Source organism: Janthinobacterium sp. C22, from assembly GCF_057919405.1.
Map to the genome: position 1 here is coordinate 1,606,790 of NZ_CP193659.1, position 228,087 is coordinate 1,834,876.

Genomic DNA, 228,087 nt, shown 5'->3' on the forward strand with positions numbered 1-228,087 from the left:
CCTGGCCGGCACAGCCATGATGGGCACGGGCGCCATCCTGTTCATGGTCAAGCGCCGCCAGAAGTCCGGCGGCGAGTTCGGCGCCTATACGCAGCGCGTCTACCGCGTCATCGCCTGCCTGAACGTGGCGGCGATCGCCGGCCTGTCCATCGCCTGCGTGGGTTTCCTGTGGGCCAATCGTTTGATCCCCGTCGGCATCGAGCACCGCGCCGGCTGGGAAGTGCGCGCCTTCTTCGGCGTGTGGTTCCTGATGCTGGTGCACGCCTGCGTGCGCGCGGAAAAGCGCGCGTGGATCGAGCAACTGTGTTTGCTGGCCGCCCTGTGCCTGCTGCTGCCGGTGCTCAATGTCCTGAGCACGGGCGACAACCTGGCGGCGCAAATCGCGCGCGGCGACTGGGAAAGCGCCGGCGTGGAACTGGGCAGCATGGCCTTCGGCCTGCTGGCCGGCTGGGGCGCGTGGAAAGTCCACAAGCGCAAGGAAAAACCGCTCAAGAAGGCGGTAGCCAAGGAAGCACCGTCGGCCAGCCTGCGAGTCAATACGGAGGGACAGTCATGATTAACGCCATCCTGTGCGCGCTGGGCCTGTCATATGCGGGCATGGCCAGCCTCTCGCTGGCGATGGACCGCCACCATGGCCAGGTCTGGGGCAGGGACGCGGCGCCCAACGTGCGGCGCGCGCTGCAGCTGGCGGGAGCCGTCCTGTTGGCGCTGGCCATCTGGCCTTGCGTGGCCGGCTGGAGCGCCACCGTCGGCGTCGTCGCCTGGCTGGGTTTCATATCGGCCGGCGCGCTGCTGGTGGCCCTGCTGCTGCCGTATGCCCCCCGCTTGCTGTTGCGTAGTTCCCTGCTGGCAGCCGTCGCCGCGCTGGCAGGTCTTGTGACGTTCCTGCGGTGATGTCCACCGCTATTTTCAAGGATAGACCGATGTATTTTTCACGTTTGGCGACACCGATTTACTGTATCTGCAACCGCAAGGCGGCTTCCTGATGGCGGCCCGCCTGCCTTCGCGCCGCGCCCGCATCCTCGGCGGCGTGGTCTTGCTGGCGCTGTTTGGCGCCGGTGCACTGTGGGCCACGCGCGGCCCGGCCACCGTGTTCGACACGGCGCCCGTCAAGCGCGGCAATATCGAGGCCAGCGTCACGGCCATCGGCACCCTGCAGCCGCAAACCTATGTCGATGTGGGCGCGCAGGTGTCGGGCCAGATCACGCGCCTGCACGTGCAGCCGGGCAGCGCCGTGGAAAAGGGCCAGTTGCTGGCCGAGATCGACCCCAGCGTGCAGCAGGCCACGGTCGACGCGGGCCGCGCCGCGCTGGCGGGCTTGCGCGCGCAACTGGCCGACCAGCAGGCGCAGCACCGCCTGGCGGGCCAGCAGCACGTGCGCCAGAAGCAGATGGCCAAGTTTGACTCCACGCCGCTGGCCGATCTGGAGACGGCCGAAGCCACCTTGGCCTCGGCCGGCGCCAAGATCGACCATCTGAAGGCGCAGATCGCCCAGACCCAGGCCAGCCTGAAGGCGGACGAGGCGCGCCTCGGCTATACGCGCATCTACGCGCCGATGGCCGGCAAGGTGGTGGGGCTGGACGCGAAAGAGGGGCAAACCCTGAACGCCACGTACCAGACGCCAAACATCCTGCGCATCGCCGACCTGTCGGCCATGACGGTATGGACGGAAGTGTCGGAAGCGGACGTGCGCCGCGTGCGCCCGGACATGCCCGTGTACTTCACCACCCTGGGCGGCGACCAGCGGCGCTGGAGCGGCAAGGTGCGGCAAGTGCTGCCGGCCCCGCCGGTGCCCGGTGGTGCCGCCGCCGGCACGGCCCTGGCGCCGTCGACCAGCAAGGTGATCCTGTATACAGTGCTGTTCGACGTGGATAACGCCGATGGCGAATTGATGCCGCAGATGACGGCGCAAGTGGTGTTCGTCACGGCAGCGGCGAACAATGTGCTGGCCGTGCCCTTGCCGGCCCTGAAACCGTCGACGGAGGAAGGCGCCAAACCGGGGCAGTTCACGGCCCGCGTGATGGATGCGGACGGCAAGGTCGATACGCGCACCGTCACCGTGGGCGTGCGCAACCGCCTCAGCGCGGAAGTGCTGCAAGGCTTGCGCGAAGGCGAATTGCTGGTCACGGGCGAGCAGCCGGCCGGCAGCGGCAGCAGCAGGTTCCAGCTGTGAGCGCGATGAGCGAGGCCGCTTCTCTGGGACAAAGCGGAGAAGGCGGCCAGCCGGCGCCCCTGATCGAGCTTGTCGGCATCCGCAAGCGCTACGGCGGCCACGACGGCGCACCGGCCGTGGAAGTGCTGCGCGGTTTGACCCTGTCGATCGGCGCCGGCGAATTCGTCGCCATCGTGGGCGCGTCCGGTTCCGGCAAATCGACCCTGATGCATTTGCTCGGTTGCCTGGACCGGCCCAGCGACGGCAGCTACCGCTTCGCCGGCCAGGACGTAGCCAGCCTGAATCCCGATGAACTGGCGTGGCTGCGGCGCGAAGCGTTCGGCTTCGTCTTCCAGGGCTATCACCTGATCGCCACCGAATCGGCGCGCGAAAACGTGGAAGTGCCGGCCCTGTACGCGGGCATGCCGGCCGCGGCCCGCCACGCCCGCTCGGAAGCGCTGCTCAAGCGCCTGGGCCTGGGCGAGCGGCTCGACCACCGGCCGAACCAGTTGTCCGGCGGGCAGCAGCAGCGCGTGTCGATCGCGCGCGCCCTGATGAATGGCGGGCGCATCATCCTCGCCGATGAACCGACGGGGGCGTTAGATAGCAGCAGCGGCGCCGAAGTCATGGCCCTGCTGGGCGAACTGGCCGACGCGGGCCACACCATCATCCTGATCACGCATGACCGCAAGGTGGCGGCCCAGGCGCGCCGCGTGATCGAGATCAGCGACGGCGAAATCGTCGCCGACTCGGGCGCCATCGCCATTCCCGCCACGTCGGCGGCCCTGCCGCCGCTGGACATGTCGCGCGCCGCGCACGACACGGGCGCGTCGCTGGGCACGGAATTGCTCGACGCGGCGCGCGCCGCCTGGCGCGTGCTGTGGATCAACCGCTTCCGTACGGGCTTGACCCTGCTCGGCATCGTCATCGGCGTCGCTTCCGTGATCGTCATGCTGGCCATCGGCCTGGGCACGCGCCAGCAGGTGATGGCGCAACTGGGCGCGTTCGGCTCTAACCTGCTGTACATGGCGTCGCGCGGCGAAAGCTCGCGCATTCCCGGGCGCAGCATCACCCTGGCCGACCTCGATGCGCTCAAGGACGTGCCGGGCATTTCCCACGTGCTGCCGAATGTCACGGGCAACAAGGTGATACGCCACGGCAACCTCGACGTGCAGACCTATGTGCGCGGCACGGGGCCGGCTCTGCCGCAGATCCAGACCTGGCCCGTGGCCAAGGGCGGCTTCTTTACCGAGGAAGACGAGCGCGAGATGGCCACCGTGGCCGTGCTGGGTGCGCACCTGGCCGAAAAGCTGATGCCCGACGTGGCCAATCCCGTGGGGCAGAGTATCCTGATCGGCAACGTGCCGTTCCAGGTGATCGGCGTGATGAGCGCGAAGGGCGCGCTGACGGGCGAGAAGGATGAAGACGACGTGCTGCTGCTGCCGTTTTCCACGGCCGGCATCCGCGTCTTCGGCCAGCGCGAGCCGACATACACGGTGATGGCCGTGGACGACGTCAAGCGCGTGACCGAGGTGGAGGCGGCGGTCGACGCCACCATGTTCGAGCGCCACCGCATCCGCGACTACGGCATCAGCAATGCGGCCGCGTCGATCGCCGCCGAAGCGAAGACGCAGGACAACATGACCATGATGCTCAGCCTGATCGCCGCCGTCTCGCTGGTGGTGGGCGGCATCGGCGTCATGAACGTGATGCTGATGACGGTGCGCGAACGCACGCGCGAAATCGGCATCCGCATGGCGACGGGCGCGCGCCGGCGCGACATCCTGCGCCAGTTCCTCACCGAAGCCGTGCTGGTGTCGGTGGTGGGCGGCGTGGCCGGCATCGTGGTCGGCGTGACGGTGGCCGGCCTGCTGCTGGTCTGGGACGTGCCGGTGATCTTTTCGCTCAGCGCCATCGCCGGCGCCTTTGCCTGCGCCGTGGTGACGGGGCTGGTGTTTGGCTTCATGCCGGCGCGCAAGGCATCGGGACTCGATCCGGTGGTGGCGCTGGCGGGACAGTAACGCTTCATGCAGCCGGGCTTGCTGCTCCCGGATTCGCCTGTCTTTGCGCTGCTGCAACAGCGCCAAGGCAGGCTTTCCATAAAAAAGATTGCTCCTGACTCAACACACGGTACTATCTCCTCATAATAAAAAGCAGTGTTTCGTGTTTTATGCCCTTGCAGGCACATACCCACCACCACAGGAGAACCCGATGCAGAAAAAATCAACCTTGAAGACCGGTATCGCCGCCGCCCTCATGCTGGCGTTCGGCATGGGCGCCGTGCAGGCGCAGGCGCAGGAAGTCGTGCGCCTGGGTAACTTGAAATTCGCCCACTACGGCGCCGTGTCGTACATCAAGGAAATCGCGCCCAAGTGCGGCATCAAGGTCGAAGAGCATATCTTCGCCAAGGGCCTCGACGTGATGCAGGCGATTATCGCGGGCGAGCTGGACGTGGGCGCGACGGCGTCCGAAGCGGCCATTTCCGGCCGCGCCGGCGGCGCGCCGATCTATGTGGTGGCCGGTTTTGCCAAGGGCGGCGCGCGCCTGGTGGCGGGCGCGGGGCAAAAGATCGCCAGCGTCAAGGAACTCAAGGGCAAGCGCGTGGGCGTGACGCGCGGCGGCATCCAGGAAGTGCTGCTGCTGGCCGAACTGTCGCAGGCGGGCCTGACGTATTCCGAAACCAAGGGCAAGGATGTGCAGCTGGTATTCCTGGCCTACGCCGACTTGAACCAGGCGCTGATGGGCAAGAATATCGACGCCATGATGCAGTCGGAGCCGCAATCGTCGCAGGCGATCAACAAGGGCTTTGGCACCGAAGTCATCAAACCGTACGACACGCCGATCGGCGAGCCCGTGCGGACCATGGTGATGACGGAAAAGTTCTACAAGGAACGTCGTCCCGTGGCGGAGAAATTCATGCGCTGCTTCGTCGAAGCGACGAAAACCTTTATCGACAACAAGGCGACGGCGGAAAAGTATGTGCGTGAGGTCGTGTTCCGCGGCCAGATCACGAAGGATGACTTCGATGACGCGATCAGCAATTCGCCGTATTCGTACGACATCTCGCCAGAACATATCCAGGTCACCACGGACGTGATGGTGAAAACGGGCGTGGGCCGCATGACGAAGCCGCCCGTGGCCAAGGACTGGGTCAAGACGGACTTGCTGGAGCAGGCGAAAAAGAGCCTGAACGTGAAGTAAGCCGGATAATGGCAATACCCGATGGCTCGCTTAAGCGGGCCATCATTTTTTTGCGGCATACTAATATGAGATGTAGCGGCGCGAAAGATTGCCGAAATCTTGAGGGTGCGCCACCCCGTCGCGGCCGAGGCGCGATATCATGGCAGGCTTGCGGTATCGGCTGGCGGCAATTGCTTACAGCCCATACTGTCGCTTGAATCGCGCTTGCCGGCTATGGTGTAAACTTAAACTATGCAGATCTATTTCTTTTTCATCGCCGCCCTGTTGTACGCGGCGTGCGCGGTGCTTCCCTCGTCCCGTGCCCGGCTCATTGCCGGCCTGACCGGCGTCGCCTGGCTGGCGCACGCCGCCACCCTGTGGTTCGACCTGATGGCGCCGGGCACCTTGCGCTTCGGTTTTTCCGCCATGCTGTCGGCCGCGCTATGGGTCTCGGTGGGCGCCTACTGGATAGAGAACCGCAATTTCAGCCTGGACGGACTGCGCCGCATGGTCATGCCCAGCGCCGTCATCGCCATCGGCCTGGCCTGGGCCTTTCCCGGCAGCCAGGTCAGCATGGAAGGCAAGTCGGCCGTCTTCGGCTGGCATATCGCCGTGGCCGTGCTCGCCTACAGCACCTTGACGATCGCCGCCTTTCATGCCGTGCTGATGGCGCTGCAGGAATCGCGGCTGCATACGCGCAGCGAAAGCCGCGGCTTTATCGGCAGCGCGCTGGACCAGCTGCCAGCCCTGTTGACGATGGAAAAGTTGCTGTTCCGCATGATCGGCCTGGGCTTCATCCTGCTCAGCCTGACCGTGCTGTCGGGCATTGTGTTTTCCGAGCAATTATTTGGCAAGGCGCTCAACTGGGATCATAAATCCGTATTTACCATGCTGTCGTGGCTGCTGTTTGCCGCCCTGCTGGCGGGGCGCCGCTTTCGCGGCTGGCGCGGCAAGACGGCCCTGAGCTTCACCTTGGCCGGTTTCGCCACCTTGCTGCTGGCCTATGTCGGCAGCCGTTTTGTACTGGAAGTGGTTTTACACCGGGGATTCGCATGACACGTGTTTTATTCTGGCTGGCGCTGGTGTTCCTGGTGCTGTTTGCTATCCGCAGCAAGATCCGGGGCATGCAGCAGCGTGCCCGCGCGCAGCAGCCGCCGAACCCGTTCACCCCGCCGGGCCGGCCGCAGGAATTGCCCGATGCCGAGCTGATGCTGTGCTGCGCCCATTGCGGCGTGTACTATCCGGCCTCGGAAAACGTGCAGGCCAAGGGCCACGATTACTGCAGCCACGCGCACGCCACCGTGTAAGGGCAGGCCAGCAGGCGCGCGTTGCTCATCCGTATCGTAACGGCCTCCGGCATTCGTCCGGCGTAGCATCTGCAGCAGGCGGTTCGCCACCGCCATTGCAGAAAGGCGCGCTCCCATGTCCAGTCCCCGCACCAGCCAGCAGACCGTGACCGCCGCCTGCATGCCGCCGGCGCCGCAACTGAGCGGCAACTCGCTGCCCATGCAGGCGCTGCGCGCGCAGATAAGCCGCATCGCCCGCTGCGGCGCGCCGGTGGCCATCCGCGGCGAATCGGGCACGGGCAAGGAATTGGCGGCGCGCGCCATCCATGCGCAGGGCGCGCGCGCCGGCTTCCCGTTTATCGCCGTCAACTGCGGCGCCATTCCCGAAGCGCTGATGGAAGCGGAATTCTTTGGCTGCCGCCCGGGCGCCTACACGGGCGCGCTGCACGAGCGCCAGGGCTTGTTCCAGGCGGCCCATGGCGGCAGCCTGCTGCTCGACGAAGTCGACGACTTGCCGCTGGCCATGCAGGTGAAACTGTTGCGCGTGCTGCAGGAGCGCCGCGTGCGCAGGCTGGGCGGCAGTGCCGACGAAGCCGTCGACGTGCGCATCCTGTGCGCCAGCCAGCATGGCCTGGCGCGCGGCGTGGCCGCCGGCACGTTCCGCCAGGACCTGTTTTACCGCCTGAATGTGATCGAGCTGGCGCTGCCGCCGCTGCGCGAGCGGCGCGGCGATCTGCAGGTATTATGTGAGGTGATCCTCGCGCGCCTGTCGCCACGCCGGACCGTGAGCCTGGCGCCGCCCGTGCTGGCGGCCCTGGCCGCGTATGCGTTTCCCGGCAATGTGCGCGAACTGGAAAACGTGCTGGAGCGGGCGCTGGCCTTTGCCGACGGCGGCGTGATCGCGCTCGACGGGCTGGCCTTGCCGTCCGCGGCGGGCAGTATGCCGTTGCGGGCGGCGCCGGCACCGCCGCACTTGCCGGAGCGGCAACTGTGCCTGCCCGGCATGGCGGCATATGGCATGGCCCCCATCCTGCCGCTGGACGTGTATCTGCGCCAGGCCGAGCGCGACATGATCCTGCAGGCGCTGGTGCAGGCGCGCTACCACCGCGCGCGGGCGGCGCGCCAGCTGGGCCTGAGCGTGCGCCAGTTGCGTTACCGCATGCAGAAATTGACGATACAGGAAGCCTTACTTGATGAGCGCATGGACGATAGATGAAGACGGCTGGTGCGACGGCGCGCTGCGCTATGACTCCCCTACCACGATGCGCGCCCGGACGGTGCGCAGGTCGACTTGCTGGTGATTCATAACATCAGCTTGCCGGGCGGCCACTTCGGCGGGCCGCATGTGTCGGACTTGTTTACGGGCCGGGTAGATTATAATGCCGATCCTTCTTTCGCCGACCTGCGTGGCTTGCAGGTGTCGGCGCACTTTTTGTGCGGCGCGATGGCGCGCTGTTGCAATATGTTTCTACTGATCAACGTGCCTGGCATGCGGGCGCGTCCATGTTCGAAGGACGCCCGCAGTGCAATGGCTATTCGATCGGTATCGAAATGGAAGGCTCGGACTTTGTCCCCTTTCAGCGGCAGCAATACCGCGTGCTGGCGCTGCTGACGGCGGCGCTGGTGGCGCGCTACGGGCTGTCCCAGGTACGTGGCCACGAGCATATCGCGCCGGGAAGGAAGACGGATCCGGGGCCGTTTTTTGACTGGCATTTTTACCAAGTATGCTGGCTGGAAACCCTGCGCGGGCAGCCTGCGTTAGCGCTTACTTCGCGGGGATTGGGCTTTCCATCCATACCCTGAAAAGTCAACCGAAATCGTATATGAAAATACAAAAAATTACGCCCGCGGATGCCGGAAAACTATTGCATCGCCCTTCGATGGGCACTACAATTAGTGAAGAAGTTGGATGTAAAGACTATATGTAGTGCCATCACAGACGTTTTCAGAATTATTGTCAAAGCTACCCGGATTGCTGATAAAGCACTGGAACTGGCGGTTTATCACCCTTGATCGTGTTTCGCGCCAGCCGGGCAGTGCGGTGTGGCGATATGGATTCTGACACGGTTGTATGCATTATGAATTTACTATTTAGCAACAAATATCTGAAGAAACCCTGATTATCGGGCGTTCTATTCAACAACACACGCGGCAGCAAAACTGCAGGCTGACTTTAGCTGACAACGGGAGCTTCAATGCAATCACCACAAGATATTTCCATCCATCCAACGCCAGTATCGCCAGCGCCAGGCGCGGCCAACAGCGTGGCGAGCACGGGCGCGGCATTGGGCGACTATCGCATCATCCGCCGCAACGGCGCGGTGGTGGCATTTGAGCCTTCGAAGATCGCCATCGCCATGACCAAGGCGTTTTTGGCCGTTAACGGCGGCCAGGGCGCAGCCTCGGCACGCATCCGCGAACTGGTGGAACAGCTGACCGACGGCGTCGTCGCCGCGCTGGTGCGCCGCCATCCGGGCGGCGGCACCTTCCATATCGAAGACGTGCAAGACCAGGTGGAACTGTCGCTGATGCGTTCGGGCGAGCACGACGTGGCGCGTGCCTACGTGCTGTACCGTGCCAAGCACATGGAAGAGCGCCGCCTGCAGAAGGAAGCGCAAGGCGCTTCCGCGCAAGTTTCCGCACCACAATTGAACGTGCTTGATAACGGCGTGCGCCGCCTGCTGGACATGCAGGAAGTGCGCGACCTGATCAACGCCGCCTGCGCCGGCCTGGAAAAGCACGTCGATGCCGACGCCATCCTGGCCGAGACCGTGAAGAACCTGTACGACGGCGTGCCCGTCGAAGAGCTGCACAAGTCGGCCATCCTGGCGGCGCGCGCGCTGATGGAAAAAGACCCGGCCTACAGCCAGGTCACGGCCCGCATCCTGCTGCACACGGTGCGCAAGGAAGTGTTCGGCAAGGAAGTGCCGCAAGCGGCGGCGGCCGCCGAATACCTGACGTATTTCCCGCAATATATCGCCAAGGGCATCGCCGCCGAGCTGCTGAACCCGGTACTCGCCAGTTTCGACCTGGAACGCCTGGCGAAAGCCATCGTCGCCGACCGCGACTTGCAGTTCGGCTACATCGGCCTGCAAACCCTGTACGACCGCTACTTCCTGCACATCCAGGACGTGCGCATCGAAATGCCGCAAGCGTTCTACATGCGCGTGGCCATGGGCCTGGCGCTGAACGAAGCGGACCGCGAAGCGCGCGCCATCGAGTTCTACAGCCTGCTGTCCTCGTTCGACTTCATGAGCTCGACCCCGACCCTGTTCAATTCGGGCACCCTGCGCTCGCAGCTGTCGTCGTGCTACCTGAGCACCGTCTCCGATGACCTGGAAGGCATCTACGACGCCATCAAGGACAACGCGCTGCTGGCCAAGTTCGCCGGCGGCCTGGGTAACGACTGGACGCCGGTGCGCGCCCTGGGCGCCCACATCAAGGGCACCAACGGCAAGTCGCAAGGCGTGGTGCCGTTCCTGAAAGTGGTCAACGACACGGCCGTGGCAGTCAACCAGGGCGGCAAGCGCAAGGGCGCCGTCTGCGCCTACCTGGAAACCTGGCACATGGACATCGAGGAATTCCTCGACCTGCGCAAGAACACGGGCGACGACCGCCGCCGCACGCACGACATGAACACGGCGAACTGGATTCCCGACATGTTCATGAAGCGCGTCATGGAAAAAGGCGAATGGACCCTGTTCTCGCCGTCGGACACGCCTGACCTGCACGACAAGGTCGGCAAGGCCTTTGAACAGGCTTACCTGGGCTACGAAGCCAAGGCCGCCGCCGGCGAAATCCGCGTCTTCAAGAAGATCGCGGCGCTGGACCTGTGGCGCAAGATGCTGTCGATGCTGTTCGAAACGGGCCACCCATGGATCACGTTCAAGGATCCGTGCAACATCCGCAGCCCGCAGTCGCACGTCGGCGTCGTCCACAGCTCGAACCTGTGCACGGAAATCACGCTGAACACGGGCCCTGACGAAATCGCCGTCTGCAACCTCGGTTCCGTCAACATGCCGGCGCACATGAAGGAAGGCAAGCTCGATCACGTCAAGCTGGCCAAGACCATCCGCACCGCCATGCGCATGCTCGACAACGTCATCGACATCAATTACTACGCCGTCGACAAGGCGCGCAACTCGAACATGCGCCACCGTCCGGTCGGCATGGGCATCATGGGCTTCCAGGACTGCCTGCACATGATGCGCGTGCCGTTCGCCTCGGACGCCGCCGTGTCGTTTGCCGACACCTCGATGGAAGCCGTCTGCTACTACGCCTACCTGGCGTCGACGGAACTGGCCGAAGAGCGCGGCCGCTATGAATCGTACGCCGGTTCGCTGTGGGACCGCGGCATCCTGCCGCAGGACTCGGTCAAACTGCTGGCCGAAGAGCGCGGCGGCTACCTGGAAGTCGATTCCTCGTCGGCCATGGACTGGACTCCGGTGCGCGAACGCATCGCCAAGTTCGGCATGCGCAATTCGAACTGCGTGGCGATCGCCCCGACGGCGACGATTTCGAACATCATCGGCGTCTCGGCCTGTATCGAGCCGACGTTCCAGAACCTGTACGTGAAATCGAACCTGTCGGGCGAATTCACCGAGATCAACGGCTACCTGGTGCGCGACCTGAAGGCGCGCGACCTGTGGGATGAAGTCATGATCTCCGACCTGAAGTACTTCGACGGCTCGCTGGTGAAGATCGACCGCATCCCGCAAGACCTGCGCGATATCTACGCCACCGCCTTTGAAGTGTCGCCAAGCTGGCTGGTGGAAGCGGCTTCGCGTCGCCAGAAGTGGATCGACCAGGCCCAGTCGCTGAACATCTACATGGCTGGCGCCTCGGGCAAGAAACTGGACGAGACCTACAAGCTGGCATGGCTGCGTGGCCTGAAAACCACCTACTACCTGCGTACCATCGCCGCTACCCACATGGAGAAATCGACCTCCAAGACGGGCGCCCTGAACGCCGTGGCAGTCGATGGCGGCATGTCGGCCAGCGCACAGAGCGCCCAGGCAGCCGTCGTGGCGGCAGCAGCAGTGGCCGTGGCGCCGGTAGTGGCAGCGGCGGCGGATGACGCCGATGGCGAAGCCTGCTATCTGCGTCCCGGTGATGACGGCTTTGAAGAGTGCGAAGCCTGCCAGTAAGATTTTAGTTGTCAGCCCAGAACTTCTGGGCTGATTCAATGTTGTCAATGTCCGCATTGTCCGATTCAACGGGCCTGTTGCGGATCGCCGGCTCGCCGGCATGGAAAGGAAGAAGAATATGTCGTTGTCTTGGGATGATGAAACCACGTCGGCAGCTGTGCCGCGTCCGGCGCAGCAAGCGCCGTTGGGAAATACCGATTTGAACCTGCCGGCCGGCGCCGAGCCGTCCGAAGCGAACGCCGAGCAAGTGGCGCGCCGCGTGAATGCCGACGACAAGCGCATCATCAACGGCAAGACGGACGTCAACCAGCTGGTGCCGTTCAAGTACAAGTGGGCGTGGGACAAATACCTGGCCGGCTGCGCCAACCACTGGATGCCGCAGGAAGTGAACATGCAGCGCGATATCGAGCTGTGGAAAAACCCGAACGGCCTGACGGACGACGAGCGCCGCCTGGTCAAGCGCAACCTGGGCTTCTTCGTGACGGCCGACTCGCTGGCCGCCAACAACATCGTGCTGGGCACCTACCGCCACATCACGGCGCCCGAGTGCCGCCAGTACCTGCTGCGCCAGGCGTTCGAGGAAGCGATCCACACGCACGCCTACCAGTACATCGTCGAATCGCTGGGCCTGGATGAAGGCGAGATCTTCAACGCCTACAACGAAGTCAAGTCGATCCGCGACAAGGATGAATTCCTGATCCCGTTCATCAACACCCTGACCGATCCGGCCTTCGTCACCGGCACGGTGGAAAACGACCAGAAGCTGCTGAAATCCCTGATCGTGTTTGCCTGCCTGATGGAAGGCCTGTTCTTCTATGTCGGCTTCACGCAGATCCTGGCGCTGGGCCGCCAGAACAAGATGATGGGCGCGGCCGAGCAGTACCAGTACATCCTGCGCGACGAATCGATGCACTGCAACTTCGGCATCGACTTGATCAACACGATCAAGATGGAAAACCCGCAGCTGTGGACGGCCGCCTTCCGCGAAGAGATCAAGGATCTGTTCATGAAGGCCGTGGAGCTGGAATACGCGTACGCGGAAGACACCATGCCGCGCGGCGTGCTGGGTCTGAACGCGCCGATGTTCAAGGGCTATTTGCGCTTCATCGCCAACCGCCGCGCGCAGCAGATCGGCATCGAGCCGCTGTTCGCCCAGGAAGAAAATCCGTTCCCGTGGATGAGCGAGATGATCGACATGAAGAAGGAACGCAACTTCTTCGAGACCCGCGTGACCGAATATCAAACGGGTGGTGCGCTGAACTGGGAGTAATCCTTTTTCAGGCTACGCCAGCAAGCGCCGTCATCGTGACGGCGCTTTTTTTGCGTGCATGGCGGCGGAAAAATGCGTGCCTCATCGAGCCATGCGAGGAGGCTTGCGCCAGGATTTCCGGATGTCGCGCATGGCCGCATCGCGGGCCCGAAAAAGCATTTCCGGAGACGCTGGCGGCGGCATTTGCCGCGCGATTGTGCGATAGCACGCGTATCGTGCAAAAAAGGGGGCGAAAACGTGTCGTGCCGGTTGCGCATTGACAAGGTTTTCGTGTACTTTATGAGATTGCAAATGCGAGCGTTAGAATGCGGGGTTTTTTAACCAGCGCGGTAGCGAAAAAACCTCGCAAAACAGGGATACAGATTTACACGGATATGCACAAAACCACACCGTTTTCGTCTGCCGCCGTGCCCGAATTTCTTCAGGCATGGCGGTTTTTTATTTGACGCATGGGTGTTGTGGCGAGCGCGATGCGAGGAGCGAAAAAACGCACGGCATCGAAAACGAATGACCGAATTCAGACTTTGCCACCAGCTGCGAGATAAAGCAGGGTGGCACCGACGATGGCTGAAGTGCTGCAAACGTGAGGAGTTGCAGCAGTTCAGCTGGTGCCGAATTCATTAGCGCAAACGACCGTTTGTGCCGATGAATAATTCGCCTGGCCTATCCCTGTGGTGGGTCGGACGGGTTTAAATCTTGTAGCTTAAATTTCTCATCTCAGATGAAGGAGAGACAAATGGCAACAGCCGCTAAGAAATCAGAAGTAAAGAAACCAGCCGCCAAGGCTGCTCCTGCCGCGAAGAAGCCGGCAGCCGCAGCGAAGACGGTTGCCGCTAAACCAGCTGCCAAAGCCGCAGCGAAACCAGCAGCAAAACCAGCCGCCAAGGCCGCAGCCAAGCCTGCAGCAAAAGTGGCTGCCAAGCCAGTAGCGAAAGCCGCAGCGAAACCAGCGGCCAAGGCAGCAGCAAAACCGGCAGCCAAGCCAGCAGCGAAAGTGGCAGCGAAACCTGTCGCCAAGGCAGCGGCAAAGCCAGCGGCGAAAAAGCCGTTGCCAAGCCCGCAGCAAAAGCCGCAGCGAAACCAGCCGCCAAGGCAGCAGCCAAGCCAGCAGTGAAAAAAGCCGCAGCGAAACCTGCCGCCAAGGCAGCAGCCAAGCCAGCAGCGAAAAAGTCGTCGCCAAGGCAGCAGTCAAGCCGGCCGCCAAAGCAGCAGCGAAGCCAGCAGCAAAAGCTGTCGCCAAGCCAGCAGTAAAAAAGCCGCAGCGAAACCTGCAGCCAAGGCAGCAGCGAAGCCGGCCGCCAAGGCGGCAGCCAAGCCAGCAGCGAAAAAGTCGTCGCCAAGGCAGCAGCGAAGCCGGCCGCCAAGGCAGCAACCAAGCCAGCAGCAAAAGCAGCAGCGAAGCCAGCGGCAAAGGCGGCAGCCAAGCCAGCAGCCAAGGTAGCAGCGAAGCCAGCAACTAAGGCAGCAGCCAAGCCAGCGGCCAAGGCAGCGGCGAAGCCAGCAGCCAAGGCAGCAACGAAGGCCGCAGCCAAGCCAGCGGCCAAGGTAGCAGCGAAGCCGGCCGCAAAAGCGGCAGCCAAGCCAGCGGCCAAGGTAGCGGCGAAGCCAGCCGCCAAAGCAGCAGCGAAACCTGCCGCCAAGGTCGCAGCCAAGCCAGCGGCAAAACCTGCAGCCAAGCCAGCGGCCAAGGTAGCAGCGAAGCCGGCAGTAAAAGCGGCAGCCAAGCCAGCCGCCAAGCCGGCAGCGAAAGCAGCAGCGAAACCTGCCGCCAAGCCAGCCGCAGCGCCAGTCGTGGCAGCCGCACCTGCGGCAGCGCCGGCAGCAGCTCCAGCGGCACCAGCCGCCGTGGCCGCCAAGCCAGCCGCCAAGAAGGCCGCGCCTAAAAAGGCCGCACCGAAGAAGGCAGCGCCTGTCGCCAAGCCATCGGCGCCTATCGCACCAGTAGCAAAAACCGTGTTGGCACCGGCTGCAGCCTGGCCATTCCCAACCAGCACCCGCCCATCGTAATTCCAACGATACGGGTGCCTGGATGAGGCAACACGCCGCTGTGTGACTCAATCACACAGCGGTTTTTTTGGAGAATTAGTCGTGCTGATCGTTATCCTTACATTGATCGTTGATACCATCGCCACCTTGCTGGGCGGCGTGTTGCTGCTGCGCTTCTGGATGCAGGCGGTGCGCGTGCGGCCGCCCTCGTCGGTGGCGCAATTCACGTTTCAATTGTCCGACTGGCTGGTACGCCCCCTGCGCCGCGTGGTGCCGGGCGTGGGCGGGTATGACTGGGCCAGCCTGATCGGCGCCTTCCTGATCGTGCTGCTGGCCAGCTCGGTGCTGTTTATTTCCGGCGCTCCCGTCGAAGTGGTGCTGCTCAAGTCGCTGCAACGCTTCCTGCAATGGATACTCTACGGTTTCATGGCCTTGCTGATCATCGAAGCCATCTTCAGCTGGGTCAACCCGCATGCGCCGCTGGCGCCGTTCGTACGGGCCCTGAACGAGCCGCTGCTGCGTCCGATCCGCAAGGTGGTGCCGCTGGTGGGCAGTCTGGACTTGTCGCTGCTGGTGGCGCTGATCCTGCTGCAGATCGCGCAAGTGCTGGTGGGAATGATTATTGTGCTGCGATGATGGTGATGTGAGGGCGTAGGTCGGCTTAGCGTAGCGTAAGCCGACATCCCCACTTGCCATGCCAGCGATGTTGCCGGATGACGCGCGGTTTTACCGCGCCAATCCGACCTGCGACCTACATATTAATAGCGGTAACCGAACGCCGCTTCGAACTGGTCGGCGATGCTCTCCGGCGTAAACACGTGGTTTTGCGCACCCTGCGTGGCGATCTTGATGGCGCCCAGCAGGCTGGCCAGGCGGCCGCTGGTTTCCCAGCCCAGGTCGTTGGTGATGCCGAACAGCAAGCCGGCACGGTAGGCGTCGCCGCAGCCGGTCGGGTCCAGTACTTCCTTGGCGGTCACGACAGGAATGTCGATGCGCTTGCCGTCCGTATAGATCTCCGAGCCCTTCTCGCCACGCGTGATGATCAGCGCTTCCAGGCGGCTGGCGATGTCCGGTAGGGTCAAGCCCGTGCGTTCCATCAACATTTCCATCTCATAATCGTTGGCCGATACATACGTGGCCTTGTTGATGAAGTCGATCAACTGTTCGCCATTGAAGCGTGGCAACTGCTGGCCCGGGTCGAACATGAAGGGGATGCCCAGCTCGGCCAGGTCGGCGGCGTGCTTGAGCATGCCCTGGTCGCCGTCCGGCGAGATGATGGCGACCTTGGCCGGGCCCGCATTGGCGATCGGGTTTTCATGCGCAAACGACATGGCGCCCGGGTGGAAGGCATTGATCTGGTTATTGTCCGCATCGGCCGTGACGAAGCATTGTGCGTTGTAGCTGTCGGCCTTGATCAGGATGTTGGCGGTGGAAATGCCCAGCTTTTGCAGGCGTTCTAGGTAGGCGGCGCTATCTTGCCCCATGACGCCGACGATGCGCGGGTCACCGCCCAGCATTTTCAGGCTGTAGGCGATGTTGCCCGAGCAGCCGCCGAACTCCGTGCGCATGGTGGGCACGAGGAAGGAGACGTTCACCTTGTGCAGCTGGTCGGCCAGCAGGGATTCGCCGAAGCGGCCGGGGAATTGCATGATGGTGTCGGTGGCAAGCGAGCCACAGATCAGCGATGTTTTGGTCATGATAGTGTCTGTTAGGGGTAAAAGATGGCGATATGGTAGCCAGACGCCGTGAGCTGGTCTAAGGCAAAATACAATTTGATGGTTTGTTCCGAGCGCGGCGCAAATCCCTTGCTCACGTCGATAGCGGCTGGCAGGTAGTCGCGCGGCGCGATCACGCGGCGCAAGACGGGCTTGTCGTTGGCGTCGTTGAGGATCAGTTCGATGCTGGGCCAGGCTTGCACGCTGCGGCTCTGGTTGCGCAGCAGCGAGACGTAGGAAAACGTCTGTTCCTTGAGGGTTTGCAATTCGCCCTGCTCGATGGCCAGCGCCTCGATCTGCGCCGGCAAGTCGACCTGGCAGCCGCTGAGCTTGCACAGCGCGACCAGGGTCGGCTTCCACTGCGGAAACTGCGCCGCCAGCGGATTGCGGAAGGTGGTCATTACTTGCAGGAATAACAAAAGCAGCAGCACCACCGAGCCGGCGGCCATGGCCACGCGCAGGGCTTTGCCGCTCTGTTCGCGGCGCCGGCCCTGGGTGACGAAAGCCGGTTCGTCGTCGGCCGGCGGCAGGAGCGGTGCTTCCTGCTCTTCGGCTGGCGCCGGTACAACGGGGGCGGCGGGCAGCGGCGTGAAGGAATGGTCGGCCAGCGTCGGTTCCTTGCGCGCGGGCACGGGTTTGTCCAGGCTGACTTTTTCGGCCGCAGGCAGCACCGGCGCGGCCTCGGCTTCCAGGCTCGGCTCGCGGCGGCTGTCGCGCAGATACGTGGCGAAGGCGGGCACGTCATCGACCTGGCGGCGCTTGAAGGGTGCCATCGGCTGGGGCAGCGGCGCTTCTGGCGGCTCTGCCGGTGTTTCTTCAGGCAGGTCGAGCGGCGCGTCGGCAGGCGCGTCGGCTGCTACCTCGGCAGGCAGGCTGACGTCGAGGTCCAGCTCGATGTGCTCGCCGTCGTCATCCTTGAGCTGCGCCGTTTCCGGCAAGATGCCGAACGGGTCGAACGAGGTGTCGAAGTCGAGGGAATAAATGGGTTCGTCGTCCGTGGCGGACGGCAGGCTGTTGTCGTGGGGGAACGTGGACGACAGTGGGACGACCGTGGCTGGGGCGGATGTTAAAAACGGCGATGCCGCGGCCGGATCGACCAGCGCGGCATTGCCGTCAAACACTTCCCTGCACGTGCCACAGCGCACGATGCCCCCACGTAACTTCAACTGGTCAGCAGCGACCCGAAATATCGTGTTGCAATGGGGGCATTTGGTGGCGAGTGCCATTGCTGTGCTTATGCACCTTCCGCGCGGGGCGCAGGCGCTTGCGTTGCACCCAGGCGGCCATGCAGGGCCACCCAGCCGTCTTGCTCGGCCCACACACCCAGCTGGATGAAGGGTGCGTAGGCAGCGGCCACTTCTTCCGCCTGGCGTGCCAGCACGCCGGACAGGATCAGGGCGCCGCCGTCGGCGACGCGGCCGGACAGCATCGGCGCCATCAGTTTCAATGGACTCGACAGGATATTCGCGACGACGATGTCAAACTTGGCCGTGGCGTGTGCCGACGTGGCAAACGTATCTGGCAGGAAATATTCGATGTCGCACTGGTTGCGTTCGGCATTGTCGCGCGCCGATTCGATCGCTTGCGGGTCGATATCGACGCCAGCCACCGTTTGCGCGCCGAGTTTCTTGGCTACCATGGCCAGGATGCCGGAACCGCAACCGTAGTCGAGCACGGTCTTGCCTGGGGCCGGATGGGCTTCCAGCCATTCCATGCACAAACGCGTGGTCGGGTGGCTGCCCGTGCCGAAGGCCAGGCCCGGGTCCAGTTCCAGGATCAGGCCGTCAGGATCCGGTGCCTCGTGCCAGCTGGGCACGACCCAGATATTCTTGCCGATGTGAATCGGCGCGAATTGCGACTGGGTCAAACGCACCCAGTCCTGCTCTTCCACGGGGCGCACGGTAAAGGCGGGCGCGTCCGCCATGCCGACCGCTTGCGCGGCAGCGGCCACGATGGCGGCCTGGTCGGCGTCGACGTCCGTCAGCGCCACCACGCGGCTGCGTTCCCACGCCGCTTTCTTCGGTTCCATGCCTGGCTCGCCAAACAGCGGCTGCTCGGCATCCGTGCCTTCATCGGCGTCTTCCACCGAGACCGACAGGGCGCCCGCTTCCATCAGCGCGTCGGACATGGCCTCGGCGTTGTCACGGGCGATTTCGATGACGATTTCCGTCCAGCTCATGCGCCCGCCTTGATTTCGGATTTCTTGGCGATGCTGGGGCTGCCGCTATTCAGGTTCTTGCCCAGGTCCGGCATGTCGGCCAGCTTCTGTTCCAGATAGTGAATGTTGGTGCCGCCTTCGATGAAGCGCGCGTCGATCATCAGTTCGCGGTGCAGGGCGATATTCGTGTTGATGCCTTCGACCACCATTTCGGACAGGGCGATCTGCATGCGGCGGATCGCTTGCTCGCGCGTGGCGCCGTAAGCGATCACTTTACCGATCATCGAGTCGTAGTGCGGCGGCACGTAGTAGCCGGCGTAGGCGTGCGAATCGACGCGGATGCCGGGGCCGCCCGGTGCATGCCACGACACGATCTTGCCCGGCGATGGCGTGAACTTGAACGGGTCTTCCGCATTGATGCGGCACTCGACGGCGTGGCCCGACAGCATGACGTCGCGCTGGCGATAACGCAGTTTTTCGCCGGCGGCGATGCGGATCTGTTCTTGCACGATGTCGATGCCGGTGATCATCTCGGTGACGGGATGCTCCACCTGCACGCGGGTATTCATTTCAATGAAATAGAACTCGCCGTTTTCGTACAGGAATTCAAACGTGCCGGCGCCGCGGTAGCCGATCTTGCGGCACGCTTCGGCGCAACGGTCGCCGATTTTCTCGATCAGTTTGCGCGGGATGCCCGGCGCTGGCGCTTCTTCGATCACTTTCTGGTGGCGGCGCTGCATGGAGCAGTCGCGCTCGCCCAGCCAGACGGCGTTCTTGTGTTCGTCGGCGAGGATCTGGATTTCCACGTGGCGCGGATTTTCCAGGTACTTCTCCATGTACACTTCAGGGTTGCCGAAAGCGGTGCCCGCTTCCGTCTTGGTCATCGCCACAGCGTTGATCAGGGCCGCTTCCGTGTGCACCACGCGCATGCCGCGTCCGCCACCGCCGCCGGCGGCCTTGATGATGACCGGGTAGCCGATCTTGCGGGCAATTTGCACGATCGCTTTCGGATCGTCCGGCAAGGCGCCTTCGGAGCCGGGCACGCACGGTACGCCAGCCTTGATCATGGTTTGCTTGGCCGATACCTTATCGCCCATCAAGCGGATCGATTCGGAGCGGGGGCCGATGAAGACGAAGCCCGATTTCTCGACGCGTTCGGCAAAGTCGGCATTTTCCGACAGGAAGCCATAGCCTGGGTGAATCGCTTGCGCATCCGTCACTTCAGCGGCGCTGATAATGGCGGGCATGTTCAGGTAGCTCAGGGCCGACTGTGCCGGGCCGATACAAACGGATTCGTCGGCCAGCTTGACGTATTTCGCGTCCTTGTCGGCTTCGGAGTGGACTACAACCGTTTTAATGCCCATTTCGCGGCAGGCGCGCTGAATACGGAGGGCAATTTCACCACGGTTGGCAATCAGGATTTTTTCAAACATGGTAGGTTCGCGTATGTCTGTGAGAGCCGGCGAGCCGGCGAAACAACAAGTGTGAGGGGCTAAAACTGCAAACGGCCGTTGCCGGCCGTGTGGACTGGGTTTTAGCCGATCACAAACAAGGGTTGACCGAATTCGACCGGTTGGCCGTTTTCGACCAGGATCTGGGTCACGACACCGGCTTTATCGGAGTCGATTTCATTCAGCAGCTTCATCGCTTCGATGATGCACAGGGTATCACCTTCCTTGACGGTCGAGCCCACTTCAACATAGGCGGCGCTGCCAGGCGCGGAGGAGCGGTAGAAGGTGCCGACCATCGGCGACTTGACCACATAGCCCGTTGGCTCGGCGGCCACCACGACGGCAGCTGCCGCGGGTGCTGGCGCGGCGGCTGGCGCGGCGGGCTGGTATTGGGCTTGCATGCCTTGCGGCTGCATCATGACCATCTGGTTTTGCGGCATGGCCGACGATTTGACGATGCGAACCTTGCTTTCGCCTTCGGTAACTTCCAGCTCTGCGATATCCGATTCGGCGACCAGGTCGATCAAGGTCTTGAGTTTTCGTAGATCCATGTAAAACCCCTAGGAATGTAGTTTGTTTTATGAGTGATGCGGTGATGTCCAAGAACCTATCGCCGCGCTAAATGCGTGCAGATCGCGTAGATTAACGTTTTTTAAGCGCAAAGTCGATGGCAAACCGATATCCATCGATACCTAGCCCGCAGATCGTCCCCTGCGCGATCGCGCTGAGAAATGAGTGATGTCGAAACGTTTCGCGTTGATAAATATTCGAGATATGGACTTCCACGAACGGGATGGCGACCCCGGCCAGCGCATCGCGCAAGGCAACGCTGGTATGGGTCAGGCCGCCCGGATTGATGACGATGGCATCGATCCCTTCCGCTCGCGCGGCATGGATGCGGTCGATCAGCGCGCCTTCGTGGTTGCTTTGAAAGCAGACCAGGCTGGCACCGGCCGCCATGGCTTGCGCCATTGCTGCCTGTTCGATATCGGCCAAGGTGCTGGCGCCGTAGACCTCAGGCTCGCGCGTTCCCAGCAAATTCAGGTTGGGACCGTTGAGCAGAAGGAGGTTTTTTGCCATGTATGGAAGACCGTTTTAGCGAAAGTTCCGCATTTTGCCGCCAAAGATACGCATTGGCAAGAGAAAAAAGCACGCTCCGAATTTACAATTTATCCAGATCGGCGCGCAACTGATCAAATTTCAAGCGGCCCAGATAGGTCTTTTTGACTTCGCCATCGGCGCCGATCAGCACCGTAAAGGGCAAACCGCCTGTGGCATTGCCAAAATGGCGCGACAGGTCGGTGCCGCTCATGCCGGAGACATACACGGGATAGGCGATCTTGACCTTGCTGGCAAAAGTGGCAATATTGCTGGCCGAATCGATGCCGATGCCGATCACCTGCAGGTTTTTCGCCGCATAGTGGCCTTGTACTTCGGATAACTCCGGCATTTCTTCCACGCAAGGCGGGCACCACGGGGCCCAGAAATTGACCAGCAAATTCTTGCCTTTCCATTGCGACAAGGCTTGCGTGGCGCCCGCCGCGTCCGGCAAGGACAGCGCATACAGCTCGTTGACGGGGCCCGTCGCGCCTGGCGCAATGGTGGTCGTCAGCGGTCCCGCTGCCTTCGTTTTTTCCTTGCTCAAACCGACGTAGGCGCCCATGCCGCCAAACATCAGCGCGACGATGGCGCAGGCGATCCAATTCTTTTTTGTCATAACTTTATCTATATCAATGTTAGTCGGCAGCCGGCACGCCATCGGCGAGGCTGGCGGCCAGCAGGCTGCGCAGCCCGGCGATATCGGTGCGCAGCACCTTGCCGTCGGCCTTGGCTTTCAGCGCGCCGCGCATATCGTCGAGCTCATACATGGCCGCGTGCACGCCTTCATTTTTCCACAAGAAACTGGCTGTCTCGACCGCATCATAACGCGCTCCCTTGAAATGCGGGCTTTCCGACATGTCGAGCACGACATTTTTATTCAGCAGGAAGATATGGATTTCCTTGGCGCTCTCGGCAAACAGCTGCAAATAGATCTCGTCATGGGGGCCGGCCGTGCCGTTGAGCACGGGGCCGCTGAGCAGGGGATGAAATTGTTGCAACGCTTCCATGACCTGCAGCGCGATCGTGCGCAGCTGGAACAGGCGCGCCGGCTGGCTGTCGGCCAGGAACAGGGCATTGTATTGCCGCACCTGCTCCTCGATCATGTCGTTGTCAGGCAGTATATTGGGCCGATTCGTGGGCCGGTTCGGCGCGTCGCCCAGGACTTGCCGCGCCGCCTTGCGCTTGGCGCTGCCATAGTCGGCGCCATCCTGCGCCACGAGGCGCGCGGCAGCGGCGGCGATTTCCAGGCGCAACTGCGCGCTATCGTCAAATGCATCGTTCGTCATGAGCGAGATGATACTCCGAAGCGGAAAAAGTCATGGCGTCAGGTAAAATCCTGCACTTGCTGTTTTTTATCTCACCGTCTTACTTACTTAAGCGTGCACCTTTCGCACTGATCACATGCATATTCATATTCTCGGCATTTGCGGTACCTTCATGGGCGGCCTGGCTGTCCTGGCCAAGGAAGCCGGCCATAAAGTCACCGGTTGCGATGCCAACGTCTATCCGCCGATGAGCACCCAGCTGGAATCGCAGGGAATCGAGCTGATCCAAGGGTTCGATCCGGAACAGACCAAGCTGAACCCGGATTTGTATGTGATTGGCAATGTCGTCTCGCGCGGCAACCCGCTGGTGGAAGAAATCCTCAACCGCAGCCTGCCGTACGTGTCCGGCCCGCAGTGGATCGGCGAACATATCCTGCGCAATCGGTGGGTGCTGGCCGTGGCCGGCACGCATGGCAAGACGACAACCTCGGCCATGCTGGCCTGGATACTCGAAGACGCGGGCTACGCGCCGGGCTTTTTGATCGGCGGCGTGCCGATGAACTTTGGCATTTCCGCCCGCCTCAGCGGCAAGATCGACGGCAAGAGCGCCGAGTCGGACTTCTTCGTCATCGAAGCCGACGAATACGATACGGCCTTCTTCGACAAGCGCAGCAAGTTCGTGCATTACCACGCGAAGACGGCCGTGATGAATAACCTGGAATACGATCACGCCGACATCTTCCCCGATCTGCACGCGATCGAGACGCAATTCCACCACCTGGTGCGTACCGTGCCCGGCATTGGCCGCCTCGTGTTCAACGGCGACGAGGCGTCGCTGCAGCGCGTGCTGGCGCGCGGTTGCTGGAGCGAACAGGAAAGTTTTGGTCAAGATGCCCACTGGCAACTGCAAGAGCAGGCCGACGGCAGCTTCGACGTGTATTTCAATGGCCAGCAGGAAGGCCATGTGGCCTGGGCGCTCACGGGCAAGCACAACCGCAGCAATGCGCTGGCCGCCATCGCCGCCGCGCGCCACGTGGGCGTGCCCATTGCCCAGGCGTGCGCTTCGCTGGCCAGCTTCGAGAGCGTCAAGCGGCGCATGGAAGTGCGTGGCGTGGTCAACAACATTACTGTGTACGACGATTTCGCGCACCATCCGACGGCCATTGCCACCACCGTGGGCGGCTTGCGTCAAAAGATTGGCCGCAGCGGCCGCATCCTGGCCGTGCTGGAGCCGCGCTCGAACACCATGAAGCTGGGCGCCATGAAAGATGCGCTGCCGGGCAGCCTCAAGGATGCCGACCTGGTGTTTGGTTACGGCAGCCATGCCGCGCTGGGCTGGAGTCTGGGCGACGCGCTGGCGCCGCTGGGCAAGATTGCCAGCGCCTATGAAGACATCGATACCCTCGTGGCGGCCGTGGCCGCCAGCGCCCGTCCCGGCGACCAGATCGTCGTCATGAGCAACGGCGGCTTTGGCGGCGTGCACCAGAAATTGCTGGAGGCGCTGGGCCGATGATTCTGTACCTGCATGGATTCCGCTCGTCGCCCCTGTCGATGAAGTCGCGCCTGCTGGCCGCGCAGATGCAGGCGCTGCGCCGCGCAGATGAGTGGCTATGCCCGCAATTGCCGGCCTCGCCCAAGCTGGCCATCGAACTGGCGCTGTCGCTGGTCAAGGATGTGGCGCCAGCCGAGCTGACCATCATCGGCTCCTCGCTGGGCGGCTATTACGCCACCTGGCTGGCCGAGCGGCTCGGTTGCCGCGCCGTCCTGCTCAATCCTGCCATCGTGCCCCTGATCGACCTGGAACAGCATGTGGGCGTGACGACAGAGTTTCATTCTGACAAGCCATTCGAGTTCAAGCGCGAATACATCGCCGAGCTGGGAACGTTTGCCGTAGAGAAAATTACTGAACCACAACGTTACTTCCTGATCGCCGCCACCGGTGATGAAGTGCTCGACTACCGCGACATGGTGGCGCATTATCAGGGGGCGCGGCAGTGCGTCATCGACGGCAGCGACCATGGCATCAGCGAATTTGCCGCATACCTGGCACCCGTGCTGGCATTTTGCGGCATCCCGACGGATGCGGCCAGGTGAGGCCGGGTTCGCTGCGGCAGGCGCAATGGCATGCGCATGTCAACGCCGTCAATGCGCCGCCGGCCTTGCGCCACTGGCTCACGGGCGGCGGTTCGCTGACGGCCAAGCTGAAAGCGCATAGCCAGGCGTTCCGCGTGCAATGTTTGCATCAGGAAACGGCACGCTGCTTGAGCGATGAGGCCGCCATCATTGGTTTGCACCGCGCGGGCCGGGTATGGGAACGCGAAGTGCTGTTGCGTTGTGATAACAGACCGGCCGTGTTTGGCCATACCGTCGTGCCCATGCAGGCGACGGCCACGGACTGGCCTTTGTTTTCCGCGCTGGGCGAGCGTTCGCTGGGCACGACCCTGTTTGGCGACCGCATGGTGCGCCGCGGTGCACTGGAATTTGCCCGCTTGCGCGCCGGCCATCCGCTGGTGCAGCGGGCGCAGGCGGCGCTGGCAGGGGAAGGGCGGCGCTTTGACGCCAAGTCGCTGTTTTTTGCCCGCCGCTGCCTGTACCAGCGTCACCAGGGATTGCTGCTGGTAACAGAAGTATTTTTGCCGGCGGTGCTCGAGTTGACGTCCATCGCTCGCACCGTTGCAACCGACACATTAATAAACAAAGCATAACAATGAATCTATTTTTTGAAGAATCCGGCGATTTCAAGGTCGGCACGGTCCTGTCGCAAGCGGGTGAGGCCTATCAGGTCGAAATGGCCAGCGGCAAGCGCACCAAGGTCAAGGTCAAGGATGTGCTGCTGCAGTATGAAAAGCCGGCCCCGGCCGAGCTGCTGGAACAGGCCAAGAGCATTGCCGCCGAGATCGACCTCGATTTCCTGTGGGAAGTGGCGGGCGAAGACGAGTTCGGCTTTGCCGAGCTGGGCGCCGAGTATTTCGGCCATGCCCCCTTGCCGCCGGAAGCGGCCGGCCTGATCCTGGCCCTGCATTCGGCGCCCGTGTATTTCTACAAGAAGGGCCGTGGCCGCTACAAGGCGGCGCCGGAAGCATCCTTGAAGGCGGCCCTGGCCGGCATCGAAAAGAAAGCAGCAGGCGCTGGTGCAGGCAGGCTATGTGGAAGAGCTGAAACAGAACCGCTTGCCAGCCTCGATGCAGCCCATGGTGTTGCAACTGCTGTTCAAGCCGGACAAGAACACGATTGAATACAAGGCGCTGGAAGCGGCGTGCACGGAATTGCACACGACGCCGCCGCGCCTGATGCTGGCCGTCGGTGGTATTGCTTCGCCGAAAGATTTGCACCTGTCGAAGTTCCTCTTCGAAAATTTCCCCAAGGGCGCCGGTTTCCCCAACGTGCCCGTGCCGTCCGTGACGGCCAAGCTGCCGCTGGCCGACGTGGCCGCCTTCTCGATCGACGACGTGACCACGACCGAGATCGACGATGCCTTCTCCGTGCAACCTTTGCCCGATGGCACCGTGAAAGTGGGGATTCACATCGCCGCGCCGGGCCTGGGCATCCGTCCGGAAGACGTGATCGACAAGATGGCGCGCCAGCGCATGTCGACCGTCTACATGCCGGGCGACAAGATCACCATGTTGCCGGACGAAATCGTCAATGCGTTTACCCTGGCGGAAGGCACGACGTGCCCGGCCCTGTCGCTGTACGCCACCCTGGACCCGAAAGCCGACTGGGCCGTGGTCAGCACGCAGACGCGCGCCGAGCTGGTGCCGATCGCCAGCAATTTGCGCCATAACCAGCTCGACGACCTGGTCAACGAAGAAACCCTGGCCAGCGGCGAGGGGGAATACCCGCACAAGGCCGATTTCGCCATCCTGTGGCAATGGGCGCAGCAGCTGGAACAGGGCCGCATGAAGAAACGCGAAGCGTTTGGCCTGAAGCCGGAACAGAATAACCGCGTCGATTTCAACTTCTATGTGGAAAACGACATCGTCACCGTGGCGCGCCGCAAGCGTGGCGCGCCGCTCGACAAGATCGTCGCCGAACTGATGATTTTTGCCAACAGTACCTGGGGCAAGATGCTGCACGACCATGGCGTGCCCGGCATCTACCGCAGCCAGGGCGGCGGCAGCGGCAATAGCTGGGCGGCAAAGATGCAGGTGCGCATGGTTACCCATGCGGCGCCGCACCAGGGCCTGGGCGTGGATCAGTACGCGTGGAGCACCTCGCCCTTGCGCCGCTACACGGACCTGGTGAACCAGTGGCAAATCATCGCTTGCGCCGAGCATGGCGTGACGGCGCCCCTGGTGGCCCCGTTCAAGCCGCGCGATGCGAATCTGTTCGCCATCGTCTCGGCCTTCGACGCCGCGTATGCCGCGTATGGCGATTTCCAGTCGAACATGGAACGCTACTGGTGCTTGCGCTGGCTGCACCAGGAAAACGCGCGCCAGGTCGATGCCGTCGTGCTGAAAGACGAAATCCTGCGCCTGGTCGACATTCCGCTGGTCATCAAGCTGCCGGGCATGCCGTCGGTGGCGCGCGGTGCGCAGGTCAAGCTGGATCTCTTGCGCTGGGATGAAGTCGATCTGAGCATCGAAGCGCGCCTGCTGGAAATCGCCGCCGTGCCCGATGCGGCGGCCGATGCCGAGCTCGATTACGAGGAAGACGCGGGCGACGACGGCGCGGAGGAAGCTTCGCCGGAAGCGGCGAACCAGGTCAGCGACGCCGATGCGGAAGTGGCGGAACTGGCCAGCGAAGACGTGGTCAGCGAGCCCGAGGTCAAGTAAGGCGGCGGGGCGGCGTGAAAAACGGGACTGAAACTGTTTCCCGCGCCGCCCTTTGACGTAGAATTCAGCCATCTTGTATGGTGTGCCTGTTGCGAACTGGGTTGCGCGTGAAGTCTTTCCGAGAGAATCGTTTCCTGATGATAGCCGTGGCGGTATCGCTGCTGGCGCACGGTGTCTTGCTGGCGATGCATTTTGTCGCCCCGGCGCCGCAGCGGGCCGTGGCCACCGATCCCGGCCTGGAAGTGATCCTGGTCAATGCCAAGCATGCGAACAAGCCGCTGAAGGCCGATGCCCTGGCGCAAGCCAGCCTCGACGGCGGCGGGCAAGCGGACAAGGGCCGCGCCAAGTCGCCCTTGCCCGACATGCGCAAGGTGGAAGAGGGCGACAGCGTCAAGGCCAGCGCCCGGCGCATTGCCGAACTGGAGCGGAAGCAGCAGGAATTGCTGACGCAGGCGGCCACGCCGACGCCCTACAGCGCCGCGCCCGTCACGGAAAAGGACAAGCCCAATCCCCTGGCCAGCGGTTCGGATTTGATGGAAAGCAGCAAGGCCATCGCGCGCATGGCGGCCGAGATCAGCCAGACCGTGGAAGACCAGAATAAGCGTCCGCGCAAGACCTTCATCACTCCCAGCACGCAGGAGGTCGGCTATGCCATGTATTACAAGACCCTGCAAAAGCGCATCGAGGAAATCGGCACCCTGAATTTCCCGCAAAAGAATGGCCGCAAGATGTATGGCGAACTGGTCGTCTACATCCCCATCTTCCAGGACGGCACGATCTACCAGAAAGAGGGCGGCGCCCGCGTGGAAAAAGCTCGGGCAATCCCGCGCTGGACGCGGCGGCCCTGGCCATCGTGCGCCGCGCGGCGCCGTTCGGCCGTTTCCCACCGAATATGTTGTCGAGTGATAAGGATGATCTGTGGGTCGTCATTACCCGTTTCAAATTTACCCGCGAAGAAAAAATGGAAGCTAACCTGACTGGCGGCAGCAATTGAACAAGCAAGAGATGAATTTCGATCAATATTGTGTCTTCGGCAATCCCATCGCCCATAGCAAGTCACCCCTGATCCACGCCGCGTTTGCCCTGCAGACAGGACAAGCGTTGGTCTACGAGCGCCGCCTGGCGCCGTTGGACGGCTTCGCGCTGGCGGCCCGCAGCTTTGCCGCCGAGGGTGGCAAGGGCGCGAACGTGACGGTGCCCTTTAAACTGGACGCGTGCGCGCTGGCCACCGAGCTGACGCCGCGCGCGCAAGCGGCCGGCGCCGTCAATACCCTGCGTTTCGATGGCGACACCATTCTTGGCGACAATACCGATGGCGCGGGCCTGGTGGCCGACATCGTGCGCAATGCCGGCGTGGCCATCGCCGGCAAGCGCGTCCTGCTGCTGGGTGCGGGCGGCGCGGCGCGCGGCGTCGTGCTGCCGCTGCTGGAACAGGGGCCGCAGGAAATGTTCATTGCCAACCGCACCGTGGCCACGGCCGAGGCGCTGGTGGCGCAGTTTGCCGATGCGCTGGCGCACCCCGGCCAGCTGCGCGCCGGCGGCTTCACGCAGCCCGACGGCGTCTTCGATATCGTCATCAATGCCACCTCGGCCAGTCTGGCGGGCGACTTGCCGCCCGTGCCGCCGGGTATCTTCGGCAGCCACACCCTGGCGCTGGACATGATGTATGGCGCCCAGCCCACCGTCTTCATGGACTTTGCCGCGCAACACGGCGCGCAGGTGCGCGACGGCCTGGGCATGCTGGTGGAGCAGGCGGCCGAAGCGTTCTACGTGTGGCGCGGCGTGCGGCCGCAGACGCAGGATTTGCTGGCGCAATTGCGCAGTGCCCTGTGAGCGCGGGCAAGAAGGGCGCGCGCAAGGGCGGCAGCGGCGGCCGCTACGGCTGGATCAAATGGCTGTTCATCGTGCCCGTGCTGGCCTTTATCGCCGTGCAGCTATATTTCTTCCTGCAAATCTGGTGGTGGGTCGACCACAATCCGTCCAGCACGGCTTTCATGCGCGAACAGTTGTCTGTCTTGCAGGACAAGAATCCGAATGCCACGATCAAGCAGACGTGGGTGCCGTACAACCGCATCTCGAACAACCTGAAACGGGCCATCATCGCCTCGGAAGACGCGAATTTTTCCGAGCACGAGGGCGTGGACTGGGAGGCGTTGCAAAAGGCGTATGAAAAGAACAGCAAGAAGCAGAAAGTCGTGGCGGGCGGTTCCACCATCACCCAGCAACTGGCGAAGAATCTCTTCCTGTCCGGTTCGCGCAGCTATGTGCGCAAGGGCCAGGAACTGATCATCACGTATATGCTGGAAAGCCTGATGGAGAAGCAGCGCATTTTCGAGATTTATTTGAACGTGGTGGAATTTGGCACGGGCATCTTCGGCGCCGAGGCGGCCGCGCGCCACTATTACCGTGTCAGCGCGGCGGGCCTGAGCGCTGGGCAGGCGGCGAAACTGGCCGTGATGCTGCCGAACCCCGTTTTTACGACCGCCACCGCGACACCGGTTACCTGAACCGGCGCACGGGCGTGATCCTGCGCCGCATGGGGGCGGCGGAACTGCCTTGATGGCAGCGGGCTTTCTTTGTATAAAATTAAAGCTGTTGAATTGGCACTATTGCGGCGCAGCATCTTAATCGCTTCGATTGGTGCAACGCCGCACTTTTTCCATGAAAAAGCCGTGCCGGGGGTGGTCGTGAAAAGGCCTTTGCGGGTACACTTGCGCTGTTTTCATTTTTGGCGCCAGCGCCAGCACATTACGATAACCCCACATCCGGCTGAGAGCGCGCATGATCAATGTCTTTGTATTACAGAATGGCCGGCTCAACCAGGTGCCGATCGACAGCCGCGCAGACCTCGAAAATGCCGAACCGGTGTGGGTCGACCTGACCGACCCCACCGATGATGAACGGGCCTGGGTCAAGGCCATCTACAACGTCACCCTGCCGGGCGAAGACGAAGTCAAGGATATTGAAGCGTCGGCCCGCTATTACGAAGCGGAAAACGGCGACTTGCATCTGCGCACGGATTTCTTGCGCGAAGAAGACGACGGCCCGTCGCGCGTCATCACCGTGGCCTTCATCCTGGCCCGCAAGATCCTGTTCTCCATGCATACGGACGACTTGCCCGTGTTCCGCCTGGTGCGCATGCGCGCCCGTTCGCGGCCAGGCTCGATTGCCGACTACATGGACGTGCTGCTCGACCTGTACGCCACCGATGCCGAATATTCGGCCGACGTGCTCGAGGGTATCTACCAGAACCTGGAAGAAGTCAGCACGCGCGTGCTGCAGAAGGAATTTACCGATGCGCACGCGGCCGAAGCGCTGAATGCCATTGCCCACGAAGAAGATTTGAATGGCCGTATCCGCCGCAACATGATGGATACGCGCCGCGCCGTGAGTTTCCTGATGCGCGGCCGCTTGCTCAATTCAGAGCAGTTCGAGGAAGCGCGCCAGATTCTGCGCGACATCGAATCGCTGGACGGTCACACCTCGTTCCTGTTCGACAAGATCAACTTCCTGATGGATGCCACCGTCGGCTTCATCAACATCAACCAGAACAAGATCATCAAGATCTTCTCGGTGGCCAGCGTGGCCTTCCTGCCGCCCACCCTGATCGCCAGCGTGTACGGCATGAACTTCAAGCTGATGCCGGAGCTGGAATGGTCGTTCGGCTATCCATGGGCCTGGGGCTTGATGATCACCAGCGCCATCGCGCCCTTCCTGTACTTCCGCCACCGCGGCTGGCTGAAGTAAGCGGTCTCGCCGGGGCGCTCCCGCGTCCCGGTTTCAAGGCGAGCGCAGCAATTTCAAAAATCGGCGATAATCACTGGTATTGCGTGGTATTGAATTGGTATCTACGTTGCTTGTGTTGAGCCAGTCTTTCCCCCGCTGGCTGCCTCTTGCAGAAAAGTATCGTCATTCAGGCGTTTTCTGCGTGGCAGCGTCCGCCTGTTCCACCTATGATCGTTGCGATGCCAGCCTTGCCGGCTGGCCGCCGCATTTCCCGCCACCATTGTTCTTCTGGAGAGTCCATGCCTGATACCGCCATCACCCCACCGCGCTTCACCCATTTGATCAGCGACTGCGATGGCGTACTGATCGACAGCGAAGCCGTGGCCCTGCAAGCGCTGCTGGAATTGCTGGGGCCGCGCCTGCCGAACCTGCCCGAGGGCATCACCTTGCAAGGCTTGATCGAGCCGCGCCTGGGCCAGCGACTGGTGCCGCTGATGCAGGATATCTACAAGGAACTGGGCTTGCCGCAATTGCCGGCCGACGAGATCATGGCCATCGGCAATGCCGTCGATGCGGCTTGCGACGCGCAATTGCGCGCCGTGCCCGGCGTGGCGCAGGCGCTGGCCGCCATTCCCCTGCCCAAGGCCGTGGCATCGAACAGCGTCAGCGCGCGCGTGCTGTCGGCGCTCGAACGGACCGGTATGGCGCCGTTGTTCGACAAGCGCGTGTTTACGCCGGACCTGGTGGGTCATGCCAAGCCGCATCCGGGCGTCTACCTGGCGGCGGCGGCCGCCTTCGGGGTGCCGCCAGGCCAGTGCCTGGTGCTGGAAGACAGCGTCACGGGCGTGACGGCCGCCGTGGCGGCGGGCATGACGGTATTGGGATTCATCGGCGGCGGGCATATCGCCGCCGGCCAGGAAGCGCGCCTGAAGGCTGCCGGCGCGCACGTCGTGTTCAATGACATGGCCAGTTTGCCGGCGCTGGTGGCGGCCCTGCTGCAGCCGGCCACCGAGCCGCAAGTCGCCTAGCTAGCGGCAGGTATAGCCGCCATCGACCGGCAGGCTGACGCCGCTGATCATGGCGGCGGCATCGCTGAGCAGGAACAATATAGGCTTGGCTACGTCTTCCGAGGTGGCGAAACGGCGTAGCGGAATGGCCGCCAGCATGGGGCCGCTTTTTGCCGGATCGCTCCAGTCCCGTTCCGCCATCGGCGTCAGGGTCACGGTGGGATTGACGCTGTTGACGCGGATGCCGTGCGGCCCCAGTTCCAGGCACAGACTGCGGGTGATCGCATCCATGGCCGCCTTCGAGGCGCAATACGCCAGATGATGCTCGAGTGCCACCAGCGCCGCCTGGCTCGAGACATTCACGATGCTGCCCGGCCGTCCCTCGCGCAGCATGCCCTGCGCCACATGGCGTGCCATCATGGCCGCGCCGCGCGCATTGACCACCATCACGCGGTCAAAGCTGGCCGCATCGACTTCCAGGCTAGGCCCCAGTTGCGAGATGCCGGAGCAGTTGACGAGGCCATCGATGTTGCGCAGCGGCGCCAGCGCGGCCGCCATGGCATCGCTGTCGCTGATGTCGAGCTGCAGCGGTTCGCAACCGGTTTCGTCGGACAGCGCCGTCAGCCGTTCGGTATTTTGCCCGACCGCAATGACGCGCGCGCCAGCCGCGCTGAGCATGCGCGCCGTGACCAGGCCGATGCCGCTGGAAGCGCCCGTGACGATGAATCTTTTGTGGCGGAAATCGAATAGCATGGTAATCCTCAAGTTGGGTTGGCGTTGTTGATGCGATGCATCAGGGGCTGCAAGGCGGGATAGGCATCGCGGTACAGGGCAAAGGTGCGGCGGTAGACCTCGCTGGCGTCCGCTTGCGGTTTGCTGCGCGGCACCAGGGTGACCCAGCCCCGCTGGGCCGCGTCCTTGCTGACCAGGCCGGCACCCAGCGCCGCCAGCAAGGCCGCGCCCAGTGCCGCCTCGACGTTTTCCGCGATGGTGTAGACGGGATAGCCGGTGATGTCGGCAATGATCTGCATCCACAGGAGCGAGTGCGCGGCGCCGCCAACGACGATCAGCTTGTCGTCGAGCGCCACCGTGCCGGTGCCCCTGGCGCCCGCCTCGATATTGTGTTTCAGGGCAAAACTCACGCCTTCGAGCACGGCACGGTACAGATGGGCACGGCTGTGGTACAGGCTCAGGCCCAGGAAGGCGCCGCTGGCCCTGGCATCCCAGATGGGGCTGCGCTCTCCCATCAGGTAGGGCAGGAATAGCACGCCTTCCGCGCCGGGCGGTACCGCTTGCGCCTGCTCATCCATCAACTGGTGCGCATCGGCATGGCCCAGACGTCTGGCCGCCTCCACATCGGCCTGGCAAAATTCGTCGCGGAACCAGCTGACGGAAGCGCCGGCCGTGATGGCGCCGCCAAACACATACAGGTCGGACTGGCTGTTGAACACGTGCGGCATGCTGATCAGGCCGTGGCGCGCATCGACCTGCTGGTGGATATAGCCCCAGCACATGCTCGTGCCGATCATCGCCACATGCTGGCCCGCGAGGCTGGCGCCGGCGGCGAACGTGGCCACGGCCGCGTCGACCCCGCCCGCGATGACGGGCGTGCCGGCCAGCAAGCCCAGCTGTTGGGCCGCCAGCGGCAGCAGGACGCCCACCACGTCGGACGAGTCGACCAGGCGTTCGGGCATCATGCGCGCGGGGATGCCGAGTTCCTCCAGCATGGGTGCCGACCAGCTGCGCGCGGCCAAATCGTACACGCCGCCGATATTGCCGGCCGAGCTATGGTCGACGGCCACTTCTCCCGTCAGCAGATAATTGATATAGCTGTTTGGCGGCAGGAAGTAGCGTGTGTTGGCCCACACGTCGGGGCGGTGACGCTGGAGCCACAGCATCTTGGTATAGCCGTAATAGCTGTCGACACCGTTGCCGGTGACCGCGTACAGGCGCTCCAGGTCGACGTGCTGCCTGACCCATTCCACCTCGTCGGTGGCGCGCCGGTCCATCCATATCAGGCACGGGTGCAGCGGCTGCATGGCGGCATCGACGGGAATGCCGGAGCCGCCATACAGGCTGCTCACGCAGATGGCCTTGACGCGCTCGGCCGGTACGCCGCTGGCATGCAGCACTTGCCGCACGCAGGTCACGACGGCGTCATACCACACGGCCGGCCATTGCTCGGCCCACAGGGGACGCGGCGTGTCGATCTGGTAGCCCTGCGCATGCTGGGCCACGATGGCGCCGCCGCTGGTGACGAGCAGGGCCTTGGTGCTTTGCGTGCCGATATCGACACCGATGACGTAATCCATGCCGGCTTCCCCGTTAATGTTGCGCTGGTTTCAGCAATACCTTGATGGAATCGAGCGAGTTGGCCAGCGCGAACGCCTGCTCCCAGTCTTCCAGGGGAAAGTCGTGCGTGACGATGCCTTTCGAGGTGACCAGGCCCCGCTCCAGCAGGTCGATGGCGACCGGATAGCAATACGGACCCAGATGGGCGCCGCGCACGTCGAGTTCCTTGCGGTCGCCGATGATGGACCAGTCGGCGCTGGTTTCCTTGCCGAAGACGCTGAATTCGACGAAGCGGCCCAGCTTGCGGATCAGGTTCAAGCCCTGCGTCACGCCAGCCGGCACGCCCGTCGTCTCGATATACACATCGCAGCCGTAGCCGTCCGTCAAGCCGTGGATGATGGCCAGCGCATCGTCTGTGGCGGGATTGATGGTGACGTGGGCGCCGTATTCGCGCGCCAGCGCCAGGCGTTCCGGCACCATGTCGATCACCACCAGCTTTTTCGGCGTCTTCAGGGTCGCGATCTGCGCCATCATCAGGCCCAGCGGCCCGGCGCCGGCGATCACCACCACGTCGTCGAGCTGCACTTCGGCGCGGTTGACCGTGTGGATGGCGCACGCCATCGGCTCGATGATGGCCGCGTCTTCCAGCGAAATGCTCTCGGGAATCTTATGCACGAGGGCCGTAGGCGGGATGCGCATGTATTCGGCCATGCCGCCATCGGCCACTTCGCGCTGGAAGCCGAAGATATTGTGTACTTCGCACATCCAATATTTGCCCGATTTGCAAAAGCGGCACTTGCCGCAAGGCACGATCTGCTCGGCAATGATGCGGTCGCCCACTTTCACGCCGAAGTGTTCCTCGCCGTTTTCTCCCGCTTCGACCACGTAGCCGAAGAATTCGTGGCCGGGCACCACCGGTGGCTTGACCCACGACGGCTGGCCGTCGCCGCCCCAGAACATGGCGGCGCCCGAGTGGCATTTGCAGTCGCTGGCGCAGATGCCGCAGGCGGCGATGCGGATCAGCAACTCGTTCAGGCGTGGCTTGGGGCGGGTGATCTTTTGCAGGCGGTAATCTTTCGGACCGTGGCAAACGACGGCTTGCATCTCGACTTCGGTGTACTTCATGGGAGGCTCCAGGTGGTAAGGGTGGTCAGGTGGTGGTCAGGCGCGCTTGCTGCTGTTGCGGCTGATGTAAATGGCGAGCAGGATGATCACGCCCTTGATGATGTTTTGCAGGTAGGGCGAGACGCCCATCATGTTCAGGCCGTTATTCAGTACGCCGAGCATGACGGCGCCGATCAGGGTGCCGACGATGGAGCCGCGCCCGCCCGTGATGGCCGTGCCGCCCATGACGACGGCGGCGATGGCGTCCAGTTCGAAGCCGATGCCGGCGTTCGGCTGGCCGCTCATCAGGCGAGACGTGAGCACCAGGCCCGCGATGGCGGCGGTGCCGCCGCTGATGGCATACACCAGCAGCTTGTAGCGCGCCACGCGCACGCCGCTCAGGCGCGTCGCCTCCTCGTTGCCGCCGATGGCGTAGATATAGCGGCCCAGCGGCGTATGGTCGAGCAGCACATAGGCGACGAGGAAGACCAGCAGCATGGCCAGGATCGGCGTCTGCACGCCCAGCACATTGCCGCGGCCAAAGAATTCGAACCAGTCCGGCAAGTCGTTGATCGGGTAGCCGCCCGTGTACAGCAGGGCCAGCCCGCGCGCGATGCCCATGGTGGCCAGGGTGACGATAATCGGCGGCATCTTGGCGTAGGCGACAAAGAAGCCATTGCCCACGCCAAAGGCGATGCCCACGGCCAGGCCGGCCGCGATGGCCAATCCGGGCGGCAGGCCGGCCACCATCAGGCCCGCCGTCAAGGTGCCCGTCAGCGCCATCACGGAGCCGACGGACAGGTCGATGCCGCCGCTGAGGATGGCACACGTCATGCCGACGGCGATGATGGCGTTGATCGATACTTGCCGGGCGATATTGACCAGGTTATCGCTGGAAAAGAAATGGTCCGTGGTGGCCGCCATCGCGGCCGACACCAGCACCAGGCCCAGCAGCGGCAGGAAGGCGGGCGACTGCTTTAGCATGGCCCACAGGCGCCTCGCTGACAGGGGCGAGGTGGCGCGGCGTGGCGCCGCGAGGGGTTCAGTGTTGAGCGGCTGTTGCATGGCGCATTACCTCGCTGGAGTGAATGGACGCGCCCTCGAGCATGGCCACGATGGCGCCCTGCTTGAACACGGCGACCCTGTCGCACATGCCGGTGATTTCCGGCAGTTCCGATGAAATCAAAATGATGGAATAGCCATCGCTGGTGAGGGCGCGCATCAGGCGGTAGATCTCCGCCTTGGCGCCCACGTCGATGCCGCGCGTGGGCTCGTCGAAGATGAGGATCTTGCAGTGATGGTTGAGCCAGCGGGCGATCACCACTTTCTGCTGGTTGCCGCCGCTCAGGGTGCCCACGCGCGTGCCCGGGCCGGGTGCCTTGACGCCCACCTTGGCCATCATGGCCCGCGTGGCGGCCAGCTCGGCCGGGCGCCGTATCAGGCCCGCTCGCGTGTATTTCCCCAGGTTATTGATGGACATGTTTTCCGTGATGTTGAAATCGAGGATCAGCCCTTCGGTCTTGCGGCTCTCCGGCAACAGGCCGATACCGTGCCGCAAGGCATCGGTCGGATCGCGCAGGCTGGCGCGTCTACCGTGGACGCGGATCTCCTTGTGCCAGGCCGGGTGGGCGCCCATCACGGCCAGCGCCAGTTCCGTGCGGCCGGAGCCGACCAGGCCGGCAAAGCCGAGGATTTCGCCTTGCTGCAACTGGAAGCTGTTGGCGGGGCCATCCTTGCTCAGGCGCACGTCACGGGCGTCGAGCACGATGGTGGGCGAGGCGGCGCGCGCCGGCTTGGCGGGGAAGTTCGCTTCCAGCTTGCGCCCCACCATCATTTCCACCAGCTGGCCGATATCGGTGGCGGCCACGTCCGTCATACCCACGTACTGGCCATCGCGCAGGACGGTGATGCGGTCGCACACGTCGAAGATCTCTTCCATGTGATGCGAAATGAAGATCATCGCCACGCCTTGCTGGCGCAGTTCGCGCATGATGGTAAACAAGTGTCCTGCTTCGCTGGGCGTCAGGGTGGCCGTCGGTTCGTCGAGGATCAGGATGCGGGCATTGAGCGAGAGGGCCTTGCCGATTTCCACGAACTGCTGCTGGGCGATGCTGAGCTGGCTGACCTCGGCCGACAGGTCGATCTCGATGTTCAGGCGCGCGAAGATGGCCGCCGCTTCCTGCCGCATGGCTTTTTTCGACAGCAGGCCCACGGCATTCGTCTGCTCGCGTCCCAGGAAGATGTTTTCCACCGCATTCAGGTAGGGAACCAGGGAAAACTCCTGGAAGATGATGGCGATGCCGGCGGCGATGGCGTCGTTGTAGCTGTGAAAATCGCAGGGCTGGCCATCGACCATGATACTGCCTGCGTCGGGCCGGTAGATGCCGCTGAGAATTTTCATCAGGGTCGATTTGCCGGCGCCATTTTCACCGAGCAGGGCGTGGATTTCGCCTTGGCGGATGCTCAGGTTAATGTCGTTCAAGGCTTTCACGCCGGGGAAACCCTTGGTGATGTTTTGTAGCTGCAAGATCGTCTGCATGATGGGATCCGGAGTAACGATGAAGCTCCCGCAGCCAGGCCGCGGGAGTGGGCAGGCACGGTGGCTGCTGCTCTTACCAGCTGAAGGACTTGGCGCCGACCTTGTCCACCAGCTTGACGTCGACCGGTACCTGCGCCGGCACGTTGGCGCCCCATTTCTTTGCCATGGCGATGGCCAGCGCCAGGCGCACCTGGTCGCGCGGGTACTGGGCGGCCGTGGCGATGAACTTGGAATTTGGCTTGAGCATCGCCTTGATGGCTTCCGGCGCGCCATCCACGCTGGTCAGTTTCACGTCCTTGCCGCTCGCCTCGATGGCCGACAGCGCGCCCATGGCGCCGCCATCGTTGACGCTGAAAATGCCTTTCAGCCTGGGCTGCGCCTGCAGGATGTTTTCCGTGACCGTCAAGGCCTGGTCGCGTTCCTGCTTGCCGTTCTGGGTGCTGACGATCTTGATGCCAGGAAAGGCTGCCAGCGCATCCTTGCAGCCGCGCACCCGTTCCAGGATCGGCACGACGGGGATGCCGTCGAGGATCGCCACGTCGCCCTTGCCGTCCAGGCTCTTGGCCAGGTAGGTGCAGGCCAGCTGGCCTGCATTGAAATTTTTCGAGCCGACGAAGGAATCGACGGGGCCGTTGGCATTCGCATCGACGGCAACAACGATCACGCCGGCCGCCTTGGCCGCCTTGACGGCCGACTGGATGCCGACCGAATCGGTGGGGTTGAGCAGCAGGATGTCGATCTTTTTCTGGATCATGTCTTCCACATCGCTGGTCTGCTTCGCCACGTCATGGCGCGCATCGGTGATCACTACCGTGGCGCCGATGCTGGCGGCCGCCTCTTCCAGCGCCTTTTTCATGGTAATGAAATATGGGTTGTTGAGTTCCTGGAAGGACATGCCGACCTTCAAGGGCGCGGCGCTGGCGCTCACGGACAGGCTGGCGGCGCACAGGGCGGTCGTGGACAGGGCCAGCAATTTTCTTTTCAACATCATCATCTCCTGGTTTTTAGTATGGATTTTGGGTGTCATGGCAGCCTTGCCTTGCCTGCTGCCGGGGCATGAAGCGTAAAAAAGAGAAATCAGGCGCCTGGGGACACCGTTTTCAAACCGTCGTAGCGGCGGAATTTCGACGGTGAAATGCCCTTGTGCGCGAGGAACTGGCGGTTGAAATTGGACAGATTGTTAAAACCCACCTGGTAACAGATATCCGTGATGCTCAAGGCGCTGTTGCTGAGCATTTCGCAGGACAGCTTGATGCGCAGCAAGTTCACGTATTGCACAAAGGAAATTCCCGTGTGCTTGCTGAACGAGCGTGAAAAGGAACTGACGTTTTGTCCGATCAGTTCGGCCAGTTCCGATTCGCGCAGATCGGTCGACAGGTTCTTGCCGATATACGCCAGCGCCAGGTTGATCTTCGACGTCATATAGCTGTGCGGATCGGGCAGGTAGCTGGGGCTGGACAGCTTGCGGCGCTCGCTGTCGTGCAGCAGCAGCTCCAGCAGCGACAGGAACAGCATGACCCGGCGGCAGCCGCGCGCTTCCAGCAATGCCTGCATCAGGGGCCGGGCGGCGGCGCCGGTCTCCGGCGTAAATAGCAGGCCGCTGCGCGATTCGCCCAGCAGGGTCACGACCGGCTGCAATTCCGGGAAGGCGGCGATGGCCTTGGCCATGAAGTCGGCCGTGAATTGCAGGATCAGGCAGCGCTGCGGCACCGGCTGGTTATCGGGCAGCTCGCTGACCCAGTTATGCGGCAGGTTGGGGCCGGACATGACCAGGTTGCCCGGTTCAAAATCGCCGATATAGTCGCCGACGAAGTACTTGCCGCGGGTGTCGGTGATCAGCTGGATTTCATATTCGGGATGAAAGTGCCAGCGCACGGTGCGGTAGGGGTAGCCGTGCGACCAGGCTGTAAACGATTCATCGGCGGGCACGCAGACGACTTCGAGATCGGGATGCATGGCGGGCTCCGCGCGGTTCAGGCGAGGCGTGGAACAGCGCGGCGGGAATGGGGCGTGGCGGCAAGGCGGATGCGTGTCATGGCGTGTCTCCTGCTGGGGTTACCGTGCGCTCCAGCCATGCTGCCGGCCGGGCGTGTTATTGGTTTATGTCCCCATTCTATGCAGGCGAGCCGGACGGTGCTACCGATTACATGTGATAAAACCGATACTTTTTTTGCATTTACATGGCCGGAGATGACTCAAGGTCAAATTTTGTGCATTGCGTCAAATGTTGTTGAGCAATAACGCGGCGGTGTGGCGGGGAGGGGGAAACGCAGCGGCCAGGCGGGCCGCTGCGTGTTCAGGCAGACAGGTGCTTAGGCCAGAGTGGCAAACACCTTGCGCGCGGCGGCGATGGTGGCGTCGATGACGGCGTCATCGTGCTGCGCCGAGACGAAGCCCGCCTCGAAAGCGGCTGGCGCGAAGTACACGCCTTCGTCCAGCATGGCATGGAAGAAGGCGTTGAACTTGCTGCGGTCGCCCGCCATCATTTCCGCGTAGCTGGTCGGCGGCGTTGCGCTGAAATAGATGCCGAACATGCCGCCGATGTAGTCGGCGCAGAAGACCACGCCCGCCTCCTTGGCGGCAGCGGTCAGGCCTTCGGCCAGGCGCTTGGCCGTGGCGCCCAGCCGCTCGTAGAAGCCCGGCTGCTGGATCAGTTTCAGGGTGGCCATGCCGGCCGCCACGGCGACCGGGTTGCCGGACAAGGTGCCGGCCTGGTAGACGGCACCCAGCGGCGCCATGTTGTGCATCAGCGCCGCGCTGCCGCCGAAGGCCGCCACCGGCATGCCGCCGCCGATCACCTTGCCCAGCGCGGTGAGGTCGGGCTGGATGCCGTACAGCGCCTGCGCGCCGCCCAGGGCCACGCGCAAGCCGCACATGACTTCATCGAAAATGAGCAGGGCGCCGTGCTGCGTGCACAGCTCGCGCATCGCCTGCAGGAATTCTGGCGTGGCTTTCACCAGGTTCATGTTGCCGGCCACCGGTTCGACGATGACGCAGGCGATTTCCGCGCCGAAGCTGTCGAAGGCGTCCTTCAGCTGTTCCACGTTGTTATAGTCGAGCACCAGGGTGTGCTTCACAAAATCTTCCGGCACGCCAGCCGAGGTCGGGTTGCCGAAGGTGAGCAGGCCGCTGCCCGCCTTGACCAGCAGCGAATCGGCGTGGCCGTGGTAGCAGCCTTCGAACTTGACGATCTTGTCGCGTCCCGTGGCGCCGCGCGCCAGGCGCAGGGCGCTCATGGTCGCTTCCGTGCCCGACGACACCAGGCGCACCTGCTCGATCGACGGCACCAGGCGCGTGATTTCCTCGGCCATCAGCACTTCGCCTTCGGTCGGCGCGCCGAACGACAGGCCCAGCGCGGCCGCATCCTGCACCGCTTTCACCACTTCCGGGTGGGCGTGGCCGACGATGGCCGGGCCCCAGGAGCCGATATAGTCGATATAGCGCTTGCCGTCCGCGTCCCAGAAATACGGGCCTTCGGCGCGCGTGATGAAGCGTGGCGTGCCGCCGACGGAGCGGAAGGCGCGCACGGGCGAGTTGACGCCGCCTGGCGTGGTTTTTTGTGCGCGGGCAAACAGGATGTCGTTCTGTGAAGTCGTCGTCATGATAATCGTGCCTTGAGAGTGGATCGTTGTCTGTGTCGTCTGTGTTTGTGTGGACGGGATTATTGGGCGCCGCGCTGGCGCTGCTGCCGGAACAGGCGGTTCGGCACCAGCTTGCCCATGCCATGGCGCTGCGCGTGGGCCAGCGCGCCGGCCGTGAATTCCTGCGCCGCCACGACTACCTGCGGCACGTCGTCTTCGTTTGCCGCCAGGGCCAGCAGGGCGGTGGCCGCCGCAGACAGGGTGCTGCCGGCGCCGTTGAAGATGCCCGGCAGGTGCTGCCATTCGTCGTGGCGTACCACGCCGTCCTCGCCGAACAGGGTATTGGCGCGCAGCTTGCCTTCGCCCGTGCCGGACTTGCTGGCGTCGGCCGGCATGCCGGTGACGAGCACGTATTCGCAGCCCAGGGCCACCAGGTAGTCGACGTCGTTTTGCAGGGTGTCGTCCGGATCGGCATCGCGCCAGGTCTCGGCCAGGCGCTCCAGCTCCACCGGCGAGAGCACCAGCAGTGTCGTTTGCGGGATCAGCAACTGGCGCACGGCCGTGAGGATGTCTTCGTCGTCCATGCCCTGTTCCGGCAGCGCCGAGATGAAGGGGTCGAGGATCAGCGGCACGTTCGGATAGTCGGAGACGATTTCGGCGATGGCCGTGACGTTTTCCACGCTGCCAAGCGCGCCGATCTTGATGGCGGCGACGGACATGTCTTCCAGCAGCACGCGCGCCTGGTCGGAAACCCAGTCCGGGTCGACCGCCTGCACGTCTTCCACGCGCGCCGTATCGCTGATCAGCAGGCCCGTGGTGACCGACAGGCCATGGCAGCCGAAGGCTGAAAACGTGGCCAGATCGGCCTGGATGCCGATCGCGCCGACCGGATCGGACACGCCGAAGCTTAATATGAGGGGAGAAGTTTGGTTTTGCACGGCGGGTAGATTAAGATACCTAATTCAGCATTTTACTTGATTGAAGGGTGGCAGAACGTGAGTAGCAACGAAACAACGCAGCAATTCCAAACGTGGATGTGTCTTATTTGCGGCTGGGTTTATGATGAAGCGGCCGGCTTGCCCGACGAAGACATCGCTCCGGGCACGCGTTGGGCCGATGTTCCGATGAACTGGACCTGCCCTGAATGCGGTGCGCGCAAGGATGATTTCGAGATGGTGGCGCTGTAGTCAATCAGGTCCACGGGATGCCGCTGTCGCACGCAGGTATCGCGGCCGCCTGTGCTATGGTATGAAAGATTGTCGAATAATCACATGACGCGTCCCTTCCCGCCCGAGGCGCCGTCCGGTGCCGTGTGCGCCAGCGCCACGATACTCGTCATCGACGACAGCGCGACGATACGCAGCGCGGCCGCGAAGATACTGGGCGAGGCCGGTTACCGCGTGGTGGTGGCGGAAAACGGCTTCGAGGCCCTGGCCAAGATCGCCGACTGCCAGCCGGCGCTGATCGTGTGCGACATCGTGATGCCGCGCCTGGACGGCTACCGCACCTGTGCGCTGATCAAGGCCAGCGCGGCGTATCACGCCACGCCGGTGCTGATGCTGTCGTCGAAGGAAGGCTTGTTCGACCGCGCGCGCGGCGCCATGGCAGGCGCCAGCGCCTGCCTGGCCAAGCCGCTGGCGCGCGAGGCGCTGCTGGAGGCCGTGCGGCTGCACCTGGCTGGGCATTTTGAGTAAGTGTTTTTATTGATTGACAACGCAGCAAGGAAACAGATGGCCATACACACAATTCTGATCGTCGATGACTCGCCGACAGAACGCTACTACCTGAGCGAGATGCTGGTGCGTGCCGGTTATGCCGTCCTCACGGCGCAGGACGGCGCCGACGCGCTGGCGCAACTCAAAGAGGCCAGGCCCGACCTGATCCTGATGGACGTGGTGATGCCCGGTGCGAATGGCTTCCAGATCACGCGCGCCATCGCGCGCGATCCCGAACTGCAGGACGTGCCGGTGATTATCTGCTCCAGCAAGAGCCAGGAAACGGACCGCATCTGGGGCTTGCGCCAGGGCGCGCGCGATTACCTGGTCAAGCCGGTGGTGGAAGCCGAGCTGCTGGCCAAGATCGCCGCGCTTTCCTGAGCATGCACACGATGCCAGGTCACGGCGTGTCCACAGCGGCCTTTCCGCCTGCCGCTGCCGCCATGCCATCTTTTGAGGCGGGCGCGCGGCAGGGGCGCTTGCGCCAGTACCAGCTGCAATTGATCGAGCGGATACAGGCAGCGCGCAGCGGCGCACTGGCGGCGCGCAAGGAACTGGGCGTGATGCTCGGTGGCCGCCCCTGCCTGCTCGACCTGACGCAGCTCGGTGAAATCGTCATTGCCGCCGGTGTGCAGATCCAGGGCGTGCCGTTGGCGCAGGACTGGTACCTGGGCCTGGCGGCCATGCGCGGACGCCTGACGGGGGTCGTCGACCTGGCCCGCTACATGGGCGAACCGGCTTGCGCGCCCGGCAATCACTGCCGCATCATCACGTTTTCACCCCGCCTGGGCCTCAATTGCGCATTGCTGGTCGAGCGCGTGCTGGGCTTGCGCCAGCTGCGCGCGATGCAGCCCGTCTCCTTGCCGGATGCCCCGCCGTCGTGGGCGGCGCAGGCGCTGCGCGACAGCGAAGGGCAGCAATGGCTGCGCCTGGACCTGGCGCAGCTGGCGCAAGCGGAACGCTTCCTCGATGCCGGTTTTGGCGGCCCGGCCCTCCACAAGGACATTTGCTGATGGGCGCCCATTCTCCCATCCTGGCGGCCGGCATGCCCGAAGCGGAGCACGCGCCCGGGGAGCCGGCATCTGCGGCCGACCTGCCGCTGCGCCTGCGCGACGCGCTGGGGCGGCGCAAGTCGCTGGCCAGCGCGCCGGCCGGGGACTGGAAGCTGCCGCTGATCGGCCATTTTCCGCTGCAAAAGCAGCTGAGCATCCTGTCGACGGTGATGGCCCTGAGCCTGGCCGCCAGTCTGCTGTTCGTCGGCCTCAATACGCGCAGCGGCAATATCGCCTCGGCGCAGACGCAGCTGGCCAGCGATGCGCTGATGCATTCGCAGCGCATCGGCAAGGCCGCGCCGAACGCCGTGCAAGGCAATCCGGAAGCCTTCCGCCAGCTCGAGGAAAGCCGCAATGAACTGAACCAGGATTTCCGCCTGATGCTGCGCGGCGGGACGTATCACGGGCGCGATATCGGCGAGTCGCGTTCCGCCCTGCTGGCGGCCGTGGCCGACGCGCGCAAGAAGTGGGCCAGCAGCGACCGTGCGGCCAGCACCATCCTGCGCCTGAAAACGGAGCTGGGCGAATTCGACAGGACCTTGCAGCAATTGAACGCGCTGTCGCCGGCGCTGCTGGCGCAGACCGAGGAAGTCGCGGCGCTGAAGGTGCAGCGCGGCGGCAATGCGCGCGATCTGGCCGTCATCGGCCGCCTGATGATGCTGAGCCAGCGCATGAGCCGCAGCGCCAGCGAGTTCCTGTCGTCAGGCAGCATCAGCTCGGAAACGGCGTTTTCGCTGGGGCGCGACACGACGTATTTCCGTACTGCCGTCGAAGGCCTGTTGAATGGCAGCGTGTCGCTGCAACTGACGCCCACGCGCGACGCCGAATTGCGCGACCGGCTGGTGGCGCTGAAGGCCAGTTTCGACACTTACCAGAAGCTGGTGTCGTCGATACTCGACCGGCTCGACAAATTCAGCTCCGCGAAAAGCGCCGAACAGCTGATCTTCAACGAGAACGAAGACCTGCGCCAGCGTTTGACCCTGCTGCAGCAGATGTACCACGTGAACCAGGAAACCCTGGGCGTCGCCTTCTGGATGATGGTCGGCGGCGTGTTGCTGACCCTGATCGCGGCCGCCGGCATCGGCCGCGTGCTGCTGCAGGACTCCGTCAACCGCACGCGCGACGCCGAGCGGCGGCGCCAGGAAGCGGAAATCCTGCGCCTCCAGTCGCAGGAAAAAGAGGAAGCGGCGAAGTCCAGGAATGAGCAGAACCAGGCGGCCATCCTGCGCCTGATGAACGAATTGCAGAAGGTCGCCGATGGCGACCTGACGGTACAGGCCACCGTGTCGGAAGACATCACGGGCGCCATCGCCGATTCCGTCAACTACACGGTCGAGGAATTGCGCGGCCTGGTGGGGAGGGTGACGGCGACGGCCGAACAGGTCAACCGTGCCTCGACGCAGGCGCAAAGCATCTCCAGCAAGCTGCTGATCGCATCGCAGCAGCAGTCGCGCGAAATCCAGGGCGTCAGCGCCACCGTGGTCAAGATGGCCAATGCGATTACCGACGTGTCGAAGTCGGCCAGCGTCTCGGCCGATGTGGCGCGCCAGTCGGTGGCGGCGGCGCAGCAGGGTTCGACGGCGGTGGAAAACGCCATCAAGGGCATGCATGAAATCCGCGAGCAGATCCAGGATACCTCGAAGCGCATCAAGCGCCTGGGCGAATCGTCGCAGGAAATCGGTGAAATCACCGAACTCATTTCCGACATCACCGAGCAGACCAACGTGCTGGCGCTGAACGCCGCCATCCAGGCCGCATCGGCCGGCGAGGCGGGGCGCGGCTTTTCCGTCGTCGCCGAGGAGGTGCAGCGCCTGGCCGAACGCTCGGCGGCGGCCGCCAAGCAGATCGGCGCGCTGGTGCGCACCATCCAGGCCGACACCCAGGATGCGACGCGGGCGATGGAAACGTCCACGCAGGGCGTGGTCGAGGGCGCGCGCCTGTCCGACGCGGCCGGCGCCGCCTTGAACGACATCAGCCAGGTGTCGAAGCACCTGGCCGAACTGATCCAGGGCATCTCGTTCGCCACCGGCACGCAGGCCGGTTCGGCCAGCGGCGTGGCCTTGAATATCCAGCATATCCTGAGCGTGACGGAGCAGACCCAGGATGGCACGCAGCAAACGGCGCAATCGATCCATAAACTCTCGATGCTGGCGCAGGAACTGAAAAATTCGGTGTCGCGCTTCCGCGTCGCCGCCTGAACGCCGCGCCAGTCCAGGGCGAATTCCTTACCGAGGCATGCATGAGCACACCTGATAGTCCACAGCAGTCCAAGCCATTCGACAGCGAACCTTTGTCGTGGGTGATGGTGGAAATCCGCGAAGCCCTGGGCCGCTCGAAAACAGCCCTGTTCGAGGCGGGCGGCCGCGAGCGCGAGGAACGCGCCACGGCCCTGCAGCACGCGCGCTCGCACCTGCACCAGGCGCATGGCGCGCTGATGATGGTGGACGTGGCCGGCGCCAGCCTGCTGACGGACGGCGCGGAACGGGCGCTGGCGCGCTTTCGCGACGGCAGCCTCGAATACACGCTCGACCATGCGCAAGTCGTCGCCGCACTGTATCAGGCATTGACCGAATACCTGGAAGACCTGGTGGCCGGCACGCCGCCGCAGCCGGCGCGCTTGTTCCCCTATTACCGCGACCTGCAAACCATGCTGGGCGCCGAGCGCATCCACCCGGCCGACCTGTTTTTCCCGCCCTCCGCGATGCTGGAAGGGCAGGCCATCGCGCTGGCCGACACGCCGCCCGTGGCGGACTATCCTGCCTGGCGCGGACGCTTTGAAAAATCCCTGCTGCCCTTCCTGAAGGCGCAGGATGACGCGGCGCGGCGCCAGCACGCGGGCGACCTGCACGCCACCTTGACCCTGGTGGCCGACGCGCAGCAGGAAGCGCCGGCACGCACCTTCTGGTTCGCCATGCAGGCGTTCGCGGGGCTGGCGGCCAGCGGCGAGGGCATGGGCACGCTCAACGTCAAACAGCTGTTCGGCCTGATCAACCTGCAATTGCGCCGCCTGGCGCAGGGCACGGCCAGCCTGCCCGAAGCGATGCTGCGCGACGCCCTGTTCTTCATCGCCGCCGCACGCGAACCGACGCCGGAGGCACGCCAGTTGCGCACCGCGTTCGCCCTGGACGGCATGCTGCCCGCCGACGTGGAAGCGCGGCGCTACGGCCAGGTCGACCAGGATGCCTGGCAAGGCGCGCGCACGGCCCTGGCGCAGGCGCGCGCCAGCTGGAGCCGCCTGGCGCAAGCCGACCTCGATCCAGTCCTGGGCACGGATTTCGACGCATCGCTGCAAGAAGTGGCGGCACACGTGGAGACCCTGAAGCAGCCGGCCCTGGCCAGCCTGCTGCGCGAGTGCGCGGCCGTGGCGCGGCAAGCCGTCACCAGCGGGCGCAGCGCGGCCCTGGAAAATGAAATCGGCATGGCCCTGCTGTTTGCCGACACGGGCCTGGCGCAGCTGCGCCGCCTGCCCGACGATTTCGCCGGCAATGCGGAAACCATCGCCGCGCGCCTGCAGGCGCTGCTGGCCGGCGAAGCGCCGCCGCCCGTCACGGCGGGCGAGCTGTCGCGCCAGATCGAGCAGGGCCAGACCGTGGCCGCGCTGGCCGAGGACATGAAGACAGGGCTGCGCCAGGTGGAAAAGGTGCTCAACGCCTACTACGCGGATGCAGTGGGTGCGGGGACGGCGGGGGCACTCGATGGCGTCGCGCCCGTGCTGGAGCAGTTGCAGCGGCAGCTGGCCGGACTGGGACAGGACGACGCACGCGCCGCCGTGCTGCAGGTCGATGCGGCCGTGCGGCAGCTGGCCGGCGGCGACACCGATGCGCACGCCAATGCGGAGTCGCACGCCGCGGCGCTCGACGAGATCGCGCAAAATGTCAGCGCGCTGGGCTTTTTTGTCGATATGCTGGGCCGCAATGCACAGGCGGCCAGCGGGCGTTTCCATTTCGATGCGGCCGCCGGCACCTTCCGCGCCCTGCCATTTGAAAAAGTCGCCGCCGCCGGCGCCGTGCCCGTGCCCTTGCTCGACCAGGCGCTGGCGCCCGCCGCGCCTGCCGGCATGGATGCCGCGCCGGCGGTGACCGACGTCGACGCGCAGATGCTCGACATCTTCATCGCCGAAGCGCGCGAAGTGCTGGCCTTTGTCGACACCACGCTGGCCCTGCCGCGCGAGCAGGCCGCCAGCGGCGACCACCTGGCCATGCTGCGCCGCTCGTTCCATACGCTGAAAGGCAGCAGCCGCATGATCGGCCTGGCGCAGTTTGCCGAAGCGGCCGGCGCCGTCGAGCGCGTCATGAATACCTGGCTGGCCGAGGCGCGCCCCGTCAGCGACGACTTGTTTACCTTGCTCAATTACGGCTGGTACCAGCTCAGCGAATGGGTGGCCGAACTGGAAGGCGGCGCGGGGCGCGAGCGGGAGGCCGGCATGCTGCTTGCGGCGGCCGAGCGCGTGCGCGAAGGCGGACCGTTCGAACTGCGCAAGCCTCGCCCGGCATCGGCCGCGCCCATGGCCAGCAATGGCAATGTGATCGGACTTCCCTTGGCCACGGCGCCCGCGCTGCACGAAGCGCCTGACGATCACCTCAAGCACGTGGGCGAACTGCGCATCAGCCTACCCTTGTACAACATCTACCTGGCCGAGACGGATGAATTGCTGCGCGTGCTGACGCGCGACTTCGGCGAGTGGCGCCATGAACAGCGCGCCGTCAGCGCGGAGGCGCTGCAAGCCGTGCATACGCTGGCCGGGACGTCCGGCACGGTCGGCTTCCAGTCCCTGCGCGACCTGGCGCACGCGCTCGAGACGGTGATCGAAACGGTGGTGCCGCCGCTGGCCGGCCTGCAGGAAGCCCAGCACGACGTGCTGGAGCAGGCCACGCAGCGCATCGGGCAAATGCTGCAGGCGTTCGCGCTGGGCGACCTGGCGCCATCGCAGCCGGACATGATCGAAGCGCTCAACACCCTGTGGCGCGCCTTGACGGCGCCGCCCGGCGAGAGCCGGGAAGACCGGCTCGACGCCCTGTTTGCGGCCGCGTATGCCAGCATCGTCGGTATGCCGGCGCAGCCCGCCGCGCCGCTTTCCGAAGTCCCTGTACCGCAGCTCGAGACCCTGTTCGAGGCGACGTATGAGAGCATCGTCGCCGACGCGCTGCAGCCGGAGGCCGCCGAAGTGCCGGCGCCGCAACCGGCGCAGGACAGCGGCGCCAGCGACGACCTGTTCGACGCCGGCTTCGAGCACGCGCCGCCGCTGGAGCATGCGGCGCCGGAAGCGCCGGCGCCCGCCATCATGCCGGCCGATGCGGCCGCGCTGCTGGCGGCGAGTGCCGGCATCAGCGATGAACTCGACCTCGATCTGTTGTCCGTCTTCCTGGAAGAGGGCGCCGACCTGCTGCCGCAGATCGGCGAGGCGCTGCGCAGCTGGCAGCAGCAGCCGCACGACAGCGGCCAGGCGCAGATGCTGCTGCGCACCCTGCACACCGTCAAGGGCAGCGCGCGCATGGCCGGCGCCATGCGCCTGGGCCAGCATGCGCATGAAATCGAGACGCATATCGAAAACATGCTGCACGCGGGCACCGCCACGCCGCAAGCCTTCGAGGAATTGCTGGCCCACTACGACCATGCGCAGCACCTGTTCGAGCAGTTGCAGCAGCCCTTGCTGCCCTTGCCGGGCATGGAAGACACGCCGGTGACCGAACCGAAGGCGGCGCTGGTGCGCGTGCGCGCCGATATCCTCGACCGCCTGGTGAACCAGGCCGGCGAAGTGTCGATCACGCGCTCGAAGATGGAAAATGAAGTGGGCGTGCTGGGCGCTTCGCTGTCCGAGTTTTCCGACAACCTGGCGCGCCTGCGGCGCCAGCTGCGCGAAGTGGAAATGCAGGCCGAATCGCAGATCGCCTCGCGTATGGCCGTCGGCAGCGAGCGCGAATTCGACCCGCTCGAATTCGATCGCTTTACGCGCCTGCAGGAACTCACGCGCATGATGGCCGAAAGCGTCAACGACGTGGCCTCGTTCCACGAAAACCTCAGCCACAGCGTCGATGCGGTGACGGACGACCTGGTGCTGCAGGCACGGCTGACGCGCGAGCTGCAGCGCGACCTGATGCAGATCCGCATGGTGCCGTTTGCCAGCATCGCCGAACGCCTGTTCCGCGTGGCGCGGCAAAGCGCCAAGGAAGTCGACAAGCGGGTCAACCTCGACATCCGCGGCGGCGGCGTGGAAATCGACCGCAGCGTGCTCGAACGCATGGCCGCGCCCTTCGAACACCTGCTGCGCAACGCCATCGTGCACGGCGTCGAGCCGCGCGATGCGCGCCTGGCCGCCGGCAAGAGCGAGACGGGCGAGCTGCTGGTGCAGGTCAGCCAGCAGGGCAATGAGGTGGCGATCGCCTTTTCCGACGATGGGGCGGGACTGGACCTGGAACGCATCCGCGCCAAGGCGCACGGCGCCGGCCTGGTGGCGACGGACGCGCCGCTGACCGACGCGCAGGCGGCCGAGTTGATTTTCACGCCGGGCTTTTCCACCGCCGACAGCCTGACGGAACTGGCTGGACGCGGTGTTGGCATGGACATCGTGCGCTCCGAAGCGCTGGCCCTGGGCGGGCGCGTGGAAACGCTGACGCATGCGGGCCTGGGCATGCGCTTCACCATCCACCTGCCGCTGACCCTGGCCGTCACGCAAGTGGTGCTGCTGGCGGCGAACGGCAAGACGTATGCCTTGCCGTCGGTGCTGGTGGAGCAGGTGCTGCACCTGAAAGGCGAACAGCTGGAGCAGGTGCGGGCGGCCGGGCGCATCGAGTCGCACGGGCAGTCGCTGGCGCTGCATCACCTGTCGGCCATGCTGGGCGAGACGCCGGCGGCGCAGGCCACGCAGCGTCATGCGCCCGTGCTGCTGCTGAGGAATGGCAACGACAGGCTGGCCTTGCAGGTCGATGACGTGGTGGGCAACCGCGAGGTCGTGGTCAAGCACGTGGGCCCGCAACTGGCGCGCATGCCGGGCATCGCCGGCGCCACGGTGCTGGGCACGGGCGACATCGTGCTGATCCTCAATCCGGTGGCGCTGGCGCAGCACCTCGAGCATCATCCGGAACTGCTGTCGCAGTATGCGCTGGCCAGCAGCGAGCAGCATGCCGCTTCCAGCGCGCTGGCCGCGCCTGCCGTGCGCGTGATGGTGGTCGACGATTCGCTGACGGTGCGCCGCGTGATGCAGCGCCTGTTCGAGCGCGAAGGCTACCAGGTGCTGCTGGCCAAGGATGGCCTCGACGCGCTGGAGCAGCTGCATGCGCTGGAACCGGCTGCCATGCCGGCGCTGTTGCTGGTCGACGTGGAAATGCCGCGCATGGACGGTTTTGATTTGACGCGCAATGTGCGCAGCGACGACAAGACGCGCGCCATCCCCGTCATCATGATCACCTCGCGCAGCGCCGACAAGCACCGCGCGCATGCATTCGAGCTGGGCGTGAATGCGTATTTCGGCAAGCCGTTCCAGGAAGAGGAATTGCTGGCGGAGGTGGGGCGCTTGCTGGCCGACGGCGTGGCGTAACCCGACGCCTTCACAAGCGCTAACGATGTTGTCGGATTACGCGGGGCCTTGCCCCGCTAATCCGACCTACGCTCTTGCACGATGGCGCATGTCGGGTAGGTCGGGTTAGCGCGCAGCGCGTAACCCGACATCACCGCAATGCCAATCAATTACCTGCTTACCCCGCCACCTTCACCACCGCATAGCGCTCCAGGGTCTCCTTGCGCGCCTCATCGTGCTGCACGATGGGTTCCGGATAATCGCGTCCCAGCACGATGTTCTTTTGCTCGAGCAGCATGCGCGGCACCAGCCAGGGCGCGTGGATTTCCTTGTCGCCCAGCGCCTTCAGCTGCGGCAGGTAGCGGCGGATGAAGCGCCCGCCCGCGTCGAATTTTTCCGACTGCGTGATGGGATTGAAGATGCGGAAGTAGGGCTGGGCGTCGCAGCCGGACGAGGACGCCCACTGCCAGCCGCCGTTGTTCGACGCCAGGTCGAAGTCGTTCAGGTGCAGCGCGAAATACGCTTCGCCGCGGCGCCAGTCGATGCCCAGATCCTTGATCAGAAAGCAGGCCGTGACCATGCGCAGACGGTTGTGCATATAGCCCGTCTGGTTCAGCTGCGCCATGGCCGCGTCGACCAGCGGATAGCCGGTGCGGCCCTCGCACCAGGCGGCAAAGGCGGCATCGGCGTCGGGGCCCGTCTCCCAGGCGATGGCGTCGTAGGCCGGTTTGAAGGCGCCGCCTTCCACGTGCGGGTTCTGGTACAAAATCATGGCGTAGAAATCGCGCCAGATCAGTTCGGCCAGCCACACGGGCGCGCCATCGCCGCCGCCGCCCCGGTCCATCAGGTCGACCACGGTGCGCACCAGATAGCGCAGTGACACGGTGCCGAAGCGCAGATGCATGGACAGGTAGGACGGCCCCTTCAGGGCGGGAAAATCGCGCGCCACGTCATAGCGGGCCACGCGCGGCAAAATCCTCGAACAGCGTGCTGGCGCCCGACATGCCGGTGGGAATGGCCAGTGCGGCCAGGTTGCTCGCTTCAAACCCCAGCTCGCCCAAGGTGGGCAGGGGCGCCGGCGTGCCATTGCGCGGCGGCGCCAGGCTGGCCGCATGCGGTTCGATAGCGAACGGCGTCAGGCAGCCGGGTTCGGCGCGCATTTTCTTCAGCCAGGCATTCTTGTACGGCGTGTAGACGGTGTACGGTTTGGCCGACAGCGTCAGTACCTCGTCCTTCTCAAAGATGACCTGGTCCTTGAAGCTGAACCACAGGCGCGCGTCGCGCGTGAGCGCGGCGGCCACGGTGGCGTCGCGGGCGATCGCTTGCGGTTCGTAGTCGTGGTTGGCAAAGACGGCGTCGGCGTTCAATTCGGCGGCCAGGCGCGGGATGGCCTCGGCCGCGTCCGCGTGCAGCACGATCAGGTCGCCGCCCAGCTGGCGCAGCTCATGGGCCAGCTCGGCCACGCTGGCATGGATGAAGTCGACCCGCCGGTCGCGGCGCGGCAGCGTTGCCAGGATGGCGGTGTCGTAGACGAAGACGCAATGCACGGCCTGGCTCTGGCGCAGGGCGTGATGCAGTGCAGCATGGTCAAACGCGCGCAGATCGCGCCGGAACCACACCAGGGAAGTCTTGATTCTCATTATTTCGCGTGTTCAGGGTCAAAGATAGGCGATTTTTTGCCGCCAACAGGGCTTTATGGCCGCTCGCGTCGTGCCTTTGGCGTCGCTGCGGCGGCAATTCAGTGTAAACTACCGGGTATGTTCATGGTGCTTTATGTGCGACAGCGATTTTGCAATCAATTTTACAATTGGCATTGACATGCGTCTGCAGGCATAGCGAATTGACCATTAATTTACAACATAACAAGAATAGCGCCTGGCAACACGGTGCGCGCCGCCCAGGATGTGCGGCCGCTGGCGCCAGGCGTACGATAGCGGGGTAAGCGAGACTTGCCAGCAAGCCCACAGAGAGAGCATCGCGTATGAAAAAGAGTAAAATCGACCAGACTCTACCAGGACATCGCCTGATGCAGGGTGTGGGAGAACCGGCCGCGACCGGTTCCTCCACCTTGAATCTGGCCAACCATTTCCTGATTGCGATGCCGGCCATGCAAGACCCGATCTTCGGCGGCACGGTCGTGTACGTGTGCGAACACAATGAAAACGGCGTGCTGGGCGTCGTCATCAACAAGCCCACCGACATGACCATGGAAGTGCTGTTCGACCGCATCGACCTGAAACTGGCGGCCGGCAGCGACACGCCCATCATCAACGAGCCGATCATGTTCGGCGGCCCGGTGCAGGACGACCGCGGCTTCGTGCTGCATACGCCGGGCGCGCGCTATTCCTCGTCGCTGACGGTGACCGATGAAGTGGCCTTTACCACCTCGATCGACGTGCTCGAAGCCGTCGCCAAGGGCGATGGTCCCGAGCGCATGCTCGTCTCGATCGGCTACTCGGGCTGGAGCCCGGGCCAGCTGGAAGACGAGATCGGCCGCAACGGCTGGCTGACGGTGGGCGCCTCGGCCGACATCCTGTTCGATTTCCCCATCGAAAAGCGCTACGTGGCGGCCATCAAGCTGCTGGGCATCGATCCCCTGATGCTGGCCAGCGAGGCTGGCCACGCATGAGCGGTGACGCCATCGACACCATCCTCGCCTTCGATTTCGGCTTGAAACGCATCGGCGTGGCCATCGGCAATACCATGATTTGCCAGGCCAAGCCGCTCAGCGTGATCACGGCCACGGCGAACGAGCCGAAGTTTGCCGCCATCGATAGCCTGATCAGGGAGTGGGGCGCCAGCCGCATCGTGGTGGGCTTGCCCAGCCACCCGGACGGCACGGAGCACGAGATGAGCGCGCGCTGCCGCCGTTTCGCCAACCAGGTGCATGGCCGCTTCAACCTGCCGGTGGAACTGGTCGACGAACGTTACTCCTCGGCCGTCATCGCCGCCAGGCGCGGCGAAGTCATCGACGACCGCGCCGCCGCCATCATCCTGCAACAGTATTTCGACGCGAATTATTAATCTGACCCTAGACTTCCTCCCTGAATGATCAAGAACTCTATGCCGCATCCTACGAATCCTTCCCAACTCGACGCCGAGGCCCTGTACGGGGTCTTGCTGCAACAGGTGCAGAGCGGCCTGGCGGGCATCCCCAACGTGGCCATCGTCGGCATCCATTCGGGCGGCGCCTGGCTGGCCGAGCGCCTGGCGCGCGACCTGAACCTGCTTGACCGCCTGGGCGTGCTCGACGTGTCCTTCTACCGCGACGACTTCGCCCAGAAGGGTCTGCATGCGGACGTCAAGCCGACGCAGATCAGCTTTGACGTGGCCGGCGCCACCATCCTGCTGGTCGACGACGTGCTGTACACGGGCCGCACCACGCGCGCGGCCATCAACGAATTGTTCGATTATGGCCGCCCGGCCAAGATCATGCTGGCGGCCCTGGTCGACCGCGGCGAACGCCAGTTGCCGGTGGCCGCCGATTTCGTGGCCGCTTTCACAGCCGTGCCGCCGGGCCAGGCCCTGGTCCTGAAGCAAGCCGACGATGGAAAATTCACGCTCACCATAGATACCCACCATGCTTAATCCGCAACTGAATAAACACGGCGAACTGCAACATCTGCTGACGATCGAAGGCTTGCCGAAGTCTATCGTCAACCACATTCTCGATACCGCTTCCTCGTTCGTCGGCATCTCCGACCGCGACGTGAAGAAGGTGCCGCTGATGCGCGGCAAGAGCGTTTTCAACCTGTTCTTTGAAAACTCCACGCGCACCCGCACCACCTTCGAAATCGCCTCGAAGCGTTTGTCGGCCGACGTCATCAACCTGAATATCCAGGCCTCGTCGGCCAGCAAGGGCGAATCGCTGCTCGACACCATCGACAACCTGTCGGCCATGCATGCCGACATGTTCGTCGTGCGCCACGCGCAGTCGGGCGCGCCCTATCTGATCGCCAAGCACCTGATCGACACCAAACAGCCGCACGTCCACGTGGTCAACGCGGGCGACGGTCGCCACGCGCACCCGACCCAGGGCTTGCTCGACATGTACACGATCCGCCACTACAAGAAGGATTTCACCAACCTGACGGTGGCCATCGTGGGCGACATTTTGCACAGCCGCGTGGCGCGTTCCGACATCCATGCGCTGACCACCCTGGGCGTGCCGGAAGTGCGCGCCATCGGCCCGCACACCCTGCTGCCGGGCGGCCTGGAACAGATGGGCGTGCGCACCTTCACCAACATGGATGAAGGCCTCAAGGGCGTGGACGTGATCATCATGCTGCGCCTGCAGAATGAACGCATGAGCGGCGCGCTGCTGCCGTCGGCGCAGGAATACTTCAAGAGCTATGGCCTCACGCCCGAGCGCCTGGCGCTGGCGAAACCGGACGCCATCGTCATGCATCCGGGCCCGATGAACCGCGGCGTGGAAATCGATTCGGCCGTGGCCGACGGTCCGCAGGCGGTGATCCTGCCGCAGGTGACGTTCGGTATCGCCGTGCGCATGGCGGTGATGAGTATTTTGGCTGGTAATCAGGGCTGATAGCCCAAGGACGAGTAAGCGAGCATGACGACACTACATATCAAGAACGGCCACCTGATCGACCCTGCCAACGGCATCGATGGCTTGCAAGACCTGTTTATCGCCGACGGCAAGGTGCTGGCCGTGGGCAGCGCCCCGGCCGGCTTCAAGGCCGACACCACCTTTGACGCGGCCGGCCTGGTGGTCACCCCCGGCCTGGTCGACCTGTCCGCGCGCCTGCGCGAGCCGGGCTACGAATACAAGGCGACCCTGGAATCGGAACTGCAGGCGGCGCTGCAAGGCGGCGTCACGAGCCTGGTGTGTCCGCCCGACACCGATCCCGTGCTCGATGAGCCGGGCCTGGTGGAAATGCTGAAATACCGCGCCAAGACGCAGAACAAGGCCCACGTGCACCCGCTGGGCGCGCTGACCATGGGCTTGAAGGGCCAGTCGCTGACGGAAATGGCGGAACTGACGGAAGCGGGCTGCATCGGCTTCGCGCAGGCGGAAGAGCCGATCGAGGACACCACCGTGCTGCTGCGCGCGATGCAGTATGCGAACACCTTCGGCTACACCGTCTGGCTGCGCCCGCAAGACCCGCACATCGGCCGTGGCGGCATCGCCCACAGCGGCCCGCTGGCGTCGCGCCTGGGCTTGTCCGGCGTGCCCGTGATGTCCGAGACCATCGCGCTGCACACGATCTTTGAATTGATGCGCGCCAGCCGCGCGCGCGTGCACCTGTGCCGCATCTCGTCGGCGGCGGGCCTGGAACTGATCCGCGCCGCCAAGGCCGAAGGCTTGCCCGTCACTTGCGACGTGGGCGTGCACCACGTGCACCTGACGGACGCCGACATCGGCTTCTTCGATCCGAACGCGCGCGTCACGCCGCCGTTCCGCAGCCAGCGCGACCGTGACGCGATCCGCGCTGGCCTGCTCGACGGCACGGTCGACGCCATGTGCTCGGACCACACGCCCGTCGACGACGATGAAAAACTGCTGCCGTTCGGCGAAGCGTCGCCCGGCGCCACGGGCCTGGAACTGCTGCTGTCCTTGGCCCTGAAATGGGCGGACGACTACGCGCTGGCGCAGCCGCAAGCGGGCGAGCGTCCGCTTGCGCGCGCCGTGGCCAAGGTCACGTCCGACGCGGCCCGTGTCGCCGGCATCCCGGCCGGCAGCCTGGCCGTGGGCGAAGCGGCCGACATCTGCGTCTTCGATCCCGCCGCGCGCTGGACCGTGTCGTCGGCCTCGCTGGCCAGCCAGGGCAAGCACACGCCTTTCCTCGGCTATGAGCTGAGCGGCATCGTCAAGGCGACCATCGTGGCCGGACGCGTGGCGTTTCAGCGTTAAATTTTTTGTGTCGGAGCCGTAGGTCGGATTAGCGGTACGCGTAATCCGACAAGCCCATGGCGGCTCCTGTCGGCTTACGCAGCGCCTCGCGGGCGCTGCCAAGCCGACCTACGCGGCTGCATGGCTTTGCTTCCAACCTTGGTGTCATTTGAAACTTCTGCTTACCTACCGCCTCGCGCGCATCGCCATTCACCTGAGCTGCGGCATGGCCAAGAGCGCCGTGCTCTTTCCCTGGCTGGACCTGGAAGGGCGCAACCGGCGCATCCGCCGCTGGTCGACGCAGCTGCTCGACATCTGCGGCGTGCACGTGGCGCAGCCGGCAGACAGCGTGCCGGCACTCGACCATGCGATGGTGGTGGCGAACCACGTCTCGTGGCTCGACATCTTCGTCATCAATGCCGTCCACCCCTGCCGTTTCGTCGCCAAGGCGGAAATCCGCGCCTGGCCGATCCTGGGCTGGCTGGCGGGGCGCGCCGGCACCATCTTCATTTCGCGCGGCAGCAAGCGCGACCTGCGTCTGATCTTCCAGGGTCTGGTGGATAAATTGACGGCGGGCGAACGCATTGCGTTTTTCCCCGAAGGCACGACCGCCGCGCAAGGGCAGATCCTGCCGTTTCACGCCAACCTGTTCGAGGCGGCCATCGATGCGCAGGTGCCGGTGCAGCCGTTCGCGCTCGTGTATGTGGATGACAAGGGGGCGCTGCACCACGCCGTCGACTTCATCGGCGACATGAGCTTTGCGCAAAGCATGGTGGCGATCCTGAGCGGCCCGCCGATCACGGCGCGCCTGACCTGCCTGGCGCCAGTGGCGACGGCCGACGCGCACCGCCGCGAACTGGCGGCGGCAACGCAGGCGGCGGTGGCCGCTGCGCTGCCGCTGGAAAAGGCGGCCTAGTTCTTGACGTGCAGCCAGCGCGCATGCGCGGCGCGGGCCAGGTAGTCGAGGATAAAACCTAACATCCCGATCAGCACGATGGCGGCCATCAGTTCCGAATACGCGAGGCGGTCGCGCGTGTCGAGGATGAAGTAGCCGAGGCCGGCCGACACGCCCAGCATTTCCGCCGGCACCAGCACGATCCAGATGATTCCGATGGCCAGGCGCACGCCCGTCAGGATATCGGCCGTGATGCCCGGCAAAATCACCTTGAAGACGATTTCGCTGCGCGTGGCCGACAGGCTGCGCGCCAGCAGCAGCCAGTTCGGATCGAGCCGCGCCACGCCGGCCGCCGTATTGAGCAGGATGGACCAGACGGCCGCAAACGCCAGCAGGAAGTATACGGGCGCGTCGCCCACCCCCAGCACCATCACGGCGATCGGCATCCAGGACAGCGGCGAAATCATGCGCAGCAGCTGGAACAGCGGCATGGCCGCGCCGGAAAAGCTTTTCGACATGGCCACCAGCACGCCCAGCGGCACGCCGATGACGATCGCCAGTCCCAGGCCAACGGCCACCCTTTGCAGGCTCAATACCACGTGCAGCCAGATATCCGAACCGCCCAGCATCTCCTTGAACGCCAGCGCCGTGGGCAAGGGCGCAAAGGCGGTGGCGATCGGCGTGGATTTCTCCAGCGCCGTCACGCCCACGGACCACAATAGTAAGGCACAGGCCAGCCCCACCAGGGGCAGGCCGAACTTCGTCAACAACTTGCTTGCCATCGTCAGACCGCCACGGTTTCGCTGCGCAGCAGGTTGGCCGGCAAGCCGAAGGCGGCCGGGCCGCCGACTGCCGTGATGGCCTTGCGCACGAAGCGGTCATCGACCAGATCGCGCGCGGCGAACTTCGGATCGAGATTGGCCAGGAAGCGCGTATCGCCTTCGACCTTGGTGCGGCCGATGGCGCGCACCAGTTCTTCCGTGTACGAGGCAAACGGATACGGCTGGAAGTCGATGCGGCGCTGCTGCCAGTTCTTGTGCACGATCAGGCCCTGCTTTTCATAGCCGGCGTAATCGGTGGTGGCCAGCACCTTGGTCAGCACCTGCAGCGGATGCGGCGTGTAGCGGTGCTCTCCCACGTTCGACAGCAGCTTGGCCGTGTCGACCTGGTTCGTGCGCGTCCACAGCTGCGCCTTGACGATGGCGTTGGTGACCTTTTGCGCCCATTCCGGACGCGTGTTGATGTCGCGCTCGGACAGGAAGGTGACGCAGCACGCATGATTTTTCCACACGTCGCCCGAGAAGCGCAGGATCTTGCCGATGCCGGCGTTTTCCGCCGCCGCATTGAATGGTTCTGCCACGATGTAGCCGGCAATCGACTTGCTGGCCAGGGCCGAGACCATTTCGGCCGGCGCCAGCACGATCAGGTTGACTTCATTCGGCTTGATGGCCGCGTTGCGCGCGCGCGTGACGGGCGTCAGGCCATTCGAGGACAGGATTTGCTGCAGCAGGATGTTGTGGATCGAGTACCAGAAGGGGATGGCGACCGTGCGTCCGCCCAGGTCGGAGACCTTGTTGATCTCGTTGGCCACCGTCAGCGCGGAGCCGTTGACGTGGTTCCAGGCGACGACTTTCGCGGGGAACTTGGCGCCGTAGCGCACCCACAGGGTGGCCGGCGACAGCAGGTGGATGACGTTGACCTGGCCTGCCACGAAGGCTTCGATGATCTGCGCCCAGCTGCGGAACAGGCGCGGCGTTTCCGCCTGCAAGCCTTCCGCCTCGAACAGCTTGCGCGCGTGCGCGACGAGCAGCGGGGTGGCGTCGGTGATGGGCAGGTAGCCGATCTTGACGGGCTGGTCGTCGCCTTTCGGGCCTTGCTGGGCCATGGCGTCGCCGGCGAACAGCAGCGGCGAGGCGACGCTGGCCGTGGCCAGGGCCGACATGCGCAGGAAGTCGCGCCGCGTCAGGCCGCAGTCGCAATCGGACGCGGCGCAGATATGCAGGGGGTTGTTATTTTCTGGGAGGGACATGAAAGTGTTCCGATTGGTTATAGTGGGGCGAGGGCCGGCTGCTGGTCCTGCTTTTGCAGCGCCTGCAGGGCGTCGAGAATGTCCATCTTGAGGGCGATCACCTCGGCGCTGTGGCCGATGCGCGGCTGGGCGATGGCGACGGGCCATTCGCGCACGATGTTGCCCGGCTTGCCGCCCATGAGCAGGATGCGGTCGGCGACGAGGATGGCTTCGTCGATATCGTGCGTGACCAGCAGCACGGCCGTGTGCCAGCGGTGCACCACGTCGACCAGCAGCGACTGCATCTCGGCGCGGGTGATGGCGTCGAGCGCGGAAAACGGTTCGTCGGCGAACAGCAGTTCCGGTTCGCGCGCCAGCGCGCGGGCCAGCGCCACGCGCTGCGCCATGCCGCCCGACAGCGCGGATGGATACAGTTTTTCGCGGCCCTTCAGGCCCACCGCTTCGATGGCTTGCGCCACGCGCGCCTGGTGCGCCGCGCGCGTCAGCTGCGGCTGGTGCTTGAAGTCCAGGCCGAAGCCCACGTTGCCCGTGACGTTCAGCCAGGGCAAAAGGCTCGCCTGCTGGAAGACGAGGGCGCTGCGCGGATCCGGTTCGCGCATGGGCGCGTCCAGGAATTGAATGGCGCCCGTCGATGGCGGCTGCAAGCCGGCCAGCACGCGCAGCAGGCTTGACTTGCCGCAGCCGCTGCCGCCCAGCAGGCAGACGATCTCGCGCTTGCGCACGCCCAGCGAGACGTGCTGGAAGACGGGCGCGGCGCCCGCATAGGAAAAGCCCAGATCCTGCGCCTGCAAGGCCCAATCCGCTACACTCATGCCGATACTCCCGCCTTGGCCGCCTGCTGGCTGTCGAACAGCTGCAAGGCCGATTGCAACTGCGTCAGGCTGGGGGTGACGATGGGGATGAACGACGATTCGCGCCAGCGGCGGGCAAAGCCCTGCTGCTCGGCGTTCAGGTAGGCGCGCCCGCCCATGGCTTGCAGTTCCAGCATCAGCGCCTGCTGCAGCACGTCGGCCAGCTGTATGCGCAGGCGGAACATGGCCGGCGCCTGCGTCTTGAAGCGGCCATCGTGCACGCCGGCCAGCAGGGTAGCGACGGCGCTTTCGAGGGTCGCTTGCAGCGCTTCGATGCGCGGCGTGAGCTGGTTGCGCGAGCCGGCCGAGATTTGCGCCGCCTGCGCCAGGCTGGCGCGCGCCAGGCCGATCGACAGGCCGCACTGCATGCCGAGGAACGATGGGCGCACCTGCGGCAGCCAGGCCGGCGCGTTGTCGCTGATGATGTCCGCGGCGGGGATGTGCACCTGCGCCAGCTTGACGGAAGCCGTATTGCTGCCGCGCAGGGCGATCAGGTCCAGGTCGTCGCTGCGCTTGACGCCCGCCGTGCCGCTGTCGAAAGCGACGATGACGGGCGGCGCGCCGTCGTCGGGGGCCACGGCGGCCGCCGCGACAAAGCCTGCCTTGCGCAGGTTGGTCACCCAGGCCAGGCCGCCGTCGACCAGCAAGCCGTCATCGTGGCGCGCGCCCGTGATTTGCAGCTGTTCGATGCCGGACAAGAATTTCATGGCGTTCGACAAACCGCTGGCTCCTGCCTGCGTGCCGGCCAGCAGGCCGGGCAAGCGGCGCTCGGCCAGCGCGCGGTTTGCGCTTTGCAGCAGGAATTCGATGAAGCAGCGCTGGCCCCAGAAGACAAAGGCCGCCGTCACCGATTGCTCGGCCACCTTGGCGATGGCCTCGATGGCGTCGCGCACGTCGCCGCCCGCGCCGCCGTGTTCCGGCGGCACGCCGATGGCCAGCAGCTTGTCGCCGGCGAGGGCAGGCAAAACGGTTTCAGCCAGTTCCGGCGATTGGTCGAGCTGGTCGGCATGCATGTGCAGCCAGTGAGTGAGGTTCGCCATGTCAGACGGCGCCGGGCAGGTAGGGCGTCAATTGCGGATTGACGGGCGTGCCGGCCAGGCTGTTGGAGAAATTGCACAGGGTGGCCAGGCTGATGCCCAGCACGACTTCGAGCGCCTGCTGTTCGTTGTAGCCGGCGGCCAGGAAGGCTTGATATTCGGCGTCGCTGACGGCGCCGCGCGCGGCGATGACGGCCGTGGTGAAGGCGGCGACGGCGTCGAGCTTCGCATCGCCCGTCGGCTGGCCGTGCTGCAGGGCGCGCACCGTGTCCGGTGTCTGGCCCGCTTTTTCAGCGAGATGGCGCTATGGCCGGCGATGCAGAAATCGCAGCCATGGATGCGCGCGGCCGTGATCTGCACCACTTCGCGTTCCATTAACGTCAGGCTGGCGCGCGCATTGATGCCGGAGACGGTCAGATAGGTTTCCAGGGCCAGCGGGGCATTGGCCAGCACGCCGATCAGGTTGGGCAGGAAGCCATTGTTGGCGATGGCCTTTTCCACGAAGGGACGGCTGTCGGCCGGGGCGGTATCGAGAGTGTGCAGCGTCAGACGGGACATGGGGTACCTTGCTAAGTTAGTAAGTCACCCGGGCATTATATCGGCCATGACCTTCACGCAACAGACGTCAGCGTCGTCCTTTTGTGCTCGTTCGTCTGCGAATGTGTGATCCTTGATTTCAGCTGGCCAGCTGGCGCAATCTCTGGTCGCGCCGGTAGGCGCCCGGCTGTTCGCCCGTGACCCGCTTGAAGGCACGCGTAAAGGCGGCGTGCGAGCGGTAGCCCACCAGTTCGGCGGCGCGTTCGACGGAGACGCCGTCGTGCAGCCGCCGCGCGGCGATCTTCATGCGCAGCAGGAGCAGGAACTGGGCCGGCGAGTGGCCGCTGGCGCTGGCGAAATGCTTGCAGAAGCTGGCGCGCGACATGCAGGCCGCCTTGGCCATGTTCTCGATCGACCAGTCGTCGGCGGGGGCGTCGAGCATGCGTTCGAGCAGCGGGGAAAATGCGGGCTGGTGCAGCAACGACAGCAGGCCGGCCGCCACCTGCTCGCCCTGCGCCACATGGCGGATCAGGTAGAAGAACAGCAGTTCAACCAGGCGCGCGATGAGCGGCGACGGCTGTTCCGGGTCGCCGCCGGCCTCCGCCAGGATCAGGTCGAACAGCGCGGCGGCGGCGCTGAAGGCGGGCGCGTCGCCGCGTATCAGCAGATACGGCGGAAACGAGTCGACGATCAGCGCGGAGAGGGCGCCGCGAAATTGAAAGAAGCCGCAGGCCAGCGCCGTCGCCGGCTGCTGCGTGGGCGTTTGCAGCGGCAGCATGGCTTGCGCGCTCACCGCCTGCAGCGGATCGCTGTGGGGACTGAGAAAGTGCGGCAAGTCGCGCAGCAGGAAGACGCCGTCGCGCGGGCCGAGCGCGATCGGCGCCGCGCCGTCGAGGTGCAAATAGCAGTGGCCATCGAGCACCAGGTGGAAGCTGCCCAGTTCCCGCCCCGCCGTGGAAGCGCGCCAGCGGCCGCAGTACTGGCCCACGTGCAGGACGGCGGTGTCGAGTTCCAGGCTGCCGAGCAGCCAGCGCGCCAGCTTGTCGGTATCAGGATGCATGGGATCGCAATGGCAAAAGCTGCATCATACGGGCGGCGCCCCGCACGGCAAACGACCGATTTCGACTAAGCATATGCGCGATGCGGCTTACCGCTTGCCGCCGTGCTGCTGGAACGTGGGGCAGTCGACTTGCAGCAGCGAGCGGTCTTCCAGGCACACGGCCGACAGTTTTCCGCCCCACACGCAGCCGCTATCGAGGCCGATCAGGCGTGGACGCAACTGCAATCCCAGCGCCGACCAGTGGCCGAAGACGATGGTGTCGCCCGCGCTGCGCCGGCCCGGCACGTCGAACCACGGCAGCAGGCCGGAGCCTGGCGGCGGGCTGCCGCTTTCCTTCATCTTGAAGTCCATCACGCCGTCCGGCGTGCAAAAGCGCAGCCGCGTCATGGCGTTGACGATGCAGCGCAGCCGGTCGGCGCCCTGCAGGTCGTCGCGCCAGGCGGCAGGCTCGTTGCCGTACATGGTACGCAGGAACGCCACCCAGCCGTCGCTGCGCAGCATGGCGGACACTTCCCCGCTCAGGGACAGGGCCTGGGCCGCGCTCCATTGCGGCAGCAAGCCCGCATGCACGAGCACATGGCCGTCGTGTTCCAGTGCCAGCGGCCGCCGGCGCAGCCAGTCGATCAACTCCTCGCGGTCGGGCGCATCGAGGATTTCCGCGAGGGTGTCGGACGCGTGCTCGGGCCGGATGCCGTTGGCCACGGCCAGCAAGTGCAAGTCATGGTTGCCCAGGACGCTGTCGGCCAGGCCTTGCCGGGCCAGCGCACGTACGTGGCGCAGGGTGGCCAGCGAGGCCGGGCCGCGATTGATCAAGTCGCCCGCGAACAGCAGGCGGTACGGGCCGTCCGCTGCCGCCTGGATACGCTCGATCAATTCGACGGTTTGTGCATGGCAGCCTTGCAGATCGCCGATAAAGTAAGTTTTCATATGTGCCGGGGTGAAGTGAACTACGCGCCTGCATTATAAGCATGCCTGCCCTTGGCGTTGGGGGCATTTCTGGCTGCGGCCTGAATGCGCGCATGGCCGGCGGGGAAAAATGCGGGTGCCGGTTATGCCGAATGGGAATTTAATTGGGCGGCACTTCTCGCTGGCAGATATCGGTCATTATCCGCCGGCACGCCGCTCAGGCATGCGGGAATGCCATTTCATTCATGTTTATTCAATTTTCACGCGTGCCTGCTGCATATTCTTCATTTAATCTTAATGTTGGGCCGCTAAATAAACCGATGGCCGTGATTCAATTGGCGATCGATTATGCAATGGCGCGCGGAGGTTTATGCAATGTAGTATATTCCACGTGATTTTATTATTTAAATTAATATAAAGGATGTACCAATGGATCTGTCGACAATGACGATGCTGGAATTACGCAAACTGGAAGATAACGTCAAGCAGGAATTGAGCAGCCGCGAGCGCGCGGACCTGAACAAGGCGCGCGAACAGATCATGGCCATCGCGCAGCAGGCTGGCATTCCGCTGAAACAGCTTATACTCGATGGTTTGCACCCGCGCACGGGCAAAGTCGCGGTGCGTTACCGCCATCCTGACAATACCAATGAACAATGGACAGGCCGTGGCCGCCAGCCGCTGTGGGTCAGGCAGTGGGTGGAATCGGGCAAGTCGATCGATCTGCTGCGCGTATAATTCGGTATCTCTTGGCGCAGCAGCAAGGCGGCAGCCGCGCGCCGCACCTTGCCTGGCACCTTATTTACCCCCTTATTTAGACCCTTATTTCTTCTTTTAGATACCGCCCACACCATGCTTCCATTGTCCAGAACGATCTTCAAGGCCTACGATATTCGCGGCATCATCGCCAAAACCCTCGATGCCAGCGTGGCCCACAAGATCGGTCAGGCATTTGGCCAGGCCGCCCTGGCCAAGGGCGAGCAGCGGGTGGTGATCGGCCGCGATGGCCGCCTGTCGGGACCGGAATTGACGGCGGCGCTGGCGCAGGGCTTGCAAGCGGCAGGCGTCGACGTGATCGACCTGGGCGTGGTGGCCACGCCGATGGTCTATTTCGGCACGAATGTGCTCGACACGCGCTCCGGCATCATGGTCACGGGCAGCCATAATCCGCCCGACTACAACGGCTTCAAGATGGTGCTGGCCGGCGAGGCCATCCACGGCGAAGCGATCCAGGCGCTGTACCACAGCATCGTCGCGCACGACGGCAGCGCCAGCGCCAAGCCGGGCAGCTACGCCACGCATGATATCCGCACGGCCTACCTGGAGCGCATCCTGGGCGACGTCAAGCTGGCGCGCCCGATCAAGATCGCCGTCGACTGCGGCAATGGCGTGGCCGGCGCGTTCGCGGGCGACCTGTTCCGCGGCATGGGCTGCGAAGTCATCGAACTGTTCTGCGAAGTCGATGGCAACTTCCCGAATCACCATCCGGATCCCGCGCATCCGGAAAACCTGCAGGACCTGATCCGCTGCCTGGCTGAGACGGATGCCGAAATCGGCATCGCCTTCGACGGCGACGGCGACCGCCTGGGTGTGGTCACCAAGGATGGCCAGATCATCTACCCTGACCGCCAGATGATGCTGTTCGCCGCCGACGTGCTGACGCGCCATCCGGGCGCGCAGATCCTGTACGACGTGAAATGCACGCGCCACCTGGCGCCGTGGATCAGCAAGCATGGCGGCGTGCCGCTGATGTACAAGACGGGCCACTCGCTGGTGAAAGCCAAGCTGCGCGAGACGGGTGCGCCGCTGGGCGGCGAAATGAGCGGCCATATCTTCTTCAAGGACCGCTGGTACGGTTTCGACGACGGCCTGTATTCGGCCGCGCGCCTGCTGGAAATCCTCACGCGCGAAGCCGATCCTTCGGCCCTGTTGAATTCCCTGCCGCAGTCCGACAGCACGCCGGAACTGCACCTGGAACTGAAGGAGGGCGAGAACGTCGCGCTGATGGACATGCTGCGCCGCGACGCCGTCTTCCCCGGCAATGAACAGATCATCACCATCGACGGCCTGCGCGTGGAATACGCGGACGGTTTCGGCCTGGCCCGTTCATCGAACACCACGCCGGTGATCGTCATGCGCTTCGAAGCGGAAACGCCGGCGGCCCTGGCGCGCATCCAGGGACAGTTCAAGAGCGTGATCCTGGCCGCCAAGCCAGACGCTGTCCTGCCGTTCTGACAGCATGGCCGGTCAATCTGACGCACAGGCGCCCTTGAAAATCCTGCTGGTGCGGGTATCTTCGCTGGGCGACGTGCTGCATAACCTGCCGATGGTGGCGGACATCGCCCGCCATTTCCCGAACGCGACCATCGACTGGGTGGTCGAGGAAGGCTACACCAGTCTGGTGCGCCTGAACCCGCGCGTGGATACCATCTTCCCGTTCGCGCTGCGGCGCTGGCGCAAGAGCCTGGGCAAGAAGGAGACGCGCGCGGAAATCGCCGCCTTCTTCCGCAGCCTGCGCCAGACGCGCTACGATTATGTGTTCGATACCCAGGGCTTGCTCAAGACGGGCATCATCATGGGCGCCGCGCGCCTGGCGCCGGGCGGACAGAAGGTCGGCCTGGCCAATGGCAGCGAAGGCTCCGGCTACGAAGGCATTTCACGCCTGTTCCACACCAAAAGCATTCCGCTCGACCCGCGCACGCATGCGGTAGCGCGCGGCCGCCTGGTGGCCGCCGCAGCGCTCGGCTACACGGCCGACACGCCGGCCGATTTCGGCTTGCCGGAAGTCTCCGGCAGCGAACCGCGCCCGGACTGGATGGGCGAGGCTCCTTACTGCGTGTATTTCCACGGTACCGCGCGCGACGCCAAGAAATGGGCGCCGGAAAACTGGATCGCCCTGGGCCACGCGCTCGCGCCCATGCCGATTTTGCTGCCCTGGGGCTCGCCCAAGGAAAAGGCGGAAGCCGAACAGCTGGCGGACGGCCTGCCGAACGCCCGCGTGCTGCCAAAATTGTCGATGGGCGACGCCACCCTGCTGGCGCGCCACGCGGCGCTGGTGATCGGCGTCGATACGGGCCTGACGCATATCGCGGCCGCCTTTGTGCGCCCGACGGTGGAAATCTATGCCGATTCGCCGCTGTGGAAAACGGAAGGCAACTGGTCGCCGAAAATCATCAACCTGGGCGACAAGGGCGCGCCGCCCGGCGTGCCCGAAGTGCTGGCCGCGGCGCGGCGCCTGCTGGCCGACTATCCTCCCGCCTGACTTTAACATCAAACAATCATGCGACTTCTTTATACCCTCGCCTGGTGGCTGGCCTTGCCCTGGTGCTGGCGCGGCTGTGGCTGCGCGGCCGCCAGGAACCCGGCTACCGCCAGCACTGGGCCGAACGCCTGGGCTTTTACGGCCGCCAGCCGGCACCTGCTGCGGACACCATCTGGCTGCACGCCGTCTCCGTCGGCGAGACGCGCGCGGCCGAGCCGCTGATCGATGCGCTGCTGGCGGCCTGGCCCGCGTGCCGCATCGTCCTCACGCACATGACGCCGACGGGGCGCGCCACGGGCAAGTCGCTGTTCGCCAAACACGGCGCGCGCCTGGTGCAAAGCTATCTGCCGTACGACACGGGTGCCATGCCGGCCCGTTTCATCCGCCACTTTGCGCCGCGCATCTGCATCCTGATGGAGACGGAAGTGTGGCCGAATCTGATCCACCAATGCAATCGCTACAAAGTGCCCGTGGTGCTGGCTAATGCGCGCTTGTCGCAGCGTTCGCTGGGCAAGGCGCAGCGCCTTGGCAAGCTCATTGCCGACGCGGCGCGCGGCATCAGTCTGGTGGCGGCGCAGACGCAGGACGACGCCGATCGCGTGCGTCAGCTGGGCGTGCGGGACGTGGTCGTCACGGGCAGCATCAAGTTCGACGTCGTCGTGCCCGGGGCGGCCCTGGCGACGGGGGCGGCGCTGCGCGCGGCCATCGGCGCGCGTCCCGTGCTGCTGTGCGCCAGCACGCGCGAAGGCGAGGAGCCGCTGATCCTCGATGCCTTTACCCGCGCCAGCTTGCCCGATGATGCGCTGCTGCTGATCGTGCCGCGCCATCCGCAGCGCTTCGACGAGGTGGAAAAACTGATCGCGGCGCAGGGCCTGGCCGTGCAGCGCAGGTCGGGCCTGGCGCAGGACGATACCATTGCGGCGGGCACGCAGGTGCTGCTGGGCGACTCGATGGGCGAGATGTTTGCATATTACGCGGCCTGCGATTGCGCGTTCGTCGGCGGCAGCCTGCTGCCGCTGGGCGGTCAAAACCTGATCGAACCGGCGGCGCTGGGCAAGCCCGTGCTGATCGGCCCGCACACCTTCAATTTCGCGCTGGTGACCGAGCAGGCGATTGCCGCTGGCGGTGCCGCGCTGGTGGCGGACGCCGACGCGCTGATGGCGCAGGCGTCGGCGCTGCTGCAGGATCCCGCGCGGTTATCGTCGATGGGGCAAAAGGCGCTGGCGTTCGCCAGCCAGCACCGGGGCGCCACGCCGCGCACCATCGCGGCGATTCAACCGCTGTTGCGGTGACGGCGGCGCGGCCAATAATGTTGTCGGATTACGCGCTAGCGCGCTAATCCGAACTACGCGACTGCTGCCATGATGAAGGTAGGTCGGATTAGCGCAGGGCGCGTAATCCGACAGTCGCGGCCAACAATATTGTTTACGCGAACAACACCGGCAGCTCCTGCGAGCGTTTCCTGAGTGCCTGCTTGGCCCCGTCGTAATCGGGATAGATCGATTCCACGGTGGCCCAGAAGCGGGGGCTGTGGTTCATTTCCAGCAGGTGCGACAGTTCGTGCGCCACGACGTAATCGATCAGCGGCAGGGCGAAGTGGATCAGGCGCCAGTTCAGGCGGATCTTGCGCTCGATGGTGCAGCTGCCCCAGCGCGTGCCGGCCGACGAGAGCGACAGCGAATCGTAGCGCACGCCCAGCTTGTCCGCATACAGGTCCAGGCGCGCCTCGAACAGCTGGCGCGCCTCGTGCTGGAACCAGCCCTTCACTTTTTCCTTCAATTGCTGCTCGCTGCCCGTGGGCGTGACCCACACGTGCAGTTCATTCGTCTCGCGCTGGAAGCTGGCGCGGTGGCGCGGCGCCTGGTGCAGCCGCAAGGTGATCTCGCCACCGAGGTAGGGCAGCACGGCGCCATCGACCCATGCCACGGGCGGGCGCTGCTGGCGCTGCACCTTGCGCTCGCCCCGTTCCAGCAGCTTCGAGACGATCCAGCCTTGCTTGGCGCGGATGGCGTTGTCGATTTCGGCCAGGGTGACGCGCTTGGGCGCCGTCACGCGCAAGCCGTTATCGTCGATCATGAAGCCGATGGAACGGCGCGTGGAGCGGCGCAGGGCGAATTCGACGAGGTGGCTGCCCAGCTGCAGCTGGCGCAGCGGCGGGCCATCGGCGGAGCGTGGCGGGGAAGGCAGGGGAGGCGGAGCGGGGCGAACGATGGGCGGCGCGGGCGCCACTACCGGTGGCGCCACGGGCGGCGCTGGCGGTGCCGTGGAGCGCACCGCCGGGGGCGTGCTGGTCGAGACGTCATGCGCGAACAAATCCAGTTGCTGGTCGCCGACCTTGATGGTCTTCATCTGCTGGCGCAGTGTCGGCTCCTGGATGACCGCGCTGATGCCGTCTAGCCAGCGTTGTAGGCGTGAGGCGAAATGACGCGCATTTCTGATTCTATCCAATTTTCCACCTGTTGCATCATGCTGTCCGGGGTTTGCCCTTCCGGCGAAATCGGTTTGCCTATCGAGACGGTGATCAGCCCCGGGCGTTTGAGGAATGACTGCTTGGGCCAGCACTCGCCTGAATTGTGCGCAATCGGCACCACCACGGCGCCCGTGGCGATGGCCAGACGCGTGCCGCCGCTCTTGTACTTGCCCGCCTGGCCCACGGGAATGCGGGTGCCTTCAGGGAACATGATAATCCATTGGCCGTCGGCCAGGCGGCGCTTGCCATGCGCGACCACGCTCTTGAACGCATGCTTGCCCTGTTTGCGGTCGATGGGGATCATGCGCAGCAGCGCCATGGCCCAGCCGAAGAAGGGAATGTACAGGATCTCCTTCTTGAACACATATACCAGCGGACGGGGCAGGCTGGGCAGCAAGAAGATGGTTTCCCATGCCGACTGGTGCTTCGACAGCACGATGGCCGGCGCGTCGGGGAAGTTCTCGGCGCCCTTGACTTCATAGCGGATGCCGCAAATAACCTTGGCACACCACAGGATAAACACGTTCCAGCGCGAGGTGACCCAATAGCGCTTGTTGTAGCTCAATGGCGCGGCAAAAAGCACACGCAGGCCCAGACGATGGTGGCCACGATCATGATGATCATGAACAGCAGGGATCGCAGGAACAGGGAAATATTACGCAATGCGGTTCTCCGAAGATTAGATACTGAATGCCACGGTGGGCGCTGGTGCCGCTGGCGCCTTGAGCAGGTGGCTGACGACGGCGGCCAGGTCCGGGAAGACCTGGGTGCCAGGCGGCAGGCCACCCGTGTCGTTGGTCTTTTCGCCCTTGCCCGTCAAGACCAGGTAGGGCACGCAGCCGCTGATGAAGCCGGCCTGCAGGTCGCGCAGCGAATCGCCGACGGTGGGCACGCCTTTCAGGCTGGTGTTGTAGCGCTGCGAGATTTCATGGAACATGCCCGGTTTCGGCTTGCGGCAGTCGCAATTGTCCGCGCCCGCGTGCGGGCAAAAGAAGATGGCGTCGATATCGGCGCCCACCTGCTGCGCCAGCGTGTGCATCTTCTGGTGGATCGCGTTCAATACCGTCATGTCGAAGTATTCGCGCGCGATGCCCGACTGGTTCGAGGCGACGACGACGCGATAGCCGGCCTGGTTCAGGCGGGCGATCGCTTCGAGCGAGCCGGGAATCGGCAGCCATTCGGCCGGCGACTTGATGAAGTCCGGCGAGTCATGATTAATGACGCCGTCGCGGTCGAGAATAATCAGTTTCAGCGCCGGAGTCCCCATTATGCCGCCAGCTTGGAAATGTCGGCCACGCGGTTCATCATGCCGTGCAAGGACGACAGCAAGGCCAGGCGGTTGTTGCGCAGGGCGACATCCTCGGCCATTACCATCACGTCGTTGAAGAAGCCGTCGACGTCGTCGCGCAGCTGCGCCAGGGTTTGCAGGGTGCTGGTGAAGTCGCCCTTGGCAAAGGCTGCGTCGACTTCCGGCTGCACGCGAGAGACGGCGGCGGCCAGTTTTTTCTCCGCCTCGTCCTGCAGCAGCGCCACGTTGACGCCGCCGGCGGCGACCTGGCTCACGGCTTCCTCGTTCTTTTTCAGGATGTTCGTGATGCGCTTGTTGGCGGCTGCCAGCGAGGCGCTTTCCGGCAGCGCGGCAAACGCCTGCACGGCTTCCAGGCGCTGCACGATGTCGTCCAGGCGGTCGGGATTCTGCGCCACGACGGCTTCGATTTCATTCGGCGAGAAACCGCGCTCGCGCAGGATGCCGCGCAGGCGGTCCAGCATGAAGGTGGTCACATCCGCGACCGGGTCCTTGAAGCCTGGCACGGCTGCGAACTGCGCGGCGGCATCGCCCAGCAAGCCCTGGATCGACAAGGGCAGGCGTTTTTCCAGCAGCATGCGCAGCACGCCCAGGGCGTGGCGGCGCAGCGCGAACGGGTCCTTGTCGCCCGTCGGCGCCAGGCCGATGGCCCAGATGCCGACCAGGGTTTCGAGCTTGTCGGCCAGGGCCACGGCGGTGCCGGTGGCGGTGGACGGCAGGCTGTCGCCGGCAAAGCGCGGCTGGTAGTGTTCGGAGGCGGCCAGCGCCACTTCTTCCGGTTCGCCGTCATGGCGCGCGTAGTACGTGCCCATGATGCCTTGCAGTTCGGGGAATTCGCCCACCATGTCGGTCAGCAGATCGGCCTTGGCCAGCAGGGCGCCCCGTTCGGCCAGGGCCACGTCGTAATTCAATTTGGCGGCGATGGCGCCGGCCAGCGCCTTGACGCGCTCTGTGCGCGCCGCTTGCGTGCCCAGCTTGTTGTGGTAGACCACGTTGGCCAGCAGCGGCAGGCGCGATGCGAGGGTCTTCTTCTTGTCCTGCTCGAAGAAGAACTTGGCGTCGGACAGGCGCGGGCGCACGACGCGCTCGTTGCCGCCGATGATGTGCTCGGGCGTGTCCGTTTCGATGTTCGAGACGATCAGGAAGCGCGAGCGCAGCTTGCCTTCGCTGTCCGTCAGCGCAAAATATTTCTGGTTCGTCTGCATGGTGAGGATCAGGCATTCCTGCGGCACGGCCAGGAATTCTTCCTCGAAGTGGCACTCATACACGACCGGCCATTCGACCAGGGCCGTGACTTCGTCGAGCAGCGCTTCGGGCATCAGCACCTGGTCGGCGCCGGCCTTGTCCAGCAGCTGGGCGCGGATGCGCTCCTTGCGCTCCTCGTTGCTGGCGATGACGCTGGCGTTGAGGATCAGCGACGGCGCATAGTTTTCCGCGTGCGCGATGGTGATCGGTTCGCCGTCGGTGAGGAAACGGTGGCCCAGGGTGGTGCGGCCGGCCGTCAAGCCCAGCAGGGTCAGGGGCAGGATATTGATGCCGTGCAGGGCGATCAGGCTGTGGGCCGGGCGCACGAATTGCACGGTGGTGCCGTCCGGGCGCTGATAGCTCATCAGCTTTGGAATCGGCAGCTTGGCGCAGGATTCGGTCAAGGCGGCCTGCGCGCCCGTGGCGAGCTGGCTGCCGGGCGCCGTGTAGGTGTAGAAGAAGCTGTCCGCCTTGCCGTCGGCGGCGCGTTCCAGCTCGGCCACCGTCAGCTCGGGGAAGCCCAGCGCGGCCAGTTTCTTGGCCAGCGGCGGCGTGCCGTTGCCGTTCGCGTCCAGCGCCACGGAGACGGGCAGGACTTTTTCGCGGATCGATTTGTCGGGCGAGACTTCGCGCACGTTGGTGATGGAGACGGCCAGCCGGCGCGGCGAGGCGTAGCTGGTGGCGACGCTGTCGGCTTCCAGGAAGTCGCGCGCTTTCAGGCCGTTGACGATGCCGGCCGTGAAGGCGGCGCCCAGTTTGGCCAGCGCTTTCGGCGGCAGTTCTTCGGTCAGCAGTTCGATGAGCAGTGTTTGGTTCATGGTGTTCTTGTCTGGTACGGCGGTGTATGAGCTAGGCGATCAAGCGGCGGCGGGTTGGTCTGCGGCGGGCAGCATCGGGAAACCGAGGCGTTCGCGCGAGTCGTAATAGGCTTGCGCCACCAGGCGCGACAGGGTGCGCACGCGGCCGATGTAGGCGGCGCGTTCCGTTACCGAGATGGCGCCGCGCGCGTCCAGCATATTGAAGCTGTGCGAGGCCTTCATGATTTTCTCGTAGGCGGGCAGGGTCAGTTGCAGCTCGATCAGGCGCTTCGCTTCCGCTTCGTAATTGCCGAACTGTTCGAACAGCAGGTCCGTATTCGCGTGCTCGAAGTTGTAGGTCGATTGCTCCACTTCGTTCTGGTGGAAGACGTCGCCGTAGGTCAGTTTTTTCGTAATACCGTTTTCTTCCCACTCCGTCCACACCAGGTCGTACACGTTTTCCACGCCCTGCAGATACATGGCCAGGCGTTCGATGCCGTAGGTGATCTCGCCCAGCACGGGCTTGCAATCGAGGCCGCCCACTTGCTGGAAGTAGGTAAATTGGGTCACTTCCATGCCGTTCAGCCAGACTTCCCAGCCCAGGCCCCAGGCGCCCAGGGTCGGGCTTTCCCAGTCGTCTTCGACGAAGCGCACGTCATTCTGCTTCAAGTCCAGGCCCAGCGCGGCCAGCGAACCCAGATACAGGTCGAGGATGTTTTCCGGCGCCGGTTTCAAGACCACCTGGTACTGGTAGTAGTGCTGCATGCGGTTCGGGTTTTCGCCATAGCGGCCATCTTTCGGGCGGCGCGAAGGCTGCACATACGCGGCGCGCCACGGTTCCGGGCCGATCGCGCGCAGGAAGGTGCCGGTGTGGAAGGTGCCGGCGCCGACTTCCATGTCGTAAGGCTGGAGCAGGGCGCAACCTTGCTTGTCCCAATAGGTTTGCAAGGTCAGGATAATTTGTTGAAATGTGAGCATCGTATGAGTTCGCCGCGCGGGAGGCTGCGCTTTGTTAAGGTTTGCTTGAAGCCCGCACGCTGCTAACAAGCGCGTCCGGGCCGGGGTTTTGCTAATTTTAGCGGTTTTTACGGGCCCACTGTGACTCTTCGGGCAATATCGGCCGCTTATTGCTGCGCGACGCGGGCACGGCGCGCGGCGCGCGACAGCAGGAAGGCCGTCAGCAGGGCCAGCGCGGCCAGGGCCAGCACCAGTTTGTTGCCGTACAGAATGTATGGCGTCATGCCGCCCATGCCCTGCACCTTGGCCGCCAGGGTGGCTTGCTGTTCCGGCGGCAGCAGGCTTTGCACGACGCCCTTGCCGTCGATGACGGCCGTGGCGCCCGTGTTCGTCGAGCGCAGCATGGGGCGGCCCGTTTCCAGGCTGCGCATCTGCGAAATCTGCAGATGCTGGGGGATGGCGATCGAGTCGCCGAACCAGGCCAGGTTCGAGATATTCAGCAGCACGGAGGCCGACTGCTTGCCATGCCGGTGGGCGCTGGCCAGCTGGCCGGCGATTTCCTCGCCAAACAGATCTTCGTAGCAGATATTCGGCAGTACCAGCTGGTCGCGTACCTGCAGCGGCGCCTGCACCTCGGCGCCGCGGCCCATGTCGCCCAGCGGGATGGCCATCATGGCGACGAACCAGTGCAGGCCGGGCGGCACGAATTCGCCGAACGGCACCAGATGGTGCTTGCGGTACTGGTAGTACGGTCCCGGCGTGCCGTTGGGCGTGATGCCCACAGCCGCATTGTAGAAGCGCTGCTGCTCGTCGAGCACGGGCATGCCGACCAAAATCGTGCTGCCCGTCTGCTGCGCATACGTCGCCAGGCTATCCAGATAGCCGGGCGGCAGCTGGTGCGGCAGCACGGTGACGGCCGTTTCCGGCGTGGCGATCAGGTCGGCCGGCGCGCTGGTGATGGCGCTCTGGTACATCTGCAGGGCGCCCAGCACGAAGCCGGGGTCGAATTTCTGCTGCTGCGGCACGTTCCCCTGCAACAGGCGCACGGTGATGGGGCGCCCGACCGGGTGGGTCCAGTTCACGTATTGCAAGCCGACGCCGGCCGCGTACAGGGCGATGACGCCGCCCAGGGCGCTCCAGCGCGTGCGATGCAAGGGGTGGATTAGCAGCAGCAGGGCGCCGGCGGACAGCGCCGCCAGCCAGCCCAGGCCGTACGATCCGACGATGGGGGCGAAGCCGCCCAGCGGGCTGGCATTGTGGGCGTAGCCCGTGGCCAGCCACGGGAAACCCGTAAACAGCCAGCCGCGCGTCCATTCGAACAGGGTCCACGTGGCAGGCAATACCAGCAAGGTCATGGCGGGCAGGGACAGCACCCAGCGCTGGCGCAGCCAGGCGGCCGCGCCCATGGCCAGGGCCACGTAGATGGCCATCAAGAGGGCCAGCAGGGCCACGGCGATGGCGGCCAGCGGCGCGGCCATGTCGCCATAGCGGTGCATGGAGATGTACAGCCAGTGCGTGCCGGCCGCGCACCAGCCGAAGCCGTAGGCCCAGCCGATCAGCGCGCCGGACTTGACGTTCGCCGCGCGCAGCACCTGGTAGAACAGCACGCCCAGGCTGAGGATCTGCAATGGCCAGTAACCGAAAGGGGCGAACGCCAGCACGGCGACGGCGCCGGCGACGGTGGCAGTCAGCATGCGCGCCCAGGTGCTGCGGGGCGGTTTGGCGGGGGCGTTGGGGTCGGCGCGTCTGAAACGCATTTACAGCACGCGCATGTCAGAGTTCCAGTTCCGGCACGTTGGGCAGGCGCTCGACGAGCAGCACGTGCACCTGGCGCGCGTCGGCGCGCAGCACCTCGAAACGCAGATTGCCCAGGTCGAAGATGTCGCCCTTGTGCGCCATGCGGCCCAGGTACTTCGAGACCAGGCCGCCGATGGTGTCGACGTCGTCGTCGACCAGGTGGCTGCCCACTTCCTCGTTGAACTGTTCGATCTCGGTCAACGCCTTGACGCGCCAGCGGGGCCGAACTGGCCTTCCTTGAGCGAGAGGATATTGTCCTCGGCTTCATCGAAGTCGTATTCGTCCTCGATATCGCCGACGATCTGTTCCAGCACGTCTTCGATGGTGATCAGGCCGGCGACGCCGCTGTATTCATCGACGACGATGGCCATGTGATTGTGGTTGGCGCGGAAATCGCGCAGCAGCACATTCAGGCGTTTCGATTCGGGGATGAAGATGGCGGGGCGCAGCATGTCGCGCACGTCGAAAGTTTCTTCTGCGTAATAACGCAGCAAGTCTTTCGCCAGCAGGATGCCGATGACCTTGTCGCGCTCGCCTTCGATCGCGGGGAAGCGCGAGTGGGCGGTGGACAGGACTTCCGGCATCCATTCCTCGATCGGCTTGCTGATGTCGATGACATCCATTTGCGAGCGGGGAATCATGATGTCGCGCGCACAGAGATCCGACACCTGGAACACGCCTTCGATCATCGACAGGGCGTCGGCGTCGATCAGCTTGCGTTCATGCGCATCGTGTAGAACTTCGAGCAATTCTGCACGGTTCTCTGGCTCGGGGGAAATGAGTGCGGTCAGGCGTTCAAACAGTGACCGGTGGGGCTTGACGTCAGTTCTGACGCCACTAGGGTGCTCGGGCATAGGAGGCGTGAGCCGTTGTTGCGAAGGGATATAGGATACACCAAAAGCGGGGAATACCGGATTTCCCCGCTTTTGATGTAAATTTAATACGTTGAAGTGCGCCGTTGCGCGATCTTTTACGCCGCTTCCGGGCCCAGCACGCGCGCGCGCAAGGCTGCCACGTCGGCTTGCCAGTCGGCGAAATGCTCGCTGTCCTGCCACAGCTGGCGCAGTTCCGACGTTTCCGCGCCGATCTTGTCGAAGGCCAGGCGGGCCTTTTCCAGCAGCGAAGGCGTGACCTTCTTCTTGCAGGCGGCCACCCATTCGTCCACGTCCAACGTGGCCGGGTCGTCCTCGCCGGGCTGGCCCAAGAGGCGCGCGATGACTTCCAGCGCGGCCAGCGCCTCGGCGGCGAACGGCGCTGCCAGCTCCGCTTCCTGGCTGTCGATCACGTTGTCGAGCGTCGTCTCGACCAGTTCCAGTGTTTTATATTCGTGCAAGTCCTGCGCCCAATCCATGGCGTAGTCGTTGCCGAAGGCGTCAGTGGCCCAGGTGCCCATTATGTGTCCTTGTGTGTGCGTTGGCGCTATTTGTACGTAGGTCAGATTAGCGCAGCGTAATCTGACACTGTGGTGCTCCGGTTACGTTGACGGATGTTGTCGGCTTACGCCCTGCGGGCTAACCCGACCTACCCGACCTACCGACCGCCCCAATCTGCGCGGTTTATTTTGGGTCCGCGTACGGGTCGGTAATGCCGAGCTTGGCGAGGATCTCCGTTTCCAGCCCCTCCATCTCGGCAGCTTCCTCGTCGTCCATGTGGTCGTAGCCCTGCGCATGCAGCACGCCGTGCACGATCAGATGGGCCGTGTGCTCTTCCACGCTTTTTTCTGCTCCGCCGCTTCCTTCTCCAGCACGTTCGTGCACAGGATGATGTCGGCGCGCGTCGGCTCGTCCTCGGCCAATTCTTCGCCTTCGTTGTAGGCGAACGTCAGCACGTTGGTGGCGTAGTCCTTTTCGCGGTAGTCGCGGTTCAGGCTGCGGCCTTCCTCGGCATCGACGAAGCGGATGGTGAATTCGGCGGGCGCGAACAGGGCCGCCTTGACCCAGCGGCGCACTTTCGGGCGCGTGATCAGGGTTTCCAGGCGGGTATCCGGGTATTGCACGGACAAGGACAGTTTATTTTTTCGGACATTTTTGGCGGCGGCTGGTTTCAATAGGGGAAGTAACTGGGCGGCGTCGGCATTGGCCGCCTGCGCCGTTTCATAGGCGTCGACGATGCGCGCGACGAGCGGATGGCGCACCACGTCGGTGCTGTTAAATTGCGTGAAACCGATGCCGCGCACATCCTTGAGCACGTGCACGGCGTCGATCAGGCCGCTTGTCTGGCTCTTGTGCAGGTCGACTTGCGTGACGTCGCCCGTCACCACGGCCTTGCTGCCAAAGCCGATGCGCGTCAAGAACATCTTCATCTGTTCGACGGTGGTGTTTTGCGCCTCGTCGAGGATGACGAAGGCGTGGTTCAGGGTGCGTCCGCGCATGTAGGCCAGCGGGGCGATCTCGATCACCTGTTTTTCAAACAGTTTTTGCGTGCGGTCAAAGCCCAGCAAGTCGTACAGCGCATCGTAGAGGGGACGCAGATACGGATCGACCTTTTGCGCCAGGTCGCCCGGCAGGAAGCCCAGGCGTTCGCCCGCTTCGACGGCGGGGCGCGTCAAGATGATGCGCTTGACGGCGTCGCGTTCGAGCGCGTCGACGGCGCAGGCGACGGCCAGATACGTCTTGCCCGTGCCGGCCGGACCCACGCCGAAGCTGATGTCGTGTTCGAGGATGTCGCGCAAATAGGCGATCTGGTGCGGCGTGCGTCCACGCAGGTCGGCGCGCCGCGTTTTCAGCACGGGGCTGGCGATGTCCGGTTCCACAAAAGTGCTGGCGGGCGCGTTGGCATGGTGTTCCGAGGCGGCGGACAGGCCCGCGCGCTGCTCCACCAGGGCCAGCTGCACCTCTTCCAGCGGCACGACCTTGTTGGCGATGGCGTAGAACTGCTCGAGGATTTCCACGGCCCGTTCGGCATTGCTGCCGCCGACGATGAATTTCTCGCCGCGGCGGAAGATCGTCACGTCGAGGGCGGCGGAAATCTGGCGCAGGTTTTCATCGAGCGGTCCGCACAGGTGCGCCAGGCGCGTGTTGTCGAGCGGCTCGGGGATGAAGTAATGCGGCTGTATCGGGGCTTTGGTTTTCAACTGGCTCTTTTCAATGCGGGTGCGCTGGCGACGAGTTCGCCGCGCAGGGTATAGGAATGGCTTTCGGTGATGCGCACGTCGACCAGCTGGCCGACCAGGTGCAGCGCGTCCGGGCCGGCGTCGAAATTGACCACACGGTTGTTTTCCGTGCGGCCTTGCAGTTCGCGAGCTATCGTGTCCTTCTTCGAGCGGCCTTCGACGAGGATGGTTTGCACCGTGCCCACCATGGCCTGGCTGTAGTTGCGCGTGTTGGCGTCGATGGCCGCCTGCAGTTGCTGCAGCCGGGCCAGCTTGACCTCGTGCGGCGTGTCGTCTTCCAGGCTGGCGGCCGGCGTGCCGGGGCGCTTGCTGAAGATGAAGCTGTAGCTGTTGTCGAAGCCGACGTCCGCGATCAGCTTCATCATGGCGTCGAAGTCGGCCTGGGTCTCGCCAGGAAAGCCCACGATGAAGTCAGACGAAATGGCCATGTTCGGGCGCACGGCGCGGATGCGGCGGATGATGGACTTGTATTCGAGGCCCGTGTAGCCGCGCTTCATGGCGCCGAGGATCTTGTCGGAACCGTGCTGCGCCGGCAGGTACAGGTGGTCGACCAGTTGCGGGATCTTCGCGTAGGCGTCGATCAGGCGCTGCGTGAATTCCTTCGGGTGGCTGGTGACGAAGCGCATGCGCTCGATGCCGGGTATGTCGGCCACGTATTCGAGCAGCAGGGCGAAGTCGGCGATCTCGCCGCCTTCCATCGCGCCCCGGTAGGCATTCACGTTCTGTCCCAGCAGGGTAATTTCCTTGACGCCCTGGGCGGCCAGGCCCGCCACCTCCGTCAGCACGTCCTCGAAGCGGCGCGACACTTCCTCGCCGCGCGTGTAGGGTACGACGCAGTAGCTGCAGTATTTGCTGCAGCCTTCCATGATGGAAACGAACGCCGAAGCACCTTCCACCTTGGCCGGCGGCAGGTGGTCGAACTTTTCGATTTCCGGGAAGCTGATGTCCACTTGCGCATCGCCGCTGGCGCGGCGCAGTTCGATCATTTGCGGCAGGCGGTGCAGCGTTTGCGGGCCGAACACCATGTCGACATATGGCGCACGCTTGACGATGGCGTCGCCTTCCTGCGAGGCCACGCAGCCGCCCACGCCGATCAAGAGGTGCGGCTTGGCCAGTTTCAGCTCGCGCAGACGGCCCAGGTCGGAAAACACCTTTTCCTGCGCCTTTTCGCGCACGGAGCAGGTGTTAAGCAGGATCACATCGGCATCTTCCGGCGTGTCGGTGCGCACCAGGCCATCGGAGGCGCCCAGCACGTCGGCCATCTTGTCCGAGTCGTACTCGTTCATCTGGCAGCCGAAGGTTTTAATGAATACTTTTTTCTGCATGGAGTCGGATGCTTATCGGTAAATGTAGCGGCAAATAAATGGAACAAATAAGTGGGACAAATAAGTGTGGCGCAAATCAGCTGGGCAGGGGGCTTGCGCTGTGCGCCGCCCGGGGCGGGAGGCGGTGGATGACCGGCCGGGCGCCTCTGGCTGCCCGGTGGCAGGCTCGCTGCAAGTTCAGGCCATAGTTTAGCGTAAATCGCCGGCACGGGCCATGTCGTGCTGACCTTGCCGACAAGCTTGCGGTGTGAACAAGGCGCGCGGAACGATGATGCTGAAAAGCATTTATTGCCGTACGACACCATTGATTTGTAACAAGTTGCTGCAAAGCCTTGTGTGCGCCCGCTGGCATCCTAATGTGTTGAAATAGCATCGTTGCCAAGCCAACCAGCAGCTTGATTGATATTTAACAATCAGGAAGTTTGCGCGAGGCGCAGATGCAGCGTGTTTGGACTAGTATATTGTTTTATATGCAATTCATTTCGTTGAGTTGCAGTGCTTTTTACTCACGCGGCAAGCTGCGCACGTTGGTTGGACGTGGCTGTGCAAGTCCTGTGCAGGCAGTGCGATAAGGAGGGGCGGCGGAGGGGAGGGCTGAATCCGATGGAAAGACGTTTATTTAAACACTCTAAGCCAGCCTTAAGTTCGTATCGGCATTATTTTCTACATTCACCAGACGAGGAAAAATCATGGCACATCATGCATTAGCATCGCAAGAGAGTTACAACCCGAACCACCTGCTGGATATTCTGCTGAGCAAAATGCAGCTGAAGAACGATGCAGCCCTGTCGCGTCTGCTTGAAGTGGCGCCACCCGTCATCAGCAAGATCCGCCACCACCGCTTGCCGGTCGGCGCCTCGCTGCTGATCCGCATGCACGAAGTGACGGGCATGAGCATCCGCGACCTGCGCGATTTGATGGGCGATCGCCGCACCAAGTACCGTTTGTCCGACGCCCAGGGCCGTCCAAAAGCGGAAGACCGCGGCGATGCGCAAGAATCGAATTACGCGCACTGATGTGGCGGTTGTACGCTGACTGTGCCGCTTGCGTAGCTGCTGGCGGCAACAGGCTGGCGTGGACCGGGCAGCATGGACCGGGTAACATGGATGTATCGCAGTACCCATAACGGCTTTCGCTTCGCAGCGAGGGCCGTTTGCGTTTGCGGATTTGCTTAGCTCAGCAGTGCCGAGGTGATTTCGTCGTAGCGCAGCTCCGTTTCGCGGAACAGCTGCAGATACGCGTCCTTGCCCAGGCCCAGCGCATCCCAGGCCACCGGCGAGACGCGCGGCACCATGTCGTCGCCCGCCTGCGCCAGGTCGAGCGCACAGACGACGGCATTGGCCACATGGATCAGTGCCGCAAGGAAACCGGCGCCCGGCGTTTCCGGCTGCAGGTAATTGCCCAGCGCCAGGCGCATGGTGTCGGAAAAATTCCAGTGCTCGGCCAGGGCCACGCCTGCCTGCACGTGGTCCACGCCCAGCACGGCCTGCTCCGCTTCGAGCAGGCTGCAATCGTGCGCGGCCTGGTGCGCGATGACTTGCGCATAGTGCGCGGGAAAGCTGCTGACCAGCACCAGGCGGCCGATGTTGTGCAGCAAGCCGGCCGTGAATGCGTAATCCTGGTTGAAGCGGAGCTGCCGCGCCAGCACCTTGGCGCAGGCGGCCGTCGCCACCGAATGGCGCCAGAAGGCCTTGTCGTCGAAACCTGGGCAGCGTCCTTCCGGGAAGCAGCCCGTGATGGCGGCCGACGTGATCAGGCTGCGCGTGGTCTGGAAGCCCAGGTAAGTGATCGCCTGCTGGATGGTGGTGGCCTTCACTTGCAGGCCATAGTGGGATGAGTTGGCCAGGCGCAAGGTTTTTGCCGTCAGCGCCTGGTCATACGACACTTTTTTGGCCAGCACGGAAATATCGACGTCTTCCTGGTCTATGCTGTTGAGCAGTTCCATCACGACGGCGGGCAGCGAAGGCAAGTCATCGAGGTGGGCGACGATATCGTCGAGCGTCAGCTGGGTGCTCATGCGGTCTCTCCCGTGCCCAGGCGGTAAGCCGTGACATAGTTGCGCAGCAAGGTGGTGGCCGCGTCCAGGGGATCTTCGGGATCGTGCTTGCGGAACAGGTACGCCAGCCGTTCGCTGTCGGCCGCTTGCTGCGCGGCGATTTCTTCCGGCGACGGGGGCGGCGCCTGGATCGGCAGCATGTCGATGTTGTGGCGGGGCATCAGGGCCAGCATGTTTTCCGTCAATACCGCGCCTTGCGGCAGCAGCACTTGTCCATGCGCATCGAGCAAGACATCCGACAAAATCATGCCGGGACGAACTTGTTCCAGGGGTAGATGTTGATGCGTGACCGCCATGACGACTCCTTAGATGATTGCGGGATATTACCATTGCCATGCCGCAATGTCTCAACCTGCATCAAAGTCCCTATCGGAAGTGGGGATGCTGTAAATCTTGCCAATAAGCATGTCATACCGTACATTTGAATCAGGCCCTTGCATTGCTGACGTATCTGCGCCCGCGCCGCGGCCGGCGGCTGGCCTGGCCCGGGGAGTGTTGATTGATGGTGAGTATCCAAGTCCGGCTGACCCTGCTTTTTGTCGTGATCGTCACCCTGGTGCTGGGCATTTCCGGCAGCTATACCCAATATACCTTGAGCAAGGAACTCGAATCGGGCAGCGCGCGCCTGCGCAGCGGCGTGCTCACGCGCTTGCAGACCAGCTTGCCGTCCGCCCTGTGGGATCTCGATAAATCCAAGGTCGACAGCATTGTCGCGGCCGAAATGCTGCCGCCGGAGCTGGTCGGCATCCGCGTCTATGACGCCTCGGTCGGCCTGTTCGCGGGCGAAGTGCGCGATGCCTCCGGCACCCTGGTGCCGCTTGAGGCGGACGTGGCCATGGGCGGCACGCCCGTCGAGGCGCCGCTCGTGTTCCGCGACGCCGTGGCGGCCGCCACGGGCGGCAAGCCCGTGATCGTGGGCAAGGTCATCGTCAATTTCAGCCGCGAGCAGATCGATGCGGCCCTGCGCAGTGAAGTGCGGCGCAAGGTGGTGGAAGTGTTGCTGCTTGACATCATTCTCGTGGGCGCCCTGGCGCTGAGCCTGCGCATCGTCTTCGGCCCCCTGAAACAGTTGCGCGACGGCTTGTTCGACCTGGCCACGCGCGGCAGCGATGACGTCGAAGAGCTGCCGGAAAACCGGCGCGACGAACTGGGCGACGTGATCCGCGGCTTCAATGCCGTGCAGCGCAAGCTCAAGTCCATCATCGAAGGCAGCCGCGAGGCGGAAGACATGGCGCGCCGCTCGCAGCAGGCAACGGCGCAGGCCATGGACGAGCTGCGCCGCGCGCAAGAGTCCCTGCTGCAATCGGAACGCCTGGCTTCGCTGGGCAGCCTGGTGGCCGGCGTGGCGCATGAAATCAATACGCCGGTCGGCATCGCCCTGACCAGCGCCTCGGTGCTGAAGGAAGCCACCGATGACATCAGCGCGGCGGTGGCTGGCGGCAGCGTGAAAAAGACCGATATCGTGCGCTATCTGGAAACGGCCGGCGAAAGCGCGCGGCTGATCATGAACAATGCCTACCGGGCCGCGCATCTGATCCACAGCTTCAAGCAGATCGCCGTCGACCAGGTCAGCGAGGCGCGCCGTTTGTTCGAATTGCGCGACTATATCGGCGAAGTGATCTCGAGCCTGCAGCCGACCCTGAAAAAGACGCGCATCAGCATCGATATCGATTGCCCGCCCGGCATCATGCTCGACAGTTATCCGGGCGCGCTGGCGCAGGTGCTGACCAACCTGGTATTGAACTGCGTCGAGCACGCCTTCGATGCGGACACGGCCGGCAATATCCATATCGGCGTGCGCCGCGACGGCGACGCGATCGCCATGCAGGTGCGCGACAACGGCCGCGGCATCGCGCCCGACATGCTCGACCGCGTGTTCGATCCGTTTGTCACCACGCGCCGCGGGCAGGGCGGCACCGGACTGGGCTTGAATATCGTGTTCAACTTGATTGCCAAGCAGTTTGGCGGCACCATCACGGTCAGCAGCACCCTGGGGCAGGGCGCGACGTTCCTGCTGCGCCTGCCTACGGTGACGCCGTTGCCGGAAAGCACCAGCAGCCAGGCATAGGCAAGGAGACAATATGGCATCGATAGAAAACAGTCAGCAAGTGGCGCTTTTGCGCGGGATCAATGTGGGCCGCGCCAAGCGCGTGGCCATGGCCGACCTGCGCAAGCTGCTGGGCGACCTCGGTTTTGCGCAGGTGCGCACGGTACTCAACAGCGGCAACGTCGTGTATGACGGCGGCGTGGTGGCGCCTGCCGAGGCCGCTGCCCGCATCGAGGAAGCGCTGGTGCTGAAACTGGGCGTGGCAGCCAGGGTGACGGTGCTGTCGGCCGGCCAGTTTGCCGAGCTGGTGGAGCAAAACACCCTGGCGCCGGCGGCCGATGCGGCCCGCTTGCTGACCTTGGTGCTGAACAATCCGGCCGATGTCCAGCGCCTGACGCCCCTCTTGCAACAACCGTGGCAGCCGGAAGCGCTGGCGCTGGGACGATGGGCCGCCTATGCCTGGTGTCCCGATGGCGTGCTGGCCAGCAAGGTGGTGGCGGCGCTGGGTGTGCTGCTGGGCGACGGCGTCACCTCGCGTAACTGGGCCACCATGCAAAAATTACATGCGCTGCTGAATGGAGCGGATGCGGCAGCCATATCGGCCAGGGAGTAATGATGCCTTCCATGGAGACGCCATGAACTGGGATATCGTCAAGGGTGTCTTGATCGTGCTCGTCGCCATCAGCGTGGTGGTGACGGCCTTCGTGCTCATGTCCGCCTCGGGCCCGGACAAGGCGGGCTGCATCGCGCGCGCCCTGAAGTCGGGTATTCCGGTGGGCAATATCGAACGGGTCTGCCGTCTGCTGGACAAATGAGGGCGCCATCAAAAAACATTCCGCACCAGGCGGAATGTTTTGCGGCAGCGCCTTGCCAGTGCTGGCGCCGTCAGTTATCGAATTTTTCCTGTTTTTCGCCGTGCAGGCTCAAGGCCACCAGGCCCAATCCCACCAGCAGCATCGAGTACATGCTCGCTTCCGGCACCGGGGCCGGCACGCTGGCTTGCTGTGCGGGGGCGGCCGTCATGGGCCTGGACGGCGCCAGGGCCACATGGCGCGCGCTGCTCCAGTGCGGTGCCGTCGCGCTGCTGCTGGCCAGCAGGCGTGCATACGGCAAGTCCGGCGTTTCCCAGCCGGGATTATTATTCAAGCTGATGCTTTCATCGATCGTCACGCGTTCGCCGGCTTCGTGCAGCCTGGCGGCCGTCGTGTCGCTGACTGCCGCCAGGCTCCCTGTGCTGGCCGACAGCGCCAGCAAGGCCACGCAGAGCGGCTGATAGATTTTCATCTTGCTCTCCCTTGTTGTTCACCGCCTGGCGCAGCCGAAACCGGCTTGCGCATGGACGGACGATTCGCCTGTACGGGGGCGTATCCTGGTTTTTCTGCTGTTCTCCCATTACAGCATAGATCGTGACAATTTTGATACGTTTATTTCCTGTTTATTACGAATATTTGTCATTTTGATAGCGTAAACATGATCGTTGCCGCACACTTTGCATGAGTATGCTATCGCCAAAAAACACTGTTGTTTTTTTGTGCGAATCGCCAGCAGGAAAACAATATATTGATTAGTATATTGTTTATCGCACGCTATTCAATATGACCGCCTGTGGGAGGGCACGATGGAGACAGTTGCAACACAACACGCCGAATACAACCTCGACGCCATGCGGGGTTCGGCCTACAAGGCCAGCTCGCTGCTCAAGGCCATGGGCAATGCAGACCGGTTGATGCTGCTGTGCCAGCTATCGCAGGGCGAGCATTGCGTCAGCGACCTCGAGCAAAAAGTGGGCATCGGCCAGCCGACCCTGTCGCAGCAGCTGGGCGTGCTGCGCGAAGAGATGCTGGTGGCCACGCGGCGCGACGGCAAGCAGATTTATTACCGCGTCGCCAGCGCGCCCGTGCTGGCCGTGCTGCAAGTGCTGTACGCGCAATTTTGCGCGCCGCGCCCCCGTTCAACGACGAAGCCGACTGAGATTGCCATGACGATAGCCTGGCAACACTTCACGCCATGGGCCTCGCTGGCAGGCGGCATGCTGATCGGCCTGGCGGCGGCGCTATTGATCCTGTTCAATGGCCGCATCGCCGGCATCAGCGGCATCCTCGGCGGCTTGCTGCGCCCGCGCAGTGGCGACCTGGGCTGGCGCATCGCCTTTCTTGCCGGCCTGACCGGCACGCCCCTGCTGTGGCGGTTGTGGCAAGCCTTGCCGCCCGTGCAGATCGACGCCGGTACGCCGGCCCTGATCGCGGCCGGCTTGCTGGTGGGCGTGGGCGTGCGCTATGGCGCCGGCTGCACCAGCGGCCACGGCGTGTGCGGCCTGTCGCGCCTGTCCCCGCGTTCGCTGGCGGCCACGTGTGCCTTCATGGCGGCCGGTTTCCTCACCGTGTATCTGTTGCGCCATCTGTGAGCAAGCTTATGAGCAAGCTGATCCTTTCCCTGTTGAGCGGCCTCGTCTTTGGATTGGGCCTGATCGTCTCCGGCATGAGCAACCCGGCCAAGGTGCTCGGTTTCCTCGACCTGGCCGGTGCCTGGGACCCGTCGCTGGCGCTGGTGATGGGCGGCGCCATCGGCGTGGCTCTGCCCGCCTTCTGGCTGGCGCGCCGGCGCAGCACGGCGCTGCTGGGCGACCCCATGCAATTGCCCGCGTCGCGCCGCATCGACCGGCGCTTGCTGCTGGGCAGCCTGGCCTTTGGCGCGGGCTGGGGCATCGCCGGTTTCTGTCCCGGTCCCGCCCTCGTGTCGCTGCTGGCGGGCCAGCCGAAGGCGTGGCTGTTTGTGATCGCGATGCTGGCCGGCATGCTGCTCTTTGAAGTGCTGGAGCGCCGCAAGGCACCCGCGCCAGCCTGAGACGGTACAATCTGGCGCATCGCCACTTTGGATACCGCTTACATGAAGACCATGATTTTCCGTGCCGGCGCGCGCGCCGCCCTGCTGTGCAGCGTGCTGGCGCTGGCCGCCTGCGGCAGCTTGCTGAAGAAGGAAGCGCCGCCCGCTCCCGCGCCTGTGGCCGATACCTTGCCCAATCCGCAAGTGCTGCTGCTCGGTGAAGTGCATGACAATGCGCAAGGTCAGCGCCTGCGCGTCGCGGAATTGCAGCGCCGCCTGGCGGCCGGCTGGCGTCCCGTGATCGTCATGGAGCAGTTCGACCGCGAAAACCAAGCCCTGCTGACGCGCGCCGCGCGTGAATGCGCCGACCCCGATTGCATCATCCGCGTGATGGAACAGCCGCGCTGGGACTGGAGCATGTACCGGCCCGTGCTGGACCTCGTCATCAGTTACCAGCTGACCCTGGTCGCCGGCAACCTGTCGCCGGCCGATGCCTCGCGTATCGTGCGCGACGGCATCCAGTGGGCCATGCCGCCCGCCATGGCGGCCACGTACCTGGCCGCGCCCGTGCCGGCCGATATCCTGGAAGGGCAAAAGAGGGAAGTGCAGGCGGCCCGCTGCAATATGCTGCCCGACATGATGATGACCGGTGTCGTCAACGCCCAGGTGGCGCGCGATATCTGGATGGCCAAGCTGATCCGCGACCAGGCGCCGCGCGACGTGGTGCTGATCGCCGGCAATGTGCATGTGCGCAAGGATATCGGCGTGCCCCGCTGGCTGAAGCTGGCCGACCCGCAACTGAATGTGCGCAGCATCGGCTACCTGGAGCAGGGCGCCGCCGGCTACCAGGGCACGTTCGACCTGACGCAAACGATGCCGGCCCAGCCGCGCGCGGACCTGTGCGCGAAGTTTAACAAGTAACTACTGCTGCACCCGCACCAGGGCGCTGACCCGGTTTGCCGTCTCGAGCAGTTTCGGCAGGCTGTGCTCCAGCAGATGCGCCACGGATGGCCCCGCCGTCTGGCCGCTGACGTTGATCGCCGCCACCACCTTGCCGGCCCGGTCGAACACGGGCGCGGCCAGGGCGATCAAGCCCTGTTCCAGCTCTTCCTGCACCAGGCACCAGCCCTGGCGCCGCACTTGCGCAATCTCTTCCATCAAGACATCGATATCGACCTTGGTCGCCGGCGTGATCTTCAGCAGCGCCATCTTCGACAGCCGTTCGCGCAGCACCTCGGGCGCCAGGCCCGACAGCAACACCCTGCCCATCGAGGTGCAGTAGGCGGGCAGGCGGCTGCCGATACCCAGGTTGATCGACATGGTGCGGTGCGCGGACAGGCGCACGACGTAGACGATGTCGTCCCCGTCGAGCACGGTGGCCGAGCACGACTGGCGCAAGGTCTGCATCAATTCTTCCAGCAGCGGCTGCGCCTGCGTCCATACGGGCAGGGATGACAGATAGGCGTAACCGAGGTCGAGCACCTTGGGCGTCAAACGGAACAGCCGCCCATCCGCTTCCACGTAACCGAGATGCAGCAGGGTGTGCAGGATGCGCCGCGCGCCCGCGCGCGTCAGCTGCGCCCGCTCCGCCACTTCGCTCAGGGTCTGCTGCGGCGCCTCCGCGCCAAAGCTGCGCAGCACGGCCAGGCCCCGCGCGAACGATTGCACATAGCTGTCGCCGGGACGCGGCGCGCCCTCGGCATCAACGTTTTCTTCGGTGGCAAGGGAGGTACGGCTGCGTGCGGTCATGGCATTTCCAATGGGGCAAGGTGGCAATTATAGCCAGGGCGGTGGCGAAAACGGCAAATTGACAAGCGCCCCGATCAGGCATATTCTCACGAATAAGTTCTAAATACGAATATTTGTTCGTTATACGAACAAATGGCTAATGAGTTTGATTGGGAGGAGACCGCAATGATCGACAAACTGCGTTCCAGCGTGCTTGATGCGCTGGCCGATATCCACGATGGCGCCACCGTCATGATTGGCGGCTTCGGCGGCGCGGGCCAGCCGGCCGAGCTGATCGACGGCCTGATCGCCCAGGGCGCGCGAGACCTCGTCATCGTCAACAACAATGCGGGCAACGGCGACACGGGCCTGGCCGCCCTGCTGAAAAACGGGCAGGTGCGCAAGATCATCTGCTCGTTCCCCCGTCAGGCTGATTCCCACGTCTTCGACGCCCTGTACCGCGCGGGCAAGCTGGAGCTCGAATTGGTGCCGCAAGGCAACCTGGCCGAGCGCATCCGCGCCGCCGGCGCCGGCATCGGCGGCTTTTACGCCCACGGGCTACGGCACGGACTTGGCCAAGGGCAAGGAAACGCGCGAGATCGACGGGCGCATGTATGTGTTCGAGTCGCCCATCCACGCCGACTTCGCGCTGATCAAGGCGGAGCAGGGCGACCGCTGGGGCAACCTCACCTACCGCAAGACGGCGCGCAACTTCGGCCCCATCATGGCCATGGCCGCCAAGGTCAGCATTGCTTCCGTGCATGAAGTTGCTGAGCTGGGCAGCATCGACCCCGAACACGTCATCACGCCGGGCCTGTTCGTGCAGCGCCTCGTGCAAGTGCCGCGCACGGCCACCGGCCCCGCCGGCTACAAAGCAGCCTGAGGAAAATCAATATGAACAAATGGAATCGAGACCAGATGGCGGCCCGCGTGGCGGCCGACATCCATGAAGGTGCCGTCGTGAACCTGGGCATCGGCTTGCCGACCCTGGTGGCGAATCACTTGCCGGCCGGCGCGGAGATCATCCTGCACAGCGAAAACGGCGTGATCGGCATGGGCCCCGCGCCCGCGCCGGGCGAGGAAGACTACGACCTGATCAACGCGGGCAAGCAGCCCGTCACCCTGCTGGCTGGCGGCAGCTATTTCCACCATGCCGACAGCTTTGCCATGATGCGCGGCGGCCACCTGGACATCTGCGTGCTGGGCGCGTTTCAAGTGTCCGCCACGGGCGACCTGGCCAACTGGCACACGGGCGCGCCCGACGCCATCCCCGCCGTGGGCGGGGCCATGGACCTGGCCATCGGCGCGAAAAAACCTGGGTCATGATGGAATTGCTGACCAAGGGCGGTGAAAGCAAACTGGTGCAGGCCTGCACTTATCCGCTGACGGGCATCGGGTGCGTGAGCCGCATCTACAGCGACCTGGCCGTGTTCGACCTGGGGCCAAACGGTGCCACGGTCATCGAACTGGCCGATGGCTTGCGTTTTGAACAGTTGCAAGCGTTGACGCCGGTTTCACTGCTGGACGGACGTTAGCAGCCAGCAATGTCGGCTTACGTGCTTGCGCACTAACCCGACCTACATTTCTTGGAGGAAAAAATATGACTGCAGCGTTTATCTGCGATGCCCAGCGCACCCCATTCGGCCGCTACGGCGGCGGCCTGTCCGGCGTGCGCGCCGACGACCTGGGCGCCGTGCCCATCCGCGCCTTGATGGCGCGCAACCCCAATGTGGACTGGACGGCCGTCACGGACGTGCTGTACGGCTGCGCCAACCAGGCGGGCGAGGACAACCGCAACGTGGCGCGCATGGCCGCCTTGCTGGCGGGATTGCCCGACAGCGTGCCGGGCGCCACCCTGAACCGATTGTGCGGCTCGGGCCTGGACGCCATCGGCAGCGCCGCGCGCTTCATCAAGAGCGGCGAAGCGGGCTTGCTGATCGCCGGCGGCGTGGAAAGCATGAGCCGCGCGCCCTTCGTCATGGGCAAGGCGGACAGCGCCTTTTCGCGCGGCATGAAAATGGAAGACACGACCATCGGCTGGCGCTTCATCAATCCGCTGATGAAGGCGCGGTACGGCGTCGATTCGATGCCGGAAACGGCGGAAAACGTGGCCAGCGACTTCGGCATCAGCCGCGCGGACCAGGATGCGTTTGCCCTGGCCAGCCAGGTAAAAGCCCTGGCGGCGCAGCAGGCGGGCGTGTTCGACAGCGAAATCTGTCCCGTCAGCATTGCACAGAAGAAGGGCGAACCCGTCGTTGTCAGCCGTGACGAGCATCCGCGCGCCACCACCCTCGATACCCTGGCCAAACTGAAACCCGTCGTGCGCGCGGACGGTACGATCACGGCGGGCAACGCGTCCGGCGTCAACGATGGCGCGGCGGCGCTGCTGCTGGCCGACGAGGCGAACGCGGCCCGCTTTGGCCTGACGCCGCGCGCCCGTATCGTGGCCATGGCCACGGCCGGCGTGGCGCCGCGCATCATGGGCATCGGCCCCGCGCCCGCCACCCTGAAAGTGCTGGCCATGACGGGCTTGACCCTGGCCGACTTCGACGTCATCGAATTGAACGAAGCATTTGCCGCGCAGGGCCTGGCCGTGCTGCGCCAGCTGGGTGTGCGCGACGACGACCCGCGCGTCAACCCGAACGGCGGCGCCATTGCCCTCGGCCATCCGCTGGGTGCGTCCGGTGCGCGCCTGGCCATGACGGCCGTCAACCAGCTGCACCGCACGGGCGGGCGCTATGCGCTGTGCACGATGTGCATCGGCGTAGGCCAGGGTATCGCGCTGGTACTGGAACGGGTCTGACCTGCAGCGCGTCCGGGCAAGCACCATGCACTGTGCACTCACACAAGATGCGGCATCGGCATCGGCCAGGGCATCGCGCTGGTGCTGGAACGGGTCTGATTCCATGCGCCCGAAGGCGAAAAATAGTTGCCGGCGATACGTATTAACCCGTATGCCGGGCGGCTTTTTGACCTTGATCAAGGGCGTATGATGCAAAACCAGCCCGGGCAACCTGGCAGGCGTTGGCTTTTTCACACGAACAAGAAGATTGATATGACATCCCACGATACTCCGCATGACGTTGCGCAGCTGACTTCCCAGCAGCGCATCAAGGCCATCATTGGCGCTTCTTCCGGTAACCTGGTCGAATGGTTCGACTTCTACATTTACTCGTTCTGCGCGCTGTATTTCTCGCACGCCTTCTTCCCTTCCGGTAACCCCACCACGCAGCTGCTGCAGACGGCCGGCATCTTTGCCGCCGGCTTCCTCATGCGCCCGGTGGGCGGCTGGCTGTTCGGCCGCATCGCCGACAAATACGGCCGGCGCCAGTCGATGATGATTTCCGTGCTGATGATGTGCGGCGGCTCCTTGATGATCGCCGTCATGCCCACGTATGACACCATCGGCGCCTTCGCGCCGTTCCTGCTGCTGGTGGCGCGGCTGTTCCAGGGCCTGTCCGTGGGCGGCGAATACGGTACCAGCGCCACCTACATGAGTGAAGTGTCGGAGTCGGGCAAGCGCGGCTTCTTCGCCTCGTTCCAGTACGTGACCCTGATCGGCGGCCAGCTGCTGGCCTTGCTGGTGCTGGTGGTCTTGCAGCAACTCCTGACCTTGGAAGAGCTGCGCGCCTGGGGCTGGCGCATCCCGTTCGTCTTTGGCGCCCTGGCGGCCCTCGTCTCGCTGAACTTGCGTAAATCCCTGACGGAAACGACCACCGCCAGCGAGCGCAAGGACAAGGATGCGGGCAGCCTGCGCGGCTTGCTCAAGCATAAGCGCGCCTTCATCACGGTACTCGGCTTTACGGCCGGCGGTTCGCTCGTGTTCTACACGTTCACTACCTACATGCAGAAATACCTGGTCAACACGGCCGGCATGGATACCAAGACGGCCAGCGCCGTCATGACCTGCGCCTTGCTCGTCTACATGATTCTGCAGCCCGTGTTCGGCGCCTTGTCCGACCGCATCGGCCGCCGCACGTCGATGCTGTTCTTCGGCGGCCTGGCCACCCTGTGCGTGCTGCCCATCATGCATGCCTTGAAGGATATTTCCAGCCCGTACGCGGCGTTCGGCCTGATCATCATCGCGCTGGCCATCATCAGCTTCTACACGTCGATCAGCGGCCTGATCAAGGCGGAAATGTTCCCCGTCGAAGTGCGCGCGCTGGGCGTGGGCCTGTCGTATGCGGTGGCCAACGCCATGTTCGGCGGTTCGGCCGAATACGTGGCGCTGCAGTTCAAGGCCTGGCACGTGGAAGAGTATTTTTATTGGTACGTCACCATCATGTGCCTGATTTCCTTCATCGTCGCCATCCGCATGCCGGACCCGAGCCGCTCGGGACTGCTGAAGTAACGTTGTCGTAAAATGGGTGGCACTGCGTGGGGGACACTGCGGTGTCCCTTTTTCATCGCCGCCTTTTTATCGTGCCGATCAGGAGTTTTCATGTCGTATGTCATTCCCGCAGCCATCCAGCCCAGCGTTCCCGTCACCGGCAGCGTCGATGGTTTCCCCGTTCACCGCATCTATTGCGTGGGCCGTAACTATGTGGACCACGCCAAGGAAATGGGCCACACGGGCCGCGAGGCGCCGTTTTTCTTCATGAAGCCAGCCGACGCCGTGCTGCCCGTGCCAGCCGGCACGACGGGCGAGCTGCCGTATCCGGCGCAGACGCAGGATTTCCAGCACGAGATGGAGCTGGTGGTGGCCATCGGCAAGGGCGGCAGCGATATCGGCGCGGCCGATGCGCTGGGCCACGTGTGGGGTTATGCGATCGGCCTGGACATGACGCGCCGCGACGTGCAGGGCGCAGCGAAAAAACTGGGCCGTCCGTGGGAGACGGGCAAGGCCTTCGAGCACTCGGCGCCCATCGGCCCCATCACGCCGGCCGCGCAGGCGGGCGACGTCAGCCACGCCGCCATCACCCTGCGCGTGAATGGCGAGCTGCGCCAAAGCAGCAGCATCGATATGCTGATCTGGAACGTGGCCGAAACCATCGCCGATTTGTCGACCTATTTCACCTTGCAGCCGGGTGACCTGATCTACACGGGCACGCCGGCCGGCGTGGCGGCCGTGCAGCGCGGCGACGAGCTGGTGGGCGCCATCGATGGCCTGGAGACCTTGCGCCTCAAAGTGGTCTAAATTGTCTGGGAGGCTGGCATGATGCACGACACATATTCCGTAGCACAACCGACACGCGCCGAGATCGACGCCCTGGCGGGCCCGGCCCTGCTGGAATTCGGCACGGGCTGGTGCGGCCACTGCCGCGCCACAGACGCGCCGCTGGCCGCCGCGTTGGCGCAGCACCCCGGGGTAGCGCATATTCGCGTGGAAGACGGCCCCGGCCGCGCGCTGGGGCGCTCGTTCAAGGTGAAACTGTGGCCGACCCTGATTTTCCTGAAAGATGGCCAGGAAGTGGCGCGCCTCGTGCGTCCGCTCGACAGCCGCGAGATCGAGCAGACTTTTGCATTGATCGATGCGTAGGTCAGCATAGGTGGGCGTAGGTCGGCGTAGGTCGGCTTAGCGCAGCGTAAGCCGACACCACCGTACATGCTCCATCACAACTTCTTGCCGCACCGCAGCACTGCGCGTATGATAAGCCGCTTACAGCAAGATCAACCGCATCCTGCGTGATGCAGCGCGATCATCGCCGGCCCGCTCCACCCGGAGGGGCCGAGGGCAAGGACTCACCACAAATGACCGATGCCGCGATGCCGACGCGCGGGTCTGGTACGGAATGCCTGGCGATACGCCGGGCCTGATACACGTCGCCCATCCCCTGACGCCTTTCCTGCCGTGCCCCGGGTAACCGGATGGCGCACGACCGTTGTTTCTCTAAATCAGCACTGATCACGGCGCGTTAGCGCGCGTTGCCGGCAGTTCGCTACGGCAACAAAAACCGTTGTTTTTGTTTGCAAATTTAATAGCAAATGCGCGGCAAATGCCCGCGCGCAAGGCTATGATATGCGAACGACACGGAGACAACGTGCTGTGCTGCTGCCTGAAAAAACATCCAGAGAATGGCCTTTAGACACCCTCCCCAAGGAGCGCAGTAAATGAGTAAGCCCCGGAGCACCCCCCAAGAAAAATTCCCCCGGCACGGTGCTGTTCGCCAGCCTGATCGGCACCACCATCGAGTTCTTTGACTTTTATATCTACGCCACCGCCGCCGTGCTGGTGTTCCCGAAACTGTTCTTCCCCGCCGGCGACCCGTCGGCCGCCGTGCTGCAGTCGCTGGCCACGTTCGCCATCGCCTTCTTCGCCCGCCCCATCGGCTCGGCCGTGTTCGGCCACTTCGGCGACCGCATCGGCCGCAAGGCGACCCTCGTGGCGGCCTTGCTGACCATGGGTATCTCCACCGTCATCATCGGCTTGCTGCCGACGTATGCGGCCATCGGCACCCTGGCGCCGCTGCTGCTGGCGCTGTGCCGTTTCGGCCAGGGCCTGGGCCTGGGTGGCGAGTGGGGCGGCGCGGTGCTGCTGGCAACCGAGAACGCGCCACCGGGCAAGCGCGCCTGGTACGGCATGTTCCCGCAGCTGGGCGCGCCGATCGGCTTCTTCCTGTCGGGCGGCATCTTCCTGCTGCTGAGCGAAACCATGACCGATGAGCAGTTCTTCAGCTACGGCTGGCGCATCCCCTTCCTCGCCAGCGCACTGCTGGTCATCGTCGGCCTGTACGTGCGCCTGAAGATCACGGAAACGCCGGACTTCCAGAAAGTCATCGACAAGAACGAAGTCGTCAAGCTGCCCGTGGCCACCGTGTTCCGCCAGCATGGCCGCATGTTGTTCCTGGGCACCATCATCGCCCTGGCCACCTTCGTGCTGTTCTACCTGATGACGGTGTTCGCGCTGAGCTGGGGCACGACCAAGCTGGGCTTCACGCGCAAGGAATTCCTCGTCGTGCAGCTGTTTGCCGTGCTGTTCTTCGCCCTGACGATTCCGTTTTCGGCCGTGCTGGCCGACCGCCGCGGCCGCCGCGCCACCCTGATCTGGGTCTCCGTCGCCATCGCCATCTTCGGCCTGGTGCTCGCACCGATGTTCGGCTCGGGCGTGACGTGGGAAGTGACCGTCTTCATGGCCGTCGGCCTGGGCTTGATGGGCATGACCTACGGACCGCTGGGCACGATGTTGTCCGAGCTGTTCCCGCCCGAAGTGCGCTACACGGGCGCCTCGCTGACGTTCAACCTGGCGGGCATTCTGGGCGCCTCGCTGGCGCCGTACATCGCCACCTGGCTGGCCACCAACTACGGTCTGCAATACGTGGGTTATTACCTGTCGCTGGCGGCCGTGCTGACACTGGGCGCCTTGCTGATGGTGGGCAAGCCGCGCGCGGGCAAGGAAGCCTGGCAGTAACACGCCTCTGATCCTGGAGATCCCGAAAGCCGCCAGCTGCACGCACAGCTGGCGGCTTTTTTGTCGGTAAAACACCACGCCGCATGCCTGCCGAGATTCTTGTTGACAGTCAAAATCGGCTGATGTTAAGGTGTGCACACGTGTGCAATGCGGTGCAAAGCCTTGAAAAGCACATCCCGGGACAGTGACGCCGCAAGATAGCGGTGCGGTCTGAAGTACCACAACGACAACGAACTTGGAGTGAGACGATGAAGATGCGCAATGTTGCGATTGCTATAAGCCTGGCCCTGCCGATGACGGCCATGGCCGCCGAGGAACGCCTGTCCGTGCTGTGCTCGGCCGACATGGAATGGTGCCAGCTGATGAAGAACCGCTTCGAGGCGGAAAGCAAGATCAAGGTATCGATGATCAGGAAGAGCGCCGGGGAAGCCTACGCGAAGATCCGCGCCGAAGCGTCGAACCCGAAATCGGACATCTGGTGGGGCGGCACGGGCGACCCCCACCTGCAGGCCGCCGCCGAAGGCTATACGGAAGAATACAGGTCGCCCACCCTGCCCAAGCTGCAGCCGTGGGCGCTCAAGCAGGCCGAGACGGCCAAGTACCGCACCGTCGGCATCTACATCGGCATCCTGGGCCTGGCCTACAACGAAAACGTGCTGAAGAAGAAAAACCTGCCGCCGCCCCAATGCTGGAAAGACCTCGTCAAGCCCGCCTACAAGGGCGAGATCGAGATGGCCAACCCGAACTCCTCGGGCGCCGCTTACAACGCGCTGGCCACCGTGGTGCAGCTGTTCGGCGAAGAGGACGCCTTCGATTTCCTGGCGAAAATGGGCCAGAACGTCAGCAAATACCCGAACGCGGGCGTGGCGCCGGGCGAGGACGTGGGCCGCGGCGAAGCGGGCGTGGCCATCGGCTTCATGCATGACCTGATGAAACTGACCGTGGCCGGCTTTCCCGTGAAGGTCTTGCCGCCCTGCGAAGGCACGGGCTACGAGATCGGCTCGATGAGCATCGTCAAGGGCGCGAAAAACATGGAACAGGCAAAGAAATTCTATGAATTCGCCCTGCGTCCCGACGTGCAGAGCGAAGCCGTCAAGGCGCTGGCTTTCCAGATCCCGTCCAACGCGGCGGCCACCATTCCCGCCGCCTCGCCGCGCCTGGAAAACATCAAGACCATCAACTACGACTTCGCCAAGTATGGCGCGTCGGACACGCGCAAGCGCTTATTGCAACGCTGGACCACGCAGATTTATTCTGCCGGCAATTAACGCGCGCCAAAACTTACTGCGCGTCGCGATTTGCAGCCTGCGATGCTCACTGTGCTAGCGCACAGCTGCGCGTCTCGGCCGCAACTCACTGCCGCTCGCTACAGTTTTGGCAGGCGTTAAACCTATATCAATTGTTCAAAACGTCTGGAAACAGAGCGCATCGCGCAACAGAATTTCAGACGTTCATAGTTGGATGAAACTCATGAAAAAGATATTTTACGGCTGGCTGCTGGCCGCTTTGGCAGCGTTGTGCCTGTTGCCCTGGCAGCAGCAGGAAGCGGGCCTGTTCGCCGGCGAGTGGCTGCGCGACGGCCAGTTCTTCAGTGAACGTGGCGCGCCGGCCGTGCTGCACGTACTGTCGTTCGGCGCCTGGCCGCTGGGCGTGTTCTTAGCCCTGATCGCCGCCAGCGCCGCGCTGGTGGCCGCCAATCCCCACCGCAAGACCCTGGGCCTGGGCCAGATCGCCCTCGGCGGCGCGGGCCTGCTGTGGCTGGCATGGCTGGGCTGGGGGCCGCTGGCCGCCGGCACCGGCCTCGGTTTCGGCGCGCTGTTGCTGGCGCTGTGCCTGCTGTTCCTGCTGACCTCGGGCGCCGCCGCCTGCGGCGTGTGCCGCGGCGACGCCTTCGTGGCCGGCGCCATCGGCCTCATCATCTGCCTCATCTCCCTGTTCGTGCTGTTCCCCGTCGCGCTGATCCTGGTGAGCGCCGGCCAGCCCATGGACGATGGCGGCACGGGCGCCGCCGCCCTGGCGCACCGCCTGGCCGACCCCGGCATCTGGAGCCTCAATTGCGTGGCCGGTCCCGGCCGCTGCGGCGTGGCCTGGAATACCCTGGCGCTGGCCCTGCTGACGGGCGTGTCGGCCACCTTCCTCGGTCTCGTCTTTGCCCTGCTGGTGACGCGCACCAACGGCCGCTGGGTACGCCCCATGCGCGCCATCACCATCTTGCCAATCGTCACGCCGCCGTTCGTGCTGGGCCTGGCCCTGATTTTGCTGTTCGGCCGCAACGGCGCCATCACGGGTCTCGTCGGCGAGTTGTTTGGCATCGAACAAAGCCGCTGGCTGTACGGCATGACGGGCGTATGGCTGTCGCAGATGCTGGCCTTTGCGCCGATCGCCTTCATGACATTGATCGGTGTGGTCGAAGGCGTCAGCCCCTCGCTGGAAGAAGCGTCGGGCACCCTGGGCGCGAGCAGCTGGCAAACCTTCGTCAAGGTCTCCTTGCCGCTGATGCGTCCCGGCATCGCCAATGCCTTCTTGCTGTGCTTTATCGAAAGCATGGCCGACTTCGGCAACCCGATGGTCTTGGGCGGCAACTTCCACGTGCTGTCGACGGAAATCTTCTTTTCCGTGGTGGGCGCCTCGAATGACCAGGGCCGCGCGGCGACGTTGGCCATCGTGCTGCTGACGTTTGCCGTGGGCGCCTTCTTCATCCAGAACCTGTGGCTGGGCAAGAAATCGTATGTGACGGTGACGGGCAAGGCCGACCACGGCGGCCACGCCTCGCTCAATCCGCGCCTGAAAACCACCTTGTGGACCATCGCCCTGCCATGGTTCGCCTTCACGGCCCTGATCTACGGTACCGTGGTGGCGGGCGGCTTCGTGAATAACTGGGGCCAGGACAATGCCTTCACCTTGCGCCATTACATCGACGCCTTCGGCATCACGGCGGGCGCTGCCGGCTGGCACTGGACGGGCCAGGCCTGGCCGTCGCTGTTCACCACGCTGACGATTTCGGCCATCGCCGCGCCCTTGACGGCCTTTGTCGGCATCCTGTCGGCCTGGCTGCTGGTGCGCCAGCAATTCGCCCTGAAGAGCGCGTTCGAGTTCGGCACCATGCTCAGCTTTGCCATTCCCGGCACCGTCATCGGCATCAGCTACATCCTGGCGTTCAACTCGGCGCCGATCGAACTGACGGGCACGGCGACGATTCTGATCCTGTGCTTTGTCTTCCGCAACATGCCGATGGGATTGCGCACGGGCATCGCCGCCATGCGCCAGCTCGACGGCAGCCTGGACGAGGCGTCGATCACCCTGGGCGCCAGCAGCTGGACCACCATGCGCAAGGTCATCCTGCCGCTGCTGCGCCCGGCCATCGCCTCGGCCCTCGTGTATGGCTTCGTGCGCTCGATCACGTCGATCTCGGCCGTTGTCTTCCTCGTCAGCGCCGATTACGACATGGCCACGTCCTACATCATCGGCCTGGTGTCGAACGGTAACTACGGCACGGCCATCGCCTATGCCACGGTGCTGATCGTCATCATCCTGCTGTGCATCCAATTGATCCATTTGCTGGTCGGCAAGCGCCGCCTTCGCCGCGTCAGCGCCGAAAAAACGCTGCCGGCCGCCGTTCCCAACCTGGAAAAGAGCTACGCATGAACCACTTTACTACCCAAGCAACAGAGCTTGCCGCGCTGGAATTCGATGGTGTTACCAAGCGCTACGGCAAGGCCCTGGCCGTGAACGATGTGTCGTTCATGATCGCCCCGCGCACCATGGTCACCCTGCTGGGCCCCAGCGGCTGCGGCAAGACGTCCACCCTGCGCCTGATCGCGGGCCTGGAGCGCGTCAGCGCCGGGCGCATCCTGCTGGCCGGCGAGGATGTCACCCTGACCTCCGCCGCCGAGCGCGACGTCAGCATGGTGTTCCAGTCGTATGCGCTGTTCCCGCACATGACGGTGCTCGACAACGTGTGCTACGGCTTGACCGTCTCGGGCGAGACCAAGCCGCGCGCCGTGGAACGGGCGCAGGAAAGCCTGCGGCTGGTGGGCCTGGCCGATTTTGCCGCGCGCTTCCCGAACGAGTTGTCGGGCGGCCAGCAGCAGCGCGTGGCCGTGGCCCGCTCGCTGGTGCTGCAGCCCAAGGTCTTGCTGCTGGACGAGCCGCTGTCGAACCTGGACACGAAACTGCGCCGCCGCGTGCGCGACGAGATCCGCGACATCCAGGTCAAGCTGGGCTTGACGGCCGTGTACGTCACGCATGACCAGGAAGAGGCGCTGGCCATTTCCGACCAGATCATCGTCATGAACCGCCAAGTGATCGCGCAAAAGGGCACGCCGCACGAGCTGTTCGAGTCGCCGGCCGACAAGTTCGTCGCCGACTTCATCTGCAACGCGAACATCGTCGATGGCGTGATCGAATCGGTGGCCGACGGCAAGGCCGTCTGCGTCATGGGCAAGCTGCGGCTGCGCCTGCCATGCCGCAGCCAGCGCAGCGGCGAAGCGAGTTTCGCCGTGCGTCCGGAAGCGATCCTGCTGTCGCCCGCGCAGCCGGACAGCGCCATGGTGGTGCGCGTGGCGCGCGCCACTTACCTGGGACGCGAAATGCAATACACGCTGGAGACGCCGGTCGGCGAACTGTTTGCCGTCTCGCACGACTTGAGCCAGGTTTTCACGCAAGGCACATCGGTCGCCATGACCGTACACGAACATGGCGCAGCCATCATTGGAGGACAAGCATGACAGATATGACACAGGCAGCGGTACTGGCCGACGCGGCGACCCTGGAACGCTATGCCTACGCCCGGCACATCATCGGCCAGGCGGGCGAGATCGCGCTGGGCATGTTCCAGCGCCGCACGGAACTGGTGATCGAGGAAAAGGGCTTGCAGGACATGGTCAGCATCGCCGACCGCATGGTCGAGGATTTCCTGCGCGCGCAGATCGCCGAGCGCTTCCCGGAAGACGCCGTAGTGGGCGAGGAGCGGGGCGGCGGCGCGTCCGACGCGCGCTGCGTGTGGGTCATCGATCCCATCGACGGCACGGCCTGTTTCGTCAACGGCATGCTGGCCTGGTGCGTGTCGATCGGCGTGCTGGTCGACGGCCAGCCCGCCATCGGCGCCGTGTACGACCCGAATGCGGACGAGCTGTTCCACGCCTGCCTGGGGCAGGGCGCGCATGTGACGGCGAAGGCGGGCGAAACGCGCCTGCGCATCAACGACGTGGCCAGCCTGCAGGGCGGCGTGCTGGGCGTGGGCTTTTCGCACCGCGTGGGCACCGATACCTTTTTGCCCTTCCTGCTCGACGTGCTGGAAGAGGGCGGCATGTTCATCCGCAACGGTTCCGGCGCGCTGATGATCGCCTACGTGGCGGCCGGGCGTCTGATCGGCTATTTCGAGCCGCACATCAATTCCTGGGATTGTCTGGCGGGCATCGTGCTCGTCAACGAGGCAGGCGGGCGCTGCAATGATTTCCTGGCCGATAACGGCCTGGAAAAGGGCAACCCCATCCTGGTGGGCGGCCCCCGCTTGTATCCGCAACTGGCGGCGCTGGCCTTGCCGCGCTGTCAGTAAATCAGCAGGTATTGGAAAGGGAGGGCAGGCGTCCGGCGAGGGACGCATGTAGTGGCAACACGCTGTCGAGCATCATGAGTAATCCACCACCATAAAAACAAGCAGGAGACAAAATGAAAAACGGGATGAACACCATGCAGTTGAACAAGATCGCCGCCGTATTGTTGCTGGTCGCACCAGGCTGCGTGCTGGCCGAATCGAGCGTCGTCGTGTACGGCCGCATCCACGCGGGCTTCGACCGCATCGAAACGTCGAGCTCGGCCACGGCGCCGAACGGCGAGTCGGTGTCGCGCGTATCGGACAATTCCTCGAAGATCGGTTTCCGTGGACGTGAAGACTTGGGCAATGGCAACACGGCCTTCTTCCAGATCGAAGGCAATGCCAAGCTCGACGATGGCACGGGCGCCATCAATAGCAAGGATACCTTTGTCGGGCTGGAAAACCCCGCCTATGGCCGCATCGCGCTGGGCCGCTTCGCCACGCCGATCCGCCAGATCAACGGCTACACCAACCGTTTCGTGGGCGAAGGCATCCAGGATGACGCCAACATTTCGCAGCTGGGCGGCGAAGGCTTCAACCGCCGCAGTGCGAACGCCGTCAGCTATCGCACGCCCGTGGTGCAGGGATTCAGCGCCACGATTTACCGCGCCAGCGAAAACGAGGCATCGAACGGCGACCGCATCTATTCGGGCATCGTGCAATACGTGAACGGCCCTGTCAAGGGCGCCGTCGGCTATGAAAAGCACAAGGACTTGCGTCCCGGCTTCAGCGAAAAGATGTACCGCGCCGTGGGCAATTACAACTTCGGCGGCGGCGACGTGGGCGTGGCCTGGAACCGCATGGTGTATGACGTGGCGGGCGGCGACTTGCAGCGCGACTACTTCACCATCACGGGCGCCTACAAGGCGGGCGGCGGTGCCTTCATCGGCCGTTTCGGCGTGGCAGGCGACGTGTCGGGCAGCGCGCCCAACGGCAGCAGCGTGACCATCAAGGCCACCACCCTGGTGCGCGGCGACGACAGCGGCGCCAAGCAGGCGACCTTGGGCTACGAGTATTACTTGTCCAAGCGCAGTACCGTGTATGCCTATTACACGCAAACGAATAACGACAAGAACGCCAACTACACGTTTGGCGGCAATGCCTTCGCCGCCACCAAGAAGGGTGCCAAGCTCAGCGGTGTAATGCTGGGCGTCATCCACCTGTTTTAACTTTTTTAGCCCGGATTTGCACACGTGTGCATTTTCGGGCCAAGCGATACCGACTATCAAGGAGATGGAAATGATTCAAGTGGCATTGTTCGGCGCCGGGCGCATCGGCCGCATTCACGCCGGCAATCTGGTACGCCAGCCCGGCGTGCGCCTGAAATACGTGGTCGACGTGCATGCGGGCGCGGCGGCGGAAGTGGCGGCCCTGCATGGCGCCAGCGTCGCCAGCGTGGAGGCCGTTCTGGCCGACCCGGAAGTCAAGGCCGTGCTGATCGCGTCGAGCACGGATACGCATGCGGACCTGATCGTGCGGGCGGCCGCCGCCGGCAAGGCCATCTTTTGCGAAAAGCCCGTCGACCTGACCCTGGAGCGCGCGCGCGCCGCCGCCGCCGTCAAGGAGGCAAAAGTGCTGTGCATGATCGGCTTCCAGCGCCGCTACGATCCCACGTTTGGCGCCGTCAAGCAGCGCATCGCAGCGGGCGAGATCGGCACGCCGGAGATGCTCATCGTCACCAGCCGCGATCCGGGCCCGCCGCCCGTCAGCTACATCCAGGTGTCGGGCGGCATCTTCAAGGATATGCTGATCCACGATTTCGACATCTTCCGCTGGATACTCGATGATGAAGCCGTCAGCGTGCACGCCACGGGCAGCTGCCTCGTCGATCCGGCCATCGGCGCGGCGGGCGATCTCGACTGCACGGCCGTCACCCTCCGCACGGCGAAGGGACGTTTGTGCCAGATCAACACGACGCGCCGCGCCGCCTACGGCTACGACCAGCGTTTCGAAGTGCTGGGCAGCGCCGGCATGCTGCAGGCGGGCAACCACAAGCCGACGGAAGTGACGGCCTATGGCGCCGTGAACGTCAGCGTGGACAAGCCGGAAGACTTTTTCCTGGAACGCTACCGCGCCGCCTACGCCAGCGAAATGGCGCACTTTTTCGACGCCTTTGCCCATGGCGCAGCGCTGCGCACCACCGTCCACGATGGTTTGAAAGCCCTGGAACTGGCCGAAGCGGCCACCGTGTCATGGCGCGAGCAGCGCATCGTGCAACTGTCATAAGGAAACAATGCCATGAAGAATACGACTGAATTTGCCCAGGGCCGCGCGCTCGACGTGATCTGCCTGGGCCGCCTGGCGGTGGACCTGTACGCGCAGCAGATCGGCAGCACCCTGGAAGACGCGACCAGTTTCGCCAAATACCTGGGCGGCTCGTCGGCGAATATCGCCTTCGGCACGGCCCGGCTGGGCTTGAAGTCGGCCATGCTGTCGAAGGTGGGTGACGACCACATGGGCCGTTTCTTGACGGAGACCTTGGCGCAGGAGGGCTGCGACGTCAGCCATGTGGGCATCGACCGCGACCGGCTCACGGCCCTGGTGATGCTCGGCATCAAGGACAAGCACACCTTCCCGCTGATTTTTTACCGTGAAAATTGCGCCGACATGGCCATCGAAGCGTCCAGCGTCGACGCCGCCTTTATCGCTCCCAGCAAGGCTCTGTTGATCACCGGCACGCATTTCTCGACCAGCGCCATGCACGCCGTCAGCACGCAGGCATTGCAGCTGGCCCGCGCGAACAACGTGCGCACCGTGCTCGATATCGATTACCGGCCCGTGCTGTGGGGCTTGTCCGGCAAGGCGGACGGCGAAACGCGTTTCGTCTCGAACGAAGGCGTGACCCGCCACTTGCAGGCCATCCTGCCGCAGTTCGACCTGATCGTCGGCACGGAAGAGGAATTCATGATCGCCGGCGGCGGCGCCGACATCATGGCGTCCCTGCGCGCCGTGCGGGCCGCCACCCTGGCCACCCTCGTCGTCAAGCGCGGGCCGCTGGGCAGCGCCATCATCGACAACGTGGTGCCCGCCAGTTTGGATGACGCGTATAACTACCGCGGCGTGCGCGTGGAAGTCTTGAACGTGCTCGGCGCGGGCGACGCTTTTCTTTCCGGTTTCCTGAAAGGCTGGCTGCGCGGCGAGGATTACGAGGCGTGCTGCCGCTATGCGAACGGCTGCGGCGCCCTGGTCGTGTCGCGCCACGGCTGCGCACCGGCCATGCCGTCGCCCGTCGAGCTCGACTATTTCCTCGCCAATGCGGCCAAACTGACGCAGCCGGACCAGGACGCCACCTTGTCGCGCCTGCATCGCACGACGGTGGCGCGCAAACAGTGGAATGAACTGTGCGTATTTGCGTTCGATCACCGCACGCAATTCTTTGAGCTGGCCCAGCAGGGCGTGAGCGATGAAGCGCGGATTTCACAGCTCAAGCAACTGTTCGTGCAAGCCGTGGGCCAGACGGAAGCGGCGCGCGGCTTGCAGGGCGGCACGGGCGTGCTGATCGATGACCGCTATGGCGTCGATGCGCTCAACGATGCGACGGGGCGCGGCTGGTGGATAGGCCGTCCCGTCGAGATGCCGGGCTCGAATCCCTTGCAATTCGACTGGGGCCGTTCGCTGGCATCGCGCTTGACGCAGTGGCCGAAGGAACACGTGATCAAGTGCCTGGTGCAGCTGCATCCCGACGATACGCCGGAAAACCGGCTGGAACAGGAAGCGCAAATCAAGGGCTTGTACGACGCCGCGCAAATCACGGGCCATGAATTGCTGCTGGAAATTATTCCTGCCAAGTCCTTGCCCCAGCACGACGATACCGTGTATCGCGCCGTCAAGCGCCTGTACAACCTGGGCATTTACCCGGAATGGTGGAAGCTGGAAAGCATGTCGGCCCAGCAATGGCAAGCCATCGATGCCCTCGTGCATGAACGCGATCCGTATTGCCGTGGCGTGGTATTACTGGGCTTGAACGCGCCCATCGCCGCCCTGGCCGCCAGTTTCGAGCAGGCCAGTGCCAGCAGCACGTGCAGGGGCTTCATGGTGGGCCGCACCATCTTCCAGGAACCGAGCCGCCGCTGGCTGGCCGGAGAACTCGACGATGCGGGCCTGATCGCCGCAGTGCGCGCCAATTTCGAGCAGCTGATTGGTCTGTGGCAGCGCACGCGCAACCGCCTGGAGCGTGCCGCATGAGCGCCACGATCCGATTGACCATGGCGCAGGCCTTGGTGCGCTACCTGGCTGCCTTGCGCACCGAGGACGGCGAACCCCTGTTCGGCGGCGCCTTCGCCATCTTTGGCCACGGCAACGTCGCCGGCCTGGGTGAGGCGCTGTACCAGTACCAGGATGTGTTCCCCACTTTCCGCGCCCACAATGAACAGGCGATGGCGCACGCGGCCATCGCCTATGCGAAAGCCCACATGCGCCGGCGCATGATGGCGGTGACCAGCTCCATCGGTCCCGGCGCCACCAACCTGCTGACGGCCGCCGCGCTGGCGCACGTGAACCGCTTGCCCGTGCTCTTGCTGCCCGGCGACGTGTTCGTCTCGCGCGCGCCGGACCCCGTATTGCAGCAGTTGGAAGACGGTACGGATGGCAGCGTTTCCGTCAATGATGCGTTCAAACCTTTATCGCGTTATTTCGACCGCATCGTCTATCCGGAGCAATTGCTGACGGCCTTGCCACGGGCGATCGCCGCCTTGACGGACCCGGCCGCCTGCGGTCCCGTGACCTTATCGTTGCCGCAAGACGTGCAGACGATGGCGTATGACTACCCGGAAGCATTCTTTGCGCCGAGGACCGTGCGTTTCCGCGCCGTGCCGCCCGTCGAGCAGGAACTGGAAGAGGCGGCGGAATTGCTGAAAAACGCGAAGCAGCCGCTGATCGTCGCCGGCGGCGGCGTGCTGTACGGCCAGGCCGGCGCCGCCCTGCGGACGTTTGCCGAACGGCACGGCATTCCCGTGGCGGAAACCCAGGCCGGCAAGAGCAGCTTGCCCTGGGACCACCCCTTGCAGCTGGGCGCCATCGGCGTCACCGGTTCGCCCGCCGCGAATGCGCTGGCGGCGGACGCGGACGTGGTGCTGGCCGTCGGCACGCGCCTGCAGGATTTCACGACAGGATCGAACTCCCTGTTTGCGCAGGCGCAACTGCTCAGCCTGAACGTCAACAGCTTTGATGCGCTGAAACGCCGGGGCCTGGGTGTACAGGCGGACGCGACGCTTGGCTTGCAGGGACTGTCGCGGCGGCTGGATGGCTGGCACAGCGCGGGCCAGTGGCAGGAGCGGGCGCAGCAGGAAGCGCATGCCTGGCGCGCCACCTTGCTGGCGATCACCGGCAAGCGGGAAGTGGCCGGCTTACCGTACGACGGCGAAGTCATCGGCGCCGTGCAGCGCTCTTCACTTGACTCCACCACCCGCGACATCGTCGTCTGCGCGGCAGGGACTCTGCCGGCCGAGCTGCACAAGCTGTGGCGGACAAGCACGCCGGGCGGCTACCACATGGAATACGGCTATTCGTGCATGGGCTATGAAATCGCCGGCGGCCTCGGCGTCAAGATGGCCAAGCCTGACTCGGAAGTCATCGTCATGGTGGGCGACGGCAGCTATCTGATGATGAATTCGGAAATCGCCACCTCCGTGATGCTCGACAAAAAGCTCATCATCGTCGTGCTCGACAACCGGGGCTATGGCTGCATCAACCGCCTGCAGCAGGCCTGCGGCAATGCCTCGTTCAACAATATGTTGCCCGACAGCGCCCCCCGCATCGACTTCGCCCTGCATGCGCAATCCCTGGGCGCGCTGTCCGAACATGTGGGCTCGATTGCCGAACTGGAACAGGCCATGCTGCGCGCCCGTGCCGCTGCGCGCACGTATTTGATCTGTATCGACACGGACGACACGCGCACGACGCAGGAGGGCGGCTGCTGGTGGGAAGTGGCCGTGCCCGAGGTCTCCACCCAGCCCGGCGTGCAGCTTGCCCGTGCCCGTTATGAAAACGATCGCCTGAAACAAAGGAATTGAAAATGACTACCTGGAATGTACGTATCGGCATCAACCCGATCTCGTGGATGAACGACGATTTACCGAGCCTGGGCGGCGAAACGCCCCTGGAAACGGCCCTGAAGGAAGGCGCCGAGATCGGCTATGTGGGTTTTGAACTGGGCAACAAGTTTCCGAAAGATGCCCCGTCCCTGAACGCCGTGCTGGGCAAATATGGCCTGGCGTGCGTTTCCGGCTGGTATTCGGGCCGCCTGGCCCATCGGTCTGTGGAAGAAGAGATCGCCTCCGTCGCATCGCATTTGCGCTTGCTTGCCGACAGCGGCGCCACCGTCATGGTGTATGGCGAAGTGGCCGACGCCATCCAGGGCGAAGCGCGTCCCTTGTATAAACGCCCTCGCTTCCAGTCGCAGCAGCAATGGCAGGACTACGCCGACAAACTGACGGCGTTTGCCGCCCACCTGCTGGCGCACGGCGTGCGCCTGGCCTATCACCACCACATGGGCGCCTACGTGGAAACGCCGGCCGACGTGGACCAACTGATGGCCTTGACGGGTCCCGAGGTCGGCTTGCTGTTCGACACGGGTCACATCACCTTCGCCGGCGGCGATGCCTTGGCGGTGTTAAATAAACATATCGACAGGATTTGCCACGTGCATTGCAAGGACGTGCGCCCGAATGTGGTGAAACTGGCCCGCAACGGCCACTGGAGTTTTTTGCAGGCGGTGATCAATGGCGCCTTCAGCGTGCCGGGCGACGGCAGCATCGACTTCCCGGCCATCCTGACGCGCTTGTATCTGCACGGCTACGAGGGCTGGCTGGTGGTGGAGGCGGAGCAGGACCCGGCCGTCGCGCCCAGCTACGCATACGCGAAGATGGGCCACGATTACCTGGCGCGCCTGGTTGACGCGATCCCCCGACTGGGCCGGGAGGCGGCATGAGCCCGCTGCTGGTCAAAGCAAAGTCCGGTTCCACCATCGTCGAGGTGACACCGGCGTCGGCCGGCTGGACGCACGTGGGCTTTGCTGCCCACCGCCTGGCGGCCGGCGAGGTCTTGACGCTGGAGACTGGCCGCCGCGAACTGTGCCTCGTCGTGCTGACGGGCACGGTCACGGTGCGGGCGGGCGAGCAGACCTGGGAAGCGATCGGCAAGCGCGCCAGCGTCTTCGAGGACGTCTCGCCCTACGCCGTGTATGTGCCGCTGGAAACCACGGTGCGTATCACGGCCGTGAGCGCCGCCGAGGTGGCCCTGTGCAGCGCCCCGGCCACGACTAAGCGCCCGGCGCGCCTGATCGAACCGGCCAGCATGACGCGCTCCGTGCGCGGCCAGGGCGCCAACACGCGTTATGTGTGCGACATCCTGCCGCAGACGGAAGCAGCGGACGGCTTGCTGGTGGTGGAAGTCGTCACGCCGTCCGGCCACTCGTCGAGCTATCCGCCGCACAAGCACGACAGCGACAATATTCCAACCGAAAGTTCGCTGGAAGAAACCTATTACCACCGGCTGAACCCGGAGCAGGGTTTTGCGTATCAACGGGTCTACACGGATGACCGCTCCATCGACGAAGCCATGGCCGTGGAAAACCACGACGTGGTGATGGTGCCGCGCGGCTACCACCCCGTCACCGTGCCGTATGGCTATGACGGCTATTACCTGAACGTGATGGCCGGCCCGAAACGCGTGTGGCATTTTAAAAACGACCCGGCCCATGACTGGCTGATGCCTACCAAATAACAAGGATTCAAGATGACAACGCAACAGATCGGCCACTTTATTGGTGGCAACCCGATGGCTTCGCGCTCGGAGCGCACGAGCGACGTGTTCAACCCCGCCACGGGCGCCGTGACGGCCAAGGTGGCGCTGGCCACCCCTGCCGAACTGAACGCGGCCGTGGCCGCCGCCCATGCAGCGTTTCCCGCCTGGTCGCAAACCTCGCCGCTGCGCCGCGCCCGCGTCATGTTCAAGTTCAAGGAGTTGCTGGAAGAACATTCCGACCAGCTGGCGGCCCTGATCACGGCCGAGCACGGCAAAGTCTTCACGGATGCGAAAGGGGAAGTGACGCGCGGCATCGAAGTGGTGGAGTTTGCCTGCGGCATCCCGCAGATGATGAAGGGAGAGTATTCGGAGCAGGTGGCCGGCGGCATCGATGCCTGGTCGATCCGCCAGGCACTGGGCGTCTGTGTCGGCATCACGCCGTTCAACTTTCCCGTGATGGTGCCGATGTGGATGTTCCCGATGGCCATTGCCTGCGGCAATACGTTTGTATTAAAACCGTCGGAACGCGACCCGTCGGCCAGCCTGCTGCTGGCCCAGCTGCTGACGGACGCGGGCTTGCCCGACGGCGTCTTCAATGTGGTGCAGGGCGACAAGGAAGCCGTCGACGGCTTGCTGCACCACCCGGACGTGCGCGCCGTCAGCTTCGTCGGTTCCACGCCGATTGCCGAATATATCTATGCGACGGGCTGCGCGCAGGGCAAGCGCGTGCAGGCGCTCGGTGGCGCGAAGAATCACATGGTCGTCATGCCCGACGCGGATATCCCGCAGACGGTCGATGCCCTGATGGGCGCGGCCTTCGGCTCGGCTGGCGAGCGCTGCATGGCCATTTCCGTCGTCGTGGCGGTCGGCAATGTGGCGGATCAATTGGTGGAAGCGCTGGTGCCGCGTATCGCGGCGTTAAAGATCACGCAGGGCATGGACCTGTCGGCCGAGATGGGTCCCGTAGTGACGCAGGTGCACAAGGACAAGATCGCCGGCTATATCGCGCAAGGTGTGGAAGAGGGCGCCAAGCTGGTGGCCGATGGGCGCGGCTTCGTCCTGCCCGGCCATGAGCGCGGCTTTTTCCTCGGCGGCAGCCTGTTCGACCACGTCACGCCCGAGATGACGATCTATAAGGAAGAAATCTTCGGCCCCGTGCTGTGCATCGTGCGCGTGCCCGATTTTGCCACCGCGCTGGACCTGGTCAATGCGCATGAATACGGCAACGGCACGGCCATCTACACGCGCGACGGCAACACGGCGCGCGAATACACGCACCGGGTGCAGGTGGGCATGGTCGGCGTCAATGTGCCGATCCCCGTGCCGATGGCCTTCCACAGCTTCGGCGGCTGGAAGCGCAGCCTGTTCGGCGACCACCATGCGCACGGCCCGGAATCGGTGCGTTTCTACACGAAGCAGAAGGCGGTGACGCAGCGCTGGCCGGCCTCGACGGCGGCCGGGGCCGAGTTTGCCATGCCGACCTTGAAGTAAAGCGCGCTGGCGGCGCGCAGTATCAGCGCGTCAGCGCGCCGCCACGTGTCCGTAGCAGGTTTTCAGTTTCACATAGTCGTAAAAGACGCTGCCCGGCGCGATGCGGGCGCCGTCGCAAGCGGCCTGGAAGTCCGTTTCCTTTTCGTTGTACAGCAGGCGCACGATGAGCTGCCCTGCGTCGTTGCGGTACACATCCCATTGCATATTGGCCGCCAGCGGCGAGACGCTCTGTCCGCGCCATGGATTGTTTTCATAACTGTAGCTGACCGATGCCGGCAAGGGGGCCAGCGCCTGCTGCAAGCCCATGGCCGACGCGAGCGGAATGATCATCTCGGCGTGCGTGAAGCGCAGCTTGGCCGCGTGGCGCACATCTCCCCTGGCCAGCGCATCGACCTCATTGAAAAAATCGTCGCGCAAGGCCAGCGCAAAGCGCCACGTCACGCCGCCGCTTTCCGTGGTGGCCGGTCCCTTCTGGTAAAAATCCTCGTGGTCGGCGATATAGGCGTAGTAGCGCGCGTCCTCGGCGGGCATGTAGCGGCTGAAATCGGCCGGCACTTCATGCCGCATGCCGGCGGCGATCGCATACAGCTCATACAGTTTTGTCGCGGCCGCATTCAGGCTGCGGATGACGGTCTTGCCGCTGCCCGTCATGGTGCGCGTGAGCTTGCCGTCGTCGCTGGTGAAGGTGTAGCTGCCCGTGTCCGCATAGCTGGCGCGGCCGCCTTCAAACTGGTCGAGGAAGGCGGGAGAAAACAGCCGTTCGAGCACGTGGCGCGCATGTGCGGCCGCCGCAGGCAGCCTGGCCGGAGTGCCCATCAGCGCATCCAGCTGCTTGGTTCTTTCATAATACTGGTAGGCCTGGCTGGCGGCATAGGTGGCGTAATACGGGTTGGCCGGATCGGTGACGCGGTCCGTCTGCGGCGCCAGCTTGTGCGCGTACAGCAGGAAGCGGTTGACCCCATCGGGCTGCAATATCGGCTGCACCCTGGGCTTGCGTCCCTGCGGATACGGCGCCGGCGCGGGCGGCAGGTACAACAGGGGCGTCAGCGCTGGCGCGTGCTCCAGCAGCGACTGCGTGAAGAAGCGCGAACTGTCGCGCGCGCGGTCCACGCCCGAATGGATGGTGACGAGCTGGCGCGGCGCCGTCGCCGCGTCCTGGCCCACCTGCGCGAACAGGGTGGGCAGGCGCGCCAACATGCGCACGGCAAGCTGCCGATGCTCGTCGATACCCGTCTGCGACAGGTTGCCGTAGCCGGGCCGCTCGATGCCGGCCACGCCATAACCGAGCAAGGCATTGGCCTTCATCAGGGCCAGGATGTCGGGACCGAGTTCGCGGCCCAGGGGCGTGAGCGCATCCTGCGCGGCGGCCTGCTGCCACATCGCATACAGGGCCGCGTCGTTCTTCATGCTGGTGAGCCCGCGCGAACCGTGGCGCGCCGCCAGTTGCGTGAAGATGGGCCGGAAGCCGGCCGGCGGCGTGGCATAGGTGGCCGGGTCCTGCTGCGGCGCATACGGCGTCTTGGTCTGGTAATGGCCTTCGGCGGCCAGCGTGGGACCGGCGCACATGGCGAGGGCCAGGGCCAGCGGGATGCTGGCCAGGGGAAGCGATGGAGGCATGGGGGTCCGTGACATGATGAGTTCCTGGGCGCAAGCCTAGCATCAAACGCCAAACAGGCGGGCACGGCTGGGAGCCGGCCCGCCCACGCTTCCCGCTTACTGCGCCACGTGGCCGTAGCAGGTCTTCAGCTTTGCATACACATAGAAATGGCTGCCGGCCGCATAGCGGGCGCCATCGCAGGCGGCCTGGAAGTCGGTTTCCTTTTCGTTGTACAGCATTTTTACCAGCACATTGCCGCTGGCGTCGCGGTACACGTCCCACTGCATGTTGGCCGCCATCGGCGCCACGTACAGGCCGCGCCAGCTGCTGTTGTCATAGCTGTAGGTCTGCGCCGCCGGCAGCGCGCCGACGACGGTCTTCAGGCCCATGGCCGTGGCCAGCGGGATGATGGCTTCCGCGTGCGTGAAGCGCAGCTTGGCGCCGTGCGACAGGTCGCCGCGCGCGATGGCGTCCACTTCCGTGAAGAAGTCCTCGCGCAGCGCGCGCACGTAGTTCCAGGTGACGCCGGCGCTTTCCGTGGTGCCGGGACCCTTGTTGTAGAAATCCTGGTAATCCTGCACGAAGGCCTGGTACTTGGCCGCGTCCGACGGCATGTACTGCACGAAGTCGGCTTTGACCTCGTTCGTCATGCCGGCCATGATGGCGTACAGGTTGTACAGCACCGATGCGGCGTCGGCCAGTCCCTTGATGGTGGTGCCGCCGTCGCCGGTGACGGTGTTGGTGAATTTGCCGTCGTCGCTGGTGAAACTGTAGGTGCCCGTGTTGGCGAAGCGGTAGGTGCCGTTGTCGATCTTGTCGACGAAGGCCTTGGTGAACAGGCGTTCCAGCACTTCGCGCCCCAGGGTGCGCGCCGTGGCATCCGTGTCGATGGCCGAGTACTTGGCCAGGAAAGCCGGGCTTTCCAGGTAGGCCTGGTAAGCCTGGCTGTCCTGGTATGTCTGGTAGTAGCGGTCGAGGGCATCGGTGACCAGGTCCGTCTTCGGCACCAGCTTGTGCGCATACAGCAGGAAGCGGTTGGTGCCATTCGGCTGCGCCACGGGCTTGCCGGCCGGGTAGCCGGCCGGTGCGGGCGGCAGGGTAATCAGCGGCGCGACGTTTGGTGCCGTGGCGGCCAGCGACTGCGCAAAATACGCGGCGCTGTCCTTGGCGCGGTCCACGCCGGAACTGACGGTGATGATCTGGCGCGGTGCGCTGGCGGCGCTCGCGCCCAGTTGCGTGAACAGGGCGGGCAGGCGCGCCAGCATGCGCACGGCCAGCTGCTTGTGCTCATTGATGCCGGTCTGCGACAGGTTGCCGTAGCCGGGCGCCGTGATGCCGTCCACGCCGTAGCCGAGCAGCGCGTTGGCCTTCATCAGTTTCAGGATGTCGGCGCCCAGCTTTTGCCCCAGCGGCGTGAGCGCATCGTCGGCGGCGGCCCTTTGCCAGACGTTGTAGAAGGCGGCGTCGTACTTCATGCTCGACAGGCCGCGCGAGCCGTGGCGCGCCACCAGTTCGGTGAACACGGGCGCGTAGCCGGCCGGCGCCGCTTCATACGTGGCCGCGTCCTGCTGCGGCGTGTACGGCGTCTTGGTCTGGTAGTAGGTGGCGGGCGGCGGCGTCACCGGCGGCGTGACAGGTGGCGTTACCGGCGGCGTTGTCTCGCCGCCGCCACAGGCGGCCAGGGAGAGCATCAGGAGGGACAGGGGAAGATGGCGTGCGTGCAGCATGGCGTTTCCTTTGGATGTGAGTTGCCCGGGCGCGCCGCGCAGGACGGCGCACCCAGGGCAGACAGGCAGGATGGTGGAATTTAGAGCTTGAGGGCCTTGGCCAGGCTGTTGGCGCGCGCATCGCGCTCGCTCAATGGCGCCAGCCCATGGCGCTCCTCGATGAACTTCAGGATCGACACGGTTTCATATTCGGTATGGTCGATATGCCCGCCTTCGCTGAACGGCGAGATGACGAGGGCAGGGATGCGCGTGGCCGGGCCGAAGCGGTCGCCTTTGGGCGGCGCCACGTGGTCCCAGAATCCGCCGTTTTCATCGGTGGTGACGATGATGACGGTGTCCTTCCATTGCGGCCCTTCCATGATGGCGCTGATGATGGCCACGCCCTCGTCATCGCCGGCCGCCACGCTCGATTTATCCATCCCCGGATGCATGTTCTTCTTGCCCATGGGTTTGTAGAACGAGACGGGCGGCAGCTTGCCCGCCTGGACGTCGGCGAGCATGTCGGAGCGGTCCTTCAGGTGCGTGGCGCGCTGTTGCGCGCTGTCGATGAAGCGCTTGAAGTAGGTGAACGGCTGGTGGTGATACGAGAAATCGTCGGCCTTCTTGCCCGACTTGGTCGAGGCGACGGCGATGTCGTAACCGTCCGCATAATAGACCCACGAGATACCCTTGTCCGTCAGGCGGTCGCCGATGGTGGGCATGGTTTGCGGCGGCAGGAACGTCTGCTTCTTGGTCGGGTCGAACAGCAGCGGGCCCTGCATGGTGTTGACGGCGTAGCCGTCCTGCGTCACTTCCGCTTCCTCGCCCTTCTTGTGGCCTGTGCCGCGCTCATCCTGGGCGACGATGGACTTGGGCGCGTTCGGGAATACGGGCGTGCAGGCGCAGGTCAGCCACATGTGGTTAAGGAAGGAACCACCATAGGCGGACTGGAAGAAGCGGTCGGCCAGGGTGTAGCGCTGCGCCAGGGCCCACAGTTTGAGCTTGCTGCCGTCGAAATAGCCCATCGGCAGGGCGCCCGTATTGCCCTCGACGACGAAGCGGTCGTTCTTGCCGTCGTTGATCTGGCGCTTGTGCGTCCAGAACGCGTGCACGGGACTGGCCGTCTTGTCGCCCAGCGACACGCTCGGCTCCATGCGGAAGGGCGCGTTGGCGATCTCGCCCTTGAAGCGCTGGTCCAGGCCGCCCTTGTCGAGCGCCACGGCGGGCAGCATCGCATACGGCTTGCCGTCGGGACCGGTCTGCGTGGTGGTGTCCGGCGAGCGGCCATTGGCGATGCCGTCGGCGCCGGGGAAGGTGCCGAACAGGTGGTCGAAGCTGCGGTTTTCCATGTACACGACGACGATCTGGCCGATCTTCGCCAGCTTCGGATCGGCGGCGGCACTGGCAGCCGTATTGTGCTGCATGCCGGCGGGGTGGTGCAGGCCGCCAGGCCGATGGCCCCGGCGCCGAACAGGGCGATTCTTAGAACGTGGTTCAACATAACGGTCTCCTTGATACGCCTCCGTGGACGGGGCGTTTTTTTTAGTGGTGTGGCCAGAACAGGCTTTTTGAAGAAATTGCACACGTGTGCAGTACACGTGTGCAAACAGTAACCCGGATTTTTTTCGATGTCAACAAGTACAGGCGGGGGATGAAAAAGTGTGGGAAACGGGGAACGGCGCGCGCTGCGGGGCGGTGGGGGCGGGCAGACGGCGTTGCGCCATCTGCCGTATTGGATCGCTTAGCGCGTCGTGCCGCGCCGCACCAGGGTGACGGGGACTTCCTTCAGGCGGCCCGGCATGGCAAATTTTTCCATGCGCTCGACCAGGCTCTTGACGGCGCGGCGCGCCAGTTCGCCCGCATCCTGGCGGATGGTGGTCAGCTGGTAGGCGTCGAGCGCCGCCATGGGAATGTCGTCGAAGCCGATCACTTGCAATTGCGCCGGCACGTCGATACCGTACTTGCTGCGCGCCGCGTCGATGAAGCCGCAGGCGATCAGGTCGGTGGCGCAAAAGACGCCGTCGGGCAGCTTGCCCGAGGCGAGCAGGGCGTCGGCCGCTTCCTGGCCCGCCTGGTAGCCGATGGCGTCGGCCAGGTATTCGCCGGCCGTGCAGCGCTTTTTCGCCACGGCCGGCGCCAGGTGGTCGAGGAAGGCCTTGCCGCGCGCGATGCCGCTGAAACTGCTGGCGCGCGTATTGACGAAGGCCAGCCGTTTGGCGCCGCTGTCGAGCAGGGTGCTGGCCGCCAGTTCGCCGCCATGGCGGTTGTCGCTGTTGACCACGTCCACGCCTTTCAGGTCGCGCGCGCGGTTGATCATGGCCACGGGCACTTGCCGCTGCAGGTATTCCGTCGCCACGGCGGACGGCGGCGAGCCGGACGTCATGATGACGCCGGAAATCTTGTAGCTGAGGAGGATGCGCAGCAATTCGCTGAGGCGTTCGGGATCTTCGGCATTCATCAGCAGCGGCACCAGCGCATGTTCGCTCAGGCTGCGCGTGACTTCGCCCAGCAGGGCCACGCGGAACGGGTCCGTGAAGCCCGTGATGACGACGCCCACCAGGTTGCTCTGGCCCTGGTTCATGCTGCGCGCCAGGATGTTGACCTGGTAGCCCAGCGACTGCGCCGCTTCCATCACGCGGGCCCGCGTTTCGGGCGCCACGCTGGCGCCGGGCGTGAATGTGCGCGAGACGGCGGAGCGCGAGACGCCGGCCCGTTTGGCGACGTCCACCGAAGTGACCCAGGACTTGTCTTTTTGTTCCATTGACGGTGTAGATGAATGAGAGGCTGATGCACGATGCGGTGCGGCGCAATGCCGCGCCATCATCTTAGCCGAAAATCCCGGCCGCGGCGCGAACTGAATGCCGGTTGCACTATCAGTCACGCGGCGCGGCCGGCGTGCCGGCCCTCAGCTTTTCAATCGTCCTACCACTTCGGCGTGTACTTCAGGGTGAACTGCACATTGCGCGGGTCGCCATAATAGTTGTTCGACCCGGTAGTGTTGTAGGCCGGGATGATGTAGCGCTTGTCGAACAGATTGTTGACGTTGACCGACAGGGCCACTTGCGGCGTGGCTTGCCAGCCCAGGCGTGCATTCCAGATCGAGAAACCGGCAACCTTGAACGTGCGTTCGGTATCGACCGTATGGCTTTGCAGGCTGGTGCCGGCGCCCACGCTGAACTTGTCCCACGCGCCGGGCAGGGTATAGCTGGACCAAAGGCGCAGCATGTGCTTCGGCGTCCACGTGGAAAAGACCTGGCCCTTGTTGTCCGGATCATCGAGGTAGGTCGTCGTCGTGTAGGCATAGCCGGCCGACAGCTGCAGGCCGCGCGCCACTTCGCCCGACACTTCCGCTTCCAGGCCCTGGCTGCGCACCTTGCCCGAGGCGCGCGAGCAGTACCAGCCGTCGCAGGCGAAACCGGCAGCGTAGTCGGTGACGGCGCGGTCCTTGTGGTCATAGCGGAACACGGCCAGCGAAGTGTTGACCTTGCCATCCACCAGTTCCCCCTTGATGCCGCCTTCGTAGCTGCTGCCCGTGATCGGCTTGAGGGTGCGGCCCGCCACGTCGTGGTTCGTCTGCGGCTGGAACACGTCCGCATAGCTGGCATAGGCCGACCATTGCGGCGTCAAAGCATAGATCAGCCCTACCGATGGCGTGAACCTGGCCGTGGCGCGGGTGGCGTCGCGGTAGCCGTCCGGCGTGGCATACAGGAAGTCGTACCAGCTGAAGCGCCCGCCCAGCAGGGCTTTCAGCTTGCCCGTCAGCTGGCCGTTCCAGGTGGCGTACAGCCCTTTCTGGCGCATGTCGTAGGTGCTGTAGCTGCTCACGCCGCGCGCGGCGATGCTGTCGAAGTCCTGCCACGGGCGATGGTGCTTGATGTTGAAGATATCCGCGCCCGTTTCCCACGCGCGCGCATAGCGGTCGTTCGACGTCATGCTGACATAGCTGGCGCCGACGACGACTTCCTGCGCCATGCCCAGGCCGTCGAACTTGCCGCGCACGAAGGCGTCGATGCCGCGCTTGCGGTTGTCGAAATCGGTGGAAAAGTCGCCATAGCGCGCGCCGCTGCCGTCGGGTTTGATGGCGAAGGCCGTGCGCTGGTGCGTGGAGCTGGTGCTTTCATTCATGCCCAGCGCCGAGGCCTTCAGGCTCCATTGCGTATTGAAGTGGTGTTCCAGGTCCAGGTAGACGGTGCTCTGTTCCACCAGGCTGCGGTTCCAGTCGGCACCCGTGAAGGTGGAGCGCGGCAGCGGCAGTGCGCTGCCGTCAACGTAGCGGGGCAGGCCGATGAACGTGGGGCGGCCGTGGGCCTTCACATGGCTGGCGGCCAGGCCGACCGTGGTGGCGGGCGCCAGGTCGTAGTCGAGCGCCGCGTACAGGGTGCGGTTCTTGCTCCATACCTGGTCGATGAAGGAGTGGCTGTCGTCCTCGTCGACGATGGCGCGTCCGCGCAGGGTGCCTGCCGCGTTCAGGGGGCTGCTGATGTCGACCTGGGCGCCGTAGCGGTCCCAGGAGCCGGCGCGGCCCGTCAGCGTGATCGCGCGCGTGGCCAGCGGGCGCTTGCGCACGAGGTTGACGGAGCCGCCGGGACTGCCCGTGCCAACGAGCATGCTGGAAGCGCCGCGCAGCACTTCCATGCGGTCGTAGATCACCATGTTTTCCTGGCCCCAGTTACCCAGCGCATAGGTGTTGCGGTCGATCGGCACGCCGTCGTATTGCCACTGGTCGATCTGGAAGCCGCGCGCCGTGATGACCACGCCCGGGCCCACGCCATGCACTCCCACCACGCCGGTGACGTTGTTGACGGCTTCGCGCAAGTCCGTGATGCCCTGGTCGTCCAGGCGCTGGCGCGTCAGCACGCTGACCGATTGCGGGATGTCCTTCATCGATTGCTCGCCCTTGCCGAGGGTGATTCTGCGCGCCGTATAGGAGCCGCTGCCTTCCGTGGTGGCGCCTTGTTCGGCCTGGCCGACGATGGTAATCGAGGGCATGGTGCGCTCGGCCGCCGAGGCGGCATTGGCCGCCGCCGTGGGTGCGGACGCCGGCGCGGCCACCAGCACATAGCCGGTGGACGTCTTGCCGATGGCGTAGCCGCTGCCGCGCAGCAGCACGGCGAAACCGTCATCGATGGCGTAGCTGCCTTGCAGGCCCGCCGTCTGCAGCCCCTGCACCTTGGCCGCGTCGATGACGATGGATACGCCAGCCTGCTGCGCATAGCGGTTCAGGGCGCCGGCCAGCGGACCGGCGGGGATGGCGTAGCTGGCGACCGCCGGCGCGGCCTGGGCGGTGGCCTGGGCGTGCATGCCGGCGCCAGCGAGCAGCATGGCCGCCAGGGCCAGGGGGCGCAGATGCGTGCGCAGGGTGTTCGGGGATGAAACGGCAACGACTTGAGCGGACATGGTGACAGCCTTTTTTGATTGATCTCAGCTGCCTTGACGCACGAGATGCGCCAACACGAACCTGCGTGGCAAATTATTTTTGCGGTGCCAGTGCTTGGCGCGTCGACCATCACCAGGTAGCGCGTCAGCATGCGGATGCGCAGCTGGGGGAAATTGTCGATCAACAGCTGCAGCGCCTTGTCCGTGTCGTCCAGCGGCAGCACGGCCGCCACGCGGATGCCGGCGATCTGCGCGCGGTCGTAATGCAGCTGGCCGGGACGGTGGCGCGCCAGCTCGTCGAGCACCTCGGCCAATGGCTGGTCGTCGACCACCAGCTGGCGCGCGCGCCACGCCTGCTGCACGCTGGCCGCATCGATGGTTGTTAGCGGTCCCACGCCATCGCCCGTGATGCGCGCGCGCTGACCCGCCCGCACCACGACGGCAGGATGTTGCGGCACCTGCGCCGATACTGTCGATTCCAGCATGTTCAGGATGGTGGCGCCGTCTTCCCTGCGCACGCTAAAGCGCGTACCCAGCGCGCGGATCGCCGCCTGCCTGCTGTCGACGATGAAGGGGCGCTGTGCATCCTTGGCCACGTCGACGAGGATGTCGCCACGCACCAGCTCCACGTGCCGCTCGCCCGCAGCAAAGCGCACGTTGACGGCGCTGTCGCCGGCCAGGGTGATCCGGCTGCCGTCGGCCAGGATGTGCGACTGCCATTGCCCCGATGGGCTGCGCAGGTCGGCCAGCAGGTAGGCGGGGCGCTCGCTGGCCAGCATGGCGGTGCCGATGGCCAGCATGGCGACGGTGCCGGCGGCGGCCAGCTGGCGCAGGCGCTGGCGGGGACGATCGGGGGCGATGGCGGCCAGGGCGGCCCGCGCGGGGCGGTGGTCGCCGCCGGCCGGCTCGCGCACGGCGTGCAACTGGCGCAGCAGGTTTTCCATGCCGGCCGCTGCGTTCGCGTGCAGCGGATCGGCCGCCTTCCATGCGGCGAAGCCGGACCGCGCCTGTTCGCGCTCGGCCGGGTCGTCGGCGCTCAGGCGCACGATCCACTGCGCGGCCTGTTCGGCTGCCGCGTCGGTGCGCGCGCCCTTCATGCCGCCATGGCCGGGCAGGCGTGGCGGCAGGCCAGCAAGGCTTGCACCAGGTATTTTTGCACCATACGCGGGGAGACGTTCAGCTGCGCGGCGACGGCGGCCTGCGGCTGTTCTTCCAGATAATGCAGCAAGAAGGCGTCGCGCGCCCTGGCAGACAATCCGTCCAGCGCCGTGGCGATCTGCCCGAGCGCCTGCACGGCCATCAGGATCTCGTCCGGCGAGGGCGCGCCGGGCAGGCTGTCGGCCAGCAGGGCCAGTTCCGCCAGGTAGCTGCGCTCGAGTACTTGCCGGCGCGCGCGGTCGAGCAGCAAGCGCTTCGCCGTGGTGGACAGATAGGCGCGCGGTTCGCGCATGGCGAACAGGGCATCCCGCGAAGCGATGATGCGCACGAAGGTGTCTTGCGCCACGTCGGCCGCGCCATGCGGGCAGCTGAGTTTCTTGCGCAGCCAGCCCACTAGCCAGCCATGATGCTCGCTGTAGAGCGACTGCACTTGCTGTTGCAGGCTGGACTGGATGGCGGACATGGGGAATGAATAATATAAATGAGAATTATTCTCATTGTAAGCGGCAGAGGCGTCTCGCCACAATCCCCGATTGCATGCGGAGGGGGCGGGTGTTGCGCGCAGGCCGCATGCGCGTTAGCCGGAAATGAAAAAACCCGCCGCTGCACGGGGCAGGGCGGGTTCATCAATGCTGCAAATTCTTGGTGGTGATAGGTGGACTTGAACCACCGACCCCAGCATTATGAATGCTGTGCTCTAACCAACTGAGCTATATCACCAAACAGACCGGTCAGACCGGATGCTGGTTTTGACCAGGTGAAACCTGATCGATGTTCTTTGGTGGTGATAGGTGGACTTGAACCACCGACCCCAGCATTATGAATGCTGTGCTCTAACCAACTGAGCTATATCACCCAACAGCCGAGCATTATCCAGTCTTCCGATTTCCTTGTCAATGCTGGCGCAAAAAAATGTGCGGATTTTTCGTGGTGGATTGTTGTATGGCTATTTCAGCAACGCTTGAATCTGCGCCAGCATGGCTGCGGCCGGGTTGGCGCCCAGGCAATCGATGACGATGCGTTCCGGCATCGAGCGCAGCCTAAGTCGAGCCTAGCGCTTGGCCAGTTGTTGTGTGGCGACGCTTATGTCAGCAAAGGGACGATTTGTGCCAGCATGGCGCTGGCCGGATCAGCACCCAGGCAATCGACGACGACGCGTTCCGGCATCGAGCGCAGCCTAAGTCGAGCCTAGCGCTTGGCCAGTTGTTGTGTGGCGACGCTTATGTCAGCAAAGGGACGATTTGTGCCAGCATGGCGCTGGCCGGATCAGCGCCCAGGCAATCGACGACGATGCGTTCCGGCATCGAGCGCAGCCAGGTCAGCTGCCGCTTGGCCAGCTGGCGCGTGGCGATGATGCCCGTCTCGCGCAGGGCGGCGCGGTCGATGCGGCCATCGAGGTACTCCCAGGCCTGGCGGTAGCCCACGCAGCGCATCGAGGGCAGGCCAGGATGCAGGTCGCCACGGCGGCGCAGCTGTTCCACTTCATCGAGCAGGGCATCGTCTTTCAGCATCAGGTCGAAGCGCGTGGCGATGCGCGCATGCAGTACGGCGCGGTCGGACGGCTCCAGCGCGAACGATTGCAATTGAAATGGCAGCACGGTCTTTTCGCGGCGGGCCAGCAGGGCCGACATGGGTTGGCCGGACAAGGCGATGATTTCCAGCGCGCGGCCGATGCGCTGCGCGTCCTGCGGCGCCAGGCGCGCCGCCGTGAGCGGGTCCTGCCCGGCCAGGCGCGCATGCATGGCGGGCCAGCCGATGGCGGCCGCATCCTCTTCCAGTTGCGCGCGCAGGGCAGGATCGGCGCCCGGCAAGTCGTCGAGGCCGTCGGCCAGGCCCTTGAAGTACAGCATTGTGCCGCCGACGAGCAGCGGCAGCTTGCCGCGCGCGGAAATCTCGGCCACCAGGCGCAGCGTATCGTTGCGGAACTGGGCCACCGAATACGCATCGAGCGGGTCGATGATGTCGATCAGATGATGCGGTACCTGGGCCAGTTCTGCTTGCGAGGGCTTGGCCGTGCCGATATCCATGCCCCGGTAAACGAGGGCGGAATCGACGGAAATGATCTCGGACGGGATCGCTTGCGCGATGGCCAGCGCACTGGCCGTCTTGCCGCTGGCCGTGGGGCCCATGATGGCGACGGCCAGGGGGAGGTGTGGGGTGTTTTGCATGTTGACTCGTGTAAGGTGATGCGTAGGTCGGATGAGCGCAAGCGTAATCCGACGCGATGCCGCCGCTGCAGTGTCGGATTACGCTGCGCTAATCCGACCTACTGGCCGCGCAGGAATAGTTTATCGAGCGCGTTGATCTCGACCTGCACCCAGGTCGGGCGGCCATGGTTGCACTGGTCGGCGCGTTCCGTGCTCTCCATCTGGCGCAACAGGGCGTTCATTTCCTGCACCGATAAAATCCGGTTGGCGCGCACGGCCGTGTGGCAGGCCAGGGTGCCCAGCAATTCGTTCTGGCGTTCGATCAGCACGCGCGAGCCGCCGTATTCGCGCACGTCGCGCAGCACGTCGCGCGCGAGGGTTTGCGCGTCCGCGTTCTTGAGCAGGGTCGGCACGGAGCGCACGGCCAGGGTGGTGGGCGACAGGGCGGCGATGTCGAAGCCCAGCGCCTTCAAGGTGTCCTGGTTTTCATTCGCCGTCGACACTTCGATGGCGTCCGCGTAGAACGTCACGGGGATCAGCAAGGATTGTACCTGCATGTCCTGGCCGGAGACCTGCGCCTGCAGCGCGTTCTTCAGCTGTTCGTACAGGATGCGCTCGTGCGCCGCGTGCATGTCGACCAGCACCAGGCCCTTGGTATTCTGCGCCAGGATGTAGATGCCGTGCAGTTGGGCCAGGGCAAAGCCCAGCGGATATTCTTCGCGCGCCATCGCTTCGGGCGAGGCGATGTAGGGCTCCACCTGCGTGATCGGCGAGGATGCGCTGCCGCCGCCGAACAGGGCGCCGTAGGCCGCCGTGTCCTGGCCCACGCCTGGCGCCTCGGCAAAGAAGGGGCGGGCCGCGCCGGGCGAGGCGGGCGCGAAGGTATTCGTAAATTGCGCGCCGAACGAGGTCTGCGTCTGCTCGCGGCGCCAGATGCCTGGGCCGCCGTTAGCGGAGCCGGCGTCGCCGCCCAGGGTGGAAGCGGCCGGCAGCGGTGCCGGCACGCTGCCGAAGGCCGTGGCCGATGTCTGCGCCAGCGCGCGCTGCACTGCGTGGAAGACGAACTGGTGCACGGAGCGGCTGTCGCGGAAGCGCACTTCGATCTTCGACGGGTGCACGTTGACGTCGACCAGGGCCGGGTCGAGGTCGAGCGCCAGCACGTAGGACGGGAAGCGGTCGCCATGCAGCACGTCCTGATAGGCCATGCGCACGGCGTGCACCAGCAGCTTGTCGCGCACGAAGCGTCCGTTGACGTAAAAGAACTGGCCGTCGGCGCGCGCCTTCGATGCGGTCGGCAAGCCGGCAAAGCCGTGAATGCGCAGACTGCCGGCCGACTCGTCCAGCGCCAGGCGCGCTTCGGCGAAGTCGTTGCCCAGGATGTGGGCGCTGCGCTTGGCCAGTTCGCTGATATTCCACTGGTCGATGGTGCGGCCGTTGTGCGACAGCGAGAACGACACGTCGGGCCGCGCCAGCGCGATGCGGCGCACGACCTCGGCGCAGTGGCCGTATTCCGTCTGCTCGGATTTGAGGAATTTGCGCCGCGCGGGCGTGTTGAAATACAGATCCTGCACGTCGACCGTGGTGCCGTGCGCGCCTGACGACGGAGAGACGCTGCCATTGTGCGAGCCGACGATTTCCCACGCATGGGCCGCGTCGGCCGTGCGCGAGGTCACGGTGACGGCGGCCACCGAGGCGATCGAGGCCAGCGCCTCGCCCCGGAAGCCCAGGGTGCCCACGTTTTCCAGGTCGTGCAGCGATGCGATCTTCGAGGTGGCGTGGCGCGCCAGGGCCAGCGGCAGCTGGTCTTTGTCGATGCCGCGCCCGTTGTCGGTGATCGCGATGCGTTTCACGCCCCCTTCTTCCAGCCGCACCGTGATCTGCGTGGCGCCCGAGTCAAGCGCGTTTTCCAGCAGCTCCTTGACCACGGCCGACGGCCGCTCGACCACCTCGCCGGCGGCGATTTGCGAAATCAACTGGTCAGGCAGGGCCTGGATCGGGCGGTGGGGCGTGATGGGAGCGTTCATGCCCTGATTATAACGGGTTCGCAAGGGGAGGCACTGCTGTGCTGATGCCCGTCTTTGGGGTCAGACCCTCAACGCCGCTAACGCAAAGTTCAGCGCCAACGTACCCGGGGGTCTGACCCCAGCCTTGGTCCCTATTTACTTCGCCACCTCCCGCACCGGTATCGGCGCATTGCACAGGTCGACGTGGCCGGCCGTGACCTTGCTCCACGGGCCGCCGCGGTGGCGCTGGGCTTCCAGCACGGCCTGGTAGGCGGCGCTGTCGGTGCGCATCACTTCCAGATTTGCGCGCTGTGCGAACGGCACGCTGGCGGCCAGGCGGATGGACTTGATCGGCACGTTTTTCTCGGGGCTGTCGTAAAAGCCCATGGGCGCCGTGCCGCGTGGCAGGGTGGACAGCAAGGGCATGCCGGAGACGACCCTGCCGACGACCGTGATGTCGCGGTCCAGGTGGCGCGGCGACTGGCCGATGACGGCGTACAGCTCGGTGCCGCCGCCGCTGTCGCTGGCGCTGTCGCGGCCCACGCCCACGGTGGCATAGCAGTGCGTGAGCCAGGCCGTGCCCGTTTTTGGATCGCGCGCGGACGGGAAGCCGTTCGAATGGCCGACCTGTGGCGCATAGCCGTCGACGTCCGGCAGGCGGGTGAAGCTCTTGACGTTTGTTAAAGGTACCGTAAATTCGCCGGGCAGGGTGCGCTGGGCATGCTGGATGGGCTTGGGATTTTTCTCGTTCGGATCGCCCCATTGCGCCACCCAGTTGTCCTGCGCGCGCGTGATGGCCAGGCCGTCGTAATACTGTTCCGCCACCAGGGCCTTGATGTTGGCCACGTGCTTCGGCGCGAAGTCGGGCGCCAGTTCGATCACCACGCGGCCGGCGGGAATGTCCATATACAGTGTGTTGTCCGGGTCCAGCGCACGCCAGTCGGACGGCTTCGAGGCCTTGATCACGTCGGCCAGGGTCGCCTTGGCGGGCAGTTCGGCGGGCGCCTTGATCTGGACAGGGGCCGCGTGGGCCGTCAGATGTGCAAGGCCCAGTACGGTGGCCATGGTCAGGCCGCTCAATGGGTGTCGATACATGTTTTCTCCTGGTGGGCGCGGGTTGCGCCGTGCAGAAAGTGTATACCGGAATGGCAATATTTCGCTGTAAAAACATTGCAGATGGTAATCCTGGCAGTTGCCTGCCGAGACGGCGTTTCCTTAACCTTTACTTAAAATGCCACACGCGCAAGGGCGACGCATAATTAATCCTGAAATATCGGGCCGGGGACTGCCGTTGCGCTGGCCGGGTGGTGTATGATTCCGCCGCTACCTTTAGGGAAAAATATATGGATTTTGTGCAATTCCTCGACATGATCGTGCATGTCGACAAGACGCTGGGCCTCTTGATCGAGCAGTACGGTACCCTCGTGTATGCAGTGCTGTTTGCCATTATTTTTTGCGAGACAGGCCTCGTGGTATTGTTTTTCTTCCCTGGGGATACCTTATTGTTTATCGCCGGCGCGTTTTGCGCGACGGGACAGATGCACCTGGGCTTGCTGATCGCCTTGCTGGTGACGGCCGCCATCACGGGCAACACGCTCAATTACTGGATAGGCGAGGCCATCGGGCAAAGGGTGTTTACCCACGATTACCGCTGGATCAACAAGGATGCCATGCGCCGCACGCATGAATTCTTTGAAAAGCACGGCGGCAAGACCATCATCCTGGCCCGTTTCGTGCCGGTGGTGCGTACCTTCGCCCCGTTCGTGGCCGGCATTTCCGACATGACGCATGCGCGCTTCCAGATGTACAACGTGACGGGCGCCCTGTTGTGGGTGGTCGGTCTGGTGACGGCGGGCTACTTCTTCGGCAATATCCCGTGGATCCGCGATCACCTGACCTTGATCGTGCTGATCGGTGTCGGCGCCGCCGTGGTGCCGGTGGTACTGGGCGGTTTGTGGAAACTCTACAAGCGCATGGTCGGCAAGTCGGCGTAAGGCCGCATGGATCCGGGGCAGGCGCGCTGCGGCACAGCCCGCAGCCGGCCCCGGATCCCGTTTTTCTCTGCCTTGTTTCTGTTTTGCTCCCGCGCTGATTCAAGTTTTGTTGCTTTCCAGCCGTAAACCAGAGGGTATTCTCACTTTCTGGATTTCCATGCGACATTTGAGCGCCCTGTTAGCTTGCAGCCTTGCCGCGATGGCGGCCATGGCAAGCGCCAAAGATGCCCCCGCTTCGGCGAGCGCCGCCGCCTCCGCGCCGATGTCGGCGTCGGCGCGCGCGGCCGCCATGAAAACCCTGACCGAATCGGTGAAGGGCAAGGAGGCCAAGGCGCCTGTCGTCGTCGCGCCCACGGCGCGCGAGAAGGAAGAGGCGGCCGAAGTCGACCTGTCCGAACGCATCGCGGCGCGCCTGGCGGAAATGCGCGCCACCCAGGCGGCCCGCGCCGCCGCCCGCGCCAAGCGCGCCGCCGTGGTGAAGGCCGCGCCGCCGCCACCGCCGCCCGTGGCGCGCGGCACGCACTGGTCGTACGAGGGCGACAGCGGTCCGGCCAACTGGAGCAAGATCAATGTCGACTGGGCCAAGTGCGGTAATGGCAGCCGCCAGTCGCCGATCGATATCCGCGACGGCATGAAGGTGGAACTCGAGCAGATCAGCTTTGATTACCATCCGTCGTCGTTCAATGTGGTCGACAATGGCCACACGGTGCAGGTGGGCGTGAGCGGCGGTAATTACATCACGGTGCAGAACCGCATGTTCGAGCTGCAGCAATTCCATTTCCACCGGCCGTCCGAAGAGCGCATCAATGGCAAGGCATTCGAGATGGTGGTGCACCTGGTGCACCGCGACGCGGAAGGGCGGCAAGCCGTGCTGGCGCTGCTGCTGGAGCGGGGTGCGCCGCAAGCGACCATCCAGACCGTGTGGAACAACCTGCCGCTGGAAAAATTCGAGACCATGCAGCCGAGCATCCTGCTCGACCCGGCCGAGATGCTGCCGGCGCGGCGCGATTACTACACCTACATGGGATCGATGACGGAGCCGCCTTGCAGCGAAGGCGTGCTGTGGCTGGTGATGAAGCAGCCGGTGCAAGCCTCGCCGGCGCAGATGGCGCTGTTCAGCCGTTTGTATCCGTTGAATGCGCGTCCGGTTCAGCCCGGTAACGGTCGCATCATCAAGGAGTCGAATTAAATAAATTCAAGGCGCTGGCGGCCGGTCCATGCGGCGCCGGCGGCCAGCAGGTCGGGCTGGATCAGGGCCGGCTCGATGCAGATGAAGCGCTGGTATTCCTCGTCGGCCAGGTCGGGCAGGGCGGCCGCGTCTTGCGCGCCCGGGTTCCACACGACGGCGTCCGTAAAGCCCTGCTGCTCCAGGCGCAGGGTGGCGGTGCCCGCCTGCAGGGTCAGGGCGCCCGGCAGCTGGTAATAGATGCGGTCCAGCTTGTCCGAAAATTGCAGCACCTCTTCCGCCTGCAGGGCATCTTGCGGCGTCTCGTCCGAATAGCGCACGCGCTGCAGGCCGCCAATCCGTGCCTCGCTCAATTGATCGATCGCAAAATAGCTGTGCAGGGCGGCCGAGAACGGAAACGCCTGCTCGCCCGTGTTGTGCACGGACAGGTGCAGCTCCAGCGCCTGCGCCTTGACGGCCACGCGCAGGCGCAGGGTGAAGGCCCAGGGCCAGCTGGCGGCGATCGCCTCCGGCAGGTCCGTGTGCTGCAAGGTAAATTCCGCATGGGCGTCGCCATCGGCGTCGCCCGTCGATTCCAGCTGCCACGTCGCCACGCGCGCAAAGCCGTGGCGCATGCCCGTGCCGCGCGCGCCGAACTGGGGGAAGATCACGGGCACGCCGCCACGGATGGCGCGGCTGCCGTCGAGGGCCGAATCGCGGCTGCAGAACAGGCGCTCCCGGCCATCGCTGGTTTGCCACGAGACCAGGTGGCCGCCGTACAGGGTGACGGTGGCCTGCGCGCCATCGGCGGCGCGGATGGTCACGGCCGGCAGCTGGCCAAAGGTACTCTTGCTCATGCTAGGCTTTCATGTCAGGTCAAACGGCTTTTCGCCAGCGGCGGATTCTTGGCAAAGTAATTCTTGATGCCCGTGACGATGGCGTCGGCCATCTGGTCCTGGTAGCCGTTGTCGGTCAGCTTGGCTTCTTCCTCCGGATTCGAGATGAAGGCCGTCTCGATCAGGATGGAGGGGATGTCGGGGGCTTTCAGCACGGCGAAGCCGGCCTGCTCGACGGAACCCTTGTGCAGGCGGTTGATGCCGCCGATTTCGCGCAGCACGGCCTTGCCCAGCTTCATGCTGTCATTGATCTGCGCCGTCGTCGACAGGTCGAGCAGCACGCTGGCCAGCTGCTTGTCGTGGTTCTTCACGTTTACGCCGCCGATCAGGTCGGCCTGGTTTTCCTTGTTGGCCAGCCAGCGCGCGGCCGTCGAGGTGGCGCCTTTTTCGGACAGCACGAAGACGGACGAGCCGCGCGCCGTCGGCTGGATGAAGGCGTCGGCGTGGATCGAGACGAACAGGTCGGCCTGCACCTTGCGCGCCTTTTCCACGCGCATGCCCAGCGGGACGAAGAAGTCGGCGTCGCGCGTGAGCATGACGCGCATGTTCGGCTGCAATTCCAGCTTGGTCTTGAGACGCTTGGCGATGGCCAGCACCACGTCCTTTTCGCGGCTGCCCCGGCTGCCCATGGCGCCTGGGTCTTCGCCGCCGTGGCCCGGATCGAGGGCGATGGTAATCATGCGCACCACTTTCTGGCCCGGCAGGGGGCGTGCTTCGGGGCGCTGTTCCGGACGCAGTTCGGGCACCGGCGGCACGATCGGCGTTACCGGCGTGACGGCGGCCACGGGCGGCTTGCCGCTCTCGGGCAGCGGCAGCGCGGGCGGCGGCGTATGCGTGTCGGCCATGGGCGGCTTGGCCGGGTCGCTCGACCAGTCGCCCTTTTCGATCATCTGCGCGATCAGGTCCGGCTCGCGCACGGGATACAGGTCGAAGATCAGACGGTGGTTGTAGGAGCCGGCCGGCGGCAGGGTAAACAGCTGTGGCGTGACTTCCTCTTTCAGGTCGAACACCAGGCGCACGACGTTGGGCCGGTTCTGGCCCACGCGCACCTGCTTGATGTACGGGTCGTTCGACTGGATCTTCGCCACCAGGCCCTTCAAGGTGGGATTGAGTTCCAGCCCTTCGATGTCGACCACCAGCCGTTCCGGATCCTTGACGATGAAGTGGGTCGCCTTGAGGATGCTGTCGTTTTCCAGGGTGACGCGCGTGTAGTCCTCGGCCGGCCAGACGCGCACGGCGAGAATTTGCGCCGCCATCGCCGACATCGGCGCGAACACGGACAACAGCAGGGTGCCGCCGGCCTTGAGCACCGTGCGCCGGGTGATGGGCGAGGAGATCAAAGGTTCGGGGCGAATTTGAGACGGTGAAGGCATGACAGACCCAATTCAGAAGACGCTTGCAATTCTACATCACGTCCTGTACCCGCAACGTTCAAATAAATATTCAGGTCGGCCGGCGGCAGCACCGGTTCGGCTTTCTCCGGCCATTCGACGATGCAGATATTGCGGCCGTCGAAGTCTTCGCGGAAGCCCGCGTCGAGGAATTCCTCGGCACTGCCCATGCGGTACAGGTCGAAGTGGATGACGTTGACGCTCTGGCCGTCGAGCCGCACCGTGTACGGTTCGGACAAGGTGTAGGTGGGGCTTTTGACGTGGCCCGCGTGGCCGGCCGCGTGCAGCAGGGCGCGCGTGAGGGCCGTCTTGCCGGCGCCCAGGTCGCCGTGCAGGTAGATCGCCAGACCCGGCGCCAGCGCGCGCGCCAGCGCGGCGCCCAGCGCGGCGGTGCCGGCTTCGTCGTGGAGGTGGGCTGTGAAGTGTTCGGTCATTATCTTCCGTATCGCATAAAATGGAGGCTGCTGTCATTGTAACCGCCCGCGCGCCTGCCGTTTTCCGTAAAGTCCCCTATGTCCGCCACCGTCACCGATCTCGCCGTCCTGGCGCGCACCATCAAGGAATGGGGGCGCGAGCTGGGTTTTGCCGAGGTGCGCATCGCCGACGTGGACCTGTCGCACATGGAAGCGCCCTTGCAGGCGTGGCTCGATGCAGGGTATCACGGCGAAATGGATTACATGGCCAGCCACGGCATGAAGCGCGCGCGCCCGGCCGAGCTGGTGCCAGGCACGGTGCGCGCCATCAGCGCCCGCATGAACTACCTTCCGCCGGCGCTGGGGCCGGACTGGCGCGCGCACGAGGCGGCGCGCGACGCCGACCCTGCGGCGGCCGTGATCTCCGTGTATGCGCGTGGCCGCGACTATCACAAGGTGATGCGTTCGCGCCTGCAGCAGCTGGCCGAGCGCATCAAGGGCGAGATCGGCGACTTCGGCTACCGCGTCTTCAGCGATTCGGCGCCCGTGATGGAAGTCGAGCTGGCGCAAAAGGGCGGCCTGGGCTGGCGCGGCAAGCATACCTTGCTGATCAACCGCCAGGGCGGTTCCTTCTTTTCCTCGGCGAGATCCTCATCGACGTGCCGCTGCCCGTCGACCCGCCGGAGACCCCGCACTGCGGCCAGTGCTCCGCGTGCATCACGGTGTGCCCGACGCAAGCCATCCTGGGGCCGTACCAGCTCGACGCGCGGCGCTGCATCTCCTACCTGACGATCGAGCTGAAAGGCGCCATTCCCGTCGAGATGCGTCCCCTGATCGGCAACAAGGTGTACGGCTGCGACGATTGCCAGACCGTCTGCCCGTGGAACAAGTTCGCCCAGCGCGCCGTCGTGCCCGATTTCGACGAGCGCCACAGCCTGGGCAGCGCCGGCATGGTGGAGCTGTTCGCCTGGACGGAAGAGGAATTCAACCGCCGCATGGAAGGCAGCGCCATCCGCCGCATCGGCCACGAACGCTGGCTGCGCAACCTGGCCGTCGGCATGGGCAACGCGGCCGCCAAGGCCCGGGGCCAGGCCGACATCGTCGCGGCCCTGCTGTCGCGCCGCGAGCACCCGTCGGCCATCGTGCGCGAACACGTCGAATGGGCGCTGGCGCTGCACGGCATCGATTAGCGCCGGTTTACGCCTGCTTCAGGCGCAGCGCCGACCAGTCGGCGTCGATGGCGACCATCGCCACGCTATCGAGTCCCATTGTTTGCGCAAAACTGCGGAGATCGTCGCGGTGGATGTCGCTGCCCGCTTGTATGCCACCCTTGCGGTAGGCTACCCAGACCGCGCCGCCGGGCGCCAGGCGCGCCTGCGCCGCCGGCAGGAACTGCTCCAGTTCCGCGCGGCTGCGCGCGAACAGCAATATCCAGTCGGCGTTCTCTCCTTCGCTCACCCGCCGTTCGGCCGGCAACTGCGCCAGCAGGGCGGCATGCTCGCCGCCGTCATTGAGCACGGCCAGGGCCCTGGCATTTTTCACATACATTTTTTCAGCGACGGTTTTTTCAGGCATGGCATGGACGTGTAGATTGCGGAAAGACGAGCATAACAAATTTCTCCTTGACTTATCGATATATCGTTATAAAATGGCGATACCTACTAACGATATATCTTTAAAGAGAAAACATGAGAAACTCACACCACGCAGAACACGGCCATTGCGGCCAACATCACCATCACCATCACGGCGGGCATCGCCACGAACACAACCCTGATTACTTCATGCACGGCCGCGGCCCGCGCGGCTTCGACGAGCGCGGCGACGGCATGGGCCATGGCGGCCCCGGTGGCCGGGGCGGACGCGGCGAACGGGCCGAGCGCGTCTTCGGCCGCGGCGACCTGCCGCTGATCGTGCTGGCGCTGATCGAGATCAGCCCCCGCCACGGCTATGAAATCATCAAGGCCATCGAAGAGCGTTGCGGCGGCGCCTACGCCCCCAGCCCCGGTGCCGTGTATCCGACCTTGACCTTGCTGGAAGAGCAGGACCATGTGACGTCCTCCGAAAGCGCCAGCGGCAAGAAGCTCTATACGATCACGGACCTGGGCCGCGCGTATCTCGACGAAAACCGCGCCCAGGTGGACGGCATCCTGGCCCGCCTCGACATGTTTGCCCGCGTCCAGGCGCGCAACGCCTTGCCCGAGCGCGTGCGCCAGGCCATGCACACCCTCAAGCATGCGCTGTTGCTGAACAAGACCAGCTGGAGCGAGGCGGAAGCCGAGCGTGTCTCCGCCGTGCTGGAACAGGCGGCGAACGCCATCGTCGACGGCCACTGAGCCCACTTTACAAGGACAAGCAATGACTACTGCCTCACCTGCAACACCACGCCCGCACGCCATCGAACGCGTGCGGCATGACTTGAAGCTGCGCGTACTTACCGTCGTGCGCACCGAGCAGCTGACGCCGCACATGCGCCGCATCACGCTGGCCGGCGGCGACCTGGAAGGCTTTGTCTCGCCGGCGCACGACGATCACGTGAAACTGTTCTTCCCCGCGCCGGGGCAGACCACGCCCGTGTTCCCTGTGCTGGGGAATGGGCCGAATCCCATCCAGTACGCGGAAGGCGCGCGTCCCATCGCCCGCAATTACACGCCGCGCCGCTACGACGCCGCGCGGCGCGAGCTGGACATCGACTTCGTGCTGCATGGCGACGGGCCTGCATCGTTGTGGGCGGCGCAAGCGGCGCCCGGCCAGACCCTGGGCGTGGGCGGCCCGCGCGGTTCCATGCTGGTGCCGCTCGACTTCGACTGGTATGTGCTGGTGGGCGACCAGACGGCCTTGCCGGCCATCGCCCGCCGCTTGGAGCAGCTGCCGGCCACGGCGCGGGCGATTGCCGTGATCGAGATCGTCGAAGACGGCGAGCAGATCGCGCTCGATTGCGCGGCGCAGCTGGACCTGCGCTGGGTGGCGCGCAATGGCCGCCAAGGGCCGCTGTTGCTCGACGCCTTGCGCCAGATCGCGCTGCCGTCAGAGGGCGACGGCTACGTGTGGGTGGCGTGCGAGCACGCGCAGGTGCAGGGCTTGCGCGGGCACTTTATCGACGCCGGCGTGCCGAAGCAGCATCTGCATGTGGCCAGTTACTGGAAGCATGGGGCGGCGGAGCATCATGAACATCACGACGAGTAATCATTATGAGTCGATGGCCAGCCGCGTAAAGAAGATGATTGTCTGGTTTTTAACTTTCCAATTGCATATAATTATTTTTTATGGAAATAATATCTAGGAGGAAATGTTGAAATTACTGTCTTTGAGCGTGCTGGCTGCTGTGCTGATGGGATGCTCGACTCCGCGTCCGCCTGTTGTCATGCCAGAATTCCAGCAAGCGGAATATGACGCCTTGAGTAAAACCGGCAGCGGTGGTATCAAGGGCCAGGCTTTCATGAAAACCAAAGGTGGGGAGTTCAAGAAAGCTGGTGGTGAAAAAGTCACTTTGCGTCCGAAGACGGAATATGCGCGCAAGCTGGCGATGCTGCCGGCATCGCTGTACAAACGCCAGGTCGTCGGCACCGTCAGTCCGAAGATCCGTGACTATGACCGTACCACCATGGCCGACAGCGATGGCAGGTTCGAATTCACGGACGTACCCGATGGCACCTATTACGTCACCACCAACGTGAGCTGGTCCGTGTTTTATCCAGGCGCATTTACTCCCATTGAAAGCAAACAGGGCGGCACGCTGACGACGGAAGTGATCGTCGCAGACGGCAAGGTGTCCAATGTCATGCTGACGCGTTAAGCGACCGCGTTACGTTTACTTCAACAACCCCGCCAGCTCCACCGCCGTCTTGACTTGCATCTTGTCGAAGATATGCGCGCGGTGGACTTCCACGGTGCGCATGCTGATGCCCAGCTTGTCGGCCACCACCTTGTTCATCTTGCCCGCCAAAATCAGGTCCAGCACTTCGCGTTCGCGCGTCGACAGGGTGGCCAGGCGCGCGTGCACGGCGGCCAGTTCCCCGGCCTGGCGCGAGTTGGCCAGGCCTTGCTGCACGCGGTCCATCAGGTCGTTGTCGTTGAACGGCTTTTCAAAGAAATCGAAGGCGCCCCGTTTCAAACTGTCGACGGCCATCGGCACATCGCCGTGACCGGTGAGGAAGATCACGGGCAGGCGCGCCGTCAGGTCGCGCTTGACCAGCTGGTCGAACATGGCGATGCCGTTCATGTCGGGCATGCGCACGTCGAGCAGCACGCAGTCGCCGGCGGCGTCGAAGCCGCCGTCGAGGCCATCGAGGAATTGCTGGGCGCTGGCGTAGCTGCGCGCCTCGATGCTGCGCGAGGCGGCCAGCCAGGAGAGGGAGTCGCGCACGACTTCTTCATCGTCGATAATGTGTAGCATGGTGTCTCCGGCTTGTCGGTTATTCGTTATTGCTTGGTGCGGCGCGCGGCGCGGCCGGCACGCTGAAGGTAAAGATGGTACCGCCAGCGGGGTTGGCGCCGAAGGTCAGCGCGCCGCCGTGAAATTCGATGGCGGTGCGGCAGATGTTCAGGCCCATGCCCATGCCTTCGGACTTGGTCGAGAAAAACGGTGAAAACAGCCGCTCGGCCACGTCCTGCGCAATGCCGTGGCCATGGTCGATCACGTCCACCGTCACCATGCCCTGCTGCGCGTCGTGGCTGGCCCGCAGGCGCATGATACGCCGTCCCGGCGCCGCATCCTGCATCGCCTCGATGGCGTTGCGCGTCAGGTTCAGCAGCACTTGCTCGATCATCACGGGGTCGGCGCGCAGCAGCGGCAGGTCCGGCGGCAGTTCTTCCTGGATGGTGACATAGTATTTGCGCGCCTGCAGGTCGATCAGCGCGCGGATGCCGTCGATCAGGGTGCGGATGGCGATATCCTGGCGCTGCGGTTCGCTTTTGCGTACGAAATCGTGCACGCTGCGGATGATCTGGCCGGCCCGCTGCGCCTGCGCGCTGGCCTGTTCCAGCGCCGGTTTCAGGGTGCCCGGATCGACGGGGGCGTCATGCTCGATGGCGCGGCGGATCAAATTCAAGGCCCCTGTCGTGTAGCTGGAAATGGCCGCCAGCGGCTGGTTCAATTCATGCGCCAGCATCGACGCCAGCTCGCCCATGGTGGCCAGGCGCGAGCTCGTTTGCAGTTTTTCCTGCTGCTGACGGTTGAGTTCCTCGACGCGCTTGCGGTCCGAGATGTCGAGCACGGAGCCCATCCAGCCCGTCTGCTGGCCATTCTTGTCCACCAGCGGCGCCTCGAAGATCAGCACGGGCACGCGCGTGCCGTCCGGGCGCTGGAAATAGGTTTCGAACTGCGGCGTGGGATTGCCGGCCAGGGCCTTGACGAAGCGCTGCTGGTATTCCTCCAGCGCCTCGGGCACCCAGTAGGGCATGGGCGGCAGGCGTCCCAGGATTTCCTCGGGCGGATAGCCGACGATCTGGCAAAACGCGGGATTCACGTACGTGACGCGGCCTTCCAGGTCGCGCGCGCGCATGCCCGTCACCAGCGAGTTTTCCATCGCCGTGCGAAACAGCATCTGCTGGCGCAGCGCGCCTTCAGCCACCAGGCGGCGCGAAATATGGCGCCACAGGGCCAGCAAGCTCCACAGCAAACCCAGCGACAGGGCGATGACGGAGCCGACCAGCAGATTGGGCAGCAGCTTGGGCTGGCTTTTCACGCTGTCGGTAAACAGGGTGATGGTGGCGCCGGGCACGTCGAGCGCGCGCTTGTGCGTGTACACGCCGTGGCCGGGACCGGCGGCAGCGCGCCGCGCCAGCACCTTGTCATCGCGGTCGATCAGCGAAATCTGGTTATCCTGGGCGAACCACCACGGCACCATTTCATCGAGCAGGCTGCTGATCTGATAGGTGGCCACCAGGCTGCCGACATAGCGCTGGCCATCGAACAGGGGCTGGTGGTAATCCATCAGCATGGCACCGGGCGGCGCGTCGGGAAAGCCCGTCTGCTGCGAAGGCTGGGCGTATTGGCCCCGGTGCAGGCGGCGCGCATTGTCGGCCGCCGTCAGCGAGGCGGGAGAAAACGCCAGGGCGTGCGGCGGATTGCTGTCGCTGGTGGCCAGCACCTTGCCGCTCGTGTCGAGCCACAGCACGCGCTGCAGTTCACGGCCATTGCGCAGCATCTGCTGCAGCCGTTCGTGCACTTTTTCCGCCGACAGGGAGCCGCTGGCGATGTCCACGCCCAGGTTAAACAGGCTTTCCTCGTTGCGCGCCAGCTGGAAACGGATGGTCTGCTCGACCCACAGCGTGTCGGCGATCAGCTGCTCCTGGCGCTCGTTGCTTTCCATCTGGCGCGCCTGCCAAGGCAGCCAGAACAGGACGGAGAGGAACAGCAGCAGCAGGATGACGGGCAGCAGCCAGCGCATCGGACTCGATAGCTTGAAGCGGCGCGCAAGGGTGGGGGAGTCGGCATGGCTGGCAGGGTAGCGGCTTATCGGGAACCGGCTATTGTGGTTAACCACAATAGCCGAGGCAGTTTCTTTGGCACAATATCCAAGTAGACAAATAATAAAGTTTTTTAAACACCATTCAGGAGACAAAAATGCAACTGCCACCAATGAAAACCCTGTTCGTCGCGCTGTGCGCAGCCATCGGCGCCACCGCCGGCGTGCACGCTTACGCGCAGGCGCCCATCGTCATCAAGTTCAGCCACGTCGTGGCCACGGACACGCCGAAAGGCCAGGCCGCCGAACGCTTCAAGCAACTGGCTGAAAAAGCCACGAATGGCAAGGTCAAGGTCGAACTGTACCCGAACAGCCAGCTGTACAAGGACAAGGAAGAACTCGAAGCACTGCAGCTGGGCGCCGTGCAGATGCTGGCGCCTTCGCTGGCCAAGTTCGGTCCGCTGGGCGTGAAGGAATTCGAAGCGTTCGACCTGCCCTACATCTTCCCCACCAAGACGGCGCTGTACAACGTCACCGAAGGCGAAATCGGCAAGAGCCTGCTGAAAAAGCTGGAACCCAAGGGTATCACGGGCCTGGCATACTGGGACAACGGCTTCAAGGTGATGTCGGCCAACAAGCCGCTGCACACGCCGGCCGATTTCAAGGGCCTGAAAATGCGCATCCAGTCGTCCAAGGTGCTCGATGCGCAGATGCGCGCGCTGGGCGCCAACCCGCAGGTGCTGGCCTTCTCGGAAGTGTATCAGGCGCTGCAGACGGGCGTGGTCGACGGCACGGAAAATCCGCCATCGAATATGTACACGCAAAAGATGCATGAAGTGCAAAAGCACGTGACCGTGTCCAACCACGGTTACCTGGGCTATGCCGTCATCGTCAACAAGAAATTCTGGGATGGCTTGCCGCCCGATATCCGCGCCCAGCTGGAAAAAGCCATGCGCGAGGCGACCACGTTTGAAAAAGCCATCGCCCAGCGCGACAACGACCAGGCCCTCGACGCCATCAAGAAAGCGGGCAAGACGCAGATCTACACGCTGACGGTGCAGGAACAGGCCGAATGGCGCAAGGCGCTGGCGCCCGTGCAGAAGGCCATGGAAGGGCGCATCGGCAAGGATCTGATCTCGGCCATCAACAAGGAAAGCGCGAAGTAAGCAGCATGCTGTAGCGCACCGCCTGGTGCGCCAGGCAGGGTCTTCCCTGCCAATGGCTCGAATGACTCCTGCGCGTCCTGCGCGGGAGTCCGTGTACCCGCATTCTTTGAAAGTCCACCATGAAATTTCTGGATCACCTGGAAGAGTGGCTGATCGCGTCCCTGATGGGCGCCGCCACCTTCATCATCTTCGTGGCGGTCGTGCACCGCTACCTGGCAGGCTTGCCGATACCGGGCCTGCAAGACTTCCTGATTCAAATCAACACCAGCTGGGCCCAGGAACTGTGCATCTACATGTTCGTCTGGATGGCCAAGTTCGGCGCCGCGTATGGCGTGCGCACGGGCATCCACGTGGGCGTCGACGTCCTGATCAACCGCATGAACCCGCGCTGGCGCGACCGCTTCATCGTCTTCGGCCTGGCCGCCGGCGCCCTGTTTACGGGCATCGTCGGGACCCTGGGCGCCAGCTTCGTGTGGTCGATCGGCCACACGGACCAGACTTCGGCCGACATGGAAATACCGATGTGGCTGGTCTACCTGGCCGTGCCGCTCGGTTCCTACCTGATGTGCTTCCGTTTCCTCCAGGTGATGGTGCATTTCATCAAGACGGGCGCCCTGCCAAAACACGACCACTCGCATGTCGAGGGGCTGGAAGACGAACTGACGGCGGAAGAAAAAGGAGCCAAGGCATGAACGCGCTGATTATTTTTGTGCTGCTGCTGGCACTGATGCTGACCGGCATGCCGATCTCCATCTCGCTGGGCCTGACGGTATTGACGTTCCTGTTCACCATGACCAGCGTGCCCATCGAATCGGTGGCCCTGAAGATTTTTACGGGCATCGAGAAATTCGAGATCATGGCCATCCCGTTCTTCATTTTGGCGGGTAACTTCCTCACGCATGGCGGCGTGGCGCGGCGCATGATCAATTTCGCCAGCTCGATGGTCGGTCACTGGCATGGCGGCCTGGCGCTGGCCGGCGTGATGGCGTGCGCGCTGTTTGCGGCCGTCTCTGGCTCCAGCCCCGCCACCGTGGTGGCGATCGGCTCCATCATCCTGCCGGCCATGGTCAAGCAGGGCTATCCGCGCGGTTTCGGCGCCGGCGTCATCACCACCTCGGGCGCGCTGGGCATCCTGATCCCGCCCTCGATCGTGATGGTGATGTATTCCGTCAGCACGAACACGTCCGTGGGCAAGCTGTTCATGGCGGGCGTGATTCCCGGCATGATGCTGGCCATGCTGCTGGGCCTGACCACGTGGTTTTTGGCGCGCAAGCACAACTATCCGCGCATGCAGAAGGCCAGCTGGGGCGAGCGCTTCGTCACGTTCAAGAAGAGCGCCTGGGGCCTGCTGTTGATCGTCATCGTCATGGGCGGCATCTATTCGGGCGCGTTTACGCCGACGGAGGCGGCCGCCATGGCTGCCGTGTACGCCTTCATCATCGCCGTCTTCGTCTACAAGGACTTGAAGATCAAGCAAGTGGGCAAGGTCTTGCTCGATTCGGCCGCCATGTCGGCGATGCTGTTGTACATCATCACGAATGCCGTGCTGTTCTCGTTCCTGATGACCAGCGAAAACATCCCGCAGGCGATGGCCGAATGGATCACGGGCAAGGGCCTGGGCGTGATCAGCTTCTTGTTGGTGGTCAACGTGCTGCTGCTGCTGGCCGGAAACGTCATGGAACCGTCGTCCATCGTGCTGATCATGGCGCCTATCCTGTTCCCCGTCGCCATGAAGCTGGGCATCGATCCCGTGCACTTCGGCATCTTGATCGTGGTCAATATGGAAGTCGGCATGTGCCATCCGCCCGTGGGCCTGAACCTGTACGTGGCGTCCGGCATCACCAAGATGGGCATCTCGGAGTTGACCGTGGCCGTGATGCCGTGGCTGCTGACGATGCTCGCCTTCCTAGGCTTGATTACCTACGTACCACAAATCTCGCTGTGGCTGCCAAATTTAATTTACAACTAAAACAGTTGTCCCCGTCATGGTGCAAAAAAAGTCGATCCGGCCGAACAAATGCGCTATGATGGGCAGCCTTAAGGGGAAACACGTATATGCATATGCGCCCCGGTAGCAAGGCTGAAATACAGAATTGGCAACAAGGTTAGTGGGGGAGTGGTCTATAAAAACGGTATTGATACCGGGGATATATTGAGGAGACACACGTTTCACAGAAGTTGTTGAGTCATAGCTGTCTGCGGCCACAAGCCGGCACCGGCGGACCCAAACGACCGGGAACGTGAAGCAATATTTGAAGCGCACCGGCTGGTGCGCTTTTTTCGTCCCCGGGAAACGTCCGCCGGCACGCCCAAAGTCGGTGCATAATTCCCGTGGCGCCGTTTCCGGCGCCGGCAGGTTGCATATATGCCACACTTGAATAATGATCAGCAGATGAAAAAACAACAGGGCAGTGAACTGTTCAGCGCCATCGTGGCCGCACCGTTCGGCGCCATGGGCGTGCGCGCGCAGGACGGCCGCTTATGCGAACTGGTCTACCTGCCGCCGCACTTCGCCGAGAAGGAGGCGCAGGATGCCGTTTCAGAACGTGCCTGCGCGCAACTGGCGCGCTATTTCCGCGATCCCGATGCGCCGTTCGACCTGCCGCTGGCAGACTCGGGCAGCGCCTACCAGCAACGGGTCTGGGCGGCGATCGCCGGCATCCCGCGCGGCCAGGTGCGCACGTATGGCGACGTGGCGCGGCTGATCGGCTCGGCCCCGCGCGCCGTGGGCCAGGCATGCGGCGCCAACTGGTTTCCCGTGGTGATTCCCTGCCACCGCGTGACGGCCGCTGGCGGCCTGGGCGGTTTTGCCCACCACGACGATGCGAGGGGCTTTCACCTGGGCGTGAAGCGCTGGCTGCTGGCGCATGAAGGCGTGGAAGCGTACCGATGATGAACAGCCTGCTGGCGCCCGACAACGCCACCCTGATCGATGAATTCTGCGACAGCCTGTGGCTGGAGGACGGCCTGTCGAAAAACTCGCTCGATGCCTACCGGCGCGACATGCGGCTGTTTGCCCGCTGGCTGGAAGTGGCGCGGCCCGGGCGCGAGGGCCTGTACGAGGTGAGCACGGCCGACATCGAGGCGTATTTCGCCGCCCGCCACGACGAGAGCAAGGCGACCTCGTCGAACCGGCGCCTGTCCGTGCTCAAGCGCTTTTACCAGCTGGCCCTGCGGCACAAGCATATCGCCGCCGACCCATGTCTGAAGATGGTGTCGGCCAAGCAGCCGGCGCGCTTCGTGCACACCTTGAGCGAAGCGCAAGTCGAGGCCTTGCTGGCGGCGCCCGACGTGAGCACGCCGCTGGGCTTGCGCGAGCGCACGATGCTCGAACTGATGTATGCGAGCGGCTTGCGCGTGTCGGAGCTGGTGGACTTGCAATCCGTGGAACTGAGCCTCAACGATGGCGTGCTGCGCATCACGGGCAAGGGCAGCAAGACGCGCCTGGTGCCGTTCGGCGAACAGGCGCGGCTGTGGATCGAGCGCTACCTGAAGGAAGCGCGCGGCGTCATCCTCGACGGGCAGATGGACGACGCGCTGTTCGTCACGCGGCGCGGGGGCGCCATGACGCGGCAAATGTTCTGGGTCATCATCAAGAAACACGCGCTGAGCGCCGGCATCACGGCGCCGCTGTCGCCGCATACCTTGCGCCACGCGTTCGCCACGCATTTGCTGAACCACGGTGCGGACTTGCGTGTTGTGCAATTGTTACTGGGGCACTCGGATATTTCCACCACGCAGATTTACACGCATGTGGCCCGTGAGCGGCTGAAACTGCTGCATGCGCAGCATCATCCGCGAGGCTAAACATTTGGAGTTTGCTCCAACTACGTCATAATGTGCCTTATATGCTTATGTGTAACATCTAAAAACTAAAGAGGTAGTAAATGGCCAAGACAAATTTCCAATACGAAAAACGGCAAAAAGAGCTGGAAAAGAAGAAGAAAGCCGAGGAAAAAGCCAGGCGCAAGCTGGAAGCGAAGAACAATCCGAAGCCGGCCGATGGCGAAGAGGGTGCCGAGGGTGACGAGCCCGAAGCGGACGACGCTACCGACGCTCCTGCCCAGCCTCAGTAATTCCCCTGTTTCTGACGACCGGTGCGGCATGGCCGCGCCGGTCTCCCTTCGTTTTCCCTTCCCCCGCTACAAGCGCGGCCGCTGGCCGATCGCCAGTTGCAGCTGCGTGCTGGCGATGGCCGCATCGGCGCGCGCCTGCACATAGCCCTGATACGCCTCATCGGCCGAACGCTGCGCCGCCAGCCATTCCAGCAGCGAAGCATTGCCTTTGACGTAAGACAGACGCATGCCGTCGACCACCTTTTGTGCATCGACCAGCACCCCATCGCGGTAGCGCGCCAGCCTGTCCTGCGCCGCAAGCAGCTGCCGCTGCGCCGTGCGCACCTGCGTTTCCGCCGTCAGTTCCGCCTGGCGCAGGGCCAGCATCGCCTGCGTGACGCCCGCTTCCGCCTGCACCACGTCGCCCTTGTCGCGCCGCGACAGGGGGATGGGGATGGCCAGCGAGATGGACAGTGCACGGGAGCGGGGTGCGCCGTCGACGGGATTGTCGCTGGCGTCAAAACCGTCATGGTAGCCGCGCGCGGCGGCCAGGCCCACGGTGACGGTCGGGTCGACCGAGCGGTTGGCGCGCACCAGCGCCGCGCCGTCGCGCAGATTGTCCACGGTGGCGCGGGCGATGCGCACGTCGCTGCGCTCGCGCAGCGCCTGCGGCACCAGGGTGCTGGCATCCTGGTCGGCATACGCGGCGAAATCGCAGGCCAGCTGCGCGTCCGGAAACAGGCTGTCGAACTGGCGGCCCAAGGGCGGCGACAAATTCAACATGGCGCTGTCGGCCTCGCTGCGCGCCTGCGCCAGCTCGGCCTGAAACTGGTCGCGTTCCACGCGCGACTGCAGCAGCTCGATGCCGCCCACGTCGCCCGCCTTGCGCCGCACGGCGTTCGCTTCGACGACTTTCGACAGGGCCGCCATGGTCTGCTGCTTGCGGGCGAGGACCTCGCGCGTGCGGCACGCTTCCGTGAACGCGGCGGCGGCCGTGCCATACAGTTCGCTTTTGAAGCCGGCCACCGTTTCCTCGGCCAGCGCGACATGGCTGCGCGCCGCCTTCAAACGCGCGGCGCGCTTGCCGCCCGTCTCGATGGCCATGCTGATGGCCGGATTCCACGTGACGGGACGGTGTTCGGCGCTGCGCACGGTTTCGCGCGTGGCGCCCACGGTGAATTCGGGATCGGGACGCAGGCCGGCGATGCCGATGCCGGCCTTGGCCGAGACGATGTCTTCCTGCTGCGCCTGCAATTCCAGGCTGTGGCTCTCCACGGCGGACAAATAGGTCTCGAAGCTCAACGGCGCGGCGCTGGCGCCGGGGCGATCAGCCAGGCCGCCAGCAGGACTTTAAAACGTGTCATGGTTCACTCCTTCGGTATCGGTCCGGCGTTGTTGTACATACGCCTCGATCAGGTAATACAGGGCTGGCAACAGCAGCAAGGTCAGCGCCGTCGCCGTCACCAGCCCGCCCACCACCACGGTGGCCAGCGGGCGCTGCACGTCGCTGCCCAGGCCCGTCGCCAGCATGGCCGGCGTCAGCCCCAGGGCGGCCACGGTGGCTGTCATCAGCACGGGGCGCATGCGGTCGCGCGCGCCTTCCAGCACGGCCTCGCGCAAGCTCATGCCTTCGTCGGCGCGCAAGCGGTTGATCTGCGCCAGCATCAGCACGGCATTCAGCACGGCCACGCCGAACAGGGCGATGAAGCCGACGGCGCTCGACACGTTCAAGGTCATGCCGCGCAGGTGCAGCGCGGCAAGGCCACCCAGCATGGCCAGCGGCACGGCCAGCAAGACCAGCGCGGGCTGGCGCAGGTTGCGGAACTGGCCAAACAGCAGCAGGAACATGGCGCCCAGGGTCATCGGCAGGATCAGGGCCAGGCGGCTTTGCGCGCGCTGCAGGTTTTCAAACTGGCCGCCCCACTCGACGCTGATGCGCTGGTGCTCGTTGGCCACGGCTTGCGCCACCAGCGGGCGCGCTTCGGCCAGGAAACCGGCCAGGTCGCGTCCGCGGGCGTTGAGGCGCACGATGATGTGGCGCCGCCCCATTTCGCGCACGATCACGCTTTCGCCCGAGGTGGTGCTGATTGCCGCCACCTGCGCCAGCGGTATCCTCGCGCCGTTGGCGGCCGTGAGCTTCAGGCTGGCGATGGCGTCCGGGCTGGAACGCGTCGCGGGCGGGAAGCGCACGGCGATGTCGTAGCTTTTCTCGCCCACGTAGACCTGGCCGATGGGCGCGCCGCCGATGCCGGTGGCAATCAGGTCGGCCACGTCGGCTGCATTGATGCCGTAGCGGGCCGCCTTCGCGCGGTCCAGTTCCACCTTCAGGTTGGGCAGCGGCGGCTCCACGTCCACGGCCACGTCGGAGGCGCCGGGGACGGTTTTCAGTACGTTGGCCACCTTGCCGGCGATGGCGCGCACTTCATCGAGGTCGTTGCCGAAGATTTTCACCGTCAGGTCGCTGTGCGCGCCCGACAATTTATCCTGCACGCCATCGATCATCGGCTGCATGAAGGCCACCGTGACGCCCGGCATGCGCGCGAAGCGCGCGTTCATTTTCGCGATCAGCTGCTGTTTGCTCATGCCCGACTTCCAGCTTTTGTATGGAAGCAGTCCCACGCTCGCCTCGATGTGCGACGGCGTCCAGTAATCGGTGCCGTCGTCGTTGCGCCCCGTCTGCGTGACGATGGTCGACACTTCGGGAAATTCCAGCGCGGCGCGCCGCAGTTCGCCGGCCATCTCCGACGCCTTGTCCAGGGTGATCCCGGGCGGCATCTGCACCTGCAGCCACAGCGAACCCTCATCGAGGTAGGGTAAAAAATCGCGGCCGATGCTGCCGCCCAGGATGGCAAGCGCTGCGAGCGATCCTGCGCACGCCATCGCCACCCAGCGCTTCTTGCCCACCATGCGTTCGAGGAAGCGCCCGTACGCGCCCGCCAGCTTGTCCAGCGCGCGGTTATGGAAGGTGCGGCGCGGCTTGCGCAAGGCCAGCCAGGCCAGGCCCGGAATCAGCACCAGCGCCACCACCAGCGCGCCCGCCAGCGCCGCGCCCACCGCATACGCCATCGGCGAAAACAGCTTGTACTCGATGCGCTGGAAGGCGAACAGGGGCAGGTAGGCGGCGATGATGACGGCCATGCCGAACATGATGGGGCGCGCCACCTGCAGGGTCGCGTCGATGGCGTCCTGCAGGGTCAGGGGACGGTCCTGCTCCCGCTCGCGGCGGCGCAGCATGTTTTCCAGCACCACCACGGAACCGTCGACGAGGATGCCGAAGTCGATCGCCCCCAGCGACAGCAAATTGGCGGGAATCTTAAAGTGGTGCATGAAGATGAAGGCGATCAGCAGGGCCAGCGGAATCGTCAGCGCGACGATGGCGGCCGCGCGCGGGCTGCCCAGATACAGCAGCAGCACGAGGGCGACCAGCAGCATGCCTTCGCCCAAGGTGAATCCGACCGTGTGCAGGGTGGCGTCGATCAGCGAGCTGCGGTCCAGGTAGGGCACGACCTTGACGTCCTTCGGCAGCACGTTGGCGTTCAAGTCATCGACGGCCGCATGGATGCCGGCCAGCGCCTCGGACGGATTGAAATCCTTCAACAGCAGGGTGATGCCTTCGATGGTGTCGGGGTTGTCGTCCTTGCCGAGGATGCCGCGCCGCTCGACGTTGCCGTAGGCAAGCTTGCCCAGGTCCTTCACCAGCACGGGCACGCCGTCCTTGCTGCTGACGACGACGTTGCCCATGTCATCGAGCGAATGCAGCAGGCCCACGCCGCGCACCACGTACGATTGCTGGCCGCGGTCGATGACGCTGCCGCCGCCGCTGACGTTGTTGGCGTTGATGGCGTCCTTCACCTGCGCCAGCGAGAAGCCGTAGCTGTCCAGTTTTGCGGGATCGAGTTCCAGCATGAATTGCGTCGTCAGACCGCCGAAATTGCTGACGTCCGCCACGCCGCGCACCTGCTGCAGGCGCGGGATCACGGTCCAGAACTGCAACTCGGACAGTTCGCGTAAAGACCGTGTTTTCGACTCCAGCGTGTAGCGGTAGATCTCGCCCGTGGGCGAGGTGTAGGGATCGAGCCCCGGCTTGGCGTCGTACGGCAGGTTCACGCTGGCCAGGCGCTCCTGCAGCCGTTCGCGCGTGAAGTAGCCGTCGCTGCCGTCCTCGAACACCACGGTGATCAGCGACAGCGCGAACAGGCTGCGCGTGCGCAGCACGTGCATGCCGGGCGTACCGAGCAGGGCGCGCTCGAGCGGGATGGTGATCTGCTGCTCGATTTCCTCGGCGCCCAGGCCCGGCACCTGCGTGACGATCTGCGAAGTGACGTCGGCGATGTCGGGATAGGCTTCGATGGGCAGCTGCTTCCAGCAGTAGACGCCGTAGACGGCGACGAACAGCAGCACCAGCCAGACGATGCCGCGCCGCTGGCAGCAGGTGGCGATGAAACGGTCAATCATTGAGCAGCACTCCTTCCTTGACGACGATGCGTTCGCCCGCTTTCAGGCCGGCGAGGATTTCCACCTGTTCTCCATGGCTGGCGCCCACTTCCACCGTGCGCGGCGTGAATACCAGCGGGCTGCGCTCGACCATCACGCGCGTCGACGGCCCGCTCTGCAGCACGGCGGACGCGGGCACGAGGAGGGCGCGGCGGCTGGCGCCGGCGAATCCCGCGTGGGCGAACATGCCCGGCTTGAAGGTGCCGGCGCGGTTGTCGATGGCCACGCGCACTTGCACCGTGCGCGTCTCGGGATCGAGCACGGCGCCCACATACGCGACCTTGCCCTCGAAAGCCTTGCCGGGCCAGGCGTCGACGGTGATGCGCGCCGTCTGGCCCACGGCGACCTGGGCCAGGTCCCGCTCGGCCACGTTGGCCGACAGCCACACGGTGGACAGATCGGCCACCGTCATGACGGGCGCGTTGATATCGTTCCAGTAGCCGCCCTGGGCGCCTTCCATGGCGATCACGGTGCCGGCGATGGGTGAACGCAGCACGTAGTCGCGGCGCGCGCCGCGTGCGCCGGCGCCGTATTGGGCCAGCTTGTCGGCGCTGGCCTGGGCGTCGCTGCCCGCCTGCGCAAAGGCCGCCTGGGCCGCTTCGTACTCCTTGCGCGCGGCGATCTCCGCCTCGAACAGGGTTTTCTGGCGCTCCAGTTCCTGACGCGCCTGCAGCAGGACGGACTTCGCCTTGCTGTCGTCCGCGTAGGCGGCGCTCAGTTCCGCCGAGTCGAGCGTGAACAGCGGGTCGCCCGCCTTCACGCTGTCGCCCAGGGCGCGCTGCAAGCGCGTGATCCGGCCTGCCAGGGGCGGCGTGATTTTCACCAGTTTTTCCGGCATCGCTACGATGCTGCCAGGCGCCTCCGTCTGCGTGGCGAACTCCTGTTCCTGCACGGACGCGATCTGCAGGCGCTGGCGCAGCGGCGACATCCTGTCGACGGCGATGCTGCCGTCGTCCAGGTGCCTCGATTGGGCGGGCGGCATGGCTGCCGCCGTCGGTTTGGCGCAGCCGGCCAGGGCCGAGCAGGCGAGAGCGAGGGCGCAGCTGGCGCCCAGGGCGTTGCGGGTGGTCGTGTTCATCCCGTGTTTCCTTGTTATTGATGGTGATGGGGCATGCGTGGATGCCGTGCCCAGGCGGGCGGTCAGAGGGGAGCGCGGGCAGCGGTATGACAGCGCCGGAAAAGCATAGCAATGTGCTCCTGAAGAAGCGCCCAAGAACGCCTGAATCATTCTTCAGGTTCCGCGCGCGCACGGTGCGGCGCGGTAAAATGCAAGGATGGAAAATGCGGGAAAACGCAGCACAATGGGAAAGGCAGGCATGAGAATCCTCCTGGTGGAAGACGACCGCAAGGCGGCGCGCCTGCTGGCCCGTGGCTTGCAGGAAGAAGGCTTTGTCGTCGACGTGGCGCACAGCGCGGAAGAGGGCGAGGACGAAAGCTACGCCGTCGATTACGACGCGATCGTGCTGGACTGGATGTTGCCGGGCAAGCAGGGCATCGATTTCTGCCGCGATTTGCGCGCGCGCGGCATCCAGACGCCCGTGCTGATGCTCACGGCGCGTGACGCCACGGCCGACCGCGTGGCGGGCCTGAACACGGGCGCCGACGATTACCTGACCAAACCGTTCGAATTCGAGGAGCTGCTGGCGCGCATCCGCGCCTTGCTGCGCCGCTCGGACATCAGCCGCCCGCTGGTGCTGGCGCTGGCGGACCTGACGCTCGATCCCGTCAGCCATCAGGCGACGCGCGCCGGCGCGCCGCTGGTGCTGACTCCCAAGGAATACGCGATTCTGCTGATCCTGCTGCGCCAGGCGGGCGAGGTGGTCAGTCGCGCGCGCCTGGCCGAGCAGATCTGGCAGGCGGACCTGATCGGCATCGACAACCTGATCGACGTCCACGTGCGCAACCTGCGGGGCAAGGTCGATGCGCCGGGCTTGCCGCCCTTGATCCACACGGTGCGCGGACGCGGCTTCCGCCTGGCGGAAAACCATGATGGCTAGCTTTCGCAAGCGATTGCTGCTGGTGCACCTGGCCGTCATCCTCGCCATCGTCGCCTGCACGGCGCTGGCCGGCTACTGGGGCCTGTCGCGCGCCGTGCATGGCCAGCTCGATGCGGCGCTGCTGGCGCTGGCCGAGACGGAAATGGCCATGCTGCCGGCCGCGCCGCGCCAGCCCGTGCAGGTGCACGAGGTGGCGCCGGGACTGGCGCCGCCGTCGTTGACGCGCCTGGACCGCCTGGTGCAGATCATCGATGGCGAAGGCCGCGTGCTGGCGCGCAGCCGCAACCTGGAGGCGGCGCAGCTGCCGGCGCCGCCCGCCCTGCTGGCGCGCCTGGCGGCCGGCGAGACCGTCTTCGAAACCCTGCCCAGGTTCGGCGAGGAACCGCTGCGCATGGTCTCGATTCCCGTGCCCTCATCCGGCGCGCGCCTGGCGGTGCAGGTGGCCGGTTCGCTCGACGACACGAATCACGTGCTGGCCGCGGCCACCGTGCTGTTTGGCGCCATGGCGCTGGCCTTGCTGGCGGCCGTGGGCCTGGCCGGCGAAATGCTCACGCGCCGCGTGCTGGGCGCCATCGACGACGTGGTGGACCAGGCGCATTCGATCGGCGAAGCCAGCCTGCACCAGCGCCTGCCCCATCCCGGCACGCAGGACGAGATCGGCCGCCTGGTCGATACCCTGAACGCCATGCTGGACCGCCTGGAACACGGCTACGATGCGCAGCGCCGCTTCACGGCCGACGCCTCGCACGAACTGCGCTCGCCCCTGTCGCGCCTGCGCACGGAAATCGAAATCACCCTGCGCCGTCCGCGCGAAGCGCCGAGTATGTGGACGCGCTGGCGTCCTGTCTCGATGAAGTGCAGCGCCTGACGACGCTGGTGGAAGAGCTCCTGATGCTCACGCGCCTGGACGTGGGCCAGGAGCGCAATGCCGTGGAAACCATCGCGCTCAATCCGCTCGTGCGGGCGGCCGTGCAGCGGCTGGAAAAGCCGGCGGCGCAGCGCGGCATCCGCATCGTCTTCGATGACAGCGTGGCCGTGCAGGCGCGCGTGGCGGCCGGCCCCGTGGATCTGGTGCTGGCCAATCTGCTCGATAACGCCGTGAAGTTTTCGCCGCCAGACAGCAGCATCACCGTGCACGTGGCGCGCGAGGGCGAACATGCCCTCGTCGGCGTGGCGGACGCGGGACCGGGCATCGGCGTGGAAGACTTGCCCCATCTGTTCGAGCGCTTTTACCGGGGCGCCCAGGCGCGCGCGGGCGAGGCGCCCGGCTTCGGTTTGGGCCTGGCCCTGTCGCAAGCCATCGTGCACGCGTACGGCGGCAGCATCGAGGCGCGCAACCGCCCGCAAGGCGGCGCGCTGTTCCTCATGCGCCTGCCCGCGTCAAGCTGAGGGGGCCACGCCTTCCCAGCGCACCTGCCGCACTTGCGGCCAGGCGCCCGCGCGGTTGACGAAGCGCACCAGCACGGCGCGCTGCACGGCCTGGCACAGCACCGTGGCGATCAGCCGCACCACCTGCCGGGCATCGTCCCAGCTGCGCAGCATCTGCGACGGCGCCAGGCCCGCGCCTTGCAGTTCGGCCAGCAGCAGGCGCACGACGTGGTCGGCTTGCGCCGCGGGGCAGGTGACGGTCAGGCGGTAGGTGGCCACGGCGGGGCCGCGCCCGGCAAACCAATGGAAGAATTTTTTCATCATCACACTCCCCGTTCGGCGACAAATTCCGCGTTGTTCACCAGCGCCCAGCGCACGGCCGAGACGCTGCCTTCCAGGCTGACCTGGCTGACGATCTGCTCCAGTAATCCCAGGCTGGACAAGGGCGTGAGCAGGTCGGCCCGTACTTCGATGCGCCCGGCGTGCGCCGCATCCTCGCTGTGCAAGGATTGCAGCATCAGGGCCGGCATGCCGCTGATCAAGCGCAGCATCAGCTTGCGCACCTGCACTTCCTGCTCCGCCTCGCACACGGCCGTCACGCGGTAGATGCTTTCCGTCTCGATGCCCGCTTCGCTGCCGTGGGCGTTGATGCGTTGCGCCAGGTGGCGCAGCACCAGGTTGGCGATCAGCACGAAGCCCGTGCCGATGGCCGCTTCCAGGGAAAACCCCAGGCCGCACAGGATGCCGATGGCGGCCGAGCACCACAGGGTGGCGGCCGTGTTCAGGCCGCGCACCGTCATCCCCTCGCGCATGATGACGCCGGCACCGAGAAAACCGATGCCCGACACCACCTGCGCGGCGATGCGCATATGGCCGGAGGCATCGCCTTCGAGCACGGAAACCATCACGAACAGCGAGGCGCCGACGGACACCAGCGCATTCGTGCGCAGGCCCGCCATGCGCTGGCGCAGCTGGCGTTCGGCGCCGATCATGGCGCCCAGGGTCAATGCCGCGGCAACGCGCAGCGCAAAGTCAAATACCACCATCAGTTTCTCCCGGCTGGGGAGGAACAGGCGAGTGCAAGGGCGAAGACAATCCGCCCGCAAGGGGGCAGCAGACGATCACGGTGGAACGATGAGGAGGGAAGTGGCGGCGAGAGAGTACTGCCGCTGGTAAAACCGCACCTTGCCGAGGGCAGGGCGGGCGGAATGCGCGCGTCTTGCCTAAGGCCGATCGCCGATGGTCAATCGACTACTGTCACTGGAACAAGCACCCACGAGTCACTCCATATCATTGATAACGGGGACAGTCTAGCCAGTGGTGCCGCTTTGGTCAACTGAAGCTCTCTTCAGGCAGCCGCCGCGTCGTCCCCGCCAATGCGGGGACGGTGAAGGCGACCGGTCAATCAGTGGGCGTGTGCCTTGCCGTCATCGGCGGATTCGGCATGCTCGCCGCCGCCGAAAAAGCGCGCGGCGCGCTTGCCCAGGCTGTCGAGATAGGTGTAGGCGACGGGCACCACCACCAGCGTCAATAGCGTCGAGGTGATCACGCCGCCGATGACGGCGCGGCCCATCGGCGCCTGCGATTCGCCGCCGTCGCCCATGCCGATGGCCATCGGCAGCATGCCGAACACCATCGCCAGGGTCGTCATCAGGATGGGGCGCAGACGCACTTGCCCCGCTTCCATCAGCGCCTCGAACTGCCCCAGGCCTTCGCGCTGGCGCTGGTTGGTGAAGTCGACCAGCAGGATCGCGTTCTTCGTCACTAAGCCCATGAGCATGATGAAGCCGATCACGGAGAAGATGTTCAGGGTGCTGCCCGTGATCAGCAGCGCGGCCAGCACGCCGATCAGGGACAGCGGCAAGGACACCATGATGGCGATCGGTTGCAGGAAGCTGCCGAATTGCGACGCCAGCACCAGGTAGATGAAGATCACGGCGATGCCCAGCGCCATCATCGCGCCGCCCATGGTTTCGGCCATCTGCTGCGCATTGCCGGCCACGTCGAAGCGCACGCCCGGCGGCAGGTCGATGGACTTGATGGCCTTCTGCACGTCGGCGTCGACGTCGCCGGCAGGGCGGCCCTGCACGCCAGCATAGATGGCGACGCGGCGCTGCAAGGCCTGGCGTTTGAGCACCTGCGGGCTGGAGGACGGCACGAATTCGACCACCTGGCGCAGCGGAATCATGACGGGCTTGCCGTTCGCGTCAAGCTTGCTCGACGCGAGCGACAGGTCGGCCAGGTCGGCCACCTTTTGCCGGCCCGATTTGGGCAGCTGCACGTTGACGTCGTAGTTCTGCCCGTCGCTGGCCAGCCAGTGGCTGACCGTGTCGCCCGCCACGAACGGCCGCAAGGCATTGCCGATCTGCTGCACCGACAAGCCCAGGTCGCTGGCCAGTTCGTTATTGATCTTCACGGTGGTCGACGGATTGGCGCCTTCCTGGCTGTATTCCATGTCGGCCAGGCCCTTGATGTTGCGCATCTTGTCCATCAGGGTGTGCGCCACCGCATCGAGCTTGCCTTCATCCGTGCCGAGGATGGCGATGAAGATGGGACGCTGGCCGACGGACAGGGTGATGCCGGCGATCGGCGCCAGGCGTTCGCGGATCAGTTTTTCCAGTTCCTGCTGCGAGCGGCGCTTGTGCGTCTTGATGTCCGTCAGCTTCAGGTTCACCTCGGCCGTGTTGCGCCCATCGGGCGTGCCGATATTGGCCACCAGGCTGTCGATCTCGGGAAATTCCTTCAAGGCCGTTTCGATCTGGCGTACCTTGGAATCCGTGTATTCGAGGCTGGAGCCGACGGGTGTCTTGAAGCGCAGGTTGACCCAGCCCTGGTCCGTTTCCGGGAACATCTCGCCGCCGATCATGGGCACGAGCATCAGGCTGCCCGCGAACAGCGCCACGGCCGTGGCCAGCGTGGTCTTGCGCCAGCGCAGGGCCACTGCCAGCACCTTGCCGTACCAGACGTGCAGGCGGTCGATGCCCGTTTCGATCCAGGCCATGAAGCGGCCCAGCCACGGCGCGTACTTGAAGCGGTCCTTGACGGGATCGCGCCAGACGGACGACAGCATGGGGTCGAGCGTGAAGCTGACGAACAGCGAGACGAGCACGGCGACGGCCACGGTGATGCCGAACTGCAGGAAGAAGCGGCCGATGATGCCGTCCATGAAGGCGACGGGCACGAACACGGCGACGATGGCGAAGGTGGTGGCCATCACGGCCAGGCCGATTTCATTGGTGCCGTCGTTGGCCGCCTTGTAGTGGTTCTTGCCCATGCCCAGGTGGCGCACGATGTTTTCGCGCACCACGATGGCGTCGTCGATCAACAGGCCGATGCACAGGGACAGCGCCATCAGGGTCAGAAAGTTCAGAGTGAAGCCGAAGGCCTTCATGGCGATGAAGCTGGCCAGCACGGAGATCGGCAGGGTCAAGCCCGTGATGATGGTCGAGCGCCACGAGTGCAGGAACAGGAAGACGATCACCATGGTCAGCACGGCGCCTTCGATGATGGTGCGCTTGACGTTATTGAGCTGGCTTTGCACCCGCTCCGATTCGTCATCGAGCACGCGCAGGGTGATATCGGGCGGCAGGGTCTTTTGCAGGTCCGCCGCCACTTTCAGGATGCCGGTGCCCACTTCGACCACGTTGGCGTCCTGCACCTTGGTGATTTCCATGGTCACGGCTTGCTGGCCGTTCATGCGCGAAATCGACAGTTCTTCCTGCTCGCCGTCGACGACGGTAGCCACCTGGTCCAGGTAGACGGGACCGACGGCGCGGCGCGCGACGATGATCTTGCCGAATTCGCGCGCATCCTTGATCTTGCCTTCCACGCGCACCAGCTGCTCTGCCGCGCCATGGCTGATGGAGCCGGCCGGCAGGTTGGTGTTCGTCGCCTGGATGGCGCGGATCACTTCATCGACGCCGATGCCCTGGGCATTGAGTTCGATCGGCTTCATGCTGATGAGGATCTGGCGCGCGCGCAGGCCGCGCAGCTTGACTTGCCCCACGCCGGCCACGCCCTGGAAGCGCTTGCTGATGATCTGCTCCGTCATGGTCGATAGCGCGCGCAGGTCATGCCCGGTCGAGGTCAGCACGATGGTGGCGATGGGGCGTTCGTTGTCGCCCTCGGCGCGCGCGATGAACGGGTCCTTGGCTTCCTTCGGGAAGCGCGGGCGCACCAGGGCCACCTTGTCGCGCAAGTCCTGCATGGCCTTGTCCATATTGGTCGACAGCTCGAATTCCAGGTAGACGCCGGCGCGTCCTTCCCACGAATTGGCGCGGATGGTCTTGATGCCGCTGACGGTATTGACGGCGTCCTCGATGGGGCGCGTGATGTCGTTTTCCACGGCTTCGGGCGAGGCGCCCGGGTAGTTCACTTCAATGGCGGCGAACGGGAACTGCACGCTGGGCATGCTCTCCACGCCCAGGCCCCGGTAGGAGAAGATGCCCAGCACCACCAGCGCCACCATGACCATGGTGGCGAAGACGGGGTTTTGAATGCTGACTTTGGTCATCCACATGGCTTAATCCTTCCGTGCCAGCACGGCCGCCGGCGCGGCGGGAGCCGTGGCGGGCGCGGCGAAGGTTACGCCATGGCCCGGTTTTACGCCATCGAGTCTGGCGATGATGACTTTCGCGCCCGGCACCAGACCCGATTTGACTTCCGCATAGCCTTCATCCTCGTTGCGCAAGCCCAGGGTGACGGGCTGGGCGACCACCTTGCTGTTCACCAGCGCATACACGACGGGGCCCTGCTTTTCGTTGCGCACGGCCGTCAAGGGCACCAGCGGCGCGACGATTGATCGCTCGGTGACGATGCTGCCCTTGGCGAACATGCCGCCGCGCAGCGCGCCATCGCCATTGTCGACGGCGATGTAGACGAGCATGGCGCGCGAGCCGCTCTCGGTGGTGGGGTTGATGCGCATGACCTTGCCGGCGAAGTCGCGCGCGCCGAAACCGTCGACCTTGAAGTGCACGTCCTGGCCCAGCTTGATGCGGGGAATCTCCGCGCTGGGCACGGGCGCTTCCAGGGTCATCTGGGCCAGGTTGACGATGGTGTAGACGGGCATGTCGGGCGCGACTTTTTCGCCCGCCTGCAGATGGCGCTTGCTGACGATGCCGGCCATCGGTGCGCGGATCACCGTGTCGGCCAGCGCGATGCGGGCGATGTCGACCATGGCGGCGGCGGACTTGACGTTGGCGCGCGCCAGGTCGACGGAATTCTGCGTCGTGTCGTAGGCCGTCTGCGAAATGTATTTTTGCTTGAGCAGCGCCTGGCTGTTCGCTTCATTCTTGGCCGCCATCGACAGGCGCGCCTGCGCTTCGTCCAGCATGGCTTGCTGCTGCGTCAGGCGGGCGCGCAGGTCGGCCGCGTCCAGGCGCACGAGGATTTGTCCGTTGGCCACGTGCTGGCCTTCCTGCAAGGTCGTCTCCTGGATCACGCCGGAAACCTTGGCCTTGATGGTGGCCTGGGTCACGGGCGCCAGCGAACCGGACAGGGGCAGGCTGATACTGAGTGCGCGCGCGTCGATGGCGGCCACGTCGCCCTGCGCCAGTTCATGCACGGGCGTCTTGGCCTGCTCCTTCTTCTTGTTCGCTTGCTGTTCGGCCGCCTTCGCCGCTTGCTGCTTCGACTGCATCACGGTCCAGCCGCCGCCGGCCAGGCCCAGCACGACGAGGATCAAGAGGGGCGTGCGCCAGCGCCGGCGGCGCGTGGCGGCAAGGGGAGAGGCGGGGGGCAGGGTCTCGTTTTTCATAGGTTTTTTTCAGGAGCGGCGCAGGGGTTCGGCGCCAGGTCTCGGTGCGGCCGGCCTGCGGCGGGCCGGGGAATTCGGGTAGCGCATCACCGTGGCGGCCGCAGACGACACGCCTGCCGCTGCCGCCGTTCACGGCGATGCGCATGTTGCCACTTTAGGAAGATTCAAGTCCGGCCGCCATCGCCGTGCGACAGATTGCACAAAATCGGGGCTGGAATGCAAAAAACGGCGACCAAAGACCACGGCCAGCATGCGCGCCGTGCGCGTCACGATGCTTGCGCCTCCTCAAGAAGCCGATTCGCCGGCGCGCAAGAATGGTCGGGATGGTTGCGCCACCGGACAGGCCATTTGCCCGCCGGTTGCCGCGCGGCCGCGCCACGGGGGCCTGATGTCTGATCGGATTGTCGGAGCCGCCCCGTCGCCGGGCCGTTTGCTGGCCGCGGCCGAACCGCAGGCGGGGCCGGCCGGCAAGGCGCTCGATTTGCTGTCCATCATCGTTGCCGCCGTCGAGCAGGCGCCCGGCCTGGCCGTGCGTGGCATCGACCGCGACGGCATCGTGCGCTACTGGAGCTTTGGTGCGGCGCGCCTGTACGGCGTGGCGGCCGAGCTGGCGCTGGGCCAGCCGTGGGCCAGGGTGGCCGCCTCGCTGCCCGGTGGCGCCACCCTGGCCGAGGAGCTTGCCGGCGAACTGGCGGCCGTGTGGGAGAGCGGCAAGGCGCGCGGCATGCGCCTGTGGAAGCTCGATGCCGACGGGGCCGCGCCGCGCTGCATCTGTTCCACCGTGTTTCCGGTCATGCAGTCTGGACGTGTGCGGCAAGTGGTGTGCATCGATGCCGACATCACGGCCAGCGGCCAGGATGGCGCTGCGCAGGGCGCCTTGTTGCTGATGGGCGACAATTTCCGCCAGTTGTACGAGAAATCCGCCGACGCCATCGTGCTGCTGCGCGACGAGCACATCGCCGAGGCGAATCCGGCCGCCATTGCCTTGTTTCAATGCGAAGACCGGCCACGGCTGCTGGGGCGCCGCCTCAGCGACTTTTCGCCCTTGCGCCAGCCCGATGGCGAATTGTCCTCGTTGCGCGGCACGCAGCTGGCGGCGCAGGCCCACGCCGACGGCAACTGCCGCTACGACTGGCGCTATCAGACGTGCGCGGGCCAGCTGTTCTGGGGCGAAGTGCTGCTCACCTCCGTCACGCTCGACCATAGCTATCTGTTTTACGCCGTTATCCGTGATATTTCCTCACGCAAACTGGCCGAGCGGGCACTGTACCTGTCGGCGCAGGTGGTCGAGCATGCGCGCGAAGCCATCGTCGTGATGGACCCGCAGCAGCGCGTCGTCAGCATGAATCCCGCGTACAGCGAGATCAGCGGCTACAGCCTGGACGACATGCTGGGCAAACCCTTCGTCCCGCACGGCGTCGAGCCGGACGCGCCCGCGTTTTTCGACCATGTGTGGGACGAAGTCGATGCCAACGGTTATTGGCAAGGCGACATCGTCGGCCAGCGCAAGGCGGGCGGGCGCTATCCGGCCTGGCTGTCGCTGACGGCCATCCGCGACCCGCAGGGGCAATTGAGCAATTACCTGGCCATCCTCAGCGACATCAGCGAGCGCAAGAAAAACGAGGAGCACACGCGCCACCTGGCCGAGCACGATTTCCTCACCGACTTGCCGAACCGCGTGCTGCTGCTGGACCGGCTGTCGCTGGCGCTGGCAGCCGCGCGGCGCAAGCTGAGCATGCTGGCCATCCTGTACCTGGATCTCGATCATTTCAAGCACATCAACGACAGCATGGGCCACCACGTGGGCGACCTGCTGCTCAAGGAGGTGGCGCGGCGCCTCGTGCGCTGCGTGCGCGGCGTCGATACCGTCAGCCGGCATGGCGGCGACGAGTTCGTCATCATCCTGGCCGAGGTGGGCGGCATCGACCAGGTGGCCCACGTGGCGGCCAGCCTGCTGCATGCCGTCACGCAACCCTATCAGCTGGGCGAGTACGAATTGCATGTGTCGACCTCGATCGGCGTGGCCATCTTTCCCAGCGATGGCGACAGCATCGATACCCTCGTGCACAACGCCGACATCGCCATGTACCACGCGAAGGAAAGCGGGCGTAACAATTTTCAGTTTTTCAATGCGGAGATGAATGCGCAAATCGTCGAGCGGGCCAGCCTGGAGCAAGGCTTGCGCGCGGCGCTGGGGCGCGACGAATTCGTGCTCGAATTCCAGCCCGCGCTCGATGTCGCCAGCGGGAAAATCATTGGTGCCGAAGCGCTGCTGCGCTGGCGCCACCCGCAACTGGGCCTGCTGCCGCCCGAGCGTTTCATCGCCGTGGCCGAGGAATGCGGCTTGATGGTGTCGATCGGCAACTGGGTGCTGCAGCAAGCCTGCCGCCGCGCACGCGCCTGGCACGATGCGGGCCATGCCTGGCGCGTGGCCGTGAATCTGTCGCCGGCGCAATGTCTGCACAATGACTTATTGCTCAGCGTGCAAGAGGCGCTGGCCGTGTCGGGCTTGCCCGCCGCCTGCCTGGAACTGGAAGTGACGGAGTCCTTGCTGATGAAAGGGGGCGCGCGCCTGGCCGGCGTGCTGGCGCAGCTGCGCGCGCTGGGCGCCAGGCTGGCCATCGACGATTTCGGCACCGGCTATTCGCGCCTGGCCAATCTGCGCCATTATCCGGTGGATCAACTCAAGATCGACCCGTCGTTCCTGCCGGCCGCGGCGGACGGCGCGGCCGGCGAGTCCGACACGGCCATCGCCGCCACCATCATCGCCATGGCGCGCGAGCTGCAATTGACGGTGATCGCCGAAGGCGTGGAAACGGCGCAGCAGCTGGCGTATCTGCGGGGGCAGGGCTGCCAGCAATACCAGGGGCGCTATGCCAGCGCGCAAGTGGCGGGCAGTGCTCTGGCGAAGTTATTGAATTAGTGAATGTTTCCCAGCAGCTTGATGCGTGCGAGCACCTGGCCATGGTCGGACGCATGCGGCAATCCCAGCAGCAAATGGTCGTTCAGATACGTCACTTCCTGCAGCACGCCGATGGCGCGCGGCGAGGCGGGGTGGAAATGCTCGGACACGAGGATGTGGTCGATCGTCATGTAGGCGCTGTCGTGGATATTCGTGTAGCCCACGTGGCGCAGGGCATCCTGGCGCAGCTGGATGGCATTGGCGTCGTACAGGCGCGCGCGCATTTCCATGCCCGGTTCGCACGGCGCGCCCGCGCCCATGACGATGGACGTGGTGACGGCATTGGCGATGTCGTTGAAGTCGCCCAGCACGATGCGGGGACGGCCAGTGTGGCCCAGTTCGCTTGCCAGCACGCGCAGGGCCACGGCTTCCGCGCCGCGCCGCTGCAGCGAGCGCAGGTTGGCCAGCGCGTAGGCGGCCGCATCGTTGCCGTCGCCGTGGCGGTAGTCGGGCCGGCGCGATTTCAAGTGCACGACGACCACGTCGGTGAGTTGTCCGCCCGGCAAGATGACCTGGACATGCAGGGGCGCGCGGGCGAAGCGGCAGGCGTTGTCGTCGGCGGGCTGCCTGTCGGCGGACACGGTCACGCCGGCGGGAAAATTCGCCCAGGCAACACCAGCACCGGCCAGCGGCAGGCGCGATACGAGCGCCACCGTGGGCAGCATGCGTCCGGCAATATCCGTCGCATCGTAGCCGGCCAGCGTGGCTGCGCGGTAGTGGCGCGTGCGCGACAGCACGTCGCGCAGGGCCGCCTGCGAGAAAATTTCCTGGAAACCGATCACGTCGGCGTCGAGCAGGTCGATCTGCCGCGCCGTCCATTCCGCCTTGGCCTCGTATTGCGCCGGGCTCAACGGTTCCAGGTTGTCATACAATTTCGCCCCGGCGGGGGCCAGGTTGCAGACATTGAATGTGGCAAAGCGGATTTCTTCCTGCATAATTAGCACTCCTCACTGAACGATCAGCGTATCACGCATGGCTAAAAAAGAGCATATTTCCGAAACCCAGGCGACGCAGCTGCTGCGCAAGCATCACGTTTCCTTCGAAGAACACCCGTATCCGTACGAGGAGCACGGCGGCACCAGCGTCTCGGCGCGCGAACTGGGGGTACCGGAACATGCGGTGATCAAGACCCTGGTGATGCAGGACGAGGCGGCCAAGCCGATGATCGTGCTCATGCATGGCGATTGCAAGGTGTCGACCAAGAATTTGGCGCGCGGCATCGGCTGCAAGTCCGTCGAGCCATGCAAGCCCGAGGTGGCGCAGCGCCATTCCGGCTACATGATCGGCGGCACCTCGCCGTTCGGCACGAAGAAGGCCATGCCCGTCTATGTGGAGCAATCGATCCTGGAATTGCCGCGCATCTACATCAATGGCGGACGGCGCGGTTTCCTCGTCTCGCTGGCGCCGCAGGTCTTGCTCGACTTGCTCAAGGCTAAGCCGGTGCAGTGCGCGCTGCAAGATTAAGAAAACCAGACGCCGCCCTGTCCCTGGACTGGACGCTGGTGTATATTCTGCTGCGCCAGCCTCGATGCTGGTGTAATAAACACAATAAAGGGAAGAAATGAATCCAGTAATCACAACCGTGGCAATGACAGTGGCCGCTTACTTGCTCGGCTCGATATCGTTTGCCGTGGTGATGAGCAAGGTCTACGGCATTGCCGATCCGCGCACCTATGGCTCGAAAAACCCGGGCGCCACCAACGTGCTGCGCAGCGGCAACAAGGGCGCGGCCATCATGACCCTGCTGGGCGATGGCGCCAAGGGCTGGCTGGCCGTGTTCCTGGCCGACCATTTTGCCAGCGCGCTGGGCGTGGGCGACACGGCCGTGGCCCTGGTCGCCATCGCCGTCTTCCTCGGCCACTTGTGGCCCGTGTTCTTCCGCTTCGTCGGCGGCAAGGGCGTGGCCACGGCCCTCGGCGTGTTGCTGGGCATTAATCCCTGGCTGGGCCTGGCGACCCTGGCCACCTGGCTGATCATCGCCTACGCCTTCCGCTATTCCTCGCTGGCAGCCCTGGTGGCGGCCCTGTTCGCGCCGTTTTACTATGGCTTGCTGTTCGGCGTCGATCCCATCTTGCTGGCCGTGATCGTCATGAGCGTGCTGCTGGCGTATCGCCACAGCCAGAACATCGCGAACTTGCTCTCTGGCAAAGAAAGCAAGATCGGCGGCAAGAAGGATGGGGCCAAGGCGCCCGTCAAGAAAAAGTAAGCGCTTGATTTCCCGCGGCCCGCACGCATATACAGTGCTTGCGGCGCCGCGCGGTGCGGCCGCCACCGACCCGCGCAAAGGCTGCTCACCATGACCGTTTCCACCACCTCCGCCACACCCGCTCCCCTCCGTATCGATTTCGTTTCCGACGTTTCCTGCCCCTGGTGCGTGATCGGCCTGAAGTCGCTGGAGCAGGCGCTGGACAAGTTGCAAGACACCGTCCAGGCCGAGATCCACTTCCAGCCCTTCGAGCTGAACGCCAATATGCCGCCCGAAGGCGAGGATATCGGCGAACACATCGCCCGCAAATACGGCTCCACTCCCGAACAGATGGCGCAATCGCGCGAAGCGATCCGCGCGCGCGGCGAACAGCTGGGCTTTACCTTTGCGATGGACAAGCGCGGGCGCATCTACAACACTTTCGACGCGCACCGGCTGCTGCACTGGGCCGGGCTGGAAGGGCGCCAGAAGCAACTCAAGATGGCGCTGTTCGATGCCTACTTCACGCAAGGCCAGGATCCGTCCTCGCACGAGGTGTTGCTGAACGTGGCGGGCAAGGTGGGCCTCGATACCGCGAAAGCGGCCGAGGTGCTGGCGTCCGATGCCTATGCGGACGAGGTGCGCGCGCAGGAGCGCTTCTACCAGCAGAACGGCATCAATTCGGTGCCCGCCGTCATCATCAACGAGCGCCACCTGATTTCCGGCGGCCAGCCTCCCGACGTGTTTGAGCAAGCCTTGCGCCAGATCATCACCGGCGCCTGAACGGGGCGCCAATGGCGCGCGCCATGGCAGACTTTTTGCGCTACACTCGGCGCAGAAGGAGGATAGTCAAATGCTAACAGCCAGCTGGAATGGCGCCGTCATCGCGCAAGCCGCCGACGATCAGGTGCAAGTCGTTGAAAACAATGTATATTTTCCTTTGTCGGCGGTGACGCAGGAATACCTGCGTCCCAGCAGCCACACGAGTATCTGCCCGTGGAAGGGCACGGCCAGCTATTACGACCTCGTCGTCGATGGCCAGACGAATGCCAACGCCGCCTGGTACTATCCCCAGCCCAAGGACGCCGCCAAGCAAATTGCCGGCCACGTCGCCTTCTGGCGCGGCGTGAGCGTCGGGCGCTGACCTGACTCCCCCGATTTTCCCACCATTCCCACAGAAAGCAGACGATGGATTTACGCCTCGCCGTGTACCAGCTCGCCTCGGCCCATGCGCTCGATGCCCAACAAACCCGGCAGTTGCAGGAAGCGGCCGGCTTCCAGCGCGAACCGGCGCGCCTGGCCTACTGGCTGCCGCGCGGCGTGGCCGTGCTGGGCGCCGCGCTGCTGGGCATGGGCTTGATCTGCTGGGTCGCCGCCAACTGGGAAGACCTGGGCCGCATGGGCCGCTTTGCCCTGCTGCAAGGCGTGCTGGCCGCCGCCTGCGTGGGCGCCTTCGCCGTGCCCAAGGCGCGCGTACCGCTGCTGCTGATGGCCTTGCTGGCCATCGGCGGCCTGTTCGCGTATTTCGGCCAGACCTACCAGACGGGCGCCGATCCGTGGCAATTGTTCGCCCTGTGGGCCGTGCTGGCCTTGCCCCTGTGCCTGGTGGCGCGCAGCGACGTGCTGTGGACGCCGTGGATGCTGGTGCTGGCCACGGCCGCCGCCCTGTGGATGCAGGCGCATGCGCGCCACAGCTGGCGCATCGATTCGGCCGATCTCTCCATTTTCGTCAGCGGCTGGCTGGCCGTGCTGCTGGCCTGTGCGTTCGTCTCGCCCCTGCTGGCGCGCTGGACGGGCGCGGGCAACTGGGCCTTGCGCCTGGGCCTGGTACTGGCCACCATCCTCATCACGGGCACGGCCGTCAGTGCCCTGTTCGGCAATGAGATCGAATCGCCGTACTGGGCCGGTCTCGGCTTGCTGGCCGTCGCCGCTGTCCTGCTGGCCACGCGCCGCTACTTTGACGTGTTCGGCCTGAGCGCCGTCGCGCTCGGTATCAATACCTTGCTGGTGGGAGGGCTGACGCACGTGCTGTTCAACGGCCATGGCGATGGCGTCGGCGCGCTGGCCATGCTGGGCTTGCTGGCCGCCGTGCTGCTGGCGCTGACCGTGCAAGGCATTCTGTGGCGCACGCGCCAGGAGGCGGCATGAGCAAGATGAACATTCAGCGCGACGATGCGCTCGCCACCCTGATCGACGATGCCACGCGCGCCGGCCTGTTGCCGCCCAACGCCAGCCGCCCCGTGCAGGATGTACGGCCGTGGCCGCTGGTGCTGATGACGGCCTTCGGCGCCTGGCTTGCCGCCATCCCCCTGATGATCACGCTGGGCGTGGGCCTGGAAAGCGTGGTGCGCCACGGCCCCGGCGCGTATGTCGTGGCCGCCATCGTGCTGGTGGTGTCCGTGCTGCTGATCCGCACGCGCGGCGTGGCGCTGTTTGTCGAGCAGCTGGCCGTGCCCTGCCTGCTGGTGGGCGGCGGCTTGCTCGGCTATGCCCTGTACCGCGACTATTCCACGCAGACGGCGTCGCTGCTGCTGTGCCTGGCAACCCTGGTGGTGGCCGCCGCCTTGCCGCGCGACTGGCTGCGCGTGCTGCTGGGTCTGGTCGCCTGCGGCCTGCTGGGGCTGGGCATCGTCGACAGCACGCGCGACTGGATCTTCGATAACGACCCGACGCAACTGTATCTGGCCTGGATGCTGGCCCTGGCCCTGTGGCTGGCGGCCCACTGGCTGCAGAAGCAGGCCTTCAACGATGGCCGCGGCGCCCCGTCGCCGCCTTCCTGGAATCGCTGTCGACGGGGTGGGTCCTGGCCATCTTGCTGGGGCTGGTCTTCTGGTCCGGCATGACCTTCATGCTGGGCGGTGCCTTGGGCGGCGGCTTCACGGGCGAAGTGGCGCGCGAAGTGAGCCGGCACCATGCCGGCGCCTGGTATGCGCAAGCGTTGAACGGCGTCTCGCTCGTGCTGGCCACGGCCGCCGCCGCCTGGACGGGCTGGCGCTGGCCGGCGCTGCGCCAGTTGCCCGCCATCGGCGTGGCGCTGGTGCTGATCGTGCTGGCGTGGTTCATGCCGGCGCTGGGGCCCGTGCTGCTGATCCTCGCCTACTGCGTGACGAGCGGGCGTACACGCGTGGCCGTGGCCGCCGCGCTGGCGGCGGCGTGGATCATCGGCAGTTTTTATTACCAGCTGGCCTGGCCGCTGGCCAGCAAGGCGGCGCTGCTGGCCGTGGCCGGCGCCGTGCTGTGCGCCCTGTCGTGGCTGGCCACGCGCGGCGCCGTGCTGCACCTGGTGGAAAGCAAACCGGCGGACGTGGCGGTCGAGCGCCGCTTCTTGCGCCTGGGTGCGCTGGGCGGCTTGCTGCTGGTGCTGCTGGTCGCCAATATCGGCATCTGGCAGAAGGAGCAATTGATTGCCAAGGGCGAGGCCATCTTCGTGGCGCTGGAACCCGTCGATCCCCGCTCGCTGATGCAGGGCGATTACATGCGCCTCAATTTCGTCAACCTGGGCGTCCTCTCCACGTTGGCCAGCGTGGAGCGGGCGCCGGGCCGTCCTTCGTGGTGGCCCGGCGCGATGCGCGCGGCGTGGCCGAACTGCTGCGCCCGTACACCAAAGAGGCGCTGGCGCCCGGCGAATTCCTGCTCGAGCTGACGCCGAAGGATGGCAACTGGGTGCTGGTCAGCGATGCCTGGTTCTTCAAGGAAGGCGAGGCGGCGCGCTGGGAAAAGGCCCGTTACGGCGAGTTCCGCGTGCTGCCCGATGGCCGCGCCTTGCTGGTGGGCATGCGTGGGGAAGATTTACAGGCGCTGTAGCCGCTTGATTGAACAAACCCAATGGCAGAATCCGGGGTCGTACCCTGAGGGGACGACCCCAGCCTTTGCTCTTGGGGTGGCCGTATCCTGTAAAATTGCCCCATGGATAATATTACGCATTCGGTCCTCGGCCTCGGGGTCGGCGAACTGGTACACCGCAGTCTGCCGCCCGAGCCGCAAGCCCCCGCACAGCGCACCCGGCGCGCGCTGTTTCTGTTTACGGCCTGGTTTGCCAGCAACGCGCCCGACCTGGACCTGGTGCTGACCAGACTGCTGCCGCGTCCGTTCGGCTACATGCTGCACCACCGTGGCCACACGCATACCTTGCTGCTGGCCTTGCCGCAGGCGCTGCTGTTGCTGGCCCTGCTGTGGCTGTTGTGGCCCGGCGCGCGGCGCTTGCTCAAGGAGAGCGTGCCCGCCCGCATCGGTCTGGCGGCTTGTCTGCTGCTGGGATTTTGCTTGCACATGGGCATGGATTTCCTCAATTCCTATGGCTTGCACCCGTTTTACCCGTTCAACAGCCGCTGGCTGTATGGCGACATGGTCTTCATTGTCGAACCCATGTTCTGGGTGCTGCTGGGCGTGCCCGTGATCATGTCATTGCGCTACGGTATCGTCAAAAGCGTGCTGCTGGCCGGATTGGCGGCGGCCCTGTGCTTCTTTACCTATAAAACCTACCTGGCGCCCGCCGCGCTGGCCGTGCTGCTGGGGCTGGGCGCGGTGCTGGCCGTGCTGCAAGGGCGGGCCGGCGAGCGGGGGCGGGGACCGCTGCTGCTGGCCTTTGCGCTGGCCGCCACGTTTATCGGCACGCAGGGCGTGGCGTCGGCCATCGGCCGCACGCGCATCGAGGCGGCCGTGCAGCGGCTCGATCCCGGCACGCGCGTGTGGGACGTGGCGATGACGGCGTTTCCCAGCAACCCCCTGTGCTGGATCTATGTCTCGCTCGACAGCAAGACGGACGTGTATACCTTGCGGCGCGGCACCCTGAGCCTGCTGCCCGCATCGCTGGCGCCCGCCGCCTGCCCGGCCGGCCTGGCGGAAACGGGCAAGCGGGGCCAGCAACTGGCGCCCGGCATCGCCGTCTCCGCCCAGGCGGCCGGCAGCCTGGGCGCCATGCGTGCGCTGCAGGAAGAAAATTGCTATGTGGACGCCTGGTTCCGCTTTGCCCGCATGCCCAGATTGAATGCGGACAAGCTGACGGACGTGCGCTTCAACCCCGGCATGTTGCCCAATTTCACGACCGTGGAACTGCGGCAATTCCGCGGCCGGCCATGTCCCGCCTACGTGCCGGGCTGGGACCGCCCCCGTGCCGACATGCTGGCGTTGCCGAAAGAGGATGGCAAGTAGCGGATATGTTGCTCTGTGGAAAAAATATCGTGTGTGCACTTACTTCCCTGTCGCCCAGCATGCGACAATTGTAAATTCGGCATGCATGCCATTAAGTTAGGATTATCTTGGAAGAGCAACACGCCTTACCGTATCTGCGGGAAACCCTGCTGTTTCTCGCCTTGGCCGGGATTTTTATTCCGCTATTGCAACGCCTGAAGGTCAACCAGGTGCTCGGCTTCCTGGCCGTGGGCGCCCTGTTCGGCCCGTTCGGCTTTGGCCTGTGGGCAGGCGACTTCACGTGGCTGACGTATTTTTCGTTCGTGCGCGCCGAGCAGGTCAGCGGCCTGGCCGAGCTGGGCGTGATGTTTCTGATGTTCATGATCGGCCTGGAACTGTCGACGGAACGGCTGTGGGCGCTGCGGCGCTGGGTGTTCGGCGCGGGCGTGGGGCAGGTGGCCGTCAGCGCCTGCCTGATCGGCGGCGTCGCGTATTACTTCGGCCTGTCGCTGGAAGCGTCCATCGTGCTGGGCCTGGTGCTGTCGCTGTCGTCCACGGCCGTGGTGATGCAGCTGCTGACGGACCAGCGCTCCCTGCAGACCCCGGCCGGCCAGGCGGGCTTTTCCATTCTGATGTTCCAGGATCTGATGGTGGTGCCGCTGTTCATCCTGATCGACGTGTTCGCCAGCGGGCGCAGCGACGACCTGGCGTACCTGCTCAGCTTTGCGGCCGTGAAATCGGCCGGCGCCATCCTGCTGATCTATCTGCTGGGACGCCGCGTGATCCGTCCCCTGTTCCAGTTTTTCGTCAAGAAACGCCAGCCCGACGTGTTCATGGCATTGACCCTGCTCAGCACCCTGGGCATCGCGGGCCTGACGTATCTGGCGGGCCTGTCGATGGCGCTGGGCGCCTTGCTGGCCGGCCTGCTGCTGGCGGAAACGGAATTTCGCCACGAAGTGGAAGTGACGATCGAGCCCTTCAAGGGTTTGCTGATGGGCCTGTTCTTCATGTCGGTGGGCATGCAGATCGACGTGCGCGAAATCCTCAAGTCGCCCATCCTGATTCCCTTGGCCGTGCTGAGCCTGTTTGCGGTGAAAACCCTGGTCATCAGCGTGATTTTCCGCATCGGCGGCTTTCACTGGGGGCGCGCCGTGGAAACGGGCGTGCTGCTGGGACAGGGCGGCGAATTCGCCTTCATCGTCGTCGCATATGCGCTCGGTACCAAGCTGATCGGCCCGCAGGTGGCGCAGTTCGTCATGCTGGTGGTGGGCCTGAGCCTGTTCGCCACGCCGGCGCTGGCCAAGGCGGCGCGCGCCTTCGGCAACTGGTGGGAGCGGCGCCACCACCATCAGCTGGCCGACCTGGCGCACGGCGCGCTGCCGCCGCAGGGCAGCACCGTCATCATCGCCGGTTTCGGCCGGGTGGGGCAGTTGCTGGCCAAGGTACTGACGGAGCAGGATATCGCGTATGTGGCGATTGAAAACGATGCGCGCCTGGTGACGACCCTGCATCCGCGCGGCTTTCCCGTGTATTTCGGCGATGCGTCGCGCGCGGAACTGTTGCAAAAGGTCAATGCCGACCGCGCCGCCGCCGTCGTGCTGACGATGGACCATGCGGCGTCCGTGCTGCACGCCGTCAAATCGATCCGCCGCGAATATCCGCTGCTGCCCGTGTATGCGCGCGCCCGCGACGAGGCGCATGCGGTGGCCCTGATCCAGGCGGGCGCCACCCTGGTCGTGCCCGAGGCGCTGGAGTCGGCGCTGCAGCTGACGGCTACCGTGCTGCACACGGTGGGCCTGTCGGAAGCGCGCACGACGGACATCGTGCAAGCGGAGCGCGACCGGCGCAATGCCGTGCTGCTGGCGAAAAAATTGTCGTAGGGCAAACCTTAGTGCAAACGTGCGTGTCGCCGTGCTTTGTCAATTATCTATACAATAATAGTATATGAGCACACTAACCACATGAAAGCCGCGACGAAGAGCGGGGCGGCCCCGCTGACGCCGCAGCAAATTGCCGCGCAGGAAACGCAACAGAAATATGGCAAGCCCGAGCGGGGCTGGCGCGAACAGGTGTACACCGTCATTTTCGAGGCGGAAACGCGCACGGGCCGCGCCTTCGACCTGCTGCTGATCGCCGCCATCCTGATCAGCGTGACGGTGGTCGTGCTCAGCAGTGTCGCCTCCGTGGCCGAGCGCTATGGCACCTGGCTGACGGCGCTCGAATGGTTTTTCACTATTTTATTTACCATCGAGTATTTCGCCCGCCTGTCGTGCCTGCAGCATCCGGTGCGCTACGCCAAGAGTTTTTTCGGCATCATCGACTTGCTGGCCATCGTGCCGACCTATATCGGCTTGCTGCTGCCGGGTGCGCACGTGCTGATCGACGTGCGCATTTTGCGCCTGCTGCGCATGTTCCGTATCCTCAAGCTCACCTCGTATGTGCATGAGTACACGGTGCTGGGGCGGGCCTTGCTGGCCAGCCGGCGCAAGATCCTCATTTTCTTGTCTTTTGTCATGATGGTGGTCTTTCTGCTGGGTACTGTGATGTATGTCGTGGAGGGGCCGGAAAACGGTTACAGCAGTATCCCCACGTCGATTTACTGGGCCATCAGCACCATGACCACGGTCGGTTTCGGCGATATCACGCCGAAGACGGACATCGGGCGCACCATCGCCTCGCTGATGATGCTGCTGGGCTGGGGCATCCTGGCAGTGCCTACCGGCATTATCAGCGCCGAGATGACGGTGCAGCGCAGCTCCAAGCTGGTCACCACGCGTACCTGTCCCACGTGTCTGAAAGAAGGGCTCGATGACGATGCCAATTTCTGCAAGAACTGCGGGGTCGATTTGCCGCCGCTGGCGCGCGATTAGCGCATAGACCATACATAGACCATATTTACTTTACTTTGTTAAGGCCAACATGATTCCAGTTCGCCTGATCGCGACGGGCAAGGCCTTGCCGTCGCATAGTGTGACTTCCGCCAGCCTGGACCTGAAATTGGGGCATCCGGACGGCTATACCCTGCGCAAGAGCGGCGTGCTGTCGCGCTTTGTCGCCGCGCCCGATGAATCGCAAAGCCAGCTGGGCGCCGCCGCCCTGCTCGACGCGCTGAAGAATGCCAGCCTGCGTCCGGCCGACATCGACTTGCTGATCTGCGCCTGCGGCGTGCCCGAGCAAGCCTTGCCGAATACGGCCTGCTTCGTGGCCGAACATGCCGGTTTGCCGCCAGGCACGCAAAGTTTCGACGTCAACGCCAGCTGCCTCAGTTTCATGGCCGCTTTCCGCGTGGCCGCGTCCATGCTGGCCGGCGGCGCCTACCGCCGCATCGCCATCGTCTCGTCCGACCTCGCCTCGCGCGGGGTCGACTGGAGCGAGCCGGAAGCGTCGATGATCTTTGGCGACGGCGCCGCCGCCGTCATCGTCGAGCGGGGCGACGGCAGCGCCGGCATCCGCGCCTACAAGATGGGCACGTATCCGGAAGGGCGGCGCTACTGCGAAATCCGCGGCGGCGGCACCGAGCGCAACCCCGCAACGGCTGCGAACCGGGCGACTACCTGTTCCGCATGGATGGCAAGGCCGTGTTCCGCCTGGCCGTCAAGGTGATGCCGGATTTCCTGACGGAACTCATGCAGGAATCGGGCGCGGGACTGGATAAAATCGACGTGGTCGTGCCGCACCAGGCCAGTCCGCTGGGCCTCGCGCATGCGGCGCGCATCCTCGACGTCCCCGATGCTAAAATCATCAAGATCTTTGAAACGCATGGCAACCAGGTGGCCGCGTCCCTGCCCACCGCCCTGCACGAGGCGGTGATGACGGGGCGGGCCGTGGCAGGCCAGCGTTTGCTGATGATGGGCACGGCCGCGGGCCTGACCATCGGCGGCATGATTCTTGACCTGTGAAGGTGGTGCGATGAGGCGGATTCTGGTCACGGGAGCGACGGGCGGCTTGGGGCGCAATGCCGTGCGCACCCTGCTGGCGCAGGGCGTGGAAGTGCGCGCCACGGGCCGCAACGCCGCCGTGGGCCGCGAGCTGGAACGCATGGGCGCGCAATTCGTGGCGCTCGACCTGGCGCAAGCCACCCCGCGCCAGGTCGACGAGCTGGTGCGCGGCATGGACGCCGTCTGGCACTGCGCCGCGCTGTCGTCGCCGTGGGGCGCGGAACGCGACTTCATCGCCGCCAACGTCACGGCCACGGCCCAGCTGCTGCGCGCGGCCGCCAGCCTGCACGTGGCGCGCTTCGTGCACATCTCCACCCCGGCCATCTATTTCGATTACCACAACCGCTACGAGGTGCCGGAAACCTTCCGCCCCGATGTCTTCGTCAACGCGTACGCGCGCTCCAAGGCGATGGCGGAAAAACTGGTGCAGGAGTGCGTCGACCGCCACCGCGGCATGACATGCGTGATCCTGCGCCCGCGCGCCATCTTCGGCCCGCACGACCAGGTCTTGATTCCGCGCCTGGCGCGCGTGCTGCGGGAGCGCGGCGGCAAGCTGCCGCTGCCCAATGGCGGCGCGGCCACCATCGACGTCACCTATGTCGACAATGTCGTGCACGCGATGTGGCTGGCCACCGTGCACAAGACCATCGCTTCGGGCGCCGCCTTCAACATCACGAATGGCGAGCCGGCGCGCCTGTGCGACATTTTGCGCACCTTGTTTTGCGACCACCTGCAGCAGCCGTTCGAGATCGTCAGCGTGCCGTACCGCGTGCTGGCGCTGGCGGCGCGCCTGATGCAGTTCGCCTCGCGCTTCACGCGCCGGGAGCCCTCATTGACGCCCTACAGCATCGGCGCGCTCAGTTTCGACATGACGCTCGATAATGCCAAGGCGCGCAAGGTGCTCGGCTACCGCCCCGTCGTCAGCCTGCAGGACGGCATCGCCCGCACGGCGCAATGGATGCGCCAGGAAGCGGCGGCGCACAAGGTGGGCAAGGAGCGCAATGGCTAGCATCACCGCATTTCGCGTCGGCCACTGCACCCATCCTTCGTGCATGGTCTTGAAAGGCAGCGGGCTGGCCAGCCGCTGCTTCCCTTCGCGCGCCTACCTGATAGCGACGCGCGCGGGCCTGTACCTGTGGGACACCGGATACGCCGAACACTTCCGCGCCGCCACGTCGAAAGGCGTGTACCGCATGTACGCGTGGGTGACGCCGATTGCGTTCGACGAGAACGAGTCGCTGCACGGCCAGCTGCGCGCGCATGGCGTATCGCCCGGCGATATCCACACCTTGCTGCTGTCGCACTTCCACGCCGATCATATCGCCGGCCTGCGCGACTTTCCCGGCGCGCGGCTGATGGCCTCGAAAACGGGCTGGGACGCCGTGCGGGGTTTGTCCGGCGTGGCCGCCGTGCGCCAGGCCTTCGTGCCCGAGCTGCTGCCAAACGATATCGCTGACCGCCTGGCATTTGTCGAAAGCGTGCCCGAGACGGCCTTGCCGGCCGCCTTGCTGCCGTTCACGCACGGGCGCGACGTCAGCGGCACGGGCGAGATCTACATCGTCGACTTGCCCGGCCACGCCATCGGGCATATCGGCGCCTTCGTGCTGCAGGACGGCGGCTGGACCTTGCTGGCGTCGGACGCGGCCTGGGTGCCGGAAAGCTTCCAGCAGCTGCGCGGACCGTCCGAACTGTCGTTCCTCATCCAGCACAAGCGCGCGCCGTATTATGAGACGTTGAACCGCCTGCACCAGCTGCACCAGTCGGGCCAGGCGCAGATCCGCATCACGCATGAAGATACCAACGATTATTTGCCAGTGGCGGGCCGCCCGTGAAGCGTATTGTCTGGCTGTTGCTGTCGTACTGGCGCACGCGCCGCCTGCGTTTTGCCGACCGCGCGCAGCTGGACGCCTACCAGCACAAGCAGCTGGCCCGTTTCATCGATGTGCTGTGCGCCCGCAGCACGTATTTTGCGCCGTTCCGCAAGCTGCCGCTGGCGCAGTGGCCGACGATGAACAAGGCGCTGATGCTCGAGCATTTCGATGCCATGAATACCGAGGGAATCACGTTGGCGCAGGCGATGGATGCGGCCATGGCGGCCGAGCATAGCCGCGACTTCACGCCGGCCGTCGGCGACATCACGGTGGGATTATCCTCTGGCACGTCGTCGCGGCGCGCCGTATTTACCGTCAGCCCCCGCGAAAAGGCCCAATGGGCGGGCGTGATGCTGGCCAAGGCGCTGCCTGACGGCCTGTTTTCCGGCGAAAAGGTGGCGCTGTTCCTGCGCGCGAACAGCAATCTGTACACGGCCGTGCGCTCGCCGTGGCTCACGTTTGCCTTCTACGACCTGTTCGCACCGTTCGACAGCCTGTGCGCGCAGCTGGCGCGCTATCAACCTTCCGTGATCGTCGCGCCGGCCCAGGTGCTGCGCCAGCTGGCCTTGCGCGTCATCGATGGCAGCCTGGCGCTGGCGCCGAAAAAGTCATCTCCGTGGCCGAAGTGCTGGAAGCGCAGGACCGCGCGCTGATCGTGCAGGCGTTCGGCGCCGTGCATGAAATCTACCAGGCCACCGAGGGTTTCCTCGCCAGCAGCTGCGAACACGGCGTGCTGCACCTGAACGAGGAATATGTGCACATCGAACCGCAATGGCTCGATGCGGAGCAGCGCCGTTTCGTGCCCGTGATTACGGACTTCACGCGCATCACGCAGCCCATCGTGCGCTACCGCCTCGACGACATCCTGGTCGCGCGCGCCACGCCATGCCCGTGCGGCCGCGCCACGCGCGCCATCGACGGCATTGAAGGGCGCTGCGACGACATGCTGCTTTTGCCATCCTTGCCATCCCTAGCATCCATGTTGTCGGCGAACGGCGGCGCCCCCGTCGCCGTGTTTGCCGACGTCTTGACGCGGGCCTTCGCGCAAGCCTTGCCGGCGGACGCCGATTACCGCCTGCTGCAGTCGGGCGACAGCGCCTTGCAGCTGCACGCGGCCCTCGACGACGCTGGCCTGGCCGCCCTGCGCGATCACCTGGCAACGGTGCTGCGCGGCCTGGGCGTGGCCGTCGACAGCCTGGCCTGGACGACGAGCGGCGAATTGCCTCCCTTTGACCCCACCATGAAACGGCGCCGCATCCGGCGCCTTGCGACTGCATGAATCCTTCTCCCATGAGTGTACGCTGCCGCCTGCTGCATTTGCTGGCCGGCTGGGGCAGCGTCGGCCTCGTGTATTTTTCCAGCGACGTGCTGCAAGGGCAGGGCGTGCTGCTGCCGGAAACGGCGCTCGACCGCGCCATTCCCTACACGGATGCCGCCATCTGGCTGTACCTGTCGTTCTTCATCCTGATCCCCTACGCCTACCTGGCGGCCGATGCGGCCCGCGTGCGCTGGCTGGCGCGCGCCATGGCGCTTTCCGCGCTGGCCTGCGGCGTGGTCTTCCTGCTGTATCCGACCACGCTCGCATATCCGCCCGTGGGCGACGGTGCCGCCTGGAGCACGCAGGCGCTGCGCCTGCTGCAGGCGGCGGACTCCGCGCAAAACTGCCTGCCCTCGCTGCATGGCGCCCTGACCCTGCTGTGCGTGTGGGCCTTGTGCGACAGGCGCCGCCTGCTGCGCTCCGCGCTGGCCCTGGTGCTGGGCGTGGCGATCTGCTACGCCATCATCGCGCTGCGCCGGCACGTGAGCATCGACCTGGCCGCCGGCCTGGCTGTCGGCGTGGCGGGCGGCATGCTGGCGAAAATGCAGGTATTCTGGATGGCTCGCCGCGCCATTTCCACTGAAACCGCATCATGATGAACCCCTTTGCCCTCTCTTTCCTTGTCATGCTGGCCTTCGTGCTGGCTGAACTGCTGATCCTCAAATGGGTGCGCAAGACCCCGGTGCCGTGGAAGGACGTGATCTTCAACCTCAATTCCGGCCACATCCTGATGTGGGTGTTCCGCGGCGTGGAAGTGGCGGCCTTCGCCCTGCTGCTGCGCCATGTGAACCTGCACATCGTCGACCAGTGGCCCGTGGCGGCGCAGTGGGTGTTCGCGTTTTTTGCCTGGGACCTGTGCTTTTACTGGATGCACCGGCTGCACCATAAGATCCCCCTGCTGTGGGCCGTGCACGTGGTGCACCACCAGGGCGAGCATTTCAACCTGTCGCTGGGCGTGCGCAATTCCTGGTATTCGTCGCTGACGAATTTCCCGTTCATCGCCATCCTGGCCGTGCTGGGCGTGCCGCTGGAAATCTTCCTCGTCGTCTCATCCCTGCATTACACGGTGCAGTTCTACAACCACAATGCGCTGGTGAACAAGTCCGGCATCCTCGATAGCTTCATGGTCACGCCCTCGCACCACCGCGTGCACCATGGCACCGATAAACGCTACATCAACCGCAATTTCGGCGGCACCCTGCTGCTGTGGGACAGGCTGTTCGGCAGCTTCCAGCCCGAACTCGAGGGCGTGGAAATGCGCTATGGCGTGAAGGGCATGACACCCACGCACAATCCCCTGCTGGCCAGCAACGGCAAACTGTTCAAGTGGCTGCGCGCGCGCTCTCCCCACTGGCAGTCGCGCGGCACTTTCGAGGTGCCCGAGCTGTTCATCGGTATCGGCGGCGTGATTTTGTTTGGCCTGGTGATCTATTACGTCAATCACGAAGCGGTGCTGGCCGGCGCGCAGCAAGCCATCCTGTTCGCGCTGATCTTTGGCGGCACCCTGGCGCTGGGCGGCCTGTCGGATGCGCGCCGCTGGGGCGCCATTGCCTGGGTGGCCATCGCCGTGGCCATGCCCGTGCTGTTCCTCGGCTGGTATGGCGCGCGCGACGTGTGGGGCATGGTGTTCCTTGCCGCGCTGCTGGCGCATGGCCTCGACGGCGCGCGCCGCCTGTGGTGGCCGGCCGCGGCGGGGACGCGCGCGTGAGCCAGCTTCCCCCGCTGCGCTTCCAGCCCGCCCGCGATTCCGCCTTCCGCCGCGAACTGCGCGCGCGCGCCGACGCCTACCTGGCGGCCCAAGGAAAGCACCGCTTCGGCGACTGGCGCCTGCACGCGAAAACCGTCTTCCTGGCCGCGCTGGCGGCGGGGCTGTATGCGCTGGCCTTGAGCGCCGGCAGCACCTGGCCGTTTGTCGCCAGCTATGTCGCCTGCCTGGTGGCGGCCATGGCGCTGGCCATGAATACCCTGCACGACGCGGCCCACAGCGCCGTCTTCCGCCAGGGACGCCTGAATCGCATCCTGATCCGCCTGGTGGGCTTGCCCGTGGGCGTGGACACGGATTTCTGGACCATCCGCCACGTGCATTTCCATCACACGTATGCGAACGTGGAAGGCTATGACCTCGACACGGAACCGAACCCCTTCCTGCGCCAGACGCCGTTCCAACGCTGGTCGCCCCAGTACCGCTATCAATACCTGTACTGGCCCGTGGTGGCGGCCCTGTCGCTGCCGTATCTGAACTGGTATGGCGACTGGCTGGACCGCTTCGGCAAGACGCCCGTGGCCGCGCATAGCCGCCTGCAGGGCTGGCGCGGCTGGATCTCCTTCCTGGGCTGGAAGCTGGGCCACGTGGCGCTGGTGCTGGCCCTGCCCATGTGGGTGCTGCAGCAGCACGGCATCGGCTGGGGCGTGGTGCTGGGTGCGTATTTCCTGGGCCAGATGCTCGCCTCGTGCGCGCTGGTGGCGCTGATCCTCGGCACGCACTGGGCTGAAGTGGAATTCTTCCAGCCGGGGCAGGACGGCACCTTGCCGCACGACTGGTACCAGCACACGTTTTACACGGCCTGCGACTGGACGCCGAAACCGCGCGCGCTGCGCTGGCTAGGCTACTGGCTCGGCGGATTGAATCTGCACCTGACGCACCATTTGTTCCCCACCTGGAACCACCGCCATTATCCGGCGCTAGCGCGCATCCTGGCCGAACTGGCGCCGCGCCACGGCCTCGTCTACCGCGAACTCGGTTACGGCCAGCTGCACGCCTCGCAGCAAGCCTTCCTGCGCGCCATGGGCCAGCCGCCCGCCCAGTCCTGACGAATCGCGCTTGACTGGTTTTCTGTTTCGTCTTACATTTCTGTAACGACAGAAATAAGAGAAAACCATGGAATTGAGTCCGACCACGCAAAAGTATATTTTGCACTGGGGTGAAATGGGCACCCGCTGGGGCGTCAACCGCACGGTGGCGCAGATCCACGCGCTGCTGTTCCTGGCGAATGCACCGCTGACGGCGGAAGACATCGCGGCCAGCCTGAACGTGGCCCGCTCGAACGTCAGCAACAGCCTGAAGGAATTGCAAAGCTGGGGCCTGGCGCGCATCACGCACGTGATGGGGGACCGGCGCGACCATTTCGTTGCCCTGCAGGATGTATGGGAAATCTTCCGCGTCATCATGGAGGAGCGCAAGCGGCGCGAGATCGACCCCACCCTGACGGTGCTGCGCGAGTGCGCGATCGAGGGCGAACAGGATGCGGCGATACCGCCAGAAACGCTGGCGCGCATGGGCGAAGTGCTGGCTTTCCTGGAAATGCTCAGTTCCACCTACAGCGACTATAAAAATCTGCCGCCGGCGACCCTGCAGCGCATGCTGTCGATGGGCGGCAAGGTGGCCAAGTTCCTCAGCCCGGAAGACAAGCCGGGCAAGCCGGGAAAAGCATGAACGGCCCATCCGAAGGAGAGCTGTTCAAGAAGGTCATGGGCGAGCGGTGGCTGACCCTGCACCCGGACATCCGCCGCCGCTTCGAGAAAAATCCCGCGCCGGGCCAGCCCCTGTACTACCGGGGCGAACTCAGTGAGCTCACGAGTTCGCGCCTGGGCAAGGTGCTGGGCTGGCTGACGCGGCCCTTCATCGACGGCGCGCTGATCCCGCATGACGACCACGACTTCCCTGTCGATATCGAAGTGTATTCGCGCCCCGGCTGCCCCTTCATCTTCAAGCAGCGCACCTATCGCCTGCATGGGCGCGCACCGATCCGCTTCACGTCCTACATGGCCGAAAGCGCGAAGGGCGAAGTGCTCGAATACGTGGGCATGGGGCTGGGCATGAAGCTCGTCCTGCACGTGGAAGATGGCAACCTGCATTTCACCAGCGACGGCTATTTTTGGGATCTTTTCGGCTGGCGCATGCCGCTGCCCGGCGTGCTCACGCCCGGCAAGACCTATCTGTGCCACCGCAACGACACGCCGCAGCAGTTCAACATCCGCATCGAGATCCGCCACGCCCTGTTCGGCACCACGTTTACCCAGGTCGGCGTGTTCCGCGAATCCGCCGCGCCGGAAATGAAGGAGACACCATGAATACGCATCTGCTGGCCCTGCAACTGATGGCGGCGCAAGGCTGCCTGGGCGCCTTCGACACCATCTACCACCATGAAATCACGGAAGCGCTGCCGCAAAAGGCCTCGGCGCGGCTGGAACTGACCATCCACGCCACCCGCGCCCTGATCTACAGCCTGCTGTTCGTGGGCCTGGCGGCCTGGGAGTGGCACGGCGCCTGGGCCTGGGTGCTGGTCATCGTGTTTGGCGTGGAAATCGTGCTGACCCTGTGGGATTTCGTCGTGGAAGATCAAACCCGCCTCTTGCCCGCCACGGAGCGGGTCACGCACACGGTGCTGGCGATCAACGCGGGCGCCTTCATCGTCCTGCTGGCGCTGAACAGCAGCGAGTGGGCGACCTTGCCGACGGCCCTCGTGTGGCAGCCGTATGGCTGGCTCAGCGTCTTCCTCGCCCTGTGCGGCGTGGGCGTGGGCCTGTCCGGCCTGCGCGACGCGTATGCCGTGTGGCAGCTGGGCCGGCGCAAGGTGCAGGAGCAGCAAGAGCAGGAGGAGCATCTGCGCTTTGCCGCCGCGCCGCAATCCGTGCTGGTGACGGGCGCCACGGGTTTCATCGGCCAGCAGTTGGTCAGCGCCTTGCTGGCCGACGGCCACGCGGTGACGGTGCTGACGCGCCAGCCCAAGCAGGCCGCGTGGACCTTCGATGGCCAGGTGCGTTGCATCGACTCGCTGGACGCATTGTCGGATGCGCAGCGCATCGACATGGTGGTCAACCTGGCCGGCGCGCGCATCGTCGGGCGGCGCTGGACGGAGGCGCGCAAGGCGGCCCTGCGCCGCAGCCGCGTGGCGCTGACGCAGGATCTGGTGGCGTGGATCGCCCGCGCGCAGCACAAGCCGAGGGTACTGCTGTCGGCGTCGGCCATCGGCTACTACGGCGTGCAGCCGCAGGACGATGCGACGGAATTGACGGAGGAGAGCGCGCCGCAAGCCATCTTCATGTCGCAGCTGTGCCAGGAGTGGGAAGCGGCCGCGCGCCAGGCGGAGCAATATGGCGTGCAGGTGGGCTGCATGCGCTTCGGCCTCGTCTTTGGCCACCAGGGTTCGCTGCCGCAGATGCTGCTGCCGATACGCTTCGGCGCGGGCGGCCCGCTGGGCAGCGGCAGGCAGTGGGTCACGTGGGTGCACGTGCGCGACGTCATCCGCGGCATCGCCCATGTGGCGCGCCGCAGCGAAGAGGGTGCGGTGAGCGGCGCGTATAACTTCTGCGCGCCGGAAGCCATCGCGCAGCGCCGCTTCGCCCGGGTGGCGGGCACCGTGCTGCACCGCCCCAGCGTCGTGCCCACGCCGGCCTTCGTCATGCGCGCCTTGCTGGGCGAGCAGGCCGACTTGCTGGTGGAAGGCCAGCGGGTCGCCCCGCGCCGTTTGCTGGCCGACGGCTTTGTCTTCCGCTATCCGCAGCTGGAAGGGGCGTTGCGCAGCCTGTAGCCTGGCGTAGAATGGGCCATTGGGATGCCTTGGAGCACAATCTATGCCCCGCTTCAGCCATACGATAGACAGCCATGTTTACCAGTTCGCCAGCCTGAAGGAGCTGCTGGCCAAGGCCACGCCGCCCCGTTCCGGCGACGTGCTGGCCGGCGTGGCGGCCGCCAGCGCGCGCGAGCGGGTGGCGGCGCAGTTGGCGCTGGCGGACGTGCCGCTGTTGACCTTCCTCAATGAGGCGCTGGTGCCGTATGAAGACGATGAAGTCACGCGCCTGATCGTCGACACCCACGCGCGCGCCGCGTTCGCGCCCATTTCCCACCTGTGCGTGGGCGACTTTCGCGACTGGCTGCTCGATGACGCGACGGACACACCCACGCTGGCGCGTGTCGCGCCCGGCATCACGCCGGAAATGGCCGCCGCCGTCTCGAAACTGATGCGCCTGCAGGACCTGGTGCTGGTGGCCCGCAAGTGCAGGGTCGTCACGGCTTTCCGCAATACCCTGGGGCTGGAAGGGCGCCTGTCCACGCGCTTGCAGCCGAACCACCCGACGGACGACGCCACGGGGATTGCCGCGTCGATGCTCGACGGCCTGCTGCTGGGCAGCGGCGACGCCGTGATCGGCATCAATCCCGCCACCGACAATGTGGCGCAGGTGGTTGCGCTGCTGCAGCTGCTCGACGCCGTCATCGATCAATATCAGATTCCCACGCAGTCCTGCGTGCTGACGCACATTACCAATACGCTCGAAGCGATACGCCGCGGCGCGCCCGTCGACCTGGTGTTCCAGTCGGTGGCGGGCACGCAGGCGGCCAACCGCAGCTTCGGCATCGACTTGTCTCTGCTGGCCGAGGGGCAGGCGGCGGCCCTGTCGCTGGGACGCGGCACGGTGGGCAGCAACGTCATGTATTTCGAGACGGGCCAGGGCAGCGCCCTGTCGGCCGGCGCCCACCACGGCATGGACCAGCAGACGTGCGAGGCGCGCGCGTATGCGGTGGCGCGCGCGTATCAACCGCTGCTGGTCAATTCGGTGGTGGGTTTCATCGGCCCGGAATACCTGTACGACGGCAAGCAGATCCTGCGCGCGGGGCTGGAAGACCATTTCTGCGCCAAGCTGCTGGGCCTGCCCATGGGCTGCGACGTGTGCTACACCAACCACGCGGAAGCGGACCAGGACGACATGGACGCCTTGTTGACCATGCTGGGCGTGGCCGGCTGCAATTTCATCATGGGCGTGCCGGGCGCGGACGACATCATGCTCGGCTACCAGAGCACCTCGTTCCACGACGCCCTGTATGCGCGCCGCGTGCTGGGCCTGCGCCCCGCGCCCGAATTCGCGGCCTGGCTGGCGCGCATGCGGATCACGGATGCGCAGGGAAATCTGAACGTGGCGCTGGCGCCGGCCTTCCAGGCGGCCCTGCTGCGCCTGGAAGATTAGGAGGATACATGGACGAGAAAACCCCGTGGCAAACGCTGCGCGCGCATACGGCGGCGCGCATCGCGCTGGGGCGCCGCGGCGTAAGCGTGCCGGCCCGCGCGCAGCTGGAGTTCCAGCTGGCCCATGCGCAGGCGCGCGACGCCGTGCACCTGGCCCTCGATGGCGAAGCGCTGGCAAGCGCACTGGCCGCGCAGGGGCAAGCCTGCGTGCAGCTGCACAGCGCCGCCGTCACGCGCGCCGACTACCTGCAGCGCCCCGACCTGGGGCGCCGGCTCGACGACGCTTCACGGGTGCGCCTGGCCGCAGGGACGACGGGAGTGGATCTGGCGCTGGTGGCGGCCGATGGCCTGTCGGCGCTGGCGATACAACGCCACGCGGCGCCGTTCCTGGCCGCCCTGCGCGCACGGCTGGCGCTGGAAGCGTGGACGCTGTCGCCCGTGCACATCGTGGCGCAGGGACGCGTGGCCGTCGGCGACGAGGTGGGGGAATTGATAAAAGCGCGGGCCGTGCTGGTGTTGATCGGCGAGCGGCCGGGCTTGAGTTCCCCGGACAGCCTGGGCCTGTACCTGACGTGGGCGCCCAAGGCAGGCTTGCTGGACGAGCGCCGCAACTGCATCTCGAACGTGCGCCCGGAAGGGCTGGCGTATGCGCCGGCCGCGTACCGGCTGCACTACCTGCTGTCGCAGGCGTTCAGCCGGCAGTTGTCGGGCGTGGCATTGAAGGATGAGACGGTGGAAGAGGGCGCGGCCCTGGCGGGCGCGCGCAATTTCCTGCTGGCGTGATCAGACTTCGCGGATTTCGTCCAGCGGCCAGCGCGGGCGCACGTTGAACGAGTAATCGTGCTTGGCGGCGGCCGGGTTGATCTGCAGGCGCATGGCGCCGGCAAAGGCGATCATGGCGCCGTTGTCGGTACAGAATTCCAGCTCCGGGTAATACACCTTGAAACGCTTCTTGGCGGCGGCCGCGTTGAGCGAGGCACGCAGCTGCGCGTTGGCGCCCACGCCGCCGGCGATCACCAGGCGCTTCAAGCCCGTGTGCTTGAGGGCCGACACGCATTTGGCGGTCAGCACGTCGACGATGGCGTCGACGAAGCCGCGCGCGATGTTCGCCTTGTCCTGCTCGCAGATATTGGCGATGACTTTTTCTTCATGGTTTTTCACCACGGTCAGCACGGCCGTCTTCAGTCCGGAAAAGCTGAAGTTGAAATCCTTCGAGTGCAGCATGGGGCGCGGCAGCTTATACGCCAGCGGGTCGCCGAATTCGGCCAGGCGCGAAATGGCGGGGCCGCCCGGGTAACCGAGGCCCAGCAGCTTGGCCGACTTGTCGAACGCCTCGCCGGCCGCATCATCCAGGGTTTCGCCCAGCATCGTGTACTGGCCCACGCCATCGACGCGCATCAGTTGCGTGTGGCCGCCCGATACCAGCAGCGCGATGAAGGGGAATTCCGGCGGCTCGGACGCCAGCAGCGGCGACAGCAAATGGCCTTCCAGGTGGTGGATGCCCAGCACCGGCTTGTTGATGGCCAGGCCCAGGCTGCAGGCCACGGACGATCCCACCAGCAGCGCGCCGGCCAGTCCCGGCCCTTGCGTGTAGGCGATGGCGTCGATTTCGGACAGGCCGATGCCGGCCTTCGTCAGGGTCTCTTCCAGCAGCGGGATGGCGCGGCGGATATGGTCGCGCGACGCCAGTTCCGGCACCACGCCGCCGTACTGCTCGTGCATGGCGACTTGCGAATAGAGGGCGTGCGACAGCAGGCCGCGTTGCGTGTCGTACAAGGCCAGGCCGGTTTCGTCACAGGAGGATTCGACGCCAAGAACAATCATGAAGGTACTGAATAGGGAGGAGTAATCCGCCATTGTAAAGGAAAGCCGGGCAGTCCACCGTGCGGCCGGCGCACCATTTCGGCGGCAGTGTGCACTTGCGCAGTGCGCCGCAGGCCGGTTTTGCCCGGGATTGCGGCTGCTCTGCGCCTGGAACGGCACTGGCACCGCTCTTGCTTAGACAGGCGTGTGCCTTTCTCAAGGGAGCTTGCGATGTCGGAACAATGGAAAATGATTTGCCGCCTGAAGGACATGCCGCTGGCGGGCGCGCGCATGGTGCAGCGGGGCCTGGCGTGGCAGGATTTGCCCGGCGTGGCGCTGTTTCGCGCGGCTGACGATACGGTGTACGCGCTGCTCGACACGGTGCCCTGCCTGGGCGGCCCGCTGGCGCACGGGGTGCTGATGGAGAAAAACCTGATGGGGCCGAAGAACGGCTGGATCATCGAGCTCGATTCGGGCCGCCTGGTGGCGCCCGTGCAAGGCATGGCGCGCATGTACGCCGTGCGCATCCTGGACGGGCGCATCTACCTGGACGTCAATGAACTGAATATCCCGGCCAGCAAGGCGGAGCAGGCGCTGGCGGGATCGTTCGCCGTGCTGCCGCATGTGCAGATGGCGTGATGAAGGGAAAAGCAAAAACGGCGCACAGGGCGCCGTTCTTTGTCTGCAGTGATGTGTCGGCTTACGCGCTACGCGCTAAGCCGACCTACGCGGCTCAATTCGTAGGTCGGATTAGGCGCAAAGCGCCGTAATCCGACAACATCGCCGGCATTATTTTGGGCGATTGACCAAATGCGCATGCGCGTCGCGCAGCATGGTGGCCGTCGTGTCCCAGTCGATGCAGCCGTCCGTGACGGAGCAGCCGTAGGTCAGTTGCGACAGGTCTTGCGGGATCTTCTGGTTACCGCCGACGATGTTCGATTCGATCATCACGCCCACCAGCGAGCGGTTGCCCTGGCGGATCTGGTTGACCACGTCGCCCATCACCAGCGGCTGCAGTTCCGGCTTTTTATAGCTGTTCGCGTGCGAGCAGTCGACCACCAGGTTGGCGGGCAGCTTGGCCTTGGCCAGTGCCTGTTCGGCGATGGCGATCGAGACGGAATCGTAGTTCGGACGGCCGTCGCCGCCGCGCAGCACCACGTGGCCATACGCGTTGCCGCGCGTGCGCACGATGGCGACGTTGCCTTCGCCGTTGATGCCCAGGAAGGAGTGCGGGTGCGCGGACGACAAAATCGCGTTGACGGCGATGCTGATGTCGCCGTCGGTGCCGTTCTTGAAGCCGACCGGTGTCGACAGGCCCGACGACATTTCGCGGTGCGTCTGCGATTCGGTGGTGCGCGCGCCGATGGCGGTCCAGGCGATCAGGTCGCCCAGGTATTGCGGCGAGATGGGGTCCAGCGCTTCGGTGGCGGTGGGCAGGCCCAGTTCGCACACGTCGAGCAGGAACTGGCGCGCCTTTTCCATGCCTTCGTTGACCTTGAACGAATCGTCCATGTACGGGTCGTTGATATAGCCCTTCCAGCCCGTGGTGGTACGCGGTTTTTCGAAATACACGCGCATCACCAGCAGCATCGTATCCTTGACTTCCTCTTGCAGCGCTTTCAGGCGGCGCGCGTAATCGAGGCCGGCGACGGGGTCGTGGATCGAGCACGGACCGACGACGACGAACAGGCGCTGGTCCTTGCGGTCGATGATGTTGCGCAGCGCTTCGCGGCCGCGGCTGACGGTGTCGAAGGCGCTCTCCGACAGGGGCAGCTTGGCGTGCAGTTCGGCCGGTGTCGGCATGGGCGCGAAAGAGGTGACGTTGATATTTTCGATGTCTGGCGTATTCATGATTCTGGCTCGGCTTTCGCTATTGCGTTCTTTAAGAGGCAATAGTGTAGCGGAAATGCGGCCTGGCGGCGGGGATGGGGCCAAAACGGGAATGCATGAGTTGTTTTTATGGCAGGGCCGGCACGCCGCCGGCCCCTTGCCGCCGGGCGCTCAGCGGCCGCCGGCCAGGCTGGCGCCAACGCTGTAGCGGGCGATGCGCTGGTAGTTGCCGGCCAGCTCGGGCGGCCGGGGCAGGCCGGGATGGCGCCGCACATGCGCGAGGATGGCCGTTTCATGCTGGCGTATCTGCGCGTCCAGGCAGGCGATTTGCTGGCGCAACAGGGCGTGCAGCGCATGCTGGCCAGCCTGCAGATGGGCATCGAGGCGCGCCGACTCCTGCTTGCGCACGCCTACAATGGCGTGCAGGCGGCGCAGCCACAGGCGCAGTTCCACGTAGGCGGGCGAGGGCGGCGTCCAGCCAGCGGGGCGTTTGTCCTCGCAGTAATTGGCCAGCACCACGGCGCCGTGCGCCGCGTTCTCGGGCAAGCCTTGGCCGCGCAGATAGTCTGCCATCTGCGCGGGCTGGGCGTCGCAGACCAGCATGCCCATGTCCGCCAGCGCGCGGGCCGGCGTCTCGCTGTACGGGGCGTCGAGGCGCATGCAGACGCGCAAGCCCATGACGGGCACGTCGTTCCTTTGCAGCCAGCTGCGCAGCCAGCGGTAGCCGGCCATATCGTTTTCCAACACCTTGCACAGCACGTCGCCGCCCGAGCGCAGCACGGCTTTCAGCAGCAGCTTGCCCGTTTCGATGCCGACGAAGGCAGTTTCCTGTTTGATCGCGTGTTCCATGATGAGTTCCCCCCTGTGCAGTCTTATACGCAGCGGCGGCGCGTTTGGATGCAGGCACGAAGCACATTCATCAAAAAATAGCTGGAAAGACTGTTGCATCGGCGCCTATGGCATCCGCCAGCCCGTCTGCAAGGGGAAAAATCCGTGTAAGCTGGCGCCATGACGACTGTTTCCATCCCCCATACCGACGTGGCCGGCGAGCCATTCCCCGCCGCGCGTTTCATTAAAGAAATAGGACGCGGCAAGAACGGCGCGCGCAGCATGACGCGTGACGACGCCTGCGCCCTGTACCGCGCCATGCTCGAGGGCCGCGTGTCGGACCTGGAACTGGGCGGCATTTTGTTGTCGATGCGCATCAAGGGCGAGTCCGTGGACGAGATCGCCGGCTTCCTCGACGCTGCCGAAGCCTCGTTCGCCCCGCTGGCCGCGCCGGCAGGCGCGTTCGCCCCGATCATCATTCCCAGCTACAACGGCGCACGCAAGATGGCCAACCTGACGGCCTTGCTGGCGCTGCTGCTGGCGCGGGCCGGCGCACCCGTGCTCGTGCATGGCGTGACCAGCGACCCGGGCCGCATCACGACGGCCGAAGTGCTGGCCGCGCTGGGCGTGCCCGCCTCGCTCGACCATGCGCAAGCCGAGGCCGCCATGGCGCGCGGCGAAGCGGCCTTCCTGCCGATCGACGCGCTGGCGCCGCGCCTGGCGCACATGCTGTCGCTGCGGCGCGTGCTGGGCGTGCGCAATTCCACGCACACCCTGGTGAAAATCATGCAGCCGTTCGCCGGGCCCGCCCTGCGCCTGGTGTCGTACACGCATCCCGAATACCTGGAAATGCTCGGTGAGTATTTCCTGACCGCCTGTGATCCCGCGCGCGGCGACGCCTTCCTGATGCGTGGCACGGAGGGAGAAACGGTGGCCAACGCCAACAAGGCGCAGCAGATCGACTGGTTTCACGGCGGCGAACGCACGGTGCTGGTGGAAAAGCAATTACTGGTAGAACTGCCGCATTTGCCGGCCGAGCGCGACGCGGCCACCACGGCCGCCTGGATCGCGGCCGTGCTGCGCGGCGAGCTGCCCGTGCCGCCGTCGATCGCGGAGCAGGTGGAGCAATGCCTGATGGCATCGCGGCAGATTGCGGCACGGCCGCGCTAGCCGCGCCGCCGCAGTTTACAATGGCGTCTTTGTAATCAGCGGTGACCGGAATTCTTATGGCAAAACAATTTGATGTGGCAGTGATCGGCGCGGGCGCGGCCGGCATGATGTGTGCGGCTGTTGCCGCCCAGCAAGGCAAGCGCGTGGTGTTGATCGATCACGCGGCCAAGCTGGCCGAAAAGATCCGCATCTCAGGGGGTGGGCGTTGTAACTTCACCAATATCAACGCCACCCCGCAAAATTTCCTCTCGGAAAACCCGCATTTCTGCAAGAGCGCGCTGTCGCGCTACACGCCGCAGGATTTCCTCGCGCTGGTGAAAAAATACCGGATCGGCTACCACGAAAAGCACAAGGGCCAGCAATTCTGCAATGAATCGGCCGAGCAGATCATCGACATGCTCAAGGACGAGTGCGCCGCCGGCGGTGTGCATTGGCGCATGCCGTGCAAGATCGACAATGTTGCCCAGCAAGCGGACGGCGGCTTCGTGCTGCAGACGGACAGCGGCGACATCGAGACGGCCAGCATCGTCATCGCCACGGGCGGCCTGTCGATCCCGAAGATCGGCGCCACCGACTTTGCCTACCGCATCGCCAAGCAATTCGATCTGGCGATGGTCGAGCCGCGTCCGGCCCTGGTGCCGCTGACGTTCGACCCGGCCAGCTGGGCGCCGTTCGCGGAACTGTCCGGCATCGCGCTGGAAGTGGATGTGGAAACGGGCAGCCTGAAAGGCCGCAAGGCCACGGGTGCGCGTTTCCGCGAAGATTTGCTGTTCACGCATCGCGGCCTGTCGGGCCCGGCGATCCTGCAGATTTCCAGCTACTGGCTGCCGGGCGAGCCCATCGTCATCAACCTGCTGCCGGAAGTGGACGTGGCGCAGACCTTGATCGAAGGCAAGGGCACCCTGAAGAAGCAGCTGGGCAATATCGTCGCCCAATGGCTGCCGCAGCGCCTGGCCGACTGCCTGCTGGCTGTCAACGGCCTGGCGCCGGACGCGCGCATCGCCGACATGCCCGACGCGCAGCTGCGCAAGCTGGGCCAGGCCATCAATGCCTGGTCCATCGTGCCCAACGGTTCCGAAGGCTACCGCAAGGCGGAAGTGACGCGCGGCGGCATCGACACGCGCGAACTGTCGCAGCAGACCATGATGGCCAATAAGGTGCCGGGCCTGTATTTCATCGGCGAGTCGGTCGACGTGACGGGCTGGCTGGGCGGCTACAACTTCCAGTGGGCCTGGGCTTCCGGCGTGGCGGCAGGTATTGCCTTGCAGTAAGCAAGTCTGTAGGATGGGCGCACCGGTGCGTGGTTTACGCCACATTCCGGCAGCGACCTCAGGCTGCATGCCGCACGCAAGTGGGGAGGGGCTTCCCTTTCCGAATAAAAGCTGCTACTATCTATCTCTTCCTATACACCACCTCAACGGTTTGAATTTTACATGACCACTATTCGCCTTAAAGAAAACGAGCCGTTCGAAGTCGCAATGCGTCGCTTCAAACGCACCATCGAAAAAACGGGTCTGCTGACCGAATTGCGCGCTCGCGAATTCTACGAAAAGCCAACAGCTGAGCGCAAGCGCAAGCTGGCAGCTGCTGTCAAGCGTCATTACAAACGCATCCGCAGCCAACAACTGCCGAAAAAATTATTCTAAGACTGTTCAGTCAGAACCAACCCGGGTAGTTCGGCGCATTGTTCGCCACGGGTTTTGTTTTGATTCGCCTGGAGTGATACTTCAGATGAGTCGCATACCCGCTCCGGTTCGCCGCAGCGGGTTTTCGCTTTGTGGCCCGTACTTGTTTCTGGCCGCGCACGAGCACCGTTCCCATACTGACCAACGAGGATTGCCATGAGCTTGAAAGAACAAATTACCGAAGACATGAAAAACGCCATGCGCGCCAAGGAAGCGGGCAAGCTGGGCACGATTCGCCTGTTGCTGGCGGAAATCAAGCGCAAGGAAGTCGACGAGCGCATCGAATTGACGGATGCCCACGTGACGGCTATCGTGGAAAAGATGATCAAGCAGCGCAAGGATTCGATCACCCAGTTTGAAGCCGGTGGCCGTGCTGACCTGGCCGACATCGAAAAAGCCGAGCTGGTGCACCTGATCGGCTACATGCCTGCCGGTCTGTCGGATGAAGAAGTGGCGGCCGAAGTGGCTGCCGCCGTGGCCGCCTCGGGCGCCGCCGGTCCGCAAGACATGGGCAAGGTCATGGCCATCGTCAAGCCGAAGCTGGCCGGCCGCGCTGACATGACCGTGGTGTCCGCCCTGGTCAAGAAAGCCTTGACGCCAGCCGCGTAAGCAACAATAGTAGCAAGGGCTGCCAGCCGTCGCGCTGGCAGCCTGTTAAACAGCCCACACGTTGACCTGGCTCAACCTCCGGCCACGTGCGGTAGTATAGTCTGACCTATAACAAGACCCGCCCTCGCCAGTGATACCTCAATCCTTCATTTCCGATTTGCTCAACCGCGTCGATATCGTCGACGTCGTGGGCCGCTATGTGCAGCTGAAAAAAGGCGGCGCCAATTTCATGGGCTTGTGCCCGTTCCACAGTGAAAAATCGCCCAGCTTTACCGTCAGCCCTACCAAGCAGTTCTACCACTGCTTCGGCTGCGGCGCGCATGGCACCTCGATCGGCTTCCTGATCGAGTACTCGGGCATGGGCTTTGTCGATGCCGTCAAGGACCTGGCGCAAAACGTGGGCATGGTCGTGCCGGAAGCGGACGACAAGATCCCGCCGGCCCAGCGCGCGCAGATCCAGGCGCAAAGCCTGGCCCTGTCCGACGCCATGACGCAGGCGTGCGATTATTACCGGGGGCAATTGCGCCACGCGCCGGAAGCCATCGCCTACCTCAAAAATCGGGGCTTGACGGGCGAAGTGGCCGCTCGCTTCGGCATGGGTTTTGCGCCCGGCGGCTGGGATAATCTGCGTTCCGTTTTCCCCGATTACGACGTGGTGGCTCTGGCCGAGGCCGGTCTCGTGATCGACAAGGTCGATGAAGAGGGCAACAACCGCAAGCGCTACGACCGTTTCCGCGAACGCATCATGTTTCCGATTCGCAATACCAAGGGCCAGGTCATCGCCTTTGGCGGCCGCGTGCTCGACCATGGCGAACCGAAATATCTGAACTCGCCGGAAACCCCCTTGTTTTCCAAGGGATTCGAACTATATGGCTTGTTCGAGGCGCGCCAGGCCATCCGCGACGCCGGCTACGTGCTGGTGACGGAGGGTTACATGGACGTGGTGGCGCTGGCGCAGATGGGTTTCCCGCAAGCGGTGGCGACCCTGGGTACGGCGTGCACGCCCACCCACGTGCAGAAACTGTTGCGTCAGACGGATAACGTGATTTTCAGCTTCGACGGCGACAAGGCCGGCCGCCGCGCCGCCCGCCGCGCGCTGGAAGCGAGCCTGGCCCACGTGTCGGACAACAAGACCATCAAATTCCTGTTCTTGCCGGCGGAACACGATCCGGACAGCTATATCCGCGCATTCGGCGCCGAAGGTTTCGAGCAGCAAGTGCATGAAGCGATGCCGCTGTCGCAATTCTTGCTGAAAGAAGTGTCGGGCGAGCATGATCTGTCGGAACCGGAAGGGCGCGCCCGGGTGCAGTTCGACGCCAAGCCATTGCTGCAGCTGATGGCGCCGTCGTCCCTGCGCCTGCAGATCGTGCGCGGGCTGGCGCAGCTGACGCAGTCCACGCCGGCCGAGATCGAAGCCCTGTTCGAGCTGGCGAAACCCGTTGCCGTGGCGCACCGCGCGCCGCCGAAATCGGGCCGCCCCGTGCCTGTCGGCCTGGAATTGAAGATCATGCGCATGCTGGTGGCGCACCCGCCGTTGACCCTGCGCATCGATGAAGCGGCCCTGGCCGCCTTCCAGCACTTGGGGCCCGATGCGGCGCACAGCCTGGGGCAGCTGGTGGCCGTGGGCCAGGCGCTGGGCGAGCACGGCAGCTTTGCCGCGCTGGCGCAGCAATTGAAGGAGCTGGGCAGCGAATATGACGAGATCATCGGCGAGATCGCGGCCGGCACGGAATCCGATTACGACAGTGAATTGTCGTGGCTGGTGAGCACCATCCGCGAGATCAAATTGAATGCCTTGAAGGCGGAATTGCAGCAATTGTTTGCGTCGGGTTTGCCATCGGAGAAAATTGGTGTACGCTACCGCGAAATCATGCAGGAGCAAGGCGAGCTGGAACGTGAACGCGATGCCGAGTTGGTGAATCGCTAACCTTGCCCTGAGGGTATGTCGCGCACTGGAAAAACATTTTTCGCGTGCTATAATTAAATGCTAAGTATTGTGTGCTTTGGCAAGCTAGTTCTGTTTCGTAAATAGTATTTGTTTTCAGTAAGTTAGGCTCTTGATCGGCGCGGTGGATCGTGTCGGCAGCCAGGGCCAACTGGTGCTTTCGGCGTTGCGGGCAAGGCCCGCGGACGCTGGCAAGCCGCGCCAGGCTCTCGCTCCCAACGCGGTCGATGCAGGAATTTTTGCCGAGACGGCTGGCAACAGCCGGTGGACAGGAATTGCTGCGCTTCCCGCGGATCGTGGCCGATGAGGTGTAAGTAACGTAACAGTGTCGAATTTGCGTAGTCGGCAGGTTCGAAGATGGTGGTTCCCGCAGGTAGACAGGGAGCTGGCAGCAAACTTTATCCTAATCCACCGTAAAGCAAGTCGTTGTGTAATCGAAAGCGCCTGTGCCAATCAAGAAACCCGAATCCAAAGCGGCTGCAAAGCCCACTAAAGTTACCACGAAAGCCGAAAAGGCGCTCGATCGGCCAGAAGCGCGCGTGACCAGCGCGCCGCCTGTGGTCAGCCAGACCACCGACGCCGCCACCCTAGCGGCCATCGATACGTCCGGTTATGTCTTGCCGTCGGTAAAAGTGCCAGGCCGCCGCGGCCGCAAGCCAAAAGAATTCCAGCCAGAAAATGATGAAGTCGCCGCCCTGAACGCCGTCGAGCGGGCCGAACTGAAAGCCGTCGACAAGGCCAAGGCCAAGGACCGCAAGGCGAAAGAGCGCGCGCTGCTGAAGGACGCCTTCTCGTCCGACACGGAAGCGAGCGAGGAAGAACTCGAGCGCCGGCGCCAGAAACTCAAGACCCTGATCAAGTTCGGCAAGGAACGCGGTTTCCTGACGTATGCGGAAATCAACGATCACTTGCCCGAAAACATCGTCGATCCGGAAGCCATCGAAGGCATCATCGGTACCTTCAATGACATGGGCATCGCCGTCTACGAGCACGCGCCCGATGCGGAAACGTTGTTGCTGTCCGATAACGTTGCCGTCGTCACCAGCGATGACGAGGCGGAAGCGGCGGCCGAGGCCGCCTTGTCGACCGTCGACTCCGATTTCGGCCGCACTACCGACCCCGTGCGCATGTACATGCGCGAAATGGGCTCGGTCGAGCTGCTGACGCGCGAAGGCGAGATCGAGATTGCCAAGCGCATCGAAGATGGCTTGAAAGACATGATCCAGGCCATTTCCGCCTGTCCCGTGACGATCGCCGAAATCATCGCCGCCGCCGACCGCATCGCCAACGAAGAGATCAAGATCGATGAAATCGTCGACGGCCTCGTCGATGAAAACGAACCGGTCGCCGCCGCTCCTGTCGTGGCCGCTCCCGTCGAAGAAGACGAGGAAGAAGGCGAAGCGGAAGAAGAGGAAGAGGAAGAAGAGGAAGAAGCGAGCGCTTCGGGCGCCGCCGGCTTCTCCGCCGAACAGCTGGAAACGCTGAAACGCACGGCATTGGAAAAATTCGCCGTCATTTCGCAGCAATTCGACAAGATGCGCCGCGCCTTCGAGAAGGAAGGCTACAACTCGAAACCGTACGCCAAGGCGCAGGAAGCCATTTCGCAAGAGTTGCTGGGCATCCGCTTCACGGCCAAGGTCGTGGAAAAGCTGTGCGACACCCTGCGCGGCCAGGTGGACGAAGTGCGCCATATCGAGAAACAGATCCTCGACGTGGCCGTGAACCGCTGCGGCATGCCGCGCGCCCACTTCATCAAGGTCTTCCCGGGCAATGAAACCAACCTGGACTGGGTCGATGGCGAAGTCAACGCAGGACATGCGTACAGCGCCATCCTGGGCCGCAACATTCCGACCGTCAAGGAGCTGCAGCAGCGCCTGATCGACCTGCAGGCGCGCGTCGTGCTGCCGCTGCCGGACTTGCGCAATATCAACCGTCAGATGGCGGCCGGTGAAATGAAGGCGCGCAAGGCGAAGCGCGAAATGACGGAGGCCAACTTGCGCCTGGTTATTTCGATCGCCAAGAAATACACGAACCGGGGCCTGCAATTCCTCGACCTGATCCAGGAAGGCAATATCGGCCTGATGAAGGCCGTCGACAAGTTCGAGTACCGCCGCGGCTACAAGTTCTCGACGTATGCGACCTGGTGGATCCGTCAGGCGATTACCCGCTCGATCGCCGACCAGGCGCGCACGATCCGCATTCCCGTGCACATGATCGAGACGATCAACAAGATGAACCGGATTTCCCGCCAGATCCTGCAGGAAACAGGCGCGGAGCCCGATCCGGCCACCCTGGCGATCAAGATGGAGATGCCCGAGGACAAGATCCGCAAGATCATGAAAATCGCCAAGGAACCGATCTCGATGGAAACGCCGATCGGCGACGACGACGATTCGCACCTGGGCGACTTCATCGAGGACAACAACACCCTGGCCCCGGCCGACGCAGCGCTGCACGCGTCCATGCGGGGCGTGGTCAAGGACGTGCTCGATTCCCTGACGCCACGCGAAGCGAAAGTGCTGCGCATGCGCTTTGGCATCGAGATGTCCACCGACCACACGCTGGAAGAAGTGGGCAAGCAATTTGACGTGACGCGCGAGCGCATCCGCCAGATCGAAGCCAAGGCGCTGCGCAAGCTGCGCCACCCATCGCGCTCCGACAAGCTGAAAAGCTTCTTGGAAGGCAACTAGAAGCCAATAGGGCTTGACGTACGCCCCTGATACCCCTATCCTCGCGTGTCCGTTTCCAAAACGGCCGCGCGAGGCGGGCATCAACAGCGCCGCCACGCCGCAGTCCCCGGGCCTCTAGCTCATGCTTGGTTAGAGCAGCGGACTCATAATCCGTTGGTGCCGTGTTCGACTCACGGGAGGCCCACCAGAATTTAGCAGCAAAAAATCCCCGGCGGGTGACTGCCGGGGATTTTTTTATGCGCGAGATAATCATCGCAAGGTTTGGTCGTTTGGATGGGCTGGTTCTGGCTTCGTCACTAATTTCATCTTATATCGGTACGGAGTGCATAGGGGGGCTGTCCACTTTGCCTGCCGTTCGACTTTGTATTTGCAATTAAGTACGCTACAGGTCATTATTATTGTTTAATGCGGCTATGGTTGGGCTTGTGTCTGAATGGCGGACCTGACCCTGCCCCCCTTTTCCTGCCGTTCGACCTTATATTTGCAATTAAGTACGCTACAGGTCATTATCGTTGTTCAATGCGGCTATGGTTGGGCTTGCGTCTGAATGGCGGACCTGACCCCTGCCACCCCGGACCCCTGCCACCCCGTGACCCTACCACGCTCCCTAATTAAAGAAAATCTCCGTGTGGCACCATATGCTATAGTTTGAGGGTAGTTGACTTTTTAATACTTAAAAATTTCATAGGGGTTGACAGTGAAACTTTCACCAAATGATGTTCAGCAAGAAATAGAGCGAGTTAGAAGTAATAAATATAATCAGTTTATCAAGAAAGTTCGTTTGAAAAATGTACGAGGTTTTGCTGATGAATTTGTTGATTTTAAAACTCCTGTAACTGCGTTAGTTGGAACAAATGGTGGGGGAAGTCAACCATTCTTGGATCGGCAGCTTTAGCATATAAGGGAATTAAGCCTGGTCAATTTTTCCCGAAGGCTTTTGTCGGTGATGAAAGTATGGCCGAATGGAGTATTGAGCTGGAACTGGTTGATAAGGATCTATCTAAAGATAAAACTGTAACGAAAACCGCCAAGTTCACCCAGTCAAAGTGGCGTCGGGATGAGTTCCCTAGTAGGCATGTAGAATATATTGAAATTCAGCGAACAGTTCCAGCTGGCGAAATGACGAAATTTAAAAGATTTCTAGCTGGGAAGGTCGCTGAATTTGAAATAAAAGAGCTTGGCGCGAATACTATTAAGTATGCAACCGCTGTTCTTGATAAAAATATTGAAAATTATAGAATTGTTAGCAATAGAGAGAATCCGGCAATTAGAATGTATACTGGTAGTACATCAGATAAAATTGGTTATTCTCAATTTCATTTTGGTGCTGGTGAGGGGTCCGTCATTGAAACAATTGATCGAATCGAATCGGCGCCAAATAATGCCTTAATTTTGATCGAAGAGGTTGAGAATGGACTTCATCCTGTGGCGGTCAGACTTTTTGTGCAATATTTGCAGGATGCTGCTAAAAGAAAGAAACTCCAGGTGATATTTACAACGCACTCTCAGGAAGCTGTCAACGAGCTTCCACCTGAGGCCGTATGGGCTGCAATTAACAAGCGTACTTGGAACGGAAAGTTAAGTATAGAAAGCTTGCGGGCTATTACTGGAGAAGTTCATAATAGCCGTGTTATTTATGTTGAGGATGGTTTTGTTAAAGAGTGGGTGGAAAATGCTCTTGGTAGATATGGAAAAGGCTTATCAGAGTCTACCGTTGTATTTGCCGCTGGTGGCTATCCTAATTTGGTAAAAGTTAGCCAATTTCACAACGAAAATCCTATGTTGAAGATCCCCTCAGTTGCACTGGTGGATGGGGATATATATGATCCTGATGACGGCGACCAGTTGCCTGATCATGCATTTTTCATTGGATCAGGGTATCCAGAAGCAATCGTTTTTGATTATATATTCTCAAAAAGAAAAGAAAAATTTCATTGATAAGACAGCGTTGCTTCTTGTCTAAATTTGATGAGAATAGAATATTATCAGCTATTGAGAGTGTTAGAAATTCAGCGTGTGATTGCCATATTGTATTTACTGAATTAAGCAATAAGCTAGACTTTGTCTCGGCGGTTTATATTAAGGCAGGAATGATTGACCTATTCAATGAAGAAAATCCTGATTTTTGGAAGGAAATAATTGAATTTGTTGAAAAGAGGCTGGAGTTGACTTAAGTTTTTGTGAATTTGATGCTGGTTGTGGTTTTATTAAGGGGTAGAGCATGTGTCTCATAACCCGTTGGTGCCGTATTGACTCACGGAAGCCCCACCAGAATTGAGCAATATTAGAACAAGCCCCGGCGGGCCACTGCCGGGGCTTTTTTCGTGCTGCCGTACAATCGCGGCTTGGTGATTGATGAAGGATGAAACGAGATGACGGCTGAAGTGAAGATTGACGATATCGTGGTGGGCGACGGCAAGGCGGCGGCGCGCGGGGCACTGGTGACGGCGCATTACCGGGGCTGGCTGGAAGATGGGACGGAGTTTGACTCGTCGCACAAGCGGGGCGAGTCTTTCCGCTGTGTCTTGAGCAGTAACAAAGTGATCCAGGGCTGGATTCTGGGTTTGCACGGCATGCAGGTGGGTGGCACGCGCAAGCTGTGGGTGCCGGCGGCGCTGGCGTATGGCGAGCGGCAGGTGGGCCTGATACCGCCGAACTCCAATTTGATCTTCGAGATCGAATTGCTGGAAGTACTGACGCGCGATTGATCGCTTGACGCGCAATCAGGCGGGCAGGGCGCTTGCCGTCACTCTACGCGAACAGCGGCGTGTTTTCGTGCCGCTGCCGGCATATTCAGGTGGTGCGCTTGTGGAAGATCAAGCCTGTTTCAAGTTGACCTGCATCATGTCCAGCAGCGGCACGATGTCGTGCAGGCTGGCCACTTCATAGGTGGGGATGGCGGCCGAGTGGTTGGCCATGTTGTCGGGGTTGAACCAGCAGCTGGCGATGCCGTAGCGGTTGGCGCCCAGGATGTCGGCGTCCAGGCGGTCGCCGATGATGATGCTTGTTTCCTTGCTGAATGTACGGGCCATGTTGGCCGCGTAGTCGAAGAAGCGCACGTCCGGCTTGGCGTGGCCGCACGCTTCCGAGGTGGCGACGAAGGAAATATAGTCGCCCAGGCCGGAGGCGGCGATGCGGCGGTTCTGGATGGATTCGACGCCGTTGGTGATGATGCCCACTTCGCCGATGCGCGACAGCGTTTCGCACACTTGCTTGGCGCCATCGATGAGCACGACCGTGTCCGGCAGCGATTCCAAATATAGGCGGCTGGCCAGTTCCGGGTCGATGGCGATGCCGTTCAGCGCAAACGTCTTGCGGAAGCGCTCCACCTTCAGAAAATCCTTGCTCACCTCACCCGTTTCGAAACGTTTCCACAGATCGACGTTGATCGCCTGGTACTGGGAAAACAGCCCGTTGATGCCGTCGCGCAAGCCCAGTTCGTGCATGGTGTGCAGGAACGAGCGTTTTTCGGACGCCCGGAAATCGAGCAGGGTATCGTCGAGGTCAAACAGGAATAGCTGGTAGGTCATGGTATGTATTGAAAGCGTGGAACTTGTCTTGCATCGTAGCACGTAGCGCTGAGTTCGGTTGGCCATGCCCTGCGCGGGCGATCCGCTACAATCGCTGCCGGACCCGTCACTTTCACTTCATTCCTGCCATGACCCAGCTCTCCGTCAACGTCAATAAAATCGCCCTGCTGCGCAATTCGCGCGGCCGCAATTTCCCGGACCTGCTCGCGTTTTCCACGCGCTTTCTCGACCTGGGCGCCGCCGGCATTACCTTGCACCCGCGTCCGGACCAGCGCCATGCGCGCTACGATGATGTTGCTCCGTTGCAGCGCCTGTGCGCGGAGCGGGGACGCGAGCTGAATGTGGAGGGCTATCCGGCGGCGGATTTTCTGGAGGTGGTGAAAAGCGCGCGCCCGGCGCAATGCACCTTGGTGCCCGATATGCCGGGCCAGCTGACGTCCGATCACGGTTGGGATATTGAACAGCACGCGGCGCTGTTGCGCCCTGCCATTGCACAATTGAACGACCTGGGCATCCGCGTCAGCCTGTTCGTCGATGCCGACTACCCGGCGCTGGAATGGGCGCGCGAGGTGGGCGCGGCGCGGGTCGAGCTGTACACGGAACGGTTTGCCGAGAGTTATGGCGGCGCGCAGGCCGATGCCGTGTTTGACACGTATCGGCAGGCGGCGCGGCGGGCGCAGGCGCTGGGCCTGGGCGTGAATGCGGGGCACGACCTCGATTTGCACAACCTGGCGCGCTTCCTGGACATTTCCGGCATCCTGGAAGTGTCGATCGGCCACGCACTGGTGGTCGAGTGCCTGGAACTGGGCATGGACACGGTGTTGGGCCGCTACCTTGAGATATGTCAATCGTAGGGCTGCCGCACATCGAACGCGCTTGCCGCTTGCTGACCTTGCTTACCAGTCATTTCTGAATGGATTTTTGCATGTTTGACGCAACTGCGGGGAGTGGCTTGAGGAGTGGTATTGAGCGCACTATTTGCACTGAAAACTGACTATTTTCGTTTGCTGTGTAATGGCTGCAACGCACTGTTTGACGCCTGGCAAAGCCATGCGCAGGTAGCGTTCGGTACCGGCATACAGGCAGTCCACCTGAAACAGATACTCGGGTGCATCAAAATTGATGTCCCAGCGTTGATGCAAGGTGCCGTTGCGTGTCCATTCCTTGTCCGGGGCCAGGATAGGCAACGCTTCGCCAGCTGCTGGCGGCTGATCCGCCGGATAGGACAGCACGCGTACGCCATCGAGTTTGCTGGCCGGCAGGTTCCAGCTTGAGGGAGGCGCTTGCGGGCAAGACACGGACGCAATGGGGGCCGCGGCAGCTGGCCGCATCGCCGCGGCAGCGATGACCAATGTCGCCAGTGCGAGCGGCTTCATTCCACTACCGAATAGAGTTCGGGACGATTCGATGCCCCGGCCGCCGAACGGCCGAAGTAGATCACGCGGGCGCTGGGCTTGTGGTTACGCCACTGGTCGAAAATTGCTATGCCGCCAGGCACCCGGCGGATGAACAGCGCCGCATGATTGCCCTGCCGCAGATCCTGATAGCGGCCGTTGACGAAGGTGGCAATCACTGTACCTTTCGCGATACCGCCTTGTTCCAGCAGATCCGGTACTTTATTTCCTTCGCGCCAAAGCGATGAGGCACGGGCGCCGGTGAGGTGCCTGACCAGGGTAACGCACTCGCCATTTCCCACGAACTCTTTTTGCTTTGCATAATCGGCACGCGCAATGTAGGGCATATCGTTGCTCTCTGTGGTTGATGATAGAGGGAGCGTATGCAAGGCGCGGGCAAGCAGCTTGATGTGTGCCAGAGCAATACAGAACATTGACATGTGTCATGGCCCCGCCTGGTGTACGGACAACCTTACATATCCACCCACCAGTTAAGCAAGGTTTCATCATCGTCGTCATCAAGGTTGACGTAGATGTTGGCGAAATACCATTCCACGCCCGTCGCCGTGCGGAAGGCGTCGAAGGGGCCGTTGACGTTGTAGATGCCGTGGTGTCCCGGCACGCTGAAGGTGAGGTTGCCCTTGTACTGGCCATCCATGGTGCCGCCCAGCTGGCCTTGCACGTCGCGTTCGAGCTGGTCCACTGCTGCTTGCGGCACGTCGTCGGCGTAGATCTGGATGCAGAAGTTGCCGCCGCGCTTTAATACTTCGGCGGGGGCGAGCGGGTCGGCGATGCTGACGATGTCGCCGCGCGCCAGGTTCAGGGTCAGGCCGGGCGAGGCCAGCAGTTCATAGACGTGTTCGTCAATCTGGCGCGCCGGCAGGGTTTCATACACGGGGCCGCTGGTGTTTTCACCTGCCAGTACGCGGATGTGCGGCAAGCCTTCGCAATTGATGTCTTCCATTCATTCTTTCATAGTGCCGGCGCGATGCGTTGCGGGCTGTCCTGGGTTGGGGTTTATGGCAATATTGTACCGGGTACGTGCCGGCTGGCCAGGTACGCAACGGTGCATACGGGGAGATACGATGGAGAATGCGGTGCAGGCAGGCGGCTGCTTATGTGGCGCGGTGCGCTTCGAAGTGACAGGCGAGGGCAGCAATCCGCACAGCTGTTCCTGCCGCAATTGCCAGCAGCACACGGGGGCGCCGACGGTGGCGTGGGTGGAGTTTGCGCGCGATCAAGTGCGCTGGACGGGCTCGGCCGGTGCGCCGGCCACCTACCGCTCTTCCGAGTATTCCAGCCGGGCCTTTTGCGCCGCTTGCGGCAGTTCCGTCGGCGCCATTGACGACGCGCCCACGGTGGCTTTGCTGGTGGGCAGTTTTGATGATCCCAGCCAGGCGGCCTTTGCGCCCGCATACCACGCGTTTGACGACGTCAGGCCAGGCTGGTGGCACGTTGACCTGGCCGCTGTCGCGCCCATTCCAGGCAATTAGGCGGCGCGTCAGACTGGCGGCGTGGCCAGGAAGGCGGGCAGGGTTTCCGCCGAGCGTGTAAAGGCGTGCACGGCCGGGTAGTCGGCCGGCTTGACGATATCGGACGTTTCCAGCTGGGCGAAGCTCCAGCCGACGGCGATGGTCACGCCCGCCTGGTCGATACTGCCCGTCTCGCCAGGCAGGGGCAGGTGCGCGCATTCCTGTTCCAGCGCATTCCAGGCGGCATGCAGTTGCATGCTGACCCGTTCCAGCCACGGCGCGTGTTGCTTGTCGAGCGGACGCAGCTTGCGTTCGTAAACGATCTGCACGGCTTTTTCATAGGCGGCCAAGGCCAGGCCCGTCAGGCGCAGCGCCCGCACGCTGTCGGCGAGGGGAGGGGCGGACGTGTCCGGGCGCAGCAGCGATAGATAGTGCAGGATCAAGGTGGAGTCCATCAGCACTTGCCCGTCGTCCAGGACCAGGGTCGGCACCTTGATGACGGGGTTGATCTCGCGCACGGCATCCATGTTGCGGAACACGGACAGAGGCAAGTGCTCGTAAGCAATTCCCTGCAAGTGCAAACAGATGGCGACCCTGCGCACATAGGGCGAGTCGAGCATGCCGATCAGTTTCATGGCCAGTCTCCGGGGAAGTTAGCGGGAATGCCTACGATATCCGCTTGCCTGCCCGTTTGCCAGCGTGGTGCTTAATTGTGTGCGCTGATGCCGCTGCGGAATTGTTCGAAACCGGCGCGCGCTGCCTTGTAGCAATTGCCGGCGGCCGCTTCCAGGCCTTCGCGGTCGAGCACTTCGACCGTGCCGCGGCGGTACTGGATCAAGCCTTCGTCCTGCAGCTTGCGGGCCGTGACGGTGACGCTTTCGCGGCGCACGCCCAGCATGTTGGCCATGGTGTCTTGCGTGACCTTCAGTTCGTTCGACAGGGAACGGTCGAGGCGGTCCAGCAGCCAGCGGCACAGTTTTTGTTCGATGCTGCAATGACGGCCGCCCACCACGTTCTGTGCCATTTGCGCAAACATGGCGCTGGTGTAGCGCATCAGCAATTGCGCCAGCGCGCCGCCTTCATTGAACACTTCGCGCAGGAAGGCGGTTTTCAGGCGGTAGCCATAGCCGGCCGTCTGCACGATGGCGGTGCAGGTGGCGCGCTCGGCTTCGTACAGCACCACGCCGGCCACGCCTTCGCGGCCGATGACGGCGATCTCGGTGGTGGCGCCGTCTTCCATCACATACAGCAGGGAAACGATGGCGTTGGTGGGGAAGTACGTGTATTCAATCTTGCCGCCGCAATCGAACAGGTGCTTGCCGGCAGGCAAAGCGACCAGTTCCAGTTGGCAAAACAGGCGCTCCAGATCGGCGCGCGACAATGCGCGCAGCAATTCGTTCTGTTGCGCGCCCGTGATGCTGATCATGGGCGTGGCCGGTGCGGCTTGCCAGTTGTGCTGGACAGCGGCGTGGCTATTCGTGGCTGGGGTCAGGTTGCTATAAGCTTTGTACATGGTAGGGCCTCGTCTTCTGATTTTGTTGGATGGCGCTGCTTTTCTGGCTTGCTAGCGTTGTGCTGAATCTTGTATCCACTATAGAAGCAGGGGGCGCCGGCGGGCATCGGATGAGCCGACGTGCTTATGTAGGCTAGGAACATTGCCTCGTGTCATCCGACTCCTACGCTGGTTTCTGCATTTTTTCCTTTGCACACAACGGTGTTGGGGCAGAAATACGCCACGCTGCCCGCTACCCGCGAACTTTGGCCACCTGCCGCGGTCAAACCATTCTGCGCTGCAGTACGACGGTGATAAAATGTTGCCTTGTGGAAATTTGACTCATGGTTCGATAGGAGCCCTTGCTCGTCATCACTGAGCGCTTCCGCTTCCACCTGCCCTCACTGCCCGCGCCGTGCATGTAGTTGGCGCGCGCCTGCCTAGTCCCGTTTACCCGTTTAATGAAGGAACGCAACGCATGAAATGGTTTTTTGATCTGAAAATTGCCACCAAGCTGATCTTGTCGTTTGGCGCCGTGCTGCTGCTGACGGCAGCGCTGGGCGTGTCGGCGATCTTTTCCATGGCGCGCATCAATAGCGCGTCGACGGACCTGTCCGACAACTGGATGCCCAGCGTGCTGGCGGCCATGTCCATGCGCAGCGATGTCAGCGATTTCCGCCGCTGGGAACTGGCGCACATGCTGGCCGCGCAGGATGCCGACATGGCGCAGAACGAAACGCGCATGACGGAAACGCAGGCCAGATTGAAGGCCGATGCCGACAAGTACCGCAGCCTGATTTCCGAACCGGGCGAGAAGGACATGTTCGAGCGCTTCCTGGCGCTCAACGATGAGTTCATGCGCCTGCACGCAACCATGCTGAGCCTGTCGCGCGAGATGAAGAAGGAAGAGGCGCGCGCGCTGGCCGTGGGACCGTCGGCCAAGGTCATGACGGACATGATGGCGGCTCTCGATAAACTGGTGTCGATTAACACGGACGGCGGCGTGCGCTCGAGCGCCAGCGCCGACGCAACCTATGCGGCCTCGCGCGCCAGCCTGATCGGCTTGGTGGTGGGCATCATCGTCATCGGCATGCTGCTGGCGCTGTGGGTGGCGCGCAGCGTGGCGCGCCCGCTGATCGAAGCCGTCGGCGTGGCGCGCCAGGTGGCGGCCGGCGACTTGACGGCGCATATTGTTGTGCGATCGCAAGACGAAACGGGGCAATTGATGCAAGCCCTGAAAGACATGAATGCCAGCCTGCAAAACCTGGTGGGCCAGGTGCGCGGCGGCACCGATACCATTGCCACGGCGTCGAGCCAGATTGCCGCCGGCAACCAGGATTTGTCGTCGCGCACGGAAGAACAGGCCAGCTCGCTGGAAGAAACGGCGTCGTCGATGGAAGAGCTGACCTCGACCGTGAAGCAGAATGCGGACAATGCGCGCCAAGCCAACACCATGGCGCTGACCTCGTCGAGCATCGCCATCGAGGGCGGCAAGGTCGTCAGCGAAGTGGTGGGCACGATGGCGTCGATCAACGCGTCGTCGCGCAAGATCGTCGACATCATCGCCGTCATCGACGGCATTGCTTTCCAGACCAATATCCTGGCCCTGAATGCGGCCGTCGAGGCGGCGCGCGCGGGCGAGCAGGGACGCGGCTTTGCCGTCGTCGCCACGGAAGTGCGCAACCTGGCGCAACGCTCGGCCGCGGCGGCCAAGGATATCAAGGTCCTGATCGGCGATTCGGTCGAGAAAGTCGAAGCGGGATCGAAACTGGTGGACCAGGCGGGCCGCACGATGGATGACATCGTTGCCAGCATCACCCGCGTAACGGACATCATGAGCGAGATCACGGCCGCCAGCAGCGAGCAGAGCGCCGGTATCGAGCAGGTTAATCAGGCCATCGCCCAGATGGACCAGGTGACGCAGCAAAATGCGGCCCTGGTGGAAGAGGCGGCGGCAGCGGCCGAATCGATGCAGGAGCAGGCTGCCAGCCTGAGCGACGTGGTCAGCGTCTTCAAGCTCGACGTGGCCAGCGCCGCCGCAAGCCGGCCACGCGCGCCTGTCAAGGCTGTCAAGGCGCCTGCAGCGGCGGCGCCGGCACCTGCGCCGCGTCAACTGGCCAGCACGGCGCGCCGCGCGGCGCCAGTGGATGAGTGGGAAAGTTTCTAAGGGCGCTTGCGCGGCTTCCTGACGCCCTGGGTGGCGGGCGCGGCGGCGGCTTGCTGGCGCTGTTGCCAGGCCCTCAGGGCTGCTTCGTAGGCGGCCAGGTCTTCCTGGTACATTTCCAGTACGCAAAAAGTGCAACCGCTGTGGCAGCACTCGTCATTGCCCGGTTTGCTGGGAGGCTGCGGTTGCGGATCGTGGGGTAAAGGCGGGGTGGGCATGGTGAGGGCAGGGCGGCGGAGCTGGCATCGGAGCTGGCATGATACGGCATCCCGGCGCGTCGTTGCTGGAACGCTTTTTGCTCAAAAATCACGGTTTCCGTGTACAGTTGCGGTGAATTAGGGTATCGTTTACAGCACTGATATTGTATCTTCTGCGCGCGATGTTCCGCCGGCGCGATCTCCGCCGCCATCGCAGCACATCTCTTCGACGCTCCCGCATACGCCATACAGCATGTCCCGGAGCACGGAGGTGCCGCAAGAACAATGATCCATGGCTTGCAAGACGGAGCTGCCTGTGCCCCGAAATGTTGTTTATTGAGAAAGCATGGCTTCCGCAGTGCGGAGGCACACCAGAAAATTTATGTCTGAAACCGAATCGACTCCTACGCCCAGCCCGGCGATTGCCCCTGACGCGGCGCCCGCCGCCGCTGCACCTGCACCTGCCGCATCCGCCGCTCCCAGCCTGACCTTTGCCGACTTCGGCCTCGCGCCTGAAATCCAGCGCGCCTTGACCGACCAGGGCTACACCCATCCGACACCGATCCAGGAACAAGCGATCCCCGTGGTGCTGCAAGGCCGCGATGTGATGGGGGCCGCGCAAACGGGCACCGGCAAGACGGCTGGTTTTTCCTTGCCGATCATCCAGTTGCTGATGGCGCATGCCAGCAGCAGCATGTCGCCGGCACGCCACCCCGTGCGCGCGCTGATCCTCACGCCGACCCGCGAACTGGCGGTGCAGGTGGCCGAAAACGTCAAGGCCTACGCCAAACACACGCCGCTGCGTTCGACCGTCGTCTTCGGCGGCATGGACATGAAGCCGCAAACCGTCATCCTGCGCGGCGGCGTGGAAATCGTCATCGCCACGCCGGGCCGCCTGCTCGACCATATCGAGCAAAAGAACATCAGCCTGAGCCAGGTGCAGATGCTGGTCATGGATGAAGCCGACCGCATGCTGGACATGGGTTTCCTGCCCGACTTGCAACGCATCATCAACTTGCTGCCGAAACAGCGCCAGAACCTGATGTTCTCGGCCACGTTCTCGCCGGAAATCAAGAAGCTGGCCGCCACCTTCCTCAACGATCCGCTGACGATCGAAGTGGCGCGCAGCAACCAGACGGCCGACAAGGTCACGCAAGTGGTCTACAAGGTGACGGAAGACCAGAAGCATGCCCTGGTCGCCCATCTGCTGCGCCAGCGCGACCTGAAACAGGTCATCGTGTTTTCGAACACCAAGATCGGCGCTTCGCGCCTGGCCCGCGTGCTGGAGCAGGAAGGCATGAGCGCCACGGCGATTCACGGCGACAAGAGCCAGCAGGAACGCATGGCGGCGCTGGAAGCGTTCAAGAAGGGCGAGATCGACGTGCTGGTGGCCACCGACGTGGCGGCGCGCGGCCTGGACATTTCCGACTTGCCTTGCGTCATCAACTTCGACTTGCCGTACAACGCGGAAGACTATGTGCACCGCATCGGCCGCACGGGCCGCGCCGGCGCCTCGGGCGACGCCATTTCGATCTATTCGGATAAAGACGAGCGCTTGCTGGCCGATATCGAGAAACTCATCAAGCAAAGCATCAAGCGCGGCGAATTGACGGGCTTTAACCCGGCGCCCGCCCGCAGCAGCGACAGCGAGCGCCGTCCGCCGCGCCGCAGCGAAGGTGGCGAGGCACGTCCCGCGCGCACCCCCGAGAGCCGCCATGCCAGCGACAGCCGCGACAGCCGCTCCGCCGAGCGTGGTGCCCGTCCCGCCTTCGGTCCCGGCGCCCGCCGCGAAAAGGCCGATCCCTGGTTCCTGAAGCCATATGAGCCTGCCAAGGCGGCGGCTCCCGTTGCCGCCAGCATGGCGCCGGCCGCGGTCAAGCCGAAGCAGAAGGTGGCGGCGTTGCTGGGTGGGTTGTTGAAGCCGTAAAAGGCAGAGACCAATATTTATTTTCTCGTTGCTTGATGTAAAAAAAGCCTGAAACTCAGTTTCAGGCTTTTTTTGCGATTGACCCGTCCTGGAATAAGTTGACACTTTTGCGATGCAGCGCAGGAGTGTCAGATGGAACAAGGGTTTCGACGCAGTCAGCGTGATTGCAGCCTGGCTTGTAAACTGAGCGTGGTCGAGCAGGTGGAAAAAGGCGAGAGGCGGTACAAGCAGGTGCAAATGCGTACGCAGTACAGCGCCGAGCAGCGTTTTTCGACAGGTGGCAACGCAAGTGAGCGGCCTTGTATGCAAAACGCCCGATGCAGTGCATCGGGCGTCGTTCCCGGAAGGGATGAAGCGGTCAGGCAACGATGTGGTCAGGAATTCAGTTTCTGGCGGTTCTCGCGCCACCATTTGCTACCGAATACCAGAATGACGGAAAACAGCAATCCAAGCAGGCCGCTCGTCAGGATGACGGACGACAGGCGCGACGAACGCCGCTCAGGCAAGCTTGGGCCGGCAATGAAGCGGCTCTTTTCCAGATACAGGCTTAGCGCGCTCTGGTTTTCTATCGAGATGGTGTTGTAGACTTCCTTGATCGTGTCGTCGTTCAGATCCTTGTTCTTGAACGCTGCTTCCTTGACCGCTTCCAGGCCGCGCAGGATGACTTCACCGGAGCGTGTCTGGTTCATGAACGCCCTCGCCTTGTCGTAGTAGTCGCGCAGCAGTACGGCCTGCTGGCGGTCGCGTTTGGCCTTGGTGATGATTTCCTTGAGGTCGACGATCCGCACTTCGCTGGTCGTCAACTGCGTAATGGGCGACAAGTAGCGGGCGTTGTCTTCCGTAACGGTAACCAGCTGACGCGCATTTTGTGCCGACTCGGGATAGCGGGAGACGATCTGTTTCAGGCTTTCTCCCTTGCGTTGATACTCTTCCAGCGATTGATTGCTATCGATGATGTGATTGTCGAGTTTGGTAATCTTGGCATTCATCTCGGCTGTCTTGACACGCAGTGAATCCTCATAGCTCAGGTATATGATGCTGTCCATGACGAAGCGGCCCAGTAAGCCTACCGTGCGCTGGGCCTTTTGCGGGCTATCGGCCTCAAAACTGAGGCGCAGGCCAATCACATTGGTATTGCTGCCATCGCGCGGCTGTTCAAGTTCCTTGGCGTCAAGCTTGGAAAACGGGTAAACCGGCTCGACAACCTTGTCGATGCCATCGCGCACGATAAAAATTTTGCGCAACTGGTCCGCGCCCGGCGCGTCATTCAGTTGGTTGTATTTGATGAAGTCAGCATAGCGCTCGGCAGTGCCAAAGGCTGCCGCGTAACGCTTGTAGTCTGCCAGGGCGATACCGCTGGCGGGATCTTTTTCCTTGGCATCCAGTTTTTCTCGGCTGGCAGGGGAATTGCGCCGCCAAACTGGAAAAAACCTTCGCTCTTGTACTGGGCCATATAAAGGGCATACGAGACGCTGACGATGACGATCAATGATGTTGCCAAAATGATGCGCCAGCGTGCCTGCCATGCCGTTCCAAGCAGTTCCGTCAAGGAAGCGACATCTTCATTATCTTTGATTTGTTGCATATTGAATTTGGCCTGTTCTTCCATAAATGTGAGTATGAATCGTTGTAGCTGGTGTGAAACATGTTTTCCTGCCGTACGCCGGCAGGATCTTACTGCAGATAGTCTCCGGCAGGGGAGCCAGCACGTATCGCCTTGTTGTGCGCATGCGAAGCATGTTTTTCATGTTCCAGCCAGATGAGGTCTTCAATGCCGCACTGGGGGCTATATTCGTTCACCGTACGCAACAGCAGCCTGCGGACTTCATCATATTTGAATTCCACACATGCTTTTTGCAGCTCGGATAACAGTGGTTCCAGTTCCGACCATGGGATCAGCGACTCCTCGGCGCGCATGATGAGAGGATGCTCCGTGCCTTCGACTTTTTCGCCGATCAGCAACTCCTCATATAATTTTTCTCCGGGCCGCAAGCCCACGTGTTCGATCTCGATACCTTCGGGCGAGGCTGGACTGCGCACCGCCAGGCCGCTCAGGTGGACCATGCGCTTGGCCAGATCCAGGATCTTCACCGGCTCGCCCATATCCAGGACAAAGACGTCGCCACCTTCGCCCATTGCGCCTGTCTGCAAGACCAGCTGTGCCGCTTCGGGGATTGTCATGAAGTAGCGGGTGATTTCCGGATGGGTCAGGGTAATCGGGCCGCCCAGCATGATCTGCTTGCGGAACAAGGGCACGACCGAGCCAGAGGATCCCAGGACATTGCCGAAGCGCACCATGCAAAACCGCGTATGGTCTTGTTCGCGCGCAAAACCTTGCAGGATCAGCTCAGCCAGGCGCTTGGTTGCTCCCATGACGTTCGTGGGCCGAACCGCCTTGTCGGTGGAAATGAGCACAAAACAGCCCACGCCAGCGGCCATGGCTGCCTTTGCGATACTGAGCGTGCCGAAGACGTTGTTGCTGACACCCTCGACCGGGTTGTGCTCGACGAGAGGAACGTGTTTGTAGGCCGCCGCATGGTACAGCGTATCGATGGCAAAGGTGTGCATGATCCTGGTGCACTTCTCTGTATCGAGCACGGAACCGAGGAATGGCAGCAGTTCGATTTGCAGGTTTTGCGCGCTTATCGTGCTCTTCAATTCCTGCTTGATCGTATACAGGGCGAATTCCGACATGTCGAGCAGGATGAGCCGGCTAGGGCGTTGGCCGATGATCTGGCGGCATAGCTCGGAACCGATGGAGCCACCTGCACCAGTCACCATCACTGCCTTGCCGGTGATGCATTTCGCCAGCAGTTCGCGGTTGGGGGCGACCTGGTCGCGTCCCAGCAAGTCTTCAATTTCAATGTCGCGCACATCCTGAACCCGCAACTCTCCCGACACCAGGCTGCCAACTGGCGGCGTTACCTTGATCTTGACCTTGTGGACTTCCAGCTTGTCCAAGATGTGTTTCTGCTGGCTCTTGGACAGCGATGGCATGGCCAGCAGCACTTCCATGATACTGCTCTTGGCAATCAGTTCCCCCAGTTCTGCTGAAGGGTAGACCTTAATGCCTGCAATGGTGGCGCCTTTCAACTCTTTTTTATCGTCGATGAATGCCACTGGCAGATAGTCGTGGCCGGCGCGCAGGGCGCTGGCCAGTTGTGTGCCTGCCTTGCCGGCGCCATAGATGGCAACCCGTACCGGCGCCCGTTCCCCGTTGGCGTGCAGCAGGAAGCCGCGCGCGACAAAGCGGCTTGCGACCATGTACATGATGGCGCTGACCCAATAGATACCGAACACGCCGCGTGACAGGCCGCTCATGTGAATGGCAAACGCGGCGATGGCCACCAGAATGGCTACCGAAATGGTCACGCCCAGTATTACTACATAGACAATTTTCTGGTCGATGAAACGGATGACCGCCCGATACAGGCCCAGGCGCACAAACACGGGCAGCGAAATTACCGGTACCAGCAGGATGAGCCAAGAGTATTGTTTCAGGATCACAATATCGACGACGTCGTAACGCAGCAATATGGCGACAGCAAAAAGTAGGGGCAACATGAACAAATCCGTCGTCGCGGCGATGATTTGTTTATGGAAACGCGAAAGATCAAGGAAAGATTTCATTTTTGTTTTCTTATTATGGGTAATCTTGCGAACGCTACACGCAATAAGGTCACGGTATATTACTCTGGCATGGCCGAGGCAAGACTCCCTGAATCAATGTGTTACATTATCCTTGCGTATTACTTTGATGAAGGTCAAAAATATAATTTTCAGGTCAAGTATAAATGACCGTTTCTGCAGATATTCCACGTCAAGCTTTACTTTATCTGGAATAGGTAATTCATCACGGCCATTTATCTGCGCCCAGCCTGTCAATCCGGGCGAAATTTTTTCAACTCCATATTGAGTGCGCAAGGCAATCAGGTCCTGCTGATTGAACAGGGCGGGGCGTGGACCGACAAAACTCATGTCGCCGCAAAGAATGCTCCATAGCTGGGGTAACTCATCCAGACTTGATTTGCGCAGGAATGAACCGATCGGTGTCAGGACACTTTTTGGATCTGGCAATAAATGCGTGGCGACGGCTGGCGTGCCGACGCGCATGGTGCGGAATTTCGGCATGCGGAAGATGCGGTTGTTGCGGCCTACCCGATCGGACCAGTACACCACAGGACCGGTGGAAGTAAGTTTCACCAGAATGGCGACGATCGTGATTGGCAATAGCAATATGCATAGCGCGACGCAGGCCAGCAGGAAGTCAAATATTTTTTTCATTCAGAACCGATTCATGTGTGACGAAATGGAGCGACGGTTTTGGCAAGTGCCTTTTCCATGCTGATTACAGGTTGCCAGGACAGCGTTTGACACGTGGATGTGATATCCACTTGCAAGGAACCCAGCAGTCTGTCCGCCGCGGCAGACTTGCCGATCAGCCGGGCTGCGAAGGCGATCCACCCGGCGGGCACGGGCAGCAGCACGTTGCGCCGCCCCATGGCAGTCGCGAGCATGCGCAGCAGTTCAGTGATGCCTACGTCGCGGTTGTCGGATACCAGGAATACTCGCCCTGCTGCGGCCGGATGCGTAGTGCAGGTGATGAGCAAGTCCACCAGGTTATCCAGCGCCACCATGCTGCGGCGGTTGTGAATGGATCCCAATGGCATCGGTACGCCTTTGGCCACCAGTTTCATCAGGCTGTGGAAGTTGGCGCGTACCCCAGGGCCATACACCAATGGCGGACGTACCACCGTTACCTCCAGACCGGTTTCCCGGGACAGTGCGAACAGGACATTCTCTGCTTCCAGCTTGGACTGCCCGTAAGGATCGCGTGGCGCTGGCGTATCCGATGCGCGGAACGGGGTATCGGTGGTTTCTTCGCCGTTGACCTTGATGCTGCTGACAAAAACGAAACGCCGAACACCTGCATCCGCCGCTTGCCTGGCCAGATTGAGCGTCGCCTCCACATTTACCAAACGAAACTCTGCCAGCGGATCGTCGGACGTGTCTTGCATGACATGCACGCGCGCCGCCGCATGGATCACGGTGTCGCAGCCGGAGAGGGCCTGTGTCCAGTCCGTGTTTGCCGACAGCGAACCCACGGCAATCTGGCCGGGGCCATTGCTATTGCGCACTGCCGCAACATAGTTTATACCGCGTTCTGCCAAGGCGGCGCACAATCCACTGCCGACAAAACCGTTGGCTCCTGTTACTAGAATCTTCGTCATCTTTTCTGAACTGCTTTTCCTATTACGTAGGCCAACAATGTGCTTTGTGGAACTATTTTGACCAGACAGTGGTATTGATGTAATCAATATAGCTGCTGACTATCCGGCTAACCTGTTTTGAAACAAACGGATTTTCATAATCCGCCACAGCCAGTACCGATGCGGTCTTTTCGCTATATTGCGACGTAATAATATCGACTGCTTCGAGTACGCGTTCCGTCTTCAAGCCGCACATGATCAACGTACCGGCATCCATTCCTTCTGGCCGTTCGTGCGTATTGCGGATGGTGATGGCCGATAAATTCAATAGCGAGGTTTCTTCGGTAATCGTGCCACTGTCCGACAGCACGCAGAACGCTGCCATTTGCAATTTGATGTAGTCGACAAAGCCAAACGGCTTGGAAAAGACAATGCGCTTGTCGAGATGATCAATGCCGATCTCCTGCAGGCGCTTCATGGTGCGCGGATGCGTCGAAACGAGCACAGGGAAGTCATACTTTGCTGCCAGGGCTTCCAGTGTGCGCAGCAAGTCGCGCAGCGCGTCCGGCGAGTCGACATTTTCCTCGCGATGCGCACTGACCAGGAAAAACTTGTTCTTGGTCAGCTGTTGGCGCGCCAGGACGTCCGAGCGTTCGATTTTCGGCATGTAAAAATCGAGTACTTCGCGCATATGGGAACCAGTCTTGATGATGGTTTCAGGCCGCACGCCTTCGGCTAGCAGATAGCGTCGCGCATGTTCCGTCAGTACCATATTGATGTCGGCCAAATGGTCGACTACCTTGCGGTTCAGCTCTTCCGGTACACGCTGGTCAAAGCAGCGGTTGCCCGCTTCCATATGGAAAACTGGAATCTTGCGGCGTTTGGCCGCAATGATGGCGAGACAGGAATTGGTGTCGCCATACAGTAGCAGCGCATCCGGTTTTTCCTTTTCGAATACGGCATCTGCCTTGACCAGCACCTGGGCGATCGTGTCGATCGCGTTGGTGCCGGCGGCATCGAGGAAATAGTCCGGCTTACGAATTTCCAGATCGTCGAAGAAGACCTGGTTCAATTCATAGTCGTAATTCTGGCCGGTATGCACCAGAATATGCTGGCTGTGCTTTTCCAGTTCGGCAATCACCCGGCTCATCTTGATGAGTTCCGGGCGTGTACCGACGATGGTCATGATTTTACGCATCGAGTTGCTCTTTTACGAATTCCAGTTTCAACAGGATATCCTTGACTTGATCCACCGTCAGGCGCTCCGTATTGTGCGAGGTGTAGTCATCGATTTCAGAAATCTTGGTCTCGCCCTCGACAAAGTACTTGTCATAGTTCAGGTCGCGATTGTCGGCAGGAACGCGGTAGTAGCGGCCCATATCTTCTGCCTTGGCCATTTCCTCGCGCGAGACCAGCGATTCGTACAGTTTTTCACCATGGCGGGTACCGATCACGCGTACTTCATTGTCCTTGACGAACAGTTCTTTCAAGGCGGCGGCAAGATCGCCGACCGTCGATGCAGGCGCTTTTTGAATGAAGATATCGCCTTGCTTGCCGTGTTCGAAGGCATGTAGAACGAGGTCGACCGAATCATCCAGCGACATCAGGAAACGTGTCATGTTGGGATCGGTAATGGTAATTGATTTGCCATCCTTCAGTTGTTGAATAAACAGCGGAATCACGGAACCGCGCGAAGCCATGACATTGCCATAGCGGGTTGCGCAGATGACCGTTTCGCCTGCCGTGCGCATGCGTGATTTGGCGACCATGAGTTTTTCCATCATGGCCTTGGAAATGCCCATGGCATTGATTGGATAGACGGCCTTGTCCGTGCTCAACACAACCAGGCGCTGGACATTGTTGGCGACTGCGGCGTTCAGGACGTTTTCGGTACCCAGCACATTCGTGCGTACCGCTTCCATGGGATAAAACTCGCATGACGGCACCTGTTTCAGCGCAGCAGCGTGGAAAACATAGTTCACGCCTTTCATTGCTTCATTGATGCTGTCGTAATTACGGATATCGCCGATATAAAACTTCAGTTTCGGATTGTTCAGCGCAATGCGCATGTCTTCCTGTTTTTTCATCCCGGCTGAAAATCCGGATTTCCGCCACGTCGGTGGAGAGGAAGCGCTTCAATACGGCATTGCCGAAGGAGCCCGTACCACCCGTAATCATCAGTACTTTATCTTTAAACATTTATTGCTCCTTATTACTTAAAATTAGCCATTTTCTGGATGAGTTCCGGCCATGCCGGTGCCACGTAGCCAGTGGCGGCGCGGAAGCGTTCCGCATTCAGCGATCTGTCGATTGTTAATTGCTCATCGGCAACAATGTCGATCTGCTTTCCATAGGCTTGCGCAACCAGGGTGAGCAGATCAAATTTGTTGATCGGCTTGGCGGCCACATGGTACAGACCGTGCAATGCGGGTTGCGGCAAGACGACATCGCGTATCACGTGCGCCAGTTCGACCGTTGGCAAGCCCGAGAAAACCGCTTTCGTATAGCCCTTGACAGTGCCTTGCTGTCCGAGGAACCAGCCGACCAGGCTCTTTGCGCTGTTCAGCTCGTGGCCGATGATCGAGGTGCGCAGCGTGATGCAGTGCGGATAGTCGACTTCCCCCAGGAATTTCGAGCGTCCGTACAGGTCCTTGGCGTCCGAAGCATCCGATTCCAGGTAATTGCCCTTGCTGCCAGAGAAGACGCAGTCGGTACTGACATGTATCAGGCGCGCGCCGGCGATATCGCACAGGCGAGCCAGGCGGTGCGGCAACAGGGAATTGATGGGAATGGCTTGCAGGGGATCGTTGGCATCGGCCAGTTGCTTGATCAGGCCGACACAGTTAATGACGACATCCGGCTTGACCCGGGCGAACAGCAGCGCCAGGGAATCTTGATTGTCGACATCCGTACCGACGACGATACGTTGTGCCAGTTCGGTGGAAAAGTTGCGGCGTACGCCATCACTGCGGGCCGAGCCAACAACATCGTGTTGGCTATCTTCGGAGCAATACCGAAAGACGGCATTGCCCAGCATGCCGGACACACCCAAAACTAAAATTTTCATAAACTATCCTTTTCTCGTCGATTTATTAGTTGTTGTCCTTATTGCCCGTCAACAGATTGTCAAAATGCGTGATCAGGTTTTGGGTCAGCATGGCGCTGTCATAATGCTGTTTGAAGTACGCCAGGCCATTCTGGCCCAGCTGTTCCCGTTCCGTTTCGCCGAGACGGGACATTTCCAGTATGGCCGCTGCCAGCGCTGCGGCGTTGTCTGCCGCGCAGGCGATGCCGGCCTGTGCCTGCGTGACGATGCGTGCCCCTTCGCCGTTCAGACACGCGATGATGGGACGGCCCATGGCCAGGTAAGCCTGTAGCTTGCTGGGTACTGTCTGGCGAAAGATAGGTTCATCGCGCAGTGACACCAGCAGGGCACCAGCCTGCCGCAGGATGGCGGGCATGGCATCGAGAGGATGCTGCCCCGCCATGATGACATTCTGCAGTTTTAAACGGGCGATTTCTGCACCCAGCCACTCGGCGCGGCTGCCATTGCCTACCAATACCAGACGGATATGTGGCTGGTTTCTCAATAGCGCCGCGGCGGCAATGATGGTTTCGACGGACTGGGCGGTTCCCAGGTTGCCGGCGAAGACGATGGAAAAGCCGTCGTGCAAGCCCGCCACAGCGCTGGGCTGCTGGTGCTGGGTATCCTGAAAGAAGACATTATCGGCTGAGTTTGGATAATAGGATATTTTGCTGCGCTCGGCCAGTACCGCGACGGGCGCGATGAACGCTTCCGATTGCACCAGGATCAGGTCGGCGTGGCGATAGATCCAGCGCACCAGTATCTCTACCAGCTTGAGCACTTTACGGTTGCGAACAAAACCGGTCGCCTCCAGGCTCTCGGGCCATAGATCCTGTACCCAGATGACCAATTTTGCACCCTTGATCCACTTCAGGAAAATAGCTGGAATGACTTGCAGGATCGGCGAAATCGCATATACAAAAATCACGTCGACGCGTTTGCGGCGCAGGGCGAATGGCGCCAGCAGGATACCGCTCAGGACGAAAGACAGGTAATTGCCGATCAGTCCGAGGGCGGAACCCCGTCCACGCGGCATCAGCGGCACGCGATGCACGGTAGCGCCATGCCAATCCTGCGCACCAAAGCCAGTGGCGGTATAGCCAGGGAAAACCTTGCCATCAGGATAATTTGGCTGGCCCGTCAAGACGTCGACATGGACGTCCTGCTTGACGAGCGAACGTACCAGGTCATTGATGCGGAAATTTTCAGGCCAGAAGTACTGGCTTACCACGAGCAAGTTCAAGAGCGTAGCTCCGCAAGAAAATCCGATGCCGAACCGATACGGCCAACGGGCTCCGCCACGCCGAGGAAGCGGCGGATGGCCCGGGCGATTGACACTGGCGAAGTCGGATCAAAGGTGTCGGCTGGTACGCACACATCGCGCACATAATCTAGTTCCGATGCTACGATGGGCAGGTTGGCCCAGCTGGCTTCAAGCAGGGGTAATCCAAACGATTCCGTCATCGACGGGAAAACCAGCGCCTTGGCATGGCGATACAGAGTCAGTATGTTGGCATGTGGCAACACGCCTAGTTGCTCAATGCGCAGGCCATGCTGGACAGTTGCGCTGTCGAACTCCGCGCGAAGCGCTGTGCAATGCGGGGGCAGGGTAAGCGCCAGAGACGGAAAGATGTTTTGCTCGGCCAGCAGAATCCAGGCGGCCAGCAGGCGGCGGTGATTCTTGTGCGCCTCGCCATCGGCCACGTAGACAAAATCAAAGCCGTCGCGCACGCTGGTCTGATCATGCGACGCGCTTGCCATGGCCCCAATGAATGGGATGACGCGCACCGGGGGCTTGGCGCCGTGCCAGGTTATCAGCGCTGAGCGCATGGAAGGGGTCTGGACGACATACTCATTGACATTGCCCTTGAAGGCGCGGCAAATGATACGTTCGAACGCTACCCGTATTTTTGTCTTGCCAGAAAATTCGGAAAGGGGCGTGAGGCCAAAGTAGTTCCGATTTTGCTGGAATACCACGACGTGGCCGGCCAGCGGCAGCAGCGGCGGCATGCCATGGAAGCACAGAATGACGTCATCGGCGCGTGCCGCGCGTTGCAGGCGCAGTTCGGCCTTGAGGCGGTCTACTGGCGAGGCCTTGACGAAATAACTTTCCGTTCCTGACGGCAAGTCCAGAATTTCCTTGGCCCTGTGGTCGAGATTGGCCCATAACGTTGCGCCATCCTGGGCCGCAAGCAATTCCTTGAGCAGCACCAGTCCGCCGCCCACGTGAACGTTCGGCGCATGTAGCAATAGACGACCCACTTATTTGTCTCCCGCCTTGTAGACGTCTTTCGGGCCCACACCGCCAGGCACGAGCGCCCGCACGCCTTGGCGCAGCTTGTTGTCCGCCCATGCCAGTGCCCTGCGTGCCGTTTGCTCGGGGCGGGCGCTGAATGACGTGACGTTGAAATACTGTTCTCCAGTTGGAGACGCGGGTGAAAAATAATAGTTTGAAACGCAGCAGCGCAGGCGATCCACCTGGACCGGGCTAACCGAATGCCACGAGCTTGGTGTTGTTTCCATCAGCACCAGACGGTTGAATTTGCTATGGATGGTCTCGTTCTTGCGCACGGACGGTTCCCACAATTCCAGGTTGCCCCCGTTACCCAGTTCCCAATCCGGCGTGACATAGAACAGCAGGTTCAGCGTGCGATAAAACTGGCGTGTCGCCTCGTGCGAGTTGTCGATGTGGGGGTTAAGAAAATGCCCTTTGCCCATCATGCTCAAGCCGCCCGCATACAGGGTAGGATCGGGAATCTGCTGCGTAATGCCGGTGATTTCCTCGATAATGCTGACTACGGCGACATCCTGCATCGCGAAGGTAATGTCCTTGAGAATCGGATTAAATTGATCAAAATGCTTGGAAGTGAATTTTCTCTCGCGAAAACTCGACATCAGGCGCATCTGCTCCAGCTTGGGGAAGGCGTGGTAGATTTCCATGGCCAGTGCCTCGGGAAGCATATTCTCGATATAGCAATGGCGTACGCCGACCTTGGCAGCGCTGGCTGCAAACATGTCGGCGGCGCGTGCTTTTTCCGTTTGCAGGCGCGCTACAATCAACTCGACGATTTCGTTTTTAGACATTTCCATTTTTACCTTTAAATGATGCCGATTTTTTACCCAAGAAAGCCTTCAGGGCGTCGCTTGCCGCATGAATGTTGGGAATGTCCGCAATGAAGAACCGTCCGCCAGCTGCGCTTGGCCGGGTGGCGCGCTTGGCCAGGCGGATGATTTTGGCTACAGCGATGCGCGCAGCGCCCAGCAGCACGCGCGTCACGGTGATAGCGGCACTCTTGCCATATTGTTGCTTGTAGGCTATCGCCGCCTTGAAAATTTCCTTGTAGTAATCCGGATGGCTGACCAGGCAGATCGCGTACAAATGGATGAAGTTGAAACGATCCAGCAGCGTGGCATCCAGTTTGCTCAGGGTTTCATAGGCGGCCTGGCCCCAGACGGTTTCGACGCTGAAAAAGCGTGGAATCAGCGGTGGCCACACCAGATTCTTGTAGGGCTTGATATGGGGATCGTCTTCCAGGTTGCCGCGGTGGGCATTCATGGCGCTGCGTCCGGTGTTGCTGTTGCCGGCGGCGCCAGGAATGGTCAGTGGATAGTCGATTTCAGCAAAAGATGGTGTGGTGGCGGCAATGCCGAGCGCGCCCGACACGTCCGGGCTGACTCCGTGGAAATAGGCACCCGTCTTTTCCTTGACTTGTTCCATGACGGCGCGCTTGACGATGCCGTGGTAAATCTTGGGCAAACCATCAGCCCCTTGGCATGCCAGTTGCAAGGAGTCCTGCATGCCCTTGGCGCAATCGGTGCGCGAGATGCGTGACGAGAAATCGTTGATGTACAGGCGGCTGGAGTGGCCCCGGCCGAAAGTTTTCGACAGGAAGTCCGGCCAGGCATAGTTGGCTACCACCTTGGGCGAGATGGCATCCACCTTGTGATCGATCGCCCATTGCACGGCGTCCAGGATCTCGGCGGCAACGGTATCGTCGTCGCCGACCAGGCAGACATAGTCGCCGCTGGCCATGGCCAACGCCTGATTGTGGTTCTCTGTCATCGACAGGCGCGTGGCGCAATGCTGGAAGTGCAGGCGCGCATCGGCCAACAGCGGCACGATCTCATTTTGCAACTTGCCGTCAGTGCTGGTGTCATGCATGACAAGTTCGATTAAGGGCGAGTTGATGCTCAAGACACTTTTTGCGGCATGCACGGCATACGCGCTGCGATTGTGGGTCGCAATTACTACGGATAAAATTGGCATAAGCAAACTCACAAAAAGTTAGACTGGCGCGGTAGTCCGCGGCAGGCTGGCGCCAGTATGGTCCTGGCGGTTAATATTCTTGGCCGTAATGTACAACATAACCAACAACAATTCGAATGATACGGACCCAATCAGCGGTTCAAACAACGAAAATAGCAGCAGGAATAGAAATGCAACCTTGATCGATTGGAAGATCGGTGTATTGCGTGCCGCCTTGTTTATTTCGCGGTAAATATTGTGCAGGTATTTCAAATACAGCAACAGGCCAATTACGCCGTAATTCAACCAGAGCAGTAATATGGAATTATGTGCCCCCCATACATCCTCCATGTTGCCGGCTGCTTCAATCGCGGAGCGGAAGCCATTCGGTCCAACACCCAGCCACGGCGATTTGGCAATCAAGCCGGCTGAAAATTCCCACAGAATGATGCGGTTATTGAACGAATCCGGGATCTTGTATTCATTATCGTGTAACAGCATAAACAGGCTGTAGCCATATTCAAAAAACAGGTACAGGGCGAACAGGATGGATAAAAAAACCGTGAAATATTTTATGTGCGCGTATTTTTTGTCTGTCCAGAAAATGTACAAAATGAACAGGCTGATAATCAGGATGCCCCCTGGACATGGTCGCGAGAATAGCGCCGACGAAGAACAGGAACAGGTACTTGTTTTGATAAAAAAACGCTGCTGCCAGGAAAAAGAGAAAGGCTGCCAAATAGTTGGAACGCCCAAGCAGCGTTTCGACCATCAATTTCTTATCGTAGTAATCGCCATTGACGCCGAAGGATTGAATGAATCCCAGGTAGGTCCATAGGGCCAGGACAATGCCACCATAAAGGATCGCCTGTCGTGCCTTGTCCAGGTCAACCGGCCATGCGCGCAGGCTGACCAGTGCCATGGCCGAGACGATCAGCGGTATTACCGCAGCCATGGCCCGCTGGAGTTGCCCCGGATCTCGCAGCAAGGTCGTCAGGACGCCCAGCGCAGCGATAGCGCACAGTATAAGCGCATTGCGCGTGAGGATCAGGTCTTCCCGCAGCAGCCTGACCATGAAGATCAGGCCGATCAGCGCAAAACTGATCGGCAGGCTGACGGAACTGGCGCCAATGTAGATCTTGAATTCGCCAACAAAGATGAAAAAGAGCACGCCATAGTACAGCGGCACCAACATCCTGGTTACCCTGTCCATCCACACCCGGCTGCTGTTATTTACCGAAAATTGCATAGACTTTTCTTTTGAAAAACACACGTTCAATTTCGTTTAGGAAATTGAACCACGTATAGGCAGCAATGATCCCGAAGCACGCCGCAAATTCCCATGCCTTGAATGTCGCCAGTGGATTGAGCGAGAGCAGGAAGGAAAGTGTGATTAATGCCATTAATACGATAAATTTGCCGCCTAATACTTCCTTGAATTTTATTTCCAGAATATCAAAGGAGAAATAGAACATGAGCCAGGCGTCGGCACAGATTCTCAGAAGCCACACCAGCGCCGCGCCTTCCAGGCCGTAATAGCTGCATCCCAGCCAGAGCAACAAGCAGTACAGGGGAAATTCGACGACGTGCACCTTGGCCGTCAAGGCTGCCTTGCCGGCGCCTTGCAACAAGGAAAATGGAATTTGCGTGATGCTACTGATCAGGACACCATACGAGAAAATGCGCAACAGACTCGTACTTTGCTCTGAAAACGCAGCGCCCACCCATAGAGTAAGAATCTCTTGGCTGGCAAAGGCGATGATCAGCGTCATCGGCGTGATCGCCAGCAGTAAATACAGCACGCTGCGGCGATACAGTTCCAGCAGTTCATGGCCGCGGCCACCGCCGATCTGGCTGGAAAATGCCGGAAACAGCACCGCCGTCAAGGCGCCGGGAATAATCCAGATCTTGGTAATCATTTCATTGGGCGTCACGTAATAAGCCACCGCCGCCGCAGAAATCGTCGTGCTGATCAGAAAGCGGTCCAAATAAGACATCAGTGGGCTGATAATATTGGTAACGGTCATCCAGCCACCGGATACCAGCAGCGGTTTCATGAATCCAGCATTGAAATGCTTGCTGCTGAGCATGCCAGGCAGGCTGCGTGCAGCGAAATAAGCGTGTACGAGGCAGGCGATGATCCTGCCAGCGGTGAGCATGGCAGTCACTGCAACCAGGTCATTCTTGTACCAAAGTACGATGGCCAGTGGACCCAGGAAGGTGAATATGCCCATGGGCAGGCGAATCAGATTGATCACGCCAAAGGCCGATTTGGCTTCGAGAATACCGCGCAGGCCTGTGGTCAGTACGATGAACGGCATGGCGAGTGCCATCACCCGGATTGAACCGACAATTTCCCCATTGTCTCCGGCATGCGAAATGCTGCGCGCGCCAAACTCTGCACCGAACCATAGCAAGGCCGATGCAAGCAAGCCAAGCCCGGTCATCATCAGCAGGCTGGTAAAGACCATCGGTGCAATATCCGCATGGCGCTTTTCCGCGATTAATACGGATAACTGTTGCGTGAGCGCCCGTCCCAAGCCCAGGTCGAACAAGCCGAAATAGCTGACTACCGCCCAGATTAGTGTCAATACACCAAAACGCGCATCCCCCAAGCTGTGTATCAGCACCGGCATTGAAGCAACCGCAACCAATAGCGGCAAGCCCAATCCTAATAAATTATAAACGGTGTTTTTGATAATCATGCAAATATGACAATTAATCTGATATGAGTAGCGCAGATTTTCAGAGCAAGTGGATTGTTTTCATTGAAACAATAATTTTGCCTCAAAAAATAGAGGCCGCGAGTAGAGCTGAGCGACTAGATCGGAGGAAATAATATAAACGCGAGGCCATCAGCCAGAGGTCGACTGCCGATCAGAACAGGTGATGATATATTTATTATAGCAATTGGGCAAATTCTTATCCCAAGGCGGAGCCAATTTTGCCCTGTATATTTGTAATTATTTGTAAGTCATTCTTTATTATCTTGTTTTTTTCAATAGCTTTCTTGTGGGAATTTATTATCGCTTGCTGTACGCATGCCGTCAGCCATGGCGGTGCGTGCGCCGGGCAGCGGCCTGCCCGCGGCTATGTTTAGCGGAATGGTCGGCGCAAGTGTGGCCCTGCGCCGCAGGGAATGTAGCCTAAGTTGCGTGCTTGCCGTAGCAATGCGGGCAAGACACCTCATACACATATTCCGGCGCCAGTTGCTGGCGCGGCGTGACGACGGCGCGGCAGACGAAGCATTGCACGGTTTCCGTCGGTTCCAGTTTCGGGTTCAGGGCCGTGCGGTAGTCGAAGACGAAGCAGTCGCCCGTGTAGTGCTCGCCGCCCACTTCCTCAAAATACTTCAGGATGCCGCCGTCGAGCTGGTACACGCTGTCGTAGCCGATTTCCTTCATGTGGATGGCGGCCTTTTCGCAGCGGATGCCGCCCGTGCAGAAGGTGACGACGGTCTTGCCTTCCAGTTCATCCTTGTGGGCCGCCGCCACGGCCGGGAATTCCGTGAACTTGTCGATGCGATAATCAAGCGTGTTGTTGAATGTGCCCACGTCCACTTCAAAGGCGTTGCGCGTTTCCATCATGACCACGGGTTTGCCCGCGTCGTCGACGCCGGCGTCGAGCCAGCGCTTGAGCGTATGCGCGTCGACGGACGGGGCGCGGCCCAGTTCCGGCTTGATCAGCGGCATGCGCATGGTGATGATTTCTTTTTCAGCTTGACCAGCATGCGCTTGTGCGATTGCTCGTTCGATAAGCTTTCCTTCCATTCCAGGTCCGCCAAGCGCTCGTCGCTGCGCACCCAGGCGAGGAAGCTGTCGATATGCTCGCGCGTGCCCGACAGGAACATGTTGATGCCTTCCGGCGTCAGCAGGATCGTGCCCTTCAGGCCCAGCGCCAGGCATTGCTCCTGATACAAGGGACGCATGGCTTCCGTATCGGCCAGCGTGATGAATTTATACGCGGCAATATTGACGAACGTGGCGGCGGGCGGGCTGACGGCAGCGGAAACGGCGGGTGTTGCTGGGGTGATGGCTTGCATGATGGCGATCGGTTTAGACTGAACAGCCGATATTATAAGCCCGACAGGCCAGGCGGGATACCCGGTCCGTACGCGCGACGCGGTAGAATAGACCCCATTGAATTTTGCACGAAACGGTACACAGGATGGAAATGGTAATGCAAGAGGCCGGCGCTCCGGCCGTGACACCGCAAGCTGCACAAGGGCCCGCATTTGTCCATTTGCGCGTGCACTCGGAGTACTCGATCGTCGATGGCCTGGTGCGCATCGACGACGTGGTCAAGGCGGCGGCGAAGGACAAGCAGGTGGCGCTGGCCGTCACCGACCTGTCGAACCTGTTTGGCATGGTCAAGTTCTACAAGGAAGCGCGCGGCAAGGGCATCAAGCCCATCGTCGGCGTCGACGTGTGGATCACGAATGACGACAACCGCGAAAAACCGTCGCGGCTGCTGTTGCTGGCGAAGAACCGCATGGGTTATCTGCAGTTGTGCGAACTGCTGTCGACGGCCTGGCTGACCAACCAGTACAAGGGGCGCGCCGAGCTGCGCATCGAGTGGCTGCAGGCGCTGGCGACGAATACCTACGACCTGTACCCGGGCGAAAGCGCGGCGAATGGCTTGATCGTGCTGTCCGGCGCGCATTTCGGCGACGTCGGTACTGCCATCGAGAATGGCAACCTGGCCCTGGCCGAGCGCAATGCGCAGCGCTGGGCCGAGATTTTCCCCGGCCATTTCTATATTGAAATCCAGCGCGGCGGCCAGGCCAACCAGGAGGCGCAGGTGCGCCACGCGGTGGCCCTGGCTGCCAAGCTGGGCTTGCCCGTGGTCGCCACCCATCCCGTGCAATTCATTTCCCCTGAGGAATTTATTGCCCACGAAGCACGCACCTGTATCGCCGAAGGCGAAATGCTGGCCAACGCCAAGCGGGTGAAACGCTTCAATGACAGCCAGCGCTTCCTGTCGCAGGCCGACATGGCGGAATTGTTTGCCGACTTGCCGGCCGCGCTGGCCAATTCCGTGGAAATCGCCAAGCGCTGCAATCTGACCTTGACCCTGGGCAAGCCGCAACTGCCGAACTTCCCCACGCCGCCAGGCATGACGATCGACCAGTTCCTCGTGGCCGAATCGCAGGCGGGCCTGGAAAAGCGTTTGATCCAGCTGTATCCGGACCCGGAACGGCGCGAAAAGGAGCGTCCGCGCTACGCATCGCGCTTGAAATTCGAGACGGACACGATTTGCAACATGAAATTCCCCGGCTACTTCCTGATCGTGGCCGAGTTTATCCAGTGGGCCAAGGAAAACGGCGTGCCCGTCGGCCCGGGGCGCGGTTCGGGCGCCGGTTCGCTGGTCGCGTATTCGCTGTTGATTACGGATCTTGATCCATTGCAATACAACCTGCTGTTCGAGCGCTTCCTGAATCCCGAACGCGTCTCGATGCCCGACTTCGATATTGACTTTTGCCAGGAAGGGCGCGATCGCGTCATCCAGCACGTCAAGGATTTGTACGGCAAGGAGGCCGTCTCGCAGATCGCCACCTTCGGTACCATGGCGGCCAAGGGCGCGATCCGCGACGTGGGCCGCGTGATGGACTTCGGCTACAACTTCTGCGACGGCATCTCGAAGCTGATTCCGTTCAAGCCCGGCAAGCCCGTGTCGATCGCCGACGCCATCGAGGAAGAGCCGCTGCTCAAGGAGCGCCTGGAAAACGAGGAAGAGGTCAAGCAGCTGCTGGACCTGGCGCAGCAGGTCGAAGGCATCACGCGCAATATCGGCATGCACGCGGGGGCGTGCTGATCGCCCCGGGCAAGCTGACGGACTTCTGTCCGCTGTACACGCAGGGCGGCGACTCGGGTGTCGTGTCGCAGTACGACAAGGATGACGTGGAAGCCGTCGGCCTGGTAAAGTTCGACTTCTTGGGTCTGACGACCCTCACCATCCTCGACCGCGCCGTGCGCTACATCAAGCAGCTTGATCCCGCGCAGGCGAACTTCGACCTGGCCACCTTGCCGCTGAACGACAAGCCGTCGTACGACCTGCTGACCAAGGCCAAGACCGTGGCCGTGTTCCAGCTGGAGTCGCGCGGCATGCAGGGCATGCTGAAAGACGCGCGTCCCGACCGTTTCGAAGACATTATCGCGCTGGTGGCGCTGTACCGTCCGGGCCCGATGGACCTGATTCCCGACTTCTGCAAGCGCAAGCACGGCGAGCGCTTCGATTATCCCGATCCGCGCACGGAATCGATTCTGTCCGAAACCTACGGCATCATGGTGTATCAGGAGCAGGTGATGCAGATGGCGCAGATCGTCGGCGGTTACTCGCTGGGCGGCGCCGACATGCTGCGCCGCGCCATGGGTAAAAAGAAGGCCGAAGAGATGGCCGAGCACCGCGAGATCTTCCGCGCCGGTGCGGCGAAGGATGGCTTGACGGCGGAAAAGGCCGACGAGATCTTCGACTTGATGGAAAAGTTCGCCGGCTACGGTTTCAACAAATCGCACGCCGCCGCCTACGCCTTGCTGTCGTACCACACGGCCTACCTGAAAGCGCACCACACGGCCGCCTTCATGGCCGCCAACTTGTCGCTGGCCATGGACGACACGGACAAGATCAAGATTCTGGTGGAAGACTCGCTGGAAATCTGCAAGCTGACCTTGTTGCCGCCCGATATCAACGAATCGGATTACCGCTTCACGCCGAGCGGCGCACCGCCGTCCGTGAGCGGCAAGAAAGTCACGCAGATCCGCTATGGCCTGGGCGCCGTGAAAGGCTCGGGCCAGAACGCCATCGAAGCCATCATCGCCGCGCGCGAGGCGGGCGGGCCCTTCACGAGCCTGTTCGATTTCTGCAAGCGCGTGGATAAAAAGCAGATCAACCGCCGCACCATCGAGTCGCTGATCCGCAGCGGCGCGTTCGATTGTCTGAAGGTCGACCGCGCCATCCTGCTCGCATCCGTGGCCTTCGCCATGGAATGCGCGGACCAGGCCGCCAAGGCGGCCAACCAGGTGAGCCTGTTCGGCGGCGACGACAGCGACATGGTGGCGCCGCCCGAGTACGTCAAGGTGCCCGTGTGGACGGATAAACAGCGCCTGACGGAAGAAAAGATCGCGCTGGGCTTCTACCTGTCGGGCCACCTGTTCGATTCGTATGCGCCCGAGGCGCGCCGTTTTGCACGCACGAAATTGTCGGAACTGTCGCCATCGCGCGAGCCGCGCATGATGGCGGGCGTCATCACGGGCTTGCGCACGCAGATGACGCAGCGCGGCAAGATCCTCATTGTCACCCTGGATGACAAGAGCGGCACGGTGGAAGTGACGGTGTATGGCGAATTGTTCGATTCCAACCGGAAAATCTTCAAGGAAGACGAATTCCTGGCCGTCGTCGGCAAGGTGTCGGAAGACCGTTTCTCGGGCGGCTTGCGTATCACGGCCGAGAGCGCCTTCGACATCATCGCCGCGCGCGTGCAATATGGCCGCCAGCTGGGCCTGACCTTGCCGGCCACCCTGGACGCCAAGCGCATCCGTGACGTGATCATGCCGCACCGGGCCGAGACGGGCTTGCCGATCGCCGCGCGGGTCAGCCCGCAAGGCGTCAGTTGCGTGCTGCAGTTTGGCGACGAGTGGAAAGTGGCGCCATCGGATGAATTGCAGATGGCGCTGGAGCAAATGCTAGGCGCGCAAGAGGTGGCGGTCGAATACTGACCGGCACTGCCCGGCGCAGACGACAAAGCCAAACCGCAGACATGCTGGTTTGGCTTTTTTACGTTTACATGTCTTTCAGGCCCGTGATCGCATAGCCCTTGGCGGCGATCTGCTGGTGCGGCTGTTCGATATGGTAGTCGGGCAAGATCTCGGCATCGTCGGCCACTTCGCTGGCGCGTACTTCGAGTTGCCAGTCGGTATTGGTCACTTCTTCCGGAATAAGCTTTCCTTCCGGCACGGCGAGGTAGGAAAAAATGCCGTCGTGTTCGGCCCGGCGGTAGATGTCTACGCGCATGAATGCCTCCTAGTAAACGTTGGGGGAACCGGCGCACCGCAGTGCATGCCGATAGCGCTAGCGTAACAGGATTGTGCCATGCACGCGTTGTAGCGTGTGCCGCAAGAGGGAGGAGCGCTCAGGCGATGGCGGAAGCGTAGTCGTCGTCATCGAGTATGGCCGATTGACGTACCTCGCCGGCGGCCGCAGCGTTTGCCGTGGCGGCCTGTAGCGGGCTGCGATGCGCGTCGAGGCCGTTACGCAGGCTGCCGATCATGGCCAGTGTCAGTTCATGGCGCTTGCGGGCTTCCGAGCGTTTCTTGGAAGGAATTTCTTCCAGTGCCGGCAAGGGCAGGTTTTCGCACCTTAGCTCGAAATCGCCATCCTGGCGCATGTGCGCACCCAATTCTTGCCATATTGCATTGTAGTCGGCGAACAAACGGCCTTTCTTCGCGGAGTGGTGTACGGCACGGTTGATATTGCCGACAAGAAGCATCTTGCCGCAGCCGTGTTCATACCCCAGCTGGCGCACCAGGCGTACCATCAGGGTCTTCGGACGCATGCCGTGCAAGTCGCGCGTTGCCTCGCGCACGCGGTGTGCGCTTTCCTGGCCCTTCGGGCCTTGCAGGCAGCCGATGCGCATGGCCAGGGTAGCGCGCAGCTGGCTGCCGAAGAAGGAAAAGGCGATCGAATAGAGCACGTCGTCGTCATGCATCAGTTGCAGCACCATCTCGCCTTCGCGGTCCATCGGGTGCAGCGAACACAGTTGCAAATGGTAGGGCGCGCCCGACTTGCCCGCCACCGTGCCCAGGCGCACGGGGCCGTGGGCCGCTTGACTCATCAGCTTGCCCCAGCCTTGCTGCAAGATGAAGTGGTAGTGCTCGGCCAGCAATGCCACGCGCTGGTGGCAATTCAAGGTCAGGCTCAGGTAAGGCCGGTAGACCTTGTGGATCATGTGCGGATAGGCGTGGACCAGATCATGAAACACCGGATGCGAATTCAGCAGTTGTAGCCATAGTCGGGTTTGGCGTTGTTGCACGCGGGCGCGCAGATGCAGCTTGAGCAGTTCGCGCCAGCGGC

The 228,087-nt window shown here is 63.5% G+C and carries 195 protein-coding genes, 3 tRNA genes and 19 pseudogenes (2 of these 217 only partly in view); 121 read left to right on the forward strand and 96 right to left on the reverse strand.

Annotation, left to right across the window (positions count from 1 at the left end):
• The 11 genes and pseudogenes from ACRHIG_RS07380 to ACRHIG_RS07430 form a co-directional block, all read left to right on the forward strand.
• Positions 1-556, forward strand: the final stretch of a protein-coding gene (locus tag ACRHIG_RS07380) for a PepSY-associated TM helix domain-containing protein (protein WP_475416094.1). It extends 1,142 nt beyond the left edge of the window; only the last 556 of its 1,698 coding nucleotides appear in the window; its start codon lies beyond the left edge, outside the window; it ends in the stop codon at positions 554-556.
• Positions 553-894: a DUF3325 domain-containing protein gene (locus ACRHIG_RS07385; RefSeq protein WP_475416095.1), complete on the forward strand. Its 342-nt coding sequence runs from the start codon at positions 553-555 to the stop codon at positions 892-894. Before ACRHIG_RS07380 ends, ACRHIG_RS07385 begins: the two co-directional genes overlap by 4 nt.
• A gap of 91 nt (positions 895-985) precedes the next feature.
• Positions 986-2,173, forward strand: a complete 1,188-nt coding sequence (locus ACRHIG_RS07390; protein ID WP_489629791.1) for an efflux RND transporter periplasmic adaptor subunit — start codon at positions 986-988, stop codon at positions 2,171-2,173.
• Between the two features lie 5 nt (positions 2,174-2,178).
• Positions 2,179-4,173, forward strand: coding sequence for a MacB family efflux pump subunit (locus ACRHIG_RS07395; protein ID WP_475416162.1), 1,995 nt, complete (start codon positions 2,179-2,181; stop codon positions 4,171-4,173).
• Between the two features lie 190 nt (positions 4,174-4,363).
• Positions 4,364-5,353: an ABC transporter substrate-binding protein gene (locus ACRHIG_RS07400; RefSeq protein ID WP_489629792.1), complete on the forward strand. Its 990-nt coding sequence runs from the start codon at positions 4,364-4,366 to the stop codon at positions 5,351-5,353.
• A gap of 231 nt (positions 5,354-5,584) precedes the next feature.
• Positions 5,585-6,388, forward strand: a complete 804-nt coding sequence (locus tag ACRHIG_RS07405) for a cytochrome C assembly family protein (protein ID WP_070218587.1) — start codon at positions 5,585-5,587, stop codon at positions 6,386-6,388.
• Positions 6,385-6,639 (forward strand): PP0621 family protein, encoded by a 255-nt coding sequence (locus tag ACRHIG_RS07410; protein ID WP_436541211.1) that lies wholly within the window; start codon positions 6,385-6,387, stop codon positions 6,637-6,639. Before ACRHIG_RS07405 ends, ACRHIG_RS07410 begins: the two co-directional genes overlap by 4 nt.
• A 115-nt stretch (positions 6,640-6,754) precedes the next feature.
• Entirely contained in the window at positions 6,755-7,834 is a 1,080-nt protein-coding gene (locus ACRHIG_RS07415) for a sigma 54-interacting transcriptional regulator (RefSeq protein WP_489629793.1), read from the forward strand.
• Positions 7,812-8,421 (forward strand): annotated as a pseudogene (gene ampD / locus ACRHIG_RS07420) (1,6-anhydro-N-acetylmuramyl-L-alanine amidase AmpD). Before ACRHIG_RS07415 ends, ampD begins: the two are co-directional and overlap by 23 nt.
• A gap of 392 nt (positions 8,422-8,813) precedes the next feature.
• Positions 8,814-11,765 (forward strand): ribonucleoside-diphosphate reductase subunit alpha, encoded by a 2,952-nt coding sequence (locus tag ACRHIG_RS07425; RefSeq protein WP_475416099.1) that lies wholly within the window; start codon positions 8,814-8,816, stop codon positions 11,763-11,765.
• A gap of 118 nt (positions 11,766-11,883) precedes the next feature.
• On the forward strand, positions 11,884-13,035 hold the full coding sequence (locus ACRHIG_RS07430; RefSeq protein WP_070218582.1) for a ribonucleotide-diphosphate reductase subunit beta: 1,152 nt from the start codon (positions 11,884-11,886) through the stop codon (positions 13,033-13,035).
• An 833-nt stretch (positions 13,036-13,868) separates the two neighbouring features.
• On the opposite strand, the gene ACRHIG_RS07435 is transcribed toward ACRHIG_RS07430, so the two are convergent.
• Positions 13,869-14,807 carry a hypothetical protein gene (locus ACRHIG_RS07435; protein ID WP_489629794.1) on the reverse strand — a complete coding sequence of 313 codons (939 nt, stop codon included), beginning with the start codon at positions 14,805-14,807 and terminating at the stop codon, positions 13,869-13,871.
• A 316-nt stretch (positions 14,808-15,123) separates the two neighbouring features.
• On the opposite strand from ACRHIG_RS07435, the gene ACRHIG_RS07440 reads away from it, so the two are divergent.
• Positions 15,124-15,657: a YggT family protein gene (locus ACRHIG_RS07440; RefSeq protein WP_227742044.1), complete on the forward strand. Its 534-nt coding sequence runs from the start codon at positions 15,124-15,126 to the stop codon at positions 15,655-15,657.
• Between the two features lie 122 nt (positions 15,658-15,779).
• Here ACRHIG_RS07440 and ACRHIG_RS07445 read toward each other — a convergent pair whose 3' ends face one another.
• The 8 genes from ACRHIG_RS07445 to ACRHIG_RS07480 all read right to left on the reverse strand — a co-directional run bounded on the left by ACRHIG_RS07445 (position 15,780) and on the right by ACRHIG_RS07480 (position 22,732).
• Complete coding sequence (locus ACRHIG_RS07445; protein ID WP_305049310.1) at positions 15,780-16,718, reverse strand: carbohydrate kinase family protein; 939 nt, start codon at positions 16,716-16,718, stop codon at positions 15,780-15,782.
• 11 nt (positions 16,719-16,729) lie between these two features.
• The gene (locus ACRHIG_RS07450; RefSeq protein WP_475416101.1) at positions 16,730-17,962 is read right to left on the reverse strand and encodes a DUF3426 domain-containing protein; all 1,233 of its coding nucleotides are present in this window, start codon (positions 17,960-17,962) and stop codon (positions 16,730-16,732) included.
• Between the two features lie 8 nt (positions 17,963-17,970).
• Positions 17,971-18,915, reverse strand: coding sequence for a 50S ribosomal protein L11 methyltransferase (gene prmA / locus ACRHIG_RS07455; RefSeq protein ID WP_489629795.1), 945 nt, complete (start codon positions 18,913-18,915; stop codon positions 17,971-17,973).
• Positions 18,912-20,327, reverse strand: coding sequence for an acetyl-CoA carboxylase biotin carboxylase subunit (gene accC / locus ACRHIG_RS07460; RefSeq protein WP_131373626.1), 1,416 nt, complete (start codon positions 20,325-20,327; stop codon positions 18,912-18,914). Before accC ends, prmA begins: the two co-directional genes overlap by 4 nt.
• Before the next feature lie 101 nt (positions 20,328-20,428).
• A complete protein-coding gene (gene accB / locus ACRHIG_RS07465) occupies positions 20,429-20,896 on the reverse strand; it encodes an acetyl-CoA carboxylase biotin carboxyl carrier protein (protein WP_086137068.1) in 468 nt (155 codons plus the stop codon).
• Positions 20,897-20,987: 91 nt separating this feature from the next.
• The gene (gene aroQ, locus ACRHIG_RS07470) at positions 20,988-21,425 is read right to left on the reverse strand and encodes a type II 3-dehydroquinate dehydratase (protein WP_475416103.1); all 438 of its coding nucleotides are present in this window, start codon (positions 21,423-21,425) and stop codon (positions 20,988-20,990) included.
• Positions 21,426-21,507: 82 nt separating this feature from the next.
• Positions 21,508-22,062 (reverse strand): TlpA family protein disulfide reductase, encoded by a 555-nt coding sequence (locus ACRHIG_RS07475; protein ID WP_489629796.1) that lies wholly within the window; start codon positions 22,060-22,062, stop codon positions 21,508-21,510.
• Between the two features lie 19 nt (positions 22,063-22,081).
• Positions 22,082-22,732 carry a hypothetical protein gene (locus ACRHIG_RS07480; RefSeq protein ID WP_070290494.1) on the reverse strand — a complete coding sequence of 217 codons (651 nt, stop codon included), beginning with the start codon at positions 22,730-22,732 and terminating at the stop codon, positions 22,082-22,084.
• 115 nt (positions 22,733-22,847) lie between these two features.
• Here ACRHIG_RS07480 and mpl point away from each other — a divergent pair, with 115 nt between their 5' ends.
• The 9 genes and pseudogenes from mpl to ACRHIG_RS07525 all read left to right on the forward strand — a co-directional run bounded on the left by mpl (position 22,848) and on the right by ACRHIG_RS07525 (position 32,240).
• On the forward strand, positions 22,848-24,224 hold the full coding sequence (gene mpl / locus ACRHIG_RS07485; RefSeq protein ID WP_489629797.1) for a UDP-N-acetylmuramate:L-alanyl-gamma-D-glutamyl-meso-diaminopimelate ligase: 1,377 nt from the start codon (positions 22,848-22,850) through the stop codon (positions 24,222-24,224).
• A complete protein-coding gene (locus ACRHIG_RS07490; protein ID WP_475416106.1) occupies positions 24,221-24,805 on the forward strand; it encodes a YqiA/YcfP family alpha/beta fold hydrolase in 585 nt (194 codons plus the stop codon). The genes mpl and ACRHIG_RS07490 overlap by 4 nt, the downstream gene beginning before the upstream one ends.
• Positions 24,802-25,416 (forward strand): chorismate--pyruvate lyase family protein, encoded by a 615-nt coding sequence (locus ACRHIG_RS07495; protein WP_489629798.1) that lies wholly within the window; start codon positions 24,802-24,804, stop codon positions 25,414-25,416. The genes ACRHIG_RS07490 and ACRHIG_RS07495 overlap by 4 nt, the downstream gene beginning before the upstream one ends.
• A gap of 2 nt (positions 25,417-25,418) precedes the next feature.
• Positions 25,419-27,486: pseudogene (locus tag ACRHIG_RS07500) on the forward strand (ribonuclease catalytic domain-containing protein).
• Positions 27,487-27,623: 137 nt separating this feature from the next.
• Positions 27,624-28,480: pseudogene (locus ACRHIG_RS07505) on the forward strand (energy transducer TonB family protein).
• A gap of 11 nt (positions 28,481-28,491) precedes the next feature.
• Entirely contained in the window at positions 28,492-29,319 is an 828-nt protein-coding gene (gene aroE, locus ACRHIG_RS07510) for a shikimate dehydrogenase (RefSeq protein ID WP_489629799.1), read from the forward strand.
• A pseudogene (gene mtgA / locus ACRHIG_RS07515) lies at positions 29,316-30,046 on the forward strand (monofunctional biosynthetic peptidoglycan transglycosylase). The gene aroE and the pseudogene mtgA overlap by 4 nt, the downstream one beginning before the upstream one ends.
• Before the next feature lie 221 nt (positions 30,047-30,267).
• Entirely contained in the window at positions 30,268-31,233 is a 966-nt protein-coding gene (corA, locus tag ACRHIG_RS07520; RefSeq protein ID WP_034746658.1) for a magnesium/cobalt transporter CorA, read from the forward strand.
• Positions 31,234-31,511: 278 nt separating this feature from the next.
• Entirely contained in the window at positions 31,512-32,240 is a 729-nt protein-coding gene (locus ACRHIG_RS07525; RefSeq protein WP_489629800.1) for an HAD family hydrolase, read from the forward strand.
• Here ACRHIG_RS07525 and ACRHIG_RS07530 read toward each other — a convergent pair whose 3' ends face one another.
• The 9 genes from ACRHIG_RS07530 to thiD all read right to left on the reverse strand — a co-directional run bounded on the left by ACRHIG_RS07530 (position 32,241) and on the right by thiD (position 42,673).
• Complete coding sequence (locus ACRHIG_RS07530; RefSeq protein WP_489630764.1) at positions 32,241-32,978, reverse strand: SDR family oxidoreductase; 738 nt, start codon at positions 32,976-32,978, stop codon at positions 32,241-32,243.
• A 2-nt stretch (positions 32,979-32,980) separates the two neighbouring features.
• Positions 32,981-34,531: an FGGY-family carbohydrate kinase gene (locus tag ACRHIG_RS07535; RefSeq protein WP_489629801.1), complete on the reverse strand. Its 1,551-nt coding sequence runs from the start codon at positions 34,529-34,531 to the stop codon at positions 32,981-32,983.
• Positions 34,532-34,544: 13 nt separating this feature from the next.
• The gene (locus tag ACRHIG_RS07540) at positions 34,545-35,636 is read right to left on the reverse strand and encodes an alcohol dehydrogenase catalytic domain-containing protein (RefSeq protein WP_489629802.1); all 1,092 of its coding nucleotides are present in this window, start codon (positions 35,634-35,636) and stop codon (positions 34,545-34,547) included.
• Between the two features lie 36 nt (positions 35,637-35,672).
• The gene (locus ACRHIG_RS07545) at positions 35,673-36,680 is read right to left on the reverse strand and encodes an ABC transporter permease (RefSeq protein ID WP_489629803.1); all 1,008 of its coding nucleotides are present in this window, start codon (positions 36,678-36,680) and stop codon (positions 35,673-35,675) included.
• A complete protein-coding gene (locus ACRHIG_RS07550) occupies positions 36,658-38,154 on the reverse strand; it encodes a sugar ABC transporter ATP-binding protein (RefSeq protein ID WP_489629804.1) in 1,497 nt (498 codons plus the stop codon). Before ACRHIG_RS07550 ends, ACRHIG_RS07545 begins: the two co-directional genes overlap by 23 nt.
• Before the next feature lie 73 nt (positions 38,155-38,227).
• Positions 38,228-39,145 (reverse strand): ABC transporter substrate-binding protein, encoded by a 918-nt coding sequence (locus ACRHIG_RS07555; protein WP_489630765.1) that lies wholly within the window; start codon positions 39,143-39,145, stop codon positions 38,228-38,230.
• Positions 39,146-39,231: 86 nt separating this feature from the next.
• On the reverse strand, positions 39,232-40,110 hold the full coding sequence (locus tag ACRHIG_RS07560) for an AraC family transcriptional regulator (protein ID WP_489629805.1): 879 nt from the start codon (positions 40,108-40,110) through the stop codon (positions 39,232-39,234).
• A 356-nt stretch (positions 40,111-40,466) separates the two neighbouring features.
• Positions 40,467-41,756: a glutamate-1-semialdehyde 2,1-aminomutase gene (hemL, locus tag ACRHIG_RS07565; protein ID WP_489629806.1), complete on the reverse strand. Its 1,290-nt coding sequence runs from the start codon at positions 41,754-41,756 to the stop codon at positions 40,467-40,469.
• A gap of 59 nt (positions 41,757-41,815) precedes the next feature.
• Complete coding sequence (thiD, locus tag ACRHIG_RS07570; protein ID WP_489629807.1) at positions 41,816-42,673, reverse strand: bifunctional hydroxymethylpyrimidine kinase/phosphomethylpyrimidine kinase; 858 nt, start codon at positions 42,671-42,673, stop codon at positions 41,816-41,818.
• Positions 42,674-42,769: 96 nt separating this feature from the next.
• On the opposite strand from thiD, the gene ACRHIG_RS07575 reads away from it, so the two are divergent.
• From ACRHIG_RS07575 to ACRHIG_RS07600, 6 genes are all read left to right on the forward strand, one after another.
• Entirely contained in the window at positions 42,770-42,922 is a 153-nt protein-coding gene (locus tag ACRHIG_RS07575) for a rubredoxin (RefSeq protein ID WP_010401308.1), read from the forward strand.
• Positions 42,923-43,006: 84 nt separating this feature from the next.
• Positions 43,007-43,429 carry a response regulator gene (locus ACRHIG_RS07580; protein WP_489629808.1) on the forward strand — a complete coding sequence of 141 codons (423 nt, stop codon included), beginning with the start codon at positions 43,007-43,009 and terminating at the stop codon, positions 43,427-43,429.
• 36 nt (positions 43,430-43,465) lie between these two features.
• Positions 43,466-43,831, forward strand: coding sequence for a response regulator transcription factor (locus tag ACRHIG_RS07585; RefSeq protein ID WP_070222135.1), 366 nt, complete (start codon positions 43,466-43,468; stop codon positions 43,829-43,831).
• Positions 43,832-43,833: 2 nt separating this feature from the next.
• The gene (locus tag ACRHIG_RS07590; RefSeq protein ID WP_489629809.1) at positions 43,834-44,463 is read left to right on the forward strand and encodes a chemotaxis protein CheW; all 630 of its coding nucleotides are present in this window, start codon (positions 43,834-43,836) and stop codon (positions 44,461-44,463) included.
• On the forward strand, positions 44,463-46,700 hold the full coding sequence (locus ACRHIG_RS07595; RefSeq protein WP_489629810.1) for a methyl-accepting chemotaxis protein: 2,238 nt from the start codon (positions 44,463-44,465) through the stop codon (positions 46,698-46,700). Before ACRHIG_RS07590 ends, ACRHIG_RS07595 begins: the two co-directional genes overlap by 1 nt.
• Positions 46,701-46,741: 41 nt before the next feature.
• The gene (locus ACRHIG_RS07600; RefSeq protein ID WP_489629811.1) at positions 46,742-52,036 is read left to right on the forward strand and encodes an Hpt domain-containing protein; all 5,295 of its coding nucleotides are present in this window, start codon (positions 46,742-46,744) and stop codon (positions 52,034-52,036) included.
• Between the two features lie 157 nt (positions 52,037-52,193).
• Here the strand turns inward: ACRHIG_RS07600 and ACRHIG_RS07605 are convergent.
• Positions 52,194-53,655, reverse strand: a pseudogene (locus ACRHIG_RS07605) (cryptochrome/photolyase family protein).
• Positions 53,656-54,041: 386 nt separating this feature from the next.
• Between ACRHIG_RS07605 and ACRHIG_RS07610 the strand changes: the two are divergent.
• From ACRHIG_RS07610 to ACRHIG_RS07635, 6 genes are all read left to right on the forward strand, one after another.
• Positions 54,042-54,644 (forward strand): YqgE/AlgH family protein, encoded by a 603-nt coding sequence (locus ACRHIG_RS07610; protein WP_489630766.1) that lies wholly within the window; start codon positions 54,042-54,044, stop codon positions 54,642-54,644.
• A gap of 11 nt (positions 54,645-54,655) precedes the next feature.
• Entirely contained in the window at positions 54,656-55,039 is a 384-nt protein-coding gene (ruvX, locus tag ACRHIG_RS07615) for a Holliday junction resolvase RuvX (protein ID WP_077409280.1), read from the forward strand.
• Between the two features lie 39 nt (positions 55,040-55,078).
• On the forward strand, positions 55,079-55,603 hold the full coding sequence (gene pyrR / locus ACRHIG_RS07620; RefSeq protein WP_034746692.1) for a bifunctional pyr operon transcriptional regulator/uracil phosphoribosyltransferase PyrR: 525 nt from the start codon (positions 55,079-55,081) through the stop codon (positions 55,601-55,603).
• A complete protein-coding gene (locus ACRHIG_RS07625) occupies positions 55,596-56,561 on the forward strand; it encodes an aspartate carbamoyltransferase catalytic subunit (RefSeq protein WP_034746695.1) in 966 nt (321 codons plus the stop codon). The genes pyrR and ACRHIG_RS07625 overlap by 8 nt, the downstream gene beginning before the upstream one ends.
• Positions 56,562-56,585: 24 nt before the next feature.
• On the forward strand, positions 56,586-57,887 hold the full coding sequence (locus tag ACRHIG_RS07630; protein ID WP_489629812.1) for a dihydroorotase: 1,302 nt from the start codon (positions 56,586-56,588) through the stop codon (positions 57,885-57,887).
• A 148-nt stretch (positions 57,888-58,035) separates the two neighbouring features.
• A complete protein-coding gene (locus ACRHIG_RS07635) occupies positions 58,036-58,782 on the forward strand; it encodes a lysophospholipid acyltransferase family protein (protein ID WP_489629813.1) in 747 nt (248 codons plus the stop codon).
• Here ACRHIG_RS07635 and ACRHIG_RS07640 read toward each other — a convergent pair.
• From ACRHIG_RS07640 to ACRHIG_RS07670, 7 genes and pseudogenes are all read right to left on the reverse strand, one after another.
• The gene (locus ACRHIG_RS07640) at positions 58,779-59,543 is read right to left on the reverse strand and encodes an ABC transporter permease (RefSeq protein ID WP_489629814.1); all 765 of its coding nucleotides are present in this window, start codon (positions 59,541-59,543) and stop codon (positions 58,779-58,781) included. The two genes, ACRHIG_RS07635 and ACRHIG_RS07640, sit on opposite strands and share 4 nt — an antisense overlap.
• 2 nt (positions 59,544-59,545) lie before the next feature.
• Positions 59,546-60,790: an ABC transporter substrate-binding protein gene (locus ACRHIG_RS07645; RefSeq protein ID WP_489629815.1), complete on the reverse strand. Its 1,245-nt coding sequence runs from the start codon at positions 60,788-60,790 to the stop codon at positions 59,546-59,548.
• A 17-nt stretch (positions 60,791-60,807) separates the two neighbouring features.
• Positions 60,808-61,602, reverse strand: a complete 795-nt coding sequence (locus tag ACRHIG_RS07650; protein ID WP_489629816.1) for an ABC transporter ATP-binding protein — start codon at positions 61,600-61,602, stop codon at positions 60,808-60,810.
• Positions 61,599-62,681 carry an acyl-CoA dehydrogenase family protein gene (locus ACRHIG_RS07655; RefSeq protein WP_489629817.1) on the reverse strand — a complete coding sequence of 361 codons (1,083 nt, stop codon included), beginning with the start codon at positions 62,679-62,681 and terminating at the stop codon, positions 61,599-61,601. Before ACRHIG_RS07655 ends, ACRHIG_RS07650 begins: the two co-directional genes overlap by 4 nt.
• Position 62,682: 1 nt before the next feature.
• A pseudogene (locus ACRHIG_RS07660) lies at positions 62,683-63,236 on the reverse strand (carboxymuconolactone decarboxylase family protein).
• Between the two features lie 118 nt (positions 63,237-63,354).
• Positions 63,355-64,275, reverse strand: coding sequence for an AraC family transcriptional regulator (locus ACRHIG_RS07665; RefSeq protein WP_475416125.1), 921 nt, complete (start codon positions 64,273-64,275; stop codon positions 63,355-63,357).
• 87 nt (positions 64,276-64,362) lie between these two features.
• Positions 64,363-65,202, reverse strand: coding sequence for a symmetrical bis(5'-nucleosyl)-tetraphosphatase (locus tag ACRHIG_RS07670; RefSeq protein ID WP_475416126.1), 840 nt, complete (start codon positions 65,200-65,202; stop codon positions 64,363-64,365).
• 408 nt (positions 65,203-65,610) lie between these two features.
• Here ACRHIG_RS07670 and ACRHIG_RS07675 point away from each other — a divergent pair, with 408 nt between their 5' ends.
• The 4 genes and pseudogenes from ACRHIG_RS07675 to waaA all read left to right on the forward strand — a co-directional run bounded on the left by ACRHIG_RS07675 (position 65,611) and on the right by waaA (position 69,735).
• Positions 65,611-65,919, forward strand: coding sequence for an H-NS histone family protein (locus ACRHIG_RS07675; protein WP_489629818.1), 309 nt, complete (start codon positions 65,611-65,613; stop codon positions 65,917-65,919).
• Between the two features lie 114 nt (positions 65,920-66,033).
• Positions 66,034-67,416 (forward strand): phosphomannomutase/phosphoglucomutase, encoded by a 1,383-nt coding sequence (locus ACRHIG_RS07680; RefSeq protein WP_475416128.1) that lies wholly within the window; start codon positions 66,034-66,036, stop codon positions 67,414-67,416.
• A gap of 4 nt (positions 67,417-67,420) precedes the next feature.
• Positions 67,421-68,443, forward strand: a complete 1,023-nt coding sequence (waaC, locus tag ACRHIG_RS07685; RefSeq protein ID WP_489629819.1) for a lipopolysaccharide heptosyltransferase I — start codon at positions 67,421-67,423, stop codon at positions 68,441-68,443.
• Positions 68,444-68,461: 18 nt separating this feature from the next.
• A pseudogene (gene waaA / locus ACRHIG_RS07690) lies at positions 68,462-69,735 on the forward strand (lipid IV(A) 3-deoxy-D-manno-octulosonic acid transferase).
• A 133-nt stretch (positions 69,736-69,868) separates the two neighbouring features.
• Here waaA and ACRHIG_RS07695 read toward each other — a convergent pair.
• The 11 genes and pseudogenes from ACRHIG_RS07695 to miaB all read right to left on the reverse strand — a co-directional run bounded on the left by ACRHIG_RS07695 (position 69,869) and on the right by miaB (position 81,452).
• Positions 69,869-70,792 (reverse strand): M48 family metallopeptidase, encoded by a 924-nt coding sequence (locus ACRHIG_RS07695; protein ID WP_489629820.1) that lies wholly within the window; start codon positions 70,790-70,792, stop codon positions 69,869-69,871.
• Positions 70,793-70,836: 44 nt separating this feature from the next.
• A pseudogene (locus ACRHIG_RS07700) lies at positions 70,837-71,537 on the reverse strand (lysophospholipid acyltransferase family protein).
• Between the two features lie 55 nt (positions 71,538-71,592).
• On the reverse strand, positions 71,593-72,180 hold the full coding sequence (gmhB, locus tag ACRHIG_RS07705) for a D-glycero-beta-D-manno-heptose 1,7-bisphosphate 7-phosphatase (RefSeq protein WP_475416132.1): 588 nt from the start codon (positions 72,178-72,180) through the stop codon (positions 71,593-71,595).
• Entirely contained in the window at positions 72,180-74,282 is a 2,103-nt protein-coding gene (glyS, locus tag ACRHIG_RS07710; protein ID WP_489629821.1) for a glycine--tRNA ligase subunit beta, read from the reverse strand. Before glyS ends, gmhB begins: the two co-directional genes overlap by 1 nt.
• A 39-nt stretch (positions 74,283-74,321) precedes the next feature.
• Positions 74,322-75,239: a glycine--tRNA ligase subunit alpha gene (gene glyQ / locus ACRHIG_RS07715; RefSeq protein ID WP_099376578.1), complete on the reverse strand. Its 918-nt coding sequence runs from the start codon at positions 75,237-75,239 to the stop codon at positions 74,322-74,324.
• Positions 75,240-75,385: 146 nt separating this feature from the next.
• Positions 75,386-76,975, reverse strand: a complete 1,590-nt coding sequence (lnt, locus tag ACRHIG_RS07720) for an apolipoprotein N-acyltransferase (protein ID WP_489629822.1) — start codon at positions 76,973-76,975, stop codon at positions 75,386-75,388.
• Positions 76,976-76,991: 16 nt separating this feature from the next.
• A pseudogene (locus ACRHIG_RS07725) lies at positions 76,992-77,869 on the reverse strand (CorC family transporter).
• Positions 77,870-77,985: 116 nt separating this feature from the next.
• Positions 77,986-78,408: a DUF4259 domain-containing protein gene (locus ACRHIG_RS07730; RefSeq protein ID WP_489629823.1), complete on the reverse strand. Its 423-nt coding sequence runs from the start codon at positions 78,406-78,408 to the stop codon at positions 77,986-77,988.
• A 163-nt stretch (positions 78,409-78,571) separates the two neighbouring features.
• Positions 78,572-79,023, reverse strand: a pseudogene (gene ybeY / locus ACRHIG_RS07735) (rRNA maturation RNase YbeY).
• Between the two features lie 6 nt (positions 79,024-79,029).
• Positions 79,030-80,088, reverse strand: a pseudogene (locus ACRHIG_RS07740) (PhoH family protein); the annotation flags it as partial.
• Positions 80,085-81,452 carry a tRNA (N6-isopentenyl adenosine(37)-C2)-methylthiotransferase MiaB gene (miaB, locus tag ACRHIG_RS07745; RefSeq protein ID WP_489629824.1) on the reverse strand — a complete coding sequence of 456 codons (1,368 nt, stop codon included), beginning with the start codon at positions 81,450-81,452 and terminating at the stop codon, positions 80,085-80,087. The pseudogene ACRHIG_RS07740 and the gene miaB, both read right to left, overlap by 4 nt.
• 689 nt (positions 81,453-82,141) lie before the next feature.
• Here miaB and ACRHIG_RS07750 point away from each other — a divergent pair.
• The gene (locus ACRHIG_RS07750) at positions 82,142-82,468 is read left to right on the forward strand and encodes a hypothetical protein (RefSeq protein WP_034746769.1); all 327 of its coding nucleotides are present in this window, start codon (positions 82,142-82,144) and stop codon (positions 82,466-82,468) included.
• 155 nt (positions 82,469-82,623) lie between these two features.
• Here the strand turns inward: ACRHIG_RS07750 and ACRHIG_RS07755 are convergent, their stop codons facing one another.
• Both ACRHIG_RS07755 and ACRHIG_RS07760 read right to left on the reverse strand, forming a co-directional pair.
• Positions 82,624-83,469, reverse strand: a complete 846-nt coding sequence (locus ACRHIG_RS07755; protein ID WP_489629825.1) for an HDOD domain-containing protein — start codon at positions 83,467-83,469, stop codon at positions 82,624-82,626.
• A complete protein-coding gene (locus ACRHIG_RS07760) occupies positions 83,466-83,804 on the reverse strand; it encodes a hypothetical protein (RefSeq protein WP_489629826.1) in 339 nt (112 codons plus the stop codon). Before ACRHIG_RS07760 ends, ACRHIG_RS07755 begins: the two co-directional genes overlap by 4 nt.
• Before the next feature lie 206 nt (positions 83,805-84,010).
• Between ACRHIG_RS07760 and ACRHIG_RS07765 the strand changes: the two genes are divergently transcribed.
• From ACRHIG_RS07765 to ACRHIG_RS07775, 3 genes are read left to right on the forward strand one after another with little or no spacing between them, the layout of a single operon-like run.
• A complete protein-coding gene (locus ACRHIG_RS07765) occupies positions 84,011-85,576 on the forward strand; it encodes a sensor histidine kinase (RefSeq protein WP_489630767.1) in 1,566 nt (521 codons plus the stop codon).
• A 13-nt stretch (positions 85,577-85,589) separates the two neighbouring features.
• On the forward strand, positions 85,590-86,168 hold the full coding sequence (locus ACRHIG_RS07770) for a DUF1697 domain-containing protein (protein ID WP_489629827.1): 579 nt from the start codon (positions 85,590-85,592) through the stop codon (positions 86,166-86,168).
• A 22-nt stretch (positions 86,169-86,190) separates the two neighbouring features.
• Positions 86,191-86,370 carry a hypothetical protein gene (locus ACRHIG_RS07775; protein WP_436541159.1) on the forward strand — a complete coding sequence of 60 codons (180 nt, stop codon included), beginning with the start codon at positions 86,191-86,193 and terminating at the stop codon, positions 86,368-86,370.
• 70 nt (positions 86,371-86,440) lie between these two features.
• On the opposite strand, the gene ACRHIG_RS07780 is transcribed toward ACRHIG_RS07775, so the two are convergent.
• Complete coding sequence (locus tag ACRHIG_RS07780) at positions 86,441-86,839, reverse strand: hypothetical protein (RefSeq protein ID WP_489629828.1); 399 nt, start codon at positions 86,837-86,839, stop codon at positions 86,441-86,443.
• Between the two features lie 442 nt (positions 86,840-87,281).
• On the opposite strand from ACRHIG_RS07780, the pseudogene ACRHIG_RS07785 reads away from it, so the two are divergent.
• The 4 genes and pseudogenes from ACRHIG_RS07785 to ACRHIG_RS07800 form a co-directional block, all read left to right on the forward strand.
• A pseudogene (locus ACRHIG_RS07785) lies at positions 87,282-87,401 on the forward strand (ArsR/SmtB family transcription factor); the annotation flags it as partial.
• A gap of 132 nt (positions 87,402-87,533) precedes the next feature.
• Positions 87,534-87,959 (forward strand): YeeE/YedE family protein, encoded by a 426-nt coding sequence (locus ACRHIG_RS07790; RefSeq protein WP_475416144.1) that lies wholly within the window; start codon positions 87,534-87,536, stop codon positions 87,957-87,959.
• Between the two features lie 8 nt (positions 87,960-87,967).
• Positions 87,968-88,399, forward strand: coding sequence for a DUF6691 family protein (locus ACRHIG_RS07795; RefSeq protein ID WP_475416145.1), 432 nt, complete (start codon positions 87,968-87,970; stop codon positions 88,397-88,399).
• 42 nt (positions 88,400-88,441) lie between these two features.
• Positions 88,442-89,299 carry a ChaN family lipoprotein gene (locus ACRHIG_RS07800; protein ID WP_475416146.1) on the forward strand — a complete coding sequence of 286 codons (858 nt, stop codon included), beginning with the start codon at positions 88,442-88,444 and terminating at the stop codon, positions 89,297-89,299.
• On the opposite strand, the gene ACRHIG_RS07805 is transcribed toward ACRHIG_RS07800, so the two are convergent.
• Complete coding sequence (locus ACRHIG_RS07805; protein WP_489629829.1) at positions 89,300-90,127, reverse strand: IclR family transcriptional regulator domain-containing protein; 828 nt, start codon at positions 90,125-90,127, stop codon at positions 89,300-89,302.
• A 165-nt stretch (positions 90,128-90,292) separates the two neighbouring features.
• Here ACRHIG_RS07805 and ACRHIG_RS07810 point away from each other — a divergent pair.
• The 18 genes and pseudogenes from ACRHIG_RS07810 to ACRHIG_RS07895 all read left to right on the forward strand — a co-directional run bounded on the left by ACRHIG_RS07810 (position 90,293) and on the right by ACRHIG_RS07895 (position 112,284).
• Positions 90,293-90,989: pseudogene (locus tag ACRHIG_RS07810) on the forward strand (3-oxoacid CoA-transferase subunit A).
• 11 nt (positions 90,990-91,000) lie between these two features.
• Positions 91,001-91,641, forward strand: a pseudogene (locus ACRHIG_RS07815) (3-oxoacid CoA-transferase subunit B).
• Between the two features lie 65 nt (positions 91,642-91,706).
• On the forward strand, positions 91,707-92,909 hold the full coding sequence (gene pcaF / locus ACRHIG_RS07820; RefSeq protein WP_489629830.1) for a 3-oxoadipyl-CoA thiolase: 1,203 nt from the start codon (positions 91,707-91,709) through the stop codon (positions 92,907-92,909).
• Positions 92,910-93,161: 252 nt separating this feature from the next.
• Positions 93,162-94,457 (forward strand): MFS family transporter, encoded by a 1,296-nt coding sequence (locus ACRHIG_RS07825; RefSeq protein WP_101484721.1) that lies wholly within the window; start codon positions 93,162-93,164, stop codon positions 94,455-94,457.
• 90 nt (positions 94,458-94,547) lie between these two features.
• The gene (locus tag ACRHIG_RS07830) at positions 94,548-95,243 is read left to right on the forward strand and encodes a fumarylacetoacetate hydrolase family protein (RefSeq protein WP_489629831.1); all 696 of its coding nucleotides are present in this window, start codon (positions 94,548-94,550) and stop codon (positions 95,241-95,243) included.
• Positions 95,244-95,261: 18 nt separating this feature from the next.
• Positions 95,262-95,585 (forward strand): thioredoxin family protein, encoded by a 324-nt coding sequence (locus ACRHIG_RS07835; protein WP_475416151.1) that lies wholly within the window; start codon positions 95,262-95,264, stop codon positions 95,583-95,585.
• Between the two features lie 618 nt (positions 95,586-96,203).
• Positions 96,204-97,454, forward strand: coding sequence for an MFS transporter (locus ACRHIG_RS07840; RefSeq protein WP_077408443.1), 1,251 nt, complete (start codon positions 96,204-96,206; stop codon positions 97,452-97,454).
• Positions 97,455-97,702: 248 nt separating this feature from the next.
• The gene (locus ACRHIG_RS07845) at positions 97,703-98,722 is read left to right on the forward strand and encodes an ABC transporter substrate-binding protein (RefSeq protein WP_489629832.1); all 1,020 of its coding nucleotides are present in this window, start codon (positions 97,703-97,705) and stop codon (positions 98,720-98,722) included.
• A gap of 202 nt (positions 98,723-98,924) precedes the next feature.
• Positions 98,925-101,099 (forward strand): ABC transporter permease, encoded by a 2,175-nt coding sequence (locus tag ACRHIG_RS07850; protein ID WP_489629833.1) that lies wholly within the window; start codon positions 98,925-98,927, stop codon positions 101,097-101,099.
• Complete coding sequence (locus ACRHIG_RS07855) at positions 101,096-102,181, forward strand: ABC transporter ATP-binding protein (RefSeq protein WP_489629834.1); 1,086 nt, start codon at positions 101,096-101,098, stop codon at positions 102,179-102,181. Before ACRHIG_RS07850 ends, ACRHIG_RS07855 begins: the two co-directional genes overlap by 4 nt.
• A complete protein-coding gene (locus ACRHIG_RS07860) occupies positions 102,178-103,011 on the forward strand; it encodes an inositol monophosphatase family protein (protein WP_489629835.1) in 834 nt (277 codons plus the stop codon). Before ACRHIG_RS07855 ends, ACRHIG_RS07860 begins: the two co-directional genes overlap by 4 nt.
• Positions 103,012-103,124: 113 nt before the next feature.
• On the forward strand, positions 103,125-104,219 hold the full coding sequence (locus ACRHIG_RS07865; RefSeq protein WP_489629836.1) for a porin: 1,095 nt from the start codon (positions 103,125-103,127) through the stop codon (positions 104,217-104,219).
• A gap of 70 nt (positions 104,220-104,289) precedes the next feature.
• Positions 104,290-105,276 (forward strand): inositol 2-dehydrogenase, encoded by a 987-nt coding sequence (iolG, locus tag ACRHIG_RS07870; protein ID WP_489629837.1) that lies wholly within the window; start codon positions 104,290-104,292, stop codon positions 105,274-105,276.
• A gap of 12 nt (positions 105,277-105,288) precedes the next feature.
• The gene (locus ACRHIG_RS07875; RefSeq protein ID WP_489629838.1) at positions 105,289-107,235 is read left to right on the forward strand and encodes a bifunctional 5-dehydro-2-deoxygluconokinase/5-dehydro-2-deoxyphosphogluconate aldolase; all 1,947 of its coding nucleotides are present in this window, start codon (positions 105,289-105,291) and stop codon (positions 107,233-107,235) included.
• Positions 107,232-109,061: a 3D-(3,5/4)-trihydroxycyclohexane-1,2-dione acylhydrolase (decyclizing) gene (gene iolD / locus ACRHIG_RS07880; protein ID WP_489629839.1), complete on the forward strand. Its 1,830-nt coding sequence runs from the start codon at positions 107,232-107,234 to the stop codon at positions 109,059-109,061. Before ACRHIG_RS07875 ends, iolD begins: the two co-directional genes overlap by 4 nt.
• Positions 109,062-109,063: 2 nt before the next feature.
• A complete protein-coding gene (gene iolE / locus ACRHIG_RS07885) occupies positions 109,064-109,978 on the forward strand; it encodes a myo-inosose-2 dehydratase (protein WP_489627921.1) in 915 nt (304 codons plus the stop codon).
• On the forward strand, positions 109,975-110,772 hold the full coding sequence (gene iolB, locus ACRHIG_RS07890; RefSeq protein WP_489627920.1) for a 5-deoxy-glucuronate isomerase: 798 nt from the start codon (positions 109,975-109,977) through the stop codon (positions 110,770-110,772). The genes iolE and iolB overlap by 4 nt, the downstream gene beginning before the upstream one ends.
• 12 nt (positions 110,773-110,784) lie before the next feature.
• The gene (locus tag ACRHIG_RS07895; RefSeq protein ID WP_489629840.1) at positions 110,785-112,284 is read left to right on the forward strand and encodes a CoA-acylating methylmalonate-semialdehyde dehydrogenase; all 1,500 of its coding nucleotides are present in this window, start codon (positions 110,785-110,787) and stop codon (positions 112,282-112,284) included.
• A 30-nt stretch (positions 112,285-112,314) separates the two neighbouring features.
• On the opposite strand, the gene ACRHIG_RS07900 is transcribed toward ACRHIG_RS07895, so the two are convergent.
• From ACRHIG_RS07900 to ACRHIG_RS07940, 9 genes are all read right to left on the reverse strand, one after another.
• The gene (locus ACRHIG_RS07900; protein ID WP_489629841.1) at positions 112,315-113,901 is read right to left on the reverse strand and encodes a histidine-type phosphatase; all 1,587 of its coding nucleotides are present in this window, start codon (positions 113,899-113,901) and stop codon (positions 112,315-112,317) included.
• Between the two features lie 96 nt (positions 113,902-113,997).
• Positions 113,998-115,608, reverse strand: a complete 1,611-nt coding sequence (locus ACRHIG_RS07905) for a histidine-type phosphatase (protein WP_489629842.1) — start codon at positions 115,606-115,608, stop codon at positions 113,998-114,000.
• 80 nt (positions 115,609-115,688) lie between these two features.
• Positions 115,689-117,011, reverse strand: coding sequence for an acid phosphatase (gene acpA / locus ACRHIG_RS07910; RefSeq protein ID WP_489629843.1), 1,323 nt, complete (start codon positions 117,009-117,011; stop codon positions 115,689-115,691).
• A 317-nt stretch (positions 117,012-117,328) separates the two neighbouring features.
• A complete protein-coding gene (locus ACRHIG_RS07915; RefSeq protein WP_070310452.1) occupies positions 117,329-118,348 on the reverse strand; it encodes a LacI family DNA-binding transcriptional regulator in 1,020 nt (339 codons plus the stop codon).
• A gap of 161 nt (positions 118,349-118,509) precedes the next feature.
• Positions 118,510-120,909, reverse strand: coding sequence for a TonB-dependent siderophore receptor (locus ACRHIG_RS07920; protein ID WP_489630768.1), 2,400 nt, complete (start codon positions 120,907-120,909; stop codon positions 118,510-118,512).
• Positions 120,807-122,060: a FecR family protein gene (locus ACRHIG_RS07925; protein ID WP_489629844.1), complete on the reverse strand. Its 1,254-nt coding sequence runs from the start codon at positions 122,058-122,060 to the stop codon at positions 120,807-120,809. Before ACRHIG_RS07925 ends, ACRHIG_RS07920 begins: the two co-directional genes overlap by 103 nt.
• Positions 122,057-122,584 (reverse strand): sigma-70 family RNA polymerase sigma factor, encoded by a 528-nt coding sequence (locus ACRHIG_RS07930; RefSeq protein ID WP_475417307.1) that lies wholly within the window; start codon positions 122,582-122,584, stop codon positions 122,057-122,059. Before ACRHIG_RS07930 ends, ACRHIG_RS07925 begins: the two co-directional genes overlap by 4 nt.
• 180 nt (positions 122,585-122,764) lie before the next feature.
• A tRNA-Met gene (locus ACRHIG_RS07935) sits at positions 122,765-122,841 on the reverse strand.
• Between the two features lie 59 nt (positions 122,842-122,900).
• Positions 122,901-122,977, reverse strand: a tRNA-Met gene (locus ACRHIG_RS07940).
• On the opposite strand from ACRHIG_RS07940, the gene ACRHIG_RS07945 reads away from it, so the two are divergent.
• The gene (locus ACRHIG_RS07945) at positions 122,945-123,313 is read left to right on the forward strand and encodes a hypothetical protein (RefSeq protein WP_489629845.1); all 369 of its coding nucleotides are present in this window, start codon (positions 122,945-122,947) and stop codon (positions 123,311-123,313) included. The two genes, ACRHIG_RS07940 and ACRHIG_RS07945, sit on opposite strands and share 33 nt — an antisense overlap.
• Positions 123,314-123,341: 28 nt before the next feature.
• On the opposite strand, the gene miaA is transcribed toward ACRHIG_RS07945, so the two are convergent.
• From miaA to ACRHIG_RS07960, 3 genes are all read right to left on the reverse strand, one after another.
• A complete protein-coding gene (gene miaA / locus ACRHIG_RS07950) occupies positions 123,342-124,289 on the reverse strand; it encodes a tRNA (adenosine(37)-N6)-dimethylallyltransferase MiaA (protein WP_489629846.1) in 948 nt (315 codons plus the stop codon).
• 98 nt (positions 124,290-124,387) lie between these two features.
• Positions 124,388-126,292, reverse strand: coding sequence for a DNA mismatch repair endonuclease MutL (gene mutL, locus ACRHIG_RS07955; protein WP_489629847.1), 1,905 nt, complete (start codon positions 126,290-126,292; stop codon positions 124,388-124,390).
• Positions 126,293-126,427: 135 nt separating this feature from the next.
• Positions 126,428-127,366, reverse strand: a complete 939-nt coding sequence (locus ACRHIG_RS07960) for a peptidylprolyl isomerase (RefSeq protein ID WP_489629848.1) — start codon at positions 127,364-127,366, stop codon at positions 126,428-126,430.
• Between the two features lie 248 nt (positions 127,367-127,614).
• Here ACRHIG_RS07960 and ACRHIG_RS07965 point away from each other — a divergent pair, with 248 nt between their 5' ends.
• Positions 127,615-128,265 (forward strand): VTT domain-containing protein, encoded by a 651-nt coding sequence (locus ACRHIG_RS07965; protein ID WP_475417311.1) that lies wholly within the window; start codon positions 127,615-127,617, stop codon positions 128,263-128,265.
• A gap of 99 nt (positions 128,266-128,364) precedes the next feature.
• Here the strand turns inward: ACRHIG_RS07965 and ACRHIG_RS07970 are convergent, their stop codons facing one another.
• Positions 128,365-128,556, reverse strand: coding sequence for a hypothetical protein (locus ACRHIG_RS07970; RefSeq protein ID WP_240453691.1), 192 nt, complete (start codon positions 128,554-128,556; stop codon positions 128,365-128,367).
• Between ACRHIG_RS07970 and ACRHIG_RS07975 the strand changes: the two genes are divergently transcribed.
• On the forward strand, positions 128,555-129,454 hold the full coding sequence (locus tag ACRHIG_RS07975) for a carbonic anhydrase (protein WP_489629849.1): 900 nt from the start codon (positions 128,555-128,557) through the stop codon (positions 129,452-129,454). The genes ACRHIG_RS07970 and ACRHIG_RS07975 overlap by 2 nt on opposite strands.
• Here the strand turns inward: ACRHIG_RS07975 and ACRHIG_RS07980 are convergent.
• From ACRHIG_RS07980 to tsaE, 3 genes are read right to left on the reverse strand one after another with little or no spacing between them, the layout of a single operon-like run.
• Positions 129,451-130,287: a D-hexose-6-phosphate mutarotase gene (locus ACRHIG_RS07980; protein WP_489629850.1), complete on the reverse strand. Its 837-nt coding sequence runs from the start codon at positions 130,285-130,287 to the stop codon at positions 129,451-129,453. The genes ACRHIG_RS07975 and ACRHIG_RS07980 overlap by 4 nt on opposite strands.
• A 14-nt stretch (positions 130,288-130,301) precedes the next feature.
• Positions 130,302-131,699, reverse strand: coding sequence for an N-acetylmuramoyl-L-alanine amidase (locus tag ACRHIG_RS07985; RefSeq protein ID WP_475417314.1), 1,398 nt, complete (start codon positions 131,697-131,699; stop codon positions 130,302-130,304).
• Positions 131,663-132,151, reverse strand: a complete 489-nt coding sequence (gene tsaE / locus ACRHIG_RS07990; RefSeq protein ID WP_070312279.1) for a tRNA (adenosine(37)-N6)-threonylcarbamoyltransferase complex ATPase subunit type 1 TsaE — start codon at positions 132,149-132,151, stop codon at positions 131,663-131,665. The genes ACRHIG_RS07985 and tsaE overlap by 37 nt, the downstream gene beginning before the upstream one ends.
• Positions 132,152-132,229: 78 nt before the next feature.
• Here tsaE and queG point away from each other — a divergent pair.
• Positions 132,230-133,320: pseudogene (gene queG / locus ACRHIG_RS07995) on the forward strand (tRNA epoxyqueuosine(34) reductase QueG).
• A 7-nt stretch (positions 133,321-133,327) separates the two neighbouring features.
• Here queG and ACRHIG_RS08000 read toward each other — a convergent pair.
• Positions 133,328-133,705, reverse strand: a complete 378-nt coding sequence (locus ACRHIG_RS08000; RefSeq protein ID WP_489629851.1) for a DUF3052 family protein — start codon at positions 133,703-133,705, stop codon at positions 133,328-133,330.
• Between the two features lie 113 nt (positions 133,706-133,818).
• Here ACRHIG_RS08000 and ACRHIG_RS08005 point away from each other — a divergent pair, with 113 nt between their 5' ends.
• The 3 genes from ACRHIG_RS08005 to ACRHIG_RS08015 all read left to right on the forward strand — a co-directional run bounded on the left by ACRHIG_RS08005 (position 133,819) and on the right by ACRHIG_RS08015 (position 135,926).
• Positions 133,819-134,466 carry a PadR family transcriptional regulator gene (locus ACRHIG_RS08005; RefSeq protein ID WP_489629852.1) on the forward strand — a complete coding sequence of 216 codons (648 nt, stop codon included), beginning with the start codon at positions 133,819-133,821 and terminating at the stop codon, positions 134,464-134,466.
• 22 nt (positions 134,467-134,488) lie between these two features.
• Complete coding sequence (locus tag ACRHIG_RS08010; RefSeq protein ID WP_489629853.1) at positions 134,489-135,316, forward strand: siderophore-interacting protein; 828 nt, start codon at positions 134,489-134,491, stop codon at positions 135,314-135,316.
• 106 nt (positions 135,317-135,422) lie between these two features.
• A complete protein-coding gene (locus ACRHIG_RS08015; RefSeq protein ID WP_489629854.1) occupies positions 135,423-135,926 on the forward strand; it encodes a hypothetical protein in 504 nt (167 codons plus the stop codon).
• A 15-nt stretch (positions 135,927-135,941) separates the two neighbouring features.
• On the opposite strand, the gene ACRHIG_RS08020 is transcribed toward ACRHIG_RS08015, so the two are convergent.
• Both ACRHIG_RS08020 and ACRHIG_RS08025 read right to left on the reverse strand, forming a co-directional pair.
• Complete coding sequence (locus tag ACRHIG_RS08020) at positions 135,942-136,526, reverse strand: response regulator transcription factor (protein ID WP_489629855.1); 585 nt, start codon at positions 136,524-136,526, stop codon at positions 135,942-135,944.
• Between the two features lie 19 nt (positions 136,527-136,545).
• Entirely contained in the window at positions 136,546-138,522 is a 1,977-nt protein-coding gene (locus ACRHIG_RS08025; protein ID WP_489629856.1) for a sensor histidine kinase, read from the reverse strand.
• Positions 138,523-138,713: 191 nt separating this feature from the next.
• Between ACRHIG_RS08025 and ACRHIG_RS08030 the strand changes: the two genes are divergently transcribed.
• The 6 genes from ACRHIG_RS08030 (at position 138,714) to ACRHIG_RS08055 (ending at position 143,782) form a co-directional block, all read left to right on the forward strand.
• The gene (locus ACRHIG_RS08030; RefSeq protein ID WP_489630769.1) at positions 138,714-139,706 is read left to right on the forward strand and encodes a TRAP transporter substrate-binding protein; all 993 of its coding nucleotides are present in this window, start codon (positions 138,714-138,716) and stop codon (positions 139,704-139,706) included.
• A 119-nt stretch (positions 139,707-139,825) separates the two neighbouring features.
• Positions 139,826-140,398, forward strand: a complete 573-nt coding sequence (locus ACRHIG_RS08035; RefSeq protein WP_092796197.1) for a TRAP transporter small permease — start codon at positions 139,826-139,828, stop codon at positions 140,396-140,398.
• On the forward strand, positions 140,395-141,675 hold the full coding sequence (locus ACRHIG_RS08040) for a TRAP transporter large permease (protein ID WP_070223052.1): 1,281 nt from the start codon (positions 140,395-140,397) through the stop codon (positions 141,673-141,675). The genes ACRHIG_RS08035 and ACRHIG_RS08040 overlap by 4 nt, the downstream gene beginning before the upstream one ends.
• A 423-nt stretch (positions 141,676-142,098) precedes the next feature.
• Positions 142,099-142,599 (forward strand): methylated-DNA--[protein]-cysteine S-methyltransferase, encoded by a 501-nt coding sequence (locus tag ACRHIG_RS08045; RefSeq protein WP_489629857.1) that lies wholly within the window; start codon positions 142,099-142,101, stop codon positions 142,597-142,599.
• The gene (gene xerD / locus ACRHIG_RS08050; protein ID WP_489629858.1) at positions 142,596-143,513 is read left to right on the forward strand and encodes a site-specific tyrosine recombinase XerD; all 918 of its coding nucleotides are present in this window, start codon (positions 142,596-142,598) and stop codon (positions 143,511-143,513) included. Before ACRHIG_RS08045 ends, xerD begins: the two co-directional genes overlap by 4 nt.
• A gap of 80 nt (positions 143,514-143,593) precedes the next feature.
• Entirely contained in the window at positions 143,594-143,782 is a 189-nt protein-coding gene (locus ACRHIG_RS08055; protein WP_475417323.1) for a hypothetical protein, read from the forward strand.
• A 66-nt stretch (positions 143,783-143,848) separates the two neighbouring features.
• On the opposite strand, the gene ACRHIG_RS08060 is transcribed toward ACRHIG_RS08055, so the two are convergent.
• Genes ACRHIG_RS08060 through ACRHIG_RS08070 form a run of 3 tightly spaced genes read right to left on the reverse strand, consistent with a single transcriptional unit; the run spans position 143,849 to position 149,333 of the window.
• Positions 143,849-145,063 carry a TolC family protein gene (locus ACRHIG_RS08060; protein ID WP_489629859.1) on the reverse strand — a complete coding sequence of 405 codons (1,215 nt, stop codon included), beginning with the start codon at positions 145,061-145,063 and terminating at the stop codon, positions 143,849-143,851.
• Between the two features lie 48 nt (positions 145,064-145,111).
• The gene (locus ACRHIG_RS08065) at positions 145,112-148,216 is read right to left on the reverse strand and encodes an efflux RND transporter permease subunit (RefSeq protein WP_489629860.1); all 3,105 of its coding nucleotides are present in this window, start codon (positions 148,214-148,216) and stop codon (positions 145,112-145,114) included.
• Complete coding sequence (locus ACRHIG_RS08070) at positions 148,209-149,333, reverse strand: efflux RND transporter periplasmic adaptor subunit (RefSeq protein ID WP_489629861.1); 1,125 nt, start codon at positions 149,331-149,333, stop codon at positions 148,209-148,211. The genes ACRHIG_RS08065 and ACRHIG_RS08070 overlap by 8 nt, the downstream gene beginning before the upstream one ends.
• A 238-nt stretch (positions 149,334-149,571) precedes the next feature.
• On the opposite strand from ACRHIG_RS08070, the gene ACRHIG_RS08075 reads away from it, so the two are divergent.
• Both ACRHIG_RS08075 and ACRHIG_RS08080 read left to right on the forward strand, forming a co-directional pair.
• Positions 149,572-150,252 carry a response regulator transcription factor gene (locus tag ACRHIG_RS08075; protein ID WP_475417327.1) on the forward strand — a complete coding sequence of 227 codons (681 nt, stop codon included), beginning with the start codon at positions 149,572-149,574 and terminating at the stop codon, positions 150,250-150,252.
• Positions 150,245-151,641 (forward strand): annotated as a pseudogene (locus ACRHIG_RS08080) (sensor histidine kinase). Before ACRHIG_RS08075 ends, ACRHIG_RS08080 begins: the two are co-directional and overlap by 8 nt.
• On the opposite strand, the gene ACRHIG_RS08085 reads toward ACRHIG_RS08080, so the two are convergent.
• The 4 genes from ACRHIG_RS08085 to ACRHIG_RS08100 all read right to left on the reverse strand — a co-directional run bounded on the left by ACRHIG_RS08085 (position 151,633) and on the right by ACRHIG_RS08100 (position 157,375).
• Entirely contained in the window at positions 151,633-151,941 is a 309-nt protein-coding gene (locus tag ACRHIG_RS08085) for a hypothetical protein (RefSeq protein ID WP_489629862.1), read from the reverse strand. The pseudogene ACRHIG_RS08080 and the gene ACRHIG_RS08085 sit on opposite strands and share 9 nt — an antisense overlap.
• Positions 151,942-151,943: 2 nt before the next feature.
• Positions 151,944-152,663 carry an MgtC/SapB family protein gene (locus tag ACRHIG_RS08090; protein WP_489630770.1) on the reverse strand — a complete coding sequence of 240 codons (720 nt, stop codon included), beginning with the start codon at positions 152,661-152,663 and terminating at the stop codon, positions 151,944-151,946.
• Positions 152,664-153,025: 362 nt separating this feature from the next.
• Complete coding sequence (locus ACRHIG_RS08095; RefSeq protein ID WP_489629863.1) at positions 153,026-156,139, reverse strand: efflux RND transporter permease subunit; 3,114 nt, start codon at positions 156,137-156,139, stop codon at positions 153,026-153,028.
• A 3-nt stretch (positions 156,140-156,142) separates the two neighbouring features.
• The gene (locus tag ACRHIG_RS08100) at positions 156,143-157,375 is read right to left on the reverse strand and encodes an efflux RND transporter periplasmic adaptor subunit (RefSeq protein WP_489629864.1); all 1,233 of its coding nucleotides are present in this window, start codon (positions 157,373-157,375) and stop codon (positions 156,143-156,145) included.
• Positions 157,376-157,763: 388 nt separating this feature from the next.
• Here ACRHIG_RS08100 and ACRHIG_RS08105 point away from each other — a divergent pair, with 388 nt between their 5' ends.
• Positions 157,764-160,298, forward strand: a complete 2,535-nt coding sequence (locus tag ACRHIG_RS08105) for a sensor domain-containing protein (protein WP_489629865.1) — start codon at positions 157,764-157,766, stop codon at positions 160,296-160,298.
• Here the strand turns inward: ACRHIG_RS08105 and ACRHIG_RS08110 are convergent.
• Positions 160,295-161,272: an endonuclease/exonuclease/phosphatase family protein gene (locus tag ACRHIG_RS08110; RefSeq protein ID WP_475417332.1), complete on the reverse strand. Its 978-nt coding sequence runs from the start codon at positions 161,270-161,272 to the stop codon at positions 160,295-160,297. The two genes, ACRHIG_RS08105 and ACRHIG_RS08110, sit on opposite strands and share 4 nt — an antisense overlap.
• 37 nt (positions 161,273-161,309) lie before the next feature.
• On the opposite strand from ACRHIG_RS08110, the gene ybaK reads away from it, so the two are divergent.
• From ybaK to eutC, 25 genes are all read left to right on the forward strand, one after another.
• Positions 161,310-161,801, forward strand: a complete 492-nt coding sequence (gene ybaK, locus ACRHIG_RS08115) for a Cys-tRNA(Pro) deacylase (protein WP_489629866.1) — start codon at positions 161,310-161,312, stop codon at positions 161,799-161,801.
• A 97-nt stretch (positions 161,802-161,898) separates the two neighbouring features.
• Entirely contained in the window at positions 161,899-162,543 is a 645-nt protein-coding gene (plsY, locus tag ACRHIG_RS08120) for a glycerol-3-phosphate 1-O-acyltransferase PlsY (RefSeq protein ID WP_289945846.1), read from the forward strand.
• A 90-nt stretch (positions 162,544-162,633) separates the two neighbouring features.
• A complete protein-coding gene (locus ACRHIG_RS08125) occupies positions 162,634-163,305 on the forward strand; it encodes a DsbA family oxidoreductase (RefSeq protein ID WP_475417333.1) in 672 nt (223 codons plus the stop codon).
• Positions 163,306-163,375: 70 nt separating this feature from the next.
• Positions 163,376-163,666 (forward strand): DUF427 domain-containing protein, encoded by a 291-nt coding sequence (locus tag ACRHIG_RS08130; protein ID WP_489629867.1) that lies wholly within the window; start codon positions 163,376-163,378, stop codon positions 163,664-163,666.
• Positions 163,667-163,710: 44 nt separating this feature from the next.
• Entirely contained in the window at positions 163,711-164,670 is a 960-nt protein-coding gene (locus tag ACRHIG_RS08135; RefSeq protein WP_489629868.1) for a DUF2157 domain-containing protein, read from the forward strand.
• On the forward strand, positions 164,667-165,365 hold the full coding sequence (locus tag ACRHIG_RS08140; RefSeq protein ID WP_489629869.1) for a DUF4401 domain-containing protein: 699 nt from the start codon (positions 164,667-164,669) through the stop codon (positions 165,363-165,365). The genes ACRHIG_RS08135 and ACRHIG_RS08140 overlap by 4 nt, the downstream gene beginning before the upstream one ends.
• A complete protein-coding gene (locus tag ACRHIG_RS08145) occupies positions 165,335-166,165 on the forward strand; it encodes a GDYXXLXY domain-containing protein (RefSeq protein ID WP_489629870.1) in 831 nt (276 codons plus the stop codon). Before ACRHIG_RS08140 ends, ACRHIG_RS08145 begins: the two co-directional genes overlap by 31 nt.
• Positions 166,099-166,326: a GDYXXLXY domain-containing protein gene (locus ACRHIG_RS08150; RefSeq protein WP_489629871.1), complete on the forward strand. Its 228-nt coding sequence runs from the start codon at positions 166,099-166,101 to the stop codon at positions 166,324-166,326. The genes ACRHIG_RS08145 and ACRHIG_RS08150 overlap by 67 nt, the downstream gene beginning before the upstream one ends.
• A gap of 102 nt (positions 166,327-166,428) precedes the next feature.
• Positions 166,429-167,673 (forward strand): metal-dependent hydrolase, encoded by a 1,245-nt coding sequence (locus ACRHIG_RS08155; protein WP_489629872.1) that lies wholly within the window; start codon positions 166,429-166,431, stop codon positions 167,671-167,673.
• Between the two features lie 107 nt (positions 167,674-167,780).
• Positions 167,781-169,532 carry a cation:proton antiporter domain-containing protein gene (locus tag ACRHIG_RS08160; RefSeq protein ID WP_489629873.1) on the forward strand — a complete coding sequence of 584 codons (1,752 nt, stop codon included), beginning with the start codon at positions 167,781-167,783 and terminating at the stop codon, positions 169,530-169,532.
• A gap of 81 nt (positions 169,533-169,613) precedes the next feature.
• Positions 169,614-170,522 carry an ion transporter gene (locus ACRHIG_RS08165; RefSeq protein ID WP_475417339.1) on the forward strand — a complete coding sequence of 303 codons (909 nt, stop codon included), beginning with the start codon at positions 169,614-169,616 and terminating at the stop codon, positions 170,520-170,522.
• Positions 170,523-170,571: 49 nt separating this feature from the next.
• Positions 170,572-171,255 (forward strand): hypothetical protein, encoded by a 684-nt coding sequence (locus ACRHIG_RS08170; RefSeq protein ID WP_489629874.1) that lies wholly within the window; start codon positions 170,572-170,574, stop codon positions 171,253-171,255.
• Complete coding sequence (locus ACRHIG_RS08175; RefSeq protein WP_489629875.1) at positions 171,216-171,551, forward strand: 3-oxoacyl-[acyl-carrier-protein] synthase III C-terminal domain-containing protein; 336 nt, start codon at positions 171,216-171,218, stop codon at positions 171,549-171,551. Before ACRHIG_RS08170 ends, ACRHIG_RS08175 begins: the two co-directional genes overlap by 40 nt.
• Before the next feature lie 10 nt (positions 171,552-171,561).
• Positions 171,562-172,599: an NAD-dependent epimerase/dehydratase family protein gene (locus ACRHIG_RS08180; RefSeq protein ID WP_489629876.1), complete on the forward strand. Its 1,038-nt coding sequence runs from the start codon at positions 171,562-171,564 to the stop codon at positions 172,597-172,599.
• Positions 172,592-173,422: an MBL fold metallo-hydrolase gene (locus tag ACRHIG_RS08185; RefSeq protein WP_475417341.1), complete on the forward strand. Its 831-nt coding sequence runs from the start codon at positions 172,592-172,594 to the stop codon at positions 173,420-173,422. The genes ACRHIG_RS08180 and ACRHIG_RS08185 overlap by 8 nt, the downstream gene beginning before the upstream one ends.
• On the forward strand, positions 173,419-174,114 hold the full coding sequence (locus tag ACRHIG_RS08190) for a F390 synthetase-related protein (protein WP_489629877.1): 696 nt from the start codon (positions 173,419-173,421) through the stop codon (positions 174,112-174,114). Before ACRHIG_RS08185 ends, ACRHIG_RS08190 begins: the two co-directional genes overlap by 4 nt.
• Positions 174,078-174,740, forward strand: coding sequence for a hypothetical protein (locus ACRHIG_RS08195; protein WP_489629878.1), 663 nt, complete (start codon positions 174,078-174,080; stop codon positions 174,738-174,740). Before ACRHIG_RS08190 ends, ACRHIG_RS08195 begins: the two co-directional genes overlap by 37 nt.
• An 11-nt stretch (positions 174,741-174,751) precedes the next feature.
• On the forward strand, positions 174,752-175,375 hold the full coding sequence (locus tag ACRHIG_RS08200) for a phosphatase PAP2 family protein (RefSeq protein ID WP_489629879.1): 624 nt from the start codon (positions 174,752-174,754) through the stop codon (positions 175,373-175,375).
• Positions 175,372-176,487, forward strand: coding sequence for a sterol desaturase family protein (locus ACRHIG_RS08205; RefSeq protein WP_489629880.1), 1,116 nt, complete (start codon positions 175,372-175,374; stop codon positions 176,485-176,487). Before ACRHIG_RS08200 ends, ACRHIG_RS08205 begins: the two co-directional genes overlap by 4 nt.
• A complete protein-coding gene (locus ACRHIG_RS08210) occupies positions 176,484-177,590 on the forward strand; it encodes a fatty acid desaturase family protein (protein ID WP_489629881.1) in 1,107 nt (368 codons plus the stop codon). The genes ACRHIG_RS08205 and ACRHIG_RS08210 overlap by 4 nt, the downstream gene beginning before the upstream one ends.
• 67 nt (positions 177,591-177,657) lie before the next feature.
• Positions 177,658-178,212: a GbsR/MarR family transcriptional regulator gene (locus ACRHIG_RS08215; RefSeq protein WP_230539927.1), complete on the forward strand. Its 555-nt coding sequence runs from the start codon at positions 177,658-177,660 to the stop codon at positions 178,210-178,212.
• The gene (locus tag ACRHIG_RS08220) at positions 178,209-178,850 is read left to right on the forward strand and encodes a DUF4166 domain-containing protein (protein ID WP_489629882.1); all 642 of its coding nucleotides are present in this window, start codon (positions 178,209-178,211) and stop codon (positions 178,848-178,850) included. Before ACRHIG_RS08215 ends, ACRHIG_RS08220 begins: the two co-directional genes overlap by 4 nt.
• A complete protein-coding gene (locus ACRHIG_RS08225) occupies positions 178,847-180,310 on the forward strand; it encodes a TIGR01777 family oxidoreductase (protein ID WP_489629883.1) in 1,464 nt (487 codons plus the stop codon). Before ACRHIG_RS08220 ends, ACRHIG_RS08225 begins: the two co-directional genes overlap by 4 nt.
• A gap of 43 nt (positions 180,311-180,353) precedes the next feature.
• Positions 180,354-181,742, forward strand: coding sequence for an ethanolamine ammonia-lyase subunit EutB (locus tag ACRHIG_RS08230; protein ID WP_489629884.1), 1,389 nt, complete (start codon positions 180,354-180,356; stop codon positions 181,740-181,742).
• 8 nt (positions 181,743-181,750) lie between these two features.
• Positions 181,751-182,524, forward strand: coding sequence for an ethanolamine ammonia-lyase subunit EutC (gene eutC / locus ACRHIG_RS08235; protein WP_489629885.1), 774 nt, complete (start codon positions 181,751-181,753; stop codon positions 182,522-182,524).
• Here eutC and tsaD read toward each other — a convergent pair whose 3' ends face one another.
• Positions 182,525-183,565: a tRNA (adenosine(37)-N6)-threonylcarbamoyltransferase complex transferase subunit TsaD gene (gene tsaD / locus ACRHIG_RS08240; protein ID WP_070287772.1), complete on the reverse strand. Its 1,041-nt coding sequence runs from the start codon at positions 183,563-183,565 to the stop codon at positions 182,525-182,527.
• Positions 183,566-183,775: 210 nt separating this feature from the next.
• Between tsaD and ACRHIG_RS08245 the strand changes: the two genes are divergently transcribed.
• Positions 183,776-184,183, forward strand: coding sequence for a nitrite reductase (NAD(P)H) small subunit (locus ACRHIG_RS08245; RefSeq protein ID WP_489629886.1), 408 nt, complete (start codon positions 183,776-183,778; stop codon positions 184,181-184,183).
• A 150-nt stretch (positions 184,184-184,333) separates the two neighbouring features.
• On the opposite strand, the gene ACRHIG_RS08250 is transcribed toward ACRHIG_RS08245, so the two are convergent.
• Positions 184,334-185,395, reverse strand: a complete 1,062-nt coding sequence (locus tag ACRHIG_RS08250) for a 3-deoxy-7-phosphoheptulonate synthase (protein WP_489629887.1) — start codon at positions 185,393-185,395, stop codon at positions 184,334-184,336.
• A 150-nt stretch (positions 185,396-185,545) separates the two neighbouring features.
• Positions 185,546-186,223, reverse strand: coding sequence for a hypothetical protein (locus ACRHIG_RS08255; RefSeq protein ID WP_489629888.1), 678 nt, complete (start codon positions 186,221-186,223; stop codon positions 185,546-185,548).
• Positions 186,224-186,382: 159 nt separating this feature from the next.
• Here ACRHIG_RS08255 and ybiB point away from each other — a divergent pair, with 159 nt between their 5' ends.
• From ybiB to ACRHIG_RS08310, 11 genes are all read left to right on the forward strand, one after another.
• Positions 186,383-187,372, forward strand: coding sequence for a DNA-binding protein YbiB (ybiB, locus tag ACRHIG_RS08260; protein WP_489629889.1), 990 nt, complete (start codon positions 186,383-186,385; stop codon positions 187,370-187,372).
• A gap of 56 nt (positions 187,373-187,428) precedes the next feature.
• Positions 187,429-188,643 (forward strand): BaiN/RdsA family NAD(P)/FAD-dependent oxidoreductase, encoded by a 1,215-nt coding sequence (locus ACRHIG_RS08265; protein ID WP_489629890.1) that lies wholly within the window; start codon positions 187,429-187,431, stop codon positions 188,641-188,643.
• A gap of 162 nt (positions 188,644-188,805) precedes the next feature.
• Positions 188,806-189,018, forward strand: coding sequence for a 30S ribosomal protein S21 (rpsU, locus tag ACRHIG_RS08270; RefSeq protein WP_008451879.1), 213 nt, complete (start codon positions 188,806-188,808; stop codon positions 189,016-189,018).
• 195 nt (positions 189,019-189,213) lie between these two features.
• Positions 189,214-189,666, forward strand: coding sequence for a GatB/YqeY domain-containing protein (locus ACRHIG_RS08275; RefSeq protein WP_070287781.1), 453 nt, complete (start codon positions 189,214-189,216; stop codon positions 189,664-189,666).
• 130 nt (positions 189,667-189,796) lie between these two features.
• The gene (gene dnaG, locus ACRHIG_RS08280) at positions 189,797-191,593 is read left to right on the forward strand and encodes a DNA primase (protein WP_489629891.1); all 1,797 of its coding nucleotides are present in this window, start codon (positions 189,797-189,799) and stop codon (positions 191,591-191,593) included.
• A gap of 464 nt (positions 191,594-192,057) precedes the next feature.
• On the forward strand, positions 192,058-194,301 hold the full coding sequence (gene rpoD / locus ACRHIG_RS08285) for an RNA polymerase sigma factor RpoD (RefSeq protein ID WP_076567827.1): 2,244 nt from the start codon (positions 192,058-192,060) through the stop codon (positions 194,299-194,301).
• A gap of 108 nt (positions 194,302-194,409) precedes the next feature.
• Positions 194,410-194,488, forward strand: a tRNA-Ile gene (locus ACRHIG_RS08290).
• A 510-nt stretch (positions 194,489-194,998) separates the two neighbouring features.
• Positions 194,999-195,196, forward strand: coding sequence for a hypothetical protein (locus ACRHIG_RS08295; RefSeq protein WP_489629892.1), 198 nt, complete (start codon positions 194,999-195,001; stop codon positions 195,194-195,196).
• Between the two features lie 59 nt (positions 195,197-195,255).
• Positions 195,256-196,239 (forward strand): AAA family ATPase, encoded by a 984-nt coding sequence (locus tag ACRHIG_RS08300; RefSeq protein WP_489629893.1) that lies wholly within the window; start codon positions 195,256-195,258, stop codon positions 196,237-196,239.
• Positions 196,240-196,256: 17 nt separating this feature from the next.
• On the forward strand, positions 196,257-196,475 hold the full coding sequence (locus ACRHIG_RS08305) for a hypothetical protein (protein WP_489629894.1): 219 nt from the start codon (positions 196,257-196,259) through the stop codon (positions 196,473-196,475).
• A gap of 198 nt (positions 196,476-196,673) precedes the next feature.
• The gene (locus ACRHIG_RS08310; protein WP_489629895.1) at positions 196,674-197,009 is read left to right on the forward strand and encodes an FKBP-type peptidyl-prolyl cis-trans isomerase; all 336 of its coding nucleotides are present in this window, start codon (positions 196,674-196,676) and stop codon (positions 197,007-197,009) included.
• Between the two features lie 108 nt (positions 197,010-197,117).
• Here ACRHIG_RS08310 and ACRHIG_RS08315 read toward each other — a convergent pair whose 3' ends face one another.
• Entirely contained in the window at positions 197,118-197,831 is a 714-nt protein-coding gene (locus tag ACRHIG_RS08315; protein WP_489629896.1) for a YjjG family noncanonical pyrimidine nucleotidase, read from the reverse strand.
• Between the two features lie 128 nt (positions 197,832-197,959).
• On the opposite strand from ACRHIG_RS08315, the gene ACRHIG_RS08320 reads away from it, so the two are divergent.
• A complete protein-coding gene (locus ACRHIG_RS08320; RefSeq protein ID WP_489629897.1) occupies positions 197,960-198,685 on the forward strand; it encodes a pyridoxine 5'-phosphate synthase in 726 nt (241 codons plus the stop codon).
• Positions 198,686-198,805: 120 nt separating this feature from the next.
• Here ACRHIG_RS08320 and ACRHIG_RS08325 read toward each other — a convergent pair whose 3' ends face one another.
• The 3 genes from ACRHIG_RS08325 to ACRHIG_RS08335 all read right to left on the reverse strand — a co-directional run bounded on the left by ACRHIG_RS08325 (position 198,806) and on the right by ACRHIG_RS08335 (position 200,189).
• Positions 198,806-199,207, reverse strand: a complete 402-nt coding sequence (locus ACRHIG_RS08325; RefSeq protein WP_489629898.1) for an STY0301 family protein — start codon at positions 199,205-199,207, stop codon at positions 198,806-198,808.
• Positions 199,204-199,572, reverse strand: coding sequence for a BPSL0067 family protein (locus ACRHIG_RS08330; protein ID WP_489629899.1), 369 nt, complete (start codon positions 199,570-199,572; stop codon positions 199,204-199,206). The genes ACRHIG_RS08325 and ACRHIG_RS08330 overlap by 4 nt, the downstream gene beginning before the upstream one ends.
• 125 nt (positions 199,573-199,697) lie before the next feature.
• On the reverse strand, positions 199,698-200,189 hold the full coding sequence (locus ACRHIG_RS08335) for a DUF4265 domain-containing protein (RefSeq protein WP_489629900.1): 492 nt from the start codon (positions 200,187-200,189) through the stop codon (positions 199,698-199,700).
• Positions 200,190-200,310: 121 nt separating this feature from the next.
• Between ACRHIG_RS08335 and ACRHIG_RS08340 the strand changes: the two genes are divergently transcribed.
• A complete protein-coding gene (locus ACRHIG_RS08340) occupies positions 200,311-200,718 on the forward strand; it encodes a GFA family protein (protein ID WP_489629901.1) in 408 nt (135 codons plus the stop codon).
• Between the two features lie 8 nt (positions 200,719-200,726).
• Here the strand turns inward: ACRHIG_RS08340 and ACRHIG_RS08345 are convergent, their stop codons facing one another.
• Positions 200,727-201,332, reverse strand: coding sequence for a glutathione S-transferase (locus tag ACRHIG_RS08345; RefSeq protein WP_489629902.1), 606 nt, complete (start codon positions 201,330-201,332; stop codon positions 200,727-200,729).
• A 71-nt stretch (positions 201,333-201,403) separates the two neighbouring features.
• Positions 201,404-202,123 carry a Crp/Fnr family transcriptional regulator gene (locus ACRHIG_RS08350; RefSeq protein ID WP_035828139.1) on the reverse strand — a complete coding sequence of 240 codons (720 nt, stop codon included), beginning with the start codon at positions 202,121-202,123 and terminating at the stop codon, positions 201,404-201,406.
• A 544-nt stretch (positions 202,124-202,667) separates the two neighbouring features.
• Here ACRHIG_RS08350 and ACRHIG_RS08355 point away from each other — a divergent pair.
• Positions 202,668-204,356: a methyl-accepting chemotaxis protein gene (locus ACRHIG_RS08355; protein WP_489629903.1), complete on the forward strand. Its 1,689-nt coding sequence runs from the start codon at positions 202,668-202,670 to the stop codon at positions 204,354-204,356.
• On the opposite strand, the gene ACRHIG_RS08360 is transcribed toward ACRHIG_RS08355, so the two are convergent.
• The gene (locus ACRHIG_RS08360; RefSeq protein WP_475416878.1) at positions 204,353-204,571 is read right to left on the reverse strand and encodes an oxidoreductase-like domain-containing protein; all 219 of its coding nucleotides are present in this window, start codon (positions 204,569-204,571) and stop codon (positions 204,353-204,355) included. The two genes, ACRHIG_RS08355 and ACRHIG_RS08360, sit on opposite strands and share 4 nt — an antisense overlap.
• 361 nt (positions 204,572-204,932) lie before the next feature.
• Between ACRHIG_RS08360 and ACRHIG_RS08365 the strand changes: the two genes are divergently transcribed.
• Positions 204,933-206,477, forward strand: a complete 1,545-nt coding sequence (locus ACRHIG_RS08365) for a DEAD/DEAH box helicase (RefSeq protein WP_489629904.1) — start codon at positions 204,933-204,935, stop codon at positions 206,475-206,477.
• A 374-nt stretch (positions 206,478-206,851) separates the two neighbouring features.
• Here the strand turns inward: ACRHIG_RS08365 and ACRHIG_RS08370 are convergent, their stop codons facing one another.
• From ACRHIG_RS08370 to ACRHIG_RS08445, 16 genes and pseudogenes are all read right to left on the reverse strand, one after another.
• Positions 206,852-208,003 carry a lipopolysaccharide biosynthesis protein gene (locus tag ACRHIG_RS08370; protein WP_489629905.1) on the reverse strand — a complete coding sequence of 384 codons (1,152 nt, stop codon included), beginning with the start codon at positions 208,001-208,003 and terminating at the stop codon, positions 206,852-206,854.
• Positions 208,004-208,151: 148 nt separating this feature from the next.
• Positions 208,152-210,107 (reverse strand): polysaccharide biosynthesis protein, encoded by a 1,956-nt coding sequence (locus ACRHIG_RS08375; RefSeq protein WP_489629906.1) that lies wholly within the window; start codon positions 210,105-210,107, stop codon positions 208,152-208,154.
• Positions 210,108-210,200: 93 nt separating this feature from the next.
• Positions 210,201-210,761, reverse strand: a complete 561-nt coding sequence (locus ACRHIG_RS08380) for a sugar transferase (protein WP_489629907.1) — start codon at positions 210,759-210,761, stop codon at positions 210,201-210,203.
• Between the two features lie 11 nt (positions 210,762-210,772).
• The gene (locus ACRHIG_RS08385; RefSeq protein ID WP_489629908.1) at positions 210,773-211,708 is read right to left on the reverse strand and encodes a UDP-glucose 4-epimerase family protein; all 936 of its coding nucleotides are present in this window, start codon (positions 211,706-211,708) and stop codon (positions 210,773-210,775) included.
• A gap of 52 nt (positions 211,709-211,760) precedes the next feature.
• The gene (gene wecB / locus ACRHIG_RS08390) at positions 211,761-212,885 is read right to left on the reverse strand and encodes a non-hydrolyzing UDP-N-acetylglucosamine 2-epimerase (RefSeq protein ID WP_489629909.1); all 1,125 of its coding nucleotides are present in this window, start codon (positions 212,883-212,885) and stop codon (positions 211,761-211,763) included.
• The gene (locus ACRHIG_RS08395; RefSeq protein ID WP_489630771.1) at positions 212,878-213,084 is read right to left on the reverse strand and encodes a hypothetical protein; all 207 of its coding nucleotides are present in this window, start codon (positions 213,082-213,084) and stop codon (positions 212,878-212,880) included. The genes wecB and ACRHIG_RS08395 overlap by 8 nt, the downstream gene beginning before the upstream one ends.
• A gap of 21 nt (positions 213,085-213,105) precedes the next feature.
• A pseudogene (locus ACRHIG_RS08400) lies at positions 213,106-213,886 on the reverse strand (polysaccharide biosynthesis protein); the annotation flags it as partial.
• Positions 213,887-213,899: 13 nt separating this feature from the next.
• Positions 213,900-214,754: a dTDP-4-dehydrorhamnose reductase family protein gene (locus ACRHIG_RS08405; protein ID WP_489629910.1), complete on the reverse strand. Its 855-nt coding sequence runs from the start codon at positions 214,752-214,754 to the stop codon at positions 213,900-213,902.
• 25 nt (positions 214,755-214,779) lie between these two features.
• Entirely contained in the window at positions 214,780-216,015 is a 1,236-nt protein-coding gene (locus ACRHIG_RS08410) for a glycosyltransferase family 4 protein (RefSeq protein ID WP_489629911.1), read from the reverse strand.
• Positions 216,012-216,983 carry a glycosyltransferase gene (locus ACRHIG_RS08415; protein ID WP_489629912.1) on the reverse strand — a complete coding sequence of 324 codons (972 nt, stop codon included), beginning with the start codon at positions 216,981-216,983 and terminating at the stop codon, positions 216,012-216,014. Before ACRHIG_RS08415 ends, ACRHIG_RS08410 begins: the two co-directional genes overlap by 4 nt.
• A gap of 51 nt (positions 216,984-217,034) precedes the next feature.
• Positions 217,035-217,856 (reverse strand): 2OG-Fe(II) oxygenase, encoded by an 822-nt coding sequence (locus ACRHIG_RS08420; RefSeq protein WP_475417960.1) that lies wholly within the window; start codon positions 217,854-217,856, stop codon positions 217,035-217,037.
• Entirely contained in the window at positions 217,849-219,039 is a 1,191-nt protein-coding gene (locus ACRHIG_RS08425; protein ID WP_489629913.1) for a glycosyltransferase family 2 protein, read from the reverse strand. The genes ACRHIG_RS08420 and ACRHIG_RS08425 overlap by 8 nt, the downstream gene beginning before the upstream one ends.
• An 18-nt stretch (positions 219,040-219,057) precedes the next feature.
• Positions 219,058-219,630, reverse strand: a complete 573-nt coding sequence (locus ACRHIG_RS08430) for an O-antigen ligase family protein (RefSeq protein ID WP_489629914.1) — start codon at positions 219,628-219,630, stop codon at positions 219,058-219,060.
• On the reverse strand, positions 219,539-220,267 hold the full coding sequence (locus ACRHIG_RS08435; protein WP_489629915.1) for a hypothetical protein: 729 nt from the start codon (positions 220,265-220,267) through the stop codon (positions 219,539-219,541). The genes ACRHIG_RS08430 and ACRHIG_RS08435 overlap by 92 nt, the downstream gene beginning before the upstream one ends.
• Positions 220,248-221,723 carry a flippase gene (locus tag ACRHIG_RS08440; protein ID WP_489629916.1) on the reverse strand — a complete coding sequence of 492 codons (1,476 nt, stop codon included), beginning with the start codon at positions 221,721-221,723 and terminating at the stop codon, positions 220,248-220,250. The genes ACRHIG_RS08435 and ACRHIG_RS08440 overlap by 20 nt, the downstream gene beginning before the upstream one ends.
• 441 nt (positions 221,724-222,164) lie before the next feature.
• Positions 222,165-222,946 (reverse strand): annotated as a pseudogene (locus ACRHIG_RS08445) (sulfurtransferase).
• 239 nt (positions 222,947-223,185) lie between these two features.
• On the opposite strand from ACRHIG_RS08445, the pseudogene dnaE reads away from it, so the two are divergent.
• Positions 223,186-226,733, forward strand: a pseudogene (gene dnaE, locus ACRHIG_RS08450) (DNA polymerase III subunit alpha).
• Between the two features lie 64 nt (positions 226,734-226,797).
• Here the strand turns inward: dnaE and ACRHIG_RS08455 are convergent.
• Entirely contained in the window at positions 226,798-227,028 is a 231-nt protein-coding gene (locus tag ACRHIG_RS08455; RefSeq protein WP_131685369.1) for a DUF6139 family protein, read from the reverse strand.
• A gap of 118 nt (positions 227,029-227,146) precedes the next feature.
• A protein-coding gene (locus tag ACRHIG_RS08460) for a VirK/YbjX family protein (RefSeq protein ID WP_489629917.1) crosses the window boundary here: on the reverse strand, positions 227,147-228,087 show its 3' portion. 55 nt of this gene lie beyond the right edge of the window; 941 of the gene's 996 nt are visible here — the last part of the coding sequence; the start codon falls outside the window, past its right edge — the gene reads right to left on this strand; it ends in the stop codon at positions 227,147-227,149.

Bases quoted from the DNA above. Each gene is read 5' to 3' on its own strand.
- ACRHIG_RS07855 (WP_489629834.1), top strand. From the start codon at position 101,096: ATGAACCACTTTACTACCCAAGCAACAGAGCTTGCCGCGCTGGAATTC.
- ACRHIG_RS08245 (WP_489629886.1), top strand. From the start codon at position 183,776: ATGTCGGAACAATGGAAAATGATTTGCCGCCTGAAGGACATGCCGCTG.
- ACRHIG_RS07965 (WP_475417311.1), top strand. From the start codon at position 127,615: ATGGATTTTGTGCAATTCCTCGACATGATCGTGCATGTCGACAAGACG.
- ACRHIG_RS07730 (WP_489629823.1), bottom strand. From the start codon at position 78,408: ATGGGCACCTGGGCCACTGACGCCTTCGGCAACGACTACGCCATGGAT.
- ACRHIG_RS07980 (WP_489629850.1), bottom strand. From the start codon at position 130,287: ATGAGCAAGAGTACCTTTGGCCAGCTGCCGGCCGTGACCATCCGCGCC.
- ACRHIG_RS08105 (WP_489629865.1), top strand. From the start codon at position 157,764: ATGTCTGATCGGATTGTCGGAGCCGCCCCGTCGCCGGGCCGTTTGCTG.
- ACRHIG_RS08165 (WP_475417339.1), top strand. From the start codon at position 169,614: ATGAAAGCCGCGACGAAGAGCGGGGCGGCCCCGCTGACGCCGCAGCAA.
- ACRHIG_RS08320 (WP_489629897.1), top strand. From the start codon at position 197,960: ATGACCCAGCTCTCCGTCAACGTCAATAAAATCGCCCTGCTGCGCAAT.
- ACRHIG_RS07845 (WP_489629832.1), top strand. From the start codon at position 97,703: ATGAAGATGCGCAATGTTGCGATTGCTATAAGCCTGGCCCTGCCGATG.
- ACRHIG_RS07775 (WP_436541159.1), top strand. From the start codon at position 86,191: ATGAACTGGGATATCGTCAAGGGTGTCTTGATCGTGCTCGTCGCCATC.
- ACRHIG_RS07480 (WP_070290494.1), bottom strand. From the start codon at position 22,732: ATGACGAACGATGCATTTGACGATAGCGCGCAGTTGCGCCTGGAAATC.
- ACRHIG_RS07560 (WP_489629805.1), bottom strand. From the start codon at position 40,110: ATGCATCCCGATCTCGAAGTCGTCTGCGTGCCCGCCGATGAATCGTTT.
- ACRHIG_RS08055 (WP_475417323.1), top strand. From the start codon at position 143,594: ATGGCCAAGACAAATTTCCAATACGAAAAACGGCAAAAAGAGCTGGAA.
- iolB (WP_489627920.1), top strand. From the start codon at position 109,975: ATGAGCCCGCTGCTGGTCAAAGCAAAGTCCGGTTCCACCATCGTCGAG.
- ACRHIG_RS08075 (WP_475417327.1), top strand. From the start codon at position 149,572: ATGAGAATCCTCCTGGTGGAAGACGACCGCAAGGCGGCGCGCCTGCTG.
- ybiB (WP_489629889.1), top strand. From the start codon at position 186,383: ATGACGACTGTTTCCATCCCCCATACCGACGTGGCCGGCGAGCCATTC.
- ACRHIG_RS07450 (WP_475416101.1), bottom strand. From the start codon at position 17,962: ATGGCACTCGCCACCAAATGCCCCCATTGCAACACGATATTTCGGGTC.
- ACRHIG_RS08185 (WP_475417341.1), top strand. From the start codon at position 172,592: ATGGCTAGCATCACCGCATTTCGCGTCGGCCACTGCACCCATCCTTCG.
- ACRHIG_RS08455 (WP_131685369.1), bottom strand. From the start codon at position 227,028: ATGCGCGTAGACATCTACCGCCGGGCCGAACACGACGGCATTTTTTCC.
- aroQ (WP_475416103.1), bottom strand. From the start codon at position 21,425: ATGGCAAAAAACCTCCTTCTGCTCAACGGTCCCAACCTGAATTTGCTG.
- accB (WP_086137068.1), bottom strand. From the start codon at position 20,896: ATGGATCTACGAAAACTCAAGACCTTGATCGACCTGGTCGCCGAATCG.
- ACRHIG_RS08370 (WP_489629905.1), bottom strand. From the start codon at position 208,003: ATGGCAGGCACGCTGGCGCATCATTTTGGCAACATCATTGATCGTCAT.
- ACRHIG_RS08100 (WP_489629864.1), bottom strand. From the start codon at position 157,375: ATGAAAAACGAGACCCTGCCCCCCGCCTCTCCCCTTGCCGCCACGCGC.
- ACRHIG_RS08000 (WP_489629851.1), bottom strand. From the start codon at position 133,705: ATGCCTGAAAAAACCGTCGCTGAAAAAATGTATGTGAAAAATGCCAGG.
- iolE (WP_489627921.1), top strand. From the start codon at position 109,064: ATGACTACCTGGAATGTACGTATCGGCATCAACCCGATCTCGTGGATG.
- ACRHIG_RS08230 (WP_489629884.1), top strand. From the start codon at position 180,354: ATGCCCCGCTTCAGCCATACGATAGACAGCCATGTTTACCAGTTCGCC.
- ACRHIG_RS08095 (WP_489629863.1), bottom strand. From the start codon at position 156,139: ATGTGGATGACCAAAGTCAGCATTCAAAACCCCGTCTTCGCCACCATG.
- ACRHIG_RS07580 (WP_489629808.1), top strand. From the start codon at position 43,007: ATGACGCGTCCCTTCCCGCCCGAGGCGCCGTCCGGTGCCGTGTGCGCC.
- ACRHIG_RS07860 (WP_489629835.1), top strand. From the start codon at position 102,178: ATGACAGATATGACACAGGCAGCGGTACTGGCCGACGCGGCGACCCTG.
- ACRHIG_RS08395 (WP_489630771.1), bottom strand. From the start codon at position 213,084: ATGGCCAAGGCAGAAGATATGGGCCGCTACTACCGCGTTCCTGCCGAC.
- ACRHIG_RS07590 (WP_489629809.1), top strand. From the start codon at position 43,834: ATGCACACGATGCCAGGTCACGGCGTGTCCACAGCGGCCTTTCCGCCT.
- ACRHIG_RS07410 (WP_436541211.1), top strand. From the start codon at position 6,385: ATGACACGTGTTTTATTCTGGCTGGCGCTGGTGTTCCTGGTGCTGTTT.
- ybaK (WP_489629866.1), top strand. From the start codon at position 161,310: ATGGCTAAAAAAGAGCATATTTCCGAAACCCAGGCGACGCAGCTGCTG.
- ACRHIG_RS07655 (WP_489629817.1), bottom strand. From the start codon at position 62,681: ATGGCGAACCTCACTCACTGGCTGCACATGCATGCCGACCAGCTCGAC.
- ACRHIG_RS07755 (WP_489629825.1), bottom strand. From the start codon at position 83,469: ATGAGCACCCAGCTGACGCTCGACGATATCGTCGCCCACCTCGATGAC.
- ACRHIG_RS07645 (WP_489629815.1), bottom strand. From the start codon at position 60,790: ATGTCCCTCCCAGAAAATAACAACCCCCTGCATATCTGCGCCGCGTCC.
- ACRHIG_RS08200 (WP_489629879.1), top strand. From the start codon at position 174,752: ATGAGTGTACGCTGCCGCCTGCTGCATTTGCTGGCCGGCTGGGGCAGC.
- ACRHIG_RS08225 (WP_489629883.1), top strand. From the start codon at position 178,847: ATGAATACGCATCTGCTGGCCCTGCAACTGATGGCGGCGCAAGGCTGC.
- ACRHIG_RS07780 (WP_489629828.1), bottom strand. From the start codon at position 86,839: ATGAAAATCTATCAGCCGCTCTGCGTGGCCTTGCTGGCGCTGTCGGCC.
- ACRHIG_RS08355 (WP_489629903.1), top strand. From the start codon at position 202,668: ATGAAATGGTTTTTTGATCTGAAAATTGCCACCAAGCTGATCTTGTCG.
- mpl (WP_489629797.1), top strand. From the start codon at position 22,848: ATGCATATTCATATTCTCGGCATTTGCGGTACCTTCATGGGCGGCCTG.
- miaA (WP_489629846.1), bottom strand. From the start codon at position 124,289: ATGCAAAACACCCCACACCTCCCCCTGGCCGTCGCCATCATGGGCCCC.
- ACRHIG_RS08065 (WP_489629860.1), bottom strand. From the start codon at position 148,216: ATGATTGACCGTTTCATCGCCACCTGCTGCCAGCGGCGCGGCATCGTC.
- ACRHIG_RS07595 (WP_489629810.1), top strand. From the start codon at position 44,463: ATGGGCGCCCATTCTCCCATCCTGGCGGCCGGCATGCCCGAAGCGGAG.
- ACRHIG_RS07625 (WP_034746695.1), top strand. From the start codon at position 55,596: ATGCTTAATCCGCAACTGAATAAACACGGCGAACTGCAACATCTGCTG.
- ACRHIG_RS07555 (WP_489630765.1), bottom strand. From the start codon at position 39,145: ATGATGTTGAAAAGAAAATTGCTGGCCCTGTCCACGACCGCCCTGTGC.
- ACRHIG_RS08130 (WP_489629867.1), top strand. From the start codon at position 163,376: ATGCTAACAGCCAGCTGGAATGGCGCCGTCATCGCGCAAGCCGCCGAC.
- ACRHIG_RS07920 (WP_489630768.1), bottom strand. From the start codon at position 120,909: ATGCTGCTCGCTGGCGCCGGCATGCACGCCCAGGCCACCGCCCAGGCC.
- ACRHIG_RS07665 (WP_475416125.1), bottom strand. From the start codon at position 64,275: ATGCATCCTGATACCGACAAGCTGGCGCGCTGGCTGCTCGGCAGCCTG.
- pcaF (WP_489629830.1), top strand. From the start codon at position 91,707: ATGACTGCAGCGTTTATCTGCGATGCCCAGCGCACCCCATTCGGCCGC.
- ACRHIG_RS08005 (WP_489629852.1), top strand. From the start codon at position 133,819: ATGAGAAACTCACACCACGCAGAACACGGCCATTGCGGCCAACATCAC.
- ACRHIG_RS07915 (WP_070310452.1), bottom strand. From the start codon at position 118,348: ATGGAACAAAAAGACAAGTCCTGGGTCACTTCGGTGGACGTCGCCAAA.
- ACRHIG_RS08220 (WP_489629882.1), top strand. From the start codon at position 178,209: ATGAACGGCCCATCCGAAGGAGAGCTGTTCAAGAAGGTCATGGGCGAG.
- ACRHIG_RS07575 (WP_010401308.1), top strand. From the start codon at position 42,770: ATGTGTCTTATTTGCGGCTGGGTTTATGATGAAGCGGCCGGCTTGCCC.
- ACRHIG_RS07610 (WP_489630766.1), top strand. From the start codon at position 54,042: ATGCAGGGTGTGGGAGAACCGGCCGCGACCGGTTCCTCCACCTTGAAT.
- ACRHIG_RS08420 (WP_475417960.1), bottom strand. From the start codon at position 217,856: ATGTCTAAAAACGAAATCGTCGAGTTGATTGTAGCGCGCCTGCAAACG.
- ACRHIG_RS08085 (WP_489629862.1), bottom strand. From the start codon at position 151,941: ATGAAAAAATTCTTCCATTGGTTTGCCGGGCGCGGCCCCGCCGTGGCC.
- ACRHIG_RS08020 (WP_489629855.1), bottom strand. From the start codon at position 136,526: ATGCTACACATTATCGACGATGAAGAAGTCGTGCGCGACTCCCTCTCC.
- tsaD (WP_070287772.1), bottom strand. From the start codon at position 183,565: ATGATTGTTCTTGGCGTCGAATCCTCCTGTGACGAAACCGGCCTGGCC.
- gmhB (WP_475416132.1), bottom strand. From the start codon at position 72,180: ATGGGGACTCCGGCGCTGAAACTGATTATTCTCGACCGCGACGGCGTC.
- ACRHIG_RS07850 (WP_489629833.1), top strand. From the start codon at position 98,925: ATGAAAAAGATATTTTACGGCTGGCTGCTGGCCGCTTTGGCAGCGTTG.
- ACRHIG_RS07680 (WP_475416128.1), top strand. From the start codon at position 66,034: ATGCTTCCATTGTCCAGAACGATCTTCAAGGCCTACGATATTCGCGGC.
- corA (WP_034746658.1), top strand. From the start codon at position 30,268: ATGATCAATGTCTTTGTATTACAGAATGGCCGGCTCAACCAGGTGCCG.
- ACRHIG_RS08345 (WP_489629902.1), bottom strand. From the start codon at position 201,332: ATGAAACTGATCGGCATGCTCGACTCGCCCTATGTGCGCAGGGTCGCC.
- ACRHIG_RS07905 (WP_489629842.1), bottom strand. From the start codon at position 115,608: ATGCTGCACGCACGCCATCTTCCCCTGTCCCTCCTGATGCTCTCCCTG.
- ACRHIG_RS07650 (WP_489629816.1), bottom strand. From the start codon at position 61,602: ATGAGTGTAGCGGATTGGGCCTTGCAGGCGCAGGATCTGGGCTTTTCC.
- ACRHIG_RS08265 (WP_489629890.1), top strand. From the start codon at position 187,429: ATGGCAAAACAATTTGATGTGGCAGTGATCGGCGCGGGCGCGGCCGGC.
- ACRHIG_RS07490 (WP_475416106.1), top strand. From the start codon at position 24,221: ATGATTCTGTACCTGCATGGATTCCGCTCGTCGCCCCTGTCGATGAAG.
- ACRHIG_RS07390 (WP_489629791.1), top strand. From the start codon at position 986: ATGGCGGCCCGCCTGCCTTCGCGCCGCGCCCGCATCCTCGGCGGCGTG.
- ACRHIG_RS07975 (WP_489629849.1), top strand. From the start codon at position 128,555: ATGAAAACCCTGACCGAATCGGTGAAGGGCAAGGAGGCCAAGGCGCCT.
- iolD (WP_489629839.1), top strand. From the start codon at position 107,232: ATGAGCGCCACGATCCGATTGACCATGGCGCAGGCCTTGGTGCGCTAC.
- ACRHIG_RS07585 (WP_070222135.1), top strand. From the start codon at position 43,466: ATGGCCATACACACAATTCTGATCGTCGATGACTCGCCGACAGAACGC.
- prmA (WP_489629795.1), bottom strand. From the start codon at position 18,915: ATGAGCTGGACGGAAATCGTCATCGAAATCGCCCGTGACAACGCCGAG.
- ACRHIG_RS08275 (WP_070287781.1), top strand. From the start codon at position 189,214: ATGAGCTTGAAAGAACAAATTACCGAAGACATGAAAAACGCCATGCGC.
- ACRHIG_RS07760 (WP_489629826.1), bottom strand. From the start codon at position 83,804: ATGGCGGTCACGCATCAACATCTACCCCTGGAACAAGTTCGTCCCGGC.
- ACRHIG_RS07945 (WP_489629845.1), top strand. From the start codon at position 122,945: ATGCTGTGCTCTAACCAACTGAGCTATATCACCCAACAGCCGAGCATT.
- miaB (WP_489629824.1), bottom strand. From the start codon at position 81,452: ATGCAGAAAAAAGTATTCATTAAAACCTTCGGCTGCCAGATGAACGAG.
- ACRHIG_RS08135 (WP_489629868.1), top strand. From the start codon at position 163,711: ATGGATTTACGCCTCGCCGTGTACCAGCTCGCCTCGGCCCATGCGCTC.
- ACRHIG_RS08215 (WP_230539927.1), top strand. From the start codon at position 177,658: ATGGAATTGAGTCCGACCACGCAAAAGTATATTTTGCACTGGGGTGAA.
- ACRHIG_RS08375 (WP_489629906.1), bottom strand. From the start codon at position 210,107: ATGAAATCTTTCCTTGATCTTTCGCGTTTCCATAAACAAATCATCGCC.
- ACRHIG_RS07805 (WP_489629829.1), bottom strand. From the start codon at position 90,127: ATGACCGCACGCAGCCGTACCTCCCTTGCCACCGAAGAAAACGTTGAT.
- ACRHIG_RS08315 (WP_489629896.1), bottom strand. From the start codon at position 197,831: ATGACCTACCAGCTATTCCTGTTTGACCTCGACGATACCCTGCTCGAT.
- ACRHIG_RS07825 (WP_101484721.1), top strand. From the start codon at position 93,162: ATGACATCCCACGATACTCCGCATGACGTTGCGCAGCTGACTTCCCAG.
- ACRHIG_RS07430 (WP_070218582.1), top strand. From the start codon at position 11,884: ATGTCGTTGTCTTGGGATGATGAAACCACGTCGGCAGCTGTGCCGCGT.
- hemL (WP_489629806.1), bottom strand. From the start codon at position 41,756: ATGACGACGACTTCACAGAACGACATCCTGTTTGCCCGCGCACAAAAA.
- ACRHIG_RS07640 (WP_489629814.1), bottom strand. From the start codon at position 59,543: ATGGCAAGCAAGTTGTTGACGAAGTTCGGCCTGCCCCTGGTGGGGCTG.
- waaC (WP_489629819.1), top strand. From the start codon at position 67,421: ATGGCCGGTCAATCTGACGCACAGGCGCCCTTGAAAATCCTGCTGGTG.
- ACRHIG_RS07670 (WP_475416126.1), bottom strand. From the start codon at position 65,202: ATGAAAACTTACTTTATCGGCGATCTGCAAGGCTGCCATGCACAAACC.
- glyQ (WP_099376578.1), bottom strand. From the start codon at position 75,239: ATGCTCACATTTCAACAAATTATCCTGACCTTGCAAACCTATTGGGAC.
- ACRHIG_RS07550 (WP_489629804.1), bottom strand. From the start codon at position 38,154: ATGCAGACGATCTTGCAGCTACAAAACATCACCAAGGGTTTCCCCGGC.
- ACRHIG_RS08035 (WP_092796197.1), top strand. From the start codon at position 139,826: ATGAAATTTCTGGATCACCTGGAAGAGTGGCTGATCGCGTCCCTGATG.
- ACRHIG_RS08180 (WP_489629876.1), top strand. From the start codon at position 171,562: ATGAGGCGGATTCTGGTCACGGGAGCGACGGGCGGCTTGGGGCGCAAT.
- ACRHIG_RS07535 (WP_489629801.1), bottom strand. From the start codon at position 34,531: ATGGATTACGTCATCGGTGTCGATATCGGCACGCAAAGCACCAAGGCC.
- iolG (WP_489629837.1), top strand. From the start codon at position 104,290: ATGATTCAAGTGGCATTGTTCGGCGCCGGGCGCATCGGCCGCATTCAC.
- aroE (WP_489629799.1), top strand. From the start codon at position 28,492: ATGAATTTCGATCAATATTGTGTCTTCGGCAATCCCATCGCCCATAGC.
- ACRHIG_RS08030 (WP_489630769.1), top strand. From the start codon at position 138,714: ATGAAAACCCTGTTCGTCGCGCTGTGCGCAGCCATCGGCGCCACCGCC.
- tsaE (WP_070312279.1), bottom strand. From the start codon at position 132,151: ATGACCGAACACTTCACAGCCCACCTCCACGACGAAGCCGGCACCGCC.
- lnt (WP_489629822.1), bottom strand. From the start codon at position 76,975: ATGCGTTTCAGACGCGCCGACCCCAACGCCCCCGCCAAACCGCCCCGC.
- ACRHIG_RS08025 (WP_489629856.1), bottom strand. From the start codon at position 138,522: ATGCGCTGGCTGCTGCCCGTCATCCTGCTGCTGCTGTTCCTCTCCGTC.
- ACRHIG_RS07795 (WP_475416145.1), top strand. From the start codon at position 87,968: ATGAGCAAGCTGATCCTTTCCCTGTTGAGCGGCCTCGTCTTTGGATTG.
- ACRHIG_RS08300 (WP_489629893.1), top strand. From the start codon at position 195,256: ATGGCCGAATGGAGTATTGAGCTGGAACTGGTTGATAAGGATCTATCT.
- ACRHIG_RS07630 (WP_489629812.1), top strand. From the start codon at position 56,586: ATGACGACACTACATATCAAGAACGGCCACCTGATCGACCCTGCCAAC.
- ACRHIG_RS07425 (WP_475416099.1), top strand. From the start codon at position 8,814: ATGCAATCACCACAAGATATTTCCATCCATCCAACGCCAGTATCGCCA.
- ACRHIG_RS07790 (WP_475416144.1), top strand. From the start codon at position 87,534: ATGACGATAGCCTGGCAACACTTCACGCCATGGGCCTCGCTGGCAGGC.
- ACRHIG_RS07675 (WP_489629818.1), top strand. From the start codon at position 65,611: ATGGATCTGTCGACAATGACGATGCTGGAATTACGCAAACTGGAAGAT.
- ACRHIG_RS08070 (WP_489629861.1), bottom strand. From the start codon at position 149,333: ATGAACACGACCACCCGCAACGCCCTGGGCGCCAGCTGCGCCCTCGCT.
- ACRHIG_RS07750 (WP_034746769.1), top strand. From the start codon at position 82,142: ATGGCACATCATGCATTAGCATCGCAAGAGAGTTACAACCCGAACCAC.
- ACRHIG_RS08045 (WP_489629857.1), top strand. From the start codon at position 142,099: ATGAAAAAACAACAGGGCAGTGAACTGTTCAGCGCCATCGTGGCCGCA.
- accC (WP_131373626.1), bottom strand. From the start codon at position 20,327: ATGTTTGAAAAAATCCTGATTGCCAACCGTGGTGAAATTGCCCTCCGT.
- plsY (WP_289945846.1), top strand. From the start codon at position 161,899: ATGAATCCAGTAATCACAACCGTGGCAATGACAGTGGCCGCTTACTTG.
- ACRHIG_RS08340 (WP_489629901.1), top strand. From the start codon at position 200,311: ATGGAGAATGCGGTGCAGGCAGGCGGCTGCTTATGTGGCGCGGTGCGC.
- ACRHIG_RS08365 (WP_489629904.1), top strand. From the start codon at position 204,933: ATGTCTGAAACCGAATCGACTCCTACGCCCAGCCCGGCGATTGCCCCT.
- ACRHIG_RS08170 (WP_489629874.1), top strand. From the start codon at position 170,572: ATGATTCCAGTTCGCCTGATCGCGACGGGCAAGGCCTTGCCGTCGCAT.
- ACRHIG_RS08435 (WP_489629915.1), bottom strand. From the start codon at position 220,267: ATGCAATTTTCGGTAAATAACAGCAGCCGGGTGTGGATGGACAGGGTA.
- ACRHIG_RS07930 (WP_475417307.1), bottom strand. From the start codon at position 122,584: ATGTCCGCCATCCAGTCCAGCCTGCAACAGCAAGTGCAGTCGCTCTAC.
- ACRHIG_RS07900 (WP_489629841.1), bottom strand. From the start codon at position 113,901: ATGCCTCCATCGCTTCCCCTGGCCAGCATCCCGCTGGCCCTGGCCCTC.
- ACRHIG_RS07395 (WP_475416162.1), top strand. From the start codon at position 2,179: ATGAGCGAGGCCGCTTCTCTGGGACAAAGCGGAGAAGGCGGCCAGCCG.
- ACRHIG_RS07875 (WP_489629838.1), top strand. From the start codon at position 105,289: ATGAAGAATACGACTGAATTTGCCCAGGGCCGCGCGCTCGACGTGATC.
- ACRHIG_RS08155 (WP_489629872.1), top strand. From the start codon at position 166,429: ATGGATAATATTACGCATTCGGTCCTCGGCCTCGGGGTCGGCGAACTG.
- ACRHIG_RS08040 (WP_070223052.1), top strand. From the start codon at position 140,395: ATGAACGCGCTGATTATTTTTGTGCTGCTGCTGGCACTGATGCTGACC.
- ACRHIG_RS07445 (WP_305049310.1), bottom strand. From the start codon at position 16,718: ATGACCAAAACATCGCTGATCTGTGGCTCGCTTGCCACCGACACCATC.
- ACRHIG_RS07405 (WP_070218587.1), top strand. From the start codon at position 5,585: ATGCAGATCTATTTCTTTTTCATCGCCGCCCTGTTGTACGCGGCGTGC.
- mutL (WP_489629847.1), bottom strand. From the start codon at position 126,292: ATGAACGCTCCCATCACGCCCCACCGCCCGATCCAGGCCCTGCCTGAC.
- glyS (WP_489629821.1), bottom strand. From the start codon at position 74,282: ATGAACCAAACACTGCTCATCGAACTGCTGACCGAAGAACTGCCGCCG.
- ACRHIG_RS07895 (WP_489629840.1), top strand. From the start codon at position 110,785: ATGACAACGCAACAGATCGGCCACTTTATTGGTGGCAACCCGATGGCT.
- ACRHIG_RS08380 (WP_489629907.1), bottom strand. From the start codon at position 210,761: ATGAAAAAAATATTTGACTTCCTGCTGGCCTGCGTCGCGCTATGCATA.
- ACRHIG_RS08125 (WP_475417333.1), top strand. From the start codon at position 162,634: ATGACCGTTTCCACCACCTCCGCCACACCCGCTCCCCTCCGTATCGAT.
- ACRHIG_RS07540 (WP_489629802.1), bottom strand. From the start codon at position 35,636: ATGAAGTACACCGAAGTCGAGATGCAAGCCGTCGTTTGCCACGGTCCG.
- ACRHIG_RS08325 (WP_489629898.1), bottom strand. From the start codon at position 199,207: ATGAAGCCGCTCGCACTGGCGACATTGGTCATCGCTGCCGCGGCGATG.
- ACRHIG_RS07400 (WP_489629792.1), top strand. From the start codon at position 4,364: ATGCAGAAAAAATCAACCTTGAAGACCGGTATCGCCGCCGCCCTCATG.
- ACRHIG_RS07525 (WP_489629800.1), top strand. From the start codon at position 31,512: ATGCCTGATACCGCCATCACCCCACCGCGCTTCACCCATTTGATCAGC.
- ACRHIG_RS07925 (WP_489629844.1), bottom strand. From the start codon at position 122,060: ATGAAGGGCGCGCGCACCGACGCGGCAGCCGAACAGGCCGCGCAGTGG.
- ACRHIG_RS08140 (WP_489629869.1), top strand. From the start codon at position 164,667: ATGAGCAAGATGAACATTCAGCGCGACGATGCGCTCGCCACCCTGATC.
- ACRHIG_RS08335 (WP_489629900.1), bottom strand. From the start codon at position 200,189: ATGGAAGACATCAATTGCGAAGGCTTGCCGCACATCCGCGTACTGGCA.
- acpA (WP_489629843.1), bottom strand. From the start codon at position 117,011: ATGCAGCACAATACGGCTGCCAGTGCCGCCGCCGATCCGAAGCTGGCG.
- ACRHIG_RS08405 (WP_489629910.1), bottom strand. From the start codon at position 214,754: ATGAAAATTTTAGTTTTGGGTGTGTCCGGCATGCTGGGCAATGCCGTC.
- ACRHIG_RS08330 (WP_489629899.1), bottom strand. From the start codon at position 199,572: ATGCCCTACATTGCGCGTGCCGATTATGCAAAGCAAAAAGAGTTCGTG.
- ACRHIG_RS07600 (WP_489629811.1), top strand. From the start codon at position 46,742: ATGAGCACACCTGATAGTCCACAGCAGTCCAAGCCATTCGACAGCGAA.
- ACRHIG_RS08110 (WP_475417332.1), bottom strand. From the start codon at position 161,272: ATGCAGGAAGAAATCCGCTTTGCCACATTCAATGTCTGCAACCTGGCC.
- ACRHIG_RS07865 (WP_489629836.1), top strand. From the start codon at position 103,125: ATGAAAAACGGGATGAACACCATGCAGTTGAACAAGATCGCCGCCGTA.
- ACRHIG_RS07985 (WP_475417314.1), bottom strand. From the start codon at position 131,699: ATGCCTTCACCGTCTCAAATTCGCCCCGAACCTTTGATCTCCTCGCCC.
- ACRHIG_RS07385 (WP_475416095.1), top strand. From the start codon at position 553: ATGATTAACGCCATCCTGTGCGCGCTGGGCCTGTCATATGCGGGCATG.
- wecB (WP_489629909.1), bottom strand. From the start codon at position 212,885: ATGCGTAAAATCATGACCATCGTCGGTACACGCCCGGAACTCATCAAG.
- ACRHIG_RS08440 (WP_489629916.1), bottom strand. From the start codon at position 221,723: ATGATTATCAAAAACACCGTTTATAATTTATTAGGATTGGGCTTGCCG.
- eutC (WP_489629885.1), top strand. From the start codon at position 181,751: ATGGACGAGAAAACCCCGTGGCAAACGCTGCGCGCGCATACGGCGGCG.
- ACRHIG_RS07695 (WP_489629820.1), bottom strand. From the start codon at position 70,792: ATGAAGACCATCAAGGTCGGCGACCAGCAACTGGATTTGTTCGCGCAT.
- ACRHIG_RS07970 (WP_240453691.1), bottom strand. From the start codon at position 128,556: ATGGCGGCCGCGCGCGCCGACGCCGACATCGGCGCGGAGGCGGCGGCG.
- ACRHIG_RS08385 (WP_489629908.1), bottom strand. From the start codon at position 211,708: ATGACGAAGATTCTAGTAACAGGAGCCAACGGTTTTGTCGGCAGTGGA.
- ACRHIG_RS07765 (WP_489630767.1), top strand. From the start codon at position 84,011: ATGGTGAGTATCCAAGTCCGGCTGACCCTGCTTTTTGTCGTGATCGTC.
- ACRHIG_RS08425 (WP_489629913.1), bottom strand. From the start codon at position 219,039: ATGCCAATTTTATCCGTAGTAATTGCGACCCACAATCGCAGCGCGTAT.
- ACRHIG_RS07415 (WP_489629793.1), top strand. From the start codon at position 6,755: ATGTCCAGTCCCCGCACCAGCCAGCAGACCGTGACCGCCGCCTGCATG.
- ACRHIG_RS08350 (WP_035828139.1), bottom strand. From the start codon at position 202,123: ATGATCAGCATCACGGGCGCGCAACAGAACGAATTGCTGCGCGCATTG.
- ACRHIG_RS08010 (WP_489629853.1), top strand. From the start codon at position 134,489: ATGACTACTGCCTCACCTGCAACACCACGCCCGCACGCCATCGAACGC.
- ACRHIG_RS07960 (WP_489629848.1), bottom strand. From the start codon at position 127,366: ATGTATCGACACCCATTGAGCGGCCTGACCATGGCCACCGTACTGGGC.
- ACRHIG_RS08250 (WP_489629887.1), bottom strand. From the start codon at position 185,395: ATGAATACGCCAGACATCGAAAATATCAACGTCACCTCTTTCGCGCCC.
- ACRHIG_RS08310 (WP_489629895.1), top strand. From the start codon at position 196,674: ATGACGGCTGAAGTGAAGATTGACGATATCGTGGTGGGCGACGGCAAG.
- pyrR (WP_034746692.1), top strand. From the start codon at position 55,079: ATGCCGCATCCTACGAATCCTTCCCAACTCGACGCCGAGGCCCTGTAC.
- rpsU (WP_008451879.1), top strand. From the start codon at position 188,806: ATGACCACTATTCGCCTTAAAGAAAACGAGCCGTTCGAAGTCGCAATG.
- ACRHIG_RS08360 (WP_475416878.1), bottom strand. From the start codon at position 204,571: ATGCCCACCCCGCCTTTACCCCACGATCCGCAACCGCAGCCTCCCAGC.
- ACRHIG_RS07830 (WP_489629831.1), top strand. From the start codon at position 94,548: ATGTCGTATGTCATTCCCGCAGCCATCCAGCCCAGCGTTCCCGTCACC.
- ACRHIG_RS07545 (WP_489629803.1), bottom strand. From the start codon at position 36,680: ATGCAACAGCCGCTCAACACTGAACCCCTCGCGGCGCCACGCCGCGCC.
- ACRHIG_RS07800 (WP_475416146.1), top strand. From the start codon at position 88,442: ATGAAGACCATGATTTTCCGTGCCGGCGCGCGCGCCGCCCTGCTGTGC.
- xerD (WP_489629858.1), top strand. From the start codon at position 142,596: ATGATGAACAGCCTGCTGGCGCCCGACAACGCCACCCTGATCGATGAA.
- ACRHIG_RS07770 (WP_489629827.1), top strand. From the start codon at position 85,590: ATGGCATCGATAGAAAACAGTCAGCAAGTGGCGCTTTTGCGCGGGATC.
- ACRHIG_RS08205 (WP_489629880.1), top strand. From the start codon at position 175,372: ATGATGAACCCCTTTGCCCTCTCTTTCCTTGTCATGCTGGCCTTCGTG.
- ACRHIG_RS08175 (WP_489629875.1), top strand. From the start codon at position 171,216: ATGGATGGCAAGGCCGTGTTCCGCCTGGCCGTCAAGGTGATGCCGGAT.
- ACRHIG_RS07835 (WP_475416151.1), top strand. From the start codon at position 95,262: ATGATGCACGACACATATTCCGTAGCACAACCGACACGCGCCGAGATC.
- ACRHIG_RS08255 (WP_489629888.1), bottom strand. From the start codon at position 186,223: ATGGAACACGCGATCAAACAGGAAACTGCCTTCGTCGGCATCGAAACG.
- ACRHIG_RS07475 (WP_489629796.1), bottom strand. From the start codon at position 22,062: ATGACAAAAAAGAATTGGATCGCCTGCGCCATCGTCGCGCTGATGTTT.